This is a genomic window from Streptomyces sp. NPDC046335 (assembly GCF_055587985.1).
Map to the genome: position 1 here is coordinate 2936 of NZ_JBVJFF010000017.1, position 189525 is coordinate 192460.

The following is a 189525-nucleotide window of genomic DNA, read 5'->3' on the forward strand; positions in this document are numbered from 1 at the left end:
TGGAGGGTGGAGAACCCCTGTGACTTTACTCTTTGCGCCTTGGGGGGGGGGGGAAAGACGCGGAAGGAAGTTGTTCTGCCCCCCCCCGGGGGGGGGGCCCCCCCCCGACGCCGTCGCCGTGAGCGGTCCGGTCACCCGAAGCCGCGGGAGTCCTGCTTGAGGGCCGTGTCGACGGTCAGGGCGGTCGCCACGACCAGGCTCAGGAGCGGCTCGGGAAGCTGGTAGTGGATCTGCAGGACGTAGTTGTCCGCGGTGGTGAACATGGTCTTCGCGAGGCCTTCCCAGGTCTTCGTGATCCGGGCGACCTCGTTGTCCGCGTGGTCGACGATCGCGAAGTTCCACGCCCGCCAGTTCTCCGCCTTGATCGCGCCGACCTGCTGGCCGTTCACCATCATGCCGAAGTTGATCTTGCCGATCATGTTCTGCTGGACGATCTCGCCGATCGGCTGTCCGTCCGGGCGCTCGACGACGACCCGCGACTTCATGAACTTCGCCGGGCGGGTCAGGAGCATCTGCGGCTGACCGTAGGCGTCGCGGATCTCCAGCTTGTGCGTCAGGAACTGGTCGACGCTGGAGACGAAGCGCGCGACCTTCTTGAGCGTGCTCTGGCCCACCTGCACGACCGTGCCGAGCGTGTTGCCCGACTGGTCCATGACGCTGTACTCGTTGGTCAGCTCGATGAGCTTGGCCTTCTGGTTCACCACAAGGACCGGCTCGGTGAAGAGCGTGCCGCCGCCCTGCCCGCTCGGCGCCACGCCCGCCTGCTGCTGCACCTGGCGCTGCACCTTCGCCGGGTCGGCGGCCACGGGCGCGGCCTGGAACTGCGCCTGCGGCTGCCCGAACTGCCCCTGCGGCTGCGCGGACTGCTGCGGCACCGGCTGGGCCTGCGGCTGGTGGGCCTGGGGCTGCGCCTGCACCTGGCCGGCCTGCGGGCCGGGGCTGGTGTGCTCGGTCCACTGGGATCCGTCCCACCAGCGGAGCAGCTGAGCCGCGCCCTGGGGGTCCGCGTACCAGCCTTCAGGGGTGTTCGAATGCGTCGTCACCCGGCAGACCCTACCTTCCGGCCACACACATCCCGCCAGCCCCGTGCACAAGACCCTTCCCGCTAAAAACCGACATCGACCCGCAGCACTCCGACCGCCTCCCGCAACTCCACCACCGCGATGCGGCTCCCCCCGCCCCCGCGGCGAGGTAAGCGGGGGCGGGGGGGCGGTGGGCGTCAGGTGGTGGTCAGGGCGGGGTCGCTGATGCCCGGGGTGCCGGTTTCGACGTGGCCTGCGTATCGCCGCAGGAAGCCCGCGTCAGTGTCGGACTTCACCGTCAGGTCGTACCAGCGCTTGGTGCGGCGCAGCTCGACGGTGTGCCGGACCGTGGCGCCCGCCTTGACCTTGAAGGTCTGGGCGGCGCCGCCGTAGGCGTTGGTCAGCCTGAGGTGCACGTCGGTGCTGCCCGCGTTCTTGAAGGTCAGCTTGATGTTGCCGGTGGTGCCGTCGTGGCGGGCGATGACCTCGGGGCCCGCCTTCTTGTTCGGTCCCTTGAAGGTGCGCAGGAATCCGTTGGGCCCGAAGACGGAGAGGTCGTACGAGCCGTTGGAGTACGCCGAGTTCCAGGTGTCGGAGAGGGTCTTGCCCGCCTCGGTGGTGTACGTCCAGGGGCCGTCGGTGCGGTTGCCGGAGCGGACGTGGAAGCAGACGCCCGCCTTGTCGCCGCCGCCGAAGGTCAGCGTGAACTTCCCCGCGGCGACGTCGGCGGCGCCGTCCACCAGCGGGACGTACGGCAGGGCGCGCGCGGGCCGTGAGCCGCGCTCCTGCTTGGGCAGCGTCGGATCGGCGGGCGCCTTGGGGACGTAGTCGGGGTGGCGGTCGTTGTCCGGCGGCTCGTAGGCCGCGGTGTCGGGGAGCCCCGCCGGGTCGGTGTCCTTGCCGCTGAAGTCGAAGGCGGAGGTCAGGTCGCCGCAGACGGCGCGGCGCCACGGCGAGATGTTGGGCTCCTCGACCCCGAAGCGGCGCTCCATGAACCGGATGATCGACGTGTGGTCGAAGACCTCGGAGTTCACGAAGCCGCCGGTGCTCCACGGCGAGACGACGATCATCGGCACGCGCTGGCCGAGGCCGTAGTGGCCGGCCGCGTAGGAGGCGTTGCCCGGGAAGTAGTCGAGGGTGGTGTCGACGGTGGACTTGCCCTGGTTCGCGTCCTTCGGGACGTACGGCGGGACGATGTGGTCGAAGTAGCCGTCGTTCTCGTCGTACGTGACGAACAGCGCCGTCTTGGCCCAGACCTCGGGGTTCGACGTGAGCGCGTCGATGACCTGCGCGATGTACCAGGCGCCGTAGTTCACCGGCCAGTTGGGGTGCTCGGTGAAGGCCTCGGGGCACGCGACGTAGGAGACCTGCGGCAGCTTGTCCGCCTTGACGTCGGCCTTGAGGATGTCGAAGTAGCGGTCCCCCGCCTTGGCGTCGGTGCCGGTGCGGGCCTTGTCGTACAGCGGGTCGCCGGGCTTGGCGTTGCGGTACTTGTTGAAGTACAGCAGGGAGTTGTCGCCGTAGTTGCCCCGGTAGGCGTCATCGATCCAGCCCCAGTGGCCGCCGGCGTCCAGGCCGTCGCCGATGTCCTGGTAGACCTTCCAGGAGACGCCCGCCCGCTCCAGGCGCTCGGCGTACGTCGTCCAGTCGTACCCCGCCTCCTGGTTGCCGAGGACCGGGCCGCCGCCCTTGCCGTCGTTGCCGACGTGACCGGTGAGCATGTAGTAGCGGTTGGGGTCGGTGGCCCCGATGAACGAACAGTGGTAGCCGTCGCAGACCGTGAAGGCGTCGGCGAGCGCGTAGTGGAAGGGGATGTCGTCCCGTTCGAGGTAGGCCATCGTCCGCTCGGACTTCGCGGGGATCCACTGGTCGTACGCGCCGTTGTTGAACGCCTTGTGGCCGCCCGCCCAGTCGTGGTCGAGGCCCGCGATGAACTGCATGCCGAGGTCCTCGGCGTCCGGGTGGAACGGCAGGACCTCCTTGGCGCCGTTCGGCTGGTTCCAGACCGGCTTGCCGCCCGGCAGCGTCACCGGACGCGGGTCGCCGAAGCCGCGTACGCCCTTCATCGTCCCGAAGTAGTGGTCGAAACTGCGGTTCTCCTGCATCAGGACCACGACGTGCTCGACATCCTCGATGGTGCCGGTGGCGCGCTTCGCGGGCAGCGAGGCGGCGCGCGCGATGCTCTGGTTGAGCATGGCGTAGGCCGCCGTGCCGCCGGTCAGCTGCATGAAGCGGCGCCGATTGAGTTCAGGCATGGATATTCCGACCTCGTGTTTTCGTGGGGGACGCGAGCGGGTGAAGTGTGCCAAGGGGAGCAAGCGTTACGGAAGGGTCAGTGACGGGCGTGTGAAGAGAAGTCCAACCTCTGACGCGGGGGACACAAGGACCGCCGCGCCGGGAGTCACGTCTTCGGCCGGGCGTCATGCCGGGCCCGGGTACCGCGGCACCCCCGGTCCGATGTGGGCGGTTTCGCGCCTGCGCGCAGGGCGGCTCTTTCACGGCACCCTCACATCCGGGGGCGCGGGAGACGGCTCCCGGGGGTAGGTGCCGGAGGCAACCATGCGGGACGATGCAGTCCGGCCCGGCCCACCGCCAAGGAGACTCCATGTCCGTACGCGTCCACGGCACCTGCGCCCCCGGCTTCGAACCCGTCCGCGAGGAGTTCGCCAGGAACTTCGCCGAGCGAGGCGACCTGGGAGCCGCCGTCGCCGTGTCGGTCGACGGGGAGTCCGTCGTCGACCTGTGGGGCGGTGACGCGGACCGCACGGGCACCCGCCCCTGGGAGCGCGACACGCTGGTGAACACCTACTCCATGACGAAGGGCCTGACGGCGCTCTGCGCCCATCTGCTCGTGCGCCGCGGTGAACTGGACCTGGACGCCCCGGTCGCCCGCTACTGGCCGGAGTTCGCCCAGGCGGGCAAGGCCGGCATCCCGGTGCGCTGGCTCCTGAGCCACCGCGCCGGGCTGATCGCACCGGGCGAGCCGATGCCGTCCGACGCCGTGTACGACTGGGAGAAGGTCACCGAGGCGCTCGCGGCCACCGAACCGTGGTGGCGCCCCGGCACCGCGCAGGGCTACCACGCGGTGACCTTCGGCTTCCTGGTCGGCGAAGTGGTGCGGCGGATCAGCGGGCTCTCCCTCGGCGCGTTCCTGCGGGCGGAGGTGACCGGGCCGCTGGGCGCCGACGTCTGGGTCGGCACCCCGGACAGCGAGCACGGGCGGTGTGCGGACATGGCACGCCCCGTGGGGGCCGCGCCGGGCGCCACCGTCTTCGGCGACGCCCCGAAGCCGCCGGTCGGCGGGCTCGACGAGCATCCGATGGCGCCGCTCACGCTGGCCATGCGCTACCTTCCGCTCGGCGACGTGAACGGCCCTGCCTACCGCCGCGCGGAGATACCCTCCGCCAACGGCCACGCCACCGCCCGCGGCATGGCCGCCGTCTACGCGGAACTGGCGTGCGGGCGGCTGCTGACCGCCGGGGCGGTGGAGCGGCTGCGCACCTCGCAGAGCGCGGGCGACGAACCGGACCTGGTGCTCGCCGCGGGCAGCCCGTTCGGCGCGGCCTGGCCCTGGGGCCTCGGCTACATGCTCAACCGGTACGGGCAGGCGGGCCCCAACCCCCGCGCGTTCGGGCACGGCGGCGCGGGCGGCAGCTACGGCTTCGCGGACCCGGAGAACCGTGTCGCCTACGCGTACGTGATGAACCGCATGGGCGCCGGGACGTCCGGCGAGGACCTGCGCAGCTACCACCTCGTGGACGCGCTGTACAGGGCGTTGCGCGAGCGGGGCGAGGTGGTGGGGGGTCCCCAAGACGCCTGACACCGGCGTGAGTTTGGATGAGGCATGACATCAAGCAGACGCACCGCCTTCTTCACCGGCCAGGGGCCCGACCCCCGGTCCGGCGCCCCGACCACCGGGGACGAGCGCGCCGTGCTCACCGCGATCCTGCGGACCCAGCGCGCGACGCTGGAGATCAAGTGCGCCGGACTCGCCTCGGAGCTGGCCCGGCGCTCCGTCGAACCCTCCGCGCTCTCGCTGCTCGGCCTGGTCCGGCACCTCACCGACGTGGAGCGCCGCTGGTTCCGGCAGGGCCTGGCCGAGCAGGACGCGCCGCCCCTCTACGCCACGCCCGAGAACGCCGACGCCGACTTCGACGACGCGGTCGCCGAGCCGGAGGCGGTCGCCGCGGCCTGGGAGGCGTGGCGCGCCGAGGTCTCGTTCTCGGAGAGGTTCACCGAGGAGGCCGCCGGCCTCGACGTCGAGGGCCAGGACCCCTGGCTCGGCGCGATCTCGCTGCGGTGGGTGCTGGTGCACATGGTCGAGGAGTACGCGCGCCACAACGGCCACGCCGATCTGCTGCGGGAAAGGATCGACGGGGCCGTGGGGCTGTGAGGACGAGAGCGCCGCGTCGGCCGGTCCTGGCCCGAGTGAGGCAGGAAGAACCATCGCGGAGCCGGGCGGCGCCGCGATAGCGCGGGCCAGGGACGCGGCTGCGGGCGCCGCGGGCCGTCACACCTGCCTCGGGTCCACCATCTGAAGCTCCAGCGCCGGAGACGGCTTCGCCAGGCCGGGGCCGCCCGCCTCGGCCCAGGTGAGCACTCCGTCGAGCGACTCCTCGTCCGTGACGAAGCCGATCCAGGCCGCCCGGCCGCCTCTTCTGCGGCCCTCGTGGGACGGCTGGACGACGACGATGTTGGCCTGGCCGCACGGGCCGAGGCAGTCGCTCGTGCGGACCTTGAAACGGCCCCGCGACGCGGCCGCCGCGGAGCGCAGCCGCTCCAGCTGCCAGGCGTGGTCGATGCCGGGGTTCTTGCGGGCGTCGCCGCAGCAGCAGCCCCGGCACACGACGAGCGTGCAGGGGCGGCGGGCGGCGGCACCGATGGAGACGACGGGACTCATCCTGTGATCATCGCAGGCCGCGCCCGCCGCCCGGGGGCCAGGTCCGCCCGTCAGGCGCGCAGGTACGCGAGCCCCGGATGCGCCTCCCGGTAGCCCTCGACCAGGCGGCGCGCCACCGCCACCGAGTCGACCAGGGGGTGCAGCGCGAACGCCTTGACGGCCGTGGCGCGCGACCCGCTGTCCGCCGCGGCAAGCACCTCCCGCTCCACGGCCTTGACCGAACAGACCAGGCCCGTGGCGTGGCCCGGCAGCGGGCTCACCGCCATGGGGTGGGCGCCGTTGGCGTCGACGGAGCACGGCACCTCGATGACGGCGTCCGCGTCCAGGGCGGCCAGCGTCGTGCCGTTGCGCACGTTGAGGATCAGCGTGGTCCGCTCGTCGCGCGCGACGGCCCGCATCAGCGCGAGGGCGACCTGCTCGTACCCGCCGGACTCCAGGTCCTTCTCGGCCCGCTCCCCCACGCCCGCCGCTTCCCTGTTCTCCGCCATGTACGTCGCCTCGCGCTCGGCGCGGGTGGCGTCCCACGTCCGGAGCGCCGGGGCTTCGGGGCGCCCCATCTCGGCGTAGAACCGGGCCTGTTGGTCGCGGAGGAAGGCGCCGCGGGTCTGCTCGGCAGCCTGGTAGGCGGCCACCGCCTCGCGGTTGAAGTAGTAGTAGTGCAGGTATTCGTTGGGGATCGCGCCGAGTGACCGGAGCCATTCCGTGCCGAAGAGGCGGCCCTCCTCGAAGGAGCCGAGGAGAGCCGGGTCGGCCAGCAGGCGCGGCAGTTCGTCCCGGCCCGCGATGCGCAGCCCGCGCAGCCAGCCGAGGTGGTTGAGCCCCACGTAGTCGATGAACGCCTCGTCGGGGTCGCCGCCGAGCACCCGGGCGACCCTGCGGCCGAGGCCGACGGGCGAGTCGCAGATGCCGATGACGCGGTTCCCGAGGTGCCGGGACATGGCCTCGGTGACGAGCCCCGCCGGGTTGGTGAAGTTGATGACCCAGGCGTCGGGGGCGATCCTGGCGACGCGGCGCGCGATGTCCACCGCGACGGGCACGGTCCGCAGCCCGTACGCGATGCCGCCCGCGCCCACCGTCTCCTGCCCGAGGACGCCCTCGGCCAGGGCGACCCGTTCGTCGGCGGCGCGTCCTTCGAGGCCGCCGACGCGGATCGCGGAGAAGACGAAGTCGGCGCCGCGCAGCGCCTCGTCGAGGTCGGTGGTCGCGGTGACGACGGGCGCGTCGGGAACCCCGGCGGCCTGCTCGGCGAGGACGCGGGCGACGGCGTCGAGCCGCCCCGCGTCCAGGTCGTGCAGGACGACTTCGGTGACGCGGCCCTCGGCACGGTCGCCGAGGAGCGCCCCGTACACGAGCGGCACGCGGAACCCTCCCCCGCCCAGGATGGTGAGCTGCACGTCTGAACCGCCTTCCGTCGGACCGGTATCGCCGGGGCTCACGTTACGTACGATGACGCCGCAGCGTTTCGACCCCCCACGGAGGTAGCGCCCCGATGACCCTTTGGAAGGCATCAACCGCCCTGTTCGGCGCCGTCGCACTGGCGGTGATGACGGGCGGCGGCGCATCCGCCGCCCCCGTTTCACCCGGCGGCTGGCAGGAGTCGGGCACCGCGAAGGTCGGCTCACTCACCGGCGGCCAGGGACTGGCGAGCAAGGCGGACGGCGGCCTGCTCTACAGAGGCCTGGCCTCGATACCCCTGGACCTGCGCGTCAAGGGCTGGAACCACATAGGCGACCCGGACATCGCCGATGGCCACACCTTCGACGCCTACCAGGGCGGTGACGACGCCAGGTCGAAGATGTACGCCGTCACCACACCGGGCGGCGAGCGCTACCTCTACGAGCATCCGCTCGACGCGGGCGAGAAGCTCAACAACTCCTTCGCGGCCGTCTCGCCCGACGCGCAGTGGCTGGTCTCCGGCGAGTGGGGCGACCAGAACCGCCTCCAGGTCTTCCCCGCGCCGCTGCTCAACTCCGCCACCCCGCCCACCGGCGGCACCCTCGCCCAGGCCGGGCAGATCACGCTCGACAAGCCGGTGCGGGACATCCAGGGCTGCGACTTCGCCTCGGCGACGCGTCTGGTGTGCGCGTCCAACGACGCGTCGAAGCAGCTCTTCCCCGAGGACCGGCCCGTCCTCCAGGTCGACCTGGACCGCGCGCTCGACGGCAGGCCCGTGACCGGCCGCGTCTCCAGCCTCTTCGCGTCGCCGCAGCGCAGCGTCTGCTCCGGTTCGTTCGAGACGGAGGGCGTGGACTACGACTCCGCGCGCCGGACGCTGCGGGTGGAAGTGGTGCCGCCTGCGCCGTGCCTGGTGACGACGACGGTGTACTCGTACAAGCCGACGACCGGCTGATCCGCCGCCCCCCGTCCGCCAGACGGACGGTACGTGTGGGGCGCCGCCGATGCGGGGATGGTCGTGATCATGACACAGCACGTCCAGCAGGTGACCACCGCCGACCCCGCCCCGCGGCGCCCCGTACGGCAGCTCCTCGCCGCCTCGGTCGGCAACGCGGTGGAGTGGTACGACTGGTACGCGTACACCTTCCTCGCCACGTACATCGCCGGCCAGGTCTTCCCCAAGGGCTCGGGCAACTCCCTGGTGCCGCTGCTCTCCACCTTCGCCGTCTTCGCGGTCGGCTTCTTCATGCGGCCCGTCGGCGGGCTGCTCATGGGCGCGGTCGCCGACCGGCGCGGCAGGCGCGCGGCGCTGACCGTCACCATCCTGCTGATGGGCGGCAGCAGCCTGCTGGTCGGCCTGACCCCGACGTACGCCTCCGCGGGCGTGCTCGCCCCGGTGGTCCTCGTCCTCGCGCGGCTGCTGCAAGGGCTCTCCGTGGGCGGCGAGTTCGCCGCCTCGACGACGTTCCTCGTGGAGTCGGCGGGCCCCGGCAGGCGCGGCCTCTTCTCCAGCTTCCAGTACGTCTCCACCAGCGTGGGCCAGCTCGCCGCCTCCGGCGTCGCCGCCCTCCTCGTCGCCACGCTCTCCGACGGGCAGATGGACGGCTGGGGCTGGCGGCTGCCGTTCGTCCTCGGCGCGCTGCTCAGCCTGGTGGGGTTCTGGATCCGGCAGGGTGCGCACGAGACGCACCGGCCGCCCGCCGACGCGGCCGAGCGGCCGGGGCTCTTCGACGCGCTGCGGCACCATCCGCGCCAGTCGCTGCTGATCTGCGGCATCACCGCGGGCGGCACCATCGCGTACTACACGTGGACGTCGTACCTGCCGACGTACGCCGAGCTGAACACCGACATCAGCAAGAGCCAGGCGCTGTTGGCCGGGACGCTGTCGCTCGCGTTCTTCACCGTGCTCCAGCCCCTCGGCGGGCTGCTCTCCGACCGGGTCGGGCGGCGCCCGCTGCTGCTCTTCTTCGGCGTCGGCTTCGCCGTCCTGAGCGTGCCGCTGCTCTCGCTGCTCGACGGGTCGTTCGCCTCGCTGCTGCTCGTGCAGTGTGCGGGCATGGTGCTGCTCACCGGCTTCACGTCGATCTCGGCCGCCGTGAACGCGGAGGTCTTTCCCGCGCGGGTCCGGGCGGCCGGGATCGGGTTTCCGTACTCGCTGACCGTGGCGGTGTTCGGCGGCACGGCCCCGTACGTGGGAACCCTGTTCAAGGAGATCGGGTCTCCGGGGCTGTTTCCCTGGTACGTGGCCGTGCTCTGCCTCGCTTCTTCCGCCGTCTACCTGCGCCTTCCGGAGACCGCGCACAAGGGGCTCGATCGGTGACGCTGTCGCCCCGCGCCCCTCAGGCGGGCTTCGGCACCTCGGCGATCGAGCGGCCCGCCCACTCGGGTGCCGCCTCCGCAAGGCCCGTCAGGCGTTCGCGGATCTCGGCCGGGAACGGGACCGCGCGGCCCGCGTTCTGGTCGACGTGCAGGGCCAGCAGCTCCGTGGTCGCCACGGGGGCCGCGTCCGGGGCGGGTTCGGCGCCGGTCTCCTCCACCACGTACATCTCGTGCGTGAAGCGCGCCTTCTTCGCGTCGGCCCCCAGGATGCGCGTGCGGACGGCGAGGTGGGCGCCCTCGGGGACGTCGCTGAGGTACCGGATGTGTGCCTCGACCGTGTAGAGGGAGCAGCCCGTGGACTCGCGGTACCCCGCGTGCAGGCCGGTCTCGATCATCATGGTGTCGGTCGCGTAGCCGAAGACGAGGACGTAGAAGGCCTCGCTCATGTGGCCGTTGTAGTCGATCCACTCGGCGCGGACGTCGCGGTGGAGCAGGGGCAGGCTCACTTCGCCTCCTCGTGCCGCCGCGGCAGCCGGCCCGTGGCGCGCAGGACGTCGATGACGCCCTGGTCGCGCTCGGCGACCAGGTCCGCGATGGTGCGGCCCGCCGCCTCCTCGTCGCATCCGGCGACCACGGCGTCGTACAGCTTCTTGTCGAGTTCGGGGGCTTCCAGGCGTGTCCAGGGGGACTTCAGGGACGGGCCGAAGTGGTCGAGCATGTGGGCCATGCCGCCCTCGCCGCCCGCGAGCGCGAAGGTGAGCATGGGGCCCATGAACGCCCAGCGCAGGCCGGGGCCCTCGGTGATCGAGTCGTCGATCTCCTGGACGGTGGCCTCGCCGTTCGCGACCATGTGCAGCGCCTCGCGCCACAGGGCTTCCTGGAGGCGGTTGGCGATGAAGCCCGGCACCTCGCTCTTCATGGTGATCACGGACTTGCCCGCGACCTCGTAGAAGCGGGACGCCCATGCGACGGCCTCGGCGTCGGTCCGCTCGCCGCCGACGACCTCGACGAGCGGGATGAGGTAGGGCGGGTTGAAGGGATGGCCGACGACGAGGCGCCCGGGGGTGGCCGCCTCGGTCTGCATGTCGGTCATCGGGTAGCCGGAGGTGGAGGAGGCGATGACGGTCCCGGCCGGGGCGGCGGCGTCCAGCTTCGCGAGCAGGTCGCGCTTGAGCTCCAGCTTCTCGGGGGCGCTCTCCTGCACGAACTCGGCGTCGGCGACGGCCTCTTCGAGCGTGGCGGTGACCGTGAGGCGGTCCTGCGAGGCGCCTTCGGCGAGACCGAGCTGGGTGAGCGCGGGCCATGCGGCCTCGACGAGCCGGCGAAGGCGCGGTTCGGCGTCGGGCGCGGGGTCCCAGGCGGTGACGTCATAGCCGCGCGCCAGGAAGTGCGCGACCCAGCCGCCGCCTATGACGCCGGCGCCGACGCAGGCTACGCGGCGTACCTCTTCGGGGTTGATCGTGGTCATGATGGTGGGGGTTCCTTTCGTGGCCTGCCGGGGAGCGGGGACTACACGCGCGGCTTGAGCCCGAGCTTCTGGCGGGCCTCGTCGGCCGTGGCGACGCGCGACCCGAGGTTCTCGGTGATCCGCACGGCGCGCTCGACGAGCTGGGCGTTGGTGGCCTTGTTGCCCTTGCCGAGGTAGAGGTTGTCCTCAAGGCCCACGCGGACCTGGCCGCCGAGCAGGATGGACTGGGCGACCCACGGCATCTGCATGCGGCCGAGCGCGAAGCTGGCCCACTGGGCGCCCTCGGGGAGCATGTTGACCATGGACTGGAGGACACCGGGGTCGGCGGGCGCGCCCCACGGAACGCCCATGCAGAGCTGGAAGACGGTGGGGTCGTCGAGGAGCCCCTCGGCGAGGAGCTGCTTGGCGAACCAGAGCTGCCCGGTGTCGAAGATCTCCAGCTCGGGCCGGACACCCAGCTCCTGGATGCGCTTGGCACCCTGCCGGAGCATGTCGGGGGTGGAGACGTAGAGGTTGCTGCCGTCGCCGAAGTTGAGCGAGCCGCAGTCGAGGGTGCAGATGTCGGGGAGCAGGTCCTCGACGTGCGGCAGCCGGTCGAGGCCGCTGACGAGGTCCGTGCCCGGCAGGTGCTTGAGCGGCTCGTCGGGGTCGATGACGAGGTCGCCGCCCATGCCCGCCGTCAGGTTGATGACGACGTCGGTGCCGGTCTCCTTGATGCGCTCGACGACCTCGCGGTACAGCCGCGGGTCGCGGGAGGGGGCGCCGCTCTCGGGGTCGCGGACGTGGATGTGCACGACGGCGGCGCCCGCCTCGGCGGCCTCCACGGCGGAGGTGGCTATCTGCTCGGGCGTGACGGGGACGTGCGGACTCTTGCGGACGGTGTCACCTGCGCCGGTCAGGGCGCAGGTGATGATCACGTTGTCGTTCACGGGCATGCGGAACTCTCCCTCGGGGGTGGGGTGTTGTGTACGGGGGGCGTGGTCGTACGAGAGGTCAGTGCGCGGTCAGTGTGGCGTCGACGTAGGCGGTGAGTGCCTCGTGCATGGCGTCGGGTCCTGTGCCCGGCGCGTCGGGGCCCGAGGCGAGCACCTGCGTGGCCAGGCCGTCGATCAGCGCGGTCAGGCGCAGCGCGGCGGCCTCTGGGTCGGCGGGGCGGAAGACGCCCTCGGCGGTGCCGCGCCGCAGGACGTCGGCGACGGTGGCGCGCCACTGCCGGTAGTACTCGGCGTGCAGCCGGCCCACGGCGGTGGAGCGGGCCGCCTCCGCCCACAGGTCGAGCCAGACGCTCCACTGCCAGCGCTGCTGCGGGGTGCGGGGGATCTGGAGCTCGATGAGCTGGCGCAGCTCGTCGGCGGTGTCGGCGGCCTCCGCGGCCCGGGCGGCCCGGCGTGCGGTGTCCTCGTCCATGCACCAGCGCACCGCGGCTTCGAGCAGGTCGTCACGGCCGGGAAAGTGGTAGTGGATGGCGGCGGTACTGGTGGCGCAGGCCTCGGCGATGTCCTGGACGCGTACGGCGTGGAAGCCGTGCTCGGCGATGAGCCGCACCGTCTCGCGCACGATCTGCAAGGGTCTGCCGCCCTCGGGCGACGGCCCTTTGGCGCGCCGGCTCCGGGCCGCGGGCGCGGCGGTGGGCGTGCCGAGGAGCCAGCCCGCGTCGACCCCGCCGGTGGCGGCGATGCGGGACAGCTCGGCTGCGGTGAAGCGGCGGGTGCCGCCCAGGGAGCGGGACAGCTTGGAGGGGTCCATGACGATCCGGCGCGCGAACTCCCGCTGGCTCACGCCGGCGTCGGCGATCACCTTGCGCACACGCTCGGGGACAGCGTCCCGCTGCTCTGACTGCATGGTGAGCCACCGTACAGACGCGTTGCGACGATCACAACATGCCGGTACGAGAATGTGGCCTGACCTGGGATAAATGGGCGACGTTGCGGTACTGACTGACGCCTCAGTCAGTGAGCCGGCCGAGGAGGGGGGAGGCCGGAGCGGCAGGCAGGGGCCCGGCCGCCCCCGGCACCGCCAGGTGGAAGGGGCACTCCGTGCTGCGGGGCGGCGGCGCGTCGCGCAGCACCTCGTCGAGGCGGGCGCGCAGCTCCCGCGCCGCCTCCGGGTCGTCCTGCGGGAGCCCGACGAGTCCGCGCAGCGGCAGGATCTCCGCGTAGGCGCGGCCGGAGAGCTTCGCGGCGCGCAGCGCGTGCGCCCAGCGGATGCGGGCGAGGACCGGGTCGCCGCGCTCGGCGGCGAGCCGTCCGAGCAGGGCGAGTTCATGGGCCACGCACTCGGGGCGGTTCCCCTCCTGGTAGGCGGCGACGGCCGTCAGGTGGAACCGCTCGGCGTTGTCGAGGTCGCCGCGCGCGCCCGCGACCAGGGCCCGCAGCGTCGCCGTCTTGGCCTGGAGGTAGGCCTCGCCGGTGTCCTTGGCGTACGCCTCCATGCTCTGCGCGAACGCCTCGGCCGCCGCCGTGTCCCGGTCGCCGACGGCCGCGTAGCCGAGCAGGACCTTGACCCAGGCGGCCTCGTGCTCGGAGCCGATGAGCAGGAACTCCTGGTGGGCGTCCCGCCAGGAGCGCAGGGCGGCGCCACGGTCCCCGAGGCGCTCCTCGGCCATGCCCCTCATGATCCGCGCGGTGCCCGCCGAGTGCGGGTCGACGCCGGTCAGGAGCTCCCTGGCGGTGACGGCTGCGGTCAGCGCGGGGCCCGCCCGGTCCTCGGCGACGAGGAGTTCGCTGTGGAAGAGCTGCCAGATGCCGGTCTCCCAGCCGTGCCGGTAGGCGTCGAGGGCGGCTTCGGTGCGGTCGGCCACCGCGCGCGCCTCGGTCAGCCGCTCCTGGCGCACGTGCACGGTCAGGGCGAGGGCGCCCACGAACGCCACCACGGCCGCATCCCCCGCCTCCTCGGCCGCGTGCACCGCCCGGCGCAGCAGCTCCTCGTCACCGCGGTCCTGGCGGATGTTGACCCCGAGCCAGCCGCACCAGGCCAGGGCCTCGGCGTACCAGGGGGCCTGCGGGCCGGTGGTCTCCAGGGCGCGGGCGAGCCGTTCGCGGCCCTCGGCCTGGCGGCCCGCGGCGGTCCAGTACAGGCCGAGCCTGGTCGCGATGCGGGAGGCGAGCAGGGCGTCGGAGGTGTGGGAGGCGTCGGCGCTTCCCACCCCTTGCAGCCAGTCCAGGCAGGCGGTGACCTCCGGGGTCGCCGCGCTCATCTCCGCGTAGGCCTCGCGGAAGCCGCCGGTGCGCATGCGGTGGGCGGTGCGTTCGGCGAGGGCGGCGACCCACTGGGCGTGGCGGCCGAGGACCGTGTGTTCCTCGCCGTTCTCGGCCAGGGCGTCGCGGGCGTACTGGCGTACGGAGACCAGCATCCGGTAGGTGGGGCGGTCCGCCGAGGGGGCGAAGACCAGCAGGGACTTGCCGGCGAGGGAGGCCAGCGTCGCGGGCGCGCCGGGGCCCGCGACCGCCGCCGCGGCCTCGGCGGTGAATCCGGTCGCGAAGACGGAGACCGCCCGCAGGACGGCGCGCTCGTCGGGGGCGAGGAGCCGGTAGCTCCAGTCGACGGCCGCACGGAGCGTGGTGTGGCGGGCGTCGGACGACCACAGGCGGGTGTCCAGCGAGCCGCGCCGGGCGCGGAGTTGGCCGGCGATGGCACCCAGCGGCGCGGTCGCCGCCTTGGCCGCGACGAGTTCGATGCCGAGCGGCATGCGGTCCACGGCCGCGCAGACCTCACCGATCTCGTGGTCGAGCGCGGCCTCCGCGGCCCCGGGCGAGAGCCGGTGCAGCCGGGTGCGGAACAGCCGGGCGGCGTCGTCCTCACTCATCGGGCGCAGGGCGTACGGAGTCTCGCCCGCGACGCCCAGGCACTCCCTGCTGGTCGCGAGGACCCGCAGCCGGGGGCAGTCGGCGAGGAGCCCGGCGGCCACCTCCCCCGCGTCGCCGAGGACGTGCTCGCAGTTGTCGAGCAGCAGCAGGGGCCGCCCGGCCCCCTCGGCGGCGGCGCGCATCCGCCGGCGGGCGGCGCGCGGTCCGAGCCCGCCGACGGAGACCCCCATGGCGTCGGCGACCGCCGCGGTGACGCCTCCCGGCACGCAGGGCACCAGGTCGGCCCGCCACACCTCGGCGCCCGCCTGCTCCTCGCGCGCCGCCACGGCGAGGGCCAGCCTCGTCTTGCCGAGACCGGCCGCCCCCACGACGGTCACGAGGCCGGGCGAGGCCAGGCGCGCGGGCAGCTCCCGCAGTTCCTCGCCGCGGCCGACGAAGTGCTCCTCAGGGGCGGCATCGGGCACGGGCGCGGGCGACCGCGGCGTCCGGGGCGGCGGCGGAGCAACCGGCCCCGGCACGGTGCGGACGGAGGCGGAGCCGAGGACTTCCCGTTGCGCGGCCCGCAGTTCGGGGCCCGGCTCGATGCCGAGCCGCTCGCGCAGGTCGGCGCGCGCGACCCGGTAGACCTCCAGCGCCTCGGCCTGGCGGCCACTGGCGTGCAGGGCCTTGATGAGCAGGGCGCGCACCCACTCCCGGTCGGGCGCCTCGTGCACGGCGGCGCGCAACTCCTCGACGAGCGCGGGCGGGTCGGTCTCGGTGCAGGGCGCCGCCATGTGCGCGATGACGTCGAGTTCGGCCTCGGCGCGCTGTTCCAGCGCGGTCAGGCGCAGCGCGTCGAGCCTGGCCCGCTCCTGCTGGACGAAGGGCAGCGGGGGCAGCCCGGCGAGCGGCGGCCCCGGGTGTCCGCGCAGCAGCTCGCGCAGGGCGGCGGCCCGCCGGTCGGGTCCGCCGCTGACGCGCGCGGCGGCGAGCTCCGCCTCGAAGCGCCGTACGTCGAAGGTGTGCCCCGTCAGGTCGAGGCGGTAGCCCGCGGGCCCGGTGACGATGAGGCCGGGGGCGTGCGGGTGCAGGGCGCGGCGCAGCTTGGCGACGGCGGTGTGCAGGGCCGCGGTGGGGTCCTTGGCGCGTGTCCCGGTCCACAGCTCGGCGAGGATGCGCCCTCCGCTCACCGCGGAGGGGGCGTAGAGCAACAGCAGGGCAAGGAGTGCCCGTTGAAGCGCTCCCGGGACCGGCACGAGCCGCCCGGATTCGTCGCGCACCACAAGCTCACCCAGTAACTCGAACTGCATGGCCGCCATCGGATCACGCCGCGCGGCGGGGTGCCACCGGTTCTTTGGACAGCCTGTCCGCCGTTCGCGGCGGGCCGCCTGTCCGCCGCCCGCGCTGCGGGGACATCGGACGGACAGGTTTTGGACAGGGCGTCACGTGATCCTTGTGGGCGTGATGAGGAGGCCTTGGCGCTGAGCGGCCGCGTCGACCTCGCGGGGCCCCCGCTGTTCCTCGTCGGCGCCGGTGCCGGTGCCCTCCTGCTGGCGCTGGTGGCCGCGCTGATACCGGCCGCGCGGCTGCTCCGTGACCCGACCCCGTGAACGTACCCACTCCGGAGGACATCCCCATGACCCTGCCCGATCAGGAGGCACGACGGTCCACGCCGCTGACGCGCTCCGCCCTGCGCCTGGACCAAGTGACCCGGACCTACGGACACGGCAACGGCACCGTGCACGCGCTGCGCGCGGTCTCCGTGGCGCTGCCCGCCGGGTCCTTCACCTCGGTGATGGGCCCTTCCGGTTCCGGCAAGAGCACCCTGCTGCGGTGTGCGGCCGGGCTCGACCGGCCCACCTCCGGCCAGGTGTACCTCGGTGACACCGACATCAGCCGGATGCGGGAGCGGAAGCTGACCATCCTGCGCAGGGAACGGATCGGGTTCGTCTTCCAGTCGTTCAACCTGGTGCCGTCGCTGACCGCGCGGGAGAACATCCTGCTGCCGTTCCGGCTCGCCGGGCGGCGTCCCGACCGCGACTGGATGCGGGACGTGATCACGCGGACCGGGCTCACCGACCGGTTGCGGCACCGGCCCGCCGAACTCTCCGGCGGCCAGCAGCAGCGCGTCGCGGTGGCGCGCGCCCTGGTCACCAGGCCCGAGGTGATCTTCGCGGACGAGCCGACCGGCGCCCTCGACCTGAGTTCGGGCCAGGACGTGCTCAAGCTGCTCCGCGAGGTCGTCGACACCACGGGCCAGACGCTGGTGATGGTCACGCACGACCCGCAGGCCGCGTCCTACGCCGACCAGGTCCTCTTCCTCGCCGACGGCACCGTCGTCGACGCCATGGACCGGCCGAGCGCGCAGCGCGTCTCCGAGCGCATGTCGCGGCTGGGGTCCTGAGGTGCTCAAGCTCGCGCTCACGGGCATCCGCCGGCACCGGTATGGGTTCGTCGGCGCGCTCTGCGCCGCCGCGATGGCCGCCATGCTGGTCGCCGCCTGCGGAATCCTGGTGGAATCGGGGCTGCGGTCGGCGCCGGAGGCCGACCGGTTCGGCGCCACCACGGCCGTGGTGCGGATGGACCCCGAGGTCGTGATCCGCACCGGCTCGGGGCAGAACGTCGACCACGAGAGTTATCCGCTCGACCAGGCGCCCCGGCTGACCGAGCGCCAGGTGGAGCGGGTGCGCGAGGTGCCCGGGGTGCGGCGCGTGGTGACGGACACGCCCTTCTACGCCCAGGCGGTCACCAAGGACGGCACCGCCCAGGCGGGGCCCGACGACGGCGTGACCGAGGGGCACGCGTGGGAGGCCGCCGCGCTGACGCCGTTCACCCTGGCCTCGGGGAAGGCGCCGGGCGCTGACGACGAGGTGGTCCTCGACGCGGGCACCGCCGCGCGGGGCGGCCACCGGGTCGGCGACGAGGTACGGATCGTCACCGCCGAGGGCGCGGCGGCCTACCGGATCTCGGGGACCGCCAAGCCGCGGGGGCGCGACGGGCTCCCCGACCAGGCCTCGCTGTTCTTCGCCGCCGAGACGGCCGAGCGGCTCGCGGACGCCGGCGGGAAGGCCGCCTACGCGGGGGTGTTCGCCGACAGGATGTCCGCCGACGCGGTGGAGCGGCGGGTGCGCGAAGCCCTGGACGTGCCGCGTCTGGACGTGCTGACGGGTGACGCGCGCGCCAAGGCGGGCGCGCCCGAGACCACCGAGCGGCTCGCCTCGACGACGCTGCTTTTCGGGCCCATGGCGGGCATCGGCGGTTTCCTCGCGGTGTTCGTGCTCGGCGGCACCATCGCGCTCGGCGTGCTGCAACGCACCCAGGAGATCGCCCTGCTGCGCGCGGTGGGCGCGACGTCCTGGCAGGTCAGGCGGATGGTGGCCACGGAGACCATGCTCGCCGCCGCGGCCGGTCTGCTGCCCGGCTTCCTGCTCGCCGTACCCCTTTCCGGCCTGATCCTGGACCGTCTGCGGCAGGGCGGCACCGCCCCAGAGGCGTACGAACTCCATCTCGGCCCCCTGCCGTTCCTGCTCGCGGCGGCGGCCACCCTGCTGCTCGCGCTGCTCGCGGCGCTCGCCGCGGCGGGGCGGATCTCGCGGATCAGGCCCGCCGACGCCCTGCGCGAGGCGGTGTCCCCGCGCAGGCCGGTCACCGTCACCCGGGTGCTGCTCGCGCTGCTGCCGCTCGGCGGTGGCATCGCGCTGTTCTTCGCCACGCAGCACATCGGCGGCGAGGTCGGGGTCGCCTTCCAGTACCTGATCGTGCTGCTCCTGATGGCCGCCGCCGCCCTCCTCGGGCCGCTCATCGCCCGGGTGCTCGAACCGCCGCTCGGCGCGCTGGTGTCGGCGCTCGGCGGGGTGACGGGGTGGCTGGCGCACGCCAACTCCCGGTTCTCGGTGCGCCGGGTGGCCTCCATGGCCTCGGCGCTGATGCTCACGGTGGCGATGGCCTGCACGGTACTGCTGGTCACCGGCTCGCTGAACCGCATCACCGCCGAGCAGACCGAGCGCCGTACACAGGCCGACCTGGTGCTGACGCCGCGGGACTCACCGGGGCTGCCGGGCGACGTGACCGAGGCGGCGCGCGGCCTGGACGGGGTGGGCGCCGTGGCGGCCACCCGCTCCACCACGGTGATCTCCGACGTCCTCGGCACCCCGGACGTCCTGGGCGCCCAGGCGCTCGACCCCGCCGCGGCCGGCAAGGTGATGGACCTGGGGCTGCGCGAGGGTTCGCTGCGGAGCCTGGAGCGGGACGGCACCGCGGCCGTGAGCCGCACCTATGCCAAGCAGCGCGGTTTCGACGTCGGGGACCGCTTCGAGGGCTGGCTCGGTGACGGCACGAAGGTCGAGCTGACCGTCGGCGCCGTCTTCGACCGGCCGCTGGGGCTCGGCGACATCCTGCTGTCCGAGCGCTACCTGCGGCCGCATCTGCACGAGGACCTGGCCGACTCGGTCCTGGTGCGCGCCGCTCCCGGCCAGGGCGATCGGCTGCGCGCGGCGGCCGCCGCACTGGTGAAGGACCACCCGACCGTCGAGGTGACCGGCGTCGACGAGTACGCCGACGGCCTGCGCACCTCGCTGGCGCAGAACACCACGGGCACGTATCTCGTGCTGTCCGTCCTGGTGCTCTTCACCGCGGTGTCGATGATCAACGGGCTGCTCATGGGGACGGCCGAGCGGGCCAAGGAGGTCTCGCTGCTGCGCCTGCTCGGCGCCGGCCCGCGGCACATCACCGCCATGCTGTATCTGGAGACGCTCATCGCGGTGCTCATCGGGGCCGCGACGGGAACGGCCATCGCCGTCACGGGGCTCGCGGGGGCGAACGGCGCGCTGACCGGCTCCACCGATTTCAGCATTCCACCGCTCGGTTACTCCCTCATCCTCGCGGGAGTTGCCGCATTGGCACTGATTTCCACCGCTCTGCCTGCGGCACTCGCGCTGCGAAATCGTCCCGACGGGGTGCTTCCGTCCGTCTGAACAGTGGGTTGAGAACCGGTAGAACCGGTTCTCGGCGAGCTTCGTGACCAGGCGCGGCCTGAGCAGCGGTTCAAAGTCCGTCGCGGAAGCGGTGGAGCAGTGCGCGCAGGACAGCGGGCACCGCCTGGTCAGCGTCATGAGGAGGGCGGCGGGCCTTGCCGGGCCGCGAGCAGGTCGAGCAGGTGCATGGGTCCGCCTCCTCCCCCGGGGCCGGGCCACCGGGCCGGTGACCCGGCCGGACGCGGCTGCCTGCCCCGAGCTTCACGGACGCGGCCGCTCCCGGTCCTCCCCCTCGGGCACCGGCAGGATCTGCCGCAGATGCGGGTCGGGGTGGAAGCCCCTGCGCCACTCGCGGGGGTAGCCGACGGACGCCTCCACGTGGCGCACCCCGTCGTGCCAGGTGGTGCGCGGGATGTGCAGATGGCCGTAGACCACGGCGGCCGCGTCGTACTTCACGGGCCAGTCCGCGCTCAGTTCGGTGCCGCACCACAGGGCGAACTCGGGGTAGCGCAGGATGCGGGTGGGTTCGCGCACCAGCGGCCAGTGGTTGATGAGGATCGTCGGCAGGCCCGGTGTCCGCTCGGCGAGCCGCTCCTCGGTGAGCTTGACCCGCGCGCGGGACCAGTCGTCGCGGGTGGCGTGGGGGTCGGGGTGCAGGAAGTACTCGTCGGTGCAGACGACTCCCGCCTCGTGGGCGGCCGCGAGGGCGGTCTCCTTGTTGGTGGTGCCCTGGGGGCGGAAGGAGTAGTCGTAGAGCAGGAACAGCGGGGCGACGGTGACCGGGCCGCCCGCGCCGCGCCACACCGGGTAGGGGTCCTCGGGGGTCACCACGCCCATGGACCGGCAGAGCGCGACGAGGTGTTCGTAGCGTGCCTCGCCGCGCAGTTGGACCGGGTCGTCCGCCGGCGTCCACAACTCGTGGTTGCCCGGCGCCCACACCACCTTCGCGAACCGCCCGGCGAGCGTGCGCAGCGCCCACTCGATGTCGGCCATGCGCTCGGCGACGTCTCCGGCGACGATCAACCAGTCCTGGTCGGTCGTCGGCCGGATGGTCTCGACGTACTTCCTGTTCTCCGCGTACGCCACGTGCAGGTCACTGACCGCCAACAGCTTCGGAGTGCTCTCGGATGCCATCACTGTGCGAGGCTAGCGCGAGTCGCCGCCTCAGTGGTGATCGCCCTCCCCCCGGTGGATCGCCAGGTACTCCTCCGACGTGGCCTTGGGCACCTGCGCGCCGGGCCCGTACATCGCGCGGGAGAGGCGGGAGCGCAGCCGCAGGGAGCGGGGGACCTTGCGGACCACTCCGTTGGCGTCGACCAGTGGGCCGATCTCCAGCGGCTGGGGCTGCTCGTGTGCGGTCAGGCGGTACAACTCCCCCTGCGGCAGCGGTTCGTGCACCTCCACGTACTCACCGTGCGGCAGCCGCTTGATGGTTCCGCTCTCGCGGCCGTGCAGCACCTTCTCGCGGTCCCTGTGCTGAAGTCCGAGGCAGATCCGGTGGGTGACGAGGAAGGCGATGACGGGTACGGCGAAGAAGCCGATCCGCACGAACCAGGTGATGGCGTTGATGGAGAGGTGGAAGTGCGTGGCCCACAGGTCGTTGCCGCCGCCGATCATCAGCACGCCGAACAGGGCGAGCCAGGCGACGCCGAGCCCGGTGCGGACGGGGGCGTTGCGCGGCCGGTCGAGGATGTGGTGTTCCCGTTTGTCGCCCTTCACCCAGGACTCGATGAACGGGTAGACGCCGATCGCGGCGAGGATCAGCGGGAAGAGCGTGAAGGGGATGAAGACGCCCAGTTCGAGCGTGTGCCCCCAGGCGTTGATCTCCCAGCTCGGCATCACCCGGATCAGCCCCTCGGAGAAGCCGAGGTACCAGTCCGGCTGGGCGCCGGTGGAGACGTGGTCCGGGCGGTAGGGGCCGATCGCCCAGACCGGGTTGATCGTGGCGACCGCGCCCATGATCGCGAGGACACCGAAGACGAGGAAGAAGAAGCCGCCGGCCTTGGCGATGTAGACGGGCAGGAACGGCGCTCCCACCACGTTCTTCTCGGTCTTGCCTGGACCGGCGAACTGGGTGTGCTTGTGGTAGAAGACCAGGATCAGATGGGCGACGACGAGGCCGAGCATGATCCCGGGCAGCAGCAGGATGTGGATCGGATAGAGCCGCGCGATGATGTCGTCCCCCGGGAACTCCCCGCCGAACAGGAAGAAGGAGAGGTACGTCCCCACGACGGGGATGGAGAGGATGGCGCCCTGCGCGAAGCGGATGCCGGTGCCGGACAGCATGTCGTCGGGCAGGGAGTAGCCGGTCAGGCCGGTGATGATGCCGAGGAACAGCAGCGTCCAGCCGAAGAGCCAGTTGACCTCGCGGGGCTTGCGGAAGGCGCCCGTGAAGAACACCCGCATCATGTGCGCGAGCATGGCGGCGACGAAGACGACCGCCGCCCAGTGGTGGATCTGCCGGATCAGCAGGCCGCCGCGCACCTCCATGCTGATGTCGACCGTGGACTCGTACGCCCTGGAGACCTGGAGGCCGTTGAGCGGTGTGTACGGGCCGTCGTAGGTGACCTCGGCCATGCTGGGCTCGAAGAAGAGGGTCAGATAGGTGCCGGTGAGGATCAGGATCAGGAAGCTGTAGAGGCAGATCTCGCCGAACATGAACGACCAGTGGTCGGGGAAGATCTTGCGCATCTGGGTCTTGGCCAGCGTGTGGATGCCGAGACGCCCGTCCGCCCAGTCGGCGACCCGCTCCCCCCGCCCCGGTGGCGCGGGGCGTCCACGTGGTCCGGTGCGCTCGATGCGTCCGCTCATGCGACTCCCCTTCAGACGGCTGTCAGCGTAGGTCGAATGTATGACGGATCCAACAGGTCCGGATGTGACAACAGCCAAGCGGAATCGGCCAGTTCACGTACGCGCGTGTTCACTTCGGGGGCGTGAGGCGGTGCAGCCTGAGGGCGAGCTGGATCTCCAGGGTGCGGGCGGGGCTGTTCCAGTCCTCGCCGAGGAGCCGGGCCACGCGCTCCAGGCGCTGCACGACGGTGTTGACGTGGACGTGCAGTGCGGTCTTGGCGCGGGTGAGGCTGCGGTCCTCGGTGAAGTACGCCTCCAGGGTGCGCGTCAGCTCCGTACCGCGTTCGGCGTCGTAGTCCAGGACGGGGCCGAGCGTCGCCCGTACGTAGCCGCCGAGGTCGGCGCGTCCGCCGATGAGCAGTCCGACGAAGCCGAGGTCGGCGAGGGCCGCGCCGTGCCCGGTGTGGCCGAGGGCCCGCAGCGCGGAGAGGCAGCGCAGGGCCTCGGCGTGCGCGGCGGGCAGCCCGGCGGGCTCGGCGGGGCCCGCCGCGCCGACCGTGACGGGGGCGCCGACGGCCTGGCCCAGCTCGGCGGCGAGCGTACGGGCGCGGGCGCCCGGGGCTCCGGTGGGCGTCACGATGACCACGTCCTCGTGGTGGAGCCCGGCGAGGCCGCTGTGCGCGCGGGCGGTGCGGTGGGCGGCGGCGAGGAGCCGCTGCCGCGAGGCGCTCTCGCCGTGGGCGACGAACACCGACTGCGGGGCGGTGAGTCCCACGCCCAGGCGGCGGGCGCGGGCCGCAAGGCCCGCCGGGTCGCCGGTGGTGGAGAGCAGGTCGTTCAGCAGCTCGCCGCGGACCCGGTCCTCGGTCTCGGCCACGGACCGGCGCAGGAGCAGGAGCAGCGCGGTGACGACGCCCGCCCGCTCGAACAGCCGCCGGTCGGCGTCGGCGAGTTCGGCGCGTCCTGTCAGGGCGATGCTGCCGAGGAGCTCGGGCCCTGCGAGGACCGCGCACACCCAGGTGCCGTCCTGCGGGACCGCGCGTCCGCTGGCCCGTGAGGCGGCGACGGCGGCCGCGGGCGGGGGCAGCGGTCCGGCGCCGGTGCGGGCCAGTTCGGTGCCGTCCGCGTCGTGGATGAGGACGCCGCCGTCCAGGAGGGCGGCGATGCCGTCGGCCACGTCGTCCGCGCCGCCGCCGCGCAGCACGAGGTCGGTGAGCTGGTCGTGGGCCTGCTCGGCGCGGCGCATGGCCCGGCTGTGGGCGCGGATGGTCTCGGTGGCGGCGTTGAGGTCGACGAGCGCGGCCCTGGTCTCCTCAAGGAGGCGGGCCCCGTCGATGGCGATGGCCGCGTGGTCGGCGAGCGAGGAGAGCAGCACGATCTCCTCGGTGGCGAACTCGCGGGCGGCGCGGTCGGCGGCGTACAGCACTCCGATCACCCGGGAGCCGAGGCGCAGCGGCACGCCGAGGATCGCGCGCAGCCCCTCCTGGAGGACGGCGCCGTCGATGGCGTCGGTGTGGTGGAAGCGGGGGTCTTCCTGGTAGTCGCCGGTGACGTAGGGGCGGGCGGTCTGGGCGACGAGGCCGCCGAGTCCCTCGCCCATGCCGAGCCTGAGCTGCTGGAAGGCCGCGGCCACGCTGCCGTCGGTGACGCGCATGTAGGTGTCGCCCGCCGCCTCGTCGTTCAGCGAGAGGTACGTGACGTCGGTGCCCAGGAGCAGTTTGGCGCGGCGCACGATGGCGCGCAGGACGGCGTCGGGGTCGCGCAGCGCGGCCAGGTCGCTCGCGGTGTCGAAGAGCGCGGTGAGTTCGGCCTCGCGGCGGCGGTGCGCGCCGAGGGTGCGGTGGACGCGCAGCGCCACCTCGGTGGCCTCGGTGAGCGCGGCGAGGTCCTCGGCGCCGGTGCCGGCCTCGCGGGCCAGGGCGGCGGGGCGGGCGAAGTCCTCGGCGGGCGCGCCCCGGTCGAGCAGGTCGAGCAGGCCGCGCAGAGCGGACCGGAGTGCGGCGTGGCCCGCGCCCTTGGTGGTGGGGAGCATGGCGCGATGGTCTCCCGGCGGGGTGGGTGCGGTCGATGGCCTGCCCCGAAATCCGCGGGCGGGGGGGGCAGGCCATGGCGGTCTCGCGGAGGGGGTCAGCCGCCCAGCGGCACGGAGCCCTCGCGCTCGGGTGGCGCGGGCAGCGGCGCGGGTCCGCCCCTCTCGTCCGCGGCGAGGTCACGCCCCCTGGTCTCCCTGGCGAACTTCACGGTCACGGCGGTGACGAGGGCGGCGAAGGACATGTAGAGGGCGACGGGCAGCGCGGAGTCGTAGTCCCTGAGGAGCTCCACGGCGATGAGCGGGGCCAGGGCGCCGCCGATGACGGAGGCGAGCTGGGAGCCCATCGAGGCGCCGGAATAGCGGACCTTGGTGTCGAACAGCTCGGAGATGAACGCGGCCTGCGGTCCGTACATCGCGCCGTGGAAGAGCAGTCCGACGGTGACGGCAAGGGTGATGACGGGGAACGACTCCGAGTCGAGCAGCGCGAAGAAGGCGAAGGCCCAGCCGGCCATTCCGACGGCTCCGATCAGGGTGACCGGGCGGCGGCCCAGGCGGTCGGAGAGCGCGCCCCACAGCGGAATGGTGACGAAGTGCAGCGCTGACCCGATGAGCACGGCGTTGAGCGCGTCGCTCTTGGGCAGCTCCAGGTGCACGGTGACGTAGACGAGGACGAAGGCCGTGAGGATGTAGTACGAGACGTTCTCGCCGAACCGGGTGCCGATGGCGGTGAGGACCTCGCGCCAGCTCTTGCGGAACACCTCGACCACCGGCGGCTTCTCCTCGGCTCCCGCCGCGGCGGCGGCCTCCGTCTCCCGCCGCGCCTGGAGGAAGACGGGGGACTCGGTGACGGAGATGCGGATCCACAGGCCGACCATCACCAGGACCCCGGAGAGCAGGAAGGGCACGCGCCAGCCCCAGGCGAGGAAGGCCTCTTCGGACTGGACGGCGGCGAGCAGCGCGAGCACGCCGGTGGCGAGGAGGTTGCCGCCGGGCGCCCCGGCCTGCGGCCAGGAGGCCCAGAAGCCGCGGCGCGCGGGGCCGCCGTGCTCGGAGACCAGGAGCACCGCGCCTCCCCACTCGCCGCCGAGGGCGAAGCCCTGCACGAGGCGGAGCACGGTCAGCAGGACGGGGGCGCCGACGCCGATGCTCGCGTGGGTGGGGAGGAGTCCCATCGCGAAGGTGGCGCCGCCCATCATCAGCAGGCTGAGGACCAGGAGTTTCTTGCGTCCCACGCGGTCGCCGTAGTGCCCGAAGACGACGCCGCCGAGGGGGCGGGCCGCGAAGCCCACCGCGTAGGTGAGGAAGGAGAGCAGCGTGCCGACCAGGGGGTCGCTGGAGGGGAAGAAGAGGGTGTTGAAGACCAGTGCGGCGGCCGAGCCGTAGAGGAAGAAGTCGTACCACTCGATGGTGGTGCCGACGAGGCCGGCCGCCACGATGCGGCCGATGCCGGCGCGGGCCGGCGGAGCGGTTGCTTGGGAGGCCATGTGCACCACTTCCAGGAGTTCTGCGGGGACGCTTCCGTACCGGCACAAGGTAGGAAACCGCAGATCAGTGGCGTATATGGCGGAGCACCATGGTTGTGGCGCCCCTGATGTGACCGGCCACCATGCAGGGTGCGAGACCGGACAGAAGTTACTTTTTGGTATGCCGTGACTTCCCGCACAGGCGGCAGTAGAACTCGTTGCGATTCGGCCACGAGTGAGGAAGGTCACATGAGCGCTACAGCCAAGCACAGCACCACTTCTGAGGGGCCGTCACGTCGAAGATTCATCGCTGGAACCGGTTCTCTTCTCGGTGCCGTCGCGCTCTCCGCGCAGGCGTATCCGGCCCGTGCCGTCGACGCCGCCGCGCGCGTTCCCGTCCTGGTGATCGGCACCGGGTACGGCGGCTCCGTCGCCGCACTGCGGCTCGCCGAGGCCGGCGTCGACGTGCACATGGTCGAGATGGGCATGGCCTGGGACACCCCGGGCCCCGACGGCAAGATCTTCGCCAACACCACTAGCCCTGACCTGCGTTCCTACTGGCTGCGCACCAGGACCAAGCAGCCGCTGAGCAACTTCCTCGGCTTCCCGATCGACAGGAACGTGCCCCGGCACACCGGCATCCTGGACGCCGAGGAGTTCGGCGGCATCATCGTCTACCAGGGCCGGGGCGTGGGCGGCGGCTCGCTGGTCAACGGCGGCATGGCCGTCACGCCCAAGCGCGAGAACTTCGCCGCCGTGCTGCCGACGGTCGACGCGGGCGAGATGTACGGGACCTACTACCCGCGCGCCAACGCGGGCCTCGGGGTCGCCACCATCGATCCGGACTGGTTCGAGACGGCCGAGTGCTACCAGTACACCCGGGTCGCCCGCAAGCACGCACGGCGCTCGGGCTTCCCCTTCGTCTTCGTGCCCGACGTGTACGACTGGGACTACATGGAGCGGGAGCAGGCGGGCACCGCCACCAGGTCGGCGCTCGCCGGAGAGATCCTCTACGGCAACAACCACGGCAAGAAGTCCCTCCAGCAGACCTACCTCGCCCGCGCCAAGGCGACCGGCCGCGTCACCATCGCCCCGCTGCACCGGGTCACCTCGGTGACCCCGGCCGCGGGCGGCGGCTACACCGTCACCATGGACCGGCTCAACACCACCGGTGACACCGTCGCCACCAAGGAGACGACGGCCGACAAGGTGTTCTTCGCCGCGGGCAGCGTCGGCACCAGCAAGCTCCTGGTGAAGCTGAAGGCGACCGGCGCGCTGTCCCGGCTCAACGGCGAGGTCGGCAAGGGCTGGGGCGACAACGGCAACGTCATGTGCGGGCGCGCCAACCACCTCTGGGACGCGACCGGCAGTCTCCAGTCGTCCATCCCCACCGCCGGCATCGACAACTGGGCCACGGGCGGCGCGTTCGCCGAGGTGGCACCGCTGCCCACCGGCATCGAGACGTACGCCTCGTTCTACCTGTCGATCACCAGGAACCCGCACCGCGCCCAGTTCTCCTGGAACGCGGCGGCGGGCCGGGCCGAGCTGAACTGGCAGACCGCCTGGAAGCAGCCCTCGATCGACGCCGCCAAGACGATCTTCGACAAGATCAACGCCAAGGAGGGGACGATCTACCGCACCGACCTCTTCGGCACCTACAAGATCTGGGGCGACCACCTCACGTACCACCCGCTCGGCGGCGCCGTCCTCGGCAAGGCGACGGACAACTACGGCCGCCTGCACGGCTATCCGGGTCTCTACGTCATCGACGGCGCGCTGGTCCCCGGCAACACCAGCGTCAATCCGTTCGTCACCATCACCGCGCTCGCCGAGCGGAACATCGAGAAGATCATCGACAGCGATCTGTGAGGCACCGGCCTGCCCGCACGCCGCCTACGACGTGGGCAGCGCGCACACGGTGTCGAGGCCGAGCACATGGTTGAGCCGGCCGAACGCCAGCCACGACCCGATGCTCATGCTCAGCTCCACGATCTCCACCTGGCTGTAGTGCGCGGTCATCCGCGTCCAGAACTCCTCGTCGAGATGGTGGTGGTCCAGGGCGTACCGCTCGGCGTACTCCGCGGCCAGCCTCGTGCGGTCGTCGAAGGCGTCGGTGGTGCGCCACTGGGTGACGGCGTCGGCGAACTCCGCCTCGACGCGCCGCCCGTCGCGTTCGGTGCGCCAGTCCAGGCAGAACGCACAGCCGTTGATCTGCGCCACGCGCAGCCGCGCCGCCTCGAACTCGCGCAGCCCCAGGGTCGTGTGGGCGTACACGGCGAGTGAGAAGTTCGACGCGGCCATCCCTATTTCAGGGACCATCTCGCCCCACACGTACGGGATCGGGTCCTGCCCCTCGGGGATGTCGATGTGCATGGGTCACTTCCTTCCGAGTCTGCCGGCTGCCGGGCGCAGCGGGACGTCGAGCGCGTCGTAGAGGCCGGGTCCGGCGTCCACGAGCCAGTCGATGGCGTTCACCAGCCGGCCGACGGCGGTGGCGTTGCCGCCCGCCGAGCGGTTCTCGTCCTCGTCGGTGGCCTCGACCGTGACCTCGATGCGGGGGCGGCCCTCGATGATCACCCGGTGGGCGCCGTCGCCGCCGCCGGGCGGCACGGGCCAGTCCGGCGCGCAGGACGCGTGGATGCGGGTGACGTGCTCGATGACGATGCGGGGTTCGCCGCCGACGAAGCCCCGCACCTCGAAGCGCACGGCCCCCTGGGTGCCGGCGGCGAACTCCCCCATCGTGCGCGTGCGCACCGTCTCGTCGAGGGCGCGCCGGTCGAGGGTCTCGCTGATCTCGTCGAGTTCGACGCCGAGCGCCCTGGCCATCAGCCGTATCTGGCCGCCCCACACCATCGTCGGTACGGAGGGCGCGAGCATCAGCGGCTCGTACTCCATCGGGTGCCCCATGCCGATCAGATGGCGGACCGACTCCTCCTGGTCGTACGTGGTGTAGTCGAAGATCTCCTGGCAGCGGACCGCGTCGACGGTGGAGCCGAGCCCGCTGACCAGCAGCGGCAGCACGTCGTTGCCCCACCCGGGGTCCACGCCGGAGGCGAAGAGCGAACCACCGCCCTCCGCGACGGCCGCAAGGACCGGATCGCGGAACTCCGGCGGGGCGCCGCGCCGGTCGTAGAGCGGATACAGCGAGGGCGTCACGACGACGGCGCCCGCCCGTACCGCGCGCACGACGTCGGCGAGCGCGTCGTCGGGGCGCAGATCGCCGGAGGCCGCGTACACCACCGCGCGCGGCCCCGCCGCGAGCACCGCTCCGACGTCGTCGGTCGCGGCGATGCCCAACGGCCGGTCAAAACCCGCCAGTTCACCGGCGTCGCGGCCGACCTTCGCCGGGCTGTGCACCAGCACGGCCGTGAGCTCCAGCGCGGGATGGGCCTCGACGCCGCGCAGGGCCGCGCGGCCCACGTTTCCGGTACCCCAGACCACCGTGGGAATCATGCGCGGAGGGTAGCGAGGGGCGCCGACGGTTGACAGAGGCGTGAACCGACGAGTCCCGTGCCCCTTCCGAAGTCACCTGCCGCCGGTACGCTGAACGCATGCTCCTGGGGCGTTCCTCGGAATGCGCACGTCTTCTCGCTCTCATCGACAAGGCACGCGGGGGCGAGAGCAGTGCTCTGCTCATCCGCGGCGAGGCCGGGATCGGCAAGACGAGCCTCGTCTCGTACGTGGCCGGGCAGGCCGACGACCTGACACGGCTCGGCACCCGCGGCGTCGAGGTCGAGTCCGACCTCCCCTACGTGGGCCTGGCCGATCTGCTCCGGCCCGTGCTGCACTTCCTCGACCGCATCCCCGAGCGCCAGGCCGCCGCGCTCACCGGGGCGCTCGCGCTCGGACCCGCCGTCGCCCACGACCGCTTCGCGGTGGCCGCGGGCACGCTCAGCCTGCTCGGCGCCATCGCCGAGGAGGGCCCGGTCCTCGTCACCGTCGACGACGCCCAGTGGCTCGACCCGTACTCCCTGGACGCGCTGGCCTTCGCGACCCGCAGGCTCGGCCGCGAAGGCGTCGTCGTGCTGTTCACCACGCGCGACGAACTGGAGGAACCCGCGTCCCGGCTCGCCTCCATCGAGACCATGACCCTCGGCGGCCTCGACGCCGAGTCCGCGCACCGCCTCATCGCCGAGAAGGGCACGGCCCAGCTCACCGAGAGCGAGGCGGCCCGGCTGCTCACCGAGGCACGCGGCAACCCGCTGGCCCTGATCGAACTGCCCGCCCTGCTCGCCGGGAGCGGCGCGGACGGCGACCACGACACCGAGGCTCCGCTGCCCATCGGTGAACTCCTCGCCCACACCTTCGGCAGCGCGGTGGCCAGGCTGCCCCAGGAGGCGCAGGACGCGATGCTGCTGCTCGCCGTGCTCGGCACCCGGCCGCTGGCGGGCACCGAGGCGGCGCTGCGGGCGCACGACCTCAGCTACGAGTCCCTGGAGGCGGCCGAGGCCGCGGGCCTGGTCGTCGAGGAGCGGGACGGGTACGCCTTCCGGCACCCGCTGGTCCGCTCGGCGGTCTACCACGGCGCCACCCCGGTGCGCAGACGCCGGGCCCACCACGCCATCGCCCGCTCCCTCCAGGGCGCCACCGCACCCGCGTTGGAGCAGTACGCCTGGCATCTGGCGGCCTCCGGCGCCGAGCCCGACGAACACGTGGCCTCGCTCCTGGAGAACGCCGCGTCGGGCGCCCCCGACACGCTGGCCTACCCCCTGGCCTCGCGGCTGTACGAGCGGGCCGCGCGGTTCACCCCGGAGGGGCAGCGCAGGGCGGAGCGGCTGCTGTGCGCGGCCCGCGCCTCACAGGCGGCCGGGTCGCTGAACGAGGCCGCCGCGATCCTGGACCGCGCCCTGGAACACGCCGAACAGCTCCGCACCCGGCTCGACATCCGCCAACTGCGCTGCTACCTCGACGTGCAGCGCGGCCGGCCCACCCGCTCCCGTGAACTGCTCAGGTCGGCGGTGGGCGAGGCGGAGAAGGTCGACCCCGCGCTCGCCGCGGTCATGATGGGCGGCATCGCGCTCACCGAACTGGCCGTCGGCGACCTCACCGCGGCCCGCGGCACCTCGGAGGCGGCCATGGAGCTGGCCGACTCCGCCCACCAGACGCTGCTGCCGGTGCGGCTCCTGCGCACCCTGGTGCTGCTGCTCGGCGGCGACGCCGAGGCCGGCCGCACCCTCCTGCGCGAGCTGGCGCAGCCGCTGGCCTCCCCCGACCCCGCCTTCCCCTACCCGCTCTCCGGCGTGGGCGGGCTCTGCCACCTGGCGGCCGAGGAGCTCGACGAGGCGCACGGCCTGCTCGACCGCGCCGCGTACACGGCCCGCGGCTCCAGCGCCGTGGGCCTGCTCTCGCACCTGCTGTGCACGCTGTCCGTGGTGGAGTTCTGGCGGGGCCGCTGGAGCTCCTCGCTCGCGCACGCCGACGAGGCGGTGCGCCTCGCCGAGGCCACCGGCAGGCTGATCGAGGTGCCGCGCGGCCTCGCGGGCCTCGCGCGGACCGAGGCCGCGCTCAACCGCGAGGAGGACTGCCGCAAGCACGCGGCGCAGACGATGGAGTGGGCCGCGGCCACCGAGCTGCCCATGGACGCGGCCCGCGCCCGTGGCGCGCTGGGCCTGCTCGAACTCGGCCTCGGCCGCTTCGAGGAGGCGGTGCACCGCCTGGAGGAGGTGCGCGCCTTCTCCCGCACGCACGGCCGCGGCGACGGCCTGTACCTGACCTGGGCCGCGGACCTCGCGGACGCCTACGTCCACCTCCACATGACCGCCGAGGCCCGTGAGGTCCTCGACGTCCTGGAGTACGAGGGCTCGCGCGGCCACCGGCCGGTCACCGCCGGGGCGGCGGCGCGCTGCCGGGGGCTGCTCGAACCCAACGACCCCGAGACCGCATCGCGCCACATGCGGCGCTCCCTCGCGCTGCTCGCCGAGCGTCCGGTGCCCTTCGAGCGGGCGCGCACCGAGTTCGCGTGGGGCGAGCAACTGCGCAGGCAGGGCAGGCGCAGCGAGGCCCGGCCCCTGCTTGAGCGGGCCCACGCCACCTTCGAGCGGCTCGGCGCCTCGGGCTGGGCGGCGCGGGTGGCCGCCGAGCTGCACGCGGCGGGCGGCACCGAGGTCCGCCCTGAGCGTGCCCCGCTGGAGCGCCTGACCCCGCAGGAGATGCAGGTCGCCCTGGTGGTGGGCCGGGGGCTCACCAACCACGAGGTGGCGGAGCGGCTGTTCCTCAGCGTCAAGACGGTCGAGTTCCACCTGAGCAACATCTACCGCAAGCTCGACGGGGTGCACCGCCGGGCCCAGTTGGTGCGGCTGCTCGCTCAGGCCTCGGAGGGGTCGGCGGTCTGACCCGCCAGGGCGTGGTGCTGGCGCAGGCGATCGTCGAGGCACTCGGCGGTGTCGCGCCCGAGGCAGGCGACGCGGCCCGGCAGCTCATCAGGGGAGTGCGCCCGATTTCTGGCGACGTCCCGTCCCCGAGCGGGGGTGCCGTCGGGCACCCCCGTCCCCCGCCCTCGCGACGGTCGCTCCCCCGGTCCGCGGCCGGCCCGTCCGTGCGTACACCCCCGTAGTACGTCCGGTCACCGACTTCCTTCTCCCCCGTGTCGGTGTTTCCAGGTCCGTCCGCGGCTCCGCGACCGTGGCTATACCTTGGCCCCGCTCGGGGGTGGGGGCGACCGTGAAAACCCTGGAGTATGGGGGCGGTTGCGGGGGTGCGCGCGGGTCCCGCGGGCCGTCGGGGGCGGGTGGGACACGGCCCGTCGGGACCGCGCCGGATGAGTGGGTGATTCCGCCCTTCAACCACCGCGCTCGGCGGCCGAACCCAGGGTTTCCCATGGGGGAATCACGGGCATGGCGTCCGGCTCGGGCGTGAGCGCGCTCAGCTCGCTCCCCAGCCGCCGTCGACCGGGATCGAGGCGCCCGTGAGGTAGCCGGTGTGCGGTCCGCAGAGCCAGACGGCGACGGCGGCGACCTCGGCGGGTTCGATGAGCCGCTTGATCGCGGACCGCTCCAGGAGGACGTCGGTCACCACGTCCTCCGGCGCGATGCCGTGCACCGCGGCCTGGTCGGCGATCTGCCCCTCGACCAACGGCGTCCGCACATAGCCGGGGTTGACGCAGTTGCAGGTCACCCCGTGCGGGGCGGCCTCCAGGGCGGCCACCTTGCTCAGCCCCTCCAGGCCGTGCTTGGCGGCGACGTACGCGGATTTGTACGGGCTGGCCCGCAGCCCGTGGACGCTGGAGATGTTCACCACCCGGCCCCAGCCCTGCCCGTACATGTGCGGCAGACAGTGCCGCAGGAGCAGGAAGGGCGCGGTGACCATCAGGCGCTGGATCAGCTCGAAGCGGGCGGGCGGGAACTCTTCGATGGGGGCGACGTGCTGGGTGCCCGCGCTGTTGACCAGGACGTCGACGGCCGCGGGCAGGGCGGAGAGGGCGTCGGCGTCGGTGAGGTCCACGGCGTGCGGCACCCCGCCCACCGAGTCGGCGACGGCTTTGGCCGACTCCGCGTCGATGTCGACGACATGGACCAGGGCGCCCGCCGCGGCGAACGCCTCGGCGCACGCGCGTCCGATGCCACTGCCGCCCCCGGTCACCAGGGCGGACCGTCCGGTGAGAGGCACGCCGTCGGAACGCGGGGGTGCGGGGCGCGCGGCCGGGGTCACGGGGTGTTCGCTCGTCATGCCCGGAACGCTAGAGAAACGGCGCGTGGTCCTCCCATGGTCGCGGCCACCACAGTGAGGGCGACGGGGATGTGGGCGGGCGCCGTGTCCGGACGGACGGCGCACAGCCGACTGTCAACGACCGGTTGACGAGCCCCCAACTGTCAACCTAAGGTTGCCACATGACGTTTCCCGACGGCTCCACGCCTCCCCAAGACAGCGCGTCCCAGGACCCGCAGGTCGCCCGGCACCAGGCCACGGTCCGGCTCGACGACCTCATCGACGCCATCAAGAAGGTCCACCCCGACGCCCTCGACCAGCTCTCCGACGCGGTCATCGCCGCCGATCACCTCGGTGACGTCGCCGACCACCTCATCGGCCACTTCGTGGACCAGGCGCGCCGCTCCGGTGCCTCCTGGACCGACATCGGCCGCAGCATGGGCGTCACCCGGCAGGCCGCCCAGAAGCGGTTCGTGCCGAAGAAGCCGGACGAGACCTCCGACCTCGACCCCAGCCAGGGCTTCGGCCGCTTCACGCCCCGGGCCAAGAACGCCGTGATGGCCGCGCACAACGAGGCGAAGGCCGCCCAGCACGACGAGATCCACACCGCGCACCTGATCCTCGGGCTGCTCGACGATCCGGAGAGCCTCGGCGTCAAGGCGCTCATCCAGCAGGGCGTGTCCACGGAGGACGTCCGCCGGGCCGCCCTGGACGCCCTGCCCGCGACCGCCCCCGAGATCCCCGAACTCGTCCCGTACGACGCGGGGTCCCGCAAGGTGCTCGAACTGACCTTCCGTGAGGCGCTGCGTCTCGGCCACAACCACGTCGGCACGGAGCACATTCTGCTGGCCCTGATCGAGTACGAGGACGGCGCGGGCCCGTTCACCGGCCTCGGCGTCGACAAGGCGGGCGTCACGGCCTCGATCACCGATTTCCTGGCGAATCTGGCAGCGCCTCGCGCGTAGGCGCACGTCACGAACCCCGCAGGCGGCGACGGTGACACGGCGGCGGAAATGATTCCGCCGCCGACTCCCGCGTTGTCTAGACCCATTGACAGCCCTGAGGGCGCTCCCTAATGTCGCAAGCACCGCTCGAACATCGTAAACGCACATCGATCATGCGTGGGGGGTTCGTGAACAGCACAGCAGGTGCCGGCGACATTGGAATGGCAGCCCCCCAAAACCGCGAAGGTCTACCGATCGTCAGCCTGGACCAGGCGCACTCGCCGCAGAAGGTCCTGGCGCACGGCGAATTGCTGCGGCGCTTCGTGGCGGGCCAGGAGATCAAACCGGTCCACATGAGGATCGGCATCATGGGCGCCTGCAATATGCGCTGCAATTTCTGCAACTTCCACTCCCCCAACGAAGAGCAGTTCTACGACCTGTTCTCGTTCAAGGACTCGATCGCCACCGACAAGGCCGTCACCCTGCTCCGCGAGTTCGCCGAGAACGACGGCCGTGCCGTGACCTTCTGCGGCAGCGGCGAGTGCACCATCCACCCCGGTTACACGGAGATCTGCCGCGCCGGGCACGCGGCGGGCCTGCGCATCGGGCTGATCACCAACGGTTCGCGCCTGGGCCGTCCGAAGGTGGCCGAGTGCGTCGCCGAGACCCACACCTGGGTCCGCATCGGCCTGAACGCGGGCACGGAGGCGACCTTCGACGACATCACCCGCGACCGCGAGCAGACGTTCTCGCGGTTCATCGGCTCGGTCGGCAGGCTCCGGGAGAGCGCCGTCGACCCCGACTTCCGCATCGGCTTCAACTACGTCATCACCCTCCAGAATTACCGGGAGATCATCGAAGCGGCCCATATTGCCCGTGATTCAGGCGCCCATTACGTGCGTTTCGAACCGGAGTTCTACAGCGCTCTCGGTCACGACACCATCGAATCCGTGCTGCCGGAGATCAGCGAGTCCCTCACCCGGGCCGCCGCGCTCTCCACGGACGCCTTCGAAGTGTCGGTGCCCAAGCTGGACCGCGGCCCGATGGATCAGGTCGAGGAGGTGGAGGGCGACTTCGAGAACTGCCACTACAGCCGTTTCGTCACGGCGGTCGGCGCGGACGGAAACCTCTACCCGTGCCCCCAGGTCCACCTCAACAGCCGCTATCTGATCGGCAATGTGGTGGAGCAGGGATACGCGGAAGTACTCGAAGGCGGCCCGCGCGCCGAATGGGAGGCCTCCAACCCGCGCAGGACCGACCTCTGCAAATCGTGCTTCTACCGCCCCCAGAACGAACTCCTGGAACTGCTCAAACGCGGCCAGCTCAAACTCGACGAGGCATTGGACGCCTACGCCCTGGAAGTGCCGAGCACCCTGCACGGCGACTTCGTCTGACCGCGCATGCAGTCACGTCACCTCCGCCGGCTCCTCGCCGCCGAGCCGGCCCTGCGCTCCACCGCCGGCGCCGGTCGGCTGCGCTCCGTCGTGGAGCGGCTCGCCCGCGTCGAGCGGGCACCGCTGACGATCACGGAGGCCACCGCCTCGGCCCGCGACGGCCTGCACCGCGAGAACCTGATGCTCGAATCGCCGGTACGCGGCTCCTTCCACGGCACGCTCCTCGCCCCGCGCGGCACCGCCCACGGCCCCGCCGTCCTGGTCCTCGGCGGCAAGAACGCGCGCCTGGACCAACTGACGGGCGACGTCCCGCCGGACCACCCCGACCGCAACGTCGCCGAGCGACTGGCGCACGCGGGCTTCGTCACCCTCTCCTTCGACCACGGCATCGGCGGCGGCCTGGACGACGAGCGCAGGGCAGGACGGGACGAGGGGACGCTGCTCGCCCACGCCTTCGCCCTCACCGGACGCTCCCTGCTCGGCGCCCTCACCGGCGACGCGCTCGCCGCCCTCGACCTGCTCGCGGGGCATCCGCTCGTCGACCCGGAGCGCGTGGGCCTGTTCGGCCACAGCCTCGGCGCTGCGGTCGCCCTGCACACCGCGCTGCTCACCGAGGGCAGGCCCGTCCCGCTCTGCGCGGCGAGCCACCTCGGCAGCTACCCCGCCCTCTTCGAACGGCTCCTGACCGGCCACGAGGGCGCGGTGCTCCCCGGCGTCCTGGAGTACGCCGACCTGCCCGACCTCTACGCGGCGCTGGCCCCGGCCGCGCTGCAACTCCAGTACGGCACAGCCGACCCCTACCTCGATCCCGCCGACGCGCGCACCGCCGCCGACCTGGTCCGCCGGGCGTACACGGCGGCCGGAGCCGACCTCGACGTCCATGAACTGCCCATGGGCCACGGCACCCACGTGGGCCACGCGACGGAGTTCTTCGACCGCGTCCTGAAGGGCCCGTCCGCCCCGCCGGCCGACGTCCCCGCCCAGCGCATCCGCTTCGAGGTGTCGCAGCGGCGTGCCGTGCTCGACCGGGTGGACTCGGCGCTCGCCACCGGCTTCCTCAGCCAGGGCCCGCAGGTGGCCCGCTTCGAGGAGCTCGCGCGGACGTGGACCGGCACGGAGACGGCCGCCGTCGCGTCCGGTTCGGCGGCCCTGGAGATCGCCCTGCGGATCGTCGGCGTGGCGGGCCGCACCGTGCTCGTGCCGGTCAACACGTTCTTCGCCACGGCGGCGGCCGCCGTGCGCGCCGGGGCGGCCGTGCGCTTCGTCGACATCGAGCTCGCGGGCCTCGGCATGGACCCGGACGCCCTGCGCGACGCCCTCGACCGGTACCCCGACACGGCCGCCGTGCTCCCGGTGCACATCGGCGGCATCGTCGCGCCGTCCCTCACCGAGGTCGTCACGCTCTGCCGCGAGCGCTCGGTCCCCGTCGTGGAGGACGCCGCGCACGCCTTCGGCGCCACGCTCGACGGGCGCCCCGCGGGCGGCTTCGGCCGCTTCGGCGCCTTCTCCTTCTTCCCCACCAAGGTCGCCGTCAGCGGTGAGGGCGGGCTGCTCTGCGCCGCGCTGCCGGACGACCTGGAGCAGGTGCGTCGCTGGCGCGACCACGGCAAGAGCGCCCAGGGGTCCACGCTGCACGACCGGCCCGGCTCCAACTGGCGGCTGAGCGAGCTGCACGCCGCCGTCGGCACGGTCGACCTGGAGCGCTTCGACCACACCCTGGCGCTCCGGCGCGCACTGGGCGCCCGCTACGACGCGCTGCTCACCGGCGTACCAGGCGTGCGCCCGCACGCCCTGCCCGCCGGGGTGGGCGGCAACTACTACAAGTACCTCGCGTACGTGGACCCCGAGGGCCCACTGGACCGGGCGCTTTTGAAGAAGCGGCTCCGGGAGCGGCACGGGGTGTCGCTGGCCGGTGAGGTCTACGACCACCTGCTCTGCGACCACCCCTACTTCGCCGCCGACGGGCCACCGGCTTCCGCCGGAGGACCACCGCCGTCCGACGAAGGCCCGTACGAGCGGGGCCGCTGGTTCGCCCGCCACCACATCGCCCTGCCGCTCTACCCGTCCCTCACGGAGGCCGAGCAGGTACGGGTGGTCGACGCGCTGCGCGACGAGCTGTCGTGAGGGCGCCTGCCACGGGCCCCGTCGTCGTGCACGCCTTCCGCGCGGGTGAGTGGCGGACGTCCCTGGACACCGCCACGTTGCCGGGGCCGCGCGGCGCCCCGTACGGCCTGGCGCTGGTGCCGGAGATCGTCGCCCACGCCGACCGCCGCCGGTGGGACGCGGAGCGCGACGGGCTGCCCCCGCTCACCGGCCGCCGCGAGCTGCTGCTCCGGGCGGTCGAGCTGTTCGACCGGGGCACGGTCACGGTCGGGGGGCTCGGCGAACAGGGCCCCGACGACTTCCGCGCGGCACTGTGGGAGACGGCCGGGCTGCCGGGGCCGCTGGTGGACCGCTGGTGCGGGATGCTCAGGGACGGACTGCTCAAGCGGGGAGAGGCTGCCGCCGACGACGCTCTCGCCCTCGTCGCGCTGCCGGGTAACACCTTCACCTGCCTGGACTCCGTGCTCGACCAGGCCGAGCGCTCGGCGGGCGTCTGGGTGCGCCCGAGCCGGCGCGAACCGCTCTCCGCCGCCCGGCTCGTCGCCGCCCTCGTGGCCGCGGGCTGGCCCCCGGCCCGCATCGGCCTGTACCCGGGCGAACAGCACGCCCTGCACGGCCTGGTGAAGCGCACCGACCGGCAGATCGTCTACGGCGGCGCGGGCCTCGCCGCGTCCGTCCGCCACTCCCCCGCGCTCACCCTGCACGGCCCCGGGCGGGGCTGCGCCCTGGTGCCCGAGGGGATGCCGGTCGCCGAGGCCGTGGCGTGGCTGCTGCCGCTCGTCGCGGCCGACTCCGGCCGGTTCTGCAGCAACGTACGCACGGTCGTCTGCACGGAAGGTCATACGGACAGCCGCACGGACAGGAGCAGGGACAGCGGCGCGGTCGGCGCCCGGAGCGCTGCCCTGGCGTCCGCGCTCGCCGACGCGCTCGCCGACGCGCTCGACGCCGTGTCCGCCGACCCGACGGGCGCCGCCTGGCCGCTCACCGTCTTCCGGGAGCCGGAGGCGGCGCACCGGGCCCTGCGCTCGGTCCACGACCGCATGCGTCCGGGCGACCGGCTGCTCACCCGTCGGGAGCCGGTCACGGAGATCGACGGGGCCCCGTGTGTCCGGCCCCAACTGGTGCTGCTCGACGGGGACATCGGGCACCCTCTCCTCGGCCACGAGGTGCCCTTCCCCTTCGCCGCCGTTCTCGCCGTCGCGCCCGACGCCGTACGGGCCATCACCGCCGACTCCCTGTTCGTGTACCGCCCAGCGAAGTGAGGCCCGTATGACGACCGCCTTCGGCACGCTGCCCGACCTGCTGCGCGAGCGCGTGCCGGAGCTGGGCGTCGACCTGGACACGTGGACGCGCCGCATGATGCGCTGGCACTTCGAGCCGGAGACCGCGAGCCCCTTCTGGGCCGCCCGGCGCGCGACGCTCGGCTTCGACCCGCTCAAGGACGTCGACGGCTTCGCCGCTCTGGAGCTCTTCGGCCTCTTCGACAAGGCGGAGCTGCGCGCCGCGCCCGCCCGCGACCTGCGCCCCCGCGGCTACCGCGACCGCCCCTTCCGCGTCTTCGAGACCGGCGGCACGACCGGCCCGCCGTGCCGGATCGTCAACGTCACGCGCCTCGCGTACGACGTGGAGATCTACCGCACGGTGCTTGAGGCGCGCGGGGTGGCCGGCGGCGACGTGCTCGCGATGACGCCGGGCGGGCCGCACGCCTACGGGCACTTCGTGGAGGGACTCGCGGACAGCTGGCACGGTGCCGTGCACGCCATCGACTTCGACCCGCGCTGGGTGAAGGCGGCGCTGCGCGCGGGCGGCGAGGCCGACGCGTACACCGCGCACCTCATCGACCAGACGCTCGCCCTGCTGGCCGCCGAGCGCCCCTCGCTGCTCTTCACCACCTCGCGGCTGCTCCTGGAACTGGCGATGCGGCTGCCGCGCCCCCTGCACTCGTACGGCATCAGGGCGGTGTGCACGGGCGGCACCTCGTGCACCGCGGCCGAGGCGGAGTTCCTGCGCGAGGAGCATCTGCCGGGCGTGCAGTGGATCGACACGTACGGGAACACCCTGGTCGGGCACGCGCTCCAGGCGGACGCGGTGGCGGGCGCCCCCTCGGCGGGTGCCCCGGACATGTCCGGCGGCACCGGGCACTCCTACCACCTGCCGCCGCCCTTCGCCGTACTGAAGGTCGTCGACCCCGCTGATCCCTGGCGCGAGGTCGCCGTCGGACAGCGCGGCAGGGTGCGCGCCACCACCCTCCTCGAAGACCTCTTCCTGCCCAACCTCCTGGAACGCGACAGCGCCGTCAGGACCGGGCCGCACCCCTGGTTCCCCTGGGACGGCGTGGCCGCCGTACGCCCCTTCCAGGAGGACGGCGAAGCCGCCGCCGGGGCGGTGGAAGGCGTCTATTGACGTCACCGGCGCCCGCTGACGTCACTGACCTAAGGACACGCACCGTGAACCTGTCGTCGAACGGCGTACCCATACCCTTCACGCCGGACCTGTTCGCCCCGCTGCGCCCCAGCGCCGATCTGCTGTCGCCGCGGGACCCCGCCGCGCTGCGCCAACGGCTGCACGCGGACGGCTACTTGTACCTGCCGGGGCTGCTCGACCGGGCGGACGTCCTGCGGCTGCGCGGCCGTTACTTCTCCCTCTTCCCGCCGGGGCTGCTCGCGGAGGGCAGTGAACCCGAGGACGGCGTGTTCTCCGGCCGGGTGCCGCAGGGCGTCCCCGAGTACGGGGTGGCCGGCCACCCCGCGTACGCCTTCGTCCGCTCGTCGCCCTTCGACGACTTCGTGGGCGATCCGGTACTGGCCCGGCTCGCCTCCCACCTCCTCGCGGCCGAGGCGCGCATGCTGCCCCGCCGCATACTCCGCCACTTCCACCGGGGCACCCCGCGGGCCTCCCGCGCGCACGTCGACTTCGACTACATGGACAGGGGCTCGCCGCAGGTCGTCACCTTCTGGATCCCGGTGGGCGACTGCCCGCCGCGGACGGGCGGCCTGGTGTACCTGGAGGGCTCGCACCGGCTGCCGCCCGAGGAGTACGAGCCGCTGCGCGACATCACCGACCGCCCCGGCGACCGCCGCCAGATCTGCCACGACCTGGAGCTGACGGCGAAGACTCTCGGCCGCCGCTGGCTGTGGGCGGACTTCGCGGCGGGTGACGTGATGGTGCACCTGCCCCGCATCATCCACGCGTCCCTGGACACGACGACGGACGCGATGCGCCTCTCGGTCGACGCCCGCTTCGTACGCGCCGGCGACACGCCTGACCCTCGCTGGCTGCGGCCGTGGTCGGCGGACGACGGGGCGTGAGGCGGCGCCAAAGCCTAGCCGTGGGGCCTACCGCAGCTCAGCCCCAGGGCCGCACCGGCTCTCCGCCCGCCGCGCTCGAACGTCCGGCCGCCACGATCAGGTCGTCGACGAGGCAGGCCTCGGCGAGCGGGCAGACCGGCGACCGCCCCTCGGCAACGGCTTCGGCGAAGTCGGCGAGCAGGGGCTGGTGAGGGTTGGCGTGCGGAGGCAGGAGGAGCGGCACCGGGGACGCTCCCCCGGCCCGCCCGGAACCGCTCAGGTCCAGCCCCGTCAGCCGGCCGCCGTCCAGCGGACCGAGTCCCGTCAGCCGGCCGGCGTCCAGCGGGTCGAGCACCACGGCACGCCCTCCGCCCCGGAGTTCGATCCGGTCCACCGGCGCTCCCTCCCCCCACTCCATGACGCAGTGCGCCCGTAGCCCCGACGGCCAGCGCAGCGTGAGTTCGGCACGGCGTTCCGCGCCCGCGGGGAAGCGGTCCGTGAGGCGGGCCCGCAGCTCCCGAGGGCGGCCGAAGAGGTGCACCAGCAGGTCGAGCCGGTGGCTGCCCGCGTCCGCCAGTACGCCGCCGCCCGAGACCGCCGGGTCCGTGCGCCAGCGCATCGGGTCAGCGGGGCCCGGCGCGAACGGGCCGCGGAACCGCACCTCCACCCGCTCCGGCGGCCGGCCCTTCAGCTCCGCGCGCAGGTGTCGCACGGCGGGCGCGAGGCGGCGGTAGTAGGCGACGGCGGCGCACCGCCCCGCCGGATCGAGCGCGCCCCCGGTGCCGAGTCCCCCGGCGAGCGGCTTCTCGACCAGTACGGGAAGGCCCGCGTCCAGGGCGGCCGCGGCGAGCGGCACATGGGCGGCGACGGGTGTGGCCACGTACACGGCGTCGACGCCCCGCAGGAGCACCCCGGGGTCGGCGCCCGACCGGGGCACCCCGTACCGCTCGGCGACGCGCGCCGCTCGGTGCGCGTCGCGGCCCCACAGGACGGCGGGCTCCTCGCCGAGGGCGTGCAGCGCGGGCAGTACCCGGCGCGTCACGATGTCCCCGTATCCCGCGATGCCCCACCTCAGGGGAGGATCGCCACCTTCAGCGTCTCGCGCGGCGGGCCGTCGTAGGGGGCGTTCTCCGCGTCGGGGTACAGCGCGCTGCTCGCGGAGAGCTGCTCCATGGCCTTCGGCAGCTCTTCGAGGGGGTAGGTGTGCGTGAGGAGGTCGGGGAGGCGCAGCGCTTCGGGGCGGCGGTGCGCGAGGCGTTCGGCGACGGCGAGGGCCTCGGCGCGTGCGGTGTCCAGCGGCTCGGCGGAGCTGTGCACGCGCAGCCCCTTGCGCTCCCAGGTGACGAGGTCCACGGAGACGCGGGTGTCGATGTGGTGGGTGCCCAGCATGACCACGAGGCCGTTCTGCCGGACGAGGCCCACGCAGGCGTTGAGGGTGGTGGGCGTGCCGACGGCGTCGACCGCGACGTCGAAGTCGGCGCCGACGGCGGCGAGCTGTTCGGCCCCGCCGTCCACGCGCCGCACGGCGTCCGCGCCCGCCGCGGCGGACCGTTCGAGCCGCCAGTCGTCGAGGTCGACGGCGACGGCCTCCGCGGCGCCCCGGGCCACGGCGACGCGCAGCGCGAGCTGTCCCACGGGCCCCTGTCCGACGATGACCACGCGGTCACCGAGCCGGACGCCGCGCGTGGCGTGCACGGCCAGCGGGAGGAGCTGGAGGATTGCGCCCTGCTCGAAGGGCACGGAGTCGGGCAGGACCCCCACGGCGATCTCGCGGGCCAGCGCGAAGTCGGCGTACCCGGTGGTGAGCGGCGTGCGCACGAAGACGCGCTGTCCGGGCACGACCCGGCTGACCCCGGCGCCCGTGGCCTCGACGACCCCGGCGATCTCGTGACCGAAACAGCCCTGCGAGCAGTGCTCGCGCAGCCCGTAGTAGTGGAAGTAGGCGAGGTCGCTGCGGTTGCAGACCGTGCAGGCGCGCACTCGGACGACGACCTCCAGCGGTCCGGGTTCCGGCATCGCCACTTCGGTGCGCAGTCTGATGTCGCGCCTGCCGACGAGCTCGTACCTGCGCATGGCTCTCCCCTCACCGGTCGCGGACCGCGGAAGCCACCAGGATTACGCAACTCTCGGGCCGCCATGCCCGATTCGCTCGGCTCGGCCGGTTCGGACTCCTTGACAGCCTCGATCGATACGAGCCAATATCCACTATCTGATTGGCCTGGACCAATCAGCAGCAGACCCACCTCCCACAGCCGCACCAAGAGCCGCCGCCCGTACCAGTCACGTACCGCAACTTCGGAGGTCGCGCCATGGCATCCAGCAGTGACCCGACTCTGGAGCACCTCGCCAACTCCGTGCTGCAGCCCGGCTTCGAGGGCACCACGGCCCCCGACTGGGTGCGCCGCAAGATCTCCGAGGGCCTGGGCTCCGTCGTGCTGTTCGCGCGCAACATCGAGAGCGTCGAGCAGGTCGCGCGGCTCACCGCGGCCCTGCGCGCGGAGAACCCGGACCTGATCGTCGCCATCGACGAGGAGGCGGGCGACGTGACCCGCATGGAGGCCTGGACCGGCTCGTCGCGTCCGGGGAACCTCGCCCTCGGCGCGGTCGACGACATCGACCTCACCGAGCGCGTCGCGCACGACATCGGCCGCGATCTGCACGCCGCCGGTGTCTCGCTCAACTTCGCGCCGAGCGCCGACGTGAACTCCAACCCGCTCAACCCGGTGATCGGCGTCCGCTCCTTCGGCTCCCGCACCGACATCGTCTCCCGCCACACGGCCGCCTGGATCCGCGGCCTCCAGGGAGCGGGCGTCGCGGCCTGCGCCAAGCACTTCCCCGGCCACGGCGACACGGTCGTCGACTCGCACTACGGCCTGCCGCAGGTGCAGGGCTCGGCGGAGGAGATCGCGCACACCGCCCTTCCGCCGTTCATCGCGGCGATGGAGGCGGGCGTCCGCGCGGTGATGACCGCCCATCTGCTCGCCCCCGCCTACGACCCTGACCTGCCCGCGACACTCAGCCACCGCATCCTGGTGGACCTGCTCCGCGGCGAACTGGGCTTCGACGGGCTTCTGGTCACCGACGGCATCGAGATGGGCGCCGTCACCGACCGCTACGGCATCGACGGCGCCACCGTACGGGCGCTCGCGGGCGGCGTCGACGCGGTGTGCGTGGGCGGCGAGAGCGCCGACGAGGCCACGGCCGATCTGCTCTCGACCGCCCTGGTGAAGGCGGTCCACGAGGGCACGCTCCCCGAGGAGCGCCTCACCGGGGCGAGTACGCGCGTACGGGAGTTCGCCGCCTGGTCCGGCGAGCGGTCGCGGGCGGTGGCACTGGCCGCGGAGGACTCGGGCATCGGCCTGGTCGCGGCGCGCCGCGCGATCCGTGTGCGGCACCGCTCGGACACGGCGCTGCCCCTGACCGGTTCACCGCACGTGGTGGAGCTCTCCCCCGCCATGAACCTCGCGGTGGACGGCCGCACCCCCTGGGGCGTCGCCGAACCCCTGCGCGACCTGCGCCCCGGCACCACGTCCGTCCGCCTGACGGAGCCCGAGATCGCCCACGCGGGCGACCTCCTGGACCGCGAGGTCCTCGCCCCGGCGGCGGACCGCGCCCTGGTGGTCGTGGTCCGTGACGCGGCCCGCCACCGCTGGATGACCGACACGCTGACCCGCCTCCTGCGCAGCCGCCCCGACGCCCTGGTCGTCGAGATGGGCGTCCCGGCGGGCGACTCGCTGGGAGCCGCCCACCTGATCACCCACGGGGCGACCCGTGTCTCCGGCATCGCGGCGGCCGAGCTCCTGGTGGGCGCGACCGCCTGACACGGGCTCCAGGATCAGCCCCGCAACGGTCCCTCGCAGTCGAAGTCCGCGCTGCCGGCCCGGCCGTCGGTCCAGACGTCCACCTCACCGAACGAGCAGTTCATGTCGGCGAGGTTGTTGTGGGCCGAGCCCGCCACCGACCGGTCGAGCAGGTAGTAGTCGACCGTCTCCGACATGTCCTCGAAGACGGCGTCCGGGTCGTCGGAGGCGCTGAGGTTCGCGGTGATGCGGCCGGTGCAGACGTAACGCGGGCGCTCCGGCGCCCCGTTGGAGCGGCACTCGGGCGTGACCCCCGTGGTCGTCCTGAACGAGGCGCGGACCTGGGCGGCCGTACTGTCCCGCAACTCGCCGACCGGCACGTACGTCGTGTCCGGCACGAAGAGGTCGTCGACGTGCGCGATCTGCTCGTCGAGGAAGGCGTCGTACGCGCGCTGCAATCCGCTGTCCGCGCCGAGCCGGTTGCGCCAGGCGTCGAAGGCCGCGGGGTCGTCCGCGCGCAGGTGCCGGTACATCTCCTTCAGGAGCCCCGGGCGCTCGGCCCACAGGAACTCGAAGAACGTCCCGGCGTAGTCGTAGAAGCGGAAGCCGTCACCGTCGTACGTGGCGTGCAGGATCTGCTGGACGCTCATGCGGGGCCCGCCGTTCGCCGTGTCGTCGATGACGCCCCGGACCAGCGACTTGCGGACCTTGACGCCGTCGTCGCGCGTCGCCCCGTCGAAGAACTCGGCCGTCCCCTCGTCCATGGCCGTGGTCCGGTCGCCCTCGTACCAAGGGCCCTCACCGAAGAACCCGGGGACCGCCCAGCGGCCGTTGAGGTAGTGGGTGTACTCGTGCCGGAAGAGTTCTTCGAGCGTGAGCGTCGAATCCTGCGGTACGCGCCGCTGGTACGTGTAGAAGGTGGCGCCCCGCTCGATGTAGACACCGCCGTTGTCGGTGCCCATGCCGGTGAGCAGGGGGTGGTAGTTCTCGTAGTCGGCGCGCGAGGCGTAGAGCACGGTCGTCAGGCCGGTGTTGGGGTCCCCGGCAAGCGGCTCCTGGGTGCCGACGACGCGGTGGAACTGGGCCTTGACCTGCTTGCTCGCGTAGTAGAGCTGGTCGACGGTGCCCCGGCCCAGCGCCGTGCGGACCTTCATCCCGCCCTTGTCGTAGGTGTATGTGTGCGGGAAGATGCGGCGCTCGATGTCCGCCCGGCAGACCTTGTACGGCGCGCAGGCGTCGTACTCGTTCAGCCACGTCGCGACCTTGACCCAGGGCCCGCTGCCCTCACCGAAGTCGCGTGCCGTCACCGCGACGAGTCCGCCGAGGCCGCTCACGATCTCGCTCCTGACCCCGTCGACCTGCCCGAACCTGCCGTACTCGCTCAGCGCGTCCCGAACCACCCAGGCGTTGCCCGTGCCCTTGAGGTGGGTGTACCCGGCGAACGCCTTGAAGACCGCCCGGTAGTTGGGGTCCGCCTTGACCGCGGCGTGGAAGGCGGTGTCCTTGTTGCCGGGGTACACGCCGAGGTAGCTCAGGGAGAGCGCGGCGAGCGCGGAGCCACCCCAGGCGTCGTCCTTCGCGGTGTCGGGGTGAGCGGCGTCCATGGTCGCCAGAACCCGTTTGATGAGCGGCAGTTGGTGCTGCCGAAGCCCCGGCGCGCTCGCCGCGTAGAGCGCCTCGCGCAGGGAGTCGGCGTTGGCGCGGGTCGCGTCGAAGGTACGGGGCGCGTCGCCGAAGGCGGCGACGGCGCGGCGCATGGCATCGACGGTGGGGCCGTCGGTGACGTCGATCTCGTCGTGCGAGAAGTCCTGGTAGGCGACGGCGTGGAGGTAGGTGAGCAGCTCCAGGAGGTTGGTCCCGTTCCTGCCGTCGTGCGTGGCGGCGAGCCGGCTGACGCGCCCGGACACGGCTTGCACGTGCGCGTCCGACATCACGGGGGCGAGCCGCCGGTCCCAGGTCCATATGAGGGTCCGCAGACAGCCCTCCGCGGTGACCGCCGGATCGGCGAGGAAGTCCGTGAACGCCTCGGGCCCGAGCGAGGTGACCCCGTCGAGGGTGCAGGGCGTGGCCGCGGGCTCGGCATGGTTTCTCGCCTTGTTGGCCTTCGGTTTCGGCGTACGGGCTCCTGGGAGGTGACCGTCCGTGAGGCCGCCGGGCGCCGGCAGCGCGCGGGCGGTCGGCCTGGGAGCGGACGCCCTGCGCTCGACGACGTCGCGGGGGCTGGGTCCGTCGGCGGTGGCACGGGTGGGGGCGGCGTCGTCGGCCGCGTGGGCGGCGAGGGGCGCGGCCGTCACGCAGAGGCTCGCGGCGAGGGTGCCCGCGAGGACGGATCTGCGCAGGGTTCTTGGGCGTAACGAGAACAAGGGGGGCTCCTGTGTGGGAGGTGGGGGCGCGCGGGGGCCCGGCCGAGGCCAACTCGGCGGCCCCCGGGGCCATGTGATGCGTAACGTAGTAATGTGAAATTGCACTGACAACCCCTCAGACACAGGAATCACGGGGAGCCGCGGGGAGCCGCGGGTATCGCGGGGGCTTTCAGGGGCGGGGCGTGGCTTCGCCGTCCGGTTCGCGCAGGGTGCGCAGCAGGAGCCAGCCGAGCGCGGGCAGTGCGATGAGGGGCGCCAGGGCGGTCCGCAGGGACGTGGCGTCGGCGAGTGCGCCGATCAGCGGGCTCGCGAGGCCGCCGATGCTCACGGTGAGGCCGAGCGTGACGCCGCCTGCGGTGCCCACCCGGCGGGGCAGAAAGTCCTGGCCGAGGGTGATGTGCAGCGAGAACGGTACGTAGAGCCCGGCGGAGGTGAGGGCGACGAACGCGTAGAGCGCAGGCCCGGGTACGAGGACGACGCCGGCCACCGCGGGGACCGTCAGGACGTACGACCACCGCACGACAGGGACGCGGCCGAACCGGGCGGCGAGCCTCCCGCCCAGGACGGTGCCGACGGCGCCGCCGAGGTAGAGCACGAAGAGGGCGGCCGTGCCCGCGGCCGCGCCGCCGCCGGTGCGCTGGCGCACGTACAGCGAGATGAAGGTGCTGAGCCCGACGAAGACGACCGAGCGGCAGACGATGGCGCCGGAGAGCCGGAGGAAGGAGGGCCAGTCGTCCGCACCGGCTTCCACCTGTGGTCCCTTGGGCGCCGCCGCCTCGGTGGCCTTGATGCCCCGCAGCGCGGCGACGCAGAGCACGGCCCCGGCGAGGGCGGGCACCACGAGGAGCGGCGAGGCGCCGAGGCCACCGGTGGCGGCGATGGCGGAGACCAGCAGGGGCGCGGTCGCGAAGCCGAGGTTGCCGCCGAGGGAGAACCAGCTCATGGCCGCATGGCTGCCACGGCTCGCCCGCCGCGCCACGCGGGCCGCCTCGGGGTGGAACGCGGCGACGCCGATGCCGGAGAGGCCGACGACGAGGAGCGTCAGGGCGTAACTGCCGCTGAGCCCGGCGAGAGCGACCCCGACACCGCCCACCAGCGTACTCAGGGGCAGCAGCCAGGGCATGGCCCACTTGTCGGTGAGCGCACCGAACACCGGCTGTACCACGGAGGAGAGCAACGAGGCGGCGAGCACGATGCCGGATGCGGCGGCGTAGGTATAGGCACGCTCGGCCACGAAAAAGGGCACGAGAGCGGCGACGGCACCTTGATAGAGATCCACACAGGCGTGGGCCAGGGCAAGAAGCACGATGGGGCGCCGCCGCCTGGGCGGGGCCTTGAGCAGGGGCGTCGGGTTCGAGGTCTGGGGCGCCGGGTTCGGGTCGCGGGTTGGGGGGCTCGGGCCTTGGGCTGGGGTGGGGTTGGCTGGGGCTGGGGACTTGGCGGCGGCTACGGCACCGGCTGCGGCTGCGGCATTGGGTGCGGCTGGGGCCTTGACCGCGGCTGCGGCTGTGGCTGGGGACTTGGCGGCGGCACCGGCTACGGCTGGCGCATCGGCCGAAGCTGCGCCTGCGGCATTGGCTGCCGCTGGAGCGTTAGCCGCGGCCGCGGTTGCGGCACCAGGGGCGGCTGCGGCTCCGGCATGGGCTGCGGCTGCGGCTGCGGCTCCGCCTGGGGACTTGGCGGCGGCCGTAACCGCCGGGCGTGGATGCATACTCGTGGGTTCCTTCGCTGACACCACCCCATCGTCGCCACGCGACCCCCTGGCGTGCTTCCGATAAAGTGCCAACCCATGCCGGAGACCCGCCACACCATCCGCCACACCCCCGAGGCGCCCACCAGTACCCGTTCGCTGGCGCCCGGCGAGTCCATCGACGCGCACCGCCACGACGACCACCAGATCATCTACGCGGGCTCCGGCGTCGTGGCCGTCACCACCGACGCCGGCACCTGGTTCGCGCCCGGCACCCGGGCCATCTGGGTCCCCGCGGGCCGCGTCCACGCGCACCGCGCCCACGGCCACCTCGCGCTGCACCTGCTCGGCCTGCCCGCCGACACGAACCCGCTCGGCCTCGACGCCCCGGCCGTCCTCACCGTCAGCCCGCTGCTTCGCGAACTGATCCTCGCCTGCACCCGCGCCCCGGACGGGAACGCCGCCCCGCACGCGAACACCCCGGAGTACCGGCGTCTGCGCGCGGTACTCCTCGACCAACTCCGCGTCTCACCGCAGCAGCCCGTCAACCTGCCCGCACCCAAAGACCCTCGCCTCGCCGCCGTCTGCGGCCAACTGCACCGCGACCCCGCCGACGCGCGTGGCCTCGCCGAGCTGGCCTCCGCGGCCGGGGCGGGCGAACGCACCCTCAGCCGCCTCTTCCGCCGCGAGTTCGGCATGACCTTCCCCCAGTGGCGCACCCAACTCCGCCTCTTCCACGCCTTGCGCATGCTGGCCGACGGCACACCCGTCACCACGGTCGCGCACCGCTGCGGCTGGGCGTCGGCCAGCGCGTTCATCGACGTGTTCCGCCGCTCCCTCGGCTACACCCCGGGCACTCACAACCGAGGCGACTGACCGACCCCCCCACACACACCCGACACCGACGACGCCCCGCCACCCAACTCCTCATCCTGCACGCCCTCTTGGCAGCCCCAGTGCCATGTGAAATATTACTGCCGTGCTCACGAGACACCCCTCCGGACAACCGGAGTTCTCGGACGTCATCGTCGTGGGGGCAGGGATGATCGGCGCGGCCTGCGCCTACTACGCCTCCCGCGCCGGCCTCCACGTCACCGTCATCGACCGCGGCCCCGTAGCGGGCGGCACCACGGGCGCGGGCGAGGGCAACCTCCTCGTATCCGACAAGGAACCGGGACCTGAGCTCCAACTGGCCCTGCTGTCCGCCCGGTTATGGACCGGCCTCGCGGCCGAGTCACCGCCTGGCATCGAGTACGAGGGCAAGGGCGGCCTGGTCGTGGCCTCGACGGAGGCGGAACTGACGGCCCTGCGCGCCTTCGCCGCCGAACAGCGACGCGCGGGCGTGACAGTGACCGAGGTCCCCGCCGACCGCCTCCCCGACCACGAACCCCACCTCGCACCCGGCCTCGCCGGCGGCTGCCACTACCCGCAGGACGCGCAGGTGCAGCCGGCCCTTGCCGCGGCACACCTGCTGCGGGCGGCGGCCGACGCGGGACACCTCACGCTGCGGCTGGGCGAGGAGGTCACGGCGGTCCTGACGGCCCCGAACGGTACGGTCCGCGGCGTACGGACCCCGGCGGGCGAGATCCAGGCCCCCCACGTCGTCAACGCCACCGGCACCTGGGGCGGCCAACTGGCCCGCATGGCGGGCGTGGAGCTGCCGATACGCCCCCGCCGCGGCTTCGTACTGGTCACCGAACCGCTGCCGCGCATGGTGCGGCACAAGGTGTACTCCGCGGAGTACGTCGCCGACGTGGCGAGCGACTCGGCGGCCCTGCAGACCTCCGCCGTGGTCGAGGGCACCCAGGCGGGCCCGGTCCTGATCGGGGCGAGCAGGGAACGTGTCGGCTTCGACCGCACGCTGTCGGTGGAGGCGCTGCGGCGCCTGGCGTCCCAGGCGACCCGCCTCTTCCCGGCCCTGGCCCAGGTCCGCGCGATCCGCGCCTACGCGGGCTTCCGCCCCTACCTCCCCGACCACCTCCCGGCCATCGGCCCCGACCCCCGGGCCCCCGGTCTGCTGCACGCCTGCGGCCACGAGGGCGCGGGCATCGGCCTGGCCCCGGCGACGGGCCTGCTGATCGCCAAGTTCCTGACGAACGACGACCCCCCGCTCGATCCGTCCCCCTTCGCCCCCGAACGCTTCGCCCCGGAACGCCTCGCCCGAAGCACCTGAAGCACCCGAAGCACCCGAAGCACCTGAAGCACCCGAGAGGAGCCGCCCTCATGGGGCAAGCCAAAAAGACGCCCGCTGACCTCGTGGGCGCAGCCGACGCCACGCACACGCTGACCTTCGACGGCCGCCGGATAACGGCCCGGCCGGGGCAGTCCGTCGCCGCCGCCCTCTGGACGGCGGGAATCCTCGCCTGGCGGGAGACCCGAGGCACGGCCCAACCCCGCGGAGCCTTCTGCGGGATCGGCCAGTGCTACGACTGCCTGGCCACCATCAACGGCCGCCCCAACCGCCGCGCCTGCCTGGTGACCGCCCGACCGGGCGACGTGGTCACCACACAGAAAGGCCACGGCCATGCCGAGCCCGAGTGACCCGTACGACGTGGCCATTCTCGGTGCGGGCCCAGCAGGCCTGGCAGCGGCGGTCACGGCCGCCGAACACGGCTTGTCCGTAGCCCTGTTGGACGCCGCTCCACAGCCCGGCGGCCAGTACTACCGTCACCCGGCCCCGGCGACGGGCGCCACCCGCCCCGAGGCGCTGCACCACGACTGGCCCGCTTTCGCCGACCTCCGCGACCGCCTGAACGCCTCCGCACGCGTCACCCGGCTCTACGACCACCATGTGTGGTCGATGACCCGCGAGACGCCCGACGCCCTGTGGCACGTCCACGCCCTGCCCTGCGAGGGCGACGAAGCCAGCGGGGGCGGCGAGAACAGCAAGGCCAGTGAGGCCGCCTCCAGCGTGGGCACCACAGTCCGATCCCGCGCGGTACTCCTGGCCACCGGCGCCCACGAACGCCACCTCCCCTTCCCCGGCTGGACCCTCCCCGGCGTCATCAGCGCGGGCGGCGCCCAGGCCATGCTGAAGTCCGGCCTTGCCCTGCCCGGCAGACGCGTCGTCGTCGCGGGAAGCGGCCCGCTCCTGCTCGCCGCGGCCACCTCGCTCACCTCCGCGGGCGCGGACGTCCCCGAAGTGATCGAAGCCTCCGGCTACCTCGGCTACGCCCGCCACCCCGCAGCCCTCGCCGCCAACCCCCAGAAGCTCACGGAAGGCGCCCGCCACGGCATGGCCCTGCTGCGCCACCGCGTACGCCTGCGCACCCGCAGCGCGGTCACCGAGGCGCACGGCACGGACCGCGTCGAGGCGGTGACGGTCTCCCGCCTCGACCAGGACTGGCGCCCGCTGCCCGGCACGGCCCGCCGCATCGCCTGCGACGCCCTCGCCACGGGCCACGGCCTTGTCCCGCAGACGGACCTGGCGACCGCCCTCGGCTGCGCCACCCGCCGCGCCGCCGACGGCACGTACGCCCTGGAACTGAGCCCTCTTCAGGAGACCTCGCTGCCCGGCCTGTGGGCGGCGGGCGAGACGTCCGGCATCGGCGGAGCCCAAGCCGCCTGCGTCGAGGGCGAGTTGGCGGCCCTGGCGATCACCGCCCGGCTCACCGGAAGGCGACCGGCCCCCGCCCCGCGCCTGCGCGCCCTGCGGCGCCGCCGCGACCGCATGCGTGCCTTCGCCGACGCCATGGCCACCGCGCACAGGCCGGGCTCCGGCTGGACGCGGTGGCTCACCGACGACACGGATGTATGCCGCTGCGAGGAGGTACCGGCGGCCCGTATCCGCGAGGCGGTGGCGGACCACGGCGCCCGTGACCCCCGTACGGTCAAGCTCCTCACCCGCGCGGGCATGGGCTGGTGCCAGGGCCGCATGTGCGGCACGGCCGTGGCCTGCCTGGCCGCCGCCGCGCCCGGCGCCACCGCCGCGCCCCCTGACCGCCGCCTCCTCGCCACCCCCGTACCCCTTGGCACCCTCGCCTCACTCACCCCACCCATGGACCCACCACCCGCGGATTCCCAGGACCAGGACCCCCCGGAAGGGCAGCCCTCATGACCACGAACACCACCTGGACCCCGTCCCGCCCCTGGCGCGGCATCATGGTCGCCACCGCGCTCCCCCTGCGCGAGGACCTCTCCGTCGACTACGACGCGTACGCCGAACACGTCCGCCACCTCCTCGCGAACGGCTGCGACGGCGTGGTGCCCAACGGTTCCCTGGGCGAGTACCAGACCCTCACCGACGACGAACGCGCCCGCGTCGTGCGGACCGCCGTCGAGGCCGCGGGCGACGGGGCCCGCGTGATGCCGGGCGTCTCCGCCTACGGCAGCGCCGAGTCCCGCCGCTGGGCCGAGCAGGCGGCCGAGGCGGGCTGCGGCTCCGTACTGCTGCTGCCGCCGAACGCCTACCGCGCCGACGAGCGGGCCGTACGCGCCCACTACGCCGAGGTGGCCGGGGCCGGCGTGCCCGTGGTCGCGTACAACAACCCCCTGGACACCAGGGTCGACCTGACACCGGAGCTGCTGGCCCGGCTCCACGGCGACGGCACCGTCGTGGCGGTGAAGGAGTTCAGCGGCGACGTGCGCAGGGCGTACGAGATCGCCGAGCTGGCCCCGGAGCTCGACCTCCTGGTCGGTGCCGACGACGTCCTGGTCGAGCTGGCCCTCGCGGGCGCGGTCGGCTGGATCGCCGGCTACCCGAACGCCTTCCCCGCCGCCTGCGCCGAGCTCTACCGCGCGGCCTGCGCACACGACCTGGAGACGGCGCTGCCTCTCTACAGGGCCCTGCATCCGTTGCTGCGCCAGGACTCCCGGACCGAGTTCGTGCAGTCGATCAAGCTCTCGATGGACCTGGCGGGCCGCCGCGGCGGACCCACCCGACCGCCGCGCGTCCCGCTCAGCGGCCCCACGGAGGCGCTGGTACGGGCGGCCACCGAGAAGGCGCTGGCGGCGGGCCACCACTGAGCGCCCCCCGAAGCCCCGGGCCCGGACCCGGTACAACCATCTGGAAAGGAGACACATGCGCACACGCCACGTCTTCCACGCCGTCGACTCGCACACCGAGGGCATGCCCACGCGCGTGATCACCGGCGGCGTCGGAGTGATCCCGGGCGCCACCATGGCCGAACGCAGGCTGCACTTCATCGAACACCTCGACCATCTGCGCACCCTCCTGATGCACGAGCCGCGGGGCCACTCCGCGATGAGCGGCGCGATCCTCCAGCCGCCGACCCGCCCCGACGCCGACTACGGCGTCCTCTACATCGAGGTGTCCGGCGTACTGCCCATGTGCGGGCACGGCACGATCGGCGTGGCCACCGTCCTGGTCGAGACCGGCATGGTCCCGGTCACCGAGCCGGTCACGACGGTGCGCCTGGACACCCCCGCGGGCCTGGTCCGGGTCGACGTGAGCGTCACCGACGGCGCGGCGACCTCGGCGACGCTGACCAACGTTCCCGCGTTCTGCGTCGCCCTGGACCGCAAGACCGAGGTGCCGGGCCACGGCACGGTCACGTACGACCTGGCCTTCGGCGGCAACTTCTACGCCTTCGTGCACCTCGAAGCCCTGGGGCTGCCGTTCGACCGCGCCCGCAAGGACGACCTGCTCGCGGCGGGCCTCGCCACCATGGAGGCGATCAACGCCTCGCCGGACCGCCCGGCCCATCCCGAGCAGCCCGACATCGCCGGGCTCAAGCACGTCTACCTGATCGCGCCCGGCTCGGACGCCCACCGCTCCCGGCACGCGATGGCGATCCACCCCGGCTGGTTCGACCGCTCCCCCTGCGGCACGGGCACCTCGGCCCGCATGGCACAACTGCACGCCCGCGGCGAACTGCCGCTGGAGCGCGACTTCGTCAACGAGTCCTTCATCGGTACGGAGTTCACCGGCCGGCTCATCGGCCGGACCGAGGTGGCGGGCCTGCCCGCGGTCGTGCCACGGATCACCGGACGGGCCTGGATCACCGGCACGGCCCAGTACTTCCTCGCCCCCGACGACCCCTTCCCCGCAGGATTCACCCTCTGAACCCGGTCTGAACCCGGGGTTCAGCCACCCACGGACCCCAACTGGCAACGTGACATTGTACGTTGGTGATCCGCGCGGGCGGGGCATCACCGGAGGGGACACCATGGGCCACCTGAAGCAGAAGAACCTGATCACGGCCAGGGAGCGGCTGCGCGACCAGGTCGCCCACGCCCTGCGGGCCGCCCTGATCTCCGGCGAGCTGCGCCCCGGCGAGATCTACTCCGCACCCGGCCTCGCGGAGGACTTCGGCATCTCGGCGACGCCCGTGCGCGAGGCGATGCTCGACCTGGCGCGCGAAGGCCTGGTCGAACCGGTCCGCAACAAGGGTTTCCGCGTGACCGAGGTCAATGAGCGCGACCTCGACCAGTATACGGAGATCCGCCTCCTGATCGAGGTGCCCATGATCGGCCGGATCACCCGCACCGCCGCCCGCGAGGACCTGGAGGTGCTGCGTCCGATCGCCGACGAGATCGTACGGGCCGCACACGATCACGACCTCATCGGCTACCTGGAGGCCGACCGCCGCTTCCACCTCTCGCTCCTCGCCCTGTCGGGCAACGACCGCCTGGTCGAAACGGTCGGCGACCTCCGCAAACGCTCCCGCCTCTACGGCCTGACCACCCTCGACGAACGCAACCAGCTCACCCCGTCCGCCGAGGAGCACAGAGAACTCCTCGACCTGATGCTGGCGGGCGACGCGAAGGCAGCGGAAAAATGCATGGCGCGACACTTGGGCCACGTACGGTCACTGTGGGCGGAGGGGAAGACGGAGGGGGATGCGGCGGGAACGGCGACGGAGGGCCACGGCACGTGATCGCCGGCAACGCAAAAGACCCCTGACGAGCAGGGGTCTCAGCCGATTCCACTGTTACTGATGTTGTGCTGGTGCTGCTGCTGGTCTTGCTGGTGTCCGAGGGGGGACTTGAACCCCCACGCCCGATAAAGGGCACTAGCACCTCAAGCTAGCGCGTCTGCCATTCCGCCACCCGGACTAGGTGTCTGCCGCTGCGCGGGGCGTTCCCCGCGGCGACATGGACAACAATACCAAGGTTTCGGAGTGCCTTTCACCTGCATATCCATCCGGCGGCGGGCGGGCGCAGGACACCCCGGCACGCCGACCGGCGAGCACCTCACGAGCAGTGACCGGACGACTACGGACGCCTGCGCCGGCAGGTGATGAGCGCACGCCGTCGATGGGCCCCTTCCCGCAGCGCTGCGGGAAGGGGCCCCTCCATGTCCGCGCGGGGTCAGTCCCCGCAGCGTCCGGACCGCAGCGAGTGCAGGTGCTCGCTGGACTTCCGGGCGAAGGCGAGGGAGTCGACCGGGTTGTCGTGCTCGGTCTGCCAGTGGTGGTAGCGCCGCCCCTGGTGGGTGCGTGCCGTCACCTTCGACAGGAACTTCTTGTAGTCGATGTCTCCGTCCCCGACGTCGGACATGCGGTAACCGTCGCGGGTCGTCTCGTCACGGACGCCGTCCTTGACGTGGAACAGCGGGTAGCGGTGCGGCTGCTTGAGCACGTAGTCGAGGGGCTCAAGGCGAGCGGGCTTGCCGTCCGGGCGCTTGCTGAAGCGGAACTGGGCGCAGAAGGCCCAGTAGATGTCCATCTCCAGATACGCGAAGTCGGGGTCGGTCTCGGCGAGGAGCACGTCATAGAGGCGCACCTTCGGATTGTCCGTGGCGAAGGAGAACTCTTCGGCGTGGTTGTGCTGGTAGAACTTCATGCCGCGCTTGCGGGCCGCCTCGCCGTACTTGTTGAAGTCCTCGGCGGCGCGCTTCCAGCCGTCCACCGTCGACCCGTAGCGGAAGGGTCCCGAGGCGGTGCCGATGTGCTTGAGGCCGAGGGCCTGGGCGTCGTCGAGGACCTTAGTGAGGTTCTGCGCGAACGTGTAGGCGCCGGGGTTGTTGTCGTCGTAGTAGCCCACATGGGACCCGATGGGGTTCAGACCGTGGTCGCGGGCCAGCGCCTTGAGCTGGGCCAGGGTGATGGCGCCCGCGGACCCCTGGGTGTAGCCGGCGAACTCGATCTCGTCGTAGCCGTACTTCTCCAGCTCGGCGAAGACGGGGGCGAATCCGAGGGTCGAGACCTTGTCGCGCAGGCTGTAGAGCTGGATGCCGAGCCGCCCGGGCGGGAGAACGGGGCCGCCTCGGCCCTTCTGCCCCGCGGCGGCCGGGGTGGCCGCACCGCCGACGAGGGCGGCGGCGGTGGCGCCCGCCGCCACACCGAGCATGCCGCGGCGGCTGAGTCTGTGGGCGAGCTCGGTGTCGGCGGACGTCGTCTTGCGGTTCATGCTGTTCTCCTCGGCCAAGTCAGGGGCGTGTCAGGGATGGGTTCGAAGAACGGATCAGGGATCACTCGGGGCCGCACCCCGATGGCAGGGCCCGGCCCCTCTGGTTCAGTGGGAACCAGACGACTTCAGCGGCGCGGGCCGCTCACTGCAGGCCCGCGAGATGGAGCAGGAGTGATTTCACATCGGTGGCCGCGACGCGGCCGCTGACGGCGCGGGGGGTGGAGCACAGGATGAGCGGACTTTCGTCCTCGCTCGTGGGGAGGCGGCCGTGGCTGCCTCGAATAGGTGCGGGATCCAGGGGCACGACCGCCATGCGGTAGCGCATGCCGAGCTTCTTGCGGGCCAGCGCGCTCGCGGCCTTGACGCGGACGTAGGGGTCCTCGGGGTCCATGAACAGCTCGACGGGGTCGTAGCCGGGTTTGCGGTGGATCTCGACGAGCTGCGCGAAGTCGGGCGCGTGGGCGTCGTCGAGCCAGTAGTAGTACGTGAACCAGGCGTCGGGCTCCGCGATGGCGACGAGTTCGCCGGCGCGCGGGTGGTCGAGATGATGCGCCTTCTTGCCCTCGTCGTCCAGAAGCTGCTCGATGCCGGGTACGTCCGCGAGCGCGGCTCGGGTGGCTTCGAGGTCTTCGGGGCGGCGGACGTAGACGTGGGCGATCTGGTGGTCGGCGACGGCGAAGGCACGGGAGGCCATCGGGTCGAGGTATTCCATGCCGTCCTGGGTGTGCACTTCGAGCAGCCCCGCACGGCGCAGCACGCGGTTGATGTCGACGGAGCGGTTCACCCGGGTGATGCCGTATTCGGAGAGGGCGACCACCGTGCGGCCCTCGGCCCTGGCGTCGTCGAGGAGCGGGGCGAGGGTCGCGTCCAGGTCGGCGGCCGCCTTGAAGGAGCGCGGGTCGTCGGGGCCGAAGCGCTGCAGGTCGTAGTCGAGATGAGGGAGGTAGCACAGGGCCAGGTCGGGGCCTCGGGTATCGATGATGTGCCGGGTCGCGTCCACGATCCACTGGCTGGACACGAGGTCGGCACCGGGCCCCCAGAAGTGGAACAGCGGGAAGGTGCCGAGCTTCTCCGTCAGCTCGTCGTGGAGTTCGGGGGGCCGGGTGTAGCAGTCGGGTTCCTTGCGGCCGTCGGCGTAGTAGACGGGGCGCGGGGTGACGGTGTAGTCGGTGTCCGCCCCCATGGCATACCACCAGCAGATGTTGGCGACGGTGTAGCCGGGGTGTGCGCGGCGGGCGGCGTCCCACAGCTTGTCGCCGGCGACCAGGCCGTTGTGCTGGCGCCACAGCAGTACGTCGCCGAGTTCGCGGAAGTACCAGCCGTTGCCGACGATGCCGTGTTCGGAAGGGGTGGTGCCGGTGAGGAACGTGGACTGGGCGGCGCAGGTCACGGCGGGCAGGACGGTGCCGAGTGGTGCCCGGGAGCCGGACTGGCCGAGCGCCTTGAGATGGGGCATGTGGTCGAGGAGACGCGGGGTGAGGCCGACGACGTCCAGGACGAGAAGGGGGGTGGGCCGGTCGGTTCGGCCGCTGGGGAGCTGGCTCATGGGAGTTCCTTCAGGCCGAGGTCCGTCAGGAGGTCGCGGGCGAGGGTGAGCTCGGCGGCGATGCCCTCGGCGAGCTGGGAGCGGCCGCGTGGGCGGAGTGCGGGCGGCAGGGCCTGCCAGGTGTACGTCTCGACCTCGAGATGGCGGGTGAGGGGGACGGGCCCGCCGACGAGCCGGGCGAGGGCGTCCCGCAGTACGGGGAGTGTGGAGGTGAGCGGTGCGGCGGGGGCCGCGTGCAGCGGGACGTGGAAGTGGGCACGCCAGGGGCTCGTGTCGGGCAGCGCGTGGGGGGTGAGGGCCTCGCCGAGGTCGTCGGTGCCGCGCAGTCCGGTGTCAGTCCGGGTGCGGGTCTGGTGGAGGAAGCGGGGCTCGTCGAAGGCGGCGAGGGCCTCGCGCACATCGGGAAGGTGGGGGTGTTCGGCGTGCAGGGCGGCGGACAGCTGGGATTTGACGACGGGGATGCCCGCGCTGGTGAGGGCGTCGAGGGCGGTCGCCGGATCTTCGAAGGAGGTGGCGAGATGGCAGGTGTCGACGCACACACCGATGCGGTCGTGCCCGACGTCGGTGAGCGGGGCGATGGCGTCGGCGGTCGTCTCGATGGTGCAGCCGGGCTCCGGTTCCAGTCCGACGCGGATGGAGCGGCCGGTCAGCTCGGCGAGGGCGTCAAGGCGCTGGGCGAGCGCGGTGAGGGCCGTGCGGGCGGACTCGGCGTGGCCGGCGTCGAAGGGCGTCCGCCAGGCGAGCGGAAGGGTGGAGATGGTGCCTTCGGTGACGTCGTCGGGGAGCAGGGAGGCCAGCAGGCGGGCCAGGTCCGTGGTGTGGGTGAGCCGTTCGGGGTCGGTCCAGTCCGGCTTGTACACCCGGTATTTGACCTCGTCGTCACCGAAGCCCTCATAGGGGAAGCCGTTGAGGGTGACGACTTCGAGGCCGCGCCGGTCGAGTTCGGTGCGCAGGCCGCGCAGCGCCGCCGGATCGGTGATGAGGGCGCGTGCGGCGTCCTTGGCGAGCCACAGGCCGATGCCGATGCGGTCCCTGCCGAGCCTCTTGCGGACGGGTTCGCAGTGGTCGCGGAGCTGGGCGAGGACTCCGTCGAGGGTCTCGGCCGGATGGACGTTGGTGCAGTACGCGAGGTGGACGGTGGAGCCGTCGGGGTGCCGGAAGCGCATGGCTCACGCACCGCCGCGCAGGATGGAGTTTCCCTCGTGGGTGGCGTCGGTGCCGGTGACGTCCAGGGCGAGGCGGCCGCTGAGCCCGTAGAAGGCGACGGGGTTGCGCCACAGCACCAGGTCGACGTCGTCCTCGTCGTAGCCCGCCGCGAGCATGGCGTCGGCGACCTTGCGGGTCTTGAGGGGGTCGCTCTTGCCCCAGTCCGCGGCGGAGTTGACCAGGACCCGCTCGGGCCCGAAGTCCCGGAGGATGGCGACCATCCTCTCCTCGTCCATCTTGGTGTCGGGGTAGACGGAGAAACCGAGCCAGCAGCCGCTGTCCTTGGCCTCCTTCACGGTGGTCTCGTTGAGGTGGTCGATCAGGACGCGGTCCAGCGGCAGGGCGGACTCCCGCACGACGTCGATGGTGCGGCGCAGGCCCGTGAGCTTGTCCCGGTGCGGCGTGTGCACGAGGGCGGGCAGCTCGTGGTCGGCCGCGAGCTGCAACTGAGTGGCCAGCGCGGCGTCTTCGGCCGGCGTCATGGAGTCGTAGCCGATCTCGCCCACGGCGACGACGTTGTCCTTGAGGAGGTAGCGCGGCAGCTCGTCGAGGACCGGCGTGCAGCGCGGATCGTTCGCCTCCTTGGGATTGAGGGCGATCGTGCAGTGGTGGGCGATGCCGTACTGGGCGGCGCGGAAGGGTTCCCAGCCGAGGAGGGAGTCGAAGTAGTCGAAGAAGGAGGCGGGCGAGGTGCGGGGCTGACCGAGCCAGAAGGCCGGTTCCACCACCGCGCGGACACCCGCCGCATACATCGCCTCGTAGTCGTCGGTGGTGCGGGACGTCATGTGGATGTGGGGGTCGAAGATGCGCATCGGGACTCCTATTCCTCGCCGGTGGAAGGGGCCACAGGGCCGGTGGGCGCAGCCGGGGTCGCGGTGCTCACCGGATCGGTCAGGGACAGCACGCGGTGCAGATCGTCCGGCACGTCACGCCCGGCCGCGGTGCGTTCGCTCGCGAAGTCGGACAGCATGCGGGCGAGCTCCATATCGCCTCCGGCCCGCCTGGGGAGATCGGCGACGGCATTCACGGGGACACCGGTGAACAGGCACTTGAGGACGGCGTGGCGCCAGTCGTGCGGGGCGAGGTGCTCTGCGGCGTACGGGCCTACGGCCGCGGCGACGAGCCGCGTGTCATTGGTCCGCAGGGCGTCCTCGACCAGGGGCAGGGCCTCGGGCCCCGGCACCAGGTGCGGCAAGGCGTGCAGAACGGCACGCCGCTCGGGGGCGGTGCCCTGGCCGTAGACGCGGGCGAGGGTGGCCGGGGCGGCGGACGCCGCGTGCAGGAGCAGGACGCGGGCGGCGTCGGCGTGGTCGGCCCCGCAGCGCCGCCCGGCTTCGGCGAGCCGCAGCTCCCACGTGGGCACCGACCTCTGCGTCGGCTGCTCCGGACGCCCGGCGTGGGCCGCGGCTTCGGCGAGGGCCTGGTCGAGCCAGGCGCGGGCGGCTCCGCCGAGGTCGGCTTCGAGACGCGTACGGAGGGCGGCGATCCCGGGGGTGTCGGTCACGATGTTCCTCCTTCGGCGGCCGCGAGTGCCCCACCTCGCCGCCCCGAGGCCACGGCCTTACGGAGGAACTCGATCGACTCCGTGGCGAGCTGTGGCCCGGCGTGGGAGTGGCGGGGCAGTTCGACGACGGTCAGGCCTTGATAGCCGCCGGCGGCCAGGGCTTCGAGGACGGGCGGGAAGTCAATCTCCCCGTCACCGAAGGGCAGGTGCTCGTGGACGCCGCGGCGCATGTCCTCGATCTGGACGTGGTGCAGCCAGGGAGCGGCGGAGCGTACGCAGTCGGCGGGAGGGAGCGGTTCGAGGCACTGGCAGTGGCCGATGTCGAGGGTGAGACCGAGGAGGCCGGGATCGGGAGCGCCGAGTTCGGCACGGAGGCGGTGGAAGTCGGCGAGTGAGGAGAGGAGGTGGCCGGGCTCGGGTTCGACGGCGAGCGGGATGCCGGCGGTGGCGGCGGCCTCAAGGACGGGGCCGAGGGCGTCGGCCAGCCGCTTCCAGGCGATGTCGTCGGAGGTGTCGGCCGGGGTGATGCCGCTGAAGCAGTGCACGGCGTGGGCGTTCAGGTCGGCGGCGACCTGGACGGCACGTATCAGCAGCCGGACGCGTTCGGATCGGCGCTCCGGATCGGGGTCGAGAAGGGAGGGGCCGTGTTTGCGGCGCGGGTCGAGTACGTAGCGGGCGCCGGTTTCGATGGTGGCGGTCAGGCCGAGGCGGTCGAGCCTGCGGGCCACGTGGCGGGTGCGCTCGGCGAGGTCGGGGGCGAGGGGGTCGAGGTGCATGTGGTCGAGGGTGAGTCCGACGCCCGCGTAGCCGAGGTCGGCGAGGAGGTCGAGGGCGTCGTCGAGACGGAGGTCGGTGAGGCCGTTGGTGCCATAGCCGAAGCGGACTCCGCCGGGCAGGCCGTCGGTGGGGCGGGGACCGGTGTCGCTCATGTGACGCTCACCTTCCGTGCGAACCTGCGGGCGGCCGGGGCGAGTGCGGCGGTGAACAGAGCGGTGCCCACGGCTCCGGCCCGGGCGGCGAGCGCCGCCTGGAGCGGGATCATGGCGCGGATACCACCGCCGACGGCCCGTTGGGTGAGCGGAGGTGAGGGATTGAGCACCGCGTGGAAGAGAGGCTTGGCGGCGGTGCCGACGTAGGCGAGAGCGAGGGCGGCGCGCAGGACGTGGCGTGGCGCGACACGGGCATCGACGGCGCCGAGCGAAGAAGCGTGACGCACACGGAATCCCGAGTCACCACTGCGGGTGCCGGAAGCTCCGGTGCCGGTGCCGGTGCCGGTGCCGGTGCCGAAACCTCCGCCGCCCACGAGCCGTCCCACCACCCCCGCGACCACCAGCGCGGCCAGTGGGGCAGCTGATGAGCCGCCCTGGGCTTCGCGGCGGGACACCACCGTTACCGCGAGGGTGTGCGTGGCGAGGGCGGTGGCCGAGGGCAGGGCTGCCCTGGTGGGTCGGCGGTGGCCCGGGCCGGCCGTGGCTGTCGCGCCGAGGAGGAGGTCGAGGCCTCGGGCGGCGGCCATGGCTGCCGGGCCGGCGGGGGTGTGCTTCAGGCCCAGGTCGTAGGCCCAGACGGTGCCTGCGAGGGCACCCGCCACCGCCAGGGCCGGGCGGCCGGCGCGGGCGGCGGCGGTGAGACCCACCGCCGTGAGCGCGGTGGCCGCGGCCAGGGCCGCGGGAGGGGTGATGCGGCCGGAGGGCAGCGGGCGTTCGGGGCGTTCGACGGCGTCCTCCGCCTGGTCGGCCCAGTCGTTGAGGGCCATGCCGGCTTCGTACAGGCAGAGGGAGGAGGTGATGGCGAGGAGGGTGCGGCGGTTGGGCGTCAGGCCGGTCGTCGCCGCTCCGGCGAGGGCGTCGCCGGGGACGGTGAACAGGGCTGGCAGACGCAGCAGTTCGGCCCAGTCGCGGGCGGCGGTCATCGGGCGTCCCGGAGGCGGTCGGCGAAGCCGAGCAGGGCCGTGTACTGCTCGCCCAGGGCCGCCGGGGCTCCGGCGTCCGGGTCCTTGAAGTAGAAGGCGAGCTCCGGCAGGGGACCGGTGATGCCGCGTTCGTGGGCTCGGGCGGTCAGGCGGGCCAGGTCGAGGATCAGGGGTGCCGCGAGGGCGGAGTCGCAGCCCTGCCAGGTGGTCTGCAACACCATGCGGGTGCCGAGGAAGCCGTCGAAGGCGATGTGGTCCCAGGCGGTCTTCCAGTCGCCGAGGGAGGGGACGTCGTCGATGTGGACCTGGCCCTCGGGGGTGGTGCCGAGGGTGTCGGCGAGTACGCGTTCCTTGCCGGCGTTCTTGGCCGCCGCGGCGGCGGGGTCGGCGAGGGCGGCGCCGTCACCGCCGCCGAGAAGGTTGGTGCCGGACCAGGCCCGTACGGCGAGCGCGCGTTGGGCGAACATCGGGCCGAGCACCGACCGCAGAAGGGTCTGGCCGGTCTTGCCGTCGCGTCCGGCGTGGGGCAGCGCGGCGGCGAGGGCCGCCTCGGACAGGTCGGGGTGGTGCAGACCCGTGGAGGGGGTGAAGTTCACGTAGGGGCAACCGGCCCTGAGCGCGGCTGCCGCGTAAAGCGAACTGGCAGGCAACCGCCCCTCATCGCCCGGCCCGCTGGCAGCCCCGGCAGCTCCGGTAGCCCCCGCGGCCCCGGCGCCCCCGTCGGCGGAAAGCGGCTCCGTGGACGCCACGTTCACCACGATCGTGTGCGTCAGGCCCCGGCGCCGGGTGAAGTCGCGCAGGTCTTCCGCGAAGGCGGCTATCAGTTCCTCGTCGGTGCGGGTGTCGCCCGGCTGGGGGCCGCCGGGGCGGATCTCGTTGTCGGCCGCGGTGAGTTCGGCGCGGACGGCCGAGGGGAGGCTGTGCGGCAGGACGCCGCCGGCGGCGAGTTCCTCGGCCCGCTTGGGCAGGGGGCAGTTCGCGGTGTCGTGGCCGCCGAAGACCAGTGACGACAGCTCCGGCAGTCCGCAGTCGGCGAAGGGTGGCGTCTCCGTGACCATGCCGATGGGTGGTTGCAGCCCGGCGGCCACGGCCGCGCATCCCGCGACGGCGGTGGTCGCGACCGAACCACGCGCGCCGATCAGCCAGACGCCGACGGGAGAGTGGGAAAGCGCGGATGTGGACATGGGTGCCTCCTGCCATGACGCGGGGAAAACGCGACGCGAGGTACAGATGACGTGGGTGACATGGAGTGGGGGGGGACGGAACCCGAGACCGCAGGCCCGGGGCCCGAGGCCAGGGGCCCAAGACGGCGGGCGGAGGTCCGGCGTCCTCCGCCCGCCGTCGTCTAGCGGCCCCCTCCTGAGCCGGGCTTCGGGGAAGAGGAGGAGGTGGGAGAAGGAGACGCGGAGGGCGCGGATGAGCGCTTCCCCGTCAGCTCCTTCAGGCGGATGTCGCGGAAGGAGACCTCATCGGAGTCACCGTGGTTCTGGATGCCGATGTGCCCCTGCCGCAGGCTGCGCGCCGGATCGGTGTTGGTGAAATCGTTGACCTTGACACCGTTGAGGTAGACGCGAAGGCGTTCGCCCTCGACGCGGATCTCGTAGGTGTTCCACTCCCCCGGCGGGTTCAGCGCCTTGTCGCGCTTCTTCAGGTCGGCGGAGCGGAAGCCGTAGACGGAGCCCGTCGTCTTCTCGGGGACGTCCGTGGCGTCGATCTGGATCTCGTAGCCGTTGTTGACCGCCGACCAGGGATCGTCGGAGGCCGGGAAGCCCACGAAGATGCCGGAGTTGTCGTCCCCGGACATCCGCCAGTCCAGCTTGAGCGAGTACGAGCCGAGCTCGCGCCGGTCGTACCAGAGCATGCCCATACCGCCGACGGTCGACAGTGTTCCGTCGTCCTCCTTCAGGGTGAAGGAGCCGGGGCCCGCCTGTTTCCAGCCTTCCAGCGAGGCCGCCGTGCCGTCGAAGACCGGCGTGTAGCCCTTCTCGGGCCGGCAGTCCGCCTGGACGGCGCCGACCGCCCAGCGGATGCCGCCGAGCAGATGCCGGCGGAAGTCCGGTTCGGCGTAGGACTCCTTGGTGTGGCCGCCGCCGGTGTAGAAGGAGCGGCCGCCCTCGTAGTCCTGGCACCAGGCGATCGGGTGGTCCCCCGACATGGTGCCGCCGGAGTACGACGACTCGTCGAGGGTGGCCAGGACGCGGGCCCGGTCGCGCGGGTTGGAGCGGTAGTTGTACCACTCGTCGGTGCGCTCCCAGGCGCCGCTGCCCAGGTGGGCGGTGGCCGGGTGGGCGTGGTCCTCGACGTGGACCTCGGCCTGCTGTATCGCGGGGTGCGACTGGAAGTAGGCGCCCGCGAGCCCGCCGTAGAAGGGCCAGTCGTACTCGGTGTCGGCGGCGGCGTGTACGCCGACGTAGGCGCCGCCGCCCCGGACGTAGCGCTCGAAGGCGCGTTGCTGGGTGGCGTTGAGGACGTCGCCCGTGGTGGAGAGCCAGACGACGGCGTCGTAGCGGCTGAGGTTCTTGGCGGTGAAGGCTCCGGCGTTCTCGGTGGCGTCCACCGTGAAGCCGTTGGCCGCGCCGAGTTCCTTGACGGTCTCGATGCCGGTGGGGATCGAGTCGTGCCGGAAGCCCGCCGTCTTGGAGAAGACGAGGACCCTTTCACCGGCCGCCGCCTTGCCGCCGTCTCCCTGGCCCTGCGCCTTCCCCCGCACCTTTCCCTGTCCCTGTCCCTGCTCGTGGCTGGGCTTGGACGCCGCCGGGCCGGACACGCACCCGATGAGCAGAGCGGCCGCCGCCGTCGCGGTGAGAAGCCGAGCTCGTTTGCGCATGGTGGTCACTCCCCTCTCAGTCGGAAGCCTTGGCCAGCTTGCCGGTGGCCGAAACGCCGGTGGCCGACTTCGTGGCCGAAGCCGCCTTCGTCGTGAAGGTGAAGTCGTCGACCTCGTAGAGCGCCCCGGAGCCCTTGCCCTTGAAGACCAGGTAGAGCGTGGTGGTCCTGGCGGACGGCCGGGTGATCTTGGTGCTGACGTCGGCGTACGTCTCCCACGAGCCGGTCGGCGTGACCTTCGCGGTGCCGAGCAGCCTGCCCTTCACGGAACCGCTGCGGACCTCCAGGGTGCCGCCGGCTCCGGCGGACGCGACCCGCGCGGTCAGCTTCGTGGCGTTGCCGAGGATGTACGGCTCGAAGGAGATCCAGTCGCCGTTGTGGATGTCACCGACCGTCTTTCCGCCGTGCGCGGGGGTGTGGTTGGTGATGGCGACGCCCTTGGACTCGTTGTAGTGCTCGCCCTGGCGGTGCTTGGGCTGGACGACGTTCTGGTCGTGGGTGGTCAGCGCGGGCTGGCCGTTGGCGCCCTTGTCGGTGTACTCCGCGTCGAAGACCCCGAAGATGTTGGCGTTCGGGTCGTGCTCGCCGTCCGCGGAGGTCTGGATGGTGCCGGAGCAGCCGTTGGCCGAGGTGACGGGGTGGCCGTGGCTGTCGTGGCCGAGGATGTGGGTGACCTTGACCTTCGTGCAGTCGACGGGTCCGTCCTCGGGGTCGGTGGCCTTCACCTTGAAGGGCACCTTGTCGCCGAAGGTGAAGAGCTGGCCGTCACCGGGGAGCTCCAGGGTGACCTTGGGCGCGGTGTTGCCGACGGTGACGTGGGCGCTGGCGGAGCCGGTGCGTCCGGTGGAGTCCTTGACGGTCACGGTGGCGGTGTAAACACCGTTCTTCTTGTATGTGTGCGTCGGGTTCTGCTGGGTCGACTTGTCGCCGTCGCCGAAGTCCCAGGCGTAGGTCAGGGTGCCGCCGTCGGCGTCCGTGGCCTTCGCGGTGAACTTGGTGCGCAGCGGGGCCTGGCCGCTGGTCTTCGACGCGCTCGCCTCGGCGACCGGGGAGTGGCCGTCGGTGGCGTTCTCGATGCGGTAGAGCCCGGAGTTCTCGTCGCCGCCGAACCAGGCGGTGCCGTAGTCGAGGACGTAGAGGGCGCCGTCGGGGCCGAACTCCATGTCCATCACCTGGGTTCCCGTCCACGGGAAGGGGTTGATGGACTGCACGGCGCCGTCCGAGCCGTGCTCGATGCGCTTGATCCAGCGGCGGCCGAACTCACCGGCGAAGAAGTCACCGTCGTAGGCCTCGGGGAACTTCACGGGCGAGGTGTTGTCCGCGTCGTAGCGGTAGACCGGGCCGCCCATGGGGGACTCGGAGCCCGAGCCGAACTCGGGGACGGAGCCGCCGTCATACGGTATCCACGCTTCCTGCGCGGGCGGCAGGTCGGTGAGGCCGGTGTTGTGGGGCGACTCGTTCTTGGGGGCCGCGCAGTCGAAGGCCTCGCCGGAGGTGCCGGTGGCGAAGTCGTAGTCGACGTACGGTTCGTTCTTGCCGGTGCAGAAGGGCCAGCCGAAGTTGCCGGCCTTGGTCACGCGGGCGAACTCGACCTGTCCGGCGGGGCCGCGCTTGGGGTCGGCCGCTCCCGCGTCGGGGCCGTAGTCACCGACGTAGACGATGCCGGTGGGCTTGTCGACACTCATCCGGAAGGGGTTGCGGAAGCCCATCGCGTAGATCTCGGGGCGGGTCTTCTCGGTGCCCGCGGCGAAGAGGTTGCCGTCCGGGACGGTGTAGCTGCCGTCGTCGGCGACCTTGACGCGCAGGATCTTGCCGCGCAGGTCGTTGGTGTTGCCCGCGCTGCGCCGGGCGTCGAAGGCGGGGTTGCGGGTGGAGCGCTCGTCGATGGGCGTGAAGCCGTCGGAGGCGAAGGGGTTGGAGTCGTCGCCGGTCGACAGGTAGAGGTTGCCGTCCTTGTCGAAGTCGATGTCACCGCCGACGTGACAGCAGGTGCCGCGGCTGGCGGGGACGTCGAGGACCTTCTTCTCACTGGCGTTGTCGAGCGTGCCGTCGGCCTTGAGGACGAAGCGGGAGAGGCGGTTGACGCCGTCGAACTTCTTGAAGTCCTCGGCCGTGCCGTTCTCCGGCGCGTCACCGGCCGGGGTGTCCAGCGGGGGCGCGTAGTAGAGGAAGATCGCGCGGTTCTCGCTGAAGTTCGGGTCGATCCCGACGCCTTGCAGGCCCTCTTCGTCGTGCGAGTAGACCGGTATCTTGCCGGCGATCTTGGTGTTGCCCGCGGCGTCGGTGAGGCGCAGCGTGCCGTCGCGGGAGGTGTGCAGGACCGAGCGGTCGGGGAGCACGGAGAGCGTCATCGGCTCGCCCGTCTCCGCGGCGCCCTTGGCGAGCGTGACCTGCTGGAAGTCTTCGGCGACGGGGGCGGCCGCCGAAGGCGGGTCCGCGGGTACGGCACCGGCTTGGGGTACGGCGAGGACCAGGGACGCACCGGTGAGCAGTGCGCCGGTGACCAGGGCGAGGGATTTATGGAGTCTCAGGCGTTTCCTGTGCACGGAAGTTCCTCCGAAAGGGGGACGGTCGTACGCGGGTGCTTGCGCCGTGCGCCGGGGCGCGCCGTCACCCCGGTCAGTGCGTGTCCTGTACACCTCAGGGACGGTAGCCACGTTTGTCTCGGGCGGAAAGCCCTTGCGCGGCATAGAAGTTGAACTTTTTCCCGTCGCTGGACAAACATGTAAGGCCATGTAGGACTACGTGGGCCGCGTCGGACCACCGGCAGCGGTCGGTCCGGACGACGCGTGCCTAGTCCGAGCCGCCGAACGCCGCGTCGAACGACGCCGTCGGTGCCTCGAAGTCGTACGCCTTGAGGTGCTTGAGTGCCTCGGGGGCGCCCTGGAGACGGTCCATGCCCGCGTCCTCCCACTCCACCGAGACCGGGCCCTCGTACGCGATGGAGCGCAGCATGCGGAAGACGTCCTCCCACGGCACGTCCCCGTGTCCGGCCGACACGAAGTCCCAGCCGCGCCGCGGGTCGCCCCACGGGAGGTGGGAGCCGAGGCGGCCGTTGCGGCCGTCCAGGCGGCGCCGGGCCTCCTTGCAGTCGACGTGGTAGATGCGGTCGCGGAAGTCGTACAGGAACCCGACCGGGTCGAGGTCCTGCCAGACGAAGTGCGAGGGGTCGAAGTTGAGGCCGAAGGCGGCGCGGTGGTTGACCGCCTCCAGGGCCTTGTGGGTGGTCCAGTAGTCGTACGCGATCTCGGAGGGATGCACCTCGTGGGCGAACCGGACGCCTTGCGCGTCGAAGACGTCCAGGATCGGGTTCCAGCGGTCGGCGAAGTCCTCGTAGCCCCGTTCGATCATGGATTCGGGGGCCGGCGGGAACATCGCGACCAGATGCCAGATCGAGGATCCCGTGAACCCGACGACGGTGTCGACGCCGAAGGCGGCGGCCGCCCGTGCCGTGTCCTCGATCTCGGCGGCGGCCCGCTGCCGCACGCCTTCCGCGTCGCCGTCGCCCCAGATGCGGGCCGGCAGGATCGCCTGGTGCCGCTCGTCGATGATCGCGTCGCAGACGGCCTGGCCGACGAGGTGGTTGGAGATCGCCCAGCACTTGAGCCCGTACTTGTCGAGCAGTGCGTGCCGCCCCGCCAGATAGCCGGGATCGGCGAGCGCCTTGTCGACCTCGAAGTGGTCGCCCCAGCAGGCGAGTTCGAGTCCGTCGTAACCGAAGTCGCGGGCGAGCCCGCACACCTCTTCGAGCGGCAGATCGGCCCACTGACCGGTGAAGAGCGTGAACCTACGGGGCATGACCGGGGCCTCCTCGGGCGGGAATCAGGCGGGGAACAGGCGGAATGGGGCAAAGGGATCGGGCAAGGGAATCGGGCGAGGAACCGCGCCCACGGGGCGGAACAGCCGCAGCCGTCAGACCGGCACCTTCGTGTACACGGAGTTCTTCGCCGCGCTCTCCTCCACCGCCGCGAGGACCCGCTGCACGGAGAGCCCGTCGGCGAAGGACGGTTCGGTCCGCGCTCCCGTGGCGATGGCGAGCACCAGGTCGCGGGCCTGGTGCACGAAGGTGTGCTCGTAGCCGAGGCCGTGCCCCGGCGGCCACCAGGCCTCCACGTAGGGGTGTTCCGGCTCGGTCACGAGGATGCGGCGGAAGCCGGAGGAGACGGCGGGTTCGGTGTGGTCGTGGAAGGAGAGCTCGTTCAGGCGTTCCAGGTCGAAGGCGAGCGAGCCCTCGGAGCCGTTCAGTTCGAGCCGCAGCGCGTTCTTGCGGCCCGCGGCGAAGCGCGTCGCCTCGAAGCTGGCGAGCGCCCCGGAGGGGAACCGGCCGGTGAACACCGCCGCGTCGTCGACCGTGACCGTGCCGCGCCGCGCGCCGCCGGCCGCGGTGAGCCCACTGGACGCCCCGTCGAGCAGCGGCCGCTCCCGTACGAAGGTCTCGGTGAGCGCGGAGACACCCGCCACCTGCTCCCCCGCCAGGTACTGCGCGAGGTCGACGATGTGCGCGCCCAGGTCGCCGAGCGCCCCTGACCCCGCGCGGTCCTTGCGGAGCCGCCAGGTGAGCGGGAACTCCGGGTCCACCAGCCAGTCCTGAAGGTACGTCAGGCGTACGTGGCGCAGCGCGCCGAGCCGCCCTTCGACGACCATCCGCCGGGCGAGGGCGAGGGCGGGCACCCGCCGGTAGTTGAAGCCGACCATCGCCACCTGCCCTCGCGCACGGGCCCGCTCGGCGGCCTCGACCATGGCCTCGGCCTCGTCGACGGTGTTGGCGAGGGGCTTCTCGCAGAGCACGTGTTTGCCCGCGTCGAGCGCGGCTATGGCGATCTCCGCGTGGCTGTCGCCGGGGGTGCAGATGTCGACGATGTCGACGTCGTCCCTGGCTATCAGGGCCCGCCAGTCGGTCTCGGCGGCGGCCCAGCCGAGCCGGTCGGCTGCGGAGCGGACGGCGTCGGCGTCCCGGCCGCAGACCGCCGCGAGCACCGGTTCGACCGGCAGGTCGAAGACGCGCCCCACGGTGCGCCAGCCCTGGGAGTGGGCGGCGCCCATGAAGGCGTATCCGACCATGCCCACCCCCAGTGGCCGCTTCCCTGCCCCGGGGTCGGGCTCGCCCTGCTCGGAACCACGCGAATCGCGCTCACGCATGCGGTAATCCTCCTGATCGACGCTCGGTGGGGGGTGCGGACGCGCGTATCACTTGAAGCCGGTGGACATGTACTGGCCGACGTTCTCCTTGTCCACGACGGCCGAGTAGCACGTGACGAAGGACGGGATCTCGAACTCCGCCATGCCGCTGATCCCCTTGCTCTGCCCGAGGGCGCGCGCGAGGTCGATCGCGGAGGCGGCCATGGTGGGCGGGTAGAGGACGGTGGCCTTCAGGACGCTGTTGTCGGACTCGATGGCCTGGAAGGCGGAGAGCGCGCCGGCCCCGCCGACCATCAGGAAGTCGTCGCGCCCGGCCTGCTTGATGGCGCGCAGGGCGCCCACGCCCTGGTCGTCGTCGTGGTTCCACAGGGCGTCGAAGTTCTTCTGCGCCTGGAGGAGCTGGGACATCTTCGACTGGCCCGACTCGACGGTGAAGTCGGCGGCCTGCCGGGCGACCTTCTCGATGTTCGAGTAGTTCTTCAGGGCGTCGTCGAAGCCCTTGGAGCGCTGTTTGGTGAGTTCGAGGTTGTCGAGCCCGGCGAGCTCCACCACGCGCGCGTTCTTCTTGTCCTTCAGCTTCTCGCCGATGTAGTGCCCCGCGCTGAGGCCCATCCCGTAGTTGTCGCCGCCGATCCAGCAGCGGTAGGCCTGCGGGGACGCGAAGACGCGGTCCAGGTTGACGACGGGAATGCCGGCCTTCATCGCCTTGAGGCCGACCTGGGTGAGCGCCTTGCCGTCGGCCGGAAGGATGACCAGGACGTCGACCTTCTTGTTGATGAGCGTCTCGACCTGGCCGATCTGGGCGGCGGTGTCGTTGGAGCCCTCGGTGGCCTCCAGGGTGACGTCGGAGTACTTGTCCGCCCGCTTCTTGGCCTGGTCGTTGATCGCGTTGAGCCAGCCGTGGTCGGCCTGCGGGCCCGCGAAGCCGACGGTGACCTTCTTGCCCGGCTTGTCGTCGGCGACCTGCTGGTCCTTGTCGTCCGAGCCCTCGTTCTCGGGCTCGTTGCTGGTGCATCCCGCGAGCAGGGCTCCGGAGGACAGTGCGGCGGCTCCGAACAGGAGACCTCTGCGGCTCGTGTTGGATGGCATGAGTGAACCCCTCAGCTCAGTGATGGTTGGCCGTACGTCGTTGGACGAGCACCGCGGCGACGATGATCGCGCCCTTGGCGATCTGCTGGGTCGCGGTCTCCAGGTTGTTGAGCGCGAAGATGTTGGTGATCGTGGTGAAGATCAGTACGCCGAGGACGGAGCCGACGATGGTGCCCCGGCCGCCGCTGAGCAGGGTCCCGCCGATGATCGCGGCGGCGATGGCGTCGAGTTCGTAGAGGTTGCCGTTGGTGTTCTGTCCCGAACCGGCGAGGATGATCAGCAGGAACGCCGCGATGCCGCAGCAGAGCCCGGAGAGCAGATACAGGTAGAGCCGCTGCCTGCGCACGTCGATGCCGGCCAGGCGCGCCGCCTCCGCGTTGCCGCCGACCGCGACGGAACGCCGCCCGAAGGTGGTGCGGTTGAGCAGCAGCCAGCCGACGACGGTGACGGCGGCGAAGACCATGACGAGCGGCGGTATGCCGAGGATGTAGGACTCGCGCTCGCCGAGTTCGAGCACCCCGTCGACGGTGACCATCTGCGTCTTGCCGTCGGTGATCTGCAGGGCGAGACCGCGGCCCGACGCCAGCATGGCGAGGGTGGCGATGAACGGCACGATCCCGCCGTACGCGATGAGCAGACCGTTGACCAGGCCGCACCCCATGCCGACGACGACGGCGGTGAAGAGGATGCCGGCGAAGCCGTACTCCTGGGTGGCGACGGTGGTGGCCCACACGGAGGCCAGGGCGACGATCGCGCCGACGGACAGGTCGATGCCGCCGGAGATGATCACGAAGGTCATGCCGACGGTGACGATGCCGATGACGGACGCCTGGGTGAGGATCAGCTGGAGGTTGTCGGTGTCGAGGAACGAGTCGGGCTGGGTGACACCGCCGATCAGGATCAGTACGGCGAGCACGCCGATCAGCGACAGCGTGCGCACGTCGGCACGGGCCAGCGTGGCGCGCCAGGGGCTTCCGCCGTCGGCCGGGGCGGTCTTGCGGTCGGCGGCCTCGGCCGCCGGGGCGGGCTGGGTCATGACGCCGGGCTCCCTTCGAGGACGAGGTCGAGTACACGGTGTTCATCGAGGTCACGGGCGGGTGCGCGGTGCACGACGCGGCCTTCGCGCAGGACGAGGACACGGTCGGCGAGGCCGAGCACCTCGGGCACCTCGCTGGAGACGAGGAGTACGGCGAGGCCGTCGTCGGCGAGCCGGCGGATCACCGCGTACAGCTCGGCGCGGGCGCCGACGTCGACGCCGCGGGTGGGTTCGTCGAGCAGCAGGACGCGGCAGCCGCGGAGCAGCCAGCGGGCGAGTACCGCCTTCTGCTGGTTGCCGCCGGAGAGGGTGCGCACGGGGACGTGGGGCTGGTCGGGGCGGAGCGACAGCTCGCGGGTGGCGGCGCGCGCGGCGCGCAGCTCCGCGCCCCGGTCGACCCAGCCGGCGCGCGCGAAGCGGGACATGGAGGAGACCGATACGTTGCGCGTGACGGACTCCAGCATGAGCAGGGCCTGCGCCTTGCGCTCCTCGGGCGCGAGGCCGAGGCCCGCGCGGACGGCGGCGCGGACGCTGCCGGGGCGCAGCGTTTCACCGCCCACGCTCACCTGCCCTGCGCTCGCCTTGCGGGCTCCGTAGATCGTCTCCAGGATCTCGGAGCGTCCGGAGCCGACGAGTCCGGCGAGGCCGACGATCTCGCCGGGGCGCAGATCGAGGTCGAGCGGTTCGAACTCGCCGCGGCGGGTGAGTCCCCGTACCGTCAGCACCGGTTCGGCGGTGGGCGGTTGGGTCGGGCGGTCAGGGAAGACGTATTCGAGGTTGCGGCCCGTCATCAGCGCCACAAGGTCCCTGGTGGGTGTCTCCTTCGCGGGCAGGCCGCCCGCTACGGCGCGCCCGTCCTTGAGGACGGTGACGCGGTCGCCGATGCGGCGGATCTCCTCCAGGCGGTGCGAGATGTAGACGACGGCGACGCCGTCAGCGGTGAGATCGCCGACAATGCGGAAGAGATTGTCGACCTCGTCCGGGTCGAGGGCGGCGGACGGCTCGTCCATGACGATGAGGCGCACCTCGTGGGAGAGCGCGCGGGCCATCGAGACGATCTGCTGCTGGGCGGCGGAGAGCTCTCCGACGAGCCGCCCGGGTTCGATCTCGCCGTGCCCGAGTCGCTTGAGCAGGGCGGCCGTTGTCGCCTTGGCCTCGCGTCCGCGGACGACGAAGCCCGCGGTGGTGGGCTCGTGCCCGAGGTGGACGTTCTCGGCCACGGACAGGTGCTCCACCAGGTCGAGTTCCTGGTAGATGGTGGCGATGCCCAGGCGCATGGCGGCGATCGGCGACTTGAGCGTGGCGCGTTCGCCGCGCCAGGTGATCTCGCCGTCGTCGGGCTGGTGGGCGCCGGCGAGGACCTTGATGAGCGTGGACTTCCCGGCGCCGTTCTGGCCCAGGAGGCAGTGCACTTCCCCGGCCTGCACCTGGAGGTCGACGCCGTCGAGCGCGCGGACGCCGGGGAACGACTTGGTGATGCCGGACATGGTGAGCAGCGGTGGTTCTGGTGCCATGACGGTTCCCATCGGCGGCGGCCGCAGCAGGGCAGGACGGATTCAGGGCAGGGCGAGGCGATGCGCTGTGCTGGGTGACGTGTTCTTGCGTGCCGTACGTGAGGTGCGTACCGGTCAGGCCGGTGAGAACAGGTGGTCGCTGATGAGCCGGGCGCCGCCGATGACTCCGGCGGTGGGTCCGAGCTCACCGAGGACGATCGGGAGGTTGCCGGTCGCCAGGGGCAGCGACTGGCGGTAGACCTGGGTGCGGATCGCGGCGAGCAGCGTGTGGCCGAGTCCGGTCACACCGCCGCCGATCACCACGAGGCCGGGGTTGAAGAAGCTGACCAGGCCCGCGATGACCTGGCCCGTGCGGTTGCCGCCCTCGCGGATGAGGTCGAGGGCGGTGGGGTCACCCGCGGCGGCGGCCGCCGCGACGTCGACGGCGCTGAGCCGCCCGGTCTCGTCGAGCCGCGTGGCGAGCTCCGCGGAACGCCCCTCCCTGGCCGCCTCCTCGGCGTCGCGGGCGAGCGCCGCGCCGCTGAAGTAGGCCTCCAGGCAGCCCCGGTTGCCGCAGGCGCAGGGGCGTCCGTCCGGCTCGGCCTGGATGTGGCCGATGTCGCCGGCGCTGCCCGTCGTACCGCGGTAGACCTCACCGCCGACGACGATGCCGCAGCCGATGCCGGTGCCGATCTTGACGCAGAGGAAGTCGCCCACGGAACGGGCCACGCCCGCGTGCTGCTCCCCCATCGCCATGAGGTTCACGTCGTTGTCGACCATGACGGGGCAGCCGAGGTCCTGGCTGAGGGCCTCCCGTACGGGAAAGCCGTCCCAGCCCGGCATGATCGGCGGCGCGACCGGCACGCCTTCGGGGAAGCGGACGGGTCCGGGGACGCCGATCCCGGCGCCGTCGAACCCTTCCGCGAGCCCGGAGGCCTTCAGCTTGGCCGCCATGGCGAGGACCTGCTCGAAGACCGCGACCGGGCCCTCGCGCACGTCCATGGGCTGGTTGATGTGGCCGAGGACCTCCAGCTCCGCGTTGGTGACCGCGACGTCGACCGAGGTCGCGCCGATGTCCACGCCGAGGAAGCGGAGGGCCGGGGCCAGGCGGATGTTGTGGGAGCGGCGGCCGCCACGCGAGGCGGCGAGCCCGTCGGCCACCACGAGGCCGGTCTCCAGGAGCCGGTCGACCTCGACGGCCAGTTTGGACCGCGAGAGGTCGACCTGATCACCCAGTTGCGCACGGGAGTTGGGACCCCCGTCGCGCAGAAGTCTGAGCAGTCGCGCCTGGTGACCGTTGGCGGGTCGAGCCGTCATACGTCTCACGCGCCCCTCCCCGCCTCTTCGGGCTTCCCATGCCGTTGCCCTCCGGCGGTCGGTATGCGATCCGCCGTCCACGGGCTTCCTTCAGGCTTTCGAGGGGAACGTAGCAGTGCCTGCCGGGAGTGGGAAGAACTTGCGCGCGAATTAGCCACGACTTTCTCCAGTCACAGGACAAAGGAGTCGTGGGCCTCCGTTACCGAGGGGGGATCAGCCGACCGGCTCCCTCTGCATGCACCAGGTCCTCGGGCCGCCGTCCGGCAGCGTCACGTCCGCGGTGACGGCGAAGCCGAGCCGCTCGTAGAACCGCACGTTGCGCTCGGTGGACGTCTCCAGGAAGGCCGGGTGGCCCGCCCGGTCGGCGGCTTCGAGGCCGGGCCTGATCACCGCGGCGCCGAGCCCCTGCCCCTGCGCCCAGGGGTTGACCCCGACCGTGGCGAGAAACCACGCGGGGCGCGTCGGACGGAAGGGCTCAAGCACGAGCTCGGCCGACTCGAAGAAGGCCGCGCGGTCCCCGGCGAGTTCACTGATCCGCGGTCCTATCTCGGCGAAGCCGGGGGCGGGATCGCGCTCCGGGGTGGTCCACACGGCGACGGCCCGGCCCGCGTCCGCCACCCAGACCCGCCCGTACTCCATGCCGATCCGGGTCAGGAACAGCTCCTGCAAGCGGCGCACCCGCTCCTGGTGACCGTCGGCCGCGACCACGTGCCGCGTGAAGGAGTAGTCGGCGAAGGCCTTGGCCAGGGTGTCCACGGCCACCGGCAGGTCTCCCTGCCGCGCGGCACGTACAAGGTGGTCGGCGGTCATGTCTGTCTCCGGATCTCGCGACGGCTTACCTCTGGGGTAATCGACGCCTCCGGGGACGGTGCCGCACGATGGTGCTCCGCCACGCCCCCAAGTGGAAGGTCACCCCATGTCGGACACCCTGCCGCAGAACGACCTCCGTGCCCAACTGCTTTCCGCCGTCCCCTTCGCCGGGCACCTCGGCATCACCTTCGACGAGGCGGGGCCCGAGCGGGTGGAGGGCACCCTGCCGTGGTCCGCGGAGCTGTGCACGGCGGGTGGTGTGCTGCACGGCGGCGCGGTGATGTCGCTGACGGACACGGTCGGCGCGGTCTGCGCCTACCTCAACCTGCCCGACGGCGCGATCACCTCGACGATCGAGTCCAAGACGAACTTCCTGCGCGCCGTGCGCTCCGGGACGGCCCGCGCGGTGGCCCGGCCGCTGCACATCGGCGGCTCCTTCATCGTCGTACAGACGGAGGTGTACGACGATCAGGGGCGCCTCGCCGGGCAGACCACGCAGACGCAGGCGGTCCTCGCCGCCAGGAGCAAGTAGGAGCGTCTGCCGCTCGTGGTACGTCTGTCACGGCGAGGACCTGGTCGGTGTCGTCTTCCACGCCGGTCCGCGGTCTACGGGCAGCGCACGACCTGTCCCGCGTACGAGAGGTTCCCGCCGAAGCCGAAGAGCAGGACGGGGTCGCCGGAGCGCAGCTCCCCCCGCTCGACCAGCTTCGACAGGGCCATCGGGATGCTCGCCGCCGAGGTGTTGCCGGACTCGATGACATCGCGCGCGACGACGGCGTGCGTCGCGCCGATGCGCTCGGCGAGCGGCTGGATGATCCGCAGGTTGGCCTGGTGCAGGACGACTCCGGCCAGGTCGGCGGGGGTGAGCCCGGCGCGCTCGCAGGCCTCGCGGGCGAGCGGCGGCAGCCGGGTGGTCGCCCAGCGGTAGACGCTCTGCCCCTCCTGGGCGAAGCGGGGCGGGGTGCCCTCGATGCGTACGGCGTTGCCCATCTCGGGCACCGAACCCCACAGGACGGGGCCGATGCCGGGCTCCTCATCGGGCCGGCACGCCTCGACGACGACGGCGCCCGCGCCGTCCCCGGTCAGCACGCAGGTCGTGCGGTCCGTCCAGTCCGTGACCTCGGACATCTTGTCCGCGCCGATGACCAGGGCGCGGGTCGCGGCACCCGCCCGTACGGTGTGGTCGGCGGTGGCGAGGGCATGGGTGAAGCCGGCGCACACGACGTTGACGTCCATGGCGCAGGGCGACGGGATGCCGAGGCGGGCGGAGACCCGGGCGGCCATGTTGGGCGAGCGGTCGATCGCCGTGGAGGTGGCGACGAGCACCAGGTCGATCGCGTCGGCGGTCAGTCCCGCGGCGGCCAGGGCCTTGCCGCCGGCGTGTGCCGCCAGCTCGTCGACCGGCTCCTCGGGGCCCGCGATGTGACGGGTGCGGATGCCCACCCGGGAGCGGATCCACTCGTCGCTGGTGTCGACCAGACCTGCCAGTTCCTCGTTGGTGAGGACTCTGGCGGGCTGATAGTGGCCGACGGCGGCGATGCGTGAGCCGTGCATGGACGGGTCCCCCTTGTTGCCGGAGATGCGGGACCTTCCAGTCTGGCCAGCGACTGACGAGTAACGGTGCAGGTAAAGCGACAGGAAAGCCGCGTCTGCTTTGGATGCTTCTCATGAGCTGTTCACCCTCCGATGAGGCGGGTGCGCGCGTGTGCGACTCCGCACGGGGAGTGACGGCCGGTGCGGAGCGGCGCGTTCGGGTGCAGGACAATGAGACCGTGAAGGTCACCCCGCCGCACGACAACCCGGTGGCCCACGGCAACCTCTGCATCAAGGGCCGTTCGGCCACCAGCACGTACAGAACCGGGACTGATCAAGCCATGGGACGAGTCACCGAGCGCCGCAAGGTCATCCGGATCCGCGAGGGGCACGTCTCCGAGCGGCCCGACACCCTCGTCGCCGAGGAGCCCCTGGAGATCCGGCTGAACGGCAAGCCGCTCGCCATCACCATGCGCACGCCGGGCGACGACTTCGCGCTCGCCGCCGGGTTCCTGGTCAGTGAGGGCGTGCTCGGCGCGGCAGACGAGCTCCAGTCGATCGTCTACTGCGCCGGGGCGACCGCCGACGGCGTCAACACGTACAACGTCGTGGACGTGCGGACCGCCCCGGATGTCGTGCTTCCCGACATCACGCTCGAACGCAACGTATACACGACCTCCTCCTGCGGCCTGTGCGGCAAGGCGAGCCTGGACGCGGTACGCACCACGGCCCGCTTCCCGATCGCCGACACTCCGCCGGTCCTGCTCGGTGTCGACGTGCTCGCGGGCCTGCCCGACCGGCTGCGCGAGTCCCAGCGGGTCTTCGAGCGGACGGGGGGCCTGCACGCGGCGGCGCTCTTCTCCGAGGGGGGCGAACTGCTCGACATCCGGGAGGACGTGGGGCGGCACAACGCCGTCGACAAGCTCGTCGGGCGGGCGCTCCAGGACGGGCGGCTCCCGCTGTCGCGCTCCGTCCTCCTCGTCTCCGGGCGCGCCTCCTTCGAACTCGCCCAGAAGGCGGTGATGGCGGGCATCCCGGTCCTCGCCGCGGTCTCCGCGCCGTCGTCGCTCGCCGTCGACCTGGCCGCCGAGAGCGGCCTCACCCTGGTCGGTTTCCTCCGGGGCTCCTCCATGAACGTGTACGCGGGCGAGCACCGCGTCGCCCTGGGGGCCGCGGCCGCCCAGGGCTGACCCGGGCCCACCTGCGCACGGCCTCGGCTGAACGGGTTGCGCCGATTCCGCTGACGCGCGCTTCTTGTGGGGCGCACGGGGACCCCAGTAGCGTCGGTGACGCGAACATAGGACGTGGGATGTCAGGATGTCCTGTCCCATCAAGGACCCCGGAGTCCCGAAGCCCCGAAGCCTTGAAGCACCGTCATCGCCATGAGTCGCCGTCGCCACGAAAGGCGGGCCGCACCATGTCATCACGTCTCCGTTTACGTCTCAGACCGTTCCGCGCCGCCACCGCCGCCCTGACCGCCGTCGCGGTCGGCGCCCTGCTCCCGGCACCCGCCACGCAGGCCGCCGAGCGGGCGCCCGCCTTCGAGCAGCAGGTGCTGTTCAAGGCATCCCAGGACCCCGGCTACGCCTGCTTCCGCATTCCCGCCGTCGTGCGGACGGTCAAGGGCACCCTGCTCGCCTTCGCCGAGGGGCGGGTGAACAACTGCGGGGACGCGGGCGACATAGACCTCGTCCTCAAGCGGTCGCACGACGGCGGCCGCACCTGGGGGCCGCTCCAGGTGATCAACGAGGGCGCGGGCGACACGCACGGCAACCCCGCGCCGGTCGTGGACCGCGAGAGCGGCCGCATCCTCCTCGCCGAGACGTACAACACCGGCCGCACGGACGCCGGGAACTGCGACATACCGTGCGACCGGACACCTCACCTCCAGTACAGCGACGACGACGGCCGCACCTGGTCCCGTCCGCGTGACCTGAGCGACGAGATCCTGCCGAAGGAGTGGAACTCCTGGTACGCGACAGGCCCCGTCCACGGCATCCAGCTCACCCGCGGCCGGCACGCGGGACGGCTGGCCTTCGCCGTCAACGCGGAGTCGTACGACGGCGGCCGCATCTCCGCCAACCACGCCGCGCTGATCGTCAGCGACGACGGCGGCGACCACTGGAAGATCGGCGCCAAGGACTCGTATCCGGTCGCCGCCGACGGCACGTTCCGTCAGAAGCCCTCGGAGATGACGCTCACCGAGCGGCCCGACGGGTCCCTCTACGTCAGCGGGCGCGAGCAGGACGGCACCGACCTGGGGCACCGCAGCCACGCGGTGAGCCGCGACGGCGGGGACTCCTTCGCCGCGCCCTTCCGGGCCATTCCCGACCTCTACACGCCTCAGGTGCAGGGGTCCGTGCTGCGCTTCGGCGGACGGATGCTGCTCGCCTGCCCGGGCGACCCCGACCGCCGCCGCACCATGCAGATCCGCTCCTCCTACGACGGCGGTCACACCTGGGACAGCGTCGACCGGGGCACGACGGTGACCACCGACTGGTCGGGCTACTCCGACATGGTGCTCGCCGACCGCGGACACGTCGGCCTGATGTACGAGGGCGGCGCGGTCGACGCGCGCGACGAGATCCGCTTCGCACGCTTCACCGAGGACTGGCTGAAGCCGCGCCGGGGACCCGACCCCACCACGTCCGACCGCGCGCCGGGCGCCCGTTCCGCGGCCGTGCTGGGCGGCGCCCGTGAGACCGAGGGACGGTTCGGCGGCGCGCTCGCCCTCGACGGCACGGACGACGCGGTACGGCTGCCCTTCCGCACCCGGCTGCCGCGCGGATCGGGTGACTTCACCGCCTCCCTGTGGTTCCGCTACTCCGCGGCCAGTGGTGAGCAGCCGCTGCTGTGGATGGGCGGCATAGGGAACAACCAGCCGCAGGTGTGGCTGCGCGGCGAACCCGCGAGCAACCGGATCACCGGCCTGATGACCACGCGGGAGGGCGCCACCCCGCCGAAGTCCGCCTCGGTGCGCACGACGAACGCGTACAACGACGGCCAGTGGCATCACCTCGTGCTGCGCAGGGAGAGGAACGCGGGTGACGGGCGCCTGACGCTGTTCGTCGACGGGGCTCCCAGCACCGTCGCCGATGTCCCCGGCTCCGTCAGCCGTACCTCGCCCTTCGGCATCCACATCGGCCAGCGGCTCGACAGCCGCGCCCACTTCACCGGCGCCATCGACGAAGTCCGGCTGTACGGCCGGGCTTTGAGCGACTCCGAAGTGGCAGCCCTGGGGAAGGGCAGCGCCTCTGTGACACGGGACACCGTCGTCAGACTCCCCATGGACCGCGTGCACGGCAGCAACTAACGTCCCGGGAGTGTCCGTCCAGATACGTCGCGGCCGGACGGGCGGCAGGATCTGGCTGGTCCTGCTGCTCGTCCTGGCCTGCGCGGCCGTCCTGCTCATCGCCCTGCCGGAAGACGACCGGGAGGGCGCCGCGGCGTGCCGGCCCCGTACCGTCGGCGCCTGGTCGGCCGACGACGAGGTCACCGGGGAGTTCGCGCGCTACGGCGACGACAGGACGCGCACCGACGACTGGACCGGCGGCGACGGCACCCACTCGGTGCGGCTCCCCGACGGGCGCGTCCTGTGGCTGTTCTCCGACACCTTCCTCGGCCAGGTGCACGCCCCGCCCAATCCGGCGGGCCAGCCCCACACCTGGCGGGACACCAGCGCCCCCATGGTCCGCAACTCGGCCGTGGTCATGAACCGTTCCGGCACCCTGCGGCGCACCCTCGCCGCCCCGCTCTTCCCCGACCCGGCCCCCCAGCAGTGGCGCTGGCCGGTGGCGGCACGTGTCGAGCCGCGGTCACCGGACTCCGAGGAGAAGGTCGTGCGCGTCCTGCTGTGGAGCCGGATGGCGAGCCAGGGCCCTTGGATCTACGGCGTGCCGATGGCCACCGAGGTCGCCACGCTCTCCCTGCCCGGCCTGCGCGTGGAGTCCATCGTGAAGGTCTCCGACCAGCAGGGGGTGGCGGACCCGGAGAAGCGGGTCCTGTACGGCACCACCACCGTCGACGACGACGGCTGGACGTACGTCTTCGGCGGCACGGACGCGCAGGCGGCCTCGCGCCCCACCTCCCACGCCCACCTGGCGCGCGTCCCGCACGGCAGGCTCGCCGACGCCTCGGCGTGGGAGTACTGGGACGGCGAGGAGTGGGGGCGTGCGGGCGCCTCACGGCCGGTTCTCGGCAACGGCGGGGACAAGGGGGTGGGCAGCGCCTTCACCGTGGTGCGCGAGAAGGGTACGTATGTGCTGTTCACGATGGCCGCCGGTACGGAGGGACTGACCACCGTCACGTCGTACTGGGCCTGCTCCCCCACCGGGCCCTGGCACGGCCCCGCCAAGGGCTTCGAGGCGCCCCTGCCGAAGGACGGCGCGGCCGAGAAGGACACGGCCGCCTACAACCCGCAGGCCCATCCGGCGCTCGGTGGGGACGGGCGGGTGGTGCTGAGCTACGACGTCAACTGGCTCGACCCGGTGCCCGCGAGCGCCCAGGCGAACATCAACCGGAACGTGTCGCTGTACCGGCCGCGGTTCGTGACGCTTCGGCTGACCGAGCGCCGCTGACGGGCTTGCGGCCGGGCTCGCGGCCGGGGTCCGGCTCCGGCTCCGGCGTGTCGCGCGAGCGGCGCTTGGCGATGACCGCGCAGACCATGAGCTGCATCTGGTGGAAGAGCATCAGCGGCAGCACGGCGAGGGAGGCGTCGGCGCCGAACAGCACGGTCGCCATGGGCAGCCCGGCCGCGAGGGACTTCTTCGAACCGGCGAACTGGATGGCGATGCGGTCGCCCCGGCCGAAGCCGAGCCGCTTGGCCCCGTACCAGGTCAGCGCCAGCATCGCGGCGAGCAGCACCGCTTCGGCACCGAGCAGCGCGAGCAGCCGCCACGGGGTCACCTGGTGCCAGATGCCCTGCACCATTCCTTCGCTGAACGCGCTGTAGACGACGAGCAGGATGGACCCGCGGTCGACGTATCCGAGGGCCTTCTTGTGCCGGGTGAGGAAGCCGCCGATCCAGCGGCGCAGCAGTTGTCCCGCGACGAACGGCACGAGCAGTTGCAGCACGATCTTCACGACCGAGTCCGCCGAGAAGCCGCCGCCGCTGTCGCCGAGCAGCGCCGCCGCGAGCAGCGGGGTCAGCACGATGCCGGCCAGCGAGGAGAAGGAGCCCGCGCAGATCGCCGCGGGGACGTTGCCGCGGGCCAGCGAGGTGAAGGCGATGGACGACTGGATCGTCGAGGGCACCAGGGTGAGGAAGAGGAAGCCGCTGTAGAGGGCGGGGGTGAGGACCCACGGCACGAGCCCCCTGCCCGCGAGGCCGAGCAGCGGGAAGACGGCGAACGTGCAGGCGAGGACCGTGAGGTGCAGCCGCCAGTGCTTGAGCCCGTCGAGCGCCTCGCGGGTGGAGAGCCGCGCGCCGTAGAGGAAGAACAGGAACGAGACGGCCGTGGTGGACGCCCCGGACGCGATGTCGGCGCCCATGCCGCGCGCGGGCAGGAGGGCGGCGAGCCCCACGGTCGCGAGCAGCGCCGCGATGTAGGGGTCGACCGGCATCCAGGACGGCCACTTCAGGCGTTTCACGGTTGTCTCAATGCTCCCCTGGGCGGTACGTGCCCTGTACATGATCCACCTGACCAGGCACATCGGGAATCCCGTATACCGCTCTGACTGCCATCACGGTTCGTGATGGACGGCGCTAGGGTTGTCGGTGTGTACGACCCCTCGCAGCTCCGTACGTTTCTCGCGGTCGCCCAGACGCTGAGCTTCACGCAGGCCGCCCGGCGCCTGGGGCTGCGGCAGTCCACCGTGAGCCAGCATGTGCGCCGCCTGGAGGACGCCACGGGCCGGCAGTTGTTCACGCGGGACACGCACTCCGTGGAGCTGACCGAGGACGGCGAGGCGATGCTCGGCTTCGCCCGCCGGATTCTCGCGGCGCACGAGCAGGCGGCGGCGTTCTTCGCCAGGACGCGGCTCGGCGGGCGGCTGCGGTTCGGGGCCTCGGAGGACTTCGTCCTGACACGGCTCACCGACATCCTGGAGACCTTCCGGCACGACCATCCCGACGTCGATCTGGAGCTGACCGTCGAGCTCTCCGGCACGCTCCACGAGCGGCTGGACGCGGGCAAGCTCGACCTGGTGCTCGCCAAGCGGCGCCCCGAGGACTCGCGCGGGGAGCTGGTGTGGCAGGACGACCTGGTCTGGATCGGCTCCGAGCGGCTGCGCCTGGACCCCGAGCGCCCGGTCCCGCTGATCGTCTACCCGCCGCCCGGCATCACCCGCGCCCTCGCCTTCGAGGCGCTGGAGCGGCGCGGCCGTGCGTGGCGCGTGGCCTGCACGAGCGGCAGCCTCAACGGCCTGGTGGCGGCGGCCCGCGCGGGCCTCGGCGTGATGGCCCACTCACGTGGCCTGATCCCGCCGGGCCTGGTCCCCGTACCCGAACGGGCGGGCCTGCCGGAGCTCGGCCCGGTCGACTTCGTGCTGCTGCACGGCGAACGCCGGGCGGGCGCGCAGAGCGCCGCCGACGCGCTGGCGGCGGCGATCCTGGCGGGCGGCGACCGGCTGCACAGGGCGCGGCGCTGACACGGCGGCTCAGCGCAAGGGCCGCGGATACGTGAGCTTCTTGAAGCTCCGCAAGTAGGGCGCGGATTCGACGTGCCGCACGCCGTCGAGCGGGCCGAGCTTCGCGCTCAGGTAGGTGTAGAGGTCCGCGGTGCCGCGCGTCAGCACGGTCGCCATCAGGTTGGCGGGCCCGGTGATCGCGGAGACGTGCGCGACCTCGGGGTGCTCGGCCATGGCGCGCCCCACCGCGTCGAGCGACCCGGGAGCGACCGCGATCCAGAGCATCGCGGCGGTGGGGAACCCGAAGCGCGCGGTGTCGTACTCGGTGTCGATGTAGAGCGCCTTCGAGTCGAGCAGCGCGGCGAGGCGGCGCTTGACGGAGGACTCCGAGCGGCCGGTGGCGCGCTGGAGTTCGGGGTAGGTGACGCGGCCGTCGGCCTTGAGCGCGTCGACCAGCGGCTCGTCCTCGGGGGCGATGCGGGCGGGGCCCGCGGTCGCCGCGGCGGGGGCGGGGCGCAGCGCCGCGGCCTGCTCGTCGGTGAGCGGGCGGTGCTTGCCGATCCAGCCGGTGCGCCCGCCGTAGAAGCGGTGCAGCAGCTGGTGCGCGGTGATCTCGATGACCTGCCGGGTGCGCAGCAGCTTGCCGAAGACCAGGTCGTCGTAGTCGCCCGCGCTGCGCGGCAGGGTCATGCAGACCACTTCGGTGCCCGCCGAGGTGAGGTGGACCCACGCCGTGTCGGGGCGGCGGGCCATGGCCGCGGCGATGGCCTCTGCGCCGTCGGGCGCGCAGCGCAGCCGGAGCATCCACTGGTCCCTGCCGAGCCGGTGGGTGTCGCGGACGCCGAGGACGCGCAGGCCGGCCTCGGCGCACAGGCGGCGGTAGCGGCGGGCGACGGTCTGGTCGGAGACGCCGAGGACGGCGGCGATACGGCTGAAGGACGCCCTGCCGTCGATCTCCAGGGCGTGCAGCAGCTTGAGGTCCAGCTCGTCGAAGACGTCGGATTCCACCACTGAGAACCTCCTAGTTGTCGGTTTCCCGCACCTCGGCATGCGCGGGCAGAGCATTCGTCCGGCGTCGGCCCATCGTACGGGGGCACGCACATCCGCTGGACGGAGCAGGACGAGGACATGGGGAGCCAGGCAATGCGTAGATGGGGACCGCTCACGGCGGTGTCTCTGGGGACGTTCATGCTGTTGCTGGACGTGACGATCGTGGTGGTGGCGCTGCCCGACATGGCGCGGGCCCTTGACGCCTCGCTGAGCGATCTTCAGTGGGTCATCGACGGCTACGCGCTCGCGCTGGCCGCGCTGCTGCTCGGGGTGGGCGCCGCGGCCGACGTGCTCGGCAGGCGCCGGCTCAACGTCATCGGGACCGCGCTCTTCGCCGTGGCCTCGCTGGGCTGCGGCCTCGCGTCCGACGCCGAGCTGCTCGTGGCGGCCCGCGCCCTGCAAGGACTTGGCGCGGCGGCGATGTTCGCGACGACGCTGCCGCTGCTGGGCGCCGCCTACGAGGGCCGCGACCGGTCGTTCGCGCTCGGCGTGTGGGGTGCGGTGAGCGGGGCGTCGGCCGCGCTCGGCCCGATCGTGGGCGGGGTGCTCACCGAGGGGCCCGGCTGGCGCTGGATCTTCTTCGTGAACCTGCCGGTGAGCGTGGCCTCGGTCTGGCTGACGCTGCGGGTGGTGCCGGAGTCGAAGGCGCCTGCCGGGCGGCGGGTCGACTGGGCGAGCACGGCGGCGTTCGCGGCCTTCGCGGGCGCGGGGACGTACGGCGTGCTGCGCGGCGGCACCGACGGCTGGACATCGGGCGTCACGGGCGGCGCCTTCGCGGTGTCGGCGCTCGCGCTGCTCTGCTTCGTGCTGGTCGAGCGGCGCGCCGCCCATCCGCTGCTCGATCTGCGGCTGCTGCGCAAGCCGGCCTTCACCGGGGTGCTGCTCGGCGCCGTCGGGTACAACGCCGCGGCCTTCGGCGTCATCCCGTACATCTCGATCTGGCTCCAGACGGTGCTCGGCATGAGTGCGGTGCGGGGCAGTCTGGTGCTGCTTCCGCTCGCGGCGACGTCGTTCGTGGTGGCGGCGGTCGGCGGGCGGCTGCTGCACGGGGTGGCGCCGCGGCTCGTCATCGGGGGCGGGCTGCTGCTGATCGGCGTCGGCGGGCTGTGCATGGCGGTCCTCGACGCCGGGTCCTCGTGGAGGGCGCTCATACCGGGTCTGACCATCGCGGGCGTCGGCACGGGCCTGGTCGCGCCCGGCCTCGCGGGGGCGGCGCTCGCCGCGGTGCCGCCCGCGAACGCCGGGATGGCGGGCGGCGCGGTGAACACCTTCCGCCAGCTCGGCTACGCGGTCGGGGTCGCCCTCTTCGGCACGGTCGTGACCTCGCGCATGCGGGACTCGCTCGGTCACGACGCGGCGCACACCGTCGCGGGCGGCGGCGCGGCCGCCCTGCGCGGCACGGTCCCGGAGCACACGGTGCGCGCGGCGTTCGCGGAGGGGCTGAACGGGGCGTCGCTGGCGGCGGGCGCGGCGGGGCTCGTCGCCGGGGTGCTGGTACTGGTCCTGGTGCGGACGCCGAAGGCCGCGCCCGCGTCGGACCGGCCTTCCGGAGCCGCGCGGGAGCCGGTCGCCGGGGCCGTGCAGGAGCCGGTCGCCGGGGGCCGGGTCCGCTGAGTCCCGACTGAACTCCGGGCCGCACGGCCTCCGCGAGGAGCGGGGGCCGTGACCGGCCCGTACAGATTCGCCAGCCGCCGTGACGCCCGCGTACAGATTCCGTGGAGATTACGGCTCCGAAACTTACTCCAGCGTAAGTATTCTGTCCCGCCCTTCCCCTTGTGGCCCCATTTTGACCGGCTGACCTGTAGCGATGGTCCATACCGGCGGGTCGGTGCCCCCCTCCCGGCGGCGCTCGCCGTGGGGTACGGTCACGGCGCTGTGCGGAGCGCCACAAGGAGCATCATTGCGCGAGTTCTCGAATCCTCCGATGGCATCGGCGCCGCTGGTGGGCGGCCTCGCCGACGCCGTGTTCGACCATGCCGCCGAGGATCCGCTGCGCATCGCGTTCGGCCGCAAGACCGACGGGCGGTGGACCGACGTCACGTCGGCCCGCTTCCGCGACGAGGTACTCGCCCTGGCCAAGGGGCTGATCGCCCAGGGCGTCCGGTTCGGGGACCGCGTCGCCATCATGTCCCGCACCCGCTACGAGTGGACGCTCTTCGACTTCGCGCTCTGGGCCATCGGCGCCCAGGTCGTGCCCGTCTACCCGACGTCCTCGGCCGAGCAGGTCGTCTGGATGCTGCATGACGCGCAGGTCACGGCCGCGATGGTGGAGCACGAGGACCACGCGATGACAATCGGCTCGGTCGTCGACCGGCTGCCGCAGCTCCGCAGGCTCTGGCAGCTCGACGCCGACGCCGTCGGTGAGCTGAACGCCGCGGGCCGCGACATCGACGATGAGGTGGTGCACCGCCACCGGCGCGCCGTGACACCCGACTCCATCGCCACGATCATCTACACCTCGGGCACCACGGGCCGCCCCAAGGGCTGTCTGATCTCCCACGCGAACTTCATGTTCGAGGCGGACGTGATGGTCGGACGCTGGGAGCCGGTCTTCCACTCCAAGCGGGGCGACGAGGCGACGACGCTGCTCTTCCTGCCCCTCGCCCACGTCTTCGGCCGCATGGTGCAGATCGCGGCGGTGCGCGGCCGGGTCAGGATGGGCCACCAGCCGAACCTCAACGCGGCGGCGCTCCTGCCCGACCTCGCGGCGTTCCGGCCGTCGTTCATCCTGGCCGTGCCGTACATCTTCGAGAAGGTCTTCAACGCGGCGCGGCGCAAGGCGGAGCGGGACGGCAAGGCGGGCGCGTTCGACAAGGCCGTCGACTGTGCCGTGCGGTACGCCGACGCGCTGGAGGCCAAGGCCTTCGGCACGGGTCCCGGGCCGTCGGCCGCGCTGCGCATGCAGCACCAGCTCTTCGACAAGCTCGTCTACTCCAAGGTGCGCGAGGCGATGGGCGGCCGGGTGCGGCACGCGATGTCGGGCGGCTCGGCCATGGACCGCAGGCTCGGCCTGTTCTTCGCGGGCGCGGGCGTGACGATCTACGAGGGGTACGGGCTCACCGAGTCATCGGCGGCGGCGACCGCCAACCCGCCCGAGCGCGCCCGGTACGGCACGGTCGGCCAGGCCATTCCCGGCACCGCCGTGCACATCGCGGCCGACGGCGAGGTCTGGCTGCACGGCGGCAACATCTTCCAGGGCTACCTCAACGACCCCAAGGCCACCGACGCGAGCCTGCACGACGGCTGGCTCGCCACCGGTGACCTGGGCGCGCTCGACGAGGACGGCTACCTCACGATCACCGGGCGCAAGAAGGAGATCCTGGTGACGTCCGGCGGCAAGAGCGTGTCGCCGGGCCAGCTGGAGGAGCGGGTGCGCGACCACCCGCTGGTCGCCCAGTGCATCGTCGTCGGCAACGACCGCCCCTACATAGCCGCCCTCGTCACGCTGGACGCCGAGGCCGTGGAGCACTGGATGACCATGCGCCGCAAGCCGATGCTGCCGCCCGGCGAGCTGGTGCGCGACGCGGACCTGGAGACCGAGGTGCGCCGGGCCGTGGTCGCCGCCAACACCCTCGTCTCCCAGGCCGAATCGATCCGGACGTTCCGGATACTGGCCCACCAGTTCAGCGAGGAGCACGGCCTGCTCACGCCGTCCCTGAAGCTCAAGCGCAAGGCGATCGAGACGGCGTACGAGTCGGAGGTCGCGGCGCTGTACCGCAGCTAGGCCGGGTGCCCCGCCCGGTGGTTCAGCCGATGACGAACGGCAGCCGTTCCGCGAGCTCCCCGAGGGCCGCCCGCTCCGCGCCGGTCGGCGGACGGCGCCCGGTGCCCACGAGCAGCGCGTCCGCGTCCGGCAACGCACCGGGGAACCGGACCCCGGCGATCCTCTCCAGGAGGCCGCGCGCCGCCGCGAGGCTCTCCGCGGACGGACCGGCGACCGCGGGCAGGTGCGCGATCAGGTCCAGGTGGTGCAGGGTCCATTCGATGACGTACGCGGAGAGGTAGTCGCCGACCGTCAGGACCTGGTCCTTGGTGCTGACGCGGGCCGCCGGATCGGCGAGTTCGGCGGCGCGCCCCGCGGCCGAACCGACGTCGTCGAGGTGGAACTTCAGCAGCCAGGGCTCGCCGTACGCGGCGGCGAGGCGGGGCATCAGCGCGTCCAGTGGGTCCTCGCCGGTCGGCGGCCCGACGAGCTCCCAGTAGGTGGCGGCGTCGGCGGTGGGTTCGGTGCCTGCGGGCGTGACCAGGGTGATCAGGACGTCCTGGGCGTCGATGACCAGGTGACACGCCAGGTCGCGGACGAGCCACCCGGTACAGCCGGACGGCTGCTCGAAGTCCTCGTCACGGAGCCCGGCGACCGCCGTGCGCAGCGCCGTCCAGGAGTGTGAGAAGAGATCCACCCGGGCACGGTATGCCGCACAGGACCGACGGACAACCGATCGGCGCGCATCATCCGGGCGCCGCTCGGCAGTGACTCGGCGGAAGAAAGTGGAAGGTGCGCCCCCGCTCAGGAATGCGACATCGCCACTGATCGTTGACCATGGAAGTACCACCCGACGAACCTAAGGATCGAGAGCTCGTGAGCAAGGTCCCCCCGATCATCCTGAACAACGGCGTCGAGATGCCCCAGCTCGGTTTCGGTGTCTGGCAGGTGCCGGACGACGAGGCAGAGACCGCGGTCACGGCGGCCCTGGAGGCCGGGTACCGCAGCATCGACACCGCGGCCGTCTACGAGAACGAGACGGGCACGGGCAAGGCCATCGCCGCCTCCGCGGTGCCCCGTGAGGAACTGTTCGTCACCACGAAGGTGTGGAACAGCGACCAGGGCTACGACTCGACGCTGCGCGCCTTCGACAGCTCGCTGGAGAAGCTCGGCCTCGACTACGTGGACCTGTACCTGATCCACTGGCCCCTGCCGTCCAAGGGCCTCGCGACCGACACGTACAAGGCGTTGGAGAAGATCCGGGCCGACGGCCGCGCCAAGTCCATCGGTGTCTCGAACTTCCTGCCCGAGCACCTGGAGCAGCTGATCTCGGAGACGTCGGTCATCCCCGCCGTCAACCAGATCGAGCTCCACCCGCACCTCCAGCAGCGCGCGTCCCGCGAGTACCACGCCGAGCAGGGCATCGCCACCGAGGCGTGGTCGCCGCTCGGCCAGGGCAAGGGGCTCCTGGAGGTCCCGGCGATCGTCGCGATCGCCCGGAAGCACGGGCGCACTCCCGCCCAGACCGTGCTGCGCTGGCACATCCAGCTCGGCAACGTCGTGATCCCCAAGTCCGTGACCCCGTCCCGGATCAAGGAGAACATCGACGTCTTCGGCTTCGAGCTGGACCCGGAGGACATGGCGGCGATCTCCGCCCTGAACGAGAACCGCCGGCTGGGTCCCGACCCGGCGACGTTCGACGTGGCGTAAGCCGTCCTGGCGTAGGTCCTCAACGCGCCCGAGGGAGCGGCCCGGTGGATCAGGAGCGGTGCTCCTGCCACCGGGCCAGTTCCGTGCGGGCGGCGGCGGTCTCGGCCGCGTCGTCGCCGAGTTCCCTGGCCAACCCGTGCACGGCCCTGCGCAGTTGGCGGATGGCGCCGTCCATGTCATCGGCGGCGGCCAGGGCGTGCGCGAGCTCCGCGCGGGCCCGGTAGGTGCGGATGTGGTCCTCACCCAGGGAGCGTTTCAGGTCGGCGAGCGTGGCGTGGCGCAGCACGGCGGCCTCCGCGGGCTGCCCGGCCTGCCGGTAGGCGTCGGCGAGCGCGCCCCGCGTGCGGACGCTCTCCGGGTGCGCGTCCCCCAGGGTGCTCACGCGCTCGTCCAGCGTCTGCTCGATGAGCGGGATGGCCCTGCGCGGTCTTCCGGCCTCGCACAGCGTCCGTGTGAGGTCGTCGTAGGAGCGCCGGGTCTCGGCGTGCGAGGGGCCCAGAACCCTGAGGCGCTCGGTCAGCGTCCGTTCGTACAGGACGAGCGCCTTGTCGCGGGCGCCCGCGCGGCGGTACATGTCGGCCAGGGACGCGGCCGCGCGGAGCGTTTCGGGGTGGGCCTGGCCCAGCGTCTCGCCCTTCACGGTGAGCACTTCCTCGCCGAGCGGGACGGCCCGCTTCGGGCTGCCGTTGGTCACGCACGCCTGCGCGAGCCGCTCGCGCAGGCGTGTCGTCTCGGGATGCGCCGTGCCGAGCGCTCGGATACTGAGCCCCAGGGCGTCCTCGTGGAGGCCGATCGCCTGGTCGAGCGCGCCCTGGCTCTCGTGGACCCCGGCCAGCCCGGACAGGGCCGCGAGGGTGAGGGGATGGTCCGCGCCCAGGGCCCGGCGGCAGCCGGCCGCCATCCGCTCCAGTTCGTCGATGGCCCGCGCGGGGTCACCCACCGCCTGGTAGGCGCCGGCCAGGTCGCCGCGCAGGGCGAGCGTGAGCGGTGAGTCGTGTCCGTGAACCCGTTGGTGGGCGGCGAGCGTCTCCTCGTACGTCCTGATCGCGCGATGCCAGTCCCCCGCCGCCTGGTACGCGCCGGCGAGCCGCCCGCGGGCCCACAGGGTCCTGGGGCGGTCGACGCCCGGACCGTGGTCCAGGAGGCGGCACACGTCCTCCATCTCCCGCACCGCGCGGACCACGTCCCCCGCCGCCTGGTAGGCGCCCGCGAGCCCCACACGTCGCTCGACGTACCCGGGCCCGTCCGCGGACGGGCTCGTCGTGCTCGCCGACTCCAGGGTGCTGGTGTACGTCGCGATCGCCAGGTCGGGCTTGCCGTCCGCGAGGTACGCCTCCGCGAGCCGGGCGGCGGCCGCGAGCGTCTCGGGCGCCCGTGCCCCGTGCAGCCGCTCAAGGCCGCTCACGGCGCGCCGCAGGAACGCGACGCTCTTGAGCACCTCGCCCTGGCCGAGGAGGAACTGTGCCGTGCGGTCCAAGAGGTGCACCACGTGCCGGTCGTCCCGGGTGGCGGGGGCGTGCTCGAAGAGCGCGTCGACATGGGGCAGCAGTTCCCGCCAGCGGGGCCAGTCGCCCGGTCCGGCCGTAGCGGCGGGGAGCGCCCGGCCGAGGCAGCGGGCCGCCGTGTGCCGTGCCTCGTCGATGTCGTCGAGGGTGCGCACGGACGGGCTGTCGTCCGGTGTGCGCGCGACGGCCGCCACCCCGTCCTTGAGGGTCACGGTGTCGCCGTCCACGCGGAGCAGGTCGCAGGCGGCCAGGAAGGACAGATGTTCCGGAGTGTGCGGCAGGCCGGTCTCGCGCGGCCCCGCCGTGGCCAGCAGGTCCCGGGGGACGGGCTGCCGGCCGAACCAGGCGAGGACCATGATGAGCCACCCGGCCCCCGGGGAGGCCGCGGCGGCGCGCAGGCGCTGGGCGACGGATTCGTCGGGGCCGCTCGCGCCGGTGTCGTCCGCCTCCGCTTCCCGTTGCCGCACGAGGTGGGCCCGGTAGTCGGCGATGTCGGCGCCGGTGTCGGCGAGGTACGTGGCCGCCCTGGCCACGGCCAGCGGCAGTCTGCCCAGTTCCCGGCAGAGCGCGTCCGCCCCTCGCTGCGGTCTGCCCACCCGCCGGTTCAGCATGTCGACGGCTTCGGGCAGTTCGGGCACCCGCAGCTTCATCGGCGTGGCGATGCCGTCCCACCCCTTGGCCTCCCGGCTGGTGATCAGCACGGAACCGCCCGAGCCGAGCCGGGACAGCAGGACGCGCACGTCGGCGGGCTCACGCACGTCGTCGAAGACCAGGACCCAGCCCTGGTGCACGCTCAGCCACCGGAGCGCCCACTCCCAGCGCCCCTCCGCCGCGAGGAAGTCGGGCACGGAGGGCTGGAGGGCGCGGGTGAGGTCGGAGAGGCTCTTGACGATCGACGCGGGCGAGTACGCCGCCACCCACCACACCGGGCTGTGCACGTCGGCGACGGCCACACCGGCCGCCCACTCGGCCGCCAACGTCGTCTTGCCCATACCCGCCTCGCCGTGGACGACCATCGTCCCGGGCTGCGCGGTCGAGGTGAACGAGGACAGCAACGCGTAATCGAGGCGCCGCAGTTCATGCTCCCTGCCGACGAAGAACTGCGGTCGGGGCACGTTGTTCAGCGTCGGTGGGGCGTCCACCGTGTGCGGTTGGTCGAACTGGACGAGCCCCGGCTCGGCGGACACCGTTTCCGGGGGCGCGGGCGCCCGCGGCCCGGCCTCGCCGACAGGCCCGGCGGGCCGCTGTGCCACCCGCATCGCCCGCCCCCGCAGCAGCTCCAACGCCTCCTCACTGACCAGCGCGAACGGTTGGCCCGCCGGGCCGAGGCCGTGGGCCCCCGTGCCCTCCGTCACGCGTGCCACCGCACGGAACGCCCGGGTCGCCGAGCCGGTCCTGCCCTCGATCTCCGCGCCGAGCCCGGAGAGCAGTTCGGCGACCGCCAGCGATTCGGGGCGGGGCAGGGTCTCCAGGAGGGCGCCTCGCGCGCCCGGCACGAAGTCGTACAGGCCGCGCTCCGTGTCGTGCGGCTGGAGCAGGCCGCTCAGCAGGACCTCGGCCAGGTCGCTGGGGCGTGAGCCAGGGGTGACGCACTGCTGGATCAGCCGCATCACCGGCAGCGCGGGCACCGAGAGCGCGACGTGCGCCGCCAGGTCCGCCGCCGTGGGTGAGGCCGCCTCCTGGAAGCGCAGGACGCGTTCCGTGATCGGCACGTCGGCCTCGTCCACGAACGGGCGGTCCCGTCGCGGCGGGGCGGCACCGACGTAGGTGACCGCCGTGTCCCGGTGCTGGTCGCCGGAGGCCGTGACCAGGCCCGCCCAGTCGGCCAGCCAGTCGGGGGCGATCTCCAGGACGGGCACGGGCACCGCGTCCGCCGCGGGCGGCCTGGCCCGGCCGTCGTGCGGGATGAAGCGCAGCACGGTGTTGGGCGCGCCGGGGCGGCAGGCGATCGCCCTGCCGGGGACGGCCGGGGCGGCGGTGCGGCGCCAGAGGCGTTCGGGCAGCGGCTGAAGGATCGCCGTCGGGCCGCGGCTCGCCCACAGGTGCAGGGCGCGCGCCGCTCTGCCACCCCACCAGTGCGGGCCCGAACAGTCGCTGAGGACCAGCGTGACCTGACGTCCGGTCGGGTCGACCAGGGCCGCCGGGTCCATCGCCGGGCCGCCGGGCGAGGACCGTACGCCGACGCGCGGACCGAGGTCGGTCAGCCGCCATACGCGGACGTCACGGAAGGCGCCGGTGCGCTGCATGGCCTCGCGCAGTTCGCGGACGAGGGGGCGCCACACCGTCACCGAGGGGCCGGTGTCGGCGACCAGGGCCAGGCTGAGGAGGCGGTCGGTGGCGGGCACCATGACGGGCGCCCAGGCGCGCGGTCCTGAGGTACGGGCGGCGCGTTCGGCCGTGGCCCGCTCGTCGAGCGTGCGGCGGCGCGGGTCCGGCACCCGCCGCTTGAGCGGGCGCAGGGCGCGCTGGATCGCCAGTTCGTGGTGGAGTGCCTGGGGGGCGGGGACGAGGACGTCGTCGGCGTCGGAGCCTGGCTGCGGCGCGCCGAGGGGAACGTGCAGAGTGCCGCGCCGGGCGCCCCGGCGCGGGCTCGCGCCGTCCTCCGCCTCCGCGCACATCGCCTCGTCTGGCGGCCGGTCGCCCGTGGGTGTTCCGGCCCCCTGCGCGCGCTTCGGGGCACCCGCCCCCGTGGTGGCACCGGGCCCTGTCGGCCGGTCGCCCCGGCCCCGGCCCCCTGCCGTCGCCGCGCCGGTTCCGTCGTCCGCGGGCAGGCGCTCGGCAAGCCACAGCATCTCCGCCAGCTCCAGCGGCGTGACCGGCGGCCCCAGGGCGTTCAGGGCGTCGCGCAGCCGGTCAATCGCCATCGGTGCGTGTCGCTTCGCTGCTCAGGTACGGCATCACCTGGTCGGCCAGCGCGTCCACGTCCTCGGGCCGTTCGCTGAACGAGGCGTGATGGCGCATGTAGACGGCGTTGAGGAGCTGGTCGTTGGCGAGCAGTCCGCTGCCGCGCCGCTCGAAGAAGCGGTCGATGACGTCCCGGGCGCCGACGGGGAGTTCGCCGTTCTCCTCGCCGATCAACGGGCCGAGGTGTTCGCGGACGATCGCGGTCAGCTCCGCGACGCTCCCGGGCTGCTTCAGGTCCACCGTCACACACCGCCGCAGGAACGCCGGGGGGAACTCGCGCTCGCCGTTGCTCGTCATGACGACGAGCGGGAAGGCACGGCAGGTGACCGTGCCGTCCCGGATCTCCACGCGGTCGGTGGTGCTGTCGGCCGTCATGACCTTGGCGGTCGGCTCCGCGCGCCGGGCGAGCTCGACCAGTTCGTACGACCCCTTCTCGAAGACGGTCAGCAGGTCGTTGGGCAGGTCGATGTCGCTCTTGTCGATCTCGTCCACGAGCAGGACGCGGGGGCGCTCGTACGGCAGCAGTGCCGTGCCGAGCGGGCCGAGGCGCAGGTAGTCACCGATGTCGTCGCCCGCGGGCCCGCCACCGTCGTGGCGTGCGCGTTCGGCGGCGTACAGGCGGGTCAGGGGGTCGTATTCGTAGAGGCCGTCGCGGAGGGTGACGCGGCTGGTGATCGGCCAGTGCAGGACCTTGCCGAGGCCCAGCTCGTGCGCCACGGCGTACGCGAGGGACGACTTGCCGGTGCCGGGGGCTCCGGTGACCAGGAGCGGCCTGCGCAGGTAGAGCGCCGCGTTGACCTGCCGGACGGCGTCGTCGGAGGGGCGGTAGCTGGCTGCCGCGTGATGGTTGCCGGAGTCGCCGGGCGGGGTGCGCAGGGGCGGGCCTCCGGTGAAGGTGCGCCACGGCGGCGGGTCGGGCAGGCGGCCGACGCCGTCGTGCGGGACACGGCTTCCCGTGTAGATCTGCCAGTCGGACCGTGGAGCCATCTCAGGCACTCCCCCTCTTTCCTGATGCGGCCGATACCGCCGTGGAACGGAAACTGCCGTCGCCCGCTCCGCCGGCCGCCGACAGCGGCGGGTCCGGCTTGCCCTCGCCGCCGTCCCAGAACAGTGTCAGCCCGTGTCCGCAGTGCTCGGCGTCGCCCTTGTGCGGTGAACGGGCCTCCTTGCGCAGCCGCATGACCTCGACCGGCAGCCGGTCGGGGTCGAGCGTGGCGACCGCTTCGAGGAGGCGGTCGAGGAACTTCTGTGGCGCGCAGTGCGCGTGGCTGCCGCCGGCGCAGGCGTGGCGCCGCCACAGCATGATCGGCACGCCGGTGTCGAGAGCCGCCGAGAGCCAGTCGGTGGGCGGGGTCGCCGCGTAGGCGAGGGCGCAGAGCTGGTCGTCGGCGTCCAGCCAGTCGTGGAACTCCTCGTAGCCGTACGGCAGTCCGCACTCGACGCGTTCGGGCCGGGTCTCGCCGCGGGCCCGTACGGTCGCCCAGCGCCGCCCCGCGAGATAGGAGGCGAGCAGCGGCTCAAGGCGGTCCAGGTGGCGCACCACCACCGGCACCGTGCGCATGGGCCGGGGGCGCGCGGCGCCCGGCTCGTGGATCTGCCACTCCTCGTACGGTTCGCTCATCAGCCGCTCCGGCACCACGAACTCCAGCATCCAGTCGAGGCCGCGCACCGTGCCGACCTGTTCGGCGAGCAGCGCCTCGGTCTTCGCGCGCAACTGCTGGCGGCGGATGCGCACGGGGCCCGCCCGGCCGACCGGCACACCGTCGACCACCGTCGAGACGGAGAGGTCGATGCCCGCGCCGCGGGTCATCGTCTGGGCGCGGAACACGATGGCCCCGGTGGGCGCGGGCGCCCCCGGCGGAGCCTGGCGGCCATGCGCCGCCTCGTCGTACCGCTCGGGCATCCAGCGCCGCAGCCACGGCCCGGCGTCGACACCGCCGGCGGCGCACAGTCCCGGCAGCAGCCGCAGCAACCGGTCCTCCCCGGTCAGTTCCTCGCCCACGTGCCGGATGGCGTGCCAGGGGGACCGGAAGGCGGGCAGGGCGCGCCGGAAGGTGGGGAACGCGCGGCGGACGGTCAGCTCCAGGGTGGCGGGGTCGACGCGTACGCGGTCGAACAGGGCGCGCAGTTCACGGCGTGGCGCGTCCGGCAGCCAGTCCAGCGGCAGGAGGTCGTCGAGGCCCTCCCAGTGGCGGCGGATGGTGTCCAGGGGCAGCATCCGTCCGACGTGGCCCTCCTGGTCGCCGTCGAGCACCGCGTCGGTGACGATGCCCACGACGAGGTGGGAGCCCGGGTCGTAGACCGCGGCGCCGCTGAAGCCCTCGCCGAGCCGCTGCAGGTGCGGCTGCTCCACGTCGATCTCCAGCCACTCCTGGCCGAGCAGCCGGTCGGCGCTGGTGCGCAGCGTGACGTGGGTGCCGTCCCTCTCGTGACCGAAGGGGAAGCCCAGGGCGCGCAGTTCGTGTGCCGTGCGCTCCTTGCCGGGGTTCAGCAGATCGAGCGGTGCGAACACGCACGGCGTCACGGACAGCGGCTCGCCGAGCTCGACGACGGCCACGTCACCGCGGTCGCCGAGGCGCCGCCAGTCGCCGGTCCACGCCACGGCCGCGGGGCGTGCCTCGGCGACGCCGGGCAGCGTCACCGAGACCTCGCTCAGCCCTTCGACGACGTGGGCGCAGGTGATCAGCCGTGCGCCGTCGACCAGCACGCCCGCCCCTCTGGGGGCGCCGTCGACCGTGCCGATACGGGCACGCCATTGCATGCCCGCCATTATTCGCCCTGCGGGTCCTGTCGTACGCCGCCCTGCGCGGGCACCTCCGCCGGGCGCTCGGGCAGCGGTGGTGTGCGGCGGGTCCAGCTGAGCTTGACCGTCAGGTGGCCCTCCGTCGCCGTCCTCGCGATGACGGCCCCCGCCGCGGCGCTCAGCTTGACGCCGAATTCGAGTTCGATGGTGTCGGGGTCGAGCGACCGCTCGCGGAAGGTGCGCAGGGCGGACATCGCGGCGCCGCGCACGTTGTGCAGGGCCGCTTCGAAGCGGCCCTCGACCTCGTGGATCTCGCCGTGTTCGCCGCGCCGCGACACCGATCTGAATCCGGGGTCCCGGGAGTCCACCTCGACCACGACGGGCCCCTCGTCGGACTCCCATCGCATCAGCTCGGTCACGGGGCGGTTCCTCCTTCGGGGGGCCGCCGGGGCCCTGACGGCCTCCGGCGCTCCCACGAAGTTACGTCAACCGGGAGCGGAAGACCGCCGGTTGCCACGGAAATCCCGCCGGCCCGCGGCGTCAGCCGCTCTTGACCGCCACATGGACCGTCTGGGCCGTCAGCAGGAACAGATCGGAGCGGTGGTGCAGGCTCCGCGGGTCGTCCTTGTCCAGGAGGCGGTCGACGGTGGCGAGGTCGTCGGCGTCGAGGCGGCCCTCGTGCATCTCGCGGCGGCGCGTGAAGTCCACGACCACATGGGCGCGGGCCTTCTCGGAGAGCGGGGCCGGCAGGTCGAGGAGGAAGCTGCGGGTGGCCGCGTGGCGCAGGCCCGCGGCGGTCAGGAGCGCCGGCCAGTCCTCGGTGGCGTCCTTCGAGCCGGGCAGGCCCGAGCGCATCTCGGCGAACCACTCCTCGTCGCAGACGTCCAGGCGGGACAGCAGCCCCGGGCGGCCGAAGCCGATGTCGCGGGGGAGGCAACGGGTGCTCAGGCCGCCCTCCAAGAGGGCGATCACGCCACCGGGGGCGAGGCGCTCGGCGAGGGCGGTCAGCGCCGCGCCCTGGTCGCCCACGTGGTGCAGGGACTTGCAGAGCCACAGGAGGTCGGCGGTGGGCACGTCGTCGACGGCGTCGGGGAGTACCGCGCGCACGGTGCCGAACCGGTCGGCGAGGCCCAGGCGGGACGCGCGGTCACGGGCCCGTTCGAGGAGGGGCTCCTCGGGGTCGGCCGCGACGATCCGCGCCTTCGGGAACGCCTCGGCCAGCCGCATGGAGATGGCGCCGGGGCCGCTGCCGACGTCCACGACCACGCCCGGCTCGTGCGCCCAGCCGCGCAGCCAGTCGGCGGCCTCGTCGTACATCGGCGCGGCGATCTCGGCGTAGCGCTCCAGCATCTCGCCCATGGCCGCCCAGTCCATGTCACCGCCATGCCCGTGGCCATGTCCGTGGCCGTGCCCATGTCCCTGCGCGTGATCGTGTCCCATGCCCCTGCCGCCTCTCGGTTCCGCCCTCGTTCCTGGACGGCTCCAGCGTGCGCGCCGCTCCCTGCTCTCGACCACTCATCTTGCCGGTCCGGCAAAAGCGCCACCCGTACAGGCGGGGCGCCGCTTCCGGAACGCCCGCAGCGCGAACAGCGGGTCGGGGCGCGCCACGTCCTGGTCCGGCAGCCGTGCGAGCGCCGCCGCGAACCGCTCGGCCGCCGGGCCGTCGGGCGGCACCTGGGTGAACCAGCCCCTGCGCAGGTCGTCGACCGTGGAGCGCGGCGAGCGGCCCTGTCCGTGGCCGGGGAAGCAGGCGCGGCCCGCCGGGGCCATGCCGTACTCCGCCGCGTACACCTCGACGGCCTCGGCGCGGTCGACCGCGGGCCGCACGGGACGCGGCGCGAGCACGGCGTCGATGTCGCAGCCCACGTCGTGCGAGGCGGCCTTGTCGACGGTGGTGACGTAGACCCCGCCGGGCCGCAGCACGCGCGCGCACTCGCCGACGACCGAGGCCGTCTCCTCGGGGCCGGGCAGCAGATGCAGCAGCCACACCGTGCAGACCGCGTCGAACGAGGCGTCGGGGAAGGGCAGACGGTGGCTGTCGCCGATGACCACGGCGCCCGGCAGCCTGGCCGCGGCCATGTGCGCCATGCGGTGGGCCCTGTCCACGCCGGTCACCCGCAGTCCCGCGCGCCCGGCGAGCCGCCGGGTGACCAGGCCGGTGCCGCAGGCCACGTCGAGGAGGGTGCGGGCGTCGCCGGGCAGCAGGCCGAGGACGGCGCTCGCGGCGGCCGCCGCGCGGGGCTCGCCGCCCCGGGAGGCGTCGTACCGGTCGGCTTCCTTGCTGTAGTCCAGCATGGCGGCGCCTACTCGGCGCCGTGCAGGGGCGCCAACTCCTCCACCCTGCGGGCGAGTTCGAAGTCGAGCTCGGTGACGGCGCCGCCCGCGCTGTGGGTGTTCACGCCGAGGGCCACGGTGTTGTACCCCAGCGTCGTGTCGGCGTGGTGGCCCAGTTCGTCCTGTGTCCGCGCGATGTGGACGACCAGGGCGGCCGCCGCGAAGTGGGAGGCCAGGCGGTACGAGCGGGTGATCCTGCCGTCGGTGAGGGACCAGCCGGGCAGTTCGGCGAGGCGGTCCTCGATCTCCTTGAGCGAGAGCGGTTCGGGGGTCATGGCCGGCTCCTTCCGCGAGAAGGTGCGCGAGGTACTCGATGAGGCACTTCGCGAGGTCGTCCCACCTTGCCACAACGCGGTTCGACTACCGTCTAGGTATGACAACCGCCGCGCCCGCCAAGGGGAACACCAAAGGCAAGGCCAAGGCCACACACCTCACCAGGGGGAACGCCACCGGCGTGGGGCCGCTGCTGCGCGGCTGGCGCGAGCGGCGCCGGGTCAGCCAACTGGAGCTCGCCCTGCGCGCGGACTCCTCCGCGCGGCACATCAGCTTCATCGAGACGGGCCGGGCACGCCCCAGCGAGGAACTGGTCCTGCGCCTCGCCGACCACCTCGACGTGCCGGTGCGCGAGCGCAACTCCCTGCTGCTCGCCGCGGGCTACGCGCCCCGCTTCAGGGAGACCCCGCTGGAGGACCCCGCGATGGGCACGCTCCGCGAGAGCCTCGACCAGCTCCTGACGGGGTACGAGCCGTATCCCGCCCTGGTCGTCGACGCGGCGTACGACGTCATCGCGGCCAACCGCGGCATCGCGATGCTCATGGAGGACATCCCCGACGACGTCCTGGCGGTGCCCCTGAACGCGATGCGGCTCACGCTGCACCCGCGGGGCCTCGCCCCCAGGATCCGCAACCTCCGGGAGTGGCGGGGCCATCTGCTGCACCAGATGGAGCGGCAGATCGCGCTCCAGCGCTCCGACGCCCTGCGCGCGCTGTACGAGGAGGTGGCCGCGTACCCGGTGGAGGAGCCGGGGGTGGACGCCTTCGATGCGGGGACGGACGTGCCGTACTTCGCGCTGCCACTGCGGATCGAGCACGAGGGGCACGTGCTGTCCTTCATCTCGTCCATCTCGACGTTCAACACCCCGATGGACGTGACGGTCGCCGAGCTGGCCATCGAAACCCTCCTCCCGGCCGACCCGGCGACGGCGAAGTACCTCCAGACACGCATGACCTAGGGCACGGGCGGTCCGAGCGGGCGCCTCAGGAATTGCGCGACCGCTGCGCGCGCAGCGCCGCGTACTGGAGTGCGGCGAAGCCGCCGACGGTCAGGGCCTGGAGCGGGATCCACACCGCGCCCGGCGTGCTCGGCGAGAGCCAGACGGCGAGGGCGACGACGCTGAGGACCGCCCAGACGGTGTTGGCCTCGATCACCGCCCGCACCCCGAACGTCGGCGGGCTCTTGCGGGCGGCGAGGTAGCCGACGCCCGCGCCGAAGACGGCGAGGAAGACGCCGAGCCCGAGCAGCAGCCCCGAGTCGACGCCGAGGAAGCGTCCGAGGGGGCCTGACGCTGCGGCGTAGGCGACACCGTTGCCGGCGGTCACGACCGCGTCGAGGGCGAGGAAGCGGCGCAGCATGGTGGTCGGGTCGGTGGTGCGGGCGAGACCGGCGAGCGGGTACGTCGATGCGGACATGGCGGTGCCTCCAAGCGGCGGGGAACGAGCGGTCGTGGGTCCCGGACCCGGTCCGGAGTGCGCCGGACCGGATCCGGTGAGACCACTCTGTCGCCCCCGCGCCACCGGGTCGATTACGTCCCAGGTAATGCCGCGGGCCCGCCGTACGCCCGAACGGCGTCCGTGCCGGGCGGCATCGGCCCGGCCCCCGCTCCGCAACCCGTACGGCCCCCGCGGAAAGGTGCCGGAGTCCGGCCGCCCCTAGGTTCGGTCCAAGGCATACCTAGGGAGCTCCCACGGTGACAGAGACGACCGAGCCCGCCGCCGCCCTGCTGCGGGCCGGCAGGTTCTTCCGGCGCGGGACCACCGCCCCCGACCTGCACAGCGTGAAGCTGACCGGCGGCCGGGACGCGGACGCCTTCTACCGTGACCGCTGGAGCCACGACAAGGTCGTCAACTCCACGCACGGCGTCAACTGCACCGGCTCCTGCCGCTGGAAGGTGTACGTCAAGGACGGCATCATCACCTGGGAGACGCAGGCGACGGACTACCCGAGCGTCGGCCCGGACCGCCCCGAGTACGAGCCGCGCGGCTGCCCCCGGGGCGCCGCGTTCTCCTGGTACACCTACTCCCCCACCCGGGTCCGCTACCCGTATCTGCGCGGCGTCCTCCTGGAGATGTACCGCGAGGCGAAGGCGCGCCTGAAGGACCCGGTCCTCGCCTGGGCGGACATCCAGGGCGACCCGGAGCGCCGCCGCCGCTACCAGCGGGCGCGCGGCAAGGGCGGCCTGGTGCGGGCGGGCTGGGACGAGGCCGTGGAGATCATCGCGGCGGCGCACGTCCACACGATCAAGACGTACGGGCCCGACCGCGTCGCCGGGTTCTCCCCGATCCCCGCGATGTCGATGGTGTCGCACGCCGCCGGGGCGCGTTTCATGGGGCTGATCGGCGCGCCGATGCTCTCCTTCTACGACTGGTACGCGGATCTGCCGGTGGCCTCTCCGCAGGTCTTCGGCGACCAGACCGACGTACCGGAGTCGGGTGACTGGTGGGACGCCGCGTATCTGATGATGTGGGGCTCCAACGTGCCGGTGACCCGGACGCCGGACGCGCACTGGATGGCGGAGGCGCGCTACCGCGGGCAGAAGGTCGTGGTCGTGGCGCCCGACTACGCGGACAACGCCAAGTTCGCCGACGAGTGGCTGCACCCGCACCCCGGCACGGACGGGGCCCTCGCCATCGCGATGGGGCACGTCGTCCTGAAGGAGTTCTTCGTCGACCGCGCGACGGAGTTCTTCACGGACTACGTGCGCAGGTTCACCGACCTGCCCTTCCTGGTCACCCTGACCGAACGCGACGGCGCTCACGTCCCCGCCAAGTTCCTGCGCGCCACCGACCTCGGCGACGCGGGCGAGGGAGGTGACTGGAAGACGGTGGTGCTCGACGCGAGGACCGGGCACCCCGCGGTCCCCAACGGCTCGCTCGGCTTCCGCTGGACCGAGTCGGGCAAGGGCAGGTGGAACCTGGACCTCGGCGACATCGAGCCGCTCCTCACCCTCCAGGGCTCTCCCGTGGCCGCGGGCGTCGAGGTGGCGCTGCCCCGCTTCGACACCGAGGGCGGCACGCACGGCCAGGGCCGCGGCGATGTGGTGCGCAGGGGCGTGCCCGCCACGCGGCTCGGCGGGCAGGAGGGGCCGCTGGTCACCACGGTGTTCGACCTGCTGCTCGCGCAGTACGGGGTCGCGCGCGAGGGGCTGCCGGGTGAGTGGCCCGCCTCGTACGAGGACGCCTCGCAGCCCGGTACGCCTGCCTGGCAGGAGAGTCTCACCTCGGTGCCCGCCGAGAAGTGCGTGAAGATCGCCCGGGAGTTCGCGGCGACGGCGGAGAAGTCCCGCGGGCGCAGCATGATCCTGATGGGCGCGGGCACCAACCACTGGTTCCACTCCGAGACGATCTACCGCTCCTTCCTCGCCCTGCTCCAGCTCACCGGCTGCCAGGGCCGCAACGGCGGCGGCTGGGCGCACTACGTGGGCCAGGAGAAGTGCCGCCCGGTCACCGGGTGGGCGACGCTCGCGGGCGGCATCGACTGGAGCAGACCGCCGCGGCAGATGATCGGCGCCGCCTACTGGTTCCTCAACACCGACCAGTGGCGCTACGACCGGTTCGCCGCGGACGTCCTCGCCTCACCGCTCGGCGAGGGCCGCTTCGCGGGGATGACGGGCGCCGACTGCCTGGCCCTGTCGGCGCGCGTCGGATGGATGCCGTCGTACCCGACCTTCGACCGCAACCCCCTGGACCTCGCGTCGGCGTCGGACGATCCGGTGAAGGACGCCGTCGAGGAGCTGAAGGCGGGCACGCTCAAGTTCGCCTGCGAGGACCCGGACGCCCCGGAGAACTGGCCGCGCGTCCTCACCCTGTGGCGTGCCAACCTCCTGGGGTCGTCCGCCAAGGGCGCCGAGTACTTCACCAAGCACCTGCTCGGCACGCACTCCTCGCTGCGTGCCGAGGAGGCGGCGCCCGGCGAGCGGCCCTCCACGGTGACCTGGCACGAGGAGGCGCCCGAGGGGAAGCTCGACCTGCTGGTCTCGCTGGACTTCCGGCAGACGTCCTCCACGCTCCTGTCCGACGTGGTCCTCCCGGCGGCGACCTGGTACGAGAAGCACGACCTCTCCACCACCGACATGCACCCCTACGTGCACTCCTTCACCCCGGCCGTCGACCCGCCGTGGCAGGCGCGCACGGACTTCGACACCTTCCACGCCATCGCGGACCGCCTCAGCGAGCTGTCGGTGGACCACCTGGGCGTGCGCAGGGACCTCGTGGCCACCGCCCTCCAGCACGACACTCCGGGCGAGACCGCGCAGCCCGGCGGGGTCGCCCTGGACTGGCGCAAGGGCGAGTGCGAGCCGGTGCCGGGGAAGACCATGCCGAACCTGGCGGTCGTGGAGCGCGACTACACCGCGGTCGGCGCGAAGTTCGCCGCGCTCGGCCCGCTGGTGGAGCGGCTCGGGCTGCCCGCCAAGGGCATCGCGCTCCACCCCGACAGGGAGGTCGAGGAGCTGCGGCAGCGCAACGGCGTCGTACGCGGCGGTCCGGCCGACGGCCGCCCGGCCCTGGACACCGCGGTGAAGGCGGCCAACACGATCCTCGCCCTGTCGGGGACGACCAACGGGCGCCTGGCGACGCAGGGCTTCCACACCCTGGAGGAGCGCACCGGGCAGGAGATGGCGCACCTCGCCGCCGAGCACGAGGGCAAACGCGTCACGTACGCCGACACGCAGGCGGCGCCGGTGCCGGTGATCACCTCGCCGGAGTGGTCGGGCAGCGAGTCGGGCGGGCGGCGCTACACGGCGTTCACGCTCAACACCGAGCACCTCAAGCCCTGGCACACCCTGACCGGGCGCCAGCACTTCTTCATCGACCACGACTGGATGCACGAGCTGGGCGAGGCGCTGCCGGTCTACCGGCCGCCCCTGGACATGAACCGCCTCTTCGGGGAGCCGAGGCTCGGCCCCGACGGCGAGAAGGAGGTGACGGTCCGCTATCTCACCCCGCACAACAAGTGGTCGATCCACTCCGAGTACCAGGACAACCTGTTCATGCTGTCGCTGTCGCGCGGCGGGCAGTCCATCTGGATGGCGCCCCAGGACGCCGACGCGATCGGCGTGCGGGACAACGACTGGATCGAGGCGGTCAACAGGAACGGCGTCGTCGTGGCGCGGGCGATCGTCTCGCACCGCATGCCGGCCGGGACGGTCTACATGCACCACGCCCAGGAACGCACGGTGAACGTCCCCAAGGCGGAGACGACCGGCAGACGCGGCGGCATCCACAACTCCCTGACCCGTCTGATCCTCAAGCCGTCCCACCTCATCGGCGGCTACGCGCAGTTGTCGTGGGCGTTCAACTACCTGGGTCCGACGGGCAACCAGCGCGACGAGGTGACGGTCATCCGCCGCAGGTCACAGAAGGTGGAGTACTAGATGCCCCGTGGCGAAGCCACCCAGCGACGCGTGATGGCACAGATCGCGATGGTGATGAACCTCGACAAGTGCATCGGGTGCCATACCTGCTCGGTGACCTGCAAGCAGGCGTGGACCAACCGCGACGGCATGGAGTACGTCTGGTTCAACAACGTCGAGACCCGACCGGGACAGGGCTACCCGCGCCGCTACGAGGACCAGGAGAAGTGGCGCGGCGGCTGGGAGCTGAACAAGCGGGGCGCCCTGAAGCTGAAGAACGGCGGCCGGATCAAGTCGCTCCTGGAGATCTTCTCCAACCCCAAGCTGCCCGAGATCAAGGACTACTACGAGCCCTGGACGTACGAGTACAGGAACCTCACCGACGCGCCGCTCGGCGACGACTACCCGGTGGCCGAGCCGCGCTCGCTGATCTCCGGCAAGCCGATGAAGATCGAGTGGTCGTCGAACTGGGACGACAACCTCGGCGGCGCCACCGAGCACGGCCACCTGGACCCGATGGTCGCCAAGGTCCGCCAGCAGGCCGCGGACAAGGTGAAGTTCGCGTTCGAGCAGACCTTCATGTTCTATCTGCCGCGGATCTGCGAACACTGCCTCAACCCGTCGTGCGTGGCGTCCTGCCCTTCGGGGGCGATGTACAAGCGCGAGGAGGACGGCATCGTCCTGGTCGACCAGGACCACTGCCGCGGCTGGCGCAAGTGCGTGACGGGCTGCCCGTACAAGAAGGTCTACTTCAACCACCGCACCGGCAAGGCCGAGAAGTGCACCATGTGCTACCCGCGCGTCGAGGTGGGCCTGCCGACGGTCTGCTCGGAGACCTGCGTGGGGCGCCTGCGCTACCTCGGGGTGATCCTGTACGACCCCGACAAGGTGACGGCGGCGGCCTCCGAGCCCGACGACCGGAAGCTGTACGAGGCGCAGCTCGGCGTCTTCCTCGACCCGGCGGACCCGCGGGTGCGCGCGGAGGCCGAGCGGTCCGGCATCCCGTACGACTGGATCGAGGCGGCGCGCCGCTCCCCCGTGCACGCGCTGATCAGCACCTACAAGGTGGCGCTGCCGCTGCATCCGGAGTACCGCACCATGCCGATGGTCTGGTACATCCCGCCGCTGTCGCCGGTGGTGGACGCCCTCAACGAGACCGGGCACGACGGCGAGGACGCAGCCAGCCTCTTCGGCGCGATCGACACCCTGCGCATCCCCCTCGAATACCTCGCGGAGCTCTTCACCGCGGGGGACGTCGGCCCGGTGCGGGCCTCGCTGGAGAAGCTGGCGGCGATGCGCGCGCACATGCGGGCCATCAACCTCGGGGACGCGCCCGAGGCCGCGGTGGCGGAGTCGGTGGGGATGACGGGGCCGCAGATCGAGGAGATGTACCGCCTGCTCGCCATCGCCAAGTACGAGGAGCGTTACGTCATCCCGACCGCGGCCGTCGCGGACGCGCGGCACCTGGAGGAGTCGGCCGTCCCCGACACGTGCAGCCTCGACCACCAGGACGGTCCGGGGATGGGCGGCGACGGTCCGTTCGGCCAGGACTCCGGCGGCCGGAAACGGCTGCCCCTGGTCACCGTCGAGAACTTCCACGTGCTGCGGAAACGGCAGACCGCCGACGAGCAGCCGAGCGCCGCCGAGAAGGCCGACGCCACCACGGAGGACGACCGGTGACCGGCCACGACGCCGTGCTGTACCAGGCCGCCGCGCTCTGCCTCGCCTACCCCGACGAGGAGTTCCACGAGCGGCTGCCCCTGATCGGGGCCGCCGCCCCCGCGGAACTCGCCGGCTTCCTCTCCTACGCCGCCACGACGGAGCCCGGTGAGCTGGCCGCGCACTACGTACGGGTCTTCGACTTCAAGAACCGGCACAGCCTGTATCTGAGCTGGTGGCGGGAGGGCGACACCCGGCGGCGCGGCATGGCCCTGGTCCGCTTCAAGGAGGTGTACCGCGCGCACGGCCTGGAGTTCAGCGGCGAGGAGCTGCCGGACTTCCTCCCGGTGGTCCTCGAGTTCTCCGCGCGGGCGGGCCCGGAACTGCTCCTGGAGCACCGCGGCGGCCTCGAACTGCTGCGCCTGGCCCTGCACGAGGCGGACACGCCGTACGCCGCCGTCCTGGAGGCGGTGTGCGCGAGCCTGCCGGGGCCCTCGCCCAAGGACCGCGCCGAGGCGCTCGCGCTCGCCCGGTCGGGGCCGCCGCGCGAGGACGTCGGCCTCGAACCCTTCGCACTCATCGGGGAGCACTGATGAAGACCCTGCTGTGGGGCGCCCTGCCGTACATCGCCTTCGTGCTGCTCGTCGCGGGCACGGTGTGGCGCTACCGCTACGACAAGTTCGGCTGGACGACCCGCTCCTCGCAGGTCTACGAGTCCAGGCTCCTGAACATCGCCTCGCCGATGTTCCACTACGGCATCCTGTTCGTCCTCGTCGGCCACCTGGTCGGTCTCTTCCTGCCCATGTCCTGGACGGACTGGTTCGGCGTCAGCGAGCACAGTTACCACCTGTTCTCGCTGTACGGGGGCACGGCGGCCGGAGTCCTGCTCGTCCTCGGCATCCTGCTGCTGCTCTACCGGCGGCGGACCAACACGCCCGTCTTCCGCGCGACGACCGCCAACGACAAGCTGATGTACCTGGTGCTGTTCGCGGCGATCGTCCTCGGCATGGTCGCCAAGCTGGCGCATTCCTCCGGTGACGGCTACAACTACCGCGAGTCCATCGGCCCCTGGGCCCGCAGCCTGTTCACGCTGCGGCCCGACATCGACCGGATGACGGGCGTGCCGGTGCTGTACGAGATCCACGCGGTGGTGGGCATGGTGCTGTTCGCGCTGATCCCGTTCACCCGGCTCGTGCACATGTTCAGCGCGCCCGTGCAGTACCTGTTCCGGCCGTACGTGGTGTACCGGAGCAAGGACCCGAGCCGGGTGGGGTCGCGGCCGGAGCGGCGCGGCTGGGAGCGGACGGGGTCCTAGGCGGTGCCTCCCCTCCCGCCCTTGTCCTGGTCCTCCTCGTCCACGATCTCGGCTTCCACCACGCCCTCCTCGGTGGCGGAGCCGGGGGCGGCGTCGGCGGGGGCGCTCTGTTCCTGGGCCGCGCTTCCCGCGTTCGCGTACAGGGCCTGGCCCAGCTTCTGGCTGACCGTGGCGAGCTTCTCGGCGCCCGCGCGCAGGGCCGCCGTGTCGTCCGCCCTGTTCTTGAGGGTGTCCTTCAGCTCGGCCGCCGCGGCCTCCACCTCGGTCTTCGTCTCCGCCGGGACGTTCGCCAGGTTCGCGGCGTTGTCGGCGAGGAACCGCTCCGTCTGGTACAGGAGCTGCTCGGCCTGGTTGCGGGTCTCGGCGGCCTCGCGCCGCCTGCGGTCCTCCTCCGCGTGCTCCTCGGCCTCCTGGACCATGCGGTTGATGTCGTCCTTGGGCAGCGCGGAGCCGCCGGTCACCGTCATGCGCTGCTCACGCCCGGTGGCCTCGTCCTTGGCCGAGACGTGCATGATTCCGTTGGCGTCGATGTCGAAGGTGACCTCGATCTTGGGGACGCCGCGCGGGGCGGGCGGCAGACCGGTCAGGTCGAAGACGCCGAGCTTCTTGTTGTACGCGGCGATCTCCCGCTCCCCCTGGAAGACCTGGATGCCGACCGACGGCTGGTTGTCCTCGGCGGTGGAGAAGGTCTCCGAACGCCGGGTGGGGATGGTGGTGTTGCGCTCGATGAGCGTGGTCATGATGCCGCCCTTGGTCTCGATGCCGAGGGACAGCGGCGTCACGTCCAGGAGCAGCACGTCCTTGACGTCGCCCCGGATCACCCCGGCCTGGAGGGCCGCGCCGAGCGCCACCACCTCGTCGGGGTTGACGCCCTTGTGCGGTTCCTTGCCGGTGAGTTCCCTGACCAGTTCGGTGACGGCGGGCATCCGCGTCGAGCCGCCGACCAGGATGACGTGGTCGACGGCGGAGAGCTCGACGCCCGCGTCCTTGACGGCCTGGTGGAAGGGCTTCTTGCAGCGGTCGAGGAGATCCGCGGTCAGCTCCTCGAACCGGGCGCGGGTCAGTTTCTCGGCCAGGTGCAGCGGGCCGTCGGCCGAGGCGGTGACGTAGGGGAGGTTGATGTCGGTCTCGCTGGACGAGGAGAGCTCGATCTTGGCCTTCTCGGCGCCCTCGCGCAGGCGCTGGACCGCCATCTTGTCCTTGCCGAGGTCCACGCCGTGCGCGTTCTTGAACTGCCGCACCAGGTGCTCGACGATCCGCTGGTCCCAGTCGTCGCCGCCGAGCTGGGTGTCGCCGTTGGTGGCCTTCACCTCGATGACGCCCTCGCCCATTTCGAGGAGCGACACGTCGAAGGTGCCGCCGCCGAGGTCGAAGACGAGGACGGTCTGGTCGTCGCCCTTGTCGAGGCCGTAGGCGAGGGCGGCCGCCGTGGGTTCGTTGATGATGCGCAGGACGTTCAGGCCCGCGATCTCGCCGGCCTCCTTGGTGGCCTGGCGCTGGGTGTCGTCGAAGTGGGCGGGGACGGTGACCACCGCGTCGGTGACGTCCTCGCCGAGGTAGGACTCGGCGTCGCGCTTGAGCTTCTGGAGGACGCGCGCGGACAGTTCCTGCGCGGTGTAGCGGGTGCCGTCCACGGAGCCGCTCTCCGGGAAGCGCCAGCCGCTGTCGCCCATGTGGCGTTTGACGGAGCGCGCGGTGCGCTCCACGTTCGTGACCGCCTGCCGTTTGGCGACCTCGCCCACCAGGACGTCGCGGTTCTTCGCGAACGCGACGACCGACGGCGTGGTGCGCGCGCCCTCGGCGTTGGCGACGACGGTGGGCTCACCTCCCTCCAGCACGGCCACCACTGAGTTCGTCGTCCCGAGATCGATCCCGACCGCACGTGTCATGGTCCAGTCCCTTCCGCCGCGAGCTCACGTCCCCCGCATCCAGGTCTACTCCGTACTCCATCACAAAACTTGAGCGGCACCTTGTCAATGCCCCGACACGACAATGCCGCCGCCCCGGGGCGGGACGGCGGCATCGTCGACGGCGTCGCGTCAGCCGAGCTTGGCGGTCAGCGTGATCGTCGTGCCCGACAGCGCCTGGCTCACCGGGCAGTTGGCCTTGGCGTCCTCGGCCGCGGCGGTGAAGGCCTGCTCGTCCAGGCCGGGCACCTCGCCCTCGACGGTGAGGTGGATGCCGGTGATGCCGGTGCCCGGCTGGAAGGTGACGTCGGCGGAGGTGGTCAGGCGGGTGGGCGGGGTGCCCGCGCCCGTCAGGCCGTGCGAGAGCGCCATGGAGAAGCAGCTCGAGTGTGCGGCGGCGATGAGCTCCTCGGGGCTGGTCTTGCCGTTCGCCTGCTCGGCGCGCGACGGCCAGGACACCGGCTGCTGCCCGATGCCGGAGGAGTCGAATGTGACGGTGCCCGAGCCCTCCGTCAGAGAGCCTTCCCAGACCGTGTGCGCGGAGCGCGTGGTTGCCACGATGCAGTTCCCTTCGTGCGGTTCCGTGATCGGAAGTTCCGTGGCCACCATCCGATCACACTCGGGGTGAAAACGGGCCGCGCGGGGCGAACGGGTGCCTCGCGGGTGTTCGATCCGAGGGTGCTGGTACCGGTCCGGCGATACGAACACATTGTGCGCACCGCCACGCCAGAGGGGCCTCTGAGGTGCGGCAACAGGCCCGGGGCGATGCCCCTATGGCCGGAATGCCTCCTGGGCAGGGCGCGCCCGCGGTGACACTTTGAGGCCCCCTCGCGCTCGGCACGAGGAGGTCCTCCCAGGAGGTATGGCCATGCGCATGAACTACTCGGACCGCGGCCCCTCTCCACTGGAACCGGAGAAGCCCGGAGCGGCGGCCGACCGCGACTCGACGTTCGGCTGGTGGGGTGCCTTCAGCATCCAGAAGTTCGTCAACCAGTCGCCGCTCTACCACACGCACGAGGACGCCACCGGCTGGCTGGCGTACCTCCAGCAGTTCTACGACCGCAACTTCTGGTTCGCCGACGGCGGCGCGCAGGTCTGGGCGTACGAGGAGACGTACGACAACTGGCAGGACCGCTACGGCATGGACGCGGTCGTCGCCGTCTACCACTCGGGCCACGGCGGCATGGACGGCAACGGCGTGTTCTTCGCGCCCCTCGGCGCGGTCTGGGACGGCCGCAGCGACGCGATCTCCAACCGGATGGCGCTCGGCAACGAGAAGGCGAACTACGTCTTCTGGTCGACCTGCGACTCGCTCAAGGTCACCGGCGGGCACTCCCCGATCCGCACCTGGGCCGGCCCCAACATCGGCTTCCGGATGATCTTCGGGTTCGAGACCGTCAGCATCGACAGCGGCGACTACGGCAAGAAGTTCTGGGAGAAGTGGCGGGCCGGACAGACGTACTGCGACGCCTGGCTCAACGCGTCGTGGGACATCTACCACGGCCAGGCGCCCTCGGTCGCCGCCGTCGGCACCACCCAGGCCGAGGCCGTCAACCGCCTCAACACCGAGCGGAACTTCTACCGCGAGCACGTGCCGGACAACTGGTACGCGTGGCGCTGGTACTACGCGCGCCAGGGCATCAGGGAACCGCTCACCCGGCTCCCGGGACAGCGGCAGATCGTCCGGCTCGCCCCGCGCGACCCGGGCGCCGAACTCGGCTCGCTGGGGCGGCTGGCCGACTTCCCCTCGGCCGCGCTGCAAGAGGTGCAGGTCGAGCGGCAGGGCGTGCTCAGCGCCACCTCCGGCGACCGGGTGATCTCCACATCGCCGCAGGGCATCAGGTGGGTCAGGCTCGCCGAGCCCAACCACCGCAACACCCAGCAGCTCCCGACCGAGCGCGCGGTTCAGGCGGCGCGCCCGTTCGCCGAGCGGTACGCGGAGGGCGCCGAGCTGGTCGTCGACGGCGTGCACGACCTGATGCAGAACTCCGGGACGAAGGACGGCTCCGAGATCGGCCGCCCGGTCTCCCTCCAGACGCACGTGACGTTCCGCCAGGTCTTCGACGGCGTGCCCGTCATCACGCCGGGCCGCGGCCTGATCCGCGTCGGCCTCGACAACGACGGCACGGTCGTCCAGGCGCAGATCGCCACCCGCGAGGCCACCGGCGTCACGCGCGAGCCGAGTACGCGGGTCGCACCGCCCGCGCCCAAGGGCGGCAAGGCCGCGGCGGCGCCGCCGGAGCGCGACCCGCGCCAGGCGCTCGACGCGGCGCAGCGCACGCTGCTCGCGCACCTCGCGGCGGTCACCGCCGACGAGCCCGGCCAGGGCGCGGCGGCGGAGCACCCGCCCGAGGTCACGGACGTCCCCGGCACCTTCGAGGTCGGCTACGAGGTCGAGGGCAACGAGGCCTACCCCGCGGCCCGCAAGCTGATCGAGATCGGCACGCGGGGCAGCATGTTCAAGACCCGCCGTTGGGTGGTCGCCCCGCTGGCGCGGTAGCGGTCAGCTCTCGGGGACGGTGGCGGTCCGCTGCTTGCGGGCCGCCATCACCGCGTACACGAGCACGCCCACGAAGAGGAACAGCACGCCCTGGTAGACGGCCGCGTATCCGGAGCCGCCCACCAGCCACATCGAGAAGGCGAACGCGATGCCGGCGAGGGCCCCGTCGCGCACCAGACGCCCGCGGTGGACCCGCTCGCGCTGTCCGGAGACGAGGAAGTAGATCTGCGCGGCGGTGGCCAGGAGGTAGGGCACGGTCGCCGTGAACGTGGTGATCAGGACGAGGGACTCGAAGACGCCGCTGGACCCTGCCGTGTAGTTGTAGACGGTCAGGAGCGAGGCGAGGACGACGGTCACGAGGACGCCGACGGTCGGCACGCCCCGCCTCTTCTTCCCGAAGGCGCTGGGGAAGAGCCCGTCCTTGGCGGCCGCGTACGGCGTCTGGGCGCTCAGCAGCGTCCAGCCGTTGAGGGCGCCGACCATGGAGACCAGCGCGGCGCACGCCACGGCGGTGCCGCCCCAGGAACCGCCGAACATGACGTCGACCGCGTCCGAGAAGGGCGCCGTCGAGCCGACAAGATCGTCGTGTGCGACGGTCCCGAAGACGGCGAGCGTCCCGAGGAGGTAGACGAGGGCGGCGCCGAGGGTGCCGAGGATGGTGGCGCGCCCGACGTTGCGCCGCGGGTCGCGCACCTCACCGGCGCTGACGGCGGCGGACTCCACGCCCAGGTAGGAGAAGAGCAGGATCGCGGCGGCCGCCGAGACCGCCCCGACGGGGCTGTCGTCGCTCGCGCGGAACGGGCCGAGGTTGCCGCTGTCGAAGAAGAAGAGCCCGCCGAACGCGACGAGCAGGAGCGGCAGGAACTTCAGGACGGTGGCGACGAGCTGGACCGCGCCGACGTACCGCGTACCGGCGAGGTTGGCCGCGGCGGGCAGCAGTTGCAGCACGAGCGCGGCGAGGCAGGCCGACCACTTGTGGTCGCCCACGGGCATGAGGACGTCCAGGTAGCCCACCGCGGCCACGGCGAGGGCGGCGTTCGAGACCCAGGTGGTGATCCAGTAGGACCATGCGGCCAGGAACCCGGCGAAGTCGCCGAAGGCCTCGCGGGCGTAGACGTACGGGCCGCCGGTGCGCGGGTCGCGCTCGGCGAGCCGCCCGAAGACGAGCGCCAGGGCGATGGCCCCCACGGTGAGGACGCCGAAGGCGACGAGGCTGATGGTGCCGAAGGGGGCGACGGAGGCGGGGAGCAGGAAGATGCCGCCGCCGATGATGTTGCCCATCACGAGGCAGGTGGCGATGGGGAGACCGAAGCGCCGGGCGTGCTTGCTCTGCGCCGGTTGCTGGTCCTTGCCTGCCGGATCCGACTGCGGTGCGGTTCCGGTGTCGTGCATGGGGTGGTGCGCCTCTCGTCGTGCCGGTGCCCGGGATCGCCGGGCGCAAGACATGGTCGGCCACGGCGGGCGCCGCTCAAAATCAGCGCGTTTTGTCCTGCCGGACCGGGTCGACGGCCGCAAAAGCTGTGCCTTCGGGGGCTCCGGACGGCGATTCATCCACCGGAATGAAAGGTTCCGCCGCTCGGGACGGCAGGGGTATCTCCGGTCCCGCGTCCTCGCCGAGCCAGTCCCGCAGGACGCCGTGGATCCGCTCGGCGCCGACGAGCGGCCGCCCGTCGGCCGCCGGGTCGGGCAGCGCGAGCGGGGACAGCAGGAACGGGTGGGACTGCGCCCCGCCGAGCCCGCCGTGCGAACCGATCTGGTCCTCGAAGGCGAGGACTTCGCCCTCGTACGGGTCGTACCAGGAGTTGACCATGATGTCGGCGGTGTGCGGGAAGCCGTCGGTGCGCCGGACCGCCTCCAGGGCGCCGGGCCCGAAGTCGGTGAGCGGCCCGAGGTCCGCCGGGTCCTCGTCGAGGTACACCTCGGCCCCGCGCGCCCCGAGCACGAGCCCACCGCGCTCCGCGTCGCGTACGAGGAGGAAGCCGACCCCCGGGTGGTTGGCGAGGGTGGGGAGCAGCGCCGGATGGCGGCGGTCGATCTCCTGGCGGGTCATGCGGTGCCGCACGTCGGGGAACGAGATGAGGCCGAGGTTCCCCGAGGCCAGCACGATCGGCTCCGCCCGGCGCGCGGGCCGCCGTTCGTCGGCGCCCTCCTCGACCGGCCGGTGCAGGGCCGCGCGTACCGCCGCGCGGGCCTCGGCGCCGCTGTGCGTGCGCTGCGCCCTGCGCGGCACGGGCAGCCCGCAGCCGGCCCGGACGAGATCGCCGAGGGAGAGGCCGTAGCGGGCGCGGAAGGTCTCGCCGGGGCTCTGCCCGTGGTCGGAGAGGACCACGATCCGGTAGGCGCGCGGCGCGTGCTCGGCCACCTTCTCCAGGAGTGCGAGCGAGCGGTCCAGGCGCCGCAGGACCTTGTCGACGTCCCTGCCGCACGGTCCGGAGTGGTGCGCCACCTCGTCGTAGGCGACGAGGTCGGCGTAGACCGCGCTGCGCCCGGCGAGCATGTCCCCGAGGACGGCGGCGACCACCACGTCACGCTCGACGACGGTCGCGAAGGCGCGGATGAACGGGTAGAGCCCGCCCCTGCCGATGCGCGGGCGGCGCCGCTCGGCGCGGGCGCGCAGGGACTCACCGATCTCGCGGAAGACCTCGGCGACGAAGGACAGGGCGGTGCGGACGGCGTTGGCGGGGTCGGAGAAGTAGGCGAAGTACCCGGCCCGCGACCGGTTCCCCTTCCCCCGCCGGGCGGCCACGGAGAGGACGAGGGCGAGCTGGTCGGCGCCGCCGCTGAAGAGGTTGCCGCGGCTGGCGCCGTCGACGGTGAGGAGGCCGCCGTCGCCGGTGCGCTCGACGGCGCGGCGCTGGAGCTCGACGGCGGAGGATGGCCGGTTGCTGACCATGACCTCGCCGGTGTCCTTCTCGTACCACCGGAACGCGGGCACGTCGTGGTTGGAGCCGTGCAGGATGCCGAGCTGGCTGGCCCCGGTCTGGCTGGACCAGTCGGTGCGCCAGGGGGTGAGGCGGTGCGTGGCGTCGGCGCCGCCTGCCCCGAGCCAGCGTCCGAGGGTGGGCATCAGACCTTTGCCGACGGCGGCCAGCAGCACGTCATGGCCGACCCCGTCGAGCTGGATGAACGCGGTGCCGGGGTGGGTGGACCCGGTGCCCGCCTGCTCGCCGCGGCGGCGCCGGCGGTCGGCGAGGCGGTAGAGGCGGCGGCGGTAGGCGTCGTCGTCCCGGACGGCGAGCGCGCCGCCGGTCGCGGAGGCGACGGCGGACATCACCGCGGCGACGACGACGGCGGTCTCCGCGCCGACCTCGCCGCGGCCCTCGGGGTTGAGGCGCAGAGCGAGGAGCAGCAGCGAGCCGTTGAGGGCGAAGGCGAGGAGGCCGAGCACGAGGGCGGGCACGAGCAGCAAGGCGCGCACAAGCAGCGGCCACACGAGCACGGAGAGCAGGCCGAAGGCGCCGGCGCCGAGGGCGGCGGTGACCGCGATGCGGGTGGCGCTGTCGCCGCCGGCGGACTGGAGCTTGAAGTCGGGCAGGATACCGGCGAGCACGAGCATCGTCAGCGTGCTCACGGCCCACACGGCGACCACGCGCCACGCGGCGCTGCCGAACTTCCGCCATCGCCGCATGCGGCCACTCCTCTTGCCCGAACAGGGCACCACCCTGCCATACCCGGGCAGAGCCATCCGAACCGACGGTCCCGAACGCCTCAGCGGCCGTCGTAGCCCGCGGTGGGCATGGAGAGCCTGCGGTGCACCCGCGCCTTCATCTGCGCGTCGTACGCCGGCTCGGCGAGGCCCGCCGTCTCGATCCGCACGCCCCGCCGCACGCACTCCGCGGTGAACTCCTCGGGGCAGCGCAGCGCCTGGTCGAGGACTCTGCGGCTCGGCACGACGAAGAGGTCCACCAGGCCCGCGTCGACGTCGCCCCACAGAATCCGGTGGTCGGCGCGCAGCCCTCGTACGACCAGCTCCCGGGTGATCACGTACCCCTGGTCGGCGGCCCACCGGGCGCACATGGCGTGCTGGCTGCGCGAGTCGACCAGGAAGGGGTCGGTCTCCAGCTCCTCCAGCGGCACGAGGCTGGCGATCGCCGCCACACGCACCACGACGGCGGAGGCACCCCCGTGATCCTCCATGGCGTACCCCTCACCCTCGGCGTAGCCGCTGACCCTACTCCTGGCCGTAGGCTCGGAGACAGTCGCCATAAGGAGGAACCCGGGGTGCCCGTCGAGGTCACATGGTGGGGCCACGCCACTTGCACGGTCGAGGACTCGGGCGTCCGCGTCCTCACGGACCCGCTCTTCGCCCGCCGCCTCGCGCACCTGCGGCGTCGCAGAGGCGCTCTGCCGCCCCCTGAGGCGGCGGTCGCCGACGTGGTGCTCCTGTCTCATCTGCACGCCGACCATCTGCACGTGCCCTCGCTCGCCCGGCTCGCGCCGGGCACCCGGGCGCTGGTCCCGCGCGGCGCGTCCCGCTCGGTGCCCGGTCTGACGCGCAGGCTGCCGCACCTGCGCTTCACCGAGGTGATGCCGGGCGACGAGGTGCCGGTCGGCGATCTCGTGATCCGTGTGGTGCCCGCACGGCACGACGGGCGCAGGCTGCCCATGGGGCCGCGGCTCTCCCCCGCCCTCGGCTATGTGGTGAGCGGCGAGGCCCGCACGTACTTCGCCGGGGACACCGGGCTCTTCGAGACGATGGCCGAGGAGGTCGGCGACGTCGACGTGGCGCTGCTGCCGGTCGGCGGCTGGGGCCCCTACCTGGGCCATGGCCATCTGGACGCGGCCCGGGCGGCCGAAGCCCTCGCCCGGATCGCGCCGCGCAGCGCGATCCCGGTGCACTACGGCACGTACTGGCCGATCGGCATGGACGCGGTGCGTCCGCACGAGTTCCACGCTCCGGGGGCGGAGTTCGTGCGGCAGGCGGGGCGCCTCGCGCCCGAAGTGACGGTGCACGGGCCCGCCCACGGCGAGAGCGTGCTGCCGGAGGTGGCCAGGTGACGCTCGCGGTGGTGGCGCGGATACCGCCGGAGAGCACGCAGCAGGCCCTCGGCTATCCCTCGCTGTTCCTGCTGGTGGTGATCGGCGCGCTGGTGCCGGTGGTGCCGACGGGCGCGCTCGTCAGCTCGGCGGCGGTGGTGGCCCTGCACCAGACGGCGCCGTTCTCGCTGCTCGTCGTCTTCGGCGTGGCGGCGTTCGCGGCGTTCCTCGGCGATGTCGGCCTGTACTGGCTCGGGCAGCGCGGCATGCGGTCGAAGAACGGTTCGCGCTGGCTGGAGGCGATCCGCGACCGGGCGCCCGAGGAGCGGCTCGCGCAGGCGCAGGCGAAGCTGAAGGACCACGGCGTGCTGGTCCTCGTGCTCTCCCGGCTCGTGCCCGCGGGCCGCATCCCGGTGATGCTGGCCTGCCTGATGGCGAAGATGCCGCTGCGCCGGTTCGCCCGTGGCGACATCCCCGCCTGCCTCGCGTGGGCGGTGACGTACCAGTTGATCGGCATACTCGGCGGCTCGCTCTTCGAGAAGCCGTGGGAGGGCGTCGCGGTGGCGGTCGTCCTGACGGTACTGCTCAGCCTGGCGCCCACGGCATGGCGCAGGGTCAGGCGGGCGCACGCCTAGGGTCTGTGACGGACCGGGGTCCAGCTGTCGCCGGGTGCGTCGACGAAGGTGGCGCCGATCTCCGCCAGACGCTCGGCCGCGTAGGCCGGGTCGAGCAGGGATTCGGGGGTGTGGATGCCCGGCGGGACGGCTTCGCCACGCAGACCGAGCTGCCGCTCGACACCGAGGGCGATGCCGAGTGCGGTCAGGGGACGCTGTCCTGCCGGGTGGACGAGGTAACGGCTCGTGCTGAGCGGCGCGCCCGTCGGGCCCACTCCTTCGAGGTCGATCCGGATCTCGCTGGAAGCGGGGTCGCCGCGGCGCCGGGCCGCGGATTCACCGACGGCCATGTCGAAGCGGACGTTCGGTGCGCCTGTCGCGAGGGCGAGGCTCGGCACATCGAGGACGGCGATGCTCTGGCCTGGCAGGACGACGCCGTCGGTGCGGGGCACATCCGCCTGGGCGTCGGGGCCATCGACCCAGGTGAAGACGCCGTCACGGCGCACCGCCCCCGCCGTGGTGACGGTGGCCCACCGCTCCAGATCCGCTGTTCCCGCGGGCCCTCCGGTGTCCGACTCGTCCAGTACGGCGCCGATCCGGATGGTGTCGACCCGGTGGAACTCCCGGGCCATTCCCAGCGTCGCGAGGACGACGACGCCGGCGCAGAAGTGGCTGGCCACCAGGATCGCCGAGGCGCTTGCCCGCTGTGCGCCCGCGACGACTTCCGGTGCGATCTCCACCAGGCCGCTGGAGATGCTGAGGTAGGGCAGCCCGCGGTCCTGCGCGTAGTGCAGCCCGTTCAGGCGGTCGTCCCAGAGCGCGGCGACCACGGCCGAGTAACCGTGCTCGGCCGGGAGGCCGAGATCGCCGCGCCGCAGGTCGATGGTCACCGCTGTCGCGGCGCCGAGTCCGTCGGCCACCCGCCGCGCGCGGCCGATGTCGCGACCCGCGATCGTCAGTGGCAGTTCCGGGTGCCACTGACGCAGGAGAGCGGCGGCCCCCGAGCCGGCCTGCCCCGAACCACCCAAGATCAGTACTGGTTTCGACTGTTCCACCGCGGGTCCTCACATCCATGAAGCTACATTTTGTAGCCTACGTTTTGTAACATAGTCTGGAGTGCGGCACAACGGAGACTGCGGAGTGCGACACGACGGAGGACCATGGCCACCACCTCGACCCGCCTGTCCAAGCAGGCCAGGCGGGAGCAGTTGCTCAACACCGCCGTGACGACCGTGCGTTCCCAGGGCACCGACGGCCTGACCCTGGTCACCCTCGCGGAGGCGGCCGGAGTGAGCAGGCCGATCGTGTACGACCACTTCGGCACTCGCCCCGGCCTGCTGCTCGCGCTCTACCGGCGCCTCGACGAACGTCACCGAGCCGCGATCGCCCAGGCGTTGCGGGAGGCCGCGCCCACGGCCGACGAGGTCGCCCGCGTCATCAGCACCGCGTACTTCGCCTGCGCCACGGACATGCCGGAACTCAGCGCCGTTTCCGCAGCGCTGAAGGGAAATCCGGAGATGGGGGCGGTCCAGCGCGAGATGCTCGACCGTTACACGGACCTGATGGCCGCCGCGCTGCTGCCGCACTCCGGTCTCGCACCCGAGGCCCTCCGGCTACGGTGCGTCGGAGTGCTGGGCGCGGCCGAGGCGATCGCCGCCGAGCTGAACCAAGGACGGGCATCCGCCGACGGCGCGGTCACCGCACTGACCGACCTGATCATGGGCGGCCTCAGCACCCGGACCGGCCGTTGCCCTCAGGGCTGATCACGGCTGATCAGGGCTGCGGGGCGACTCCCGCGCGCAGGCCGTCGAGAGCCGACGCGAACCCGCTCAACGCCTCGCCGACGTACGGCAGTACCAGCGGCTCCGGGGCGTCGAGGGCCGCCAGGCGCTCCTCGGTCGTCGTACCGAGGAACGGCGAGGTGGACAGCCGTACGCGCAACGCGTCGATGTCGTCGCCGAAGCGGTGGCCGCCCGGCGCGGGCATGCCGAGCCGTTCGCCGAGGAAGTCCTCCAGGTCCTGCGCGTCATCGACGCCCCGCGCGGCGAGGCCGGGCCGCAGCGGGTCCAGATCGGCGTAGAAGTGGCGGCCCGCGAGCGGAGGCCTGGCCAGGGCGCCGACGGCGAGCACGGCGCGCTGCGCGGCGGCGGCCACGCGCGCGTGCAGGCGTACGGCGGCGGCGAGCCGCCCGGTGACGTCGTCCGGTTCACCGAGCGCGTAGGTCGCCGCGGCGGCGGCCGGGGCGCCGAGGCAGGCGCCGAGCGCGGTCAGGACGTCGAGGGTGCGGGCCCGCAGGGCGCCGCCCCCGGTGCCGGCGGGGAAACGGGCGACGGCGGCCGGCAGCGCGGAGGGCAGGAAGGCGCCGGTGAGGTCGCTGAGGACGGTCACCCGCTCGTGGTCCATCTCCGCGGGGCTGATGAGGACCGTTTCGCGGGGGCGGTGCAGCGTGTCGCGCCAGGTCTCGTCACTGACCACGTGCAGGCCCTCACCGGCGGCCGCCTCGACGGCCTCGTGCAGCAGCTCCGGGGCCGGCACGGTGGCGGTCGGGTCGTCGGCCACGCCGAGCAGCAGCAGCCGGGGGTCACCGCCCTCGGCGCGGACGCGGCGGACGGTCTCCAGGAGGGCGTACGGGTCGGGGACACCGCCGCTCTCGGCGGGTATGGGCACGTGGTAGACGCCGCGGCCGAGCAGCCGGGCCTGGGGCGCCCACCAGGCGGGACAGGGCCGGGGCAGCAGTACGTCACCGCCGACGGCGGCGGTGAGGGCGAGCAGCAGGGCGGGGGCGCTCGGGGCGGCGGCGATCCGGCCCGGCTCGGCGGGCAGGCCGCGGCGGGTCCAGTAGCCGGCGGCGGCGTCCAGGAGGGCGGGGCCGCCGCCGGGGGGTTCGCCGTGGGCGCGGCCGGCGGCGCGGGCGGCGGCAGCGGCCAGCCCGGGCAGGACCGGGAGGCCCGGCTCGGGCGGGGGCGGCCCGTACCGGACGGGGCCACGGCCCTCGTACTCCGTCCGTCGCATGCGTACCTCCGTGCGCTCACGTCCCAGTGTCCGGCCCCGGCGCAGGGAGCGCTCGGGCAACACTCTCCTGCCCCCTCCTGCCCGGCAGCCGGAGAGATATCCGGGCATATGAGAGGTATCCGGGCCTGGGCGGTCGCGGTGGGAACGTACCGACGGGCATCGGGCGTACGGCGGGCGGCATCAGGCGTACGGCGCAGGCGCCGAGGGACGTCCGCGGCGGTTTCAGCGCGCCAGCGACACCAGCTCGCGTTCCAGTCCGCGGCCCTTCGTCTCCACCAGCGCCGCCGCGACGTCCGCCAGTTTCCGGTTCGTCGCCTGCGAGACGCGCCGCAGGACCGCGAACGCGGTCTCCGCCTCGCAGCCGAGGACGTGCATGACGATCCCGCACGCCTGGTCCACGGCGGCGCGCGTGCGCATGGCCGTGCCGAGCTGGTCGAGCTCCGTGAGCGCGGCCCGGTGGTGCCGGTCGCGCACGAGGCTCGCCGTGGCGAGATGGCCGAGCGCCTGGGCGGGGCCGTGCCGGGCGTCGTCGAGCCTGCCGGGGCGGAAGCCGAAGAGCGTCAGGGTGACCGTGAGCCCGGCGCGCCGGAACGGCAGGGTCGCGCTGGAGCGCAGACCGGAGTCGAGGGCCAGCGCACGGTACTCGGGCCACCGCTCCTCGCGCAGCAGGTCCCCGGACCCGACCGGCGTGCCCCGCTCCTCGGCGGCGGGAATGGGCCCCTCGCCCGAGCGCAGTTGCGCCGCGACGAGCCCCGCGAGGTCGGGGTGGGTGGTGGCGACGGGGTGTTCGTCGCCGCCGTCGGTGACCGTGGTGCTCGCACCGCAGCAGCCGGGGGTGCAGCGCACGGCCTGCTCGGCGAGTTCGGAGAGCCTGCGTCCGGGCAGGGCCGATTCCGGGCGGAGCAGGTCCGGGTCCGGCAGGGGGGCCATGAGACGTTCCTCCTCTTCCGGTCGCGTTCCCGCCAGGCCCTCCCGGAAACCGACGGAGCGGCTAGGTTCGGCACATGTCTCAGGCGGAGGACTTCGGTGCGGAGCTCGCTGATTTCGTGCGCCGCGTCGCCGAGTTGAGGTCGGCCCGTGCCGTTCCCGCGGCGGACCTCGCCACCGTGCTCGACGCGGCGATCTTCGAACTCGGCCATGTGGCGGACCGGTTGTGGCCCGCGTACGAGACCCTGGTCGACGGCGGTCGGCCGAACGGCCCCTCGGCCGACCGGGAGGAACAGCGGCTGCTGCGGGCCATCTTCCAGCGGCTGCCGCTGCCGGTGGCCCTGGTGGACCGGGACACCGCGGTCCGGCGGATGAACTCCGCGGCGACGAGCCTGACGGGGATCCGCGCCGGCTTCGCCGCGGGCCGGCCGCTGACCGGGTTCCTGCTCCACGCCGACCGGGTGGCCTTCCGCTCGCAGACCGCCGCGGTCGCCCGCGGCGACGGTGACCGCAGCGTCGTCGTCCACCTCCAGCGGAACCCCGAACTGCCGGTGCGCGCGACGCTCGCGGCCCTGCGCCCCGGCGCCGAGCCCCGCACGGCGGTCCTCGTCGTGCTCCAGCCCTCGGTGACCCGCGCGCAGCGGCCGGTGCCCGCGCCCGACCTCGGCGAGGCGACGCGGCACGCGGCCGAACTCGACCTCGCGGACGCCATGACGACGGCGCTGCTCACGGCGCCCGCCGGAGACCGCGGGGCCGTCATGGAACAGGCCGCGGCGGTGCTGCACGGGCGGTTCGCCGACTGGGTGGTCATCGACGACGGGGCGGCGCGCCCACGCCGTACGCGGGTGCTCGGACCGCCCGGCGCGCCGGTCGCGGAGGTGGCCGCGCAGGACCCCGCCGCGTGCCCCCTCGTCGTCGAGGCGGCACACGGCGGGGTGCCGGCGCTACAGGTCCGCCCGGAGGACCCGGACGCCTTCGGCCGCGACACGACCGGAGCGCCCGTCCTGGTCCGCGCCGAGGTCACGTCCCTGCTGTGCGTACCGCTGGCGGTCGGCGCGGAGGGCCCCGTGGAGGGCGTCCTCACGCTGTTCCGCTGCGGCGCCCGGCTGGCCTTCTCGCTGGCCGAGGCGCGGGCCGTCGACGTCCTCTCGCGCCATCTGGCGCTCGCCCTGCGACGCGGGACCGACGCCCGCTGAGGGTGTGTCAGGCCGCGTCGCGCATGACCTGGTCGCGCAGCCGGTCGCAGCAGCGGCTGATGAGCCGGGAGACGTGCATCTGCGAGATGCCCATCTCGTCGGCGATGCTGCTCTGCGTCATGTCGCCGAAGAACCGCATGTAGAGGATGGTCCGCTCCCGCTCGGGCAGCGCCTCGATGCGCGGCCGTACGGCCTCGCGGTCGACGACGACGTCCAGCGCGGGGTCGGGGCCGCCGAGGGCGTCGCTGAGCGAGTAGCCGTCGCCGCTGCCCGGGAGTTCGGCGTCGAGGGAGAGCGCGGTGAAGCTTTCGAGCGCCTCAAGGCCGGTCTTCGCGTCCTCCTCGCTCATGTGCGCGTGGTCGGCGATCTCGGCGATGGTGGGGGCGCGCCCGCCGACCGTCTGGGACAGGTCCTGGCGGGCCGCCCGTACGCGGTTGCGCAGGTCCTGGACGCGGCGCGGCACGTGCAGGGTCCACATGTGGTCGCGGAAGTGCCGTTTGATCTCGCCGGTGACGGTCGGCACCGCGTAGCTCTCGAAGGCGGTGCCACGCCGGGGGTCGTAGCGGTCGACGGCCTTCACCAGGCCCAGGGCCGCCACCTGGCGCAGGTCGTCGAGGGACTCGCCGCGGTTGCGGAACCGGCCGGCGAGACGCTCGGCCATGGGCAGCCACGCCTGCACGATCTCCTCGCGCAGGACGTCCCTCTCGGGGCCCTCGGCCAGCTCCACGAGCCGTTCGAAGGCTTCGGCGGTGTCCGGTGCGTCGTCGTGCGGATGGCGCCGGCTCCTGGCCGGCAGTGGGGTGTTCGCGTGGGATCGCATGGTGCGCAACTCCCTGAAGAATGGGTGCCTCTGCTGGAACGGTCACCGCGGGAGCGCGTACGCGTCGGTCCACGACGGGAACACACCCGGGGGCGAAACGGTCGCTCCCACGGACGTGCCTCCGGTCCGAAGCACTTCCCTCCGCCTGCCCCGGGCCCGGAGGGGCAAACACCGCGGACCTCGTCGCGGGTTTCCTCCGGGCTCCGCCGGACACCCGGACCTGACCGTCGTTCCTCGACCCCGCGGAGGGTTCCGCCATGAGCGCCAAGGTCGCCGACCACCTTCTGGAGAGGCTGCGCGCCTGGGGCGTGGAACAGGTCTTCGGCTGCCCCGGTGACGGCGTCGACGGGCTGCTCGCCGCCCGGAACAGGGCCGCGGACCTGCCGCGGTTCGTGCGGGCGCGGCACGAGGAGGCGGCGGCGTTCGAGGCCGTGGGGTACGCGAAGTCCGGCCGGCGCCTCGGTGTCTGCGTGGCGGCGCCGGGCCCCGGGGCCGTCCGCCTCCTGAACTGCCTGTACGACGCCGGGGCCGACCGTGTGCCCGTGCTCGCCGTCGTCGGGCGGCCGGACGGCGTGTCCGGCTTCGTGGCCTCCGGCTTCGTGGAGACCGGCTGCGCGGCGTCCGGCTTCGTGGAGACCGTGACGGTGCCCGAGCGGCTCCCGGACGTCGTCGACCGGGCGATCCGCGCCGCGTACGCGCGCCGCTGCCCGGCCGTCGTGATCGTTCCCGGCGACGTACTGGAACTCGACCGCTCCCCGCAGGCGTTGACGCCGGCCCCCTCCGGCCCGGAGCGCGGCGGCCCGGCGGCGGTGCCGTCGCCCGCCTCCCTGCGACGCGCCGCCGAGGTCCTCAACGCCGGTGACAAGGCCGCGATCCTGGTCGGACAGGGGGCGGCGGGGGCGCGCGCCGAGATCGAGGAGATCGCGGAGCTGCTCGGTGCCGGGGTCGCGAAGACGCCGCTCGGCAAGGACGCGCTGAGCGACGAACTCCCGTATGTGACCGGTACGGCCGGCCCGCTCGGCACCCGGCCCTCGTACGAGCTGATGCGCGACTGCGACACCCTCCTGACCATCGGTTCGAGCTTCTCCGACCCGCGGTTCCTGCCGGAGCCCGGCTCGGCGAGGGCCGTGCGGATCGACGTCGATCCGCACGTGACCGACGTGTGTCGCCCCTGCGAGGTCGACCTCGTCGGCGACGCGCGGGCGACGCTGCGCGAGCTGATCCCACTGGTCGACAAGGACCGCAGGGGCGTCTGCCGCGAGTGGCGGGACGAGATCCTGGCGGGCGTCACGCGGTGGAAGGGGGTGCTGACCCGCAGGGCCGGGCTGTCCGCGGACCCGATCCACCCGGAGTACGTGGCGCACGTCCTCGATGGACTACTCCCCGGCAACGCCGTCATCACCTGCGAATCGGGCCCGGTCGCCCACTGGTACGCGCACCATCTGACCCTGCGCGGCGACATGCGCGCCTCGCTCCCGGGGACGCTCTCGGGGTCGCCCACGACGACGGGGCACGGTGTGCCGTACGCGGTCGGGGCGAAGTTCGCGCATCCCGACCGGCCCGTGATCGCCCTGGTGGGCGACGGCGCGACGCGGAGGGACGGGATGGCGGAGCTGATCACCGCGGCGCGGTACCGCCACCACTGGGACGACCCCCGGCTGATCGTCGCGGTGTGGAACGACCGGCCCCCACGGGCTCATCCGGACGAGCCCCACGCGGAGTTCGCCCGCTCCCTGGGCCTCACCGGCATCCGCGTGGAGCGCCCCGAGGACGTCGAGTCCGCCTGGCGCACGGCACTCGCCGCGGACGGCCCGGCGGTCCTGGACTTCCGCATCGACCCGGCGGTACCACCGGTGCCGCCGCACGTCACATGGGAGCGGATGGAGGCGACGGCCGCGTCGGTCCTCAGGGGCGACCCGGACCAGGTGTCGATGGTCAAGCAGGGCCTGAAGGCGAAGATGCAGGAGTTCCTGCCGGATACGCGGCTGCGCGGCGAACGGTCCCGCCCCGGCACCTCATGAACACGACCGAGGAAGGCTCAGCCATGACTGACTACGTACGGGACGTCATGACACCGGGTGTCGTGGCGGTCCGGCCCGATGCCTCACTCGTCGAGGCGGCGCAGCTCATGCGTGCCCAGGACATCGGCGACGTACTGGTGGCCGTGGACGGCCAGGTCGTCGGGGTGCTCACCGACCGGGACATCGCGCTGCGCGCGGTGGCCGACGGCGCCGATCCGCTGACGGTCAGCGCCCAGGCCGTCTGCACGCCGAGCCCTGTCGTGGTCGCCCCCGGCGACGCGGTGGAGTACGCGGTCGGCCTGATGCGCGACCACGCGATCCGCAGGCTGCCGGTCGTCGAGGACGGTGACCCGGTGGGGATGGTGAGCCTCGGCGACCTTGCGCTCGCCAGGGACCCGTCGTCCGCGCTGGCCGACATCAGCCGCGCGGAACCCGACGGGTGGCCGGGGATCGCCCGGGCCTGAGGGTGCGGTGCCTGGGCCTGTGCCTGGGCCCGTGCCTAAGCCTGTGTTTGGGGCGCCTCAGGTCGACTTCGTGCCGCACGTCTCAAGGTCGACGTGGCCAGGCGCAGCGGTGTCGTGTCGCCCTGCGGCGCGTGGCTGCTGCCCACGTGTTCCTTCCGCTCCCACCAGGCCGCGTCGCCGTCCTCGATGTACCGCAGGAGGATGCCTTCGCGCAGCGCCCAGGGGCAGACCGTCAGGACCTCAAGACCGGTCAGCTTCATGGCCGTGTGGGCCACCACCGCACCGGCCAGGCACTGATCGGCCCGCGCCGCCGAGATTCCGGGCAGTTGCGCCCGCTCGTCCGCCGGGAGCCGCGCCAGGTCCTTGAGCGCCGCCCGCAGCTGCGGGCGCGCCAACTCACGCTGTACGAACGGTCCGTAGCGGCCGGGCGCGGCACCGCACAACCGGGCGAGCTGCTGGAACGTGCGCGAGGTGGCGACCGCCGCGTGCGGCATCTCCCACCGGATGCGTGCGGCCACGTCCCGCAGCTGGTGGCGCACCTGGCGCCGTACCGCCCTGATGTCCCGCTCGCGCGGCGGGTCCTGGCCGTCGAGGAACTGCCGGGTCAGCCGCCGCGCGCCCAGCGGGAGCGAGACCGCGTAGTCCGGCAGGCGACTGCGCCCGAAGGCCACTTCCAGGGAGCCGCCGCCGATGTCGAACAGCACCAGCGGGCCCGCGCTCCAGCCCATCCACCGCCGGGCCGCGAGGAAGGTCAGCTCCGCCTCGGCCTCGCCGGAGAGGGTGCGCAGCCGCAGCCCCGTCCCCTCCTCCACGGCGTCGAGCACCTCGGCCCGGTTGGGCGCGTCCCGCACGATCGAGGTGGCGAAGGCGAACAGCGGCTGGGCCACGCCCCACCTGTGCGCCTCTTCCTGCACGTCACGCACCGCGTCGACGAGCTGCCCGACCGGTTCCTCGACGAGCCGTCCCTCCGCGTCCAGGTGCTGGGCGAGCCGCAGCCTGCGCTTGACCGTGTGCACGGGCAGCGGCACCTGTCCGTCGGCGTCCGCGACGACCAGCCGTACGGTGTTCGACCCCACATCCACCACGCCAACTCTCATGGCAGTGCGGTTACCCCACTCCGGTGGAGAAGATTCGGCCGCCGCTCACCCATCGCGGCCGAGGAGGTTGAGCAGCCTGGTCTGCTCGTCGGCGCCGGGCGGCGACTTCACGGCACGGTCGAAGAGCCCGGTCTTCGCCAACTCGGCAGCGTACGGCTCGACTTCGCGGCGCGAGAAGTCCACCAGGTCCGCGGGGAGCTTCTCGTCCGCGCCGATCGCACGCGAGAGGTCCCAGGCGTGCACGACCAGGTCCATGGTCATCTGTCCGCAGTAGTGGACCGCGGAGGACTCCCCCGACGACAGGTGGACGGTGCGTTCCAGGGCGCCCGGTTCGCCGAAGGCCTCGCGGGCCGCGGCGGACGCGGTGTCCCAGGAGGCGACCGGGTCGGGGCCGAGCATGTCGCCCTCGAAGGAGTCGCCGACGCTCTCGACGGTGGCGCCGTCGCGGACCAGCGAGGGCACCCAGAGCTGTTCGGTGGTGAGGTGGTTCACCAGGTCGCGCACCGTCCAGTCGGTGCACGGCGTGGGCGCGTCCCACTGGTCGGGGCGGATGGCGTGCACCCGGTCGGCGAAGAGGTCGAGCGCCTCCCCGTGCCGGTCGAGCAGGGACCCGCCTGCCGCGGCTTCCGTGTCCGTCACGATTCGGCTCCTCCTCGCTCACGCGCACCCTCACGGGTCCGTCCGGGCGCGACCGACCTGCGCGGATGCCGCCGGAGGTACTCGCCCTCCAGCTCCGCCATGCGTTCGTTGTGGGCCCGCAGGGCGTCGTCCGAGCCGTGCAGGAGGGTGGTGTGGCGGGTCCGGTGGATCGCCTCCAGCTCCCTTATGAGCTCCTGGTCGTCCAGCTGACCCGGTTCGACTCCGGTCATGGGTCGCTCCTCGTCGCGTCGTTCCGTGCCCACCGTGTACCCACTCGGCACGGCCTACTCAGGATGCAACGCACCCGGCGCCCGCGCTCCTCACGGGGGCCGGACGGGCGGGTTCCGGGGCGAGAGGGACGGGGAGAGGGCCGGGGAGAGGGATGGGCGCGGGCTACCGCTTGCGCTCGACCCTGCGCTCGTCCCAGACCGGCTCCGGCGTCTCGCGGACCCGGCCGTCGCTGCCGAAGACCAGGTAGCGGTCGAAGGAGCGGGCGAACCAGCGGTCGTGGGTGACGGCGAGCACCGTGCCCTGGAAGGCTTCGAGGCCCTCTTGCAGGGCTTCGGCCGACTCCAGGTCGAGGTTGTCGGTGGGTTCGTCGAGGAGCAGGGCCGTGCAGCCCTGGAGTTCCAGGAGCAGGATCTGGAAGCGGGCCTGCTGGCCCCCGGAGAGGCGGTCGAAGTTCTGCTCGGCCTGGCCCGTCAGTTCGTAGCGCCGCAGCCGTGACATCGCGGCGCCCCGGTCCTGCGCGTGCTCGCGCCAGAGGATGTCGAGGAGCGGGCGGCCCATCAGCTCGGGGTGGGAGTGGGTCTGCGCGAAGTGTCCCGGCACGACGCGGGCGCCGAGCTTCCAGGCGCCGGTGTGCGTCACGTCGTCGCCCGCGAGCAGCCGCAGGAAGTGCGATTTGCCCGAGCCGTTGGAGCCGAGGACGGCGACCCGCTCGCCGTAGAAGACCTCCAGGTCGAAGGGTTGCATCAGACCGGTGAGTTCGAGATTCTCGCAGGTCACGGCCCGTACGCCGGTGCGTCCGCCGTGCAGGCGCATGGTGATGTCCTGCTCGCGCGGCGGCTCGGGCGGCGGTCCCGCCTCCTCGAACTTGCGGAGCCTGGTCTGCGCAGCGTGGTAGCGCGAGGCCATCTCGTGGCTGACGTCGGCGGCCTGGCGCAGGGTGCGCACCAGCTTCTTGAGCTGCTCGTGCTTCTCGTCCCAGCGGCGGCGCAGCTCCTCGAAGCGCGCGAAGCGCTCCTTGCGGGCCTCGTGGAACGTCTCGAAACCGCCGCCGTGCACCCAGGCGTCGGCGCCCCCGGGGCTCTGCTCGACGCTGATGATCTTCTCGGCGGCGCGGGCGAGCAGCTCCCGGTCGTGGGAGACGAAGAGGACGGTCTTACGGGTCTCCGCGAGCTGCCGCTCCAGCCAGCGCTTGCCGGGGACGTCGAGGTAGTTGTCCGGCTCGTCGAGGAGCAGCACCTCGTCGGTGCCGCGCAGCAGGGCCTCCAGGACGAGGCGCTTCTGCTCGCCGCCGGAGAGCGTGCGGACCTCGCGGAACTGCGCCTTGTCGTACGGGACGCCGAGCGCGGCCATGGTGCAGATGTCCCAGAGCGTCTCCGCCTCGTACCCCTGCACCTCGGCCCAGTCGGAGAGCGCCTGCGCGTACTTCATCTGGGCGGCCTCGTCGTCGACCGTCATGATCGCGTGCTCGGCGGCGTCCACGGCCTTCGCGGCCTCGCGGATCCTGGGCTGCGCCACGGAGACGAGCAGGTCACGCACGGTGGTCTCGTCCCGCACCGAGCCGACGAACTGCGGCATCACGCCGAGCCCGCCGCTGACGTTGACGCCGCCGCCGTGCGGCTGGAGGTCACCGGAGATCAGCCGGAGCAGCGTGGTCTTGCCCGCGCCGTTCGCCCCGACCAGGGCGACGACGGAACCCTCGCCGACCCGGAAGGAGACGTCGCCGAGCAGCGCCCGCCCGTCCGGCAAGTAGTACTCCAGGTGCGCTGCTTCCAGATGTCCCATGGGCCGGATTCTCCGTGCCCGGCGGCCGCCGCCGCAAACCGGTTTCCCCCGCTGTAGTGCGGGTCACGGCACCGGGTACCCGAAGCCCATGAGCACAGACGCCCCCCTCACGCACATCCCGACGCACATCCCCGCGCACTTCCCCACGCATACGGGCGCACACACGGGCACACACACGGGCACGCATACGGGCACGCTGCGGGCCCGTGTCCTGGCCCTCGACTCCCGGGCCTTCGAGGCGGTCGCCGTACGGCACTGGCCGGGCGGCGACCGCGTCCTGCCCCGGCTGAGCCGGAGCGCCAACCACGGGCTGCTGTGGTTCGGCACGGCCGCGGTGATGGCGGCGACGGGCGGCCCGCGGGCCCGCCGCGCCGCCGCGCACGGTGTCGCCTCGCTCGCGCTGGCCTCCGCCGTCATCAACACGCTCGGCAAACGCTCGGTGCGCCGGCCAAGGCCGCTCCTGGACGCCGTACCGCTCATGCGGCGGCTCAAGCGGCAGCCCATCACCACGTCGTTCCCCTCGGGCCACTCCGCGTCCGCCGCGGCCTTCGCCACCGGCGTGGCGCTGGAGTCCGGCCTCCGGGGCGCGGCCGTCGCGCCCGTCGCGGGCGCGGTGGCACTGTCCCGCGTCTACACGGGCGTCCACTTCCCCGGCGATGTCCTCGTGGGCGCAGCCCTCGGTGTGGGCGCCGCCTTCGCGGTGCGCGGCCTCGTCTCCTCGCGCGGGCCGCGGACACCGGACAGGACGCACGCCGACGCGCCGGCGCTGGCGGGCGACGAGGGCGACGAGGGCGACGTGCCCGTCGACCACCGGGTGATCACATAGTGATACGCGGGTCTCATTATTCGGCATGGCGGCGTACGGTTCCCGGTACCGCAGCAAGGTCCGGCGAACCGCGAAGGAGCACCGCCATGCCGAGAGAGACCGCCGTCTACACGCACGGGCACCACGAGTCCGTGCTGCGTTCGCACACCTGGCGCACCGCCGCCAACTCGGCGGCCTACCTCATCGGCTCGCTGAAGCCGCACATGAAGGTGCTGGACATCGGCTGCGGGCCCGGCACCATCACCGCCGACCTGGCGAAGCTCGTGCCGGACGGCCATGTCACGGCCGTGGACCACGCGCCGGACATCCTCGACAGGGCGCGCGCGACAGCCGCCGAACGAGGCGTGACGAACATCGATTTCGCCGTCGCCGACGTGCACGACCTCGACTACCCCGACGACTCCTTCTGCGTCGTCCACGCCCACCAGGTGCTCCAGCACGTCGGCGACCCGGTGCGCGCGCTGAGCGAGATGCGGCGGGTCTGCAAGCCGGGCGGCATCGTCGCGGTCCGCGACGCGGACTACTCGGCGATGACCTGGTACCCCGACGTACCCGCCATGGACGACTGGCTGGACCTCTACCTGCGCGTGGCCCGCGCCAACGGCGGCGAGCCCGACGCGGGCCGCCGCCTCAGGGCCTGGGCACTGCGGGCCGGCTTCACGGACATCACCGCGACCGCGGCCACCTGGTGCTACGCCTCCGAGGACGAGCGGGCCTGGTGGAGCGGGCTCTGGGCGGACCGCACGGTCGCCTCCTCCTACGCCGAACGCGCGGTGGCCGGCGGACACGCGGACGCCGCGAGCCTGGAGGGCATCGCGGCGGCGTGGCGCACGTGGGGCGCCGAGGCGGAGGGGTGGTTCGCGGTACTGCACGGAGAGGTCCTCTGCCGGAAGTGACGGGACACCCGGCGGACACCCGGCGCCACCGTGCGGTCCGGCTACTCCCCGGCTGCTTCCCGGCTACTCCCCGGCTACTCCCTGGGGAGCAGGGGGCCCAGCGGCCCGAGGTCGAGGTTCAGGTCCTCGGGCTTCAGCCCGTACCGGTCGCGCAGCTCCGCCATCCGGTCCTCCAGGAGCATCAGCGTCAGCCCGATCCGCTCCTCCTGGTCCTCGGTGAGGTCGCCGGTGTCGAAGCGGCGCACGGCCTGGCGCTCCATGAGCTGCCGCAGAAGCTCGACGATGGTGAGGACCAGCTTCACCAGGTCCCGCTCGACGGTGTCGGGGTCGAGGTCCATGCGCTTACGGGCGCCACGCTCCTTCTCGGTGACCGCCATGGTCTCCGCGAGACCGCCCGTGGCCTGCGCGAGGCCATCCATGGTCTGCGCGAGGCCGTCCGTCTCCCGCGGGTCGGACTTCTCCCGCGGGACGGGCTTCTCCTTCTCTGTCTCCTTCAGCCCCTCGGTCTCGGGGTCCATCGTCACTCCAGTCCTCGCCACTCCAGTCCTCGTCACCGCGGTTCCGGCCCTCACGAGGGCATCGGCCCGCTGTCCGGCCACGGCGAGGGCACCTGCTCGTTCACCGAGCTGATCAGGGCGTTCAAGTCGATGCGTACGAGGTCCACGTCCGCGATCCGCAGGGTGACGTCGCCCGTGATGACGACCCCGCCCGCGAGGAGGCGGTCCAACAGGTCGACCAGGGCGATCTCCCTGCGCTCCACCACCGTCATCGCGACCGCCCCGTCCCCTCGCCGCTTTCCGCGTCGTCCCCGGTGAAGGAGTACGCGGCCCACGGTCCCGTCAGTTCCACCGTCAGCCCCACCGCGTCCTCGTCCTTCGTGCGGTCCACGAGCTCCACGAACTCCTCGGAGTGCGCGCGGGGCACCAGGTACGCGGCGTTCAGGATGTTGCGGCCCGGGGTGCCGGAGAGCGACGAGTTCTGCGGGGCGTGCAGCCGGGAGTCGTCGGCGTGCCGCGCCAGTTCCTCGTGCAACCGCTGCGCGAAGGCCTCGGCCCGCTTCCAGCCCTCGTCCTGGGCATTGCGCTGCTGACGCCGGCGACGCAGGTAGTCGCGACCCGAGAGCGGCTTCTCTGGGCCTGCTGTCTCGGATGTCTGCTTGTCTGAGGACTGGTTGTCTGAGGACCGGTTGTCTGACGAGTCCGCGGTGTCCATGTGGACCTTTACGCCCCACTCCACGCACCCGTCGATCCGTTCGAGGATGCGCCAGAACCGGTCGGCCCCTTCCTGGAGCATCGCGCGGACCCCGCTGTCGTCCCGGAAGACGGTACCGAGGCGCAGCGGGAGCGGGCAGGTGACCGAGGTGAGGGCACCGATCACGCGCTGGTGGGCGCGGGCGGTCTCGGAGAGCCACTCCAGGTCCTCCAGGTGCGCGCGCAAGGCCTCCTCGGCGAAGTCCTGCTCCGGCACGGGGCCCACGAGGGCGATCAGGCCCTCGTGGGCGAGCTGCCGGGGCGGGGCGCCGCCGACCCCGGTCAGGTCGGCGGCGAGAGGTGCGTTCAGAGGGCGGCACACCGCGTACACGTACCGCAGATCATCCCTTGTGACGCTCACGTGACTCCTTCTCCGCGGGCTCCAGGGCTTCGCGGCCCTCGAGCTCCTCGATACGCCGTCTCAGATCGGCGTTCTCCTGGGCGAGCTCACCCCGGTGCGCTCCTGAGGAAAGCGCCGGGTCGTTCTCCCACCAGTCGATACCCATTTCCCTGGCCTTGTCGACCGAGGCGACGATGAGGCGGAGCTTAATGGTGAGCAGTTCGATGTCGAGCAGGTTGATCTTGATGTCACCCGCGATGACGATGCCCTTGTCCAGCACGCGTTCGAGGATGTCGGCGAGGTTGGCTCCTCCGCCGCTTCCGTAGGGGTCAGGAAGCCGGCCCGGGGTGGCCGTCATCGGCGGCTCCGTCCGCCACCGGACGACTCGGCGTACTCGCGCCGCTTCTCATCCTCGGCGTCGGCTTCCTCGTCGTCCTCGGCCTCGTCGTACTCGGCCTCCGGCTCGTCCGCCCGCTCGTCCGTCCGCTCGACCTCGTCGTCTTCCTCGTCCTCGTACTCGGCCTCCGGCTCGTCGTCCTCCGGCTCGTCCTCGTACTCGGCCTCGGGCTCGTCCGAGCGCTCGTCCTGCTCCTCGTCCCGCTCCTCGTCCTCGTCCTCGTACTCGGCGTCAGGGTCGTCCTCGTACTCCGCTGCCGCGTCGTCGTCGTGCTCGTCCTGCTCGTCGTCGGTTCCTGCGTTCTCGTGCTCGTGCTCGTTCTCGTTCTGGGTCTCGTTCTCTTCGCGCTCGCGTTCTTCCTCCGCCACCGCGTCCTCGTGGCTGCGGACGACCTCGCCGTCGCGGATCTCGCCGCGCCAGCCGTCGCTCGCCTCGCCGCGGATCGAGATGTGCCGGGCGAAGTTCTTGAGGTCAAGGCGTGCCCTGCGGCCCTGGGCGCGCCATATGTTGCCGGTCTTCTCGAAGAGGCCCTTCGGGTAGTACTCGATGACGAGCAGCACCCGGGTGAGGTTCTCCGCCAGCGGGTGGAAGGTGACGACGCCCTTGGTCGTCCCCTTGGCGCCCTCCGAAGTCCAGGTGATCCGCTGGTCCGGAACCTGCTCGGTGGTGTGCGCCTTCCAGCTGCGGCTCGACCAGAAGACCTTGAGCTTCCAGTCGGTGTCCGTGTCGCTCGCCACGGTGGCGCCCTTGACGCCCTTGGCGAAGGTGGAGAACTCCTGGTACTGGGTCCACTGGTCGTAGGCCTCGCGGATCGGCACGCCGACGTCGACGTACTCCAGGATCACCGTGGGCTTCTGGCCCGCGCCGCCCTTCTTCCGCTTGCTGCCGCCGATGCCCTTGACGGCGTCGGTCACCTTGTCCTTCAGGTGGCCGCCGCCGATCTCCAGGGCGCTGCGTACGGGGCCCTTGCCCTCGGAGACCTTCTTGCCCGCCTGGAGCGCGAGTTTCCCGAAGCCGGGGCTGTTGCCGTCGGCGATGTCGTTCAGCTTGCCGGTGGCGTCGCCGAGCTTGTGGCCCACGCCGATGAGCATGCGTTCCGCCTGCGCCATGAGGTAGGACTGCGCCTCCTCCTTCAGGCGTTCGACGGCGGGGCCGCGCGCGATGCTGCCCAGGGGAGAGTCAGCCATTGTCCCGGCCTCCCTTCGACGTGCCGCCCGAGCGGGCCGAGGTCGCCCTACGGGCGGTGTCACGGGCCGCGGTGGACTTCTTCTGCGTGGTCTTGCGCGCCGTCGTCTTCTGGGCGGTCTTCTTCGCCGGAGCCTTCTTCGTCGCCGCGCTGGAGGCGGAAGCGGACTTCGCGTCCGTCTTCTGCCCGGACCGGGATCCAGAGGAACGCTTGGCCGGCGCCTTCTCGCGCTGCCGGTCATCGGATGCCGACTTCTGCTCCCGGTCCTGCTGCTCTCGGTCCTGCTTCCGGTCCCGGTGCCGGCCTTCGCCGTCCTCCTCGGCCTCGTCGCCCTCGTCGTCCTCGTCCTCGTGCTCGTACCGTCCCACGACCTTGCCCTTGAGGTTCTTGGCGTCCTCGGGCACGACACCCGCGATGCGGTCCTGAACGTCCAGAGTGCGGTCGTGCAGACGGTCGGCGAGGCCTTCGAGCTGCCGGTTGAGGAGGGAACCCGTGGCAGCCTTGCCCACACCCCGCAGATCCTGGCGCAGCTGGTCGCCTATCTCCTTGAACTGCGGGTTGTTCTCCAGCTGCTGGGTCACCAGTGAACCCAGCGCCTTGGGGCTCAGGTTCAGCCGCTTGCCGGCCACCATCGTCCCCACGGCGAACGCGAACTTCGCCTTCTTCGTGCGACCGAGGACGTATCCCGCGCCCACGGCCAGGCCCACTGCCAGTCGATTCATCAGAAGTCCTGTCCTGTGCTGTGTTGCAGCCTGTCGAGGAGCTCGTCCTCACACCTCTCGAACTCGTCCTCGTCGATCTCGCCCGCCTCCAGGCGTTCCTCGAGCCGGGAGAGTTCACGGCGGATGGCCGAAGGGTCGTAGTACTGCCGCTCCGCCTCGTCGACCACCTGCCGCAGCACCCAGAGGGAGCCGCGGGCCGGGGCCAGAGGCAGCATGAGCAGTTCACCGATGAGTCCCATGGCGTCGGCCCACTACTCCGCGGGCTGTGCGGGCCCCGGGTCGACGAAGCTGTATGGGGGCAGCGGTCCGTGCACCCGCAGCTCAAGCTGGGGCTGGTTGGCCTTGAGCTCCTCCACCGCGGCGAGCAGGCCCTCGGCCGACTCGCGGTGCACCAGGAACGAGATGTTCGCAAGCCAGCCGGTGCCCTCGGGCCCCGGCTCGATCGCCTCGGCGGTCGGTTCGAGGGCGCGCCGCACCTCGACGGCGTCGCTCTGCTCGCGGGCCCGCACGGTGTTGGACACGGCCTCGCCGAGCTTCAGCTTCTGCTCCTGGGAACCGCCGCCCTCGCGCTGGTTGGCCTCGACCATGGCGCGCAGCTCCGGGTTCTCGGCGAGGACCTGGTGCAGCACGGCCTGTTCGTTGTGGGAGGCCTTCACGTTGTACTCGACCTTGCCGTCGAGGGCGCGCAGCCGCTCGCCGTAGTGGTCGGCCCGCTGCCCGAGGACGCCGACGACCGTGTCGTCGTCCGGCGCGAGGCTGCCGAAGCGCATCGGAAGCACGGAGCCCGCGGCGCCCGCCTCCGAGAGGACGTTCTGGTGGGCGAGCAGGTCGCGCCGCTTGGGCTTGAGGTCCTCGGGCGCGTCGCTGACGATCGCCGCGAGGTCGCCGTGCTTGAGGATGCGCACGGTGCACGCCGGCTTGCCGATGCCCTCCATGCCGTCGGGGAGTCCCGGGTGGGCGCTGCTCGCGATGCCGTATACGTAGGTGGTCACTCCTGCTCCTCCTTACGGCGGGACGAGGTGGAACGCCGGGCGCGCGGACGCTCCTCGCGCTGGCCCTCCTCACGGGACTGCTTGAAGGCGTCCGAAATCGTCTCGGCCGCTCCGGAGAGCGCGCCCTTGGACTTGCCCTTGGCGCCGGACTCCGTCATCTCACCCACGAGGTCGGGCAGGCCCGGGTCCTTCTTCGGGCCGGATTCCAGGTCGAGGCGGTTGCACGCCTCGGCGAAACGCAGATAGGTGTCGACACTCGCGACGACCACACGGACATCGATCTTCAGGATCTCGATGCCGACCAGTGAGACGCGAACGAAGGCATCAATGACGAGTCCTCGGTCGAGAATAAGTTCCACGACGTCGTACAGGCCGCTGGAGCCGCCTCCGCCGCCGGACTGTTGTGCCGGAACCACGGTCATACCGGTGAGCCTCCTTGGGTCTTCTTCGTCTCTTCTCTGCCGTGCCCGGGCACGTCTGACGTCTGCCGTGCCCGGCACAGGGTTGTTCTGCCTATGTGCCATGTGCCGTGTGTCATGTGCCGTGTGCCATGTGCTGGGCGGCTTGCCACTGCGTGGCGCGCGGGGCCTAGCGGCCGGCGCCGCGCGGTTCGGAACGTCCGCGCTCGTAGCGGCGGAGCCGCCGGTAACCGGTGAGCTCGCCCTGCGGGTCGAGCTGCACCTCGTAGCTGGCGAGCAGGCTCATCGTGTCGGGGACACGGGCCAGTTCGAGGACCTCTACCTCCAACAGCCAGCCGTTGTCAGTGCGTTCGAAGGACGACACCGACTCCGGTGTCATGCCGGTCAGCTCGGCGAGCTGCTCGCGGGCGCCACGGAGTACCACCATGGGGCCCGGCGAGGTGTTGCCCTTGCTCTGCGACGTGTCGTCCTGCGCCGGCTCCTGCTCCGGCTCCGGCTCCGGGGTGTCGTCGGGCCCGGATGTCCGCTTGGCCGACGCCCGCTTGGCCGGTGTCCGCCTGGCCGAGGTCCCCCCGGCCGAGGTCCGCTTGTCTGACGACCGCTTGTCTGACGACCGCTCGTCAGACGACTGCTTGTCTGAGGTGTGCTTGTCGGACGACTGCTTGTCGGAGGTCTGCTTGTCCGACGTCTTGCTGTCGGTCATCTCGGCCTCCCGGGTCTGCGGCTTGGTCGGCGTTTCGTCTGGTGTATCGCCGTCTGTCGTCTTACGCGTCGTATTGGCCATGTCCACCTCCCCCTCCGAATTACCCGTAAAGCCTTGGCCAAACGTGATCCGTAGACCTTCGGAGCCGGGTTCCCGCGGCCCTCAGCCGCTCACGGCGTTCAGCTTTCTGCGGGCCGGACCGAGGGCCCGTCCGGTGCGCGGAGTATCGGCCCACGGGTCGCTGCGGGCCTGCTCCAACGCGTTGTCGATGGTCCAGTGGCGGGCGTCCACGGCTGGGTCGTCGAGCTGCTCCCAGGCGATGGGCATGGCCACCGGGGCGCCCGGCGCGGCGCGTACGGAGAATGGCGCGACGGCGGTCTGCGCGTACCCGTTGCGCTGTACGTCCAGATAGAGCCGGTCGCCCCGCGCCTCCTTGCGGGCGGCCGTCGTGAGCCGGTCGGGGTGGGCGGCGGCGAGCACGTCCGCGACGTCCTTGGCGAAGCCGCGGACGTCGTCGAAGTCGTGGCGGCCGTTGAGCGGCACGATCACGTGCAGTCCGCGCGAACCCGTGGTCATCAGGGTGGACGGCAGGCCGATGTCGTCGAGGAGCCCCCCGAGCAGCCGGGCCGCGTCCCGTACGGCCGCGAAGTCGTCCTTCGCGGGGTCCAGGTCGAAGACCAGCCGGTCGGGATGGTCGACCTTGCCCGTACGGGAGAGCCAGCGGTGCAGCGTCACGCAGGCCTGGTCGGCGAGGAAGAGCAGCGTCGCCGTGTCGTCGCAGACGGTGTGCGTGACGGTGCCGCCCTGCTTCGCCACCTCGGCGCGCGTGATCCACTCCGGGTAGTGGTCCGGGGTGTCCTTCTGCATGAAGCGCGGCCCTTCGACGCCGTCCGGGTGACGCTCCAGCATCAGGGGGCGTCCGCGCAGGTGGGGCAGCATGAAGGGGGCGACGGACCGGTAGTGGTCGAAGAGGTCCGCCTTGGTGAGGCCCTGGCCTGCGCTGCCCTTGGGCGCCGGGAACAGGATCTTCTCCGGGCGGTGCAGTTCTACGGTGTGGCGGCCGGCTCGCACCGTCCGTGCGTCGTTCATGACGTTCCCTTCGGCTCGGTCCGCCAGCTCGGGCGCGGACTCGGACGGGTACCCGGTCGCGGTCCCGGTAGTCGCCTCAGGTCGACCGTCCGGGTGGTGTCAGCCCCGGCCCCGCGGGGTGGCTCCCCCCACCCGTGACTCGGGGGAGAGCGGGCGTGACCTGGGGCTTCCACAGCGGAAGGATCGAAGCCGACCCTTTGGAACTGAACTCCCTTTGGTGAGGCCCGCCATGACCCAGACCAGCCCCACCCTTCACCGCACCCCACGCACCCCTCGGCCACGCCCTCGCCCGCGCTCCAAGGAACCCCGCCTGCTCCCCCGCGGCCTCCCGGGGGCCGACGGCGAGCGGCCCGCGCCCGACGTCGTGCGCGCGGCGTTCGCGCTCTGGCTCACCGCGGTCGCGGCGGGCGTCTTCGAGACGGTCCTCGCCGTGGTCAGAACACTGACCGAGGCCGACGCGGCCACCGGTGGCCTCGCCGCCGGCCTCGCGCTGCGCGTGGCCGTCTGCTCGGCGGCCGTCCTCGTCGCGGTGCGGATGCGCCGCGGCGCGAACTGGGCGCGCCTGGCCCTGACCGGCGCACTCGGCGTCTTCGGCACGCTCTCCCTGCTGGCCGAGCCCGTGCGGTGGCTCGCCAACGGGCACTCGCTCGGCGAGGCCCTACGGCACCTGGACGCCGTGGACGTACTGTTCGGCGGCAGCCGCGTACTGCATCTCGCGGCCGTGCTCGCGGCGGTGGCGCTGATGTTCCGCCCCGCCGCGAACGCGTGGTTCAGGAAGTAACCGCGGCCCCCGAGCGGCGGCAGTCACCGTACGACGCCCTGCTCCACCAGGAGCCGTGCCGCCGCCGCGATGGACTGGGCGTCGATGCCCGCCGCGCGGAGCTGCTCCTCGGGTGAGGCCGAGCCCGGCATCGTCCGCACCGCAAGCCGTACGAGGCGCGGCACCGGACTGCCGTCGGTGAAGGCGTCCATGACCGCGTCGCCGATGCCGCCCTCCTCGCGGTGGTCCTCGACGGTGATGAGGCAGCCGGTGCGCTCGGCAGCCTCGCGCAGGGTCCTGCGGTCGACCGGCTTGACCGAGTACAGGTCGATGACGCGCACCGGAATGCCCTCGTCCGCGAGCAGCTCGGCGGCGGAGAGCGCCTCGTGGACGGTCACCCCCGCGGCGACGACGGTCAGCCGGTCCGCGTCCGAGGAGCGCAGGACCTTGGAGCCGCCGACGGGGAACTCCTCGCCGGGACCGTAGATGACGGGCGTGTCCCCACGTGACGTACGCAGGTAACGCACACCGTCCAGCTCCGCCATTCGGGCGACGAGCCGTCCGGTCTGGTGGGCATCGCACGGGTAGAGGACCGTGGAGCCGTGGATCGCGCGGAAGGCCGCCAGATCCTCCAGGCCCATCTGGGACGGGCCGTCCTCGCCGATGGCGACGCCCGCGTGCGAGCCGACGAGGTTGATCCCGGCGCCGCTCACCGCCGCCATGCGTACGAAGTCCTGGGCGCGGCTGAGGAACGCGGCGAACGTCGTGGCGTACGGCACCCAGCCGCGCGCGGCCATGCCGACGGCGGTGGCGACGAGCTGCTGCTCGGCGATGTAGCACTCGAAGTAGCGGTCGGGGTGTTCCTTGGCGAACCACTCCGCCCGTGTGGAGTCGCCCACCTCGCCGTCGACGGCCACCACGTCGCCGCGCGCCGTGCCGAGCGCGGTGAGCGCCCGGCCGTAGGCGTCGCGGGTGGCGACCGCGTCGCCGACGTCGTGGCGCGGCAGCTCGAAGTGCTCTGAGCTCCGCTCGGTGTGCGGCGCCCACGCGGCGGCGGGCTCGCGCGCCTCGGCCTCGGCGGGCTTGTGCACCTCGACGTGGACCCGGTGTTCGCCGCCGAGCTCCGCGATCGCCTCCGCGGCGTCCGGCAGGGGTTTGCCGTGCCGGCCCTCCCTGTTCTCGACGGCGGCGACGCCCTTGCCCTTGAGCGTGCGGGCGAGGATGACGGTCGGCTGCCCGGCGGTGGAGGCCGCCTCCTGGAAGGCCTGGTCGATGGCGTCGACGTCGTGGCCGTCGACCTCGATGGCGTGCCAGTCGAAGGCCTTGAAGCGGTCGGCGTAGGCGCTCAGGTGCCACTCGTGGCGGGTCGGGCCGCGCTGGCCGAGGCGGTTGACGTCGACGATCACGGTGAGGTTGTCGAGGTGCTCGTACCCGGCGTGTTCGGCCGCCTCCCAGTTGGAGCCCTCGGCCAGCTCGCTGTCGCCGCAGAGCACCCAGGTGCGGTACGGGACCTGTTCGAGCCGCTTGCCGGAGAGCGCGATGCCGACGCCGACGGGGAGCCCCTGGCCGAGCGAGCCGGTGGCGGTCTCCACCCATGGCAGTGCCGTGGGTGTCGGGTGGCCCTGGAGGCGGCTGCCCTCCTTGCGGAAGGTGAGCAGCTCCTCGTCGGTGAGTGCGCCGGCGGCCTTGTACGCCGAGTAGAGCAGCGGTGACGCGTGGCCCTTGGAGAGGATGAAGCGGTCGTTGCCCGGATGGTCGGGGCGCTCGAAGTCGTAGCGCAGATGGCGGCCGAGGAGCACGGCCATCAGGTCGGCGGCGGACATGGAGGAGGTGGGGTGCCCGGAGCCCGCGACGTCCGCGGCGCGCACGGAGTCGACGCGTAGCTGCTGGGCGAGGGCGGCGATGTCACTGCTGGTCATGAGGGTCCTCCCGGTGGTTCGGGGCCTTTCGGGCGTGGCGGTCATCGGCGGAGTGGGGCGTGGCCGGCGGGAACCGCGCGAGTTCGGGCGGGGCGGTGTCCAGGGGCACGGACGAGGGGCGGACCGGGCCGGGCTGCACGGCCTGGCACGGCAGCACGGCGTCCAGAAGCCAGTCTGCGGCCACACGCACGCGGTTGCCCGGCGTGACGGCCGGAGCGGTGGTCATGGGACACGGCCCGATGCGCACATCGACGCCCCGCCCCCACACCACCCGGTCCACGGTGGCCGACAGGCGCCGCCCGTCGAGTTCGGGCAGGGCGCGGCCTGCGGCAGGGACAGGGTGTGCGCGGTGCGGCGGTAGCCGGCGAACCCGGCTCCGACGATGGCGATCGCGGTGGCGATGGTGACGGCGACAGCGATGACGATCGCGACGGCGATGCTGAATCGGTGCTCACGGCGTTCCTCCGGCGGGTCGGGGCCTCCGCGTGCCCGGCCGTGCACACGCCAAACTCCGGCGCGGCAGGCGCACTGGCGGGGCCTTCGCCGGGCCGAAACGTGAGGTCCGGCGGCCGTGAACACCGTTTGCCCCGGCGCGCCGGGGTTACCCGGTCACTGCCCGGCGAACGCGAGTTCGGTACAGCCGAACCGGCCGAGCGGGCCCATGTGCACCCGGTGGTCGCCGCGGACCCGTGCGCCTCACCGCCGGGTCCCCCACACCGCGCACCATGGACACAGGAAGATCCAGATGAAGGACGCAGTCTCCATCGAACGGCCCGCCGTCTCCGCCTACACCGTGCCCGCGGACGCTCCCGAGGCGGACGGCACCTTCGCCTGGGAGACCACGACGATCGTCGTCGCCGAGGTCAGCGCGGGCGACGCCACGGGCACCGGCTGGACCTACGCGCCGGCGGCCACCGCGGCCCTGGTCGACGAGCAGCTCACCCCGGCGATCCTGGGGCGCGACGCCCTGGACATCCCGGCCGCGCACGACGCGATGACGAAGGCGGTCCGTGACACCGGCCGCTCGGGCGCCGCCGGGTGCGCCATTTCCGCGCTCGACATCGCTCTGTGGGACCTGAAGGCGCGCCTCCTCGAAATCCCCCTCGTACGTCTTCTCGGCGCGGCCCGTGACGAGGTCCCCGTCTACGGCAGCGGCGGCTTCACGACGTACCACGACACGCATCTGGCGGCCCAGCTCAACGGCTGGGTGCACGGGCAGCACATTCCGCGCGTGAAGATAAAGATCGGCGAGGCCTGGGGCCGGGCGGCGGTCCGCGACGTGTCGCGGGTGCGCACGGCACGCGAAGTCATCGGCCAGCAGGCCGAGTTGTACGTCGACGCCAACGGCGCCTACACGCGCAAGCAGGCGGTACGGGTGGGCAAGGTGCTCGCCGAGCAGGGCGTGGGCTGGTTCGAGGAACCGGTGTCCTCGGACGATCTGCGTGGGCTCGCGCAGGTCAGGGACGCGCTGGTGTGCGACGTGACGGCGGGAGAGTACGGCTACGACCTGCCGTACTTCGCACGCATGATCCCTTCCGTGGACTGCCTTCAGGTGGACGCGACGCGCTGCGGCGGCATCACCGAGTGGCTGCGCGCGGCGGCCCTCGCGCAGGCGCACGGCCTGGAGGTCTCGGCGCACTGCGCGCCCCACGCGCACGCCGCGGTCGCCGCGTGCGTGCCCAATCTGCGGCACATCGAGTGGTTCCACGACCACGTGCGCATCGAGTCGATGTTCTTCGACGGGGCGCTCGACCCGACCGGCGGCGTCATCCGCCCGGAGGGCGGCGTCGGGCACGGCCTTGAGCTGCGCACGGACGACATCGAGGAGTTCCGCGTCGTGTGACCCTGCCGGGCGCCCCGACCGTCAGCGATGTGACGCAGGGCACACCTTGGCATGGCTGGGGGGTGGGTAGGCGGGGCGGGAACGCCCGGATTCACATGCGTCCGGGAAGCACCATCAGCACCACGGAGGTACCCATGTCGTCGAAGCGACGCCGCAAGAAGAAGGCCCGCCGCAAGAACGGCGCGAACCACGGCAGCCGCCCCCAGTCCTGACGGCGGGCACGAGACGGACGGAGGGCGGCACCCGCGACCGGGTGCCGCCCTCCGTCGCCGTCCGGGCCCGCCGGAGGCGGTGGCGGCCGGACGGGCAGTCATGAAATCGTCTCGCCATGGAGATCCTTGGGACCACGCTGCGTATCTGCGTCGAGGACTTGGAGTCCTCCGTCGCGTTCTACGAACGGCTCGCGGGCGGCAGGGCGATGCGCTTCGAGCGCGGTGGCGTCTCCGTCGCCGCGATCGGCTGCTTCCTGCTGATGAGCGGCCCGAAGGAGGAACTGGACGTGCTCCGCAAGGTCTCGGCGACCATCGCGGTGCAGGACGTCGACGAGGCGTACACCGTACTGACCGCCTCCGGCGCCCGCGTCGTCGCGGGCCCCGTCCCCACCCCGGCGGGCCGCAACCTCATCGCGATGCACCCGGACGGCTCCGTCTTCGAGTACGTGGACCGCCGCGCGACCGCGACCTGACGCACGGTGTGCCGTCGGCCGCCGCGGAGAGCGCGGCGGCCGACGGCGGCGTCACGCGGTGCCGCTCAGAGCGTCTTGCCGAGGCGGTCGGCGAGCAGGGCGGCGAAGCGGGCCGGGTCGGCGAGGTCGCCGCCCTCGGCGAGCAGGGCGGTGCCGTACAGCAGCTCGGCCGTCTCCTTCAGCACCGGGTCCTGCGCGCGCTGCTCGTGCGCCGTCTTCAGCGCGCCGACCAGCTGGTGCCCCGGGTTGAGCTCAAGGATGCGCTTGACCGGCGGAAGCTCCTGGCCCATCGCCTTGTACATCTTCTCCAGGGCCGGGGTCAGGCCGTCGTCGTCGCTGACCAGGCACGCCGGTGAGCTGGTGAGCCGGGTCGTCAGGCGTACGTCCTTGACGTCGTCGAGCGTTTCGTTCAGCCAGGTCAGCACGGCGGCGTAGGCCTCGGCCTGCTCCGGCGGCGCCTCCTCGTCGGAGGGCAGGTCGACCTCGCCGCGGGCGATGGAGCGGAACTCGGTGCCCGCGTGCTCGCGGACCGCCTCGACCCAGATCTCGTCCACCCGGTCGGTGAGCAGCAGGACCTCGTACCCCTTGGCCTTGAACGCCTCCATGTGCGGGGAGTTCTCGATCTGGGCGCGGCTGTCGCCGGTCATGAAGTAGATCTTGTCCTGGCCCTCCGGCATCCGGTCGAGGTAGTCCGCCAGGGTGGTCGGCTCATCGCCCGCCGTGGAGTGGAAGGAGGCGATGTCGAGGATCGCCTTGTGGTCCTCGGACGGGTCGAGCAGGCCCTCCTTGACGGCGGGGCCGAACTCGCGCCAGAACGTGCGGTACTTCTCGGCGTCCTTGCCCATCAGCTCCTTGACGGAGGCGAGGACCTTCTTCGCCAGCCGGCGGCGGATGAGCTGGATGTGCCGGTCCTGCTGGAGGATCTCGCGGGAGATGTTCAGCGACAGGTCGGCGGCGTCCACGACTCCCTTGACGAAGCGGAGGTGGTCGGGCAGCAGCTCGCGGCTGTCGTCCAGGATGAACACGCGCTTGACGTAGAGCTGGAGGCCGTGGCGGGAGTCGCGCTGGTAGAGGTCGTGCGGGGCCCGGGACGGCAGGAAGAGCAGGGCCTCGTACTCGAAGGTGCCCTCGGCCCGCATCTGGATGATGTCGAGCGGGTCCGACCAGTCGTGGCTGACGTGCCGGTAGAACTCGTGGTACTCCTCGTCGCTCACCTCGGAGCGCGGGCGGGCCCAGAGCGCCTTCATCGAGTTGAGGGTCTCGTCGCCCATCGCCACCGGGAACGAGATGAAGTCCGAGTACCGCTTGACGATCTCCCGGATCTTGCCCGCGTCGGTGTAGTCGTGGAGGCCGTCCTCCTGGTCGGCGGGGCGCAGGTGGACGCTGACCGAGGTGCCTTCCGGCGCGTCGTCGACGGTCTCGATGGTGTACGTGCCGTCGCCGTCCGACTCCCAGCGCACCCCGGTCTCCTCGCCGGTCTTGCGGGTCAGCAGGGTGACCTTGTCGGCGACCATGAACACGGAGTAGAAGCCGACGCCGAACTGGCCGATCAGCTCGGCCGACTCCTTGTTCTCCTTGAGCCGGCGCAGCGTCTCGGCCGTGCCGGACCTGGCGATGGTGCCGATCAGGCCGACCACCTCGTCGCGCGACATGCCGATTCCGTTGTCCCGCACGGTCAGCGTGCGGGCCTCGGTGTCGGCCTCGATCTCGATGCGCAGGTCGTCCGCCTTGAGGCTCTCGTCCCGCAGACCGGCCAAGCGCCGCTTGTCCAGGGCGTCTGAGGCGTTGGAGATGAGTTCGCGCAGGAAGATGTCCTTGTTGGAGTAGATGGAGTGGACCATCAGATCCAGCAACTGACGCGCCTCGGCCTGGAACTCCAGCGTCTCGGTGCTCATGACTTCCCCTCTGGTCGGTGGTTCTGTGCGACGCCAATATTTTCAGGACGCGGGGCCGTTCGCATACGTCGGGGTCACAGAGCCGGGGTCATGACCCCGGCTGCCGCATCCGGAAGTCGTAGTGGGCCGGGACGGGTTCGCCGCCGGTGGCCGCGGTCCACAGTTCGCCGAGGGTCTCGGCGCCCTCGCGCAGGTCCGCCGCCTCGAAACCCTCTTCGAAGACGGCGCGTACCGCCGCCATGTTGCCCTCGGCATAGCAGAGTTGGGCTTCCAGGAGCCGGAAGCTGCCCTGTGACCTGGTCGTCTCGTGCAGCCGCCGCCACACTTCCCGGGCGGCTTCCGGGCGGCCTGCGGCGAGCAGGGCGGTGATGGCCTCCTTGCCGAGGGCGGCCGTCGCCGCCGTCCAGGCGACGCCGTCGTCGCGCCGCTCCTGGCAGAGGTCGTCGAAGGCCTCGGCGTACCGGTCGGCGGCCCGCTCGTCATGGCCCTCCGTCCGGTCGGCGACGGCCAGGCAGCGCAGCAACGGCCAGCGTGAGGGGGCGAGTCCGAGGCCGCGCTCCCAGCTGCGGACGGCCTGCGCGCGGTCGCCCGCGTGCCACTGGGCGACCCCCAGGTGGTATTCGGCGTGCGGACGCGCGGGCGCCGTCTCCAGCATGTCGCGCCACTGCCGCGAGACGAGCGTGGGCCCCGGCGGCGCCACCTTGCGCGGCTCGGGAACGGCCCCGGTGTGGAGCAGTTCGAGCCACGGCGCCTGCTCGGGGCCGAGCGTCGACTCCTCGAAGGGCGTGCCCGGCAGCTTGTACCCGGCCCGCAGCACCTCAAGGGCGCCCCATCCCGAGCCCGTCGCGAGCCGCTCCCCCGGCTCCGTGTCCGCGCGGCCGAGCCACGCCTCGTAGGCGGCGTCGACGGCCTCGCGCGGCAGGGCGTCGGCGAGCCGCGCGGCCACCTCGCCGCGGGCGCCGGCCCAGTCGCCGCGCACCAGGTCGGGCCTCGCTTCGATCGGCCCGTAGGACTCCAGCCAGCTGAACTCGGCCTCGGCGTCCAGGCGTACGTGCTCCAGCTGGGTGCGGGTGAGGCCGGCCTGTATCTCCGCGTAGCCTCCGGTGCCGGGTTCGGTGAGCCACTGCTGCCAGCGCCGCCCGCCGGGTCCCGAGCCCCAGACGAAGAGCTTGCGGCCGCGCGGCAGGTCGGTGGAGGTCTGGACGATGCCGTGCCCGGAGCCGTCGAGCGCGGCGATCCAGCGCCGGTCGCCGTCGGGCACGTCGTAGAAGTAGTCGGCGGCGTACTCACTGCGCTCCGGGTACGTCCGGTCGACGCCCTCGGCCTCGGATACCGGCACCTTCCGCAGTCCGCCCGCGTACGAGAACCGCCATGCCTCGTCGGCCGGGGCGAGCACCCTGCGTTCCTCGGGCACCGCGATGTTCGACCACCAGTAGACGGGCGCGGGCTTCTCGTGCGGGTTGCGGATACGCACTCCCACGTGCAGGAAGTCGGAGTCCTCCGGGAGCCAGAGGTCCACCTGGAAGGGCAGGTCGCGCAGCCGCTCCCACTCCCACAGGCGCAGCATCTCCCCGCCGTCGGGCGCGGTGACCCTGGCCGCGTGCAGGGGTGCGCAGGACAGGGTGGTGTGTCCGGTGGCGCCGATGTTCCACTCGATGCCGCCGGAGAACCAGGCGCCGTTGAGGGCGAAGCAGGCGGGCTGGAGGACCGGGTTGCGGTAGAGGAGTTCGCGTCCGGTCGGCTTGTGCAGCAGGGAGTGGACGCGGCCGCCGTATCCGGGCAGGACGGTGGCGCGCAGCCGGTCGTTCTCGATGACGAGGGTGTCGAGTTCCGTGTCGGCGCGCTCTCGGCCGTACCCGTCGAGCACGCGTACGGGAAGGATGCCGCGCAGCGGTTCGTACCCGAGCTGGCGGGCCATGTCGCGCGGCAGGTCGTCCATGGCGCGCTCGTCGGGCCGGTGCACTTCGTGGAGGGGCCGCAGCGGGGGCAGCGGGTTCTCGGGGCCCAGCGGGGCGGCGGGCAGGGTGAGTACGTCGCGGCGCACGGTGGTCTTCACGATCACCATGGAACACGGTCACCGCGGCGCCGAACAGAGGGTCTCCGGGCCAGGTTTCCGCAAAGGCCGCTACCCGGGCCCCGGTGTCATCTGCGCCGCCCCATGAAGTAGGCGCCGCACAGGGCCCCGAGCAGCCCCGTGGCGAGCAGTGCCGTCCACAGCGGCATGGTCACTTCGGGGACCAGCAGGCGGATCTTCGTGCTGCGGGTGTTCTCGAAGATGAAGACCAGGGTGAGGACGGCGATGAGGGCGACGATCACCCTGCCGGGCGTCACCATGCCGCCGCCGTCCTTCGCGCCGCCCTTGGCAGACCTGGGGCTCATGGTGGGACCCTTCCGTCGGAGGTGTGCGTCTCCCCCGGCACCAGCATGGGCGGCCGGTGCCGGTTCGCGCGCGGTGGGAGTGCCTCCGGGATGCGCCCCTGGGCCATGCGGGTGAACGTCAGTGGCGGACGACGGGCAGGTCGAGGGTGCCGGTGTCGCCGGGCGCGCTGGTCACCGTGACCGGCTTGACGCCCCTGTTCCCGCCGTACGCGCCGTCGCTCGCCGCGACCACGAGCCGCAGGCGGTGGCCCTCCTCGTAGCGGTGCACGATGCCGGGCAGCGACACGGTGAACGGCTTCGTCACGTCGGGCACGCGCACCGGCGAGACGAGCCGGTGGACCAGCGTCTTCTTGCCGTCGGGCGCGACGTCGTACAGCTTGGCGAAGAGGACCAGCTTGTCGGCGGCGTCACCGGAGTGCTGCACCCGCTCGGTCCTCGGCGAGATCACCTTCAGCCGCGCCTTCGGCGCTCCCACCACGTCCACGGCGTCGGCGAAGGGCTCGGTCGTCCAGTCGAGGTAGGTGCCCTTCAGGTCGTACGGGGCGGGGTCCGGCAGGCCGATCATCCCGGCGAGCGAGGACTCGGAATGGCTGGTGGGCACCAGCCAGTTGCGGTACTCGCGGCTGCCGCGTGCCACCTTCTTCCGGTTGTCGACGAGCTTGCCGTCGCCGGAGAGGTAGAGCCTGCGGTTGAGCGCGGGGACGTCGTCGGCCGTCGCGTAGGTGTGCCGCGGGTCGCCGATCCAGTCGCGGTAGTAGGCGAAGGAGGGGCCGGTGCCTGCGCCCTTGTCGTGGCGCAGATAGCGGTCGAACCAGGCAAGGACGCGCTTGCCGACGTAGGAGGTCTCCAGGTTGCCCGCGCCCATGTTCAGTTCGCCGGACGCCGGGTCGCTCTCGCCGCCGCTGTGGCCCGCTGACTGCCAGATCATCTTCGCCGTGGTGCCCCGCGCCTTGAGCGTCTTGTACGTCGCCTCGGCCTCGCCGAGGTTGAAGAGGCTGTCGGCCTGGCCCTGCACGAGGAGCGTGGGCGCCTTCACGCGGTCGAGGTAGGAGACCGGGGAGACGCTGCGCGCGTACTCCTGGAGGGCCTCGGTCCGGTCGGCGGGGTAGCGGCCCGAGTTGAGCGTGCGGATCGTCTCACAGGCCTTGGTGACGAAGTGCAGACAGCTCAGGGAGTTGATGCGGGAGGGGTCGAGGCTGGGCTGGAGCAGCGGCTGCCCCTCACCGATGAGGAAGAAGCCGTTCATCCACTGCCATTTGGCGGCGCCGGGGACCGTGCGGTCGGCCGCGTTGTTCGGGTCGAGCGAGTAGGAGAGGTCGTTCCAGGTGACCATCGGGACGAGGGCGTCGACGCGGTGGTCCACGGCCGCCGTCGCGAGCTGGACGGCGCCGCCGTAGGAACCGCCGATCATGCCGACGCGCGGGTCTCCGTCGCCGTCGGAGGTGACGTAGTCGACCTTGGTGCCGTCGTCGGCGGCGCGTTTGCCGCCGAGGAAGTCGACGAGCCCGGAGGCGGCCTTGCCGTCGATGCCCGGGTCGTCGAGGGAGATCAGGCAGCCGGACTTGCCGAAGCCGAGGCCGGAGTAGACGAGCGAGACATAGCCGCGTTCGGCGAAGGCCTTGCCCCCGGCCGCGGTCCCGCCGTCGGACTTGCTGCCGCCGAAGCCGTTGGTCGTGAGCACGGCGGGCGCGGGGTGCGCGGCGTCCACCCCGGCGGGCCGGTACAGGTCGGCGTCGACCGTGCAGTTCCGCCCGCCGGCCTGGACGGTGAACGTCAGCGCGGTGACGGTGTACTGCCCCGCCGCGCTCGCCGTGGCCGGAGCGGCGACGGCCAGCGGCGCGGCGAGCACCGCCGTGACGGCGAGGGCGAGCGGCGCGCGGGCCGGGGCGGGGCGACGGGACACGGGGACCTCCACGCTGAGGACGGCCGACGGCGGACGGCAGCGCGCACCCAGGAGGGCGACAACCGGCGTCTACTGGCCGGTAAGTACCGGCGTGCTCATGCTGTGACACGTGTCAGGCGAAGGTCAACGCTCGTGACAGCGGTTTTTTACCTGGCCGGACTCCGCCGCACCGGCCCTAACCGAGCGCGGGCATGTCCAGTGTCAACGTCCCCGCGTCCGCGTCGAGTTCGCCCGCCGCCCCGAACGGCACGGTCAGCGCCCCCGGACAGTGGCCGAAGCCGAACTCCTCGGCCACCGGGACGCCGAGTCCGCCGAGCCGGTCGGCGAGGACGGCGCGCACCTCGTCGTAGGGCCCGCACTCCTGCCAGGAGCCGAGCGCGATGCCCGCGACCCCCGTCAGCCAGCCCGCGCGCAGGAGCTGGGTGAGGACGCGGTCCAGGCGGTACGCGTCCTCGCCTATGTCCTCCAGGAAGAGCAGCCCGCCGCGCGCGGAGGGCCGTGCGTGCGGCGTGCCCAGGTCGGCGGCGAGCAGCGACAGGCAGCCGCCGAGCGTGACGCCCCTTGCCCTGCCCCCGGCGAGCGCGCCCGCGCCCTCGGGGGCGGTGATCACCCGGGCGTCCTCGGGGGTGAACAGGGTGGTGCGCAGGTGGTCCTGGGCCCGCGCGTTCCTCAGGAAGTCATCGGCGGCGGTCATCGGGCCGTGCAGCGTGGCGACACCGAGCCGTGTGGCGAACGCCTCGTGCAGGGCGGTGATGTCGCTGTAGCCGAGGAACACCTTGGGCGTGGCCCGCCGCATCGCGTCCCAGTCCAGGAGGTCCACCATGCGCTGGGCCCCGTACCCGCCCCGGGCGCAGAGGACGGCGGCCACGGACGGGTCGCACCACGCCTGCTCCAGGTCGCGGGCCCGGTCGGCGTCCGTGCCCGCGAGGTAGCCCAACGCGCCGTGCGTGTCCAGGACATGGGGCATGACGGACGGGTCCAGGTCCCAGCCGCGCAGGATGTCCAGGCCGATCTGGAGCCTGGCCTCGGGGACGGGGCCGCTCGGCGCGACGACGGCGACCCGGGCGCCGGGCGTCAGACGCGGCGGGCGTACGAGAGGGCTCACCGGCCTCACCGGCCTCACTTGTCGAGCTCCAGGGTCGGGACGCGGCCTGCGAGCGCGATGGCGAAGGCCTGTGCGTACAGGGAGAGTTCGGCCTCCAGGGCGCGGACCATGGTGTCGGCGCGGCGGAAGCCGTGCCCCTCGCCCTCGAAGGCGATGTAGGCGTGCGGCAGCCCGCGCCGCTGCGACTTGGCGAGGAACTCCTCGGACTGGGCGGGCGGGCAGACCACGTCGTCGAGCCCCTGGAGGAGCAGGAAGGGCGCGGTGATCCGCTCGGCGTGTTCGAGGGGCGAGCGCTCCGCGTACCGTCCGGGCACCTCGGCCAGCGGTCCCACGATGGACTCCAGGTAGCACGACTCCAGGTCGTGGGTGCCTCCGGAGGCGAACGCGGTGAGGTCGAGCACCGGATAGATGATCGTGCCGCAGGCGTAGACGTCCGTGGTGGCGAGCGACGCGGCCGTGGTCCAGCCGCCCGCGCTGCCGCCCCTGATCGCGAGCCGTGACCGGTCGGCGGTGCCCTCGTCGGCCAGGGCGAGGGCGACCGCCGCGCAGTCGTCGACGTCGACGATGCCCCACTGCTCGCGCAGCCGCTCGCGGTAGGCGCGGCCGTAGCCGGTGGAGCCGCCGTAGTTCACCTCGACGACGCCGATGCCGCGCGAGGTGAAGTAGGCGATGGCGAGGTCGAGGACGAGGGGTGAGCGGCTGGTGGGGCCGCCGTGCGCCCACACCACATAGGGCGGCAGCTCGTCGTCGGGCGCGATGTGGCCGGGGTGGTGCGGCGGGTAGACGTGCGCGTGGATCTCGCGTCCCGCGGGGCCGAGGAAGGTGCGGATCTGCGGTTCCGGGTAGTACGTGGGGTCCACGGGGTCGTCGTGGGCGGCGCCGACGACCCGGGCGTGGCCGGTTCCGGTGTCCAGCTCCACGACCTCGTACCCGCTGCGGGGGCTCGCGGCGACGCCGAGCACCCGGGGGCCGTGCGCGGCGACGCCTGCCGCGAACTCCGTCCAGGGGCCCGCCGTGTCGACGACCTCACCGGTCTCGGGGTCGAGTATGCCGAGGCTGGAGGAGCCCTTGCCGTGCACGACGGCGATGAGGCCGCTGTCGAGCGGTGCGAACCAGTTCAGGCCGATCTGCCACAGCGGGCCCGCGAACTCCTCCTCGCGCGGGCAGAGCGGCCGTACGCCCGCCGGGTCGTCCGGGGCGGCGCGGTACAGGTTCCACCAGCCGCTGCGGTCGCCGGAGAACAGCAGCCGCCCGTCGGGGGCCCACTCCACCTGGGCGATGGACTCCTCGGGGCCGCCCGCGAAGGTCTGGGCCCGGCCGAAGGTGCCGTCCGCGCGGACCTCGGCGACGATCAGTTCCGTGCCGTCCCAGGGCATCCGCGGATGGTCCCAGGCGACCCAGGCGACGCGGCCGCCGTCGGGCGAGAGCCGGGGCCCGGTGACGAAGCGGTGGGCGCCGTCGGAGAGCTCGCGCACCGCGGCCCTGTCATCGGCCGCCGAGCCGTCGAGCGGCACGGCGACGATCACCCGCCGCACGTCGGTGGGCGCCTCCCCGGTGAACTCCTCGCACACGCACCAGACCTCGCCCCGGTCGAGGCGGATGACCGGGTCGGCCCAGCGCAGGCCGCCGCCCACGGCGGAGAGCGGGGTCAGGGGGCGCGGCTCGGCACCGGGGGCGTCGGGCTCGTACGCGTACAGGCGCTGGTCGGCGAAGTCGACGAAGACCAGCAGCGGCCCCTGTGGCCGGTCGGCACCGGCCCAGGGGCGGCCGCCGTACTCCACGACGCGGCTGCGCGCGTTCCACGGCGCGGGCAGCACCGTCCGCTCCTCGCCGTCGGGCATGCGCCGCACCAGCGCGCGGCGGCCGCCCTCGCCGGGCCGCGGCTCGGTCCACCACGCCTCCGCGCCGACGTAGCCGACGTACCCCGGAGCGCCGTCGTGGGCGGCGGCGAGCTCGGCGTCGATCGGCGACGGCCATGATCCGTACGCCCGGGTCTGCTTCATGTCCTTCTCGTCCCCCAATGTCATTCCTAGGCCGTACGGAGAAAGCGGTCGAGGACACGGACGCCGAAGTGCAGTGCCTCGACGGGCACCCGTTCGTCGACTCCGTGGAAGAGCGCCTGGTAGTCGAAACCCTCCGGTGTCCTCAGTGGTGAGAAGCCGTAGCCGGTGATGCCGAGGCGCGAGAACTGTTTGGCGTCCGTGCCTCCCGACATGCAGTACGGCACGACGTGCCCCTCGGGCGCGAACTCCTCGACGGCTGCGCGCATGCGCGCGTACGTCGGCGAGTCGACCGGCGCTTGCAGCGCCACCTCGCGATGGTGGAACTCCCAGTCGACGTCAGGCCCGGTGAGTCGGTCAAGCGTGCTACGGAACTCTTCCTCGCCGCCGGGCAGAAAGCGGCCGTCGACGTAGGCCACGGCCTCCCCGGGAATCACATTGACCTTGTAACCCGACTGGAGCATCGTCGGATTGGCGCTGTTGCGGACCGTGGGCTCGACGAGCGCGGCGGTCGGGCCGAGCTTCTCCAGGAAGTCGTCCACGTCGAATCCCCGCGCCTCGGGGTCGCCCTCCAGGCCGTAGAGCGCGCCCAGTTCGGCGAGCGCGGCCCGCACGGTCGGGGTGAGCCGCACCGGCCACCGGTGCTCGCCGATGCGGGCGATGGCGGCGGCGAGCCTGCTCACCGCGTTGGCGCGGTTGACCTTGGAGCCGTGGCCCGCCTTGCCACGCGCGGTGAGCTTGAGCCAGCCCGTGCCGCGCTCTCCGGCGGCGATCGGGTAGAGCTGGTTGCCCCGCCCGTCGTGGAAGGTGAAGGCCCCGGACTCGCTGATGCCCTCGGTGCAGCCCTCCAGGAGCGGGGCGTGCTTCTCGGCGAGGAATCCGGAGCCGTCCTCGGCGCTCGCCTCCTCGTCGGCGGTGAAGGCGATCACGATGTCGCGCCTCGGCCGTACCCCGGCGCGTGCCCAGCTCCTGGCGACGGCCAGGATCATCGCGTCCATGTTCTTCATGTCGATCGCGCCGCGGCCCCAGACGACGCCGTCGCGGATCTCCCCGGAGAAGGGGTCCACGCTCCAGTCGGCCGCCTCGGCGGGCACGACGTCGAGGTGGCCGTGGACGAGGAGCGCGTCGGCGCCGGGGTCCGTGCCCTCGATGCGCGCGACGACGTTGGTGCGCCCCGGGCTGCGCTCCAGGAGCGTGGGGGTGAGGCCCGCGTCGGCGAGGCGCTCGGCGGCGTACTCGGCGGCGGGCCGCTCACGGCAGTCGCCGTCGCCGCGGTTGGTGGTGTCGATGCGGATCAGCTCGGAGGTGAACGTCACGACCTCGTCGAGCGCCCGCGCGTCCACCTGGCCGTCGCCCTCCCGGTCCCGCTCCTGGTCGTATCTGTGGTCAGCCATACTGCTCCTCCACGGCGGCGGAGGCGATCGTCGTAACCGCCTTGAAGGTACGGATCCCCTCGTACATCGTCTCGCTGTCGTAGGCGACCCTGCGCTCCCCCGTCCGGCGCACGCCGGGTACGACGGTGGACGCCATCGACAGGTGCTCGGCGTCGAACTCGACCTCGACGGTGAACGGACCCGCCGCCACCGGCTCCCTGCGGCCGGCGAGCGCGGCGGCCTCCTTGGCGGCGGCGCGGATGTCGGCGGCGGTGCGGGCCGGGGTGCGGCAGACGGCCGCGTAGCGCGAGACGTGGTCCTTGACGGCGACCTTGAGCGCGCCGGGCGCGTAGCCGAGGGCGTCCTCGCAGGCGAGGTCGTCGCCGGTGACGAGCACCACGGGGACGCCGAACTCGGCGACGACGTGCGAGTTCAGGAGCCCCTCGCTGGCGCGTACGCCGTCGACCCATACGCCGGTGATCTGGTTGGCGAGGTAGGTGTGGGCGAGGACGCCCTCCATGCCCGCGCCCGCGTGGTAGCCGACGAACGCGATGCCGTCGACGTCGCCGTGCTGGACGCCCTCCACCATGGACAGCGACTTGTGCCGTCCGGTGAGCATCTCGGCCCGCTCGTCCAGCTGCTCCAGCAGGAGGTTGCGCATGGTCCAGTGTGCTTCGTTGACGAGCACCTCGTCGGCCCCGCCGTCGAAGAAGCCGAGCACGGCCGCGTTCACGTCCGAGGTGAACATCGACCGGCAGCGTTCCCACTGGGCGGTGCCCGGCAGCACGTCGGCCGGCCAGGTCACTCCGGTGGCGCCCTCCATGTCGGCGCTGATGAGGATCTTCATGCTGCGTCACGTTACGCGTGGGGGCGGCCGCCGTTCCAGCCCGAGACGGCGTTCGCGGCCGTGTCGAAGCTCAGCGTCCGGTAGACCTCAACGCCGCCCGCCAGCTCCGCGCAGGCCTGGGCCGCCGCCGTCACGCGCCGGGTGTACGAGGGGTCGGTGGCGTCGAGCAGTATCCCGAGCGTCGTGCCGCTGTGGCCCACCGCGACGCCGAGGCCGCCGACCTCGCGGCAGATGGCCCGCATCGGATCGAGGGCGTGCTTGTGGCGCAGGGTCTGGTTCATCAGGGCGCTGCGCGTGGCGATCCTGCCGACCTCGGCGAGGTCCCTGCCGCGCACGGCGTCGGTGAGCCCGGCGAGCAGCTCCGCGTAGGCGCGCCGGTCGGCGGCGGTGAACGGCTTGGGGATGCGGTTGAAGTCCACGGTGTCGACCGAGCCGCCCTCGTCGACGCCGACCACGGCCATGGCGGGCAGCGACCCGAGGACCGAGCGGAGCCGGACGCTGCGGTGGTGGAAGGCGACGATCGCGGGGTAGAGCACGCCGTCGGTGGGCTCGATGCGGGCCAGGAGCCGTTCGATGCGGGCCGGCGGCATCGCGACGTCCAGGGCCCTGCCGACCGCCCGAGCGGTGGCGACCAGGTCGGCGGAGGAGCTGGCGAGGCCCTTGCCCTCGGGGATCACGCTGCTGACGGTGAGCACCCCGCCGCGCGCGGGGCCGCGGGGCGCCGACGCGGCGATCATCCGGGCGAGGCGCAGCGCCTTGGTCTTGCGCGGCGGCCACACCTCGATGCCGCCGGACGCGGAGCCCTCGCGGAAGGTGGCCATCGTCCACCGGGCGACCGGCAGCGTCACGAGGAAGTCCCCGTCGTCCTCCGGCAGTACGCCCTGGAGCAGCTCGCCGAAGGTGCCGAAGGCGGTGCCCACCCCCGTCCTCGCCGATGCCCCCCTGCGGGGCGGGCGGGGCAGGACTGCGGCCTCCTGGGACAGCTTCACGCGACTCCTCTCGACTGCGCGGGGCGCGCGGCTCGCCGCCCGGCGTGGACCAGTGTGCCGACCTTACCCGGTCTTGACAATCATTTTCATCTAGTGTGATGCTCTCGTCCTCTTCCGCTCTCAGTCCACGGGGGTCCCAGCCATGCACGCGCACATCGCAGAAGCGGTGAAGAAACCCGACCTGATATCCCTCGAACCCGGCCTGGCCTGCCTCCGGTTCGAGACCATGAAGGTCTACTCGGCCCTCGGCGCCGTCCGGCACCTGCTCGACACCGGGGCGGTGCGACCGGGCGACACGCTCATCGACAGCTCCAGCGGCATCTACGCGCAGGCCCTGGCGCTCGCCTGCCACCGCTACGGCATGAAGTGCCACATCGTGGGCTCCACGACCGTGGACCGCTCGACCCGCGTCCAGCTCGACATCCTCGGCGCCACCCTGGAACAGGTCGCGCCCTCCAAGGACCTGCGCCTGGACCAGGAGTTGAGGGTGCGGCGCATCGCCGAGATCCTGGCCGACAACCCCTCGTACCACTGGATGCGCCAGTACCACGACGCCATCCACTACTACGGCTACCGCGAGGTCGCCGAGTCGATCTGCAAGGACATCCGCAGCGGCCCGCTCGCGCTCGTCGGCGGTGTCGGCTCCGGCGCCTCGACGGGAGCCATCGCGAGCTATCTGCGCGAGGCCGGACGGGACGTGACGCTGGTGGGCGTGCAGCCCTTCGGCAGCGTCACCTTCGGCTCCGAGCACGTCGCGGACCCGGACATGATCATCGCCGGGATCGGCAGCGCCATCCCGTTCGACAACGTCCGGCACGAGCTGTACGACCGCGTGCACTGGTTGAACTTCGACTGCGCGGTGTCCGGCGCGGTCTCCCTGCTGCGCACCAGCGGCATCTTCGCCGGGCTCTCGGCGGGCGCCGCCTACCTCGGCGCAATCTGGGAGCGGCGCAGGGACGACTCACGCACCTACGTCTTCATCGCCGCCGACACCGGCCACCGCTATGTCGACAGCGCCTACGCGAAGCACGAACAGGCCCCGGACATCGACACGTTGAAGCCGCACGAGATCACCTCGCTCGACGAGCTGCGTCACCCCTGGTCCACCACGGCCTGGCCCACCGTCACCTCTTAAAGGCTTCCGGCCCCCGGCTCAAGGCCTGCGGCCCACGGCAACCCCCTCAGAGAGAACACACATGTCACACCCCACACTCCACACCGTCGCGGACCTCACCGACGCCGTCCTCGCCGGCGCCCACGGGCCCGACCCGGCCGAGCTGACCGTCACCAGCGCGTTCTGGCTGTACAACACCACCCGCCTCGCGGGCGGCGACGTCACCTACCACAACCACTACCTGCTGTTCCGCGTCGGCGACGCCTTCGGCGCCTGCTCCTTCGAGGCCGGTGAACTCGCCCCCGAATTCTGCGAGAACGCCTCAGGCCAGCCCCTGGCCAAGCTGCTCCGCCATGAGTCGGCGGCCGTGCGCACGGCCGCGCTCGACGCCTACCTGGCCCGGGTGAGCCCGCACCGCGACGCCCCCGACGCCGAGCGCGTCATGCTGCCGACCGGCACGCCCGAGGTGCGCGCCGAAGCCCGTGACGCGGCCGTCGCCGGGCTGCTCGACATCGCGCCCGGCGCCAAGGTCGCCCTGATCGGCGTGGTCAACCCGCTGGTCGCGGCGATACGTGAGCGGGGCGGCGTCTGCCTGCCCTGTGACCTCAACCTCCGTACGACCGCCTGGGGCGACCCGGTCAGCGACGACATGACCGAGGTCCTCGCGCAGGCCGACGCCGTGGTCGCCACCGGCATGACGCTCAGCAACGGCACCTTCGACCTGATCCTGCGGCACTGCGTCGAGCACGGGACGCCGCTGACCGTCTACGCCCAGAGCGGCAGCGCCGTCGCCCGCGCCTTCGTCGGCTCGGGCGTGACCGCGCTGAACGCCGAGCCGTTCACCTTCTCCCAGTTCAGCGCCGACGCCACGCCGATGTACCGCTACCGCGCCGCCCTCGGAGACGGAGCGGGTGCGTGAGCGTCGACGCCGTCAACAAGCCGGTGCCCGACGACACCGAGGAGCCCGTCCCCGGCGACCTGCGGATGGCCCGCACCCTGTGGCCCGTGCTGCTCGCCTCCGCCGTGGGCCTGCTGCCGTTCACCGTGTTCAGCACCTACCTCGTCCCCATCGCCGACGAGGCGGGCAGCAGCGTCGCCGCGATGGGCGGCCTGCGCGGGCTCGGCGGCCTCGCCGCCCTGCTCGTGGGCACCGCCCTGGCCCCGTTCATCGACCGCGTCCCCAAGGAGTGGGCGGCGGCGGGCGCGCTCGTCGCGCTCGGCGTCTCATCGGCGCTCGGCGCCGCCGGGGGCTTCGCCCTGTTCGCCGTGTTCTGCCTGCTGGTCGGCGCGAGCACCGCCGTCCTGAACCCGGCGCTCACCGCGGCCGCCGCCGACCGCTTCGGCACCGGCAAGGCGGCCGGGCGCGCGGCGACCCTGGTGACCGCGACGACGTCCATGACCGCCATGCTCGCGGCGCCGGTCATCGCGGTGCCCGCGCTGTTCTGGGGCTGGCAGGGCGACCTGTTCGCCGTGACCGCGCTCTCGCTGCTGCTGGCCGTGGTGTTCGTGGTCCGGCGCGGCAAGCCGCGGGAGACGGACGCCTCGGAGAGCGCGCCCCGCATCGGCTACCTCGCCTCGTTCAAGGCGCTGGCGGCGGTACGCGGTGTGGTGCCGCTGCTGCTGATCGGGTTCCTGCGCACCGCGGTCTTCATGGGCTACCTGTCGTACCTGGCGGCCTTCTACGAGGAGCGGTTCGACCTCGACGCCGGGCTCTTCACCCTCGTATGGACGCTCAGCGGCGCCGCGTTCTTCGTCAGCAACCTGCTCACCGGGCGCGTCACCAACTCCGCCGCGCCGCGCGTCAGCACGGAGCGCATGCTCGGCATCGGTCTGGTGGCGGCCCTGGTCTCCGTCGTGGGCTTCTACTTCACGCACTGGCTGCCGCTCGCCCTCGCCATGACCGCGCTGCACGCGGCCAGCCACGCGATCGTCGCCGCCTGCGTGGTCAGCCTCCTCGTACGGCGCTGCGGCACGGCGCTGCGCGGCTCCGCGCTGAGCCTGAACGCCGCCGGACAGAGCCTCGGTGTCTTCGCCGGCGCGGCGCTCGGCGGCGCGGGCCTCGGCCTGGCCGGCTACCCGGGCACCGCCGTCGTGTTCGGCGCCCTGGTCGTCGCGGCGCTCGGCGCGGCCGTCATGGTGCCGCGCGGCCTCCGGGACGACGACGTGGCGCGGGCGGAGGGCACGTGAGCACTGTCGCGGAGGCAGTACCGCTGAAGTCCCGGACCGCGCTGCGGGACCGGCTCGCCTCGCCGAAGGCGCTGGTGGCGACCTGCGTCGCGCTCTTCCTCGTCCTCGTCGCGTCCGTCGTCGTCGCGATCGGTCTCGGCGCGGCCCTCGTGACGCCCGCCGAGACCGCCCGCTACCTGTGGGCGGCGCTCAGCGGCGGGCGCGTCGCCGCCGACGACATCACCACGTACCAGATCGTCTGGCAGATCCGGACGCCGCGCGTGCTGCTCGCCGCGCTGGTGGGGGCCGGTCTCAGCGCGGTCGGCGTCGCCATCCAGGCGATGGTGCGCAACGCCCTGGCCGACCCCTTCGTCCTCGGCGTCTCCTCGGGCGCCTCGGTGGGCGCAGTCGGCGTGACGGTGACCGGAGGGCTCGCCGCGCTCGGTGTCTACGCCGTCTCCGCCGGGGCCTTCATCGGCGCGCTCGTCGCCTCGTTCCTCGTGTACGTGGCGTCGTCGAGCCGGGGGGTGCTCTCACCGCTGCGGCTCGTCCTGACGGGCGTGGCCATGTCCCTGGGCTTCCAGGCCCTGATGAGCGTCATCATCTACTTCGCGCCGGACAGCGAGGCCACCGGGATGGTCCTGTACTGGACCATGGGCAGCTTCGGCGCGGCCAGTTGGGGCGCGCTGCCCGTCGTCGCCGCCGTCGTCCTGCTCGGCCTCGCCGTGCTGTACCGGCACGGGCGCACCCTCGACGTCCTCGCGCTCGGCGACGAGACCGCGGCGAGCCTCGGCGTGAGCGCCGACCGGCACCGCAAGTCCCTGCTCGTGGTCGTCTCGCTGATCACCGGCGTGATGGTCGCGGTCAGCGGGGCGATCAGCTTCGTGGGGCTCGTCATGCCGCACCTGGTGCGCATGGTCGTCGGCGCGGGCCACGCCCGGGTCCTGGCGGTCGCCCCGCTGGTCGGCGCGGTCTTCATGGTCTGGGTCGATCTGCTCTCCCGGACGGTGGTCGCCCCGCGCGAACTGCCGCTCGGCGTCATCACCGCGCTCGTGGGGGTACCGGTGTTCATCACGCTCATGCGCCGCAGGGGCTATGTCTTCGGGGGGCGCTGAGATGGACCTGGTCCCCTCCGGCGAAATGGACCTGCGCGTCGACGGGCTCGGCGTCACCGTCGACGGAAAGAGCCTGGTCCGCGACCTGTCGCTCGACGTGGCGGACGGCGAGGTCGTCGGCCTCGTCGGCCCGAACGGCAGCGGCAAGTCGACGGCCCTGCGCTGCGTCTACCGCGCGCTGCGCCCGACGGCCGGCACCGTGCGCATCGGCGGCGACGACATCACCCGCCTGCCGATGCGCCGCACCGCGCAACTGCTCGCCGCCATGACCCAGGACGGCGCCGTCGACCTCGACTTCACCGTGGAGGAGGTCGTGGCGCTCGGCCGGGCGCCCCACCAGCGGGGCAACCAGGCGCTGAGCGGACGCGAGCGGGAGCTGTGCGCGGCGGCGATGGAGCGGCTCGACATCGCCCGCCTGGCCAAGCGCGGCATCCTCACCCTCTCCGGCGGTGAGCGCCAGCGCGTCCTGCTGGCCCGCGCCCTCGTCCAGGAGCCGCGCGTCCTCGTGCTCGACGAGCCGACCAACCACCTCGACATCCGCCACCAGGTGGAGATCCTCTCCCACCTGCGGGGCGCCGGCCTCACCGTCCTCGTCGTCCTGCACGACCTCAACCTCGCGGCCGCCGCCTGCGACCGGATCGGTGTGCTCCGCGAGGGACGCCTGGTGGCCTGCGGGACCCCGAAGGACGTACTGACCGAGACGCTGGTCGCCGACGTCTTCGGCGTACGGGCGACCGTCGTGCCGCACCCTCTGACCGGCGACCCGCAGCTCCTGTACGCCCTCCACTCCTGAACCACCCACCCGCACCATCTGCGAAAGGCACCTACTCCCCATGTCCCACACCCGCTCCATCGCCCTGGGGTCCGCGCTCGCGGCCACGCTGCTCCTGAGCGGCTGCGGCGCCGAGGTCGACTCGGGCGGCGACGCCAAGGCCGCCGAGAAGGCCACCGTCAAGAGATGCGGCGAGCCCGTCTCCTACCGGGTGCCGCAGCGTGCCGTGGCCTACGAGGGCGGCAGCGCCGACAAGCTGTTCAGCCTCGGCCTGACGAAGCACGTGGCGGGTTACGTGATGCCGCCCGCCAATCCGCCGGTGAGCGAGTCGCCCTGGGCGTCGGAGTACGCCAAGGTGAAGATGCTCAGCGACGACCTGCTCAACAAGGAACTCGTCGTCGAGGCCAAGTCCGACTTCGTCGTCGCCGGCTGGAACTCCGGCTTCAGCGACCAGCGCGGCATCACCCCGAAGATCCTGGACAAGCTCGGCATCCAGAGCTTCATGCACACCGAGAGCTGCTTCAACTACCCGAAGTATCCGCAGAAGGTCACGCCGTTCAACGCGCTCTACAGCGACCTGGAGCGGCTCGGCAAGATCTTCCGGGTCGAGAAGAAGGCCGGACAGGTGGTCGGCGGCCTGAAGAAGCGCGTGGCGGCCGTCAAGGAGAAGGCGCCCAAGGGCGGCGACCCGGTGCCGGTCTTCCTCTACGACTCCGGCACCGACCAGCCGTTCACCGCGGGCAGCCAGGTGCCGCCCAACGACATCATCAAGGCCGCGGGCGGCAGGAACGTCTTCGACGGGCTCGACGAGCGCTGGACCCAGGTCAACTGGGAGGCCGTCACCAAGGCCGAGCCCGAGGTCGTCATCATCTTCGACTACGGCGACCAGCCCGCGAAGAAGAAGATCGAGTTCCTGAAGAAGTCCCCGCACACCAAGGAGCTGCCGGCTGTCAGGAAGAACAACTTCTTCGTGCTCGACTACAACGAGGGCATCAGCGGGCCCCGCAACATCGACGGCCTGGAGAAGTTCGGGAAGTACCTGCGCGAGCTGAAGCGCTGACGTCAGCCCGCGAAGGCCGTGCCCGGCAGCCCCCGGCCCGCGTCCGGCAGCACGAGCACCGAGCCCGCCAGCGGATGCGGGCGCTCCTGTCCCGCGCGGGCCGTGGTGATGTAGAGGTCGCGCAGCGAGGGCCCGCCGAAGGCGCAGGCGGTGGGGCGTGGCACCGGAAGGCCGATGGTCAGGTCGAGCCGTCCGTCGGGGGCGTACCGGCGGACGGCTCCGCCGTTCCAAAGGGCCACCCAGACGCAGCCGTCCGCGTCGACGGTGAGCCCGTCGGGGTCGCCCGCCCCGTCCTCGATCACCGCGAACGGCCGCCGGCCGCGCGCGTGCCGGCCGTCGAAGTCGAGGACGTCGACGCGCCGCGTGGGGCTGTCCACGTAGTACATGAGCCGCCCGTCGGGGCTCCAGCCCGTGCCGTTGCTCACCGCCACATCGCCGACGCCCGCGCCCTGTCCTGTGGCCGTCCCGTCGGGGTCGACGCGCGTGAGGCCGCCGCCGCCCGGCGCCTCGTCGTAGCGCATGGTGCCCGCCCAGAGGGAGCCGTCCGGCGCCACGGCCGCGTCGTTGCCGCGCCGTCCTGGCACCGGGTCGTGGACCAGCCAGGAGAAGGGGGAGCCGCCGGGCCCGTAAAGGCCGATGCCGTCACGGAGGTTCACCACGAGGCCGCCGCCGGCGCGGGGCTTCGCGGCGCCGACGTGCTGCCCGGTGGCCATGACCGTGCGGCGGCCGTCCCCGGGGGCGTAGGTGTGCACGCGCGAGCCGAGGATGTCGACCCAGATCAGCCGTCCGGTGGCCGCGTCCCAGGTGGGTCCCTCGCCGAGCAGCGCCTCCGCGCGCACCGCGACCTCGTACGCGGTGCTCATCGCGCGTCCCGGTGGCCGAGCCGGACGGACAGGTCTCCGGCGCCCTTGGCGGCGAGCTCGGCCAGTTCCCGCTCGCGCTCCTCGCTCCAGCGGATCATCGGCACGGAGATGGAGAGCGCCGCGACGACCCGGCCCGCGCTGTCCCGCACCGGCGCCGCCACACAGCTCACGTCCGGGTTGGACTCCCGGTGCTCGACCGCGACGCCCCGCTCGCGGATCTCCGCGAGGGCTTCGAGCAGTTCACCGGGGTCGGTGATGCTGTCCGGCGTCATCGCGGCGAACTCCCGCCCGCTGAGGCGGGCTTCGAGCTCCGGCTCCGGCAGCGAGGCGAGCAGCATCTTGCCGACCGACGTGCAGTGCGCGGGGAGACGGCGGCCCGCCGCGGAGACCATGCGCACGGCGTGCGTGGAGTCGACCTTGGCGATGTAGATGACGTCCGTGTCCTCCAGGATGGCGACGTGGACGGTCTCGTCGCAGGTCTCGGCGACCTCGCGGGCCATCTGCTGCCCCTCGGCGGCGAGGTCGAGCTGCTCGGCGTAGCGGCTGCCGAGCTGGTAGGTGCGCACCCCGAGGCGGTAGCGGCCCGGCTGGTCCGGGATCTGGACGAGATACGAACGGGCCGCCAGGGTGGTCAGCAGCTCATGCACCGTGGTGCGCGGAAGCCCCAGCCTGCGGGTCACCTCGGGCGCGGAGAACGTCCCGTCGCCCTCCAGGAACAGTTCGAGTATGTCCAGCGACCTGGTCACCGCGGGCACCAGTCGTCCCATGAATCGGCCTTCCCACCCTGCGCGTCCGAAACCTCGGTCGCTGATCGGTATGACGAACACAGGGTAGGCACGGTGCCGTTCGGGACGCAATGGCCGCCGGGACCGGTGGCCGCGCGCGCCCACGTCCCGCAAGACCGTCCAGCCATACCCATTGACACGTTCCGGCCACCGTGATTACCGTCACGCCAACATTTCGAACGTGTGACGAAATACCGAACAAGTCAAGGGACAACTGCCTTGCGCATCACGGGAATCAGCACGCATGTGGTCGGAACGCCCTGGCGTAACCTCACGTACGTCCAGGTCCATACCGACGAGGGCCTGACGGGTATCGGTGAGACCCGCATGCTCGGGCACACCGACGCGCTCATCGGATACCTCCGCGAGGCGGAGGCCAACCACATCAAGGGGTCCGACCCGTTCGCGGCCGAGGACCTGCTCCGCAGGATGAAGTACGGCGACTACGGCCGGGCCGGCGAGATCGTGATGTCCGGCATCGCGGTCATCGAGATGGCCTGCTGGGACATCAAGGGCAAGGCGCTCGGCGTCCCCGTCTGGCAGCTCCTCGGCGGCAAGGTCACCGACCGCGTCAAGGCGTACGCCAACGGTTGGTACACCACCGAGCGCACCCCGGAGGCGTACCACAAGGCGGCCAAGAGCGTCATGGAGCGCGGCTACCGCGCCCTGAAGATCGACCCCTTCGGCACCGGGCACTTCGAGCTGGACCACGAGCAGAGCCTGTACGCGGTGTCCCTGATCGAGGCCGTGCGGGACGCGATCGGCCCCGATGCCGAGCTGATGCTGGAGATGCACGGCCGGTTCTCGCCCGCCACGGCGATCCGCCTCGCCCGCGACCTCGCGCCGTTCCGCCCCGCCTGGCTGGAGGAGCCGGTGCCGCCGGAGAACCTCAAGGCGCTGGAGAAGGTCGCCGCGAAGGTGGACATGCCGGTCGCGACGGGTGAGCGCATCCACGACCGCATCGAGTTCCGCGAGCTGTTCGAGAGCCAGGCGGTGGACATCATCCAGCCGGACGTCGGCCACATCGGCGGCATCTGGGAGACCCGCAAGCTCGCGGCCACCGCCGAGACGCACTACGTCCTCGTCGCCCCGCACAACGTGGGCGGCCCGGTCCTGACCGCGGCCTCGCTCCAGGTCGGCTTCACCGCGCCGAACTTCAAGATCCTGGAACACTTCAACGACTTCGCCGACGCGGACATCAAGAAGGTCGTCAAGGGCGCGCCGCAGGTCGACCCGGAGACCGGCTGCTTCGAGCTGTCCCACGCGCCCGGCCTCGGCGTCGAGCTCGACACGGACGCCGCCGCGGAGTTCCCGCAGCAGCAGGCCCGCTTCGACCTGTGGGCCGAGGGCTGGGAGAAGCGGGCGCCGGGCGGGGCCGAGGCGTGAGCGACGGGACGGCGAGCAGCCGCGCGGTCGTCGTCGAGCGCCCCGGCGAGCACCGACTCGTCGCCGGGGACGTCCCGGAGCCCGGCCCCGGCGAGGTCCTCGTCGAGGTGGCCGCCGCCGGGATCTGCATGAGCGACCGCGAGGTGTACGACGGTCATCGCGACGCGGCCTACGTGCGCTACCCGGTGATTCCCGGGCACGAGTGGTCCGGGACCGTGGCCTCGGTGGGCGCGGGCGTCGACCCGGCGCTCGTCGGCCGCAGGACCGTCGCCGAGGGGTTCCGGGCGTGCGGCCGCTGCGAGCGCTGCCGGTGCGGGGAGACCAGCCTGTGCGGCGGCGGCTACGCGGAGACCGGGTTCACCGAGCCGGGTGCCTTCGCGGACCATCTGACGGTGCCCGCCCGGCTGTTGCATCCGCTGCGGGACGACGCCGATCTGCGGGCGGCCGCCCTGCTCGAACCCTCGGCGGTCATCGCGGCCGCCGTGCGTGCGGGGCGGCCGCGGCCGGGCGAGCGGGTCGCGGTGGTCGGCGCGGGGACGCTGGGGATGCTCGCCGTGCAGCTCCTGGCGGCGTCCAGCCCCGCGGAGCTGGTGGTCGTCGACCCCCGGGCGGCCCGGGGTGAGCAGGCCCGGGTGTTCGGGGCGACGGACGCGCTCTCGCCCGACGAGGCGGCCGCTGCCGGGGGCGGCTTCGACCTGGTCGTCGAGACCGCGGGGGCGCCGAGCACCGCCGCCTCGTCCTGCCTCCTCGCGCGCAGGGGCGGCCGCGTCGTGCTGACCGGGATGTTCACGGAGGGGGCCGTGGGCATCGACCCGGTGCACCTGTCCCTCAGCCAGCTTGAGGTGCGGTCCGTCTTCGGAGCGTCGTCCGCCGCCTGGTCCGACGCGGTGCGGGCCTTCGGCCTCGGGCTGATCGACCCTGCCCCGCTGATCACGCATGAGTTCTCGCTGGAGGGGTTCGGGGAGGCCATCGCCCTGGTCGGCGCGGGCGATCCGAAGGTCGGGAAGGTGCTGCTGGTGCCTTGAGTCTTTTGCTGCGGGCCGGTTGTGGCTGGTCGCGCAGTTCCCCGCGCCCCTGAAGGGGCGCCTCCCTCGCCCGTACCTCATCATCCGAACCTCGCCCGAGATATCGACCATAGGAGCCCCGTGACCGCCCCCTCCCTCTTCCGGCGCCCCGGCGCCGACGCCCTCGCCCGCATCGGGCACCCCGTGCCGCCGGTCGAGGCGGCCGACGCCTCGCCGCACGCGTTCCCCGACGGCGGAACGTGGCGTACCGAGATCCCCTCCGTCGAGGGCCCCGAGGCGCTCACCGCCGTGCTGAAGGAGAGCGCGCGGCTCGACGTGCCGGTGCACCGGATCAGTCAGGGCAGTGGCGTCTGGATGCTCCGTGACGTCGAGATCACCGAGATGGTGGACTCCTGCGCCGAGCGCGACATCGAGCTCTGCCTGTTCACCGGGCCGCGCGGCACCTGGGACATCGGCGGCTCCACGCGCACCGACTCCGGTGGCGCGGGGCTGCGCGCCCGTGGCCACGACGCGCTCGCCGGGTGCGTCGAGGACGCCGTACGCGCCACGGAACTCGGCGTGAAGTGCCTGCTCGTCGCGGACGAGGGCGTGCTGTGGACGCTGCACAGGCTGCGCGCCACCGGCGTGCTCCCCGCCGACACCACCTTCAAGCTGTCCGCGCTGACCGGTCCGGTGAACCCGGCCGCGTACGCCGTGTACGAACGGCTCGGCGCCGACTCGCTCAACGTGCCGTCCGACCTGTCCCCCGCCCATCTCACCGAGATCCGCCGGGTCAGCCGGGCCCCCATGGACATGTACGTCGAGGCCCCCGACGACCTCGGCGGCTACGTCCGGATGTACGAGGTCGCCGAGCTGATCCGGCGCGGCGCCCCGCTGTATGTGAAGTTCGGCCTCTCCAAGGCCGCAGGCATCTACCCGTACGGCGCCCACCTGCGTGAGCACGCCCTCGCCACGGCCCGGGAGCGGGTCAGGCGGGGCCGGCTCGCCCTGGATCTGCTCGCCCGGCACGGCGCGGACGGCGGCATGTCGCCGCTCGGTTCGCGGCTCCCCGGTGAACTGCGCCGTTTCTCCGTCCCGGAAGGGGACTGAACCCATGCGCACCCGCACTCTCGGCCTCGTCGCCGTCGCCGCGCTGCTCACCGTCTCGCTGACCGCCTGCGGCCAGGAGGCCAAGGGCGGCAGCCGCTACAAACCGGATGACGGCAAGGGCGGCACGATCGGTCTCGCGATGCCCACCAAGTCCTCCGAGCGGTGGATAGCCGACGGCAAGAACATGGCGGAGCAGTTCAAGAAGGCCGGTTACGACACCGACCTCCAGTACGGCGACGACAAGGTCGAGAACCAGGTCGCCCAGATCGAGAACATGATCACCAAGGGGCACCGGCTGCTCGTGGTCGCCGCGATCAACGGCTCCGCGCTCACCGATGTGCTGAAGCGGGCGCACGACGCGGGCATCCCCGTGATCTCGTACGACCGGCTCATCCTGGGCACGGAGAACGTGGACTACTACGCGTCCTTCGACAACGAGCGCGTGGGCCGTCTCCAGGGCCAGTACCTCGTGGACAAGCTCAAGCTCGGCAAGCCCGAGAAGGGCGGCGAGGCCCGGTCCATCGAGCTGTTCGCGGGTGACCCGGACGACAACAACACGAAGTACTTCTGGAACGGCGCCATGAAGGTGCTGAAGCCGTACTTCGACAGCGGCCAGCTCGTGGTGCGCAGCAAGCAGACGCGGATCAACCAGGCCACGACGTTGAAGTGGGACGGCGGCACCGCGCAGAAGCGCATGGACGACCTGATCAGCAAGAGCTACGGCGACAAGCGCGTGGACGGGGTGCTCTCGCCGTACGACGGCATCTCGATCGGCGTCATCTCGGCGCTGAAGAGCGCGGGTTACGGCAGCAAGAGCGAGCCGCTGCCGGTGATCACGGGCCAGGACGCGGAGCTGGCCTCGGTGAAGTCCATCATCCGGGGCGAGCAGACGCAGACCGTCTTCAAGGACACGCGCAAGCTGGCCGCGCAGACCGTGAAGATGGGCGACGCCGTGCTGACCGGCAAGAAGGTGCAGGTCAACAACACAAAGGACTACAACAACGGCGAGAAGACCGTCCCCGCCTTCCTGCTCAAGCCGGTGAGCGTCGACAAGTCGAACACGCAGCTCCTCGTCGACGAGGGGTACTTCACGGCAGGACAGCTCAAGTGAGCGCCCCCCTCCTGGAGATGCGGGGCATCACCAAGACGTTCCCGGGCGTCAAGGCGCTCTCCGATGTGCGGCTGAACGTACGGCCCGGGGAGATCCACGCGATCTGCGGGGAGAACGGCGCCGGAAAGTCGACGCTGATGAAGGTCCTCAGCGGCGTGCACCCGCACGGCAGCTACGAGGGGGACATCCTCTTCGAGGGCGAGCCCGTGGCCTTCAAGGACATCCGCGCCAGCGAGCGCCACGGCATCGTGATCATCCACCAGGAGCTCACGCTCGTCCCGTACCTGTCGATCGCCGAGAACATCTTCCTCGGCAACGAGCAGGCCAAAAGGGGCTTCATCGACTGGAACGACACGCTGCGCCGGGCGAGCGCCCTGCTGAAGCGGGTCGGCCTGCATGAGAAGCCGCAGACGCCGGTCTCCGACATCGGCGTGGGCAAGCAGCAGCTCGTGGAGATCGCGAAGGCCCTGTCGAAGGAGGTGAAGCTGCTGATCCTCGACGAGCCCACGGCGGCGCTCAACGACGAGGACAGCGCGAAGCTCCTCGACCTGATCGTGGAGCTGCGCGAGCAGGGCATCGCCAGCATCATCATCTCGCACAAGCTGAACGAGATCCGGCAGATCACCGACGCGGTGACGATCCTGCGCGACGGGCAGTCCATCGAGTCGCTGACGGTGCGCGAGGCCCCCGGGGCGAGCGCCGACCTGTCCGAGGACCGCATCATCCGGGGCATGGTCGGCCGCGACCTCGACCACCGCTTCCCCGACCGCACCCCGTACGAGGGGCAGGACAAGGACGAGCTCGCCCTGTCCGTCGAGGGCTGGACGGTGCGCCACCCCGTGGACCACCAGCGCACGGTCGTCGACGACGTGTCGCTGACCGTGCGGCGCGGCGAGATCGTCGGCATCGCGGGACTCATGGGCGCGGGCCGCACGGAGCTGGCGATGTCGGTCTTCGGGCGCTCGTACGGGCAGTACGTGGCGGGGACGGTGGCGGTGAACGGCCGCACCGTGGTCACGAAGACGGTTCCGGCCGCGGTCGACGCAGGGATCGCGTACGTCACCGAGGACCGCAAGCGGTACGGCCTGAACCTCATCGACAACATCAACCGCAATGTCTCCCTGGCCTCGCTGCCCGGCATGCGGCGGCGCGGCGTGGTCGACGAGCACCATGAGCGCCAGGTCTCGGAGCGCTACCGCAAGTCGATGAACATCAAGACGCCCACCGTCTTCGAGCAGGTGGGCAGGCTCTCCGGCGGCAACCAGCAGAAGGTCGTCCTGAGCAAGTGGATCCACGCCGATCCCGAGGTGCTGATCCTCGACGAGCCGACGCGCGGCATCGACGTGGGCGCCAAGTACGAGATCTACACGGTGATCGACCGTCTCGCGGCGCAGGGCAAGGCGGTCCTCTTCATCTCCTCGGAACTGCCCGAGCTGCTCGGGATGTGCGACCGGATCTACACGATGGCCGAGGGCCGCCTGACCGGCGAGGTCACGCGTGCGGACGCCACCCAGGAAGTGCTGATGCGCCATATGACCAAGACGAGAAGCAAGAGCTGAGGGCCTGCCATGACCACCACGACCACTCCCCCACGGGACTCGTCCAGCGCCCCGCCGCCCGTCACGCAGCGGGCCGGTGCGCTGCTGATCCAGAGCATGCGCTCCAACATGCGCCAGTACGGCATGCTCATCGCCCTGGCGTTCATCGTCGTGCTGTTCCAGATCTGGACCGACGGCACGCTGCTCCTGCCGAACAACGTCTCCAACCTGATCCAGCAGAACGGCTACATCCTCATCCTGGCCATCGGCATGATGATCGTCATCATCGCCGGCCACATCGACCTGTCCGTCGGTTCACTGGTGGCGTTCGTCGGCGCCATGTCGGCGGTGATGATGGTCAAGCACGACATGCCGTGGGTGCTCGCCCTCGTCCTGTCGCTGCTGATCGGCGCGGTGGCGGGCGCCTGGCAGGGCTTCTTCATCGCGTACGTCGGGATTCCGTCGTTCATCGTGACGCTGGCCGGCATGCTGCTCTTCCGCGGCCTCACGCAGATCGTCCTGGAGGGCCAGTCGCTGGCGCCCTTCCCCGACGGCTTCCAGAACATCGCCAAGGGCTTCATCCCGGAGATGGGCCCGTACACGCAGTACCACAACCCCACGCTGCTCCTCGGTCTCCTCACCATCGCCTTCCTGCTCTTCCGTGAGGTGCGGGACCGCAAGCGGCAGCAGGCGTTCGAGCTCGACGTGCTGCCGCAGGGCCTGTGGGTCGCCAAGTGCGTGGCGATGACGGCGGCCGTGGTGGCGTTCACGATGACGCTGGCCAGCTTCCACGGCGTGCCGGTCGTCATGCTGATCATGTGCGGGCTGCTCATCGGCCTCGGCTACGTGATGCGCAACGCGGTTGTCGGGCGGCACGTGTACGCGCTGGGCGGCAACAAGGCGGCCGCGATGCTCTCCGGCGTCAAGGACAAGCGCGTCACCTTCCTGGTCTTCGTCAACATGGGCGTCCTCGCGGCGCTCGCGGGCTGTGTGTACGCGGCGCGCCTCAACGCGGGCACCCCGCAGGCGGGCCTCAACTTCGAGCTGGAGGCCATCGCGGCCTCGTTCATCGGCGGCGCGTCGATGAGCGGCGGCGTCGGCACGGTCATGGGCGCCGTCATCGGCGGCCTGGTGCTCGGTGTCCTCAACAACGGCATGTCCCTCGTCGGCATCGGCACCGACTACCAGCAGGTCATCAAGGGTCTCGTCCTGCTCGCCGCGGTCGGGTTCGACGTGTGGAACAAGCGCAAGGTCGGTCGCTAGCAGCCCCCCCCTTCTCATTCCTCACCTCAGGAGCCGCACATGGAAACGAGCAGACGCACCGTCCTGGCCGGCGCGGCCGCCGCGGGTCTCTCCGCCGCCGCCACCTCCGTCTCGTACGCGACGGAGGGCGCCGCGCGGACCGCCCCCTCGTCGAAGCCGGTACGGGAGCTCTTCGGGAAGCTCGCCGACGGCACGAAGGTCTACCGCTGGTCGCTGGCGAACGGCGGCACCCGCCTCAAGGTCCTCTCCTACGGCGGCATCGTCCAGTCGCTCGAACTCCCGGACCGGCACGGCCGCTACACCAACGTCTCCCTCGGCTACGACTCGATCGAGGAGTACGTGGCGGGCACCACGTTCTTCGGGGCCACGATCGGCCGCTACGGCAACCGCATCGCCCGCGGCCGATTCACCCTGGACGGCACGGCGCACCAGCTCTCCGTCAACGACGGGGAGCACAGCCTGCACGGCGGCGCGAAGGGGTTCAACACGCGCGTGTGGGACGTGGAGCCGTTCAAGGACTCCACCGGCGTCGGACTCGTCCTGCGGTATGTGAGCGTCGACGGCGAGATGGGCTACCCGGGGACGCTGCGCGTGAAGGTGACGTACACCCTCACCTCGCGCGGCGACTGGCGGATCGACTACGCGGCGACGACCGACAAGGCCACGGTCGTGAACCTCACCAACCACACGTACTACAACCTGGAGGGTGAGGGCAGCGGCAGCGTCGAGGGCCACGAACTGGCCCTCGCAGCCCGGCGGTTCACGCCGACGGACGCCGGTCTGATCCCCACGGGCGAGCTGGCGAAGGTGTCCGGCACGCCCTTCGACTTCCGGCGGGCCAAGACGGTCGGGCGGGACATCCGCGCCGCCCATCCGCAGCTCGTGACCGCCAAGGGGTACGACCACAACTGGGTGCTCGACAAGGGCATCACCCGCGCCCCGGAGCACTTCGCGACGCTGCGGGACCCGGGCTCAGGACGCACGATGAGGATCGCGACGACCGAACCGGGGGTGCAGTTCTACTCCGGCAACTTCCTGGACGGCACCCTCACCGGGCCCTCGGGCCGCACCTACCGGCAGGGCGACGGCCTCTGCCTGGAGACCCAGCACTTCCCGGACTCCCCGAACCAGCCGTCGTTCCCCTCGACGGTGCTGCGCCCGGGTGAGACCTACCGGTCGAGCACGGTGCACGGCTTCTCCGCACGCTGACCCGTACGACGAGGAAGGAGCGCGGTACGGACACCGGTTCGGTGTCCGTACCGCGCTCCTTCGTGTGCTAGGCGGGGCCGTCCGCCACCGGCACCCCGAAGTCCGGGGTGCCGTCGGCGTGCCAGTTCAGGCGCTGGACGCGGGTGTGGCGGTTGGGGTCGTTCAGCGGGTCACCGACGATGTCCCTGTACTGGCGGGCGTGGTAGACGAGGACGTCGGTGCGGCCGTCCTCGGCGACGGTGAACGAGTTGTGTCCCGGACCGTACTGCTTGGTCGTGTCGTTGCTGGTGAAGACCGGCTCGGGCGACTTGGTCCACGACCTCGGGTCGAGCAGGTCACTGCCCGCCCTCGCGGTCAGCAGCCCCATGCAGTAGTTGGCGTCGGTGGCGCTCGCGGAGTACGTCATGAAGACGCGGCCGTTGCGCTGGAGGAACGAGGCGCCCTCGTTGACCTTGAAGCCTATGCACTCCCAGTCGTACTCGGGGGTGGTGAGCCGCACCTGGGGGCCCTTCAGCGTCCAGGGATCGGCCATCCGCGACAGGAACACGGCGCTGTTGTGGTCCTCACCGGGGTCCTTCTGCGCCCAGGCGAGGTAGCGCGAGCCTCGGTAGGTGAACGTCGTGGCGTCCAGCGAGAACGTGTCCCAGGCGGTCTTGATCTGCCCCTTCTCGGTCCAGGTGCCCTTGAACGGGTCGCGGTGGCTGTTCTCCAGGACCCACATGCGGATCTTCCACACGTCATCGGCCGGCGCCGCGGCGAAGTAGAGGTACCACTTGCCGTTGATGTGGTGGATCTCCGGCGCCCAGATGTGCGCGGCCATGTCACCGCTGGTGTGCCGCCGCCACACGACGGACTCCTCGGCGGTGGAGATGCCGCCCAGGGTGCGGGAGCGGCGCAGGATGATGCGGTCGTACTCGGGGGCGGTCGCCGTGAAGTAGTAGCGGCCGTCGCTGTGGCGGTGGATGTGCGGGTCGGCGCGGTGCCGGACGAGGGGGTTGGTCCGCGGGGCGGCCTCGCGTGCGCCCGGCGCGGCGGCGAGGGCGCTGCCCTGCCCCAGGGCCAGCGAGCCGGTCACGGCGGCGCTCACCGCGAGGCTGCCCTTCAGGAGCGTCCTGCGGCTGGGGTGTGTGTCAGGGGTGTTCACGTCGTTGGTCTGCCTCTCCGAGGAAGGTGGCTCAGCCGGTCTTGATGCGCAGGAACGTGATCGAGTGGGCGGGGAAGGTGTACGAGAAGGAGTCGTCGACGCCACGGAACACCGACTCGACGGGTTTCACCGGCGTCTTGTCCTTGGTGTTCTCGGCGGCGGGGTCGGCGGCGATCGTCGTCACGCGGGCCTTGTCGGCGACCTTCGTCCCCTGCCCGAGGCCGACCGTCGTCCGGGCGTCGGAGCCCTGCGCGTTGACGACCTTGACGATGAGGTCACCGGTGGCCTTGTCGCGCGTGACGACCTGGCGGAAGGGTTCGGCGGGCTTGTCGTCGGTGAAGGAGCCCCACTTCTGGCCGTCGAGGTAGAGCGTCACCTGGCGGCCGCGCACCTCCACGCGGATGTCGTAGGTGCGGCCGGTCTCGATGGTGGTGGAATCCTCGGTCATCGTCTGCTTGCCGCCGTCCACGCCCTTCTCGACGGCGGAGCGGGTGTTGTTCCAGCCGCCGAGGTTCCACCAGTAGTAGTTGCCGGTGTCCTTGACGCCGAAGGCGACCATGAAGCCCTCCTTGCCGGACTTCTTGGTGGCCTTGACCTTCAGGTCGTAGTTCTGCCAGCCCTTGTCGCCGGCGGTGACCAGGGTGTTCTCGGCGCTGTCGTCGGACTGGACGTAGGCCCCGTCCTCGACGGCCCACGAGCCGCGGCCCGCCGCCTTGCTCCACTTGGCGTCACCGGCGGAGAAGTCGTCGGAGAGCAGCGGCTCGCCGTCCGCCCCCGTGACCGAGACGTCGTCGTACGCCGCGCTGGTGGCCCAGGTGGAGAGGCCGACGGCGCCGGTGATGGGCCCGGAGGTCGCGGGTGTTCCCGAGGCCTTGGACGGCACGACCTCGTCGCCCACGTTGCGCATGAAGAGCTTCTGCGTCTCGTAGTTGGCCGAGCCCCATGACTGGTCGTTGTCGAACCAGATCATGTTCGGCTTCCACTGCACGTAGTCCTCGTTGGCGAGCAGCGGGGCGTACGAGGCGAGCTTCACGATGTCGGCGTTGCGCTCGAGGCCGGTCATGAACGCGGCTTCGGAGAGCGCGTTGCCGAACGTGTTGCCCTGCGAGGCGTACTCGCCGAGGAACACCTTGGGGCCCTTGCGGTCGTAGGAGTCGTAGCGGTCGTTGTTCTCCAGGAACCACTGGGGGCTGTTGTAGTAGTGCTCGTCGACCATCGCGACGTCGGCGTCGCGGTTGAGCTGCCAGGCCTTGTCGAAGGTCGAGCCGCTGTCGTCGGGCCCCGAGTTGGAGATGACGGTGATCTCCGGGTGCTTGGCCTCGATGGCGGCGCGGAACTCCTTGAAGCGGGCGAAGAACTCCTCGGGGAGGTTCTCCTCGTTGCCGACTTCGAGGTGGGTGAGCTTGAAGGGCTTGGGGTGGCCCATCTCGGCGCGCTTCTTGCCCCACTCGCTGTTCACCGGGCCGTTGGCGAACTCGATGAGGTCGAGGGTGTCCTGGATGTGCCGCTTCAGCAGTGCCGGGTCGTCGGTCGCCTTGTTCTGGCCGCAGCCGGTCACCAGGGCGGGCACGACGGGCAGCGGCATGGCGCCGGTGTCCTCGGCGAACTGGAAGTACTCGTAGTAGCCGAGGCCGTAGCTCTGGTTGTAGCCCCAGAAGTTCGCGTTCGTCGCGCGCTGCTCGACCGGGCCTATGGTGTCCTTCCACTGGTAGGAGCGGGCCCGCTGCCAGCCCGACTCCTCGTCGTACGCCTCGTGGCTTCCGGTGTTGACCAGGCAGCCGCCGGGGAAGCGCAGGAACCCGGGGTTCAGGGCGGCGATCTTCTCGGCGAGATCCTTGCGCAGGCCGTTCTCGCGGCCCTTGTAGGTGTCGCGGGGGAAGAGGGAGATCTCGTCGAGCGCCACGGGCGCGCCCGCGGCGACCGTGAGCCGTCCCGCGGTGGAGGTGCGGCCGGCGGTGAAGGTCACCTCGTACTCCGCCCAGCCGCCGCGTGCGGTGACCCGGCGGGCGGTGGCGAGGTCGCCCGAGGCGTCGTGCAGCGTGAGGGTGAGCGGCGCGCGTCCGCCGCCGTCCGTGCGGGCCCGGACCGAGAAGTCGTAGCGCTTGCCCTTCTGGACCGCGATGCCGGTGTTGTAGCCGGAGTTGGTGACGGCGGCGCCCGCGGCCAGGGTGAGGTAGTTGCGGTTGCGGTCGTTGAGGCGGCCCGCGTCGTTCACCACCTTGGCGGTGCCCTTGGTGTCCCAGGACGTCAGCGGCGTGTAGGAGCCGTTGTCCGCCTTGCCGTACTCGAAGGACCTGTTCTGGACGAGCTCCGCGTAGAGCCCGCCGTCGGCGGCGCGGTTGATGTCCTCGTAGAAGACGCCGTACATCGAGTCGTCGATCTTCGCGCCGGTGCGTGAGGTGTCGACGTCGATCGTGTAGTCGGTCGGCTCGGCCGCCGCGCCGGGGCTCGTGGCGAGCGTGCCGGCCAGCAGGACCCCGACGGTGAGAGCGAGTCTCCGTCGTCTGTGCGCCATGTCATCCCCTGTCGGGTTGTTCGGAATCTCGAACATTGGCCAACACTTCGAACACCAGGGAACTTAAGAAGCGGAAGGAGCATGCGTCAACGCCTGGGACGAACTTGGTGGGTTCCGGCACGAGAAAGCCCCCTCCGGGGTCCACCGTCGGGGGCGTCCTCATGCGGTAGCGGCCGGTTTGTCGCCTACTTGTAGGTGATGTCCGCCGCCGTGAACTTGCAGTACGTGCCGTCGGGTCCGTGGCCCGTCTCGACCGGCTCGTCACCCGTGTTGTTGCCCGTGAAGCGGGAGCACGTCTTGATCTTCTTGTTGCTGTCGCCGTAGATGCGGACGTCGCGCAGCTCGGCGGTGTCGCCGTAGTTGGTGTTGATGCCGACGATCGACTTGCCGGGGGCGGTGATGTCGACGTCGTCGATGACGACACTGCGCTTGTACTGCTTGGAGCAGTTGCCGCACGCGCGCACCAGCTTGCCGAAGTCGGAGACCTGGAACCCGGTCACGACCAGCTTGCCCGCGCCGTTGAACTGGAGCACCTTGTCGTCGGCCTTGCGCGCGCCACCGCCGCGCACGGTGTACGTGGAGTTCGCCGACGTCCCCTTGAACGTGGCGGCGTCCTCGCCGACGTCCTCCCACCACACGTTCTCCAGCGTGCAGCTGCCCTGGCAGTGGATGCCGTCGGCGGCGGGCGAGCCGATGATGACGTTCTTCAGGGTGGCCCCGTCCTTCAGCTTGAAGATCGGGTCCTGGCCCTCGTCCTGGCCGTCGCCGCCGAGTTCACCGCTGCCGTAGTAGCGCTTGAGCCCGCCGTCGCGGGTGCCGGAGACCTCGATGGTCTTGGGCACCGCCTGCTTGCCCTTGGCCTCGGGCCAGGCGGTGGCAGCCCCCGCGGACGCCATGACGGAGGTGGTGACGAGGGCGGCACCGGTCAGTCCGAGCGCCGTGACGCCGCCGATGAGGGCACGGCGGCGGGTCCGGGTGCGGCGGTGTCGGGTGCGCCCGTTGGCTGGTGTAGTCATGTCCCGATTCCTTCGGTGGACAGAAGTGTGCGTCTTCTGGTCGCCACCGGCCGGGCAAGGGTTGCCGCCCTCCGCGAAGAAAATGATCACGTCACGGAATCAGTCCGCGTCAGTCCCCCGAGGGGGCGAAGTCACCCTTCCACTCCGCGCGTTCCCCGGAGGTGCCCGCCGCGATCCGGTAGCGGTCCCCGTGCGCGTCCCGCTTGCCCTCCGGGTGGTTGAACTGCCCGGCGAACCGGTGCTCACCCGCCGGTACGGTCCGCCCGGCCTTCAGCGTCCACCGGTAGACGAGGGAGCCGCCCCGCTCCTTAACCGTGACGTCGAAGTCGCCCTCGGGCAGCGAGCGCCACTGGCCGGTGGACTCGACCTCGGCGCGCCGGTCCACGCGCAGCTCCACGGTGAGCGCGGTCAGCGGCTTCTTCGCCTTGAGAGTGATGTCGCTCTGCGACCAGTACTCGCTGGACCCGGGGTCGATGGACCCGTCCGCCCAGAGCAGCTCGGCGGCGGGCACGTCGGCGGGGGTGCGCGGCCGGTCCGCGGGCTTCGATTGCTTCTCCCCGGCCGGGGGCCGGGCGGACTTCGGGGGCCCCGAGGCCGGCGGCGTGCCGGGGGTGCCGCCGGGGCGGCGGGGCGGCGGCGCGGGGTCACTGCCGTGCTCCGTCGCCGCGGGGGACGGCGCGTCGGGCGTCGCGGTGGTGGCCACGGAGCGGTGGTCGGTGTCATCCGCGCGCAGGGCCGATGCCACGCCGTAGCCGCCGACCGCGCAGACCCCCGCCACGGCGGCCGTCGCCGTCACCACGCGCAGCCAGGAGCCGCCCGCCCTGCGGTCCGGCTTCGACTGCCGCTCGGGCCGCTGCCCGGCCGCCATGCCCTGCTCGACGCGGGCACGCATCCGCTCCCGGTCGGGGCGGTGCGCCTGGGCGGCGCCGCGCAGCCGCCTGCGCGCCTCGGTCTCGTCGTCCCTCATGTGCTTCCCCCCGTGTCCGCCGTGACGGCGCGCACACGCTGCCAGGTGGTGTGCGGGCCGAGGCTCCGTTGCAGCTCCGCCATCCCCTTCGACGTCTGGCTTTTCACCGTACCCACCGAAATGCCGAGGGCCAGCGCGGTGTCCTTCTCCGAGAGGTCGAAGGCGTGCCTGAGCACCACGCAGGCCCGCTTGCGGAAGGGCAGCGAGCGCAGCGCGTCCCGCACGTCGACCACGGCGGGTACGTCGGGGTCGGCCACGTCCTCGCCGCGGCCCGACCAGAAGAGGGTGACGCGGCGGCGTTCGCGTACGGCGCTGCGGATGCGGCTGCGCGCCATGTTGGCGACGACGCCGCGGGCGTAGGCGGCCGGGTGCTCGGCGGCGCGCACCCGGTCCCAGCGGTGCCAGAGCGCGAGCAGCGCGTCGGCCGCCAGATCGTCCGCGCCATCCGTCTCGCCCGTCAACAGGTGTGCCAGGCGGGCGAGTTCGGCGTAATGCCGCTCGAAGAAGGCATGGAACTCGGCGGCCGCGTCATCGACGGCCGAAGGCATGGGTGTCCTCTCTTCCACGGTCTCCGGCACGGCGCCCGCGGTGGGGCGCGCCGGTGTCCCCGTATCGGAATCGCGCACTCTAGCCGGTCGTCGGGCCGGCGAGGACATCGGGCAGGATCACCTCCCTCTCGCCGCGGGCGGACGCGCGCCCGTCGGCCGTGCGGACGTGGAAGGCCCGCGCGGAGCCGGCGGCCCGGACCTTGATGCCGTCGCCGTGCCGTGTCGCGCGGAAGGTCGCCGCGGGCCGTCCTTGCCGGTCGGGCACGGTCACCTCGACGTCGTACGCGCCGTCCTGAGCGGTTCCGGGGGTGGCGAGCAGCGTCAGCTCCTCCAGCCAGTCGCCGTCGGGGCGCTGTTCGTCGGCGCCCAGCGGCAGCAGGGCGCCCGGGCGCACGTACAGCGGGAGGCTGTCGAAGCCGTGCCTCTCGCGGCGCCAGCCGGGGCCCTGGACGCGCTGCCCGGTGAGCAGGTGGGTCCAGACGCCCTCGGGCAGGTAGAACTCCACGTCTCCCCCGTCGGTGAAGACGGGGGCGACGAGCAGGTCGGGGCCGAGCATGTACTGCCGGTCCAGGGTGCGGCAGGCCGGGTCGCCGGGGAACTCCAGGAGCATCGGCCGCATCACGGGCACGCCGTCGCGGTGGGCCTCGACCGCGGCCCCGTACAGGTAGGGCATGAGCCGGTGCTTCAGGCGCGTGAACTTCCGGGCCACGTCCACCGCTTCGTCGCCGAACGCCCACGGCACCCGGTAGGAGACGTTGCCGTGCAGACGGCTGTGCGAGGACAGCAGGCCGAAGGCGAGCCAGCGCTTGAAGACCGCCGGGTCGGGGGTGCCCTCGAAGCCGCCGATGTCGTGGCTCCAGAAGCCGAAGCCGCTGAGCGAGAGCGAGAGGCCGCCGCGCAGGGACTCGGCCATGGCACCGAGCGAGGCGAAGCAGTCGCCGCCCCAGTGCACGGGGAACTGCTGGCCGCCCGCGGTGGCGGAGCGCGCGAACAGGACGGCCTCGCCCGCTCCCCGCTCCTTCTCCAGGACCTCGAAGACCGTGCTGTTGTAGAGCTGCGTGTAGTAGTTGTGCATGCGCTCGGGGTCGGAGCCGTCGTGCCAGACGACGTCGGTGGGCACCCGCTCGCCGAAGTCGGTCTTGAAGCAGTCGACGCCCTGGTCGAGCAGGGCGCGCAGGTGGTCGGCGTACCAGGCGCGGGCGGCCGGGTCGGTGAAGTCCACGAGCGCCATGCCGGGCTGCCACAGGTCCCACTGCCAGATGTCGCCGTTCGGGCGCTTGAGCAGGTGTCCCGCGGCGGCGGCCTCGGCGAAGAGCGGGGACTTCTGCGCGATGTACGGGTTGATCCACACGCTGACCCTGAGTCCGCGCTCGCGCAGCCTGCGCAGCATGCCCTTGGGGTCGGGGAAGACGTCCGGGTCCCACCGGAAGTCCGTCCACTGGTGCTCGCGCATCCAGAAGCAGTCGAAGTGGAAGACACTGAGCGGCAGTTCGCGCGCCGCCATGCCGTCGACGAAGCCGGTGACCGTCTCCTCGTCGTAGTCGGTGCAGAACGAGGTGGAGAGCCAGAGGCCGAACGACCAGGCGGGCGGCAGGGCGGGGCGGCCGGTGAGCGCGGTGTAGCGGCGCAGGACGTCCTTGGGGGTGGGTCCGGCGACGACGTAGTACTCGATCGACTGGTCCTCGACGCTGAACTGGACCTGGCCGACGGATTCCGAGCCGATCTCGTAGGACACCTTGCCGGGGTGGCTGACGAAGACGCCGTAGCCGCGCGAGGAGAGGTGGAAGGGGATGTTCTTGTAGGCCTGTTCGCTGCTGGTGCCGCCGTCGGCCTGCCAGATGTCGACGCTCTGGCCGTTCCTGACGTACGGGGTGAAGCGCTCGCCCAGGCCGTAGATGTACTCGCCGACGCCGAGGGAGAGCTGGGCGATCATGTGGTGGCCGCCGTCCGGGGCGGTGGCGAATCCGGTGCCTCTGCGCTCCACGGCGGTCAGTCGCCGTCCGTCGGCGTCGAGGAACTCCGGCCCCCAGGGCCCCGCGCTGTCCAGGCGCAAGGTGAGCGGGCCGCTGACGAGTTCGGTGACGGTGCCCTCGCGGCGCACCCGCCCGGTGCGCCCGCCGCCGTGCACCTCGAACTCCGGGGCGCGCACCGCCTTGCCCGCGTGGTGGGTGGCCCGCACGCCGATGACGCCCTCGGCGGGCGAGAAGCACTCGACGGTGATGAGCGGCGAGTTGAGGGTGTCACCGCGCTCGCGGACCCGCTGGACGGCGGCGTACGCGGTGAACTCCCCCTCGCCCTCGCGGATGTCGCGCACCTCGGTGGCGTACGAGGCGTTCACCCCGTCACGCATCAGCCAGAAGCCGTCGGTGAACTTCATGCGGTGTCTCCCCGCTCTGCGGTGACGGTGAAGGAGAGGTGTGCTAGCCGGACGGGGCCGCGCAGCCGCACGCGCAGGTCGCGCACGCCGGACACGGCGAACCCCGAGACGCGCGTGGTGTAGTCGTACGCGCCGCCGGTGGGTGGCACGGTGACGGTGGTGGCGGTGCTGCCCGCGATGAGGTCGACGGCGCCCTCGCCCGCCGCCTCGACGGTGACGGTGCCGGTCCCCTCGCCGAAGTCGCACTCGTGGAAGTGCAGTTCGCCGGTGCCGCCGTCGACGGGCCGCACGGCGTCGCCCGACGTCCTGCTCCGGTCGACGATCTCGGTGCCGCTCTGCGTGTCGTACCCGACGGCCGCCAGGCCGGCCCCCTGTACCGGCCTGGCGCCGGAAGGAGGCCCGTCGAGCACGACCGGCGCGGACAGGCGGATGTCCTGGCTGGAGGCACCCGCGAGGAGTTCGTACGTGCCGGGCGCCACCGTCCAGCGGTCGTGCCGCACGTCCCAGAACCCCATGCCGGTCACGGGCACCCGGAACACGAGCCGGCGGCGGGCCCCGGGCGCGATATCGACGCGGCGGTGGCCGACGAGCTGCCGGTGCGGCAGTTCCACGCCGCGCCGGCGGGGCGCGCGGACGTAGAGCTGCGCCACCTCGTCCGCGGCACGGGGCCCGGTGTTGGTGACGGTGAACGCGACGCTCAGGGTGTCGCCGTCCCTCTCGGCCGTGAGGTCCTCGTACGCGAAGGAGGAGTAGCCGAGGCCGTGCCCGAAGGGGTAGAGCGGCGTGCCGTCGAAGTAGAGGTAGGTCTGCCGGGAGCCGATGATGTCGTAGTCGAACAGGTCGGGCAGGTCGGTTCCCGCGGCGTACCAGGTCTGCGGCAGCCGCCCCGCCGGGGAGACGTCACCGGCGATGACGCGGGCGAGCGCCGCGCCCCCGGCCTGCCCGCCGTGCGCGGTCCACAGCAGCGCGGGCAGCTCGGCGTGGGCGTCGGCGACCGCGTACGGGTAGGCGCTGACCAGGGCGAGGGCGGTGCGCGGCTGGGCGGCACGGGCCGCGCGCCACAGCCGTTCCTGGTGCGGCGGCAGGGCGAGGGTGGTGCGGTCCTGGGTCTCGCGGCCGTTGATGTGCGGATCGTTCCCGGCGACGACGATCACGGTGTGAGCGGCGGCGGCCACGCGGCGCACGGCGTCCTCACCGCGCTCAAGGACCTCCACCGTGAACACCTCGGCGCGGTCGGCGGCAACGGCTTCGCCTTCCTCGGCAACCTTTACGCCGTCGGCGGCGACTGAGACGTACCCACCCGTCCCCGTGTGCCGGAGGAGGTGCCCGTCCCCGTGTCCGACCAGCTCGAACGTCTCCTGCACCACCCAGCCGCCCGGCTGGTCCGCCGAGGCCCGCACGAAGCCGTCGTCGGCGACGGAGAGGTGGCGCCCGTCCGGCGCCCGCAGCGTCCAGGCCCCCTCGCCCCAGTCGACGAGGGCGAACTCGGTGGCCTCCGCGTCGTCCCCGGTGACGGTCAGCGGCGGCAGGTCGGTGCGGCCCGTCACGAGCGCCGGGTCGAGGGCGCCCGCGGCCACTCTCGCCAGCGCGGCGGCGCCGGACGCGGGCACGCGGAGCCAGCCGCCCGCGCACCTCAGGCGCACCCGGTCCGCGCCCTCGGCGAAGGTCACCCGGTCGGCGCCGAAGCGCTCGCGCAAGCCGTCGAGCAGGGAGCTGCGGCGGATCAGGGTGCCGCTGTACCAGTCGGTCTTGCACTCGTCGGCGAGGATTCCGACGACCGCGACGCGGGCGTCCCCGACGGGGGGCGCGAGGGGCAGCAGGCCGTCGTTCTTGAGCAGGACGACGGCCTGCTCCGCGGCCTCGCGGGCCAGCTCCCGGTGTTCGGCCGCGTCGATGCCGCGCGCGCCCGTCACCTCGTACGGGCCGCCGTCGGGGTCGAACTCGCCGAGCCGGAAGCGGACGGTCAGGTGCCTGCGTACGGCCGTCTCGACGTCGGCCTCCGTCAGCAGGCCGCCCGCCAACGCGCGCCGCACGCGGCCCACGATGACGCTCGCGTCGGTCCCGTGGTCGGTGAAGCTGTCGACGCCGGCGACGAGGGCCGCGGCGACGGCCTCCTCATGGGTGCCGAAGTAGTGCTGCGAGTCGACGAGGTTGCTCGGCGCGCCCGCGTCGGAGCAGACGAACAGCTCCTCGTCGGTCCAGCGCCGCAACTCCTCGCGCAGGTGGGGCGATACGTGGTTGGGGCGGCCGTTCACGAGGTTGTAGGCGGGCATCACCCCGGCGACCGCGCCCGCCTCGACGGCGGCGCGGAAGGCGCGCAGGTCGTACTCGTGCAGGACGCGCGGCCTGACGGAGGCGTTCGAGGTGTCCCGCAGTGTCTCGTTGTTGTGCGCGAGCCAGTGCTTGAGGACCGGCGCGGTGCGCCAGTACGCGGGGTGGTCGCCGCGCAGGCCGCGGGTGAACGCGGCGGCGAGCGCGGAGGTCAGGTGCGGGTCCTCCGCGTAGCCCTCCTCGTTCCTGCCCCACAGCGGGTGGCGCAGCAGGTTCACCGTGGGCGCCCAGACGTTGAGGCCCACGCGGCCGTCGCGCGAGCGCATGGCGCGCGCCTCGACGGCGACGGCCTCGCCGACCCTGCGCAGCAGGTCGTCGTTCCAGGTCGCGCCCAGCCCGACGGCCTGCGGGAAGACCGTCGCTGGCCCCATCCAGGCGACGCCGTGCAGGGCCTCCTGGCCGGTGCGGAACGCCACGAGGCCGAGCCGGTCGACGGCGGGCGCGAACTGGTGCAGGAAGGCGACGCGCTCGTCGGTCGTCAGGCGCGACAGCAGGTCGTCCACGCGCTTGTCGAGCGGAAGGCCGGGATCACGGAACGGCGGCGGGCTCTCGGTCACGTGCGGGTCCCCTCGGCGGACGGCGGCGGGCTGGACGGCAGAACGGAACGCACACTTCTTCGAAGCGCTTCGATGCTGAGCCCAACACCGGCGCATGTCAAGACGAGAGGCACGGCCGACCCGATTCATCCCTTACCACTGGCGGAAAGTTCAACAGCGGCGCAGCTTTGGGGAATTCGCGTTCGACTCTTGTTACGGCCGGGGCGTTCACTTAACCTCGCTGCAACATCGAAGCGCTTCGAAAGCCGACCGGCGGTCACCGCCGTGTGTCAGGGCGCGCGCCACGAAGGGTTGAGCAATGACTGCGAACTCCCCCTCCACCGGCTCCGGACCCAACCGGAGAACGTTCCTCGCCTCCTCCGGGCTCGCCGCGCTCGCCGTGGCCGGCGGGGCACCGCTGCTCACGGCCTGCGGGGGCGGCGGATCGAAGAACGAGGGCACCACGACGGGGAAGAAGCTCAAGGACCTGCTCCCGGCGTACGTCCCCTCCGACCTCGCCGCGCCGGACATCCCGGCCAAGAACGGCTCGGCCGCGGGTTTCACCAAGGCCCTGCCCGCGGCCGAGCTCAAGACATCGGTGCCGAAGAGGCTGGGCAAGGGCGGCGAGTTCACCGTCATGGCGCCGATCTGGGGGAACGTGCCCAAGCAGGGCAACCCCTACTGGACGGCCATGGACGAGGCGGCGGGCGTCCGCGTCAAGTGGCGGAACCAGCAGGGCGACACGTACGGCCAGAAGCTGGGGGCGGTCCTCGCCTCCAGCGGCGTCCCGGACGCCGTGGTCGTGCCCGGCTGGGAGCTGACCGGCAAGATACCGAGCGCCATCGCCAACAAGTTCGCCGACCTCGGCCCCTATCTGAGCGGCGACAAGGTCAAGAAGTACCCGAACCTCGCAGCGATCCCGACCGGCGCCTGGCAGCGCTCCGTCTTCGGCGGCAAGCTGCGCGGGCTGCCGATGCCCGCCGCGACCACCCCGAACATCGCGCCCTTCTACCGCACGGATCTCTTCGAGGAGGAGGGCCTCGAAGCGCCCACCAGCGCCCAGGAGTTCTACGACCTGTGCAAGCAGCTCAACTCGCCCAGGAGCAAGGTGTGGGCGTGCGGCGACATGACCTGGGCCGCCTGGAACATCTTCGGCGTACTGCCGGAGAAGCCGTACTACTGGAAGCTCGTCGACGGCAAGCTCGTCAACCGCTACGAGACCGACGCCTACCTCGAAGCCCTGGAGTGGTCGCGCAAGCTCTACTCGGCGGGCTTCGTCCACCCCGACGCGAAGGCCGAGACCGGCAGCATCGGGGACCTGTGCGCCGCGGGCAAGGTCTGGATGTACTGCCAGGACCTGTCCGACTGGTACGGCAAGGCGGCCGTGCAGCGCGTGGACGACAAGAAGTTCCGCATGGAGGCGTTCGACTACTTCGCCCCCGACGGCGGCGCGCCCACCCTGTACGCGCGCCCGCCCGCCGACATCTGGACGTTCATCAGCGAGAAGGCCGACGAGAGGACGATCCGCGACATCCTCGCCCTCGCCGACTTCACGGCGGCGCCCTACGGCTCCAAGGAGCAGCGCCTGCGGATGTACGGCGTCGAGGGCGTCCACCACACCTACGAGGACGGGGTGCTCACCAAGAACGGCAAGGGCAACAACGAGGTCTTCTCGACGTACGAGTACCTCGCCTCACCCGCGCCCTTCGTCGCCTACGCCGATCTGCCCGACGTCACCCGTGGCATGGTCCAGTGGCAGCAGCGACAGGGCGAGCACACGAAGAAGCCCCTCTTCCACGGCATGATGATCATCGAGCCGACGCGGTACACCGAGCTGAACGCCGAGTTCGAGGACCTGGAGAAGGACATCGTGCGCGGCCGCAAGAAGGTGTCCGACATGCAGCGCGCGGCCTCGGACTGGAAGTCGGGCGGCGGCGACAAGCTGCGCGACTGGTACCGCGGGCTCCTCGACGAGACCGGCGACTCGGCGGCCTGAGATGGCACACACCACGGCCCGGGCGCGCGGCGCCACGGACGAGGCGGAGCCCGCCCCGGCCGGCCGGGCGCCCCGCTCCCGCGCCTCGCGCGCCACCCGTGCCTCGCGCGCCTCCCGTGCGCGGAAGGCCGACGCCCGCGTCCCGCTGCGCCACCGGCTGCGCCGCGACCGGGTCCTGCTCCTGATGGTCCTTCCCGCGCTGCTGCTCCTGATCGTCTTCAACTACGTACCGCTGATCGGCAATGTCGTCGCCTTCCAGGACTACGACCCCTACATCGCGGACAACGCGTTCCAGGCGATGTCGCAGAGCCCGTGGATCGGCTTCGAGCACTTCCGGCACATGGCGGAGGACCGGCTGTTCTGGCAGGCGGTCAGGAACACGTTCGCCATCTTCGCGATCCAGCTCACGCTGTTCTTCCCGGTGCCGATCCTGCTCGCGCTGTTCGTCAACAGCTTCGTGCGGCCCCGGGTGCGGGCCGTCGCCCAGGCGATCCTCTACCTCCCGCACTTCTTCTCCTGGGTCCTCGTCATCACCGTCTTCCAGCAGATGTTCGGCGGGGCGGGCCTGGGGGGGGGGGGGGGGGGGGGGGGAGGGAAAAAAAAAAGGAAACCCACAACCAAACCAAACCCCCCCCCCCCCCCCCCCCCCCCCCCCCCCCCCCCCCCAACAACCCGATAG

The 189525-nt window shown here is 72.3% G+C and carries 155 protein-coding genes, 1 tRNA gene and 3 pseudogenes; 64 read left to right on the forward strand and 95 right to left on the reverse strand.

The annotated features are described in order from the left end of the window. Positions 1 to 131: 131 nt before the first annotated feature. Together ACZ6JY_RS34365 and ACZ6JY_RS34370 are read right to left on the reverse strand one after the other, a co-directional pair. Entirely contained in the window at positions 132 to 1043 is a 912-nt protein-coding gene (locus tag ACZ6JY_RS34365; RefSeq protein WP_469202353.1) for an LURP-one-related family protein, read from the reverse strand. 176 nt (positions 1044 to 1219) lie between these two features. After that, positions 1220 to 3277 (reverse strand): phosphocholine-specific phospholipase C, encoded by a 2058-nt coding sequence (locus ACZ6JY_RS34370; protein ID WP_469202355.1) that lies wholly within the window; start codon positions 3275 to 3277, stop codon positions 1220 to 1222. Positions 3278 to 3627: 350 nt separating this feature from the next. On the opposite strand from ACZ6JY_RS34370, the gene ACZ6JY_RS34375 reads away from it, so the two are divergent. Both ACZ6JY_RS34375 and ACZ6JY_RS34380 read left to right on the forward strand, forming a co-directional pair. After that, positions 3628 to 4842, forward strand: a complete 1215-nt coding sequence (locus ACZ6JY_RS34375) for a serine hydrolase domain-containing protein (RefSeq protein ID WP_469202357.1) — start codon at positions 3628 to 3630, stop codon at positions 4840 to 4842. A 24-nt stretch (positions 4843 to 4866) separates the two neighbouring features. After that, positions 4867 to 5415 carry a DinB family protein gene (locus tag ACZ6JY_RS34380; RefSeq protein ID WP_469202360.1) on the forward strand — a complete coding sequence of 183 codons (549 nt, stop codon included), beginning with the start codon at positions 4867 to 4869 and terminating at the stop codon, positions 5413 to 5415. A gap of 117 nt (positions 5416 to 5532) precedes the next feature. Here ACZ6JY_RS34380 and ACZ6JY_RS34385 read toward each other — a convergent pair whose 3' ends face one another. Together ACZ6JY_RS34385 and ACZ6JY_RS34390 are read right to left on the reverse strand one after the other, a co-directional pair. After that, complete coding sequence (locus ACZ6JY_RS34385; protein WP_469202362.1) at positions 5533 to 5922, reverse strand: (2Fe-2S) ferredoxin domain-containing protein; 390 nt, start codon at positions 5920 to 5922, stop codon at positions 5533 to 5535. Between the two features lie 50 nt (positions 5923 to 5972). Continuing rightward, positions 5973 to 7316 (reverse strand): 6-phospho-beta-glucosidase, encoded by a 1344-nt coding sequence (locus ACZ6JY_RS34390; RefSeq protein ID WP_469202364.1) that lies wholly within the window; start codon positions 7314 to 7316, stop codon positions 5973 to 5975. A 95-nt stretch (positions 7317 to 7411) separates the two neighbouring features. On the opposite strand from ACZ6JY_RS34390, the gene ACZ6JY_RS34395 reads away from it, so the two are divergent. Further along, positions 7412 to 8272 (forward strand): hypothetical protein, encoded by an 861-nt coding sequence (locus ACZ6JY_RS34395; protein WP_469202366.1) that lies wholly within the window; start codon positions 7412 to 7414, stop codon positions 8270 to 8272. 69 nt (positions 8273 to 8341) lie between these two features. Continuing rightward, positions 8342 to 9637 (forward strand): MFS transporter, encoded by a 1296-nt coding sequence (locus ACZ6JY_RS34400; protein WP_469202368.1) that lies wholly within the window; start codon positions 8342 to 8344, stop codon positions 9635 to 9637. 19 nt (positions 9638 to 9656) lie between these two features. On the opposite strand, the gene ACZ6JY_RS34405 is transcribed toward ACZ6JY_RS34400, so the two are convergent. From ACZ6JY_RS34405 to ACZ6JY_RS34425, 5 genes are all read right to left on the reverse strand, one after another. Further along, positions 9657 to 10142 carry a thioesterase family protein gene (locus ACZ6JY_RS34405; protein ID WP_469202370.1) on the reverse strand — a complete coding sequence of 162 codons (486 nt, stop codon included), beginning with the start codon at positions 10140 to 10142 and terminating at the stop codon, positions 9657 to 9659. Beyond that, entirely contained in the window at positions 10139 to 11104 is a 966-nt protein-coding gene (locus ACZ6JY_RS34410) for a 3-hydroxyacyl-CoA dehydrogenase NAD-binding domain-containing protein (protein ID WP_469202372.1), read from the reverse strand. The genes ACZ6JY_RS34405 and ACZ6JY_RS34410 overlap by 4 nt, the downstream gene beginning before the upstream one ends. A 41-nt stretch (positions 11105 to 11145) precedes the next feature. Further along, positions 11146 to 12039 carry a beta-keto acid cleavage family enzyme gene (locus ACZ6JY_RS34415; RefSeq protein WP_469202374.1) on the reverse strand — a complete coding sequence of 298 codons (894 nt, stop codon included), beginning with the start codon at positions 12037 to 12039 and terminating at the stop codon, positions 11146 to 11148. A gap of 58 nt (positions 12040 to 12097) precedes the next feature. Further along, a complete protein-coding gene (locus tag ACZ6JY_RS34420; protein WP_469202376.1) occupies positions 12098 to 12946 on the reverse strand; it encodes a TetR/AcrR family transcriptional regulator in 849 nt (282 codons plus the stop codon). 103 nt (positions 12947 to 13049) lie between these two features. Continuing rightward, positions 13050 to 16199, reverse strand: a complete 3150-nt coding sequence (locus tag ACZ6JY_RS34425) for an AfsR/SARP family transcriptional regulator (protein WP_469202378.1) — start codon at positions 16197 to 16199, stop codon at positions 13050 to 13052. Between the two features lie 165 nt (positions 16200 to 16364). On the opposite strand from ACZ6JY_RS34425, the gene ACZ6JY_RS34430 reads away from it, so the two are divergent. Genes ACZ6JY_RS34430 through ACZ6JY_RS34440 form a run of 3 tightly spaced genes read left to right on the forward strand, consistent with a single transcriptional unit; the run spans position 16365 to position 19862 of the window. Further along, entirely contained in the window at positions 16365 to 16499 is a 135-nt protein-coding gene (locus tag ACZ6JY_RS34430; protein ID WP_469202380.1) for a hypothetical protein, read from the forward strand. A gap of 26 nt (positions 16500 to 16525) precedes the next feature. Next, positions 16526 to 17293 carry an ABC transporter ATP-binding protein gene (locus ACZ6JY_RS34435; protein ID WP_469202382.1) on the forward strand — a complete coding sequence of 256 codons (768 nt, stop codon included), beginning with the start codon at positions 16526 to 16528 and terminating at the stop codon, positions 17291 to 17293. A 1-nt stretch (position 17294) separates the two neighbouring features. Further along, positions 17295 to 19862: an ABC transporter permease gene (locus ACZ6JY_RS34440; RefSeq protein ID WP_469202384.1), complete on the forward strand. Its 2568-nt coding sequence runs from the start codon at positions 17295 to 17297 to the stop codon at positions 19860 to 19862. Between the two features lie 261 nt (positions 19863 to 20123). Here the strand turns inward: ACZ6JY_RS34440 and ACZ6JY_RS34445 are convergent, their stop codons facing one another. The 4 genes from ACZ6JY_RS34445 to ACZ6JY_RS34460 all read right to left on the reverse strand — a co-directional run bounded on the left by ACZ6JY_RS34445 (position 20124) and on the right by ACZ6JY_RS34460 (position 26168). Then, positions 20124 to 20996 carry a metallophosphoesterase family protein gene (locus ACZ6JY_RS34445; RefSeq protein WP_469202386.1) on the reverse strand — a complete coding sequence of 291 codons (873 nt, stop codon included), beginning with the start codon at positions 20994 to 20996 and terminating at the stop codon, positions 20124 to 20126. A 30-nt stretch (positions 20997 to 21026) separates the two neighbouring features. Then, positions 21027 to 22673 carry a cytochrome bc1 complex cytochrome b subunit gene (qcrB, locus tag ACZ6JY_RS34450; protein WP_469202388.1) on the reverse strand — a complete coding sequence of 549 codons (1647 nt, stop codon included), beginning with the start codon at positions 22671 to 22673 and terminating at the stop codon, positions 21027 to 21029. 109 nt (positions 22674 to 22782) lie between these two features. After that, on the reverse strand, positions 22783 to 24684 hold the full coding sequence (locus ACZ6JY_RS34455; RefSeq protein WP_469202390.1) for a helix-turn-helix domain-containing protein: 1902 nt from the start codon (positions 24682 to 24684) through the stop codon (positions 22783 to 22785). A 95-nt stretch (positions 24685 to 24779) separates the two neighbouring features. Further along, positions 24780 to 26168 carry an MFS transporter gene (locus ACZ6JY_RS34460; RefSeq protein ID WP_469202392.1) on the reverse strand — a complete coding sequence of 463 codons (1389 nt, stop codon included), beginning with the start codon at positions 26166 to 26168 and terminating at the stop codon, positions 24780 to 24782. 228 nt (positions 26169 to 26396) lie between these two features. Between ACZ6JY_RS34460 and ACZ6JY_RS34465 the strand changes: the two genes are divergently transcribed. Next, positions 26397 to 28016, forward strand: coding sequence for a GMC oxidoreductase (locus tag ACZ6JY_RS34465; protein ID WP_469202394.1), 1620 nt, complete (start codon positions 26397 to 26399; stop codon positions 28014 to 28016). A 24-nt stretch (positions 28017 to 28040) separates the two neighbouring features. Here the strand turns inward: ACZ6JY_RS34465 and ACZ6JY_RS34470 are convergent, their stop codons facing one another. Together ACZ6JY_RS34470 and ACZ6JY_RS34475 are read right to left on the reverse strand one after the other, a co-directional pair. Then, positions 28041 to 28520, reverse strand: coding sequence for a carboxymuconolactone decarboxylase family protein (locus ACZ6JY_RS34470; protein WP_469202396.1), 480 nt, complete (start codon positions 28518 to 28520; stop codon positions 28041 to 28043). A gap of 3 nt (positions 28521 to 28523) precedes the next feature. After that, positions 28524 to 29600 (reverse strand): NAD(P)H-dependent amine dehydrogenase family protein, encoded by a 1077-nt coding sequence (locus ACZ6JY_RS34475; RefSeq protein WP_469202398.1) that lies wholly within the window; start codon positions 29598 to 29600, stop codon positions 28524 to 28526. 98 nt (positions 29601 to 29698) lie between these two features. Here ACZ6JY_RS34475 and ACZ6JY_RS34480 point away from each other — a divergent pair, with 98 nt between their 5' ends. Beyond that, a complete protein-coding gene (locus ACZ6JY_RS34480; RefSeq protein WP_469202400.1) occupies positions 29699 to 32479 on the forward strand; it encodes a helix-turn-helix transcriptional regulator in 2781 nt (926 codons plus the stop codon). Positions 32480 to 33008: 529 nt separating this feature from the next. On the opposite strand, the gene ACZ6JY_RS34485 is transcribed toward ACZ6JY_RS34480, so the two are convergent. Further along, positions 33009 to 33812, reverse strand: coding sequence for a 3-hydroxybutyrate dehydrogenase (locus tag ACZ6JY_RS34485; protein WP_469202402.1), 804 nt, complete (start codon positions 33810 to 33812; stop codon positions 33009 to 33011). A gap of 161 nt (positions 33813 to 33973) precedes the next feature. Here ACZ6JY_RS34485 and ACZ6JY_RS34490 point away from each other — a divergent pair, with 161 nt between their 5' ends. The 6 genes from ACZ6JY_RS34490 (at position 33974) to ACZ6JY_RS34515 (ending at position 41540) form a co-directional block, all read left to right on the forward strand. Further along, positions 33974 to 34756 carry a Clp protease N-terminal domain-containing protein gene (locus ACZ6JY_RS34490; protein WP_469202403.1) on the forward strand — a complete coding sequence of 261 codons (783 nt, stop codon included), beginning with the start codon at positions 33974 to 33976 and terminating at the stop codon, positions 34754 to 34756. Between the two features lie 200 nt (positions 34757 to 34956). Continuing rightward, positions 34957 to 36129 carry a radical SAM protein gene (locus ACZ6JY_RS34495; protein ID WP_469202405.1) on the forward strand — a complete coding sequence of 391 codons (1173 nt, stop codon included), beginning with the start codon at positions 34957 to 34959 and terminating at the stop codon, positions 36127 to 36129. A gap of 6 nt (positions 36130 to 36135) precedes the next feature. Next, complete coding sequence (locus ACZ6JY_RS34500; protein WP_469202407.1) at positions 36136 to 38253, forward strand: DegT/DnrJ/EryC1/StrS family aminotransferase; 2118 nt, start codon at positions 36136 to 36138, stop codon at positions 38251 to 38253. Then, positions 38250 to 39494, forward strand: a complete 1245-nt coding sequence (locus ACZ6JY_RS34505) for a hypothetical protein (RefSeq protein ID WP_469202409.1) — start codon at positions 38250 to 38252, stop codon at positions 39492 to 39494. The genes ACZ6JY_RS34500 and ACZ6JY_RS34505 overlap by 4 nt, the downstream gene beginning before the upstream one ends. Positions 39495 to 39501: 7 nt before the next feature. Further along, positions 39502 to 40635, forward strand: coding sequence for a phenylacetate--CoA ligase family protein (locus ACZ6JY_RS34510; RefSeq protein WP_469202411.1), 1134 nt, complete (start codon positions 39502 to 39504; stop codon positions 40633 to 40635). Between the two features lie 44 nt (positions 40636 to 40679). Further along, positions 40680 to 41540, forward strand: a complete 861-nt coding sequence (locus ACZ6JY_RS34515) for a phytanoyl-CoA dioxygenase family protein (RefSeq protein WP_469202413.1) — start codon at positions 40680 to 40682, stop codon at positions 41538 to 41540. A 37-nt stretch (positions 41541 to 41577) separates the two neighbouring features. On the opposite strand, the gene ACZ6JY_RS34520 is transcribed toward ACZ6JY_RS34515, so the two are convergent. Then, the gene (locus tag ACZ6JY_RS34520) at positions 41578 to 42561 is read right to left on the reverse strand and encodes a Gfo/Idh/MocA family protein (protein ID WP_469202415.1); all 984 of its coding nucleotides are present in this window, start codon (positions 42559 to 42561) and stop codon (positions 41578 to 41580) included. A 29-nt stretch (positions 42562 to 42590) separates the two neighbouring features. Further along, on the reverse strand, positions 42591 to 43592 hold the full coding sequence (locus ACZ6JY_RS34525; RefSeq protein ID WP_469202417.1) for a zinc-dependent alcohol dehydrogenase: 1002 nt from the start codon (positions 43590 to 43592) through the stop codon (positions 42591 to 42593). A gap of 236 nt (positions 43593 to 43828) precedes the next feature. On the opposite strand from ACZ6JY_RS34525, the gene ACZ6JY_RS34530 reads away from it, so the two are divergent. Continuing rightward, positions 43829 to 45340 carry a glycoside hydrolase family 3 protein gene (locus ACZ6JY_RS34530; RefSeq protein ID WP_469202419.1) on the forward strand — a complete coding sequence of 504 codons (1512 nt, stop codon included), beginning with the start codon at positions 43829 to 43831 and terminating at the stop codon, positions 45338 to 45340. A gap of 14 nt (positions 45341 to 45354) precedes the next feature. Here the strand turns inward: ACZ6JY_RS34530 and ACZ6JY_RS34535 are convergent, their stop codons facing one another. Continuing rightward, positions 45355 to 47682, reverse strand: coding sequence for a collagenase (locus ACZ6JY_RS34535; RefSeq protein ID WP_469202421.1), 2328 nt, complete (start codon positions 47680 to 47682; stop codon positions 45355 to 45357). A 169-nt stretch (positions 47683 to 47851) separates the two neighbouring features. After that, entirely contained in the window at positions 47852 to 49024 is a 1173-nt protein-coding gene (locus ACZ6JY_RS34540; RefSeq protein ID WP_469202639.1) for an MFS transporter, read from the reverse strand. Positions 49025 to 49471: 447 nt separating this feature from the next. On the opposite strand from ACZ6JY_RS34540, the gene ACZ6JY_RS34545 reads away from it, so the two are divergent. The 7 genes from ACZ6JY_RS34545 to ACZ6JY_RS34575 all read left to right on the forward strand — a co-directional run bounded on the left by ACZ6JY_RS34545 (position 49472) and on the right by ACZ6JY_RS34575 (position 56211). Next, positions 49472 to 50248 carry a helix-turn-helix transcriptional regulator gene (locus tag ACZ6JY_RS34545; protein WP_469202423.1) on the forward strand — a complete coding sequence of 259 codons (777 nt, stop codon included), beginning with the start codon at positions 49472 to 49474 and terminating at the stop codon, positions 50246 to 50248. 103 nt (positions 50249 to 50351) lie between these two features. Further along, positions 50352 to 51545: an NAD(P)/FAD-dependent oxidoreductase gene (locus ACZ6JY_RS34550; protein ID WP_469202425.1), complete on the forward strand. Its 1194-nt coding sequence runs from the start codon at positions 50352 to 50354 to the stop codon at positions 51543 to 51545. A gap of 50 nt (positions 51546 to 51595) precedes the next feature. Further along, entirely contained in the window at positions 51596 to 51913 is a 318-nt protein-coding gene (locus ACZ6JY_RS34555) for a (2Fe-2S)-binding protein (protein WP_469202427.1), read from the forward strand. Continuing rightward, positions 51897 to 53429 (forward strand): FAD-dependent oxidoreductase, encoded by a 1533-nt coding sequence (locus ACZ6JY_RS34560; RefSeq protein ID WP_469202430.1) that lies wholly within the window; start codon positions 51897 to 51899, stop codon positions 53427 to 53429. Before ACZ6JY_RS34555 ends, ACZ6JY_RS34560 begins: the two co-directional genes overlap by 17 nt. Further along, on the forward strand, positions 53426 to 54337 hold the full coding sequence (locus ACZ6JY_RS34565; protein WP_469202432.1) for a dihydrodipicolinate synthase family protein: 912 nt from the start codon (positions 53426 to 53428) through the stop codon (positions 54335 to 54337). The genes ACZ6JY_RS34560 and ACZ6JY_RS34565 overlap by 4 nt, the downstream gene beginning before the upstream one ends. A gap of 55 nt (positions 54338 to 54392) precedes the next feature. Beyond that, positions 54393 to 55397 carry a proline racemase family protein gene (locus tag ACZ6JY_RS34570; protein ID WP_469202434.1) on the forward strand — a complete coding sequence of 335 codons (1005 nt, stop codon included), beginning with the start codon at positions 54393 to 54395 and terminating at the stop codon, positions 55395 to 55397. A 103-nt stretch (positions 55398 to 55500) separates the two neighbouring features. After that, the gene (locus tag ACZ6JY_RS34575; RefSeq protein ID WP_469202435.1) at positions 55501 to 56211 is read left to right on the forward strand and encodes a GntR family transcriptional regulator; all 711 of its coding nucleotides are present in this window, start codon (positions 55501 to 55503) and stop codon (positions 56209 to 56211) included. Positions 56212 to 56301: 90 nt separating this feature from the next. Here the strand turns inward: ACZ6JY_RS34575 and ACZ6JY_RS34580 are convergent. The 18 genes from ACZ6JY_RS34580 to ACZ6JY_RS34665 form a co-directional block, all read right to left on the reverse strand. Further along, positions 56302 to 56389 (reverse strand) — tRNA-Leu (locus ACZ6JY_RS34580). A 255-nt stretch (positions 56390 to 56644) separates the two neighbouring features. Beyond that, positions 56645 to 57685, reverse strand: coding sequence for a sugar phosphate isomerase/epimerase family protein (locus ACZ6JY_RS34585; protein ID WP_469202437.1), 1041 nt, complete (start codon positions 57683 to 57685; stop codon positions 56645 to 56647). Between the two features lie 142 nt (positions 57686 to 57827). Next, entirely contained in the window at positions 57828 to 59231 is a 1404-nt protein-coding gene (locus ACZ6JY_RS34590; RefSeq protein WP_469202439.1) for a nucleotide pyrophosphatase/phosphodiesterase family protein, read from the reverse strand. Continuing rightward, positions 59228 to 60397, reverse strand: a complete 1170-nt coding sequence (gene eboE / locus ACZ6JY_RS34595; protein WP_469202441.1) for a metabolite traffic protein EboE — start codon at positions 60395 to 60397, stop codon at positions 59228 to 59230. The genes ACZ6JY_RS34590 and eboE overlap by 4 nt, the downstream gene beginning before the upstream one ends. 3 nt (positions 60398 to 60400) lie before the next feature. Beyond that, positions 60401 to 61249: a TatD family hydrolase gene (locus tag ACZ6JY_RS34600; protein ID WP_469202443.1), complete on the reverse strand. Its 849-nt coding sequence runs from the start codon at positions 61247 to 61249 to the stop codon at positions 60401 to 60403. An 8-nt stretch (positions 61250 to 61257) separates the two neighbouring features. Then, positions 61258 to 61941, reverse strand: a complete 684-nt coding sequence (locus ACZ6JY_RS34605; protein ID WP_469202445.1) for an EboA domain-containing protein — start codon at positions 61939 to 61941, stop codon at positions 61258 to 61260. Then, positions 61938 to 62870, reverse strand: a complete 933-nt coding sequence (locus ACZ6JY_RS34610) for a sugar phosphate isomerase/epimerase family protein (RefSeq protein ID WP_469202447.1) — start codon at positions 62868 to 62870, stop codon at positions 61938 to 61940. Before ACZ6JY_RS34610 ends, ACZ6JY_RS34605 begins: the two co-directional genes overlap by 4 nt. Beyond that, the gene (locus tag ACZ6JY_RS34615) at positions 62867 to 63853 is read right to left on the reverse strand and encodes an SCO3242 family prenyltransferase (RefSeq protein ID WP_469202449.1); all 987 of its coding nucleotides are present in this window, start codon (positions 63851 to 63853) and stop codon (positions 62867 to 62869) included. Before ACZ6JY_RS34615 ends, ACZ6JY_RS34610 begins: the two co-directional genes overlap by 4 nt. Beyond that, positions 63850 to 65037 carry an inositol-3-phosphate synthase gene (locus ACZ6JY_RS34620; protein WP_469202451.1) on the reverse strand — a complete coding sequence of 396 codons (1188 nt, stop codon included), beginning with the start codon at positions 65035 to 65037 and terminating at the stop codon, positions 63850 to 63852. Before ACZ6JY_RS34620 ends, ACZ6JY_RS34615 begins: the two co-directional genes overlap by 4 nt. Before the next feature lie 161 nt (positions 65038 to 65198). Continuing rightward, positions 65199 to 66680, reverse strand: a complete 1482-nt coding sequence (locus ACZ6JY_RS34625; RefSeq protein ID WP_469202453.1) for a ThuA domain-containing protein — start codon at positions 66678 to 66680, stop codon at positions 65199 to 65201. Positions 66681 to 66696: 16 nt separating this feature from the next. Next, entirely contained in the window at positions 66697 to 69225 is a 2529-nt protein-coding gene (locus tag ACZ6JY_RS34630) for a PQQ-dependent sugar dehydrogenase (protein WP_469202455.1), read from the reverse strand. Between the two features lie 247 nt (positions 69226 to 69472). Further along, positions 69473 to 70477, reverse strand: coding sequence for a sugar phosphate isomerase/epimerase family protein (locus ACZ6JY_RS34635; RefSeq protein WP_469202457.1), 1005 nt, complete (start codon positions 70475 to 70477; stop codon positions 69473 to 69475). Positions 70478 to 70591: 114 nt separating this feature from the next. Further along, positions 70592 to 71818 carry a Gfo/Idh/MocA family protein gene (locus ACZ6JY_RS34640; protein ID WP_469202459.1) on the reverse strand — a complete coding sequence of 409 codons (1227 nt, stop codon included), beginning with the start codon at positions 71816 to 71818 and terminating at the stop codon, positions 70592 to 70594. Positions 71819 to 71866: 48 nt separating this feature from the next. Further along, complete coding sequence (locus ACZ6JY_RS34645) at positions 71867 to 72907, reverse strand: substrate-binding domain-containing protein (RefSeq protein WP_469202461.1); 1041 nt, start codon at positions 72905 to 72907, stop codon at positions 71867 to 71869. A gap of 16 nt (positions 72908 to 72923) precedes the next feature. Next, positions 72924 to 73943, reverse strand: a complete 1020-nt coding sequence (locus ACZ6JY_RS34650) for an ABC transporter permease (protein WP_469202463.1) — start codon at positions 73941 to 73943, stop codon at positions 72924 to 72926. Then, complete coding sequence (locus ACZ6JY_RS34655) at positions 73940 to 75457, reverse strand: sugar ABC transporter ATP-binding protein (RefSeq protein ID WP_469202465.1); 1518 nt, start codon at positions 75455 to 75457, stop codon at positions 73940 to 73942. The genes ACZ6JY_RS34650 and ACZ6JY_RS34655 overlap by 4 nt, the downstream gene beginning before the upstream one ends. A 114-nt stretch (positions 75458 to 75571) precedes the next feature. Beyond that, positions 75572 to 76753 (reverse strand): ROK family transcriptional regulator, encoded by a 1182-nt coding sequence (locus ACZ6JY_RS34660; RefSeq protein WP_469202467.1) that lies wholly within the window; start codon positions 76751 to 76753, stop codon positions 75572 to 75574. 213 nt (positions 76754 to 76966) lie between these two features. Beyond that, positions 76967 to 77563 carry a GNAT family N-acetyltransferase gene (locus tag ACZ6JY_RS34665; protein WP_469202469.1) on the reverse strand — a complete coding sequence of 199 codons (597 nt, stop codon included), beginning with the start codon at positions 77561 to 77563 and terminating at the stop codon, positions 76967 to 76969. Between the two features lie 106 nt (positions 77564 to 77669). On the opposite strand from ACZ6JY_RS34665, the gene ACZ6JY_RS34670 reads away from it, so the two are divergent. Further along, a complete protein-coding gene (locus ACZ6JY_RS34670; protein ID WP_469202471.1) occupies positions 77670 to 78095 on the forward strand; it encodes a PaaI family thioesterase in 426 nt (141 codons plus the stop codon). A gap of 74 nt (positions 78096 to 78169) precedes the next feature. Here the strand turns inward: ACZ6JY_RS34670 and ACZ6JY_RS34675 are convergent, their stop codons facing one another. Next, positions 78170 to 79117, reverse strand: a complete 948-nt coding sequence (locus ACZ6JY_RS34675) for a beta-ketoacyl-ACP synthase III (RefSeq protein WP_469202473.1) — start codon at positions 79115 to 79117, stop codon at positions 78170 to 78172. 113 nt (positions 79118 to 79230) lie between these two features. On the opposite strand from ACZ6JY_RS34675, the gene fdhD reads away from it, so the two are divergent. From fdhD to ACZ6JY_RS34690, 3 genes are all read left to right on the forward strand, one after another. Continuing rightward, entirely contained in the window at positions 79231 to 80286 is a 1056-nt protein-coding gene (gene fdhD, locus ACZ6JY_RS34680) for a formate dehydrogenase accessory sulfurtransferase FdhD (protein ID WP_469202475.1), read from the forward strand. A 227-nt stretch (positions 80287 to 80513) separates the two neighbouring features. Continuing rightward, positions 80514 to 82409: an exo-alpha-sialidase gene (locus ACZ6JY_RS34685; protein ID WP_469202477.1), complete on the forward strand. Its 1896-nt coding sequence runs from the start codon at positions 80514 to 80516 to the stop codon at positions 82407 to 82409. A gap of 10 nt (positions 82410 to 82419) precedes the next feature. Further along, the gene (locus ACZ6JY_RS34690; RefSeq protein ID WP_469202479.1) at positions 82420 to 83673 is read left to right on the forward strand and encodes a DUF4185 domain-containing protein; all 1254 of its coding nucleotides are present in this window, start codon (positions 82420 to 82422) and stop codon (positions 83671 to 83673) included. Here ACZ6JY_RS34690 and ACZ6JY_RS34695 read toward each other — a convergent pair. Further along, a complete protein-coding gene (locus ACZ6JY_RS34695) occupies positions 83609 to 84685 on the reverse strand; it encodes a bile acid:sodium symporter family protein (RefSeq protein WP_469202481.1) in 1077 nt (358 codons plus the stop codon). The two genes, ACZ6JY_RS34690 and ACZ6JY_RS34695, sit on opposite strands and share 65 nt — an antisense overlap. 129 nt (positions 84686 to 84814) lie before the next feature. Here ACZ6JY_RS34695 and ACZ6JY_RS34700 point away from each other — a divergent pair, with 129 nt between their 5' ends. Beyond that, the gene (locus tag ACZ6JY_RS34700; protein ID WP_469202483.1) at positions 84815 to 85684 is read left to right on the forward strand and encodes a LysR substrate-binding domain-containing protein; all 870 of its coding nucleotides are present in this window, start codon (positions 84815 to 84817) and stop codon (positions 85682 to 85684) included. A gap of 9 nt (positions 85685 to 85693) precedes the next feature. Here ACZ6JY_RS34700 and ACZ6JY_RS34705 read toward each other — a convergent pair whose 3' ends face one another. Further along, a complete protein-coding gene (locus ACZ6JY_RS34705) occupies positions 85694 to 86713 on the reverse strand; it encodes an Lrp/AsnC family transcriptional regulator (RefSeq protein ID WP_469202641.1) in 1020 nt (339 codons plus the stop codon). Positions 86714 to 86806: 93 nt separating this feature from the next. Between ACZ6JY_RS34705 and ACZ6JY_RS34710 the strand changes: the two genes are divergently transcribed. Beyond that, positions 86807 to 88327 carry an MFS transporter gene (locus tag ACZ6JY_RS34710; protein ID WP_469202485.1) on the forward strand — a complete coding sequence of 507 codons (1521 nt, stop codon included), beginning with the start codon at positions 86807 to 86809 and terminating at the stop codon, positions 88325 to 88327. 310 nt (positions 88328 to 88637) lie between these two features. Continuing rightward, positions 88638 to 90437, forward strand: a complete 1800-nt coding sequence (locus tag ACZ6JY_RS34715) for an AMP-dependent synthetase/ligase (RefSeq protein WP_469202487.1) — start codon at positions 88638 to 88640, stop codon at positions 90435 to 90437. Between the two features lie 22 nt (positions 90438 to 90459). Here ACZ6JY_RS34715 and ACZ6JY_RS34720 read toward each other — a convergent pair whose 3' ends face one another. Then, the gene (locus ACZ6JY_RS34720; RefSeq protein ID WP_469202489.1) at positions 90460 to 91113 is read right to left on the reverse strand and encodes a maleylpyruvate isomerase N-terminal domain-containing protein; all 654 of its coding nucleotides are present in this window, start codon (positions 91111 to 91113) and stop codon (positions 90460 to 90462) included. A gap of 140 nt (positions 91114 to 91253) precedes the next feature. On the opposite strand from ACZ6JY_RS34720, the gene ACZ6JY_RS34725 reads away from it, so the two are divergent. After that, complete coding sequence (locus ACZ6JY_RS34725; protein ID WP_469202491.1) at positions 91254 to 92126, forward strand: aldo/keto reductase; 873 nt, start codon at positions 91254 to 91256, stop codon at positions 92124 to 92126. Positions 92127 to 92175: 49 nt separating this feature from the next. Here ACZ6JY_RS34725 and ACZ6JY_RS34730 read toward each other — a convergent pair whose 3' ends face one another. From ACZ6JY_RS34730 to ACZ6JY_RS34760, 7 genes are all read right to left on the reverse strand, one after another. Further along, positions 92176 to 96495 (reverse strand): SAV_2336 N-terminal domain-related protein, encoded by a 4320-nt coding sequence (locus tag ACZ6JY_RS34730; RefSeq protein WP_469202493.1) that lies wholly within the window; start codon positions 96493 to 96495, stop codon positions 92176 to 92178. Further along, positions 96485 to 97522 carry an AAA family ATPase gene (locus ACZ6JY_RS34735; RefSeq protein ID WP_469202495.1) on the reverse strand — a complete coding sequence of 346 codons (1038 nt, stop codon included), beginning with the start codon at positions 97520 to 97522 and terminating at the stop codon, positions 96485 to 96487. Before ACZ6JY_RS34735 ends, ACZ6JY_RS34730 begins: the two co-directional genes overlap by 11 nt. 1 nt (position 97523) lies before the next feature. Continuing rightward, on the reverse strand, positions 97524 to 99296 hold the full coding sequence (locus tag ACZ6JY_RS34740; protein ID WP_469202497.1) for a VMAP-C domain-containing protein: 1773 nt from the start codon (positions 99294 to 99296) through the stop codon (positions 97524 to 97526). An 8-nt stretch (positions 99297 to 99304) separates the two neighbouring features. Beyond that, a complete protein-coding gene (locus ACZ6JY_RS34745; protein WP_469202499.1) occupies positions 99305 to 99697 on the reverse strand; it encodes a CU044_2847 family protein in 393 nt (130 codons plus the stop codon). Between the two features lie 121 nt (positions 99698 to 99818). Further along, positions 99819 to 100718, reverse strand: a complete 900-nt coding sequence (locus ACZ6JY_RS34750; RefSeq protein WP_469202501.1) for a class I SAM-dependent methyltransferase — start codon at positions 100716 to 100718, stop codon at positions 99819 to 99821. Positions 100719 to 100793: 75 nt separating this feature from the next. Then, a complete protein-coding gene (locus ACZ6JY_RS34755; RefSeq protein ID WP_469202503.1) occupies positions 100794 to 101573 on the reverse strand; it encodes a class I SAM-dependent methyltransferase in 780 nt (259 codons plus the stop codon). 8 nt (positions 101574 to 101581) lie between these two features. Further along, the gene (locus tag ACZ6JY_RS34760) at positions 101582 to 101887 is read right to left on the reverse strand and encodes a 4a-hydroxytetrahydrobiopterin dehydratase (protein WP_469202505.1); all 306 of its coding nucleotides are present in this window, start codon (positions 101885 to 101887) and stop codon (positions 101582 to 101584) included. 98 nt (positions 101888 to 101985) lie between these two features. On the opposite strand from ACZ6JY_RS34760, the gene ACZ6JY_RS34765 reads away from it, so the two are divergent. Continuing rightward, positions 101986 to 102843: a helix-turn-helix domain-containing protein gene (locus ACZ6JY_RS34765; protein ID WP_469202506.1), complete on the forward strand. Its 858-nt coding sequence runs from the start codon at positions 101986 to 101988 to the stop codon at positions 102841 to 102843. 25 nt (positions 102844 to 102868) lie between these two features. Here ACZ6JY_RS34765 and ACZ6JY_RS34770 read toward each other — a convergent pair whose 3' ends face one another. Beyond that, on the reverse strand, positions 102869 to 103300 hold the full coding sequence (locus ACZ6JY_RS34770; protein WP_469202508.1) for a hypothetical protein: 432 nt from the start codon (positions 103298 to 103300) through the stop codon (positions 102869 to 102871). 278 nt (positions 103301 to 103578) lie between these two features. Here ACZ6JY_RS34770 and ACZ6JY_RS34775 point away from each other — a divergent pair, with 278 nt between their 5' ends. The 4 genes from ACZ6JY_RS34775 to narI are packed head-to-tail and all read left to right on the forward strand — an operon-like array spanning position 103579 to position 110215. Further along, a complete protein-coding gene (locus ACZ6JY_RS34775; RefSeq protein WP_469202510.1) occupies positions 103579 to 107262 on the forward strand; it encodes a nitrate reductase subunit alpha in 3684 nt (1227 codons plus the stop codon). Further along, positions 107263 to 108921: a nitrate reductase subunit beta gene (gene narH, locus ACZ6JY_RS34780; RefSeq protein WP_469202512.1), complete on the forward strand. Its 1659-nt coding sequence runs from the start codon at positions 107263 to 107265 to the stop codon at positions 108919 to 108921. Then, a complete protein-coding gene (narJ, locus tag ACZ6JY_RS34785) occupies positions 108918 to 109493 on the forward strand; it encodes a nitrate reductase molybdenum cofactor assembly chaperone (protein ID WP_469202514.1) in 576 nt (191 codons plus the stop codon). The genes narH and narJ overlap by 4 nt, the downstream gene beginning before the upstream one ends. After that, a complete protein-coding gene (gene narI / locus ACZ6JY_RS34790; protein ID WP_469202516.1) occupies positions 109493 to 110215 on the forward strand; it encodes a respiratory nitrate reductase subunit gamma in 723 nt (240 codons plus the stop codon). The genes narJ and narI overlap by 1 nt, the downstream gene beginning before the upstream one ends. On the opposite strand, the gene dnaK is transcribed toward narI, so the two are convergent. Together dnaK and ACZ6JY_RS34800 are read right to left on the reverse strand one after the other, a co-directional pair. Further along, positions 110212 to 112104 (reverse strand): molecular chaperone DnaK, encoded by a 1893-nt coding sequence (dnaK, locus tag ACZ6JY_RS34795; protein ID WP_469202517.1) that lies wholly within the window; start codon positions 112102 to 112104, stop codon positions 110212 to 110214. The two genes, narI and dnaK, sit on opposite strands and share 4 nt — an antisense overlap. A gap of 150 nt (positions 112105 to 112254) precedes the next feature. After that, complete coding sequence (locus tag ACZ6JY_RS34800; RefSeq protein ID WP_469202519.1) at positions 112255 to 112680, reverse strand: OsmC family protein; 426 nt, start codon at positions 112678 to 112680, stop codon at positions 112255 to 112257. A gap of 310 nt (positions 112681 to 112990) precedes the next feature. On the opposite strand from ACZ6JY_RS34800, the gene ACZ6JY_RS34805 reads away from it, so the two are divergent. Next, positions 112991 to 114622 carry a DUF6345 domain-containing protein gene (locus ACZ6JY_RS34805; protein WP_469202521.1) on the forward strand — a complete coding sequence of 544 codons (1632 nt, stop codon included), beginning with the start codon at positions 112991 to 112993 and terminating at the stop codon, positions 114620 to 114622. A 3-nt stretch (positions 114623 to 114625) separates the two neighbouring features. Here ACZ6JY_RS34805 and ACZ6JY_RS34810 read toward each other — a convergent pair whose 3' ends face one another. The 3 genes from ACZ6JY_RS34810 to ACZ6JY_RS34820 all read right to left on the reverse strand — a co-directional run bounded on the left by ACZ6JY_RS34810 (position 114626) and on the right by ACZ6JY_RS34820 (position 118759). Beyond that, entirely contained in the window at positions 114626 to 116014 is a 1389-nt protein-coding gene (locus tag ACZ6JY_RS34810; protein ID WP_469202523.1) for an amino acid permease, read from the reverse strand. Positions 116015 to 116096: 82 nt separating this feature from the next. After that, positions 116097 to 118250, reverse strand: a complete 2154-nt coding sequence (locus ACZ6JY_RS34815) for a phage holin family protein (protein ID WP_469202526.1) — start codon at positions 118248 to 118250, stop codon at positions 116097 to 116099. Positions 118251 to 118330: 80 nt separating this feature from the next. Next, complete coding sequence (locus ACZ6JY_RS34820) at positions 118331 to 118759, reverse strand: hypothetical protein (protein ID WP_469202528.1); 429 nt, start codon at positions 118757 to 118759, stop codon at positions 118331 to 118333. 84 nt (positions 118760 to 118843) lie between these two features. Between ACZ6JY_RS34820 and ACZ6JY_RS34825 the strand changes: the two genes are divergently transcribed. Together ACZ6JY_RS34825 and ACZ6JY_RS34830 are read left to right on the forward strand one after the other, a co-directional pair. Beyond that, positions 118844 to 119620 (forward strand): MBL fold metallo-hydrolase, encoded by a 777-nt coding sequence (locus ACZ6JY_RS34825; RefSeq protein ID WP_469202530.1) that lies wholly within the window; start codon positions 118844 to 118846, stop codon positions 119618 to 119620. Beyond that, the gene (locus ACZ6JY_RS34830; RefSeq protein ID WP_469202532.1) at positions 119617 to 120234 is read left to right on the forward strand and encodes a DedA family protein; all 618 of its coding nucleotides are present in this window, start codon (positions 119617 to 119619) and stop codon (positions 120232 to 120234) included. Before ACZ6JY_RS34825 ends, ACZ6JY_RS34830 begins: the two co-directional genes overlap by 4 nt. Here the strand turns inward: ACZ6JY_RS34830 and ACZ6JY_RS34835 are convergent. Continuing rightward, positions 120231 to 121268 carry a saccharopine dehydrogenase family protein gene (locus ACZ6JY_RS34835; RefSeq protein ID WP_469202534.1) on the reverse strand — a complete coding sequence of 346 codons (1038 nt, stop codon included), beginning with the start codon at positions 121266 to 121268 and terminating at the stop codon, positions 120231 to 120233. The genes ACZ6JY_RS34830 and ACZ6JY_RS34835 overlap by 4 nt on opposite strands. 105 nt (positions 121269 to 121373) lie before the next feature. Here ACZ6JY_RS34835 and ACZ6JY_RS34840 point away from each other — a divergent pair, with 105 nt between their 5' ends. Then, positions 121374 to 121976 (forward strand): TetR/AcrR family transcriptional regulator, encoded by a 603-nt coding sequence (locus ACZ6JY_RS34840; RefSeq protein ID WP_469202536.1) that lies wholly within the window; start codon positions 121374 to 121376, stop codon positions 121974 to 121976. 10 nt (positions 121977 to 121986) lie between these two features. Here the strand turns inward: ACZ6JY_RS34840 and ACZ6JY_RS34845 are convergent, their stop codons facing one another. Together ACZ6JY_RS34845 and ACZ6JY_RS34850 are read right to left on the reverse strand one after the other, a co-directional pair. Then, a complete protein-coding gene (locus ACZ6JY_RS34845; protein ID WP_469202538.1) occupies positions 121987 to 123225 on the reverse strand; it encodes an aminotransferase class I/II-fold pyridoxal phosphate-dependent enzyme in 1239 nt (412 codons plus the stop codon). Positions 123226 to 123447: 222 nt separating this feature from the next. Continuing rightward, a complete protein-coding gene (locus tag ACZ6JY_RS34850; protein WP_469202539.1) occupies positions 123448 to 124155 on the reverse strand; it encodes an ANTAR domain-containing response regulator in 708 nt (235 codons plus the stop codon). Positions 124156 to 124229: 74 nt separating this feature from the next. On the opposite strand from ACZ6JY_RS34850, the gene ACZ6JY_RS34855 reads away from it, so the two are divergent. Beyond that, positions 124230 to 125348 (forward strand): PAS domain-containing protein, encoded by a 1119-nt coding sequence (locus ACZ6JY_RS34855; protein WP_469202541.1) that lies wholly within the window; start codon positions 124230 to 124232, stop codon positions 125346 to 125348. Between the two features lie 7 nt (positions 125349 to 125355). On the opposite strand, the gene ACZ6JY_RS34860 is transcribed toward ACZ6JY_RS34855, so the two are convergent. Further along, complete coding sequence (locus ACZ6JY_RS34860; protein WP_469202543.1) at positions 125356 to 126168, reverse strand: RNA polymerase sigma factor SigF; 813 nt, start codon at positions 126166 to 126168, stop codon at positions 125356 to 125358. Between the two features lie 257 nt (positions 126169 to 126425). Between ACZ6JY_RS34860 and ACZ6JY_RS34865 the strand changes: the two genes are divergently transcribed. Both ACZ6JY_RS34865 and ACZ6JY_RS34870 read left to right on the forward strand, forming a co-directional pair. Next, entirely contained in the window at positions 126426 to 128189 is a 1764-nt protein-coding gene (locus ACZ6JY_RS34865; RefSeq protein ID WP_469202545.1) for a thiamine pyrophosphate-binding protein, read from the forward strand. A gap of 23 nt (positions 128190 to 128212) precedes the next feature. Further along, complete coding sequence (locus tag ACZ6JY_RS34870; protein WP_469202547.1) at positions 128213 to 128653, forward strand: CBS domain-containing protein; 441 nt, start codon at positions 128213 to 128215, stop codon at positions 128651 to 128653. Between the two features lie 35 nt (positions 128654 to 128688). Here ACZ6JY_RS34870 and ACZ6JY_RS34875 read toward each other — a convergent pair whose 3' ends face one another. The 4 genes from ACZ6JY_RS34875 to ACZ6JY_RS34890 all read right to left on the reverse strand — a co-directional run bounded on the left by ACZ6JY_RS34875 (position 128689) and on the right by ACZ6JY_RS34890 (position 132402). After that, positions 128689 to 129750, reverse strand: a complete 1062-nt coding sequence (locus tag ACZ6JY_RS34875; RefSeq protein WP_469202549.1) for a Ppx/GppA family phosphatase — start codon at positions 129748 to 129750, stop codon at positions 128689 to 128691. A gap of 45 nt (positions 129751 to 129795) precedes the next feature. Next, on the reverse strand, positions 129796 to 130389 hold the full coding sequence (locus ACZ6JY_RS34880; RefSeq protein WP_469202550.1) for a TIGR03086 family metal-binding protein: 594 nt from the start codon (positions 130387 to 130389) through the stop codon (positions 129796 to 129798). Continuing rightward, positions 130386 to 130619, reverse strand: coding sequence for a DUF6158 family protein (locus ACZ6JY_RS34885; RefSeq protein WP_469202552.1), 234 nt, complete (start codon positions 130617 to 130619; stop codon positions 130386 to 130388). The genes ACZ6JY_RS34880 and ACZ6JY_RS34885 overlap by 4 nt, the downstream gene beginning before the upstream one ends. Before the next feature lie 163 nt (positions 130620 to 130782). Beyond that, positions 130783 to 132402 (reverse strand): ABC-F family ATP-binding cassette domain-containing protein, encoded by a 1620-nt coding sequence (locus tag ACZ6JY_RS34890; RefSeq protein ID WP_469202554.1) that lies wholly within the window; start codon positions 132400 to 132402, stop codon positions 130783 to 130785. An 88-nt stretch (positions 132403 to 132490) separates the two neighbouring features. Between ACZ6JY_RS34890 and ACZ6JY_RS34895 the strand changes: the two are divergent. Then, positions 132491 to 133186, forward strand: a pseudogene (locus tag ACZ6JY_RS34895) (phosphatase PAP2 family protein); the annotation flags it as partial. A 128-nt stretch (positions 133187 to 133314) separates the two neighbouring features. Then, positions 133315 to 134124 (forward strand): class I SAM-dependent methyltransferase, encoded by an 810-nt coding sequence (locus ACZ6JY_RS34900; protein ID WP_469202556.1) that lies wholly within the window; start codon positions 133315 to 133317, stop codon positions 134122 to 134124. Positions 134125 to 134198: 74 nt separating this feature from the next. On the opposite strand, the gene ACZ6JY_RS34905 is transcribed toward ACZ6JY_RS34900, so the two are convergent. The 11 genes and pseudogenes from ACZ6JY_RS34905 to ligD all read right to left on the reverse strand — a co-directional run bounded on the left by ACZ6JY_RS34905 (position 134199) and on the right by ligD (position 141222). Further along, positions 134199 to 134501 carry a gas vesicle protein K gene (locus ACZ6JY_RS34905; protein ID WP_469202643.1) on the reverse strand — a complete coding sequence of 101 codons (303 nt, stop codon included), beginning with the start codon at positions 134499 to 134501 and terminating at the stop codon, positions 134199 to 134201. 191 nt (positions 134502 to 134692) lie between these two features. Next, a complete protein-coding gene (locus ACZ6JY_RS34910; protein WP_447041324.1) occupies positions 134693 to 134893 on the reverse strand; it encodes a gas vesicle protein in 201 nt (66 codons plus the stop codon). Then, the gene (locus ACZ6JY_RS34915; RefSeq protein WP_469202558.1) at positions 134890 to 135735 is read right to left on the reverse strand and encodes a GvpL/GvpF family gas vesicle protein; all 846 of its coding nucleotides are present in this window, start codon (positions 135733 to 135735) and stop codon (positions 134890 to 134892) included. Before ACZ6JY_RS34915 ends, ACZ6JY_RS34910 begins: the two co-directional genes overlap by 4 nt. Then, the gene (locus ACZ6JY_RS34920) at positions 135716 to 136072 is read right to left on the reverse strand and encodes a gas vesicle protein (protein WP_447041321.1); all 357 of its coding nucleotides are present in this window, start codon (positions 136070 to 136072) and stop codon (positions 135716 to 135718) included. The genes ACZ6JY_RS34915 and ACZ6JY_RS34920 overlap by 20 nt, the downstream gene beginning before the upstream one ends. Continuing rightward, on the reverse strand, positions 136069 to 137298 hold the full coding sequence (locus tag ACZ6JY_RS34925; protein ID WP_469202560.1) for an SRPBCC family protein: 1230 nt from the start codon (positions 137296 to 137298) through the stop codon (positions 136069 to 136071). The genes ACZ6JY_RS34920 and ACZ6JY_RS34925 overlap by 4 nt, the downstream gene beginning before the upstream one ends. Beyond that, positions 137291 to 138019, reverse strand: a complete 729-nt coding sequence (locus ACZ6JY_RS34930) for a DNA primase (RefSeq protein ID WP_469202562.1) — start codon at positions 138017 to 138019, stop codon at positions 137291 to 137293. The genes ACZ6JY_RS34925 and ACZ6JY_RS34930 overlap by 8 nt, the downstream gene beginning before the upstream one ends. Further along, positions 138019 to 138258: a gas vesicle protein GvpG gene (locus ACZ6JY_RS34935; protein WP_447041318.1), complete on the reverse strand. Its 240-nt coding sequence runs from the start codon at positions 138256 to 138258 to the stop codon at positions 138019 to 138021. The genes ACZ6JY_RS34930 and ACZ6JY_RS34935 overlap by 1 nt, the downstream gene beginning before the upstream one ends. Before the next feature lie 12 nt (positions 138259 to 138270). Next, positions 138271 to 139011: a GvpL/GvpF family gas vesicle protein gene (locus tag ACZ6JY_RS34940; RefSeq protein ID WP_469202564.1), complete on the reverse strand. Its 741-nt coding sequence runs from the start codon at positions 139009 to 139011 to the stop codon at positions 138271 to 138273. Continuing rightward, complete coding sequence (locus ACZ6JY_RS34945; RefSeq protein WP_469202566.1) at positions 139008 to 139433, reverse strand: gas vesicle structural protein GvpA; 426 nt, start codon at positions 139431 to 139433, stop codon at positions 139008 to 139010. Before ACZ6JY_RS34945 ends, ACZ6JY_RS34940 begins: the two co-directional genes overlap by 4 nt. A 166-nt stretch (positions 139434 to 139599) precedes the next feature. Next, a pseudogene (locus ACZ6JY_RS34950) lies at positions 139600 to 139977 on the reverse strand (gas vesicle protein GvpO); the annotation flags it as partial. A gap of 318 nt (positions 139978 to 140295) precedes the next feature. Beyond that, entirely contained in the window at positions 140296 to 141222 is a 927-nt protein-coding gene (ligD, locus tag ACZ6JY_RS34955) for a non-homologous end-joining DNA ligase (RefSeq protein ID WP_469202568.1), read from the reverse strand. Between the two features lie 229 nt (positions 141223 to 141451). On the opposite strand from ligD, the gene ACZ6JY_RS34960 reads away from it, so the two are divergent. Beyond that, a complete protein-coding gene (locus ACZ6JY_RS34960) occupies positions 141452 to 142003 on the forward strand; it encodes a hypothetical protein (RefSeq protein WP_469202570.1) in 552 nt (183 codons plus the stop codon). A 23-nt stretch (positions 142004 to 142026) separates the two neighbouring features. On the opposite strand, the gene ACZ6JY_RS34965 is transcribed toward ACZ6JY_RS34960, so the two are convergent. From ACZ6JY_RS34965 to ACZ6JY_RS34975, 3 genes and pseudogenes are all read right to left on the reverse strand, one after another. Continuing rightward, entirely contained in the window at positions 142027 to 143901 is a 1875-nt protein-coding gene (locus ACZ6JY_RS34965; RefSeq protein WP_469202572.1) for a transketolase, read from the reverse strand. Then, a pseudogene (locus ACZ6JY_RS34970) lies at positions 143888 to 144112 on the reverse strand (hypothetical protein); the annotation flags it as partial. The pseudogene ACZ6JY_RS34970 and the gene ACZ6JY_RS34965, both read right to left, overlap by 14 nt. 11 nt (positions 144113 to 144123) lie before the next feature. After that, positions 144124 to 144402, reverse strand: a complete 279-nt coding sequence (locus tag ACZ6JY_RS34975; RefSeq protein ID WP_469202574.1) for a hypothetical protein — start codon at positions 144400 to 144402, stop codon at positions 144124 to 144126. A gap of 244 nt (positions 144403 to 144646) precedes the next feature. Between ACZ6JY_RS34975 and ACZ6JY_RS34980 the strand changes: the two genes are divergently transcribed. From ACZ6JY_RS34980 to ACZ6JY_RS34990, 3 genes are all read left to right on the forward strand, one after another. Beyond that, a complete protein-coding gene (locus ACZ6JY_RS34980; RefSeq protein WP_469202576.1) occupies positions 144647 to 145744 on the forward strand; it encodes an enolase C-terminal domain-like protein in 1098 nt (365 codons plus the stop codon). A gap of 134 nt (positions 145745 to 145878) precedes the next feature. Continuing rightward, the gene (locus tag ACZ6JY_RS34985; RefSeq protein ID WP_370443954.1) at positions 145879 to 145956 is read left to right on the forward strand and encodes a 50S ribosomal protein bL37; all 78 of its coding nucleotides are present in this window, start codon (positions 145879 to 145881) and stop codon (positions 145954 to 145956) included. A 116-nt stretch (positions 145957 to 146072) separates the two neighbouring features. After that, positions 146073 to 146429, forward strand: a complete 357-nt coding sequence (locus ACZ6JY_RS34990; RefSeq protein WP_469202578.1) for a VOC family protein — start codon at positions 146073 to 146075, stop codon at positions 146427 to 146429. A 65-nt stretch (positions 146430 to 146494) separates the two neighbouring features. Here the strand turns inward: ACZ6JY_RS34990 and htpG are convergent, their stop codons facing one another. The 9 genes from htpG to ACZ6JY_RS35035 all read right to left on the reverse strand — a co-directional run bounded on the left by htpG (position 146495) and on the right by ACZ6JY_RS35035 (position 158914). Next, complete coding sequence (gene htpG, locus ACZ6JY_RS34995; RefSeq protein WP_469202580.1) at positions 146495 to 148324, reverse strand: molecular chaperone HtpG; 1830 nt, start codon at positions 148322 to 148324, stop codon at positions 146495 to 146497. A gap of 88 nt (positions 148325 to 148412) precedes the next feature. Further along, positions 148413 to 150389 carry a DUF5107 domain-containing protein gene (locus ACZ6JY_RS35000; RefSeq protein ID WP_469202582.1) on the reverse strand — a complete coding sequence of 659 codons (1977 nt, stop codon included), beginning with the start codon at positions 150387 to 150389 and terminating at the stop codon, positions 148413 to 148415. Positions 150390 to 150466: 77 nt separating this feature from the next. Further along, entirely contained in the window at positions 150467 to 150703 is a 237-nt protein-coding gene (locus tag ACZ6JY_RS35005; protein WP_469202584.1) for a hypothetical protein, read from the reverse strand. A 118-nt stretch (positions 150704 to 150821) separates the two neighbouring features. Beyond that, a complete protein-coding gene (locus ACZ6JY_RS35010; protein ID WP_469202586.1) occupies positions 150822 to 152606 on the reverse strand; it encodes a CocE/NonD family hydrolase in 1785 nt (594 codons plus the stop codon). 175 nt (positions 152607 to 152781) lie between these two features. Beyond that, the gene (locus ACZ6JY_RS35015) at positions 152782 to 153711 is read right to left on the reverse strand and encodes a S66 peptidase family protein (protein WP_469202588.1); all 930 of its coding nucleotides are present in this window, start codon (positions 153709 to 153711) and stop codon (positions 152782 to 152784) included. A 14-nt stretch (positions 153712 to 153725) separates the two neighbouring features. Then, complete coding sequence (locus ACZ6JY_RS35020; protein ID WP_469202590.1) at positions 153726 to 155738, reverse strand: dipeptidyl-peptidase 5; 2013 nt, start codon at positions 155736 to 155738, stop codon at positions 153726 to 153728. Between the two features lie 2 nt (positions 155739 to 155740). Then, positions 155741 to 157105 carry a M20/M25/M40 family metallo-hydrolase gene (locus ACZ6JY_RS35025; RefSeq protein ID WP_469202592.1) on the reverse strand — a complete coding sequence of 455 codons (1365 nt, stop codon included), beginning with the start codon at positions 157103 to 157105 and terminating at the stop codon, positions 155741 to 155743. Then, positions 157098 to 157931: a M55 family metallopeptidase gene (locus ACZ6JY_RS35030; protein WP_469202594.1), complete on the reverse strand. Its 834-nt coding sequence runs from the start codon at positions 157929 to 157931 to the stop codon at positions 157098 to 157100. Before ACZ6JY_RS35030 ends, ACZ6JY_RS35025 begins: the two co-directional genes overlap by 8 nt. Positions 157932 to 157942: 11 nt before the next feature. Further along, entirely contained in the window at positions 157943 to 158914 is a 972-nt protein-coding gene (locus tag ACZ6JY_RS35035; protein ID WP_469202645.1) for a GHMP family kinase ATP-binding protein, read from the reverse strand. A 148-nt stretch (positions 158915 to 159062) separates the two neighbouring features. On the opposite strand from ACZ6JY_RS35035, the gene ACZ6JY_RS35040 reads away from it, so the two are divergent. From ACZ6JY_RS35040 to ACZ6JY_RS35065, 6 genes are all read left to right on the forward strand, one after another. Continuing rightward, positions 159063 to 160055 carry a pyridoxal-phosphate dependent enzyme gene (locus ACZ6JY_RS35040; RefSeq protein WP_469202596.1) on the forward strand — a complete coding sequence of 331 codons (993 nt, stop codon included), beginning with the start codon at positions 159063 to 159065 and terminating at the stop codon, positions 160053 to 160055. Positions 160056 to 160116: 61 nt separating this feature from the next. Further along, positions 160117 to 160953 (forward strand): Rossmann-like domain-containing protein, encoded by an 837-nt coding sequence (locus ACZ6JY_RS35045; protein WP_469202598.1) that lies wholly within the window; start codon positions 160117 to 160119, stop codon positions 160951 to 160953. Next, positions 160950 to 162221: an MFS transporter gene (locus tag ACZ6JY_RS35050; RefSeq protein WP_469202600.1), complete on the forward strand. Its 1272-nt coding sequence runs from the start codon at positions 160950 to 160952 to the stop codon at positions 162219 to 162221. Before ACZ6JY_RS35045 ends, ACZ6JY_RS35050 begins: the two co-directional genes overlap by 4 nt. Positions 162222 to 162262: 41 nt before the next feature. Continuing rightward, a complete protein-coding gene (locus ACZ6JY_RS35055; protein WP_469202647.1) occupies positions 162263 to 163315 on the forward strand; it encodes a FecCD family ABC transporter permease in 1053 nt (350 codons plus the stop codon). A 25-nt stretch (positions 163316 to 163340) separates the two neighbouring features. Beyond that, complete coding sequence (locus ACZ6JY_RS35060) at positions 163341 to 164108, forward strand: ABC transporter ATP-binding protein (protein ID WP_469202649.1); 768 nt, start codon at positions 163341 to 163343, stop codon at positions 164106 to 164108. 40 nt (positions 164109 to 164148) lie between these two features. After that, positions 164149 to 165147: an ABC transporter substrate-binding protein gene (locus tag ACZ6JY_RS35065; RefSeq protein ID WP_469202602.1), complete on the forward strand. Its 999-nt coding sequence runs from the start codon at positions 164149 to 164151 to the stop codon at positions 165145 to 165147. 2 nt (positions 165148 to 165149) lie between these two features. On the opposite strand, the gene ACZ6JY_RS35070 is transcribed toward ACZ6JY_RS35065, so the two are convergent. Continuing rightward, entirely contained in the window at positions 165150 to 166010 is an 861-nt protein-coding gene (locus ACZ6JY_RS35070; RefSeq protein WP_469202605.1) for an SMP-30/gluconolactonase/LRE family protein, read from the reverse strand. After that, positions 166007 to 166777, reverse strand: a complete 771-nt coding sequence (locus ACZ6JY_RS35075; RefSeq protein WP_469202607.1) for an IclR family transcriptional regulator — start codon at positions 166775 to 166777, stop codon at positions 166007 to 166009. The genes ACZ6JY_RS35070 and ACZ6JY_RS35075 overlap by 4 nt, the downstream gene beginning before the upstream one ends. 237 nt (positions 166778 to 167014) lie before the next feature. Between ACZ6JY_RS35075 and ACZ6JY_RS35080 the strand changes: the two genes are divergently transcribed. The 7 genes from ACZ6JY_RS35080 (at position 167015) to ACZ6JY_RS35110 (ending at position 175416) form a co-directional block, all read left to right on the forward strand. Continuing rightward, a complete protein-coding gene (locus ACZ6JY_RS35080; protein WP_469202609.1) occupies positions 167015 to 168181 on the forward strand; it encodes a mandelate racemase/muconate lactonizing enzyme family protein in 1167 nt (388 codons plus the stop codon). Next, on the forward strand, positions 168178 to 169206 hold the full coding sequence (locus ACZ6JY_RS35085) for a zinc-dependent alcohol dehydrogenase (RefSeq protein WP_469202611.1): 1029 nt from the start codon (positions 168178 to 168180) through the stop codon (positions 169204 to 169206). Before ACZ6JY_RS35080 ends, ACZ6JY_RS35085 begins: the two co-directional genes overlap by 4 nt. A gap of 120 nt (positions 169207 to 169326) precedes the next feature. Then, a complete protein-coding gene (locus tag ACZ6JY_RS35090; RefSeq protein WP_469202613.1) occupies positions 169327 to 170295 on the forward strand; it encodes a hypothetical protein in 969 nt (322 codons plus the stop codon). Between the two features lie 4 nt (positions 170296 to 170299). After that, positions 170300 to 171406, forward strand: coding sequence for a multiple monosaccharide ABC transporter substrate-binding protein (gene chvE / locus ACZ6JY_RS35095; RefSeq protein ID WP_469202615.1), 1107 nt, complete (start codon positions 170300 to 170302; stop codon positions 171404 to 171406). 17 nt (positions 171407 to 171423) lie between these two features. Next, the gene (gene mmsA, locus ACZ6JY_RS35100) at positions 171424 to 172965 is read left to right on the forward strand and encodes a multiple monosaccharide ABC transporter ATP-binding protein (protein WP_469202651.1); all 1542 of its coding nucleotides are present in this window, start codon (positions 171424 to 171426) and stop codon (positions 172963 to 172965) included. Between the two features lie 9 nt (positions 172966 to 172974). After that, on the forward strand, positions 172975 to 174207 hold the full coding sequence (gene mmsB / locus ACZ6JY_RS35105; RefSeq protein ID WP_469202617.1) for a multiple monosaccharide ABC transporter permease: 1233 nt from the start codon (positions 172975 to 172977) through the stop codon (positions 174205 to 174207). Positions 174208 to 174246: 39 nt separating this feature from the next. Beyond that, positions 174247 to 175416, forward strand: coding sequence for an aldose epimerase family protein (locus ACZ6JY_RS35110; protein WP_469202619.1), 1170 nt, complete (start codon positions 174247 to 174249; stop codon positions 175414 to 175416). Positions 175417 to 175483: 67 nt separating this feature from the next. Here the strand turns inward: ACZ6JY_RS35110 and ACZ6JY_RS35115 are convergent, their stop codons facing one another. From ACZ6JY_RS35115 to ACZ6JY_RS35145, 7 genes are all read right to left on the reverse strand, one after another. Further along, positions 175484 to 176560: a glycoside hydrolase family 43 protein gene (locus ACZ6JY_RS35115; protein WP_469202621.1), complete on the reverse strand. Its 1077-nt coding sequence runs from the start codon at positions 176558 to 176560 to the stop codon at positions 175484 to 175486. Positions 176561 to 176591: 31 nt separating this feature from the next. Beyond that, positions 176592 to 179075, reverse strand: a complete 2484-nt coding sequence (locus ACZ6JY_RS35120) for an alpha-L-arabinofuranosidase C-terminal domain-containing protein (RefSeq protein WP_469202623.1) — start codon at positions 179073 to 179075, stop codon at positions 176592 to 176594. 185 nt (positions 179076 to 179260) lie between these two features. Beyond that, positions 179261 to 180091: a pectate lyase gene (locus ACZ6JY_RS35125; RefSeq protein WP_469202626.1), complete on the reverse strand. Its 831-nt coding sequence runs from the start codon at positions 180089 to 180091 to the stop codon at positions 179261 to 179263. A gap of 109 nt (positions 180092 to 180200) precedes the next feature. After that, entirely contained in the window at positions 180201 to 181058 is an 858-nt protein-coding gene (locus ACZ6JY_RS35130) for a hypothetical protein (protein WP_469202628.1), read from the reverse strand. Beyond that, positions 181055 to 181606 (reverse strand): SigE family RNA polymerase sigma factor, encoded by a 552-nt coding sequence (locus ACZ6JY_RS35135; RefSeq protein WP_469202630.1) that lies wholly within the window; start codon positions 181604 to 181606, stop codon positions 181055 to 181057. Before ACZ6JY_RS35135 ends, ACZ6JY_RS35130 begins: the two co-directional genes overlap by 4 nt. A gap of 79 nt (positions 181607 to 181685) precedes the next feature. Beyond that, positions 181686 to 183983: an alpha-xylosidase gene (gene yicI / locus ACZ6JY_RS35140; protein ID WP_469202632.1), complete on the reverse strand. Its 2298-nt coding sequence runs from the start codon at positions 183981 to 183983 to the stop codon at positions 181686 to 181688. Further along, positions 183980 to 186871 carry a glycoside hydrolase family 3 C-terminal domain-containing protein gene (locus tag ACZ6JY_RS35145; RefSeq protein WP_469202633.1) on the reverse strand — a complete coding sequence of 964 codons (2892 nt, stop codon included), beginning with the start codon at positions 186869 to 186871 and terminating at the stop codon, positions 183980 to 183982. The genes yicI and ACZ6JY_RS35145 overlap by 4 nt, the downstream gene beginning before the upstream one ends. Before the next feature lie 298 nt (positions 186872 to 187169). On the opposite strand from ACZ6JY_RS35145, the gene ACZ6JY_RS35150 reads away from it, so the two are divergent. Both ACZ6JY_RS35150 and ACZ6JY_RS35155 read left to right on the forward strand, forming a co-directional pair. Continuing rightward, complete coding sequence (locus ACZ6JY_RS35150) at positions 187170 to 188846, forward strand: extracellular solute-binding protein (protein ID WP_469202635.1); 1677 nt, start codon at positions 187170 to 187172, stop codon at positions 188844 to 188846. Position 188847: 1 nt separating this feature from the next. After that, on the forward strand, positions 188848 to 189525 hold the full coding sequence (locus tag ACZ6JY_RS35155) for a hypothetical protein (protein ID WP_469202637.1): 678 nt from the start codon (positions 188848 to 188850) through the stop codon (positions 189523 to 189525).

Bases quoted from the DNA above. Each gene is read 5' to 3' on its own strand.
- ACZ6JY_RS34370 (WP_469202355.1), bottom strand. From the start codon at position 3,277: ATGCCTGAACTCAATCGGCGCCGCTTCATGCAGCTGACCGGCGGCACG.
- ACZ6JY_RS34375 (WP_469202357.1), top strand. From the start codon at position 3,628: ATGTCCGTACGCGTCCACGGCACCTGCGCCCCCGGCTTCGAACCCGTC.
- ACZ6JY_RS34380 (WP_469202360.1), top strand. From the start codon at position 4,867: ATGACATCAAGCAGACGCACCGCCTTCTTCACCGGCCAGGGGCCCGAC.
- ACZ6JY_RS34385 (WP_469202362.1), bottom strand. From the start codon at position 5,922: ATGAGTCCCGTCGTCTCCATCGGTGCCGCCGCCCGCCGCCCCTGCACG.
- ACZ6JY_RS34395 (WP_469202366.1), top strand. From the start codon at position 7,412: ATGACCCTTTGGAAGGCATCAACCGCCCTGTTCGGCGCCGTCGCACTG.
- ACZ6JY_RS34400 (WP_469202368.1), top strand. From the start codon at position 8,342: ATGACACAGCACGTCCAGCAGGTGACCACCGCCGACCCCGCCCCGCGG.
- ACZ6JY_RS34410 (WP_469202372.1), bottom strand. From the start codon at position 11,104: ATGACCACGATCAACCCCGAAGAGGTACGCCGCGTAGCCTGCGTCGGC.
- ACZ6JY_RS34415 (WP_469202374.1), bottom strand. From the start codon at position 12,039: ATGCCCGTGAACGACAACGTGATCATCACCTGCGCCCTGACCGGCGCA.
- ACZ6JY_RS34420 (WP_469202376.1), bottom strand. From the start codon at position 12,946: ATGCAGTCAGAGCAGCGGGACGCTGTCCCCGAGCGTGTGCGCAAGGTG.
- ACZ6JY_RS34425 (WP_469202378.1), bottom strand. From the start codon at position 16,199: ATGCAGTTCGAGTTACTGGGTGAGCTTGTGGTGCGCGACGAATCCGGG.
- ACZ6JY_RS34435 (WP_469202382.1), top strand. From the start codon at position 16,526: ATGACCCTGCCCGATCAGGAGGCACGACGGTCCACGCCGCTGACGCGC.
- ACZ6JY_RS34445 (WP_469202386.1), bottom strand. From the start codon at position 20,996: ATGGCATCCGAGAGCACTCCGAAGCTGTTGGCGGTCAGTGACCTGCAC.
- qcrB (WP_469202388.1), bottom strand. From the start codon at position 22,673: ATGAGCGGACGCATCGAGCGCACCGGACCACGTGGACGCCCCGCGCCA.
- ACZ6JY_RS34455 (WP_469202390.1), bottom strand. From the start codon at position 24,684: ATGCTCCCCACCACCAAGGGCGCGGGCCACGCCGCACTCCGGTCCGCT.
- ACZ6JY_RS34460 (WP_469202392.1), bottom strand. From the start codon at position 26,168: ATGGCCTCCCAAGCAACCGCTCCGCCGGCCCGCGCCGGCATCGGCCGC.
- ACZ6JY_RS34465 (WP_469202394.1), top strand. From the start codon at position 26,397: ATGAGCGCTACAGCCAAGCACAGCACCACTTCTGAGGGGCCGTCACGT.
- ACZ6JY_RS34470 (WP_469202396.1), bottom strand. From the start codon at position 28,520: ATGCACATCGACATCCCCGAGGGGCAGGACCCGATCCCGTACGTGTGG.
- ACZ6JY_RS34475 (WP_469202398.1), bottom strand. From the start codon at position 29,600: ATGATTCCCACGGTGGTCTGGGGTACCGGAAACGTGGGCCGCGCGGCC.
- ACZ6JY_RS34480 (WP_469202400.1), top strand. From the start codon at position 29,699: ATGCTCCTGGGGCGTTCCTCGGAATGCGCACGTCTTCTCGCTCTCATC.
- ACZ6JY_RS34485 (WP_469202402.1), bottom strand. From the start codon at position 33,812: ATGACGAGCGAACACCCCGTGACCCCGGCCGCGCGCCCCGCACCCCCG.
- ACZ6JY_RS34490 (WP_469202403.1), top strand. From the start codon at position 33,974: ATGACGTTTCCCGACGGCTCCACGCCTCCCCAAGACAGCGCGTCCCAG.
- ACZ6JY_RS34495 (WP_469202405.1), top strand. From the start codon at position 34,957: ATGGCAGCCCCCCAAAACCGCGAAGGTCTACCGATCGTCAGCCTGGAC.
- ACZ6JY_RS34500 (WP_469202407.1), top strand. From the start codon at position 36,136: ATGCAGTCACGTCACCTCCGCCGGCTCCTCGCCGCCGAGCCGGCCCTG.
- ACZ6JY_RS34510 (WP_469202411.1), top strand. From the start codon at position 39,502: ATGACGACCGCCTTCGGCACGCTGCCCGACCTGCTGCGCGAGCGCGTG.
- ACZ6JY_RS34525 (WP_469202417.1), bottom strand. From the start codon at position 43,592: ATGCGCAGGTACGAGCTCGTCGGCAGGCGCGACATCAGACTGCGCACC.
- ACZ6JY_RS34530 (WP_469202419.1), top strand. From the start codon at position 43,829: ATGGCATCCAGCAGTGACCCGACTCTGGAGCACCTCGCCAACTCCGTG.
- ACZ6JY_RS34545 (WP_469202423.1), top strand. From the start codon at position 49,472: ATGCCGGAGACCCGCCACACCATCCGCCACACCCCCGAGGCGCCCACC.
- ACZ6JY_RS34555 (WP_469202427.1), top strand. From the start codon at position 51,596: ATGGGGCAAGCCAAAAAGACGCCCGCTGACCTCGTGGGCGCAGCCGAC.
- ACZ6JY_RS34560 (WP_469202430.1), top strand. From the start codon at position 51,897: ATGCCGAGCCCGAGTGACCCGTACGACGTGGCCATTCTCGGTGCGGGC.
- ACZ6JY_RS34565 (WP_469202432.1), top strand. From the start codon at position 53,426: ATGACCACGAACACCACCTGGACCCCGTCCCGCCCCTGGCGCGGCATC.
- ACZ6JY_RS34570 (WP_469202434.1), top strand. From the start codon at position 54,393: ATGCGCACACGCCACGTCTTCCACGCCGTCGACTCGCACACCGAGGGC.
- ACZ6JY_RS34575 (WP_469202435.1), top strand. From the start codon at position 55,501: ATGGGCCACCTGAAGCAGAAGAACCTGATCACGGCCAGGGAGCGGCTG.
- ACZ6JY_RS34585 (WP_469202437.1), bottom strand. From the start codon at position 57,685: ATGAACCGCAAGACGACGTCCGCCGACACCGAGCTCGCCCACAGACTC.
- ACZ6JY_RS34590 (WP_469202439.1), bottom strand. From the start codon at position 59,231: ATGAGCCAGCTCCCCAGCGGCCGAACCGACCGGCCCACCCCCCTTCTC.
- eboE (WP_469202441.1), bottom strand. From the start codon at position 60,397: ATGCGCTTCCGGCACCCCGACGGCTCCACCGTCCACCTCGCGTACTGC.
- ACZ6JY_RS34600 (WP_469202443.1), bottom strand. From the start codon at position 61,249: ATGCGCATCTTCGACCCCCACATCCACATGACGTCCCGCACCACCGAC.
- ACZ6JY_RS34610 (WP_469202447.1), bottom strand. From the start codon at position 62,870: ATGAGCGACACCGGTCCCCGCCCCACCGACGGCCTGCCCGGCGGAGTC.
- ACZ6JY_RS34615 (WP_469202449.1), bottom strand. From the start codon at position 63,853: ATGACCGCCGCCCGCGACTGGGCCGAACTGCTGCGTCTGCCAGCCCTG.
- ACZ6JY_RS34620 (WP_469202451.1), bottom strand. From the start codon at position 65,037: ATGTCCACATCCGCGCTTTCCCACTCTCCCGTCGGCGTCTGGCTGATC.
- ACZ6JY_RS34625 (WP_469202453.1), bottom strand. From the start codon at position 66,680: ATGCGCAAACGAGCTCGGCTTCTCACCGCGACGGCGGCGGCCGCTCTG.
- ACZ6JY_RS34635 (WP_469202457.1), bottom strand. From the start codon at position 70,477: ATGCCCCGTAGGTTCACGCTCTTCACCGGTCAGTGGGCCGATCTGCCG.
- ACZ6JY_RS34640 (WP_469202459.1), bottom strand. From the start codon at position 71,818: ATGCGTGAGCGCGATTCGCGTGGTTCCGAGCAGGGCGAGCCCGACCCC.
- ACZ6JY_RS34645 (WP_469202461.1), bottom strand. From the start codon at position 72,907: ATGCCATCCAACACGAGCCGCAGAGGTCTCCTGTTCGGAGCCGCCGCA.
- ACZ6JY_RS34650 (WP_469202463.1), bottom strand. From the start codon at position 73,943: ATGACCCAGCCCGCCCCGGCGGCCGAGGCCGCCGACCGCAAGACCGCC.
- ACZ6JY_RS34655 (WP_469202465.1), bottom strand. From the start codon at position 75,457: ATGGCACCAGAACCACCGCTGCTCACCATGTCCGGCATCACCAAGTCG.
- ACZ6JY_RS34660 (WP_469202467.1), bottom strand. From the start codon at position 76,753: ATGACGGCTCGACCCGCCAACGGTCACCAGGCGCGACTGCTCAGACTT.
- ACZ6JY_RS34665 (WP_469202469.1), bottom strand. From the start codon at position 77,563: ATGACCGCCGACCACCTTGTACGTGCCGCGCGGCAGGGAGACCTGCCG.
- ACZ6JY_RS34670 (WP_469202471.1), top strand. From the start codon at position 77,670: ATGTCGGACACCCTGCCGCAGAACGACCTCCGTGCCCAACTGCTTTCC.
- ACZ6JY_RS34675 (WP_469202473.1), bottom strand. From the start codon at position 79,117: ATGCACGGCTCACGCATCGCCGCCGTCGGCCACTATCAGCCCGCCAGA.
- fdhD (WP_469202475.1), top strand. From the start codon at position 79,231: ATGAGCTGTTCACCCTCCGATGAGGCGGGTGCGCGCGTGTGCGACTCC.
- ACZ6JY_RS34685 (WP_469202477.1), top strand. From the start codon at position 80,514: ATGTCATCACGTCTCCGTTTACGTCTCAGACCGTTCCGCGCCGCCACC.
- ACZ6JY_RS34705 (WP_469202641.1), bottom strand. From the start codon at position 86,713: ATGCCGAGGTGCGGGAAACCGACAACTAGGAGGTTCTCAGTGGTGGAA.
- ACZ6JY_RS34710 (WP_469202485.1), top strand. From the start codon at position 86,807: ATGCGTAGATGGGGACCGCTCACGGCGGTGTCTCTGGGGACGTTCATG.
- ACZ6JY_RS34715 (WP_469202487.1), top strand. From the start codon at position 88,638: ATGGCATCGGCGCCGCTGGTGGGCGGCCTCGCCGACGCCGTGTTCGAC.
- ACZ6JY_RS34725 (WP_469202491.1), top strand. From the start codon at position 91,254: ATGGAAGTACCACCCGACGAACCTAAGGATCGAGAGCTCGTGAGCAAG.
- ACZ6JY_RS34730 (WP_469202493.1), bottom strand. From the start codon at position 96,495: ATGGCGATTGACCGGCTGCGCGACGCCCTGAACGCCCTGGGGCCGCCG.
- ACZ6JY_RS34735 (WP_469202495.1), bottom strand. From the start codon at position 97,522: ATGGCTCCACGGTCCGACTGGCAGATCTACACGGGAAGCCGTGTCCCG.
- ACZ6JY_RS34740 (WP_469202497.1), bottom strand. From the start codon at position 99,296: ATGCAATGGCGTGCCCGTATCGGCACGGTCGACGGCGCCCCCAGAGGG.
- ACZ6JY_RS34750 (WP_469202501.1), bottom strand. From the start codon at position 100,718: ATGGGACACGATCACGCGCAGGGACATGGGCACGGCCACGGACATGGC.
- ACZ6JY_RS34755 (WP_469202503.1), bottom strand. From the start codon at position 101,573: ATGCTGGACTACAGCAAGGAAGCCGACCGGTACGACGCCTCCCGGGGC.
- ACZ6JY_RS34760 (WP_469202505.1), bottom strand. From the start codon at position 101,887: ATGACCCCCGAACCGCTCTCGCTCAAGGAGATCGAGGACCGCCTCGCC.
- ACZ6JY_RS34765 (WP_469202506.1), top strand. From the start codon at position 101,986: ATGACAACCGCCGCGCCCGCCAAGGGGAACACCAAAGGCAAGGCCAAG.
- ACZ6JY_RS34770 (WP_469202508.1), bottom strand. From the start codon at position 103,300: ATGTCCGCATCGACGTACCCGCTCGCCGGTCTCGCCCGCACCACCGAC.
- narH (WP_469202512.1), top strand. From the start codon at position 107,263: ATGCCCCGTGGCGAAGCCACCCAGCGACGCGTGATGGCACAGATCGCG.
- narI (WP_469202516.1), top strand. From the start codon at position 109,493: ATGAAGACCCTGCTGTGGGGCGCCCTGCCGTACATCGCCTTCGTGCTG.
- dnaK (WP_469202517.1), bottom strand. From the start codon at position 112,104: ATGACACGTGCGGTCGGGATCGATCTCGGGACGACGAACTCAGTGGTG.
- ACZ6JY_RS34805 (WP_469202521.1), top strand. From the start codon at position 112,991: ATGCGCATGAACTACTCGGACCGCGGCCCCTCTCCACTGGAACCGGAG.
- ACZ6JY_RS34810 (WP_469202523.1), bottom strand. From the start codon at position 116,014: ATGCACGACACCGGAACCGCACCGCAGTCGGATCCGGCAGGCAAGGAC.
- ACZ6JY_RS34815 (WP_469202526.1), bottom strand. From the start codon at position 118,250: ATGCGGCGATGGCGGAAGTTCGGCAGCGCCGCGTGGCGCGTGGTCGCC.
- ACZ6JY_RS34820 (WP_469202528.1), bottom strand. From the start codon at position 118,759: ATGGAGGATCACGGGGGTGCCTCCGCCGTCGTGGTGCGTGTGGCGGCG.
- ACZ6JY_RS34840 (WP_469202536.1), top strand. From the start codon at position 121,374: ATGGCCACCACCTCGACCCGCCTGTCCAAGCAGGCCAGGCGGGAGCAG.
- ACZ6JY_RS34845 (WP_469202538.1), bottom strand. From the start codon at position 123,225: ATGCGACGGACGGAGTACGAGGGCCGTGGCCCCGTCCGGTACGGGCCG.
- ACZ6JY_RS34850 (WP_469202539.1), bottom strand. From the start codon at position 124,155: ATGGCCCCCCTGCCGGACCCGGACCTGCTCCGCCCGGAATCGGCCCTG.
- ACZ6JY_RS34855 (WP_469202541.1), top strand. From the start codon at position 124,230: ATGTCTCAGGCGGAGGACTTCGGTGCGGAGCTCGCTGATTTCGTGCGC.
- ACZ6JY_RS34860 (WP_469202543.1), bottom strand. From the start codon at position 126,168: ATGCGATCCCACGCGAACACCCCACTGCCGGCCAGGAGCCGGCGCCAT.
- ACZ6JY_RS34865 (WP_469202545.1), top strand. From the start codon at position 126,426: ATGAGCGCCAAGGTCGCCGACCACCTTCTGGAGAGGCTGCGCGCCTGG.
- ACZ6JY_RS34870 (WP_469202547.1), top strand. From the start codon at position 128,213: ATGACTGACTACGTACGGGACGTCATGACACCGGGTGTCGTGGCGGTC.
- ACZ6JY_RS34875 (WP_469202549.1), bottom strand. From the start codon at position 129,750: ATGAGAGTTGGCGTGGTGGATGTGGGGTCGAACACCGTACGGCTGGTC.
- ACZ6JY_RS34885 (WP_469202552.1), bottom strand. From the start codon at position 130,619: ATGACCGGAGTCGAACCGGGTCAGCTGGACGACCAGGAGCTCATAAGG.
- ACZ6JY_RS34890 (WP_469202554.1), bottom strand. From the start codon at position 132,402: ATGGGACATCTGGAAGCAGCGCACCTGGAGTACTACTTGCCGGACGGG.
- ACZ6JY_RS34900 (WP_469202556.1), top strand. From the start codon at position 133,315: ATGCCGAGAGAGACCGCCGTCTACACGCACGGGCACCACGAGTCCGTG.
- ACZ6JY_RS34905 (WP_469202643.1), bottom strand. From the start codon at position 134,501: ATGGCGGTCACCGAGAAGGAGCGTGGCGCCCGTAAGCGCATGGACCTC.
- ACZ6JY_RS34910 (WP_447041324.1), bottom strand. From the start codon at position 134,893: ATGACGGTGGTGGAGCGCAGGGAGATCGCCCTGGTCGACCTGTTGGAC.
- ACZ6JY_RS34920 (WP_447041321.1), bottom strand. From the start codon at position 136,072: ATGACGGCCACCCCGGGCCGGCTTCCTGACCCCTACGGAAGCGGCGGA.
- ACZ6JY_RS34925 (WP_469202560.1), bottom strand. From the start codon at position 137,298: ATGGCTGACTCTCCCCTGGGCAGCATCGCGCGCGGCCCCGCCGTCGAA.
- ACZ6JY_RS34930 (WP_469202562.1), bottom strand. From the start codon at position 138,019: ATGAATCGACTGGCAGTGGGCCTGGCCGTGGGCGCGGGATACGTCCTC.
- ACZ6JY_RS34935 (WP_447041318.1), bottom strand. From the start codon at position 138,258: ATGGGACTCATCGGTGAACTGCTCATGCTGCCTCTGGCCCCGGCCCGC.
- ACZ6JY_RS34945 (WP_469202566.1), bottom strand. From the start codon at position 139,433: ATGACCGTGGTTCCGGCACAACAGTCCGGCGGCGGAGGCGGCTCCAGC.
- ligD (WP_469202568.1), bottom strand. From the start codon at position 141,222: ATGAACGACGCACGGACGGTGCGAGCCGGCCGCCACACCGTAGAACTG.
- ACZ6JY_RS34960 (WP_469202570.1), top strand. From the start codon at position 141,452: ATGACCCAGACCAGCCCCACCCTTCACCGCACCCCACGCACCCCTCGG.
- ACZ6JY_RS34965 (WP_469202572.1), bottom strand. From the start codon at position 143,901: ATGACCAGCAGTGACATCGCCGCCCTCGCCCAGCAGCTACGCGTCGAC.
- ACZ6JY_RS34980 (WP_469202576.1), top strand. From the start codon at position 144,647: ATGAAGGACGCAGTCTCCATCGAACGGCCCGCCGTCTCCGCCTACACC.
- ACZ6JY_RS34985 (WP_370443954.1), top strand. From the start codon at position 145,879: ATGTCGTCGAAGCGACGCCGCAAGAAGAAGGCCCGCCGCAAGAACGGC.
- ACZ6JY_RS34990 (WP_469202578.1), top strand. From the start codon at position 146,073: ATGGAGATCCTTGGGACCACGCTGCGTATCTGCGTCGAGGACTTGGAG.
- htpG (WP_469202580.1), bottom strand. From the start codon at position 148,324: ATGAGCACCGAGACGCTGGAGTTCCAGGCCGAGGCGCGTCAGTTGCTG.
- ACZ6JY_RS35000 (WP_469202582.1), bottom strand. From the start codon at position 150,389: ATGGTGATCGTGAAGACCACCGTGCGCCGCGACGTACTCACCCTGCCC.
- ACZ6JY_RS35005 (WP_469202584.1), bottom strand. From the start codon at position 150,703: ATGAGCCCCAGGTCTGCCAAGGGCGGCGCGAAGGACGGCGGCGGCATG.
- ACZ6JY_RS35020 (WP_469202590.1), bottom strand. From the start codon at position 155,738: ATGACATTGGGGGACGAGAAGGACATGAAGCAGACCCGGGCGTACGGA.
- ACZ6JY_RS35025 (WP_469202592.1), bottom strand. From the start codon at position 157,105: ATGGCTGACCACAGATACGACCAGGAGCGGGACCGGGAGGGCGACGGC.
- ACZ6JY_RS35030 (WP_469202594.1), bottom strand. From the start codon at position 157,931: ATGAAGATCCTCATCAGCGCCGACATGGAGGGCGCCACCGGAGTGACC.
- ACZ6JY_RS35040 (WP_469202596.1), top strand. From the start codon at position 159,063: ATGCACGCGCACATCGCAGAAGCGGTGAAGAAACCCGACCTGATATCC.
- ACZ6JY_RS35045 (WP_469202598.1), top strand. From the start codon at position 160,117: ATGTCACACCCCACACTCCACACCGTCGCGGACCTCACCGACGCCGTC.
- ACZ6JY_RS35060 (WP_469202649.1), top strand. From the start codon at position 163,341: ATGGACCTGCGCGTCGACGGGCTCGGCGTCACCGTCGACGGAAAGAGC.
- ACZ6JY_RS35065 (WP_469202602.1), top strand. From the start codon at position 164,149: ATGTCCCACACCCGCTCCATCGCCCTGGGGTCCGCGCTCGCGGCCACG.
- ACZ6JY_RS35070 (WP_469202605.1), bottom strand. From the start codon at position 166,010: ATGAGCACCGCGTACGAGGTCGCGGTGCGCGCGGAGGCGCTGCTCGGC.
- ACZ6JY_RS35075 (WP_469202607.1), bottom strand. From the start codon at position 166,777: ATGGGACGACTGGTGCCCGCGGTGACCAGGTCGCTGGACATACTCGAA.
- chvE (WP_469202615.1), top strand. From the start codon at position 170,300: ATGCGCACCCGCACTCTCGGCCTCGTCGCCGTCGCCGCGCTGCTCACC.
- mmsA (WP_469202651.1), top strand. From the start codon at position 171,424: ATGCGGGGCATCACCAAGACGTTCCCGGGCGTCAAGGCGCTCTCCGAT.
- mmsB (WP_469202617.1), top strand. From the start codon at position 172,975: ATGACCACCACGACCACTCCCCCACGGGACTCGTCCAGCGCCCCGCCG.
- ACZ6JY_RS35110 (WP_469202619.1), top strand. From the start codon at position 174,247: ATGGAAACGAGCAGACGCACCGTCCTGGCCGGCGCGGCCGCCGCGGGT.
- ACZ6JY_RS35120 (WP_469202623.1), bottom strand. From the start codon at position 179,075: ATGGCGCACAGACGACGGAGACTCGCTCTCACCGTCGGGGTCCTGCTG.
- ACZ6JY_RS35125 (WP_469202626.1), bottom strand. From the start codon at position 180,091: ATGACTACACCAGCCAACGGGCGCACCCGACACCGCCGCACCCGGACC.
- ACZ6JY_RS35130 (WP_469202628.1), bottom strand. From the start codon at position 181,058: ATGAGGGACGACGAGACCGAGGCGCGCAGGCGGCTGCGCGGCGCCGCC.
- ACZ6JY_RS35135 (WP_469202630.1), bottom strand. From the start codon at position 181,606: ATGCCTTCGGCCGTCGATGACGCGGCCGCCGAGTTCCATGCCTTCTTC.
- yicI (WP_469202632.1), bottom strand. From the start codon at position 183,983: ATGAAGTTCACCGACGGCTTCTGGCTGATGCGTGACGGGGTGAACGCC.
- ACZ6JY_RS35150 (WP_469202635.1), top strand. From the start codon at position 187,170: ATGACTGCGAACTCCCCCTCCACCGGCTCCGGACCCAACCGGAGAACG.
- ACZ6JY_RS35155 (WP_469202637.1), top strand. From the start codon at position 188,848: ATGGCACACACCACGGCCCGGGCGCGCGGCGCCACGGACGAGGCGGAG.